Origin of the sequence: Reinekea marinisedimentorum, from assembly GCF_004341165.1 — a bacterium.
GTDB classification, from domain to species: Bacteria; Pseudomonadota; Gammaproteobacteria; order Pseudomonadales; family Natronospirillaceae; genus Reinekea; species Reinekea marinisedimentorum.
In genome coordinates, this window is the sequence record NZ_SLZR01000002.1 from 230,346 (window position 1) to 436,960 (window position 206,615).

The 206,615-nt window shown below is 51.8% G+C and carries 174 protein-coding genes, 2 pseudogenes and 2 riboswitches (1 of these 178 only partly in view); of the genes and pseudogenes, 86 read left to right on the forward strand and 90 right to left on the reverse strand.

The genetic code is table 11. The features are described 5' to 3' along the window. The 5 genes from BCF53_RS03335 to BCF53_RS03355 all read left to right on the forward strand — a co-directional run. Positions 1-610: the 3' portion of a tetratricopeptide repeat protein gene (locus BCF53_RS03335; RefSeq protein ID WP_132699872.1), read on the forward strand. Its footprint begins 656 nt before the window's first position; 610 of the gene's 1,266 nt are visible here — the last part of the coding sequence; its start codon lies off the left edge, out of view; its stop codon occupies positions 608-610. After that, positions 607-1,455 carry a hypothetical protein gene (locus BCF53_RS03340; RefSeq protein ID WP_132699874.1) on the forward strand — a complete coding sequence of 283 codons (849 nt, stop codon included), beginning with the start codon at positions 607-609 and terminating at the stop codon, positions 1,453-1,455. Before BCF53_RS03335 ends, BCF53_RS03340 begins: the two co-directional genes overlap by 4 nt. Continuing rightward, the gene (locus BCF53_RS03345) at positions 1,452-3,233 is read left to right on the forward strand and encodes a GspE/PulE family protein (RefSeq protein WP_132699876.1); all 1,782 of its coding nucleotides are present in this window, start codon (positions 1,452-1,454) and stop codon (positions 3,231-3,233) included. Before BCF53_RS03340 ends, BCF53_RS03345 begins: the two co-directional genes overlap by 4 nt. Beyond that, positions 3,226-4,470: a type II secretion system F family protein gene (locus BCF53_RS03350; protein ID WP_132699878.1), complete on the forward strand. Its 1,245-nt coding sequence runs from the start codon at positions 3,226-3,228 to the stop codon at positions 4,468-4,470. Before BCF53_RS03345 ends, BCF53_RS03350 begins: the two co-directional genes overlap by 8 nt. 67 nt (positions 4,471-4,537) lie before the next feature. Then, positions 4,538-5,509 carry a patatin-like phospholipase family protein gene (locus BCF53_RS03355; RefSeq protein ID WP_132699880.1) on the forward strand — a complete coding sequence of 324 codons (972 nt, stop codon included), beginning with the start codon at positions 4,538-4,540 and terminating at the stop codon, positions 5,507-5,509. Positions 5,510-5,511: 2 nt separating this feature from the next. On the opposite strand, the gene BCF53_RS03360 is transcribed toward BCF53_RS03355, so the two are convergent. Both BCF53_RS03360 and BCF53_RS03365 read right to left on the reverse strand, forming a co-directional pair. Continuing rightward, entirely contained in the window at positions 5,512-6,519 is a 1,008-nt protein-coding gene (locus BCF53_RS03360; RefSeq protein ID WP_132699882.1) for an ABC transporter permease, read from the reverse strand. A gap of 4 nt (positions 6,520-6,523) precedes the next feature. Continuing rightward, on the reverse strand, positions 6,524-7,402 hold the full coding sequence (locus BCF53_RS03365; RefSeq protein WP_132699884.1) for an ABC transporter ATP-binding protein: 879 nt from the start codon (positions 7,400-7,402) through the stop codon (positions 6,524-6,526). A 181-nt stretch (positions 7,403-7,583) separates the two neighbouring features. On the opposite strand from BCF53_RS03365, the gene BCF53_RS03370 reads away from it, so the two are divergent. Together BCF53_RS03370 and BCF53_RS03375 are read left to right on the forward strand one after the other, a co-directional pair. Next, positions 7,584-8,363: a DnaT-like ssDNA-binding domain-containing protein gene (locus BCF53_RS03370; RefSeq protein ID WP_132699886.1), complete on the forward strand. Its 780-nt coding sequence runs from the start codon at positions 7,584-7,586 to the stop codon at positions 8,361-8,363. Next, positions 8,260-9,051, forward strand: coding sequence for a replication protein P (locus BCF53_RS03375; protein ID WP_132699888.1), 792 nt, complete (start codon positions 8,260-8,262; stop codon positions 9,049-9,051). The genes BCF53_RS03370 and BCF53_RS03375 overlap by 104 nt, the downstream gene beginning before the upstream one ends. On the opposite strand, the gene BCF53_RS03380 is transcribed toward BCF53_RS03375, so the two are convergent. Together BCF53_RS03380 and BCF53_RS03385 are read right to left on the reverse strand one after the other, a co-directional pair. Next, on the reverse strand, positions 9,048-10,220 hold the full coding sequence (locus tag BCF53_RS03380) for an SH3 domain-containing protein (protein WP_132699890.1): 1,173 nt from the start codon (positions 10,218-10,220) through the stop codon (positions 9,048-9,050). The two genes, BCF53_RS03375 and BCF53_RS03380, sit on opposite strands and share 4 nt — an antisense overlap. Positions 10,221-10,415: 195 nt before the next feature. Next, positions 10,416-11,663, reverse strand: coding sequence for a malic enzyme-like NAD(P)-binding protein (locus BCF53_RS03385; protein WP_132699892.1), 1,248 nt, complete (start codon positions 11,661-11,663; stop codon positions 10,416-10,418). A gap of 253 nt (positions 11,664-11,916) precedes the next feature. Here BCF53_RS03385 and BCF53_RS03390 point away from each other — a divergent pair, with 253 nt between their 5' ends. Further along, on the forward strand, positions 11,917-13,125 hold the full coding sequence (locus BCF53_RS03390; RefSeq protein ID WP_132699894.1) for a uracil-xanthine permease family protein: 1,209 nt from the start codon (positions 11,917-11,919) through the stop codon (positions 13,123-13,125). A gap of 123 nt (positions 13,126-13,248) precedes the next feature. Here BCF53_RS03390 and rpmE read toward each other — a convergent pair whose 3' ends face one another. Next, complete coding sequence (gene rpmE, locus BCF53_RS03395; RefSeq protein ID WP_132699896.1) at positions 13,249-13,464, reverse strand: 50S ribosomal protein L31; 216 nt, start codon at positions 13,462-13,464, stop codon at positions 13,249-13,251. A gap of 159 nt (positions 13,465-13,623) precedes the next feature. On the opposite strand from rpmE, the gene BCF53_RS03400 reads away from it, so the two are divergent. From BCF53_RS03400 to BCF53_RS03460, 13 genes are all read left to right on the forward strand, one after another. After that, positions 13,624-15,795, forward strand: a complete 2,172-nt coding sequence (locus tag BCF53_RS03400) for a primosomal protein N' (protein ID WP_279389123.1) — start codon at positions 13,624-13,626, stop codon at positions 15,793-15,795. A 271-nt stretch (positions 15,796-16,066) separates the two neighbouring features. Continuing rightward, positions 16,067-17,752: an arginine--tRNA ligase gene (gene argS, locus BCF53_RS03405; RefSeq protein ID WP_132699900.1), complete on the forward strand. Its 1,686-nt coding sequence runs from the start codon at positions 16,067-16,069 to the stop codon at positions 17,750-17,752. Positions 17,753-17,764: 12 nt separating this feature from the next. Continuing rightward, positions 17,765-18,400 (forward strand): SPOR domain-containing protein, encoded by a 636-nt coding sequence (locus BCF53_RS03410; protein ID WP_132699902.1) that lies wholly within the window; start codon positions 17,765-17,767, stop codon positions 18,398-18,400. 138 nt (positions 18,401-18,538) lie between these two features. Beyond that, the gene (hslV, locus tag BCF53_RS03415) at positions 18,539-19,057 is read left to right on the forward strand and encodes an ATP-dependent protease subunit HslV (RefSeq protein ID WP_132699904.1); all 519 of its coding nucleotides are present in this window, start codon (positions 18,539-18,541) and stop codon (positions 19,055-19,057) included. Between the two features lie 29 nt (positions 19,058-19,086). After that, a complete protein-coding gene (gene hslU, locus BCF53_RS03420; RefSeq protein ID WP_341539403.1) occupies positions 19,087-20,421 on the forward strand; it encodes an ATP-dependent protease ATPase subunit HslU in 1,335 nt (444 codons plus the stop codon). A gap of 80 nt (positions 20,422-20,501) precedes the next feature. Then, positions 20,502-21,326, forward strand: a complete 825-nt coding sequence (locus BCF53_RS03425) for a hypothetical protein (protein WP_132699908.1) — start codon at positions 20,502-20,504, stop codon at positions 21,324-21,326. 24 nt (positions 21,327-21,350) lie between these two features. Beyond that, positions 21,351-21,773: a putative toxin-antitoxin system toxin component, PIN family gene (locus tag BCF53_RS03430; RefSeq protein ID WP_132699910.1), complete on the forward strand. Its 423-nt coding sequence runs from the start codon at positions 21,351-21,353 to the stop codon at positions 21,771-21,773. A 1-nt stretch (position 21,774) separates the two neighbouring features. Then, entirely contained in the window at positions 21,775-21,996 is a 222-nt protein-coding gene (locus BCF53_RS03435; protein ID WP_132699912.1) for a toxin-antitoxin system HicB family antitoxin, read from the forward strand. Between the two features lie 128 nt (positions 21,997-22,124). Then, on the forward strand, positions 22,125-22,505 hold the full coding sequence (locus tag BCF53_RS03440) for a gamma-butyrobetaine hydroxylase family protein (RefSeq protein ID WP_132699914.1): 381 nt from the start codon (positions 22,125-22,127) through the stop codon (positions 22,503-22,505). A gap of 24 nt (positions 22,506-22,529) precedes the next feature. Next, positions 22,530-23,993, forward strand: coding sequence for a 4-hydroxy-3-polyprenylbenzoate decarboxylase (gene ubiD / locus BCF53_RS03445; protein ID WP_132699916.1), 1,464 nt, complete (start codon positions 22,530-22,532; stop codon positions 23,991-23,993). A gap of 138 nt (positions 23,994-24,131) precedes the next feature. Then, a complete protein-coding gene (locus BCF53_RS19285; protein WP_207902636.1) occupies positions 24,132-24,506 on the forward strand; it encodes a hypothetical protein in 375 nt (124 codons plus the stop codon). Between the two features lie 98 nt (positions 24,507-24,604). After that, entirely contained in the window at positions 24,605-25,315 is a 711-nt protein-coding gene (locus BCF53_RS03455; RefSeq protein ID WP_165901794.1) for an NAD(P)H-flavin reductase, read from the forward strand. Then, positions 25,312-26,058, forward strand: a complete 747-nt coding sequence (locus tag BCF53_RS03460; protein ID WP_132699920.1) for a TrmB family transcriptional regulator — start codon at positions 25,312-25,314, stop codon at positions 26,056-26,058. Before BCF53_RS03455 ends, BCF53_RS03460 begins: the two co-directional genes overlap by 4 nt. Before the next feature lie 268 nt (positions 26,059-26,326). Here the strand turns inward: BCF53_RS03460 and cdd are convergent, their stop codons facing one another. Continuing rightward, entirely contained in the window at positions 26,327-26,728 is a 402-nt protein-coding gene (gene cdd, locus BCF53_RS03470; RefSeq protein ID WP_132699924.1) for a cytidine deaminase, read from the reverse strand. A gap of 24 nt (positions 26,729-26,752) precedes the next feature. After that, positions 26,753-27,463, reverse strand: a complete 711-nt coding sequence (gene deoD / locus BCF53_RS03475; protein WP_132699926.1) for a purine-nucleoside phosphorylase — start codon at positions 27,461-27,463, stop codon at positions 26,753-26,755. Between the two features lie 258 nt (positions 27,464-27,721). On the opposite strand from deoD, the gene BCF53_RS03480 reads away from it, so the two are divergent. Continuing rightward, positions 27,722-30,574, forward strand: coding sequence for a class I adenylate cyclase (locus BCF53_RS03480; protein WP_132699928.1), 2,853 nt, complete (start codon positions 27,722-27,724; stop codon positions 30,572-30,574). Positions 30,575-30,602: 28 nt separating this feature from the next. On the opposite strand, the gene BCF53_RS03490 is transcribed toward BCF53_RS03480, so the two are convergent. The 8 genes from BCF53_RS03490 to pilG form a co-directional block, all read right to left on the reverse strand. Then, on the reverse strand, positions 30,603-31,082 hold the full coding sequence (locus tag BCF53_RS03490; RefSeq protein ID WP_132699930.1) for a chemotaxis protein CheW: 480 nt from the start codon (positions 31,080-31,082) through the stop codon (positions 30,603-30,605). A gap of 16 nt (positions 31,083-31,098) precedes the next feature. Beyond that, positions 31,099-32,124, reverse strand: coding sequence for a chemotaxis protein CheB (locus BCF53_RS03495; protein WP_132699932.1), 1,026 nt, complete (start codon positions 32,122-32,124; stop codon positions 31,099-31,101). 8 nt (positions 32,125-32,132) lie between these two features. Then, positions 32,133-39,119, reverse strand: coding sequence for an Hpt domain-containing protein (locus BCF53_RS03500; RefSeq protein ID WP_132699934.1), 6,987 nt, complete (start codon positions 39,117-39,119; stop codon positions 32,133-32,135). A 17-nt stretch (positions 39,120-39,136) separates the two neighbouring features. Continuing rightward, complete coding sequence (locus BCF53_RS03505) at positions 39,137-39,985, reverse strand: CheR family methyltransferase (RefSeq protein ID WP_132699936.1); 849 nt, start codon at positions 39,983-39,985, stop codon at positions 39,137-39,139. A 26-nt stretch (positions 39,986-40,011) separates the two neighbouring features. Next, complete coding sequence (locus BCF53_RS03510) at positions 40,012-42,108, reverse strand: methyl-accepting chemotaxis protein (protein ID WP_132699938.1); 2,097 nt, start codon at positions 42,106-42,108, stop codon at positions 40,012-40,014. A gap of 63 nt (positions 42,109-42,171) precedes the next feature. Further along, positions 42,172-42,708 (reverse strand): chemotaxis protein CheW, encoded by a 537-nt coding sequence (locus BCF53_RS03515; RefSeq protein ID WP_132699940.1) that lies wholly within the window; start codon positions 42,706-42,708, stop codon positions 42,172-42,174. A gap of 3 nt (positions 42,709-42,711) precedes the next feature. After that, on the reverse strand, positions 42,712-43,089 hold the full coding sequence (gene pilH, locus BCF53_RS03520) for a twitching motility response regulator PilH (RefSeq protein WP_132699942.1): 378 nt from the start codon (positions 43,087-43,089) through the stop codon (positions 42,712-42,714). A gap of 36 nt (positions 43,090-43,125) precedes the next feature. Continuing rightward, on the reverse strand, positions 43,126-43,506 hold the full coding sequence (pilG, locus tag BCF53_RS03525; protein WP_132699944.1) for a twitching motility response regulator PilG: 381 nt from the start codon (positions 43,504-43,506) through the stop codon (positions 43,126-43,128). Positions 43,507-43,757: 251 nt separating this feature from the next. Between pilG and gshB the strand changes: the two genes are divergently transcribed. The 5 genes from gshB to BCF53_RS03550 are packed head-to-tail and all read left to right on the forward strand — an operon-like array spanning position 43,758 to position 49,902. Next, positions 43,758-44,711, forward strand: a complete 954-nt coding sequence (gshB, locus tag BCF53_RS03530; protein ID WP_132699946.1) for a glutathione synthase — start codon at positions 43,758-43,760, stop codon at positions 44,709-44,711. Next, positions 44,712-45,605, forward strand: a complete 894-nt coding sequence (locus BCF53_RS03535) for an energy transducer TonB (protein ID WP_132699948.1) — start codon at positions 44,712-44,714, stop codon at positions 45,603-45,605. Beyond that, complete coding sequence (gene ruvX, locus BCF53_RS03540) at positions 45,595-46,029, forward strand: Holliday junction resolvase RuvX (protein ID WP_132699950.1); 435 nt, start codon at positions 45,595-45,597, stop codon at positions 46,027-46,029. Before BCF53_RS03535 ends, ruvX begins: the two co-directional genes overlap by 11 nt. Then, a complete protein-coding gene (locus BCF53_RS03545) occupies positions 46,004-47,617 on the forward strand; it encodes a VRR-NUC domain-containing protein (protein WP_132699952.1) in 1,614 nt (537 codons plus the stop codon). Before ruvX ends, BCF53_RS03545 begins: the two co-directional genes overlap by 26 nt. 8 nt (positions 47,618-47,625) lie before the next feature. Next, a complete protein-coding gene (locus tag BCF53_RS03550; protein ID WP_132699954.1) occupies positions 47,626-49,902 on the forward strand; it encodes an ATP-dependent DNA helicase in 2,277 nt (758 codons plus the stop codon). Here the strand turns inward: BCF53_RS03550 and BCF53_RS03555 are convergent, their stop codons facing one another. From BCF53_RS03555 to polA, 5 genes are all read right to left on the reverse strand, one after another. Next, the gene (locus tag BCF53_RS03555; RefSeq protein WP_132699956.1) at positions 49,903-50,457 is read right to left on the reverse strand and encodes a hemerythrin domain-containing protein; all 555 of its coding nucleotides are present in this window, start codon (positions 50,455-50,457) and stop codon (positions 49,903-49,905) included. It lies immediately after the preceding gene. 60 nt (positions 50,458-50,517) lie between these two features. Further along, on the reverse strand, positions 50,518-51,474 hold the full coding sequence (locus BCF53_RS03560) for a sensor domain-containing diguanylate cyclase (protein ID WP_132699958.1): 957 nt from the start codon (positions 51,472-51,474) through the stop codon (positions 50,518-50,520). Between the two features lie 2 nt (positions 51,475-51,476). Beyond that, the gene (locus BCF53_RS03565) at positions 51,477-52,085 is read right to left on the reverse strand and encodes a histidine kinase (protein WP_132699960.1); all 609 of its coding nucleotides are present in this window, start codon (positions 52,083-52,085) and stop codon (positions 51,477-51,479) included. A gap of 9 nt (positions 52,086-52,094) precedes the next feature. After that, entirely contained in the window at positions 52,095-52,466 is a 372-nt protein-coding gene (locus BCF53_RS03570) for a response regulator (protein ID WP_132699962.1), read from the reverse strand. 167 nt (positions 52,467-52,633) lie between these two features. Further along, positions 52,634-55,441, reverse strand: a complete 2,808-nt coding sequence (gene polA / locus BCF53_RS03575) for a DNA polymerase I (protein WP_132699964.1) — start codon at positions 55,439-55,441, stop codon at positions 52,634-52,636. A gap of 195 nt (positions 55,442-55,636) precedes the next feature. Here polA and BCF53_RS03580 point away from each other — a divergent pair, with 195 nt between their 5' ends. The 8 genes from BCF53_RS03580 (at position 55,637) to BCF53_RS03615 (ending at position 66,414) form a co-directional block, all read left to right on the forward strand. Beyond that, positions 55,637-56,557, forward strand: a complete 921-nt coding sequence (locus tag BCF53_RS03580; RefSeq protein WP_132699966.1) for a homoserine kinase — start codon at positions 55,637-55,639, stop codon at positions 56,555-56,557. A 51-nt stretch (positions 56,558-56,608) separates the two neighbouring features. Then, positions 56,609-57,979 carry a nucleotide 5'-monophosphate nucleosidase PpnN gene (ppnN, locus tag BCF53_RS03585; RefSeq protein WP_132699968.1) on the forward strand — a complete coding sequence of 457 codons (1,371 nt, stop codon included), beginning with the start codon at positions 56,609-56,611 and terminating at the stop codon, positions 57,977-57,979. Between the two features lie 66 nt (positions 57,980-58,045). After that, on the forward strand, positions 58,046-59,110 hold the full coding sequence (locus BCF53_RS03590; protein WP_132699970.1) for a DUF3810 family protein: 1,065 nt from the start codon (positions 58,046-58,048) through the stop codon (positions 59,108-59,110). 37 nt (positions 59,111-59,147) lie between these two features. Next, on the forward strand, positions 59,148-61,226 hold the full coding sequence (gene recG, locus BCF53_RS03595; protein ID WP_132699972.1) for an ATP-dependent DNA helicase RecG: 2,079 nt from the start codon (positions 59,148-59,150) through the stop codon (positions 61,224-61,226). Between the two features lie 129 nt (positions 61,227-61,355). Then, the gene (locus BCF53_RS03600) at positions 61,356-62,741 is read left to right on the forward strand and encodes an HDOD domain-containing protein (RefSeq protein ID WP_132699979.1); all 1,386 of its coding nucleotides are present in this window, start codon (positions 61,356-61,358) and stop codon (positions 62,739-62,741) included. 375 nt (positions 62,742-63,116) lie between these two features. Further along, entirely contained in the window at positions 63,117-64,460 is a 1,344-nt protein-coding gene (locus BCF53_RS03605; RefSeq protein ID WP_243645763.1) for a CmpA/NrtA family ABC transporter substrate-binding protein, read from the forward strand. Positions 64,461-64,541: 81 nt separating this feature from the next. Next, complete coding sequence (locus BCF53_RS03610) at positions 64,542-65,528, forward strand: ABC transporter permease (protein WP_132699983.1); 987 nt, start codon at positions 64,542-64,544, stop codon at positions 65,526-65,528. Between the two features lie 43 nt (positions 65,529-65,571). Continuing rightward, on the forward strand, positions 65,572-66,414 hold the full coding sequence (locus tag BCF53_RS03615) for an ABC transporter ATP-binding protein (RefSeq protein ID WP_132699985.1): 843 nt from the start codon (positions 65,572-65,574) through the stop codon (positions 66,412-66,414). Positions 66,415-66,844: 430 nt separating this feature from the next. Here BCF53_RS03615 and BCF53_RS03620 read toward each other — a convergent pair whose 3' ends face one another. The 5 genes from BCF53_RS03620 to grpE form a co-directional block, all read right to left on the reverse strand. After that, on the reverse strand, positions 66,845-67,954 hold the full coding sequence (locus BCF53_RS03620) for a porin family protein (RefSeq protein WP_132699987.1): 1,110 nt from the start codon (positions 67,952-67,954) through the stop codon (positions 66,845-66,847). A 506-nt stretch (positions 67,955-68,460) separates the two neighbouring features. Beyond that, positions 68,461-69,264 carry a 4-hydroxy-tetrahydrodipicolinate reductase gene (gene dapB / locus BCF53_RS03625; RefSeq protein ID WP_132699989.1) on the reverse strand — a complete coding sequence of 268 codons (804 nt, stop codon included), beginning with the start codon at positions 69,262-69,264 and terminating at the stop codon, positions 68,461-68,463. 96 nt (positions 69,265-69,360) lie between these two features. Further along, on the reverse strand, positions 69,361-70,485 hold the full coding sequence (dnaJ, locus tag BCF53_RS03630; RefSeq protein WP_132699991.1) for a molecular chaperone DnaJ: 1,125 nt from the start codon (positions 70,483-70,485) through the stop codon (positions 69,361-69,363). 90 nt (positions 70,486-70,575) lie between these two features. Beyond that, on the reverse strand, positions 70,576-72,495 hold the full coding sequence (dnaK, locus tag BCF53_RS03635; RefSeq protein ID WP_132699993.1) for a molecular chaperone DnaK: 1,920 nt from the start codon (positions 72,493-72,495) through the stop codon (positions 70,576-70,578). A gap of 85 nt (positions 72,496-72,580) precedes the next feature. After that, positions 72,581-73,189 (reverse strand): nucleotide exchange factor GrpE, encoded by a 609-nt coding sequence (grpE, locus tag BCF53_RS03640; RefSeq protein WP_132699995.1) that lies wholly within the window; start codon positions 73,187-73,189, stop codon positions 72,581-72,583. Positions 73,190-73,414: 225 nt separating this feature from the next. Here grpE and recN point away from each other — a divergent pair, with 225 nt between their 5' ends. Continuing rightward, a complete protein-coding gene (gene recN, locus BCF53_RS03645) occupies positions 73,415-75,088 on the forward strand; it encodes a DNA repair protein RecN (protein ID WP_132699997.1) in 1,674 nt (557 codons plus the stop codon). 48 nt (positions 75,089-75,136) lie between these two features. On the opposite strand, the gene fur is transcribed toward recN, so the two are convergent. Further along, positions 75,137-75,550, reverse strand: coding sequence for a ferric iron uptake transcriptional regulator (gene fur / locus BCF53_RS03650; protein ID WP_132699999.1), 414 nt, complete (start codon positions 75,548-75,550; stop codon positions 75,137-75,139). 94 nt (positions 75,551-75,644) lie between these two features. On the opposite strand from fur, the gene BCF53_RS03655 reads away from it, so the two are divergent. Next, a complete protein-coding gene (locus BCF53_RS03655; RefSeq protein WP_165901795.1) occupies positions 75,645-75,944 on the forward strand; it encodes an outer membrane protein assembly factor BamE in 300 nt (99 codons plus the stop codon). Between the two features lie 4 nt (positions 75,945-75,948). Here the strand turns inward: BCF53_RS03655 and BCF53_RS03660 are convergent, their stop codons facing one another. Genes BCF53_RS03660 through BCF53_RS03670 form a run of 3 tightly spaced genes read right to left on the reverse strand, consistent with a single transcriptional unit; the run spans position 75,949 to position 78,055 of the window. Then, positions 75,949-76,233, reverse strand: a complete 285-nt coding sequence (locus tag BCF53_RS03660; protein WP_207902638.1) for an RnfH family protein — start codon at positions 76,231-76,233, stop codon at positions 75,949-75,951. A gap of 8 nt (positions 76,234-76,241) precedes the next feature. Beyond that, positions 76,242-76,685, reverse strand: a complete 444-nt coding sequence (locus BCF53_RS03665; RefSeq protein ID WP_132700005.1) for a type II toxin-antitoxin system RatA family toxin — start codon at positions 76,683-76,685, stop codon at positions 76,242-76,244. Then, positions 76,682-78,055, reverse strand: coding sequence for an SLC5/6 family protein (locus BCF53_RS03670; RefSeq protein ID WP_132700007.1), 1,374 nt, complete (start codon positions 78,053-78,055; stop codon positions 76,682-76,684). The genes BCF53_RS03665 and BCF53_RS03670 overlap by 4 nt, the downstream gene beginning before the upstream one ends. Positions 78,056-78,154: 99 nt before the next feature. Here BCF53_RS03670 and BCF53_RS03675 point away from each other — a divergent pair, with 99 nt between their 5' ends. Next, the gene (locus BCF53_RS03675; protein WP_132700009.1) at positions 78,155-78,844 is read left to right on the forward strand and encodes a hypothetical protein; all 690 of its coding nucleotides are present in this window, start codon (positions 78,155-78,157) and stop codon (positions 78,842-78,844) included. A gap of 9 nt (positions 78,845-78,853) precedes the next feature. Here BCF53_RS03675 and folE read toward each other — a convergent pair whose 3' ends face one another. Next, complete coding sequence (gene folE, locus BCF53_RS03680) at positions 78,854-79,495, reverse strand: GTP cyclohydrolase I FolE (protein ID WP_132700011.1); 642 nt, start codon at positions 79,493-79,495, stop codon at positions 78,854-78,856. A 114-nt stretch (positions 79,496-79,609) separates the two neighbouring features. After that, positions 79,610-79,753, forward strand: a riboswitch (cobalamin riboswitch). 23 nt (positions 79,754-79,776) lie between these two features. Here folE and BCF53_RS03685 point away from each other — a divergent pair. The 6 genes from BCF53_RS03685 (at position 79,777) to BCF53_RS03710 (ending at position 89,528) form a co-directional block, all read left to right on the forward strand. Further along, positions 79,777-80,712: an ABC transporter substrate-binding protein gene (locus BCF53_RS03685; protein ID WP_165901797.1), complete on the forward strand. Its 936-nt coding sequence runs from the start codon at positions 79,777-79,779 to the stop codon at positions 80,710-80,712. 1 nt (position 80,713) lies between these two features. Beyond that, complete coding sequence (locus BCF53_RS03690) at positions 80,714-81,763, forward strand: FecCD family ABC transporter permease (RefSeq protein ID WP_132700015.1); 1,050 nt, start codon at positions 80,714-80,716, stop codon at positions 81,761-81,763. Then, positions 81,760-82,563 (forward strand): ABC transporter ATP-binding protein, encoded by an 804-nt coding sequence (locus BCF53_RS03695; RefSeq protein WP_132700017.1) that lies wholly within the window; start codon positions 81,760-81,762, stop codon positions 82,561-82,563. Before BCF53_RS03690 ends, BCF53_RS03695 begins: the two co-directional genes overlap by 4 nt. A 94-nt stretch (positions 82,564-82,657) precedes the next feature. Then, a complete protein-coding gene (locus BCF53_RS03700) occupies positions 82,658-85,978 on the forward strand; it encodes a response regulator (protein ID WP_132700019.1) in 3,321 nt (1,106 codons plus the stop codon). A gap of 178 nt (positions 85,979-86,156) precedes the next feature. Continuing rightward, the gene (gene mgtE / locus BCF53_RS03705; protein ID WP_132700021.1) at positions 86,157-87,494 is read left to right on the forward strand and encodes a magnesium transporter; all 1,338 of its coding nucleotides are present in this window, start codon (positions 86,157-86,159) and stop codon (positions 87,492-87,494) included. Positions 87,495-87,644: 150 nt separating this feature from the next. Then, positions 87,645-89,528: a putative bifunctional diguanylate cyclase/phosphodiesterase gene (locus BCF53_RS03710; protein ID WP_165901798.1), complete on the forward strand. Its 1,884-nt coding sequence runs from the start codon at positions 87,645-87,647 to the stop codon at positions 89,526-89,528. A 105-nt stretch (positions 89,529-89,633) separates the two neighbouring features. Here BCF53_RS03710 and BCF53_RS03715 read toward each other — a convergent pair whose 3' ends face one another. The 8 genes from BCF53_RS03715 to BCF53_RS03750 form a co-directional block, all read right to left on the reverse strand. After that, on the reverse strand, positions 89,634-90,032 hold the full coding sequence (locus tag BCF53_RS03715) for a hypothetical protein (RefSeq protein ID WP_132700025.1): 399 nt from the start codon (positions 90,030-90,032) through the stop codon (positions 89,634-89,636). 113 nt (positions 90,033-90,145) lie between these two features. Then, the gene (locus tag BCF53_RS03720) at positions 90,146-91,759 is read right to left on the reverse strand and encodes a methyl-accepting chemotaxis protein (protein WP_132700027.1); all 1,614 of its coding nucleotides are present in this window, start codon (positions 91,757-91,759) and stop codon (positions 90,146-90,148) included. A 132-nt stretch (positions 91,760-91,891) separates the two neighbouring features. Beyond that, positions 91,892-92,779, reverse strand: coding sequence for a transglutaminase family protein (locus BCF53_RS03725; RefSeq protein WP_132700029.1), 888 nt, complete (start codon positions 92,777-92,779; stop codon positions 91,892-91,894). Next, positions 92,776-95,367 carry a circularly permuted type 2 ATP-grasp protein gene (locus tag BCF53_RS03730; RefSeq protein WP_132700031.1) on the reverse strand — a complete coding sequence of 864 codons (2,592 nt, stop codon included), beginning with the start codon at positions 95,365-95,367 and terminating at the stop codon, positions 92,776-92,778. Before BCF53_RS03730 ends, BCF53_RS03725 begins: the two co-directional genes overlap by 4 nt. A 26-nt stretch (positions 95,368-95,393) precedes the next feature. Further along, entirely contained in the window at positions 95,394-98,732 is a 3,339-nt protein-coding gene (locus tag BCF53_RS03735; RefSeq protein WP_132700033.1) for a transglutaminase family protein, read from the reverse strand. Then, positions 98,729-99,673, reverse strand: coding sequence for an alpha-E domain-containing protein (locus BCF53_RS03740; protein WP_132700035.1), 945 nt, complete (start codon positions 99,671-99,673; stop codon positions 98,729-98,731). The genes BCF53_RS03735 and BCF53_RS03740 overlap by 4 nt, the downstream gene beginning before the upstream one ends. A 14-nt stretch (positions 99,674-99,687) precedes the next feature. Further along, on the reverse strand, positions 99,688-101,130 hold the full coding sequence (locus BCF53_RS03745) for a circularly permuted type 2 ATP-grasp protein (protein WP_132700037.1): 1,443 nt from the start codon (positions 101,128-101,130) through the stop codon (positions 99,688-99,690). A gap of 204 nt (positions 101,131-101,334) precedes the next feature. Then, positions 101,335-101,670, reverse strand: coding sequence for a hypothetical protein (locus BCF53_RS03750; RefSeq protein ID WP_132700039.1), 336 nt, complete (start codon positions 101,668-101,670; stop codon positions 101,335-101,337). A 75-nt stretch (positions 101,671-101,745) separates the two neighbouring features. Here BCF53_RS03750 and BCF53_RS03755 point away from each other — a divergent pair, with 75 nt between their 5' ends. From BCF53_RS03755 to BCF53_RS19595, 11 genes are all read left to right on the forward strand, one after another. After that, the gene (locus BCF53_RS03755) at positions 101,746-102,249 is read left to right on the forward strand and encodes a SixA phosphatase family protein (RefSeq protein WP_132700041.1); all 504 of its coding nucleotides are present in this window, start codon (positions 101,746-101,748) and stop codon (positions 102,247-102,249) included. A 172-nt stretch (positions 102,250-102,421) separates the two neighbouring features. After that, positions 102,422-103,108: a response regulator transcription factor gene (locus tag BCF53_RS03760; RefSeq protein WP_132700043.1), complete on the forward strand. Its 687-nt coding sequence runs from the start codon at positions 102,422-102,424 to the stop codon at positions 103,106-103,108. Beyond that, positions 103,105-104,505, forward strand: a complete 1,401-nt coding sequence (locus BCF53_RS03765; protein WP_132700045.1) for a sensor histidine kinase — start codon at positions 103,105-103,107, stop codon at positions 104,503-104,505. Before BCF53_RS03760 ends, BCF53_RS03765 begins: the two co-directional genes overlap by 4 nt. A 348-nt stretch (positions 104,506-104,853) precedes the next feature. Beyond that, positions 104,854-108,684 carry a pilus assembly protein gene (locus BCF53_RS03770; protein WP_165901799.1) on the forward strand — a complete coding sequence of 1,277 codons (3,831 nt, stop codon included), beginning with the start codon at positions 104,854-104,856 and terminating at the stop codon, positions 108,682-108,684. A 25-nt stretch (positions 108,685-108,709) separates the two neighbouring features. Continuing rightward, on the forward strand, positions 108,710-109,033 hold the full coding sequence (locus BCF53_RS03775) for a hypothetical protein (RefSeq protein WP_132700049.1): 324 nt from the start codon (positions 108,710-108,712) through the stop codon (positions 109,031-109,033). A 202-nt stretch (positions 109,034-109,235) separates the two neighbouring features. After that, positions 109,236-109,985, forward strand: coding sequence for a C-type lectin-like domain-containing protein (locus BCF53_RS03780; protein ID WP_132700051.1), 750 nt, complete (start codon positions 109,236-109,238; stop codon positions 109,983-109,985). Between the two features lie 116 nt (positions 109,986-110,101). After that, complete coding sequence (locus tag BCF53_RS03785) at positions 110,102-110,647, forward strand: cytochrome b (protein ID WP_165901800.1); 546 nt, start codon at positions 110,102-110,104, stop codon at positions 110,645-110,647. A 59-nt stretch (positions 110,648-110,706) separates the two neighbouring features. Next, a complete protein-coding gene (locus BCF53_RS03790) occupies positions 110,707-111,663 on the forward strand; it encodes a hypothetical protein (protein WP_132700055.1) in 957 nt (318 codons plus the stop codon). Between the two features lie 26 nt (positions 111,664-111,689). Beyond that, positions 111,690-112,361, forward strand: a complete 672-nt coding sequence (locus BCF53_RS03795) for a hypothetical protein (RefSeq protein WP_132700057.1) — start codon at positions 111,690-111,692, stop codon at positions 112,359-112,361. A 100-nt stretch (positions 112,362-112,461) separates the two neighbouring features. Beyond that, on the forward strand, positions 112,462-112,905 hold the full coding sequence (aac(6'), locus tag BCF53_RS03800; RefSeq protein WP_132700059.1) for an aminoglycoside 6'-N-acetyltransferase: 444 nt from the start codon (positions 112,462-112,464) through the stop codon (positions 112,903-112,905). A gap of 136 nt (positions 112,906-113,041) precedes the next feature. Then, positions 113,042-113,188 (forward strand): hypothetical protein, encoded by a 147-nt coding sequence (locus BCF53_RS19595; protein WP_341539404.1) that lies wholly within the window; start codon positions 113,042-113,044, stop codon positions 113,186-113,188. A gap of 73 nt (positions 113,189-113,261) precedes the next feature. Here the strand turns inward: BCF53_RS19595 and BCF53_RS03805 are convergent, their stop codons facing one another. The 3 genes from BCF53_RS03805 to BCF53_RS03815 all read right to left on the reverse strand — a co-directional run bounded on the left by BCF53_RS03805 (position 113,262) and on the right by BCF53_RS03815 (position 116,374). Further along, the gene (locus BCF53_RS03805) at positions 113,262-114,515 is read right to left on the reverse strand and encodes a sensor domain-containing diguanylate cyclase (RefSeq protein WP_207902639.1); all 1,254 of its coding nucleotides are present in this window, start codon (positions 114,513-114,515) and stop codon (positions 113,262-113,264) included. Positions 114,516-114,718: 203 nt separating this feature from the next. Next, positions 114,719-115,027, reverse strand: a complete 309-nt coding sequence (locus BCF53_RS03810; RefSeq protein WP_132700063.1) for an oxidoreductase — start codon at positions 115,025-115,027, stop codon at positions 114,719-114,721. A gap of 12 nt (positions 115,028-115,039) precedes the next feature. After that, on the reverse strand, positions 115,040-116,374 hold the full coding sequence (locus BCF53_RS03815) for an NAD(P)/FAD-dependent oxidoreductase (RefSeq protein ID WP_132700065.1): 1,335 nt from the start codon (positions 116,372-116,374) through the stop codon (positions 115,040-115,042). Between the two features lie 265 nt (positions 116,375-116,639). On the opposite strand from BCF53_RS03815, the gene BCF53_RS03820 reads away from it, so the two are divergent. From BCF53_RS03820 to BCF53_RS03835, 4 genes are read left to right on the forward strand one after another with little or no spacing between them, the layout of a single operon-like run. Continuing rightward, positions 116,640-117,605 (forward strand): CsgG/HfaB family protein, encoded by a 966-nt coding sequence (locus BCF53_RS03820; RefSeq protein ID WP_207902640.1) that lies wholly within the window; start codon positions 116,640-116,642, stop codon positions 117,603-117,605. A gap of 1 nt (position 117,606) precedes the next feature. Next, complete coding sequence (locus tag BCF53_RS03825) at positions 117,607-117,927, forward strand: hypothetical protein (RefSeq protein ID WP_132700067.1); 321 nt, start codon at positions 117,607-117,609, stop codon at positions 117,925-117,927. After that, complete coding sequence (locus BCF53_RS03830; RefSeq protein ID WP_132700069.1) at positions 117,924-118,265, forward strand: DUF4810 domain-containing protein; 342 nt, start codon at positions 117,924-117,926, stop codon at positions 118,263-118,265. The genes BCF53_RS03825 and BCF53_RS03830 overlap by 4 nt, the downstream gene beginning before the upstream one ends. Before the next feature lie 8 nt (positions 118,266-118,273). Further along, entirely contained in the window at positions 118,274-118,927 is a 654-nt protein-coding gene (locus BCF53_RS03835) for a DUF799 domain-containing protein (RefSeq protein WP_132700071.1), read from the forward strand. A 3-nt stretch (positions 118,928-118,930) separates the two neighbouring features. Here the strand turns inward: BCF53_RS03835 and BCF53_RS03840 are convergent, their stop codons facing one another. The 3 genes from BCF53_RS03840 to BCF53_RS03850 all read right to left on the reverse strand — a co-directional run bounded on the left by BCF53_RS03840 (position 118,931) and on the right by BCF53_RS03850 (position 121,043). Further along, the gene (locus BCF53_RS03840) at positions 118,931-119,404 is read right to left on the reverse strand and encodes a methyltransferase family protein (protein ID WP_132700073.1); all 474 of its coding nucleotides are present in this window, start codon (positions 119,402-119,404) and stop codon (positions 118,931-118,933) included. Positions 119,405-119,425: 21 nt separating this feature from the next. After that, positions 119,426-119,974, reverse strand: a complete 549-nt coding sequence (gene yfcE, locus BCF53_RS03845) for a phosphodiesterase (protein ID WP_132700075.1) — start codon at positions 119,972-119,974, stop codon at positions 119,426-119,428. Positions 119,975-120,050: 76 nt separating this feature from the next. Further along, on the reverse strand, positions 120,051-121,043 hold the full coding sequence (locus tag BCF53_RS03850) for a polysaccharide lyase family 7 protein (protein WP_132700077.1): 993 nt from the start codon (positions 121,041-121,043) through the stop codon (positions 120,051-120,053). A 252-nt stretch (positions 121,044-121,295) separates the two neighbouring features. Here BCF53_RS03850 and BCF53_RS03855 point away from each other — a divergent pair, with 252 nt between their 5' ends. The 5 genes from BCF53_RS03855 to tsaA all read left to right on the forward strand — a co-directional run bounded on the left by BCF53_RS03855 (position 121,296) and on the right by tsaA (position 127,653). Continuing rightward, positions 121,296-123,161, forward strand: a complete 1,866-nt coding sequence (locus BCF53_RS03855) for a PhoX family protein (RefSeq protein WP_132700079.1) — start codon at positions 121,296-121,298, stop codon at positions 123,159-123,161. A gap of 319 nt (positions 123,162-123,480) precedes the next feature. Further along, entirely contained in the window at positions 123,481-124,350 is an 870-nt protein-coding gene (locus tag BCF53_RS03860; RefSeq protein WP_132700081.1) for a polysaccharide lyase family 7 protein, read from the forward strand. Positions 124,351-124,855: 505 nt separating this feature from the next. Next, positions 124,856-126,295, forward strand: a complete 1,440-nt coding sequence (locus tag BCF53_RS03865) for a polysaccharide lyase family 7 protein (RefSeq protein ID WP_207902641.1) — start codon at positions 124,856-124,858, stop codon at positions 126,293-126,295. Between the two features lie 134 nt (positions 126,296-126,429). Next, positions 126,430-127,050 carry a YdeI/OmpD-associated family protein gene (locus BCF53_RS03870; protein WP_132700083.1) on the forward strand — a complete coding sequence of 207 codons (621 nt, stop codon included), beginning with the start codon at positions 126,430-126,432 and terminating at the stop codon, positions 127,048-127,050. Positions 127,051-127,176: 126 nt separating this feature from the next. Continuing rightward, positions 127,177-127,653, forward strand: a complete 477-nt coding sequence (tsaA, locus tag BCF53_RS03875) for a tRNA (N6-threonylcarbamoyladenosine(37)-N6)-methyltransferase TrmO (RefSeq protein WP_132700085.1) — start codon at positions 127,177-127,179, stop codon at positions 127,651-127,653. A gap of 92 nt (positions 127,654-127,745) precedes the next feature. Here the strand turns inward: tsaA and BCF53_RS03880 are convergent, their stop codons facing one another. The 4 genes from BCF53_RS03880 to BCF53_RS03895 all read right to left on the reverse strand — a co-directional run bounded on the left by BCF53_RS03880 (position 127,746) and on the right by BCF53_RS03895 (position 135,695). After that, positions 127,746-130,169: a hypothetical protein gene (locus BCF53_RS03880; protein ID WP_132700087.1), complete on the reverse strand. Its 2,424-nt coding sequence runs from the start codon at positions 130,167-130,169 to the stop codon at positions 127,746-127,748. A gap of 149 nt (positions 130,170-130,318) precedes the next feature. Beyond that, the gene (locus BCF53_RS03885; RefSeq protein WP_132700089.1) at positions 130,319-132,256 is read right to left on the reverse strand and encodes a hypothetical protein; all 1,938 of its coding nucleotides are present in this window, start codon (positions 132,254-132,256) and stop codon (positions 130,319-130,321) included. A 53-nt stretch (positions 132,257-132,309) separates the two neighbouring features. Continuing rightward, positions 132,310-134,301 (reverse strand): putative glycoside hydrolase, encoded by a 1,992-nt coding sequence (locus BCF53_RS03890; protein WP_132700091.1) that lies wholly within the window; start codon positions 134,299-134,301, stop codon positions 132,310-132,312. 245 nt (positions 134,302-134,546) lie between these two features. Then, complete coding sequence (locus BCF53_RS03895) at positions 134,547-135,695, reverse strand: benzoate/H(+) symporter BenE family transporter (RefSeq protein ID WP_132700093.1); 1,149 nt, start codon at positions 135,693-135,695, stop codon at positions 134,547-134,549. 107 nt (positions 135,696-135,802) lie between these two features. On the opposite strand from BCF53_RS03895, the gene BCF53_RS03900 reads away from it, so the two are divergent. After that, positions 135,803-136,345 (forward strand): helix-turn-helix domain-containing protein, encoded by a 543-nt coding sequence (locus BCF53_RS03900; protein ID WP_132700095.1) that lies wholly within the window; start codon positions 135,803-135,805, stop codon positions 136,343-136,345. Here the strand turns inward: BCF53_RS03900 and thiH are convergent. The 5 genes from thiH to thiC are packed head-to-tail and all read right to left on the reverse strand — an operon-like array spanning position 136,340 to position 141,740. Then, a complete protein-coding gene (gene thiH, locus BCF53_RS03905; RefSeq protein WP_132700097.1) occupies positions 136,340-137,479 on the reverse strand; it encodes a 2-iminoacetate synthase ThiH in 1,140 nt (379 codons plus the stop codon). The two genes, BCF53_RS03900 and thiH, sit on opposite strands and share 6 nt — an antisense overlap. Then, a complete protein-coding gene (locus BCF53_RS03910) occupies positions 137,476-138,246 on the reverse strand; it encodes a thiazole synthase (RefSeq protein ID WP_207902642.1) in 771 nt (256 codons plus the stop codon). The genes thiH and BCF53_RS03910 overlap by 4 nt, the downstream gene beginning before the upstream one ends. A 2-nt stretch (positions 138,247-138,248) precedes the next feature. Beyond that, positions 138,249-138,449, reverse strand: a complete 201-nt coding sequence (thiS, locus tag BCF53_RS03915) for a sulfur carrier protein ThiS (protein ID WP_132700101.1) — start codon at positions 138,447-138,449, stop codon at positions 138,249-138,251. Then, positions 138,430-139,935, reverse strand: coding sequence for a thiamine phosphate synthase (thiE, locus tag BCF53_RS03920; protein ID WP_132700103.1), 1,506 nt, complete (start codon positions 139,933-139,935; stop codon positions 138,430-138,432). Before thiE ends, thiS begins: the two co-directional genes overlap by 20 nt. Further along, a complete protein-coding gene (gene thiC, locus BCF53_RS03925) occupies positions 139,935-141,740 on the reverse strand; it encodes a phosphomethylpyrimidine synthase ThiC (protein ID WP_132700105.1) in 1,806 nt (601 codons plus the stop codon). The genes thiE and thiC overlap by 1 nt, the downstream gene beginning before the upstream one ends. 67 nt (positions 141,741-141,807) lie before the next feature. Beyond that, a riboswitch (TPP riboswitch) is annotated at positions 141,808-141,928 on the reverse strand. A gap of 154 nt (positions 141,929-142,082) precedes the next feature. On the opposite strand from thiC, the gene BCF53_RS03930 reads away from it, so the two are divergent. From BCF53_RS03930 to BCF53_RS03940, 3 genes are read left to right on the forward strand one after another with little or no spacing between them, the layout of a single operon-like run. Then, complete coding sequence (locus BCF53_RS03930) at positions 142,083-142,403, forward strand: putative signal transducing protein (RefSeq protein WP_132700107.1); 321 nt, start codon at positions 142,083-142,085, stop codon at positions 142,401-142,403. A 48-nt stretch (positions 142,404-142,451) separates the two neighbouring features. Continuing rightward, complete coding sequence (locus BCF53_RS03935; protein ID WP_132700109.1) at positions 142,452-143,201, forward strand: SDR family oxidoreductase; 750 nt, start codon at positions 142,452-142,454, stop codon at positions 143,199-143,201. Between the two features lie 36 nt (positions 143,202-143,237). After that, entirely contained in the window at positions 143,238-143,570 is a 333-nt protein-coding gene (locus BCF53_RS03940; RefSeq protein WP_132700110.1) for a thioredoxin family protein, read from the forward strand. 50 nt (positions 143,571-143,620) lie between these two features. On the opposite strand, the gene BCF53_RS03945 is transcribed toward BCF53_RS03940, so the two are convergent. Further along, positions 143,621-145,501, reverse strand: coding sequence for a methyl-accepting chemotaxis protein (locus tag BCF53_RS03945; protein WP_132700123.1), 1,881 nt, complete (start codon positions 145,499-145,501; stop codon positions 143,621-143,623). 405 nt (positions 145,502-145,906) lie between these two features. Here BCF53_RS03945 and BCF53_RS03950 point away from each other — a divergent pair, with 405 nt between their 5' ends. From BCF53_RS03950 to BCF53_RS03965, 4 genes are all read left to right on the forward strand, one after another. Then, positions 145,907-146,731, forward strand: a complete 825-nt coding sequence (locus BCF53_RS03950; protein WP_132700125.1) for a transporter substrate-binding domain-containing protein — start codon at positions 145,907-145,909, stop codon at positions 146,729-146,731. A 148-nt stretch (positions 146,732-146,879) separates the two neighbouring features. Continuing rightward, positions 146,880-147,545, forward strand: coding sequence for an amino acid ABC transporter permease (locus BCF53_RS03955; protein WP_132700127.1), 666 nt, complete (start codon positions 146,880-146,882; stop codon positions 147,543-147,545). Further along, a complete protein-coding gene (locus BCF53_RS03960; protein WP_132700129.1) occupies positions 147,545-148,198 on the forward strand; it encodes an amino acid ABC transporter permease in 654 nt (217 codons plus the stop codon). The genes BCF53_RS03955 and BCF53_RS03960 overlap by 1 nt, the downstream gene beginning before the upstream one ends. Then, positions 148,195-148,920: an amino acid ABC transporter ATP-binding protein gene (locus BCF53_RS03965; RefSeq protein ID WP_132700131.1), complete on the forward strand. Its 726-nt coding sequence runs from the start codon at positions 148,195-148,197 to the stop codon at positions 148,918-148,920. Before BCF53_RS03960 ends, BCF53_RS03965 begins: the two co-directional genes overlap by 4 nt. A 91-nt stretch (positions 148,921-149,011) precedes the next feature. Here the strand turns inward: BCF53_RS03965 and BCF53_RS03970 are convergent, their stop codons facing one another. After that, a complete protein-coding gene (locus tag BCF53_RS03970; protein ID WP_132700133.1) occupies positions 149,012-150,784 on the reverse strand; it encodes an Lcl C-terminal domain-containing protein in 1,773 nt (590 codons plus the stop codon). Between the two features lie 251 nt (positions 150,785-151,035). Here BCF53_RS03970 and BCF53_RS03975 point away from each other — a divergent pair, with 251 nt between their 5' ends. Next, a complete protein-coding gene (locus BCF53_RS03975) occupies positions 151,036-151,515 on the forward strand; it encodes a MarR family winged helix-turn-helix transcriptional regulator (RefSeq protein ID WP_132700135.1) in 480 nt (159 codons plus the stop codon). Here BCF53_RS03975 and BCF53_RS03980 read toward each other — a convergent pair whose 3' ends face one another. Continuing rightward, positions 151,516-151,896, reverse strand: a complete 381-nt coding sequence (locus BCF53_RS03980; RefSeq protein ID WP_132700137.1) for a DUF2750 domain-containing protein — start codon at positions 151,894-151,896, stop codon at positions 151,516-151,518. Positions 151,897-152,035: 139 nt separating this feature from the next. On the opposite strand from BCF53_RS03980, the gene BCF53_RS03985 reads away from it, so the two are divergent. Then, positions 152,036-153,550, forward strand: a complete 1,515-nt coding sequence (locus BCF53_RS03985; RefSeq protein WP_132700139.1) for a bifunctional GNAT family N-acetyltransferase/carbon-nitrogen hydrolase family protein — start codon at positions 152,036-152,038, stop codon at positions 153,548-153,550. A gap of 26 nt (positions 153,551-153,576) precedes the next feature. Next, the gene (locus BCF53_RS03990) at positions 153,577-154,233 is read left to right on the forward strand and encodes an SDR family NAD(P)-dependent oxidoreductase (protein ID WP_132700141.1); all 657 of its coding nucleotides are present in this window, start codon (positions 153,577-153,579) and stop codon (positions 154,231-154,233) included. 8 nt (positions 154,234-154,241) lie between these two features. Here BCF53_RS03990 and BCF53_RS03995 read toward each other — a convergent pair whose 3' ends face one another. The 4 genes from BCF53_RS03995 to BCF53_RS04010 form a co-directional block, all read right to left on the reverse strand. Then, positions 154,242-155,294, reverse strand: coding sequence for a threonine aldolase family protein (locus BCF53_RS03995; RefSeq protein ID WP_132700143.1), 1,053 nt, complete (start codon positions 155,292-155,294; stop codon positions 154,242-154,244). A 483-nt stretch (positions 155,295-155,777) separates the two neighbouring features. Further along, complete coding sequence (locus BCF53_RS04000) at positions 155,778-157,607, reverse strand: FAD-dependent oxidoreductase (RefSeq protein ID WP_132700145.1); 1,830 nt, start codon at positions 157,605-157,607, stop codon at positions 155,778-155,780. Positions 157,608-157,612: 5 nt separating this feature from the next. Continuing rightward, positions 157,613-157,828, reverse strand: a complete 216-nt coding sequence (locus tag BCF53_RS04005; protein WP_132700147.1) for a 4Fe-4S dicluster domain-containing protein — start codon at positions 157,826-157,828, stop codon at positions 157,613-157,615. A 26-nt stretch (positions 157,829-157,854) separates the two neighbouring features. Further along, complete coding sequence (locus BCF53_RS04010; RefSeq protein ID WP_132700149.1) at positions 157,855-159,228, reverse strand: ferredoxin reductase family protein; 1,374 nt, start codon at positions 159,226-159,228, stop codon at positions 157,855-157,857. Positions 159,229-159,587: 359 nt separating this feature from the next. Here BCF53_RS04010 and BCF53_RS04015 point away from each other — a divergent pair, with 359 nt between their 5' ends. Together BCF53_RS04015 and BCF53_RS04020 are read left to right on the forward strand one after the other, a co-directional pair. Then, positions 159,588-161,396, forward strand: coding sequence for a SulP family inorganic anion transporter (locus BCF53_RS04015; RefSeq protein WP_132700151.1), 1,809 nt, complete (start codon positions 159,588-159,590; stop codon positions 161,394-161,396). 95 nt (positions 161,397-161,491) lie between these two features. After that, positions 161,492-161,875, forward strand: a complete 384-nt coding sequence (locus BCF53_RS04020) for a cupin domain-containing protein (RefSeq protein ID WP_132700153.1) — start codon at positions 161,492-161,494, stop codon at positions 161,873-161,875. A gap of 34 nt (positions 161,876-161,909) precedes the next feature. On the opposite strand, the gene BCF53_RS04025 is transcribed toward BCF53_RS04020, so the two are convergent. Further along, positions 161,910-162,698 (reverse strand): siderophore-interacting protein, encoded by a 789-nt coding sequence (locus BCF53_RS04025; RefSeq protein WP_132700155.1) that lies wholly within the window; start codon positions 162,696-162,698, stop codon positions 161,910-161,912. 355 nt (positions 162,699-163,053) lie between these two features. Between BCF53_RS04025 and BCF53_RS04030 the strand changes: the two genes are divergently transcribed. Next, on the forward strand, positions 163,054-163,950 hold the full coding sequence (locus tag BCF53_RS04030) for a TIGR01777 family oxidoreductase (RefSeq protein WP_132700157.1): 897 nt from the start codon (positions 163,054-163,056) through the stop codon (positions 163,948-163,950). 2 nt (positions 163,951-163,952) lie between these two features. Beyond that, positions 163,953-164,462, forward strand: a complete 510-nt coding sequence (locus BCF53_RS04035) for a lipocalin family protein (RefSeq protein ID WP_132700159.1) — start codon at positions 163,953-163,955, stop codon at positions 164,460-164,462. Between the two features lie 60 nt (positions 164,463-164,522). On the opposite strand, the gene BCF53_RS04040 is transcribed toward BCF53_RS04035, so the two are convergent. Together BCF53_RS04040 and kduD are read right to left on the reverse strand one after the other, a co-directional pair. Then, positions 164,523-165,164 (reverse strand): RpiB/LacA/LacB family sugar-phosphate isomerase, encoded by a 642-nt coding sequence (locus tag BCF53_RS04040; RefSeq protein WP_132700161.1) that lies wholly within the window; start codon positions 165,162-165,164, stop codon positions 164,523-164,525. A gap of 72 nt (positions 165,165-165,236) precedes the next feature. Beyond that, the gene (gene kduD, locus BCF53_RS04045; protein ID WP_132700163.1) at positions 165,237-165,998 is read right to left on the reverse strand and encodes a 2-dehydro-3-deoxy-D-gluconate 5-dehydrogenase KduD; all 762 of its coding nucleotides are present in this window, start codon (positions 165,996-165,998) and stop codon (positions 165,237-165,239) included. Between the two features lie 224 nt (positions 165,999-166,222). Between kduD and kdgR the strand changes: the two genes are divergently transcribed. Further along, positions 166,223-167,014 (forward strand): DNA-binding transcriptional regulator KdgR, encoded by a 792-nt coding sequence (gene kdgR / locus BCF53_RS04050; RefSeq protein ID WP_132700165.1) that lies wholly within the window; start codon positions 166,223-166,225, stop codon positions 167,012-167,014. A gap of 66 nt (positions 167,015-167,080) precedes the next feature. Here kdgR and BCF53_RS04055 read toward each other — a convergent pair whose 3' ends face one another. The 5 genes from BCF53_RS04055 to BCF53_RS04075 all read right to left on the reverse strand — a co-directional run bounded on the left by BCF53_RS04055 (position 167,081) and on the right by BCF53_RS04075 (position 173,214). Continuing rightward, a complete protein-coding gene (locus tag BCF53_RS04055) occupies positions 167,081-167,950 on the reverse strand; it encodes an ABC transporter permease (protein ID WP_132700167.1) in 870 nt (289 codons plus the stop codon). Then, positions 167,947-168,876, reverse strand: coding sequence for an ABC transporter permease (locus BCF53_RS04060; protein ID WP_132700169.1), 930 nt, complete (start codon positions 168,874-168,876; stop codon positions 167,947-167,949). Before BCF53_RS04060 ends, BCF53_RS04055 begins: the two co-directional genes overlap by 4 nt. A gap of 183 nt (positions 168,877-169,059) precedes the next feature. Further along, positions 169,060-170,616 (reverse strand): ABC transporter substrate-binding protein, encoded by a 1,557-nt coding sequence (locus BCF53_RS04065; RefSeq protein ID WP_243645762.1) that lies wholly within the window; start codon positions 170,614-170,616, stop codon positions 169,060-169,062. A 42-nt stretch (positions 170,617-170,658) separates the two neighbouring features. Continuing rightward, positions 170,659-172,536 (reverse strand): ABC transporter ATP-binding protein, encoded by a 1,878-nt coding sequence (locus BCF53_RS04070; RefSeq protein WP_132700171.1) that lies wholly within the window; start codon positions 172,534-172,536, stop codon positions 170,659-170,661. 3 nt (positions 172,537-172,539) lie between these two features. Further along, a complete protein-coding gene (locus BCF53_RS04075) occupies positions 172,540-173,214 on the reverse strand; it encodes a pyroglutamyl-peptidase I (protein WP_165901801.1) in 675 nt (224 codons plus the stop codon). A gap of 152 nt (positions 173,215-173,366) precedes the next feature. On the opposite strand from BCF53_RS04075, the gene BCF53_RS04080 reads away from it, so the two are divergent. Then, complete coding sequence (locus BCF53_RS04080; RefSeq protein WP_132700175.1) at positions 173,367-174,260, forward strand: LysR family transcriptional regulator; 894 nt, start codon at positions 173,367-173,369, stop codon at positions 174,258-174,260. A gap of 109 nt (positions 174,261-174,369) precedes the next feature. Further along, complete coding sequence (locus tag BCF53_RS04085; RefSeq protein ID WP_132700177.1) at positions 174,370-176,022, forward strand: sensor domain-containing diguanylate cyclase; 1,653 nt, start codon at positions 174,370-174,372, stop codon at positions 176,020-176,022. A 6-nt stretch (positions 176,023-176,028) separates the two neighbouring features. Here the strand turns inward: BCF53_RS04085 and BCF53_RS04090 are convergent, their stop codons facing one another. The 8 genes from BCF53_RS04090 to BCF53_RS04125 all read right to left on the reverse strand — a co-directional run bounded on the left by BCF53_RS04090 (position 176,029) and on the right by BCF53_RS04125 (position 186,563). Beyond that, positions 176,029-177,294 carry a sensor histidine kinase gene (locus BCF53_RS04090; RefSeq protein ID WP_132700179.1) on the reverse strand — a complete coding sequence of 422 codons (1,266 nt, stop codon included), beginning with the start codon at positions 177,292-177,294 and terminating at the stop codon, positions 176,029-176,031. Further along, complete coding sequence (locus BCF53_RS04095) at positions 177,291-177,968, reverse strand: response regulator transcription factor (RefSeq protein WP_132700181.1); 678 nt, start codon at positions 177,966-177,968, stop codon at positions 177,291-177,293. The genes BCF53_RS04090 and BCF53_RS04095 overlap by 4 nt, the downstream gene beginning before the upstream one ends. A 91-nt stretch (positions 177,969-178,059) precedes the next feature. Continuing rightward, positions 178,060-181,209, reverse strand: a complete 3,150-nt coding sequence (locus BCF53_RS04100; protein ID WP_132700183.1) for an efflux RND transporter permease subunit — start codon at positions 181,207-181,209, stop codon at positions 178,060-178,062. 4 nt (positions 181,210-181,213) lie between these two features. Further along, complete coding sequence (locus BCF53_RS04105) at positions 181,214-182,458, reverse strand: efflux RND transporter periplasmic adaptor subunit (protein ID WP_132700185.1); 1,245 nt, start codon at positions 182,456-182,458, stop codon at positions 181,214-181,216. A 3-nt stretch (positions 182,459-182,461) separates the two neighbouring features. Beyond that, positions 182,462-183,823 (reverse strand): TolC family protein, encoded by a 1,362-nt coding sequence (locus BCF53_RS04110; protein WP_132700187.1) that lies wholly within the window; start codon positions 183,821-183,823, stop codon positions 182,462-182,464. Positions 183,824-183,893: 70 nt separating this feature from the next. Next, positions 183,894-184,697 carry a type 2 periplasmic-binding domain-containing protein gene (locus tag BCF53_RS04115; RefSeq protein WP_132700189.1) on the reverse strand — a complete coding sequence of 268 codons (804 nt, stop codon included), beginning with the start codon at positions 184,695-184,697 and terminating at the stop codon, positions 183,894-183,896. A 116-nt stretch (positions 184,698-184,813) separates the two neighbouring features. Further along, entirely contained in the window at positions 184,814-185,581 is a 768-nt protein-coding gene (locus BCF53_RS04120) for a hypothetical protein (RefSeq protein ID WP_165901802.1), read from the reverse strand. Positions 185,582-185,678: 97 nt separating this feature from the next. Next, positions 185,679-186,563 carry a LysR family transcriptional regulator gene (locus tag BCF53_RS04125; RefSeq protein ID WP_132700193.1) on the reverse strand — a complete coding sequence of 295 codons (885 nt, stop codon included), beginning with the start codon at positions 186,561-186,563 and terminating at the stop codon, positions 185,679-185,681. Positions 186,564-186,732: 169 nt separating this feature from the next. Here BCF53_RS04125 and BCF53_RS04130 point away from each other — a divergent pair, with 169 nt between their 5' ends. Together BCF53_RS04130 and BCF53_RS04135 are read left to right on the forward strand one after the other, a co-directional pair. Continuing rightward, positions 186,733-187,935 carry an MFS transporter gene (locus tag BCF53_RS04130; protein ID WP_132700195.1) on the forward strand — a complete coding sequence of 401 codons (1,203 nt, stop codon included), beginning with the start codon at positions 186,733-186,735 and terminating at the stop codon, positions 187,933-187,935. 99 nt (positions 187,936-188,034) lie between these two features. After that, positions 188,035-189,042 (forward strand): adenosine deaminase, encoded by a 1,008-nt coding sequence (locus BCF53_RS04135; RefSeq protein WP_132700197.1) that lies wholly within the window; start codon positions 188,035-188,037, stop codon positions 189,040-189,042. 84 nt (positions 189,043-189,126) lie between these two features. Here the strand turns inward: BCF53_RS04135 and BCF53_RS04140 are convergent, their stop codons facing one another. The 4 genes from BCF53_RS04140 to BCF53_RS04155 form a co-directional block, all read right to left on the reverse strand. Beyond that, entirely contained in the window at positions 189,127-190,653 is a 1,527-nt protein-coding gene (locus BCF53_RS04140) for an Lcl C-terminal domain-containing protein (protein WP_207902644.1), read from the reverse strand. A 254-nt stretch (positions 190,654-190,907) separates the two neighbouring features. Continuing rightward, positions 190,908-192,377 carry a hypothetical protein gene (locus BCF53_RS04145; RefSeq protein WP_132700199.1) on the reverse strand — a complete coding sequence of 490 codons (1,470 nt, stop codon included), beginning with the start codon at positions 192,375-192,377 and terminating at the stop codon, positions 190,908-190,910. A 480-nt stretch (positions 192,378-192,857) separates the two neighbouring features. Continuing rightward, positions 192,858-194,069, reverse strand: a complete 1,212-nt coding sequence (locus BCF53_RS04150; protein WP_132700201.1) for a hypothetical protein — start codon at positions 194,067-194,069, stop codon at positions 192,858-192,860. Between the two features lie 19 nt (positions 194,070-194,088). After that, complete coding sequence (locus BCF53_RS04155; protein ID WP_132700203.1) at positions 194,089-195,759, reverse strand: thrombospondin type 3 repeat-containing protein; 1,671 nt, start codon at positions 195,757-195,759, stop codon at positions 194,089-194,091. 667 nt (positions 195,760-196,426) lie between these two features. On the opposite strand from BCF53_RS04155, the gene BCF53_RS04160 reads away from it, so the two are divergent. Further along, complete coding sequence (locus BCF53_RS04160; protein ID WP_132700205.1) at positions 196,427-197,803, forward strand: bifunctional helix-turn-helix transcriptional regulator/alpha/beta hydrolase; 1,377 nt, start codon at positions 196,427-196,429, stop codon at positions 197,801-197,803. Positions 197,804-197,952: 149 nt separating this feature from the next. Here BCF53_RS04160 and BCF53_RS04165 read toward each other — a convergent pair whose 3' ends face one another. The 10 genes and pseudogenes from BCF53_RS04165 to BCF53_RS04210 form a co-directional block, all read right to left on the reverse strand. After that, positions 197,953-198,408 carry a GNAT family N-acetyltransferase gene (locus BCF53_RS04165; RefSeq protein WP_132700207.1) on the reverse strand — a complete coding sequence of 152 codons (456 nt, stop codon included), beginning with the start codon at positions 198,406-198,408 and terminating at the stop codon, positions 197,953-197,955. An 11-nt stretch (positions 198,409-198,419) separates the two neighbouring features. Beyond that, the gene (arsJ, locus tag BCF53_RS04170) at positions 198,420-199,655 is read right to left on the reverse strand and encodes an organoarsenical effux MFS transporter ArsJ (RefSeq protein ID WP_132700209.1); all 1,236 of its coding nucleotides are present in this window, start codon (positions 199,653-199,655) and stop codon (positions 198,420-198,422) included. A gap of 4 nt (positions 199,656-199,659) precedes the next feature. Further along, positions 199,660-200,673 carry an ArsJ-associated glyceraldehyde-3-phosphate dehydrogenase gene (locus BCF53_RS04175; RefSeq protein ID WP_132700211.1) on the reverse strand — a complete coding sequence of 338 codons (1,014 nt, stop codon included), beginning with the start codon at positions 200,671-200,673 and terminating at the stop codon, positions 199,660-199,662. Positions 200,674-200,685: 12 nt separating this feature from the next. After that, positions 200,686-201,189: a phosphatase domain-containing protein gene (locus BCF53_RS04180; RefSeq protein WP_132700213.1), complete on the reverse strand. Its 504-nt coding sequence runs from the start codon at positions 201,187-201,189 to the stop codon at positions 200,686-200,688. A 51-nt stretch (positions 201,190-201,240) separates the two neighbouring features. Further along, positions 201,241-202,008: a metalloregulator ArsR/SmtB family transcription factor gene (locus BCF53_RS19600; protein WP_165901803.1), complete on the reverse strand. Its 768-nt coding sequence runs from the start codon at positions 202,006-202,008 to the stop codon at positions 201,241-201,243. 93 nt (positions 202,009-202,101) lie between these two features. After that, complete coding sequence (locus BCF53_RS04190) at positions 202,102-203,679, reverse strand: glycoside hydrolase family 16 protein (protein WP_132700217.1); 1,578 nt, start codon at positions 203,677-203,679, stop codon at positions 202,102-202,104. Positions 203,680-204,070: 391 nt separating this feature from the next. Beyond that, positions 204,071-204,538, reverse strand: a complete 468-nt coding sequence (locus BCF53_RS04195) for a cupin domain-containing protein (protein ID WP_207902645.1) — start codon at positions 204,536-204,538, stop codon at positions 204,071-204,073. Continuing rightward, the gene (locus BCF53_RS04200) at positions 204,531-205,064 is read right to left on the reverse strand and encodes a P-loop nucleotide/nucleoside kinase family protein (RefSeq protein ID WP_132700219.1); all 534 of its coding nucleotides are present in this window, start codon (positions 205,062-205,064) and stop codon (positions 204,531-204,533) included. The genes BCF53_RS04195 and BCF53_RS04200 overlap by 8 nt, the downstream gene beginning before the upstream one ends. A gap of 299 nt (positions 205,065-205,363) precedes the next feature. Then, positions 205,364-206,161, reverse strand: a complete 798-nt coding sequence (locus BCF53_RS04205) for a PhzF family phenazine biosynthesis protein (RefSeq protein ID WP_132700221.1) — start codon at positions 206,159-206,161, stop codon at positions 205,364-205,366. After that, positions 206,151-206,396 (reverse strand): annotated as a pseudogene (locus tag BCF53_RS04210) (D-2-hydroxyacid dehydrogenase family protein); the annotation flags it as partial. The gene BCF53_RS04205 and the pseudogene BCF53_RS04210, both read right to left, overlap by 11 nt. A gap of 88 nt (positions 206,397-206,484) precedes the next feature. Here BCF53_RS04210 and BCF53_RS19370 point away from each other — a divergent pair. Beyond that, positions 206,485-206,615, forward strand: a pseudogene (locus tag BCF53_RS19370) (IS5/IS1182 family transposase); the annotation flags it as partial.

The window sequence follows — 206,615 nt, forward strand, 5'->3', positions numbered from 1 at the left end:
GCCTGCAGCCAGCATCCAACCGGCCGCAGCGACTCAACAGCCGGTTAGCGCAATTCCGGCCAAGCCAGAGGCCGGCGCAGACCCAGTTAATCCAGAACCGGTCGCCACAGCGCAACCGGCTGAAGACGCTCCAACCTCGGTGATTCAGAAGAGCCAGGCTAAATGGCAGAGCGAGATTCAAAGCCACATTGCCAACGGCAACATGGCTCAGGCCGAGGCGCAGCTGAAGCAATGGATTGGCGCCATTCCGGGGGATCCGACACCGAGAATCTGGCTGGCGCGCATCTATATCAGCAAAGGCCTGCATCAGGCAGCAGAGCCGATGGTCAGTGGGCTCAAAGACAATACGGAGGCCAGTGCCCTGCTGGGCATTATTTACGAAAAAACCAGTCGACCGAAACTGGCGGCCAGCACCTTCGAAAAGCTTTACCGCAGCCAACCGGAAAACAACCGCTGGCTTTTATTCTGGGCCGTGAACTCCGAAAACAGCCGTGAATTGGTAATCGCCAAAACTCTGTACCAGAATTACCTGGAACGTTTTGCTGCAGTAGATGCCGGGTTGGCACAGTTCGCGCAAAGCCGACTGCAGGCACTCGGGGGTGTTAAATGATTTCAGCAGAAGCCTTGTATAAGGTGCTTATTGCACAAACCGAAGACAATTTGGATAAAACCCTGCTGCAGTTTATGTACAACGAATTGCCGAAAGACGCCAGCCTGAATGACTTCCGCGAAGAGCTGGTCGACAGCGGCCTGATGACCTACAGCAGCGTGATGCAGATCTGTTTCAGCCAACTCTTGGTACCGCGCTCTAAGCTGCTGCTCAACCGGCTGGCAGAACACAGAAAGAACAACATCAGTTTTGTACCGCAAACGCACGAACATAAGTTTCAGATCGGTGAAGACGACCAGCTGAGCACCAGCGTGGTATTGGGTGACGGTGAGCTGAACATTAAAATTCCCCGGTCTGACCTGAGCATCCTGCCGTTTATCCATTCGGACGAAAAACAGGCGGTGATGCTGGCCGATGACATGGCAAACCTGAATGAACTGAAGGAATGTGAGCTGATCCTGCTGGAAACCGCCGACTCCTTTCCATCGTCAATCGCCTCCGGCATTTCGCTGTGCTGGCTGTACCTTTCCACCGGCAAATACAAAGAGGTGGAAACCTGGGCCTACCGCCTGCTTGAGCACCATGAAGGCAACGTTATTTGCCTGCGCATGCTGGCCATTGCCGAACAGGCCAGCAACAAGCACCTGATGGCCATGTCCAACTACCAGCATTTGCTGATCAGCAAACACGTCAGCCCGCTGTGGTATTTACTGCTCGGTTACTCGCAGCAGAAAACCGGCTGTAACGCCGAGGCCATAGAAAGCTACCGTACCTTTTTACAGCTTGGTAAGTTTGAAGATTACTATCCGTTCGCCAGGCAACAACTGAAAGAGTTAACCGCATGACAGCACAGACGCCCAACATGGCATCGACCAAAAAGAAAGTCCGGCTAGGTGACCTACTGGTTGAAGCCGGAGCCATCACCGAAGGCCAGCTTCACCTGGCCCTTCAGGAGCAAAAGGTTACCGGCAAAAAGCTGGGCCGTGCACTGGTGGATATGGGTGTTCTGAAAGAGCAGCAGATGCTGCAGACACTGTCTCAACACCTTGATTTTCCGTTTGTGGAATTGCGTCAGTTCCAGCTCAAGAACGAGCTGATGCTACGACTGGATGAATCTCTGGCACGCCGCTTCCGCTGCCTGATCCTCTCTGAACACGAAGGTGGTGTGCTGCTGGCCATGGCCGACCCACTCGACCTGCTGGCGATCGATGAGGTTGAAAAAGCCTTGGCGTGCCCGGTTTCGCCGGCGATTGTGCGCGAAACGGAAATCCTCGCCACTCTCGATGTGGTTTACCGCAACACCAGCGTGATCGAATCGCTCGCCGGCCAGCTCGATGAAGCCCTGTCCGACAGCGATTTTGACCTGGCAAATCTCGATGGCGGTGATGACCTGCAGGATGCGCCGGTGGTTCGCCTGCTGCAATCGGTTCTGGAAGATGCCGTCACCATGAACGCCTCAGATATTCACATCGAGCCGGATGAGGCGGTGTTCCGTATCCGTATGCGTATAGACGGTGTATTGCAGGAGCAGGTCATTAAAGAAAAACGCGTCGCCTCGGCACTGGTGATGCGCCTGAAGATTATGTCGAACCTGGATATTTCTGAGCGCCGGCTGCCACAGGACGGCCGCTTCAACGTGCGCATCAAGAACAAATCGGTCGATATCCGTATTTCCACCATGCCGGTTCAGTTTGGTGAGTCGGTGGTGATGCGTTTGCTTGACCAATCCTCCGGGGTACAGACGCTGCAGCAGCTGGGTATGCCGGAAGAGATCCGCCAGCGCTTTGAGGTCATGATTGGCCGGCCACACGGACTAATCCTGGTGACCGGCCCAACGGGTAGCGGTAAAACCACCACGCTGTACTCGGCCCTGTCTATTCTGAACACACCGAAACGTAAGATTATCACCGCAGAAGACCCGATCGAATACCGCATCAGCCGTATTAATCAGGTGCAGGTGAACCCGAAGATCGACCTCAGCTTTGCCAAGATTCTGCGCAGCGCTTTGCGACAGGACCCGGATATCGTGTTCATCGGCGAGATGCGTGATGAAGAAACGGTCTCCATCGGAGTGCGTGCGGCCATGACCGGTCACCTGGTCATGAGTACGCTGCACACCAACGATGCGGTTTCCAGCGCCATTCGCCTGGCCGATATGGGTGTTGAGCCTTACATGGTCGCTTCGGCACTGCGCGGTATTCTGGCGCAACGGCTGTTGCGTAAAGTCTGCCCGGAATGCCAGCGCCCGCACGAGCCGGATGCCCGCGAAAAGATGTGGCTACAGAACATGGCCGATGGCAGGTTTGTTACCAGTAAGTTCACCAAGGGGGATGGCTGCTACCACTGCAACAACACCGGCTACAAAGGCCGGATTGGTGTTTTCGAATGGCTGGAGCTGGATGAAGAGACCCTTATTCCATTGCGCGATCAGGATCACAACGGCTTCATTGACGCCGCCCGCGCCAAGGAAAACTTCAAAACCATGGAAGAGCTGGCACTGGAATACGCCGAGCAGGGTATTACCGATCTGGAAGAGGTGTTCCGCATCTCCATTGATCTGGATGATTTTGAAGGTGACCGGCCCTATCTTGGTGTAGATAAGCTGGAGCCGGACCATGGCTGAATTCTTCTATCGCGGCAGAAATGAATCCGGCCAGCCGGTTGAGGGCACGCTGCAGGGCAACTCCAAATCCAATGTTATTCAGCAGTTGAAGCGCCAGAACATTGTTGCCACCTTTGTCGATAGCGCCGAAGGTAAGCATAGCCGCGGTTTGAAAACCTCCGGCACCGACATCGATCTCAAAAGTCTGTTTAAGAAGAAAAAGGTCTCTCTGGATGAGCTGATTATGTTCAGCCGCCAGATGTACGCCCTAACCCGAGCCGGCATCCCGTTGATCCGCGCCATTAATGGCTTGGCCGATGCGTCCCGCTCTCCGCTACTGGGTGAGATTCTGCGCGACATCTCCCGCAGCCTGACCCAGGGCACCACGCTATCGAATGCCTTTCGCGTGCATATCGATACCTTTGGTGAGCTGTTTATTGCCATGATCCGCATGGGTGAAACCACCGGCCGCCTCGACTCGGCCTTTGCGCAATTGATTGATCACCTGGAGCTGGAAAAAGACACCCGTAAAAAGATTGTCGCGGCTACCCGCTACCCGATCATCGTTTGCGTATTTATCTTTATTGCCCTGTTTATTATCAACCTGTTCGTTATTCCGCAGTTCTCCAGCCTGTTTTCCAAACTCGGGGCTGACCTGCCGCTGCCCACCATCATTCTGATTGGCACCTCCAACTTCATGCAGAAGTTCTGGCTACCAATTTTAATTGCGGTTGGCATTGCCATCTATGCATTTCTGCGCTGGAAAAAAACACCTGAAGGTCATTTGCAATGGGATCGCTTCATCCTAAAAATCCCCATTCTGGGGGCCGTTTTTGAGCGTGTCGCGCTGGGGCGATTCGCCCGGCCCTTCGCCATGATGCTCGAGGCGGGTATTCCACTGATGCAGGCACTGACCGTAACCTCACGCACGGTTGGTAACGAGCACATCGGCCAGGGTGTGGAAGGCATGATTCACGGCATTGAGCGCGGCGAATCCCTGCTGGCAACCGCATCGGCGAGCGGCATGTTTAACTCGCTGATCCTGCAGATGATCGCGGTGGGTGAAGAATCCGGTAACGTCTCCGGGCTGCTCACCGATATCGCCGACTTTTACGAACAGGAAGTGGAATACGACCTTAAACGCATGGCCGAACTGATCGAGCCGTTCCTGCTCATCTTCATGGGCATCATGGTGCTGATACTGGCACTGGGCGTCTTCCTGCCTATGTGGGAACTGGGCTCCGCCTACACTTCGTAACCCGCCACCACGCTTTTAAAAAAAAACGCCTAAACTTATGGCTAAAGCCTTAAGTTCAGGAGCCTTCATGCCTGCAAAGAACGCTTCCGCCAAAACCGTTTCACTGGTATTGGGCAGCGGTGGTGCGCGCGGTATGGCGCACATCGGTGTCATTCGCTGCTTGGAAGATCAGGGTTATGAAATTACCAACATTGCCGGCGCCAGCATCGGCGCGCTGGTCGGCGGTTTTTATGCCGCCGGGCAATTGGATAAATTTCAAAGCTGGGTATGCGCTCTGGATCGCAGAGACGTGCTCGGTCTGCTCGACCTGAGCTTTACCGGCGGCGGCATATTCAAGGGTGACAAGGTTATGGAAGCCCTGCGGGCGCTGATTAAGGACAGCACCATCGAGCGCCTGCCGATCGATTTCACCGCGGTTGCCGTTGATCTGGATCGCCAGAAGGAGGTTTGGTTCCGCGATGGCAGCCTGTTTGAGGCCATCCGCGGCTCTATTGCCATTCCCACGATCTTCAAGCCGCACCACTACCGCGGCATGCTGTTGGTCGATGGCGGCGTTTTAAACCCGGTGCCGGTTTCAGCCACGATGCAGCACATTACCGATCTAACCGTCGCCGTAAACCTGAACTCGCGGCGCTCACAGTTTGCAGAACCCTTCCGCGCGTCTAAAGCACATGTTTCGCTGAATCAGGCCTCACAGAATTCGGTTCAGCGCGCCATTCGCCGTTTCATAGAGCGCTGGAATAAAGAAGACGAATTTGAGCATACGCCGACCAGCCAGTTCAGTACCCTGGAGTTGTTGAACCGCAGCGTGGAAACCATGCAGAACATCATTGCGCACATGAAGCTTTCGGCTGACCTGCCGGAGGTTGTCATCGAAGTGCCGCACGATTGCGGCGGCCTGTTTGATTATCATCTGGCCGATGAAATTATTGAGCAGGGCTATGCCCTCTGCCTCGAAGCATTAATACGCTATGAGGCCATCGGTAAGGCGGAGCAGCAGACGATATCCTCTGCCGAGGTTGATCTCGACGAAAGCTAGTACTAACGGCCGTCGGCATCCCAGCTGAACGCCAGTGAGCCAATAGCGAGGAACACCGCCCCCATAATCGCCATAATCCACAGGTGGTAGCTGACCGCAGCCAGATCGGCACCGTCGGTCATAATGGCACGCGATGCCTGCACTAGATGCGTCAGCGGTAAAAACTGCGACAACTTGTGCACCACATGCGGCGCACCTTCCAGACTGAACCAGACTTCCGATAAGCCCATCATCGGCCAGGTCGCCATATTCAGCAGGCCACCGGTAAACTCTTCGCTGCGCAGCCTTGAAGCCACCAGCAAGCCGAGGCTGACCAGCGAAAAGGCACCCAGAAAGATGGTCAGCATCAACAGCAGAACACTGCCCAGCATCAGGGTATTGAGCAATAACCGCGCACCGAGGAACAGAATCAGCGCGACCGCCAGCACCATCAGAATACGCGATGACAGCTGCGCGACAATAAATTCAAAAGCCGTCAACGGCGTGGCATTCAGCCGTTTCAGCACGCCATTTTTACGGTAACGCACGATGACATAGCCAACGCCAAACAGCGAACTGAACATGACGTTCATGCCGATGATCCCCGGCAGCACCCAATCGACGTAGCGTATCGCCTTGCCACGCACCAGGTTACGGCTAAAGCCCGGGTCCTGCGCAATCAGCAGGCGCTCGGCAATATAGCCATTACGGCTTTCTTCATTCACCCAGTACTGATAGCGGTCGATATCGATAAGCAGGTCGATCTGATGGCGCTCTATGCGCGCCAGCGCCGGTTCGATCTCATCGTAAGGGATGAACTGAATGTGATTGAGCGACATAAACAGCGGCCGGGAGAGGTAGGCATCCTGCTCGGCCAGCACACCAACCTTAAACATCGGCTGCGACTGAGCAAAGATGTAATAGAAACCCACCAGCAGAATAAAGGGAAAGGCGATATTCCACAGCAGCGTGCTTTTATCGCGGGTGAACTCGCGGTTGCGGGCAGAGAACACAGCTAACATCCGTTTCATTGCATTACCCCCGCAATCCATGACCGGTGAGCTTTAAGAACAGGTCTTCAAGGTTGGCCTGCTTCACCTGCATACCGGTGAGCGGCACCTGCTGCTGCATCAATCTTGAGAGCGAGCTCTCCACCTGTTCACAATAGATTTCAACCTTGTCGCCGTTTTCGGCGTAAGGCTCAGTCAGGTTGCGGCCGTTCAGGTTTTGCTTGGGCAGCTCTATGACCATGCCCTTGAAGTGTTCAGCCAGCAGCACCTCCGGCTTGCCGCGCGCAATGAACTTGCCGGTATCCATGATGGCCACATCGTCACAAAGCATCTGCGCCTCTTCCATATAGTGAGTGGTCAGTACAATGGTTTTGCCACGCTGCTTGATGGCATCTATCAGGTGCCAGAAATTGCGCCGCGCCTGTGGGTCGAGCCCGGTGGTGGGTTCATCCAGAAAGATCAGATCGGGGTCGTTGACCAACGCCAGTGCCAGCAACAAGCGCTGGCGCTGACCGCCGGAAAGCATCCTCACATCTTTACCGAGAATGTCATCCAGATTGCACAGTTCAATGATGTCCTCAATGGACGCCGGAGCCGCATAAAAAGAAGCAAACAGCCGCAGTGTTTCGCCCACACGCAGGTAATCCTGCAGCGAGGTATTCTGAAACTGAATACCAATGCGCTGACGGTTCTTTTTATTGGCCGGCTCACCAAACAGTTTTATTTCACCGCGGCTGGGTTTTACCAGGCCTTCAAGCATTTCAATGGTGGTTGTCTTACCGGCACCGTTAGGCCCGAGCAGACCAAAACAGACACCCTCAGTAACAGAAAAGCTCAGGTCATCCACTGCGGTAAAGCGGCCAAACTGCTTACGAAGGTTGGCAACCTCAATAATTCTCGACATCAAATTCAACCGGATAGGTAGAAGAAAGGCTGCAAGGCTAACCAAGCCTTACAAAACTTGCCAGTGACGATACTCATTTCAGACTATTTTTTAACTGAGATCTAACGCCGTAAAAGCAAATCACTATGGTATTATGATCGGCCGATTTCAAAACAGCACAGGCTCACACCCCTTGGAAAGAATGCTCCAGATATCACCGACCTTAGCGCAAACCATTGGTCTTGAAGAAGCGCTGTTACTGCAACTGCTGCAGGATGCTCAGGCGTTTCAGGGTGGTGACCGGGTTGTTTTCAGTAACGATCAGCGCGAGGCCTTTCTGCCGTTCTGGAGCCTGAAGCAGTTCACTCTGGTGCTGAAGCGGCTCGATTCCTTAGGGCTGGTCAAGGTACGTGGCAATGGCCCGTGGCATATTCAGCTGGAGAGCATCACCGGCTCTGAGCCAGCACCCGAGCACGAGCCTGAACCCGCTGCTGCGCCACAAGCAAAGCCGCAGGCCAAACCTGCGCCGGTTGTCCACCAGCCCGTGCCGGTCTACAACATGAACGAGACTGCACGCATGAACGAAGCGCGGCGCCGGAATCAGTACGAAGACGATCTCTCCTACCTGAAACCGTACGAGCGCAAATCAAACGCCGTGGCAGCGCGCAAGACCAGAATGCACAACGAATGGGAGCCCAGCAGCGACTTCCCGCAGATGATCTCCTTTCACTCAATTCCACTGCAGTTTGCGCTTTCCGAACTGGCGAAATTCCGGCAGTATTACGGCGCTACTGATCGCGCAGAATTCAGCTGGGATGTTAAGTTTCTCAACTGGGTACAGCGCTCCTGGCACGATTCACTGAATACGAAAGGCCGCAATGACCGACAAAAAGCAACAGCTGGTAAGCCTGCAGACCCTGCTCGAGAACAGCGCAACCAAGTCCGGGATGCCCTCCGAAATATCCGCGATACTGACTGGTAAGCGCCCGCCACTTGATCACGACACCAAAGTCCTGATCAATATGATCTTTGCGCGCTTTCACCACATCTATACCCACCGCTTTGAAAGCGCCTACCGCGATGAAACCACACTGAATCAGGCCAAACGCGAATGGGCCATGAGCCTTGCCGACACGCCAGCCGAACTCATTGAATACGCGCTGGAACGCTGCAAAACCGAACACGCCTGGCCACCCACCATTGCTGAATTTATAAAGCTGCTGCAACCCTCGCCGGAATCCATCGGTCTGCCCGCAACCAATGCAGCCTATGTGGAAGCCTGCCGCAATGCCTATCAGGCGACGGGTCGCCAATGGAGTCATTTGTGCGTGAAGATGGCGGCACTGGAAGTCAGCTATTACAGCCTGAAGTCTGAACCGGAAAAGCTCACCCGTCCGTTATTTGAAAAGGCTTACCTGAATCTGGTTAAGCGTATTATCGATGGCGAAACGCTGGAGATAGAACAACCCATCGCCCTGCCGGAGCCGAATGCTTACCTGAGCGATGAACTGATTGCGCAGCTGATTGCGGCCGGCGTTGCGGAAACAAAAGCACCGACACTCGCCTACTACATGGAAAAGCCAAAGCAATCGGATGTGCGTAGCCGTTACCGCGAACGCGCCCAGCAGGAATTAGAACAGCTGGGCATTGAGTTTAATCTGCCTGATTAAGGCGTGACTTCGGCCAGAAAGCGGGCACTGGCAAAACCAATCTGGCCGTCAACCTGAACCTGTATCCAGGAGTCGGCCTCTGTTTCCGGATATGCCCAAACCCTGGCCCCCTCACCAAGCTTGATCAACACCGGCGCATCCACCGAGGCGCTTTCACGCACATTCAGTATCGATGCCGTTACCTCCATCAGCTGGCGCTCACCGCTTGTCGTTATAACTGGCGCCGCGCTTTCACCCAGCGCCGGTTGCGCTATAGAATCGAGCTCCACGATTGGGGTTATCACAATGCCCTCATCTTGCGTTGTCTGGGTGCTGCCAGACTCGGGCGGTTCAGTTGCAGCAGCGTCCGTCAACGGGCTTTCTTCAGCGGTGATTTGCTCAGCGTCACTGGTGACCGGTTCTATCTCGATCACCACAGGCACACCGCTATCGACGTCAACCGGTTCAACGATTGCCGGCCCTGAAAAATCATGCAGCAGCACCGGCACCTTAACCCGGCCAAGCTGCAGCGGCCCAAAAATGAGTGCAATGGCCAGCAGTGCACCAAAGACAGTGCCCAGCGCAAAGCCCAGCAGCAGATGCTGGTAACGGCGCTGACGGCGGGAAACCGGCGGATCAGGCACCATACGCCCCTCTGCAGTACCATGCAGACGCCACTCAATACGATCGAGATAACGCGGCTCGACCGGTAACAGCGGAACCCGGATTTTCCCAGAATCGGCTTCGGTTAATTCCTCAAACACCTGGCCGCCAATTTCGAGCACATCAGCTTCAGCGATATTCAGCACCCGGCCAAGAATGCGCAGCGCCAGCGGAACATGTGCAGGCAGCTGGTGATCGGCCAGCAGCAGTCGCCAGCCGGTTTCAACCAGTAACGGAACCTGATCTTCAGTCAGGCTTTCGGCAACCCACTCTAACGCCTGAACATGCTGCTCAATTGAGGCCTGATCAAAAAAGTGCGAAGCACGGGAGGCAAGGTCACTGTCGGCGGAGGGCAATACCGTCTTGAGCGTTTTTTCTATTTGCAGTTCGCTGGCAGGGTAAACATAGGCCAACCAATGCAATGCCAAATGCACCGCGGCCTGAGTTGCATCAGCTGAGGTTTCCCAAAAAGCCTGACTTTGTTGTTCAACAGGGGAGTCGATCATCGTTATTTTTTGACTCTTCATCTAAAAACCGTCATCGCCACTGCTCGGCCTGCAGCCTGGCAGTTCATTGTTCTGCAGAGAGAACAGCATCATAGTGCAGAATAGATAACCATTGTGAATCAGGCCGTTAGCATATAACAAGCAGCAGAGATGAGCGCCCGAAATGTCGCTTCAGTCGTGTAAAAAAGCCTCCACTTGGGAGGCTTGGTAACCGGATTAAATCTTATAGCATTCCGGTAATGCCACCTTGGCGACACCGGTCTTCACCGCAGCGCGGGCAACAGCGCCACCAACGCGGTTCAGCAGGCGTGGGTCGAGCGGTTTTGGAATGATGTACTCTTTGCCGTATTCAAAGGCATTGCCGCCATAGGCTTCAATAACCTCCGGCAGGATCTCTTCCTTAGCCAAATCCCGAATGGCATAGGCGGCTGCCAGTTTCATTTCTTCGTTGATGGCTGTCGCACGAACATCCAGCGCGCCTCGGAAAATAAACGGGAAGCCCAATACATTATTCACCTGATTCGGATAATCGGAACGGCCGGTGGCCATAATCACGTCATCGCGCGTTGCTGCAGCCAGTTCCGGGCTGATTTCCGGATCCGGGTTGGAGCAGGCGAATACAACAGGCTTATCAGCCATCTTTTTCAGCATTTCCGCTGAAAGCTGGTTCGGCCCGGAAAGCCCGAGGAACGCATCGGCACCCACAATGGCGTCTTCCAGCGTGCGCGCAGTGGTCACATCATTGGCAAACTCGGCTTTGTACTGGTTGACGTTTTCACGGCCATTAAAGATAACCCCGGTGCGGTCGATCATCACCAGGTTCTCTTTCTTCATGCCCGCGGCAATCAACAGGCGGGCGCAAGAGATCGCAGCAGCGCCGGCACCCAGACACACCAGTTTGGCCTCTTCAATCTTTTTACCCTGAATTTCCAGAGCGTTAAGCATACCGGCCACGGTTACAATAGCGGTGCCGTGCTGGTCATCGTGAAAGATTGGAATACTGCATTTTTCAATCAGGCGCTTTTCAATCTCAAAGCACTCCGGTGCCTTGATATCTTCCAGGTTAATGCCACCGAAGGTATCGGCAATTAACTCGACTGTGCGCACAATTTCCTGCACATCCGAAGAGTTCACTTCAATATCGATGGCATCGATATTGGCGAAGCGCTTAAACAACAGCGCCTTGCCTTCCATCACCGGCTTACTGGCCAATGAACCGAGATTACCCAGGCCGAGAATGGCTGACCCGTTAGAGATAACGCCCACCAGGTTGCCTTTAATGGTGTACTTGTATGCATTCTCAGGGTTTTCAGCAATCGCACGTACCGGCTCTGCAACACCCGGGCTGTATGCCAGCGATAAATGACGGGAGGTTTCGGCTGGTGTAGTGAGCTCAACACTAAGCTTGCCCGGCTTAGGTTCAGCATGATACTTCAGTGCATCGATTTTTAGCGTATCAGACATGGCAACTTCCATTTGGTTGGGCGGTAGAAAGCAAAGCATAGCTGGGCGATTGCAACGACTCAACTAAACAGCGCCGTCAATTCAGGTATTTTTGCTACTATTTTTCGAACAGGTGAACACCCGTGCTGCCGATCTTCCATTTGCAATTTGACCATAGCAAAGCAGACCAAATGCACAGGTTTTTCCTTTGTAATCAATATGTTATAGATTAGCGCCCCAAAAGTTTTTCACTCACCTTTTGGGAACCCTAGCCATGAAAAATGCATTACTTGGCGCACAGATGTTGTTTGTCGCCTTTGGCGCGCTGGTACTTGTACCTATTCTTACCGGGCTCGACGCTAACGTCGCGCTGTTTACTGCCGGTCTCGGCACACTGATCTTCCAGGTTATTACCAAGCGCACCGTACCGGTGTTTCTGGCGTCTTCCTTTGCGTTCATTCCGGCCATTATTTATGGCGTGAATCAATGGGGCATCCCTTCAACCATGTGCGGTCTGTTTGCCGCTGGCGTTCTCTACGCACTGCTCAGTGCCCTGGTGGCTATTCGTGGTAACGACATTATTCACCGCTTGCTGCCACCGGTTGTTGTTGGCCCTGTGATTGTTGTCATTGGTCTGGGACTGGCGCCGGTTGCTGTCAATATGGCGCTGGGCAAGACGGGTGACGGTGCCGCTGTTCTGGTGCCGATGAATCAGGCGCTGATGGTTGCCATCCCGGCGCTGATTACGACGATTCTGGTGGCCACCGCTGGTCACGGACTGCTGCGACTGCTGCCTGTAATGGCGGGTCTGGTCGTGGGTTATGTGATTTCTCTGTTCCTGGGCATCGTCGATTTCTCTGGCGTGGCCAATGCGGCCTGGTTCGCCATGCCGAACTTCGTCACCCCGGAGTGGAACTGGGAAGCGGTTCTGTACATCCTGCCAGTCGCGATTGCACCTGCCGTTGAGCACGTTGGCGACATGGTGGCGATCTCCAACACCGCCAACAAAGACTACCTGGAAAAGCCGGGTCTGAAAAAGACACTGCTCGGTGATGGCCTGGCTACTTCTGCTGCGGCACTGCTGGGTGGCCCACCAAACACGACCTACTCTGAAGTGACCGGTGCGGTAGCGCTGACCAAAGCCTTCAACCCGGTGATCATGACCTGGGCCGCGGGCTTCGCGATTCTGCTGTCCTTTATTGGTAAGACCGGTGCGTTGCTGGCGTCCATCCCGGTGCCGGTAATGGGCGGTATCATGACGCTGCTGTTCGGTACCATCTGTACCGTTGGCATTGGCACCATGACCAAAGCCAAGGTCGATCTGACCGACTCGCGCAATATGGTGATTGTTGCCATCACGCTGGTGTTCGGTTTGGGTGGCATGTTCTTGCAGATTGGCACCTTCCAGCTGCAGGGCATTGCTTTGAGTGCACTGGTGGCCATTTTGCTAAATCTGGTATTGCCAAAAACCAAGGCGGTCTGAGGCAAACGCCAGCCTGAGCAGCGGCATTCGAAGCTGCTCAGCCCTCCAGATAAAATCTGCAGGCATAAAAAAACCCGGCATTGCCGGGCTTCTCTCCAAACTCGCTTAGTGCGACTCTTTGAATTACTTCTTAAGAGTACGAGCGCCGAAACGGTTTTTGAACTTATCGATACGGCCGCCCGCATCAACAACTTTCTGCTTACCAGTGTAGAACGGGTGACAAGCAGAACAAACGTCCAGGTGCATAGTGCCAGAACGAGTAGAGCGAGTTTTAACAACGTTGCCGCAAGAACAAGTTGCTACCAGCTCTTCATACTTTGGATGAATTTCAGTTTGCATTGCATTTACCTCAATTTACGCCGCCACCTGATCTTATGCCAGGCACCGCGCTTTGACGGAACATTAACATTGGAGGCACAATAGCTTATCGCCAGCCCCCAAAAAGGGAGCGCAATCATACCAGAGTTACCTCAATTGACAAGCTTAAACCAACAGTCTTTGCATCCGGTAAAAATCGCCGTTCCCGGGCCGTTTCATGAGCCTCTCGTGTACCTTCACCACACCGCTGTAGCACCCGGAATACGCTGTAGAGTGCCACTGGGTAAACGTGAAGTCGTTGGCGTTGTCGTTGATTCAAAAATCAGCACCCGGGAAATTGATACCAGCAAACTCAAGTCGGTGAAAGCAACGCTCGATGAACAGCCCATTCTGCCGGAAAACATTTTGAAACTGGCCGGCTGGATGAGCCGCTATTACCTGCACGAATTCAGCAGCAGCTTTTTACTGGCGCTGCCCAAGCTTCTGCGCGATGGCGAGCCGGCGACACTGGCCGCGGAAAAATGGCTGTCGCTGACCATTGCCGGTGAAGCGCTGGAGCCTGCGCAGCTAAAGCGATCAGAAAAGCAGCAGGCGCTGCTTAGCTTCGTGCAGCAACAGCGGCGCTGCTCGCTGAAAAGCGCTAAAGAGCACGGCCACGATAGCGCGCAGGTGAAGGCGCTGGAAAAAAAGAATTTTATCGAGGTGGAGGCCGTCAGCCTGCATGAGCCGGTCGCCGCCAGCGGCCAGCTGAATGAGCCCTCGCTGCGGCTCAACGATGACCAGCAACACGCGCTGGCACATCTAAACGAGACCGGTTTCCAGGCAACATTGCTGGAAGGCGTCACCGGCAGCGGCAAAACCGAAGTGTACCTTCAAGCCATTGAACGTTGCCTGAAGCAGGGTCGCCGGGCTCTGGTGCTGGTGCCGGAGATTGGCCTGACGCCGCAAACCCTGCGCCGCTTTCAGAACCGCTTTGCCGATGAGGTTATCAGCCTGCACTCCGGGCTTTCTGACAATCAGCGTAAAAACAACTGGCTGAAGGCATCGCTCGGCCAGGCCGCTATCCTGATTGGCACGCGCTCAGCCATACTGACGCCAATCCCAGATCTGGGCCTGATTGTGGTCGATGAAGAGCATGATCAATCTTACAAACAACAGGATACGCTGCGCTATCAGGCCCGTGATATCGCCCTGATGCGAGCTCGTAACGAGGGCATCCCGATCATACTCGGCACCGCCACACCGTCGCTGGAAAGCCTGCACCATGCTCGCAACGGCCATTACAGCTACTTACAGCTGAACCAGCGGGCAGCCGGGCAGAGCCTGCCGCACGTTGAAACGGTAGATATGCGTAAACAGGATCAGCGCCAGGGGCTCTCTGAAAAGATGCTGCTGCGCATAAAAGAGCACCTCGGCGACGGCAATCAGGTGCTGCTGTTCCTCAACCGGCGCGGTTATGCGCCATCGTGGTTCTGTGAAGACTGCGGCTGGATTGCTGATTGCGTTTACTGCGATGCGCACCTGACCCACCACCGTCACAACAATCTGAACATCTGCCATCACTGTGGCTTTCAACAGGCTCCGGTTCGCCAGTGTCCGAACTGCCATTCGCATGAAGTCAGTGCGATGGGCACCGGCACCGAGCGCGCCGAAGAGCTGCTCGCCGAATGCTTTGCGGAGGTTCCGATCATCCGCTTCGACAGCAACATCACCAGCACCCGCAAGAAGTTTGAAGAGCAGCTGAAACAAACCGAAGTGCCGGGTCCAGCCATTATCATCGGCACGCAAATGCTGGCCAAGGGCCATCACTTTGAGCGGGTCACGCTGGTTGGCATTTGGGATATCGACACCGGTTTATTCAGTGCCGACCTGCGCGCCCGCGAGCGCATGGGCCAGTTGCTGACTCAGGTCGCCGGGCGTTCCGGCCGGGGCAGCAAACGCGGCGAGGTGCTGATTCAAACCCACTACCCGGATAACCCGATCTTTGAACCTCTGCTCAAGCACGACTACCGCCAGTTTGCTGTCGAGCTGCTCGAAGAACGCCAGCGCACCGGCCTGCCGCCGTTTGGCTATCTGGCGGTGATCCGTGCCGACAGTCCCTATGCCGAGCGCTGCGAAGCCCGCCTGAAGGAGATGGCGCACTACCTGATTGGCCTGGGTACCGTGCGGGTATTGGGGCCACTGCCGGCGTTGATGTCGCGCAGGGCCGGTAAACACCGCTACATGATCATTGTACAGAGCGATAAGCGCAGCACGCTGCATCAGGCACTGAACCCGCTGCATAAGCACTACCCGCGTGAAGCTCAGCAGGTGAGCTGGCATATTGATATTGATCCGGCGGATCTGGCTTAACATTGCATTCGGAGGCACCCGACTCAGTGGCTGTCTTCGAGATTCACAGGGTGCCGCTTTTTCGCTTCTGGAACGCACAAACAAGGGCAACTGAGGCATGGATGCCGAAGTTGAGCCCCATAGATGGGTTTACAGCGCCCCTTGTTTGTACGTTCCCGAAGCGGAACAGCTTCCTCCTCGGGGTCACACCGGTAGCGAACCAAGCGCAAAACATGGATAATGCGGATCCTTTTCTTATAGCCAAATCCCCCGTTCCGGAGTTTTACGTTTCATGAAACCGCAAATCACCCTATTGCTTGAATCTGCAGCAAATCAATTGAAATCTGAGGGCGTTATTCCTCAGGATCACGCCGTTCGCGTATCAGTTGACAACACCCGGGACAAAGCACACGGCGATCTGGCAACCAATCTGGCAATGACACTGGCCAAGCCCTGCAAAAGTAATCCGCGCGCCATTGCTGAAAAGATTATCGCGGCCATTCCCGATAATCAGCTGATTGAAAAGATCGAAATTGCCGGCCCCGGCTTTATTAACTTTTACCTTTCCGGCGCGTCCAACGCCGAGGTGGTCGCGCAAATTCTTGAAGATGGTGCCCAGTTCGGCTGGAACATCAACGCCGCTGGCAAGAAGGTGCAGGTGGAGTTTGTATCCGCCAACCCAACCGGCCCACTGCACGTGGGTCACGGCCGTAACGCCGCCCTGGGAGATTCCCTGTGCCGCATCATGGAAGCCAACGGCTGGGAACCCACCCGAGAGTTCTACTACAACGACGCCGGTGCCCAGATCGACAACCTGGCGCTGTCTGTGCAATTACGCTGCAAAGGCTTAACGCCGGATGACGAAGGCTGGCCGGAAGATGGCTACCGTGGCGAATACATTATTGATATCGCCAAGGCGTACATGGCCGGCGAAACCGTCCATGCCGACGATAAAGAAGCCACCGGCGCAAAAGATGTGGATAACCTCAACGCCATCCGCGAATTTGCCGTGGCCTACCTGCGCCACGAACAGGATTTAGACCTGAAGGCGTTCGATGTCGATTTCGATATCTACTTCCTGGAAAGCTCGCTGTACAGCGGCGGCCTGGTGGAGCAAACTGTTAAGCAATTAACAGACAATGGCTACACCTACGAAAACGACGGCGCCATGTGGCTGAAGACCACCGAATTCGGTGACGATAAAGACCGCGTCATGCGCAAGAAAGACGGTGGCTATACCTACTTCCTGCCGGATGTCGCCTACCACAAGAATAAGTTTGAGCGTGGCTTCGACCGCGTCATTAACGTTCAGGGTGCCGACCACCACAGCACCGTGACCCGCGTACGCGCCGGCCTGCAGGCACTGAACGAAGGCATCCCGCAGGGCTTCCCGGATTACGCCCTTTACCAGATGATTCTGGTGACCCGCGGCGGTGAAGAAGTGAAGCTTTCGAAGCGTGCCGGCAGTTATTTAACGCTGCGCGACCTGATCGAAGAAGTGGGCCGCGATGCCACCCGCTACTTCCTGATTTCCCGCAGCTGCGGTGCACAGATCACCTTCGATATCGATCTGGCGCGTTCCAAGAGCAATGAAAACCCGGTGTACTACATTCAGTATGCGCACGCCCGAATTCACGGCATGCTCAGCAAGCTGGCCGAAAGTGATCTAACCTTCGACCAGAAGGCCGGCCTGGCTGCTCTGAGTAACCTGGAACTGGACGCCGAGCGTGAGCTGATTACCCAGCTGCGCCGCTTCCCGGATGTGGTCGTTTCTGCTGCCGACTCGCTGGAACCCTCAATGGTCGCCACCTACCTGAAAGATCTGGCCGGCCTGTTCCACAGCTACTACAACAGCAACAAGATGCTGGTTGAAGAAGATGATATCCGCAATGCCCGACTGGCGCTGTCCAAGGCTGTCGCCCAGGTCATTGCCAGCGGCCTGCACCTATTGGGTGTCAGCGCACCGGAATCCATGTAACGGAAGCTCAGTATGGCAAGAGATTTTGCAAACAAGCCGCGCCCGGAGCCTAAACGCAGCCGGGTGCCGCGCTGGGTGTGGGTGTTTACCTTTGTCGTCGCCACCGGTTTTGTGGGCTTTTTGTACTTTTTAAGCCACGTCCCCGAAGAAACCGGCGGTGCCGAAGCGGTGCGTGAACAACTTACCGCGGCGCTGGAAAACACCGAGAAGCCGGCCCCCAAAGCAACCACCGAAACACCCAAGCATGAAACGCTGCAGGATTTAAAAGACAAAGCAGAAACCATGAAGAAGGCGTTTGAGTTCTATGAACTGCTGGAAAACGAAGAAGTCTCTATCGACCTGCCCAGCGATGCCAACCGCGAAGTAACCCCAGGCAGCGCGGCCAGCAGAGAAGCAACGGTAACCGAAGAGCCGACCAGCTGGATTATACAGGTGGCCTCGTTCCGCAGTGTCGCCGATGCCGATCGCGCCCGCGCCGAGCTGATTCTGAACGGCCTGCCCAGCGCTGAGATTCAGTCGGTCGAAGTGGCCGGCAAAGGCACATACCACCGTGTTGTCGTTGGCCCGTTCGAACACCGGCCATCGTTAAACAAGGCGCAGGATATCCTCGCCGACCTAAACTACCAGCCGCTGGTGAAGAAGCTTTAATGAATAAATACGGCCTGCTTCCGGAAAGCGGCAGGCCGTTCAGCTCTCTCGAATAACCGCAATTTTTGTAAACCTGCCTTTAATCCTGCCCAAACATCCCCACATATCTGGCTACACTCACAAACAGGCAAAAATGCTATGACTACTATTGTTGCGGTGCGCCGCAATGACCAGGTTGTTGTTGCCGGCGACGGCCAGGTTTCCCTCGGCAACACTGTTATGAAGGGCAATGCCCGTAAAGTTCGCCGCCTTTATCACAATAAGGTAATTGCAGGTTTCGCAGGCGGCACCGCCGATGCCTTTACCCTATTTGAAAAATTTGAATCTCACCTGCAGCAGCACAGCGGTCATCTGACCCGCGCTGCTGTAGAGCTGGCCAAAGAATGGCGCAGCGACCGCGCTCTGCGACGCTTAGAAGCGATGCTCATCGTCGCCGATGCCGAAGCCTCGCTGATCATCTCCGGTACCGGGGATGTGGTCGAACCCGAGCATGGCGTCATTGCCATCGGTTCCGGCGGAAACTATGCGTTTGCAGCCGCACGCGCGCTGTATGAAAACACCGAACTGGATGCCAAAACCATTGCAGAAAAATCTCTGGCTATGGCTGGCGACATTTGCGTCTTCACCAATCACAACGCCGTGATTGAAGTGCTTTAAGTACGCGCTCACCGAATTTTCAGGAAACCATCATGTCAACAATGACCCCAAGAGAAATTGTTCACGAACTGGATAAGCACATCATCGGCCAGGATGAAGCCAAACGTGCTGTCGCCATTGCGCTGCGTAACCGCTGGCGCCGTATGCAGCTTGATGAACGCATGCGTGAAGAAATCACGCCAAAAAACATTCTGATGATCGGCCCAACCGGTGTCGGTAAAACCGAAATTGCCCGCCGCCTGGCCAAGCTGGCGAATGCGCCCTTTATTAAGGTTGAAGCGACCAAATTCACCGAAGTAGGCTATGTTGGCCGCGATGTTGAATCCATCGTGCGAGACCTCGCCGAAACCGGCATCAAGCTGTTCCGCGAACAGGAAATGAACGCCGTTCGCCCACGCGCGGAAGACGCCGCCGAAGACCGCATTCTGGATATTCTGTTGCCACCGGCACGATCCGGCTCCGGCGAAAACGACACCTCAGACTCGAACTCCAGCACCCGTCAGGTTTTCCGTAAAAAGCTGCGTGAAGGTCAACTGGACGATAAAGAAGTGGAAATTGATGTCTCTGAATCTGCAGCCGGCGTAGAAATTATGGCGCCTCCGGGCATGGAAGAGATGACCAGCCAGCTGCAGAACATGTTCTCTAACCTTGGCAGCGGCAAGACTAAAAAACGCAAAGTCAAAATTAAAGAAGCCCTGAAGCTGCTGACCGATGAAGAAGCCGCACGCATGGTCAACGAAGATGACCTGAAGCAGCGCGCACTGGAAGCGGTTGAACAGAACGGCATTGTCTTTATCGATGAGATCGACAAGATCGCCAAGAACGAAAACCGTGGCGGTGGTGAAGTCAGCCGCGAAGGCGTTCAGCGCGACCTACTGCCACTGATTGAAGGCAGTACCGTCAATACCAAATACGGCATGGTGAAAACCGATCACATCCTGTTTATTGGCAGTGGCGCGTTCCATTTCTCCAAGCCGAGCGATCTGATCCCGGAACTGCAGGGCCGTATGCCTATTCGCGTGAACCTGAACGCACTGACGCCAAACGATTTCAAACGCATTCTGACCGAGCCCAACTACAGTCTGACAGACCAGTACAAGGCACTGATGAAGGCCGAAGAACTGGATGTGGAATTCACGGACGACGCTATTGAAGCCATTGCCTCAACGGCCTTCCAGGTCAACGAGAGCACTGAAAACATTGGCGCCCGACGCCTGCATACCATTCTGGAGCGGTTGTTTGAGGAGATCTCCTTTAACGCCAGCGAACGCAGCGGTGAAAAGCAGGTTATCGATGCCGACTATGTGAATAACTCACTGGGTGAACTGGTTCAGAACGAAGATTTGAGCCGCTTTATTCTTTAAATTGCCTTTTCAAAAAGCCGACAATTGTGTCGGCTTTTTAATTTGATAATAAGCCTCCCCCTTTGCGAACAGGCAGCAATGTGAAAAGGATTCTCACATCTTCAGTTATCTTTCTCTTTAGTATAACTGCTGCAGCTTGTAGCTATTTCAAGCCCGTACCGGAAATTTCACCGGTTGAAGATGAATTCCAGGTTTATTCAGATTCCCGGATTCTCTACAAGCAAGGCATGGAAGAACAGGCAGGGCTTATTGCCTCTGTTATAGATTCATCCATCCAGACAATAGAACAGGTGCATCAGAAGCCGTTCACATCGAAGGTCACTGTTCATATTTGCGACACGCCCAAATGCTTTGCCCGCTACACGAAACTAAACGAACGAATCTCAGCCGCGGTTTATAAAACCGGACTTTTCTTGTCACCACGAGCGTTCGAAAACAATCGTTATGAAATATTCTTAACGCATGAACTCTCCCATCTGCACCTGTTTCAGCAGATCCCGCTTTATAAAACCATTTACATTCCTCAATGGTTTCACGAAGGTTTAGCAGTTTACGCTTCAAACGGAGGTGGTGCCGATTTTGTCAGTGAAGAAAAGGCAATTACATTCTTAGCAGAAGGTAAGCATATTATGCCATTGGAGAAAGCCGGCTTGTTTGGGAAAGGCGGTTTATGGGGAAATCGCTTGCCTACAAATTACCCTACTCTGGAAGATGGCGTTATCCAGCAGCATATGAGCTATCGACAAAGCGCCTTATTCGTTAAGTACTTGAATAAAGATAAAAAAGTACCCGCTTTACTAAGGCTTCTGGAAAACGGCGATTCTTTTAAAGCAAGTTTTGAAAGAGTTTATGGAGTCGATGTTCAGGATGAATGGAATGCATTCACCGGGCAACTTGATAAGTGATATCACATATGCCACCATCTAGTCATGATTAAGGTTGTTATTGATACCAGCGTACTTATTAGTGCACTCATCGGTAAAACAGGACCTGCAAGAGCGGTTCTGCGGGCTTGCCTGACCGGAAAGTACAATCCATTGATGAGTACAGCGCTGTTTTTAGAATATGAAGATGTCAGTCACCGCGAAGACATAAGGGAACTTTGTCCACTGAGTGATGATGAGATCAATCAGTTACTTGCGGCGTTTTATGCCGTTTGTGATTGGGTGCCGATTCATTATTTATGGCGACCAAATTTGAAAGATGAGGGAGATAACTTTTTAATTGAAGCGGCGGTCGCTGGTGGCGCACGCTATATTGTAACGAATAACATAAAAGACCTGATGGGTGCAGAACTAAAATTCAGAGATTTACACATAGTCAAACCCGAACAGATGTTAAGGAGTGATTGAAATGTCTACTCTAACCGTTCGTCTGCCTGACGATAAACACAATCGTTTAAAAGCACTGGCGGCCTATAAGAAAATTAGCCTGAATAAGCTTATTGAAGAAATATCGACTCAGGCTATTGCCGAGTTTGATACGGAAGTTCGCTTTCGGGCAATGGCGGCCACCGGCGATCCTGAAAAAGGATTAGAGCTTTTGGATAAGCTAGATTCTCACTTTAGCAGCTAGTGGCGGATATCCCCCCGGTAAAACCACCCCAATTTACCTTTGCTTGGTGTACTCGCCACTGCCTTATTGTATTGATCACACCGTCAGTAAGACGAATAATGCCAGCCTATTTCATTGGGAGATAAGTGATGGACGCCAAACCCGTCAGCATAGATTTCAACCGCGAAAAGCAAATTCTGACCATCGTCTGGAGCGATGAAAGCACCTTCGAATATTCGTCGGAGTTCCTTCGGGTTTACTCGCCCTCTGCCGAAGTGCGGGGTCACGGCCAGGGCCAGGAAACACTTCAGGTGGGTAAGAAAGACGTCAGCATCAAAGACTTAAAACCCGCCGGCCGCTACGCATTAAAGATTGTTTTTGATGATGGTCACGACAGCGGTATTTACGACTGGAAATACCTGTACCGCATCGGTGAAAAACAAGATTTTTACTGGCAGGACTACCTGCGCCGCCTGGAAGAAGCCGGTGCCAAGCGGGAAGCAACCTTCATCAATATCACTCAGCTTTGAACCGGATAACCAAAAGAAGACGCTATGAAATATAAAGACCTTCGTGATTTTCTGTCTCAGCTTGAACAGGCCGGGGAGCTGATCCGTGTTAAAGATCCCGTTGACCCAAACCTGGAAATGACCGAATTCTGCGATCAGGTATTGCGCAAAAAAGGCCCGGCGGTGCTGTTCGAAAACCCGATTGGTTTTGATATGCCGACGCTGGGTAACCTGTTCGGCACGCCGGAACGGGTCGCCATGGGCATGGGGGCCCAATCCACCGAAGAGCTGCGCGAGATCGGCAAGCTGCTGGCTTACCTGAAAGAGCCGGAACCGCCCAAGGGTGCAAAAGACCTGTGGGAAAAAGCGCCCATCCTGAAGAAAGTGCTGAGCATGGCACCCAAGGTACTGAAGAAGGCACCGGTGCAGGAAAACATCGTTAAAGGGGATGACGTCGACCTGACTCGACTGCCTATCTGGACCTGCTGGGAAGGCGATGCTGCACCACTGGTCACCTGGCCGCTGGTAATTACCCAAGGCCCGAACGGCGGCCGAACCAATTTGGGGATTTACCGGCAGCAGCTGCTCGGCAAGAACAAACTGATTATGCGCTGGCTTTCGCACCGTGGCGGCGCGCTGGATTTCGCCGCCTGGCAAAAGGCACACCCGGGCGAACCCTTCCCGGTTGCCGTCGCGCTAGGGGCCGACCCGGCAACGATTCTCGGTGCGGTTACACCGGTGCCCGACACCCTGTCTGAATACGCCTTTGCCGGCCTGCTGCGCGACAGCCGAACCGAACTGGTGAAGTGCCAAACACATGAGCTGATGGTGCCGGCAAGCGCGGAGATTATTCTGGAAGGCTATCTGTACCCCGGCGAAACCGCGCCGGAAGGCCCCTATGGTGATCACACCGGTTACTACAACGAGGTCGATAGCTTCCCGGTCTTCACCATTGAGTGCATGACCTACCGTAACAACCCTATTTACCACAGCACCTACACCGGCCGGCCACCCGATGAACCGGCCGTTCTGGGTGTTGCGCTGAACGAAGTCTTTGTACCGATCCTGCAGAAGCAGTTCCCGGAGATTGTCGATTTTTACCTGCCGCCGGAGGGCTGTTCCTACCGTATCGCGGTCATCAGCATGAAGAAGCAGTATGCCGGCCACGGCAAGCGTTTAATGCTGGGTACCTGGTCTTACCTGCGCCAGTTTATGTACACCAAGTTCGTGATTGTGGTCGATGATGATGTCGACCCGCGGAACTGGGAAGACGTAATCTGGGCCATTACCACCCGCATGGACCCGGCACGCGATACCACACTGGTCGAAAACACACCGATTGACTACCTCGACTTCGCCAGCCCAATTTCCGGTTTGGGCTCAAAAATGGGCCTGGATGCCACCAACAAATGGCCGGGTGAAACCGAGCGTGAGTGGGGCCGGCCAATTGAACGCAACCAGGCAGCTCATGAGCGAATGAAAGAGCTACTGAGTAAACTGAAGGTTTGAGCCCAGCCGGGCTCCCTTTACACCCCTGTAATTGATTCGTACCACCCTTTTCATAATAAATTAATGCCTACTCTCTGGTATTTCAGATTTGCACGACTATAATTCTGACCACTCGGTCAACTAACAGAATTACTTACTATGCAAACCCTAGAAATATATGGCTACCTCGGATCAATTCTCGTCGCCGTCTCTTTAATGATGTCTAACATTGTCTGGCTGCGATGGATCAACCTGGTCGGCGCGTCAGTGTTTTCCAGCTACGGCATACTGATTGGCGCCTGGCCGGTTGCCATGCTGAATGGCTTTATTGTGCTGATTGATATTTACCACCTGCACTACATTTACTTCCGCGCACCGAAGCTGAAAAAGACGACGCACATGCACGCTTCAGACCCCTATATCGTTGATATTCTCAGTCTGAAATGGCCGGCCCTGAAAAAGATGGCAGGCGATGCCAAGGTTAAAATCACCTTTGAAGGCAGCGAGCCGAAATCTTACGAAGTGATCTCTTAAGGCCGTTCTGCCTCCTACCATCTGCTGATTCGGCTCTTCGCGCGTTATTAATGAGTATAATGTCTATGGACATTTATCATTCGCGCGAGGAACCGGATTTGGCGACCACATCAGCGACAGTACACGATATTCAGCAACTCAGCGGCAACGTTTGGCGCGTTCATCTAAAACCCCTGTCGAAATATCCGTTTAAAGCGGGCCAGTATACGGAGCTGGTTATTGAAGGCTTCAGCTATCTGTACTTCACCATCGCCAGCTCGCCAAAGCAGCCTTGTATTGAATTACACATTCAGGGCGGCTCGGAAACCAGCGATAACCTGATCGCCTACCTGCAAAGAGAAGACACCGTTGAGCTAAACCCGGCATCGGGAAATTGCTCGCTGGATAAACTTGCGGAATCCAACAGCCCACTGCTTTTGATCGCTTCCGGCACCGGCTTTGCGCAAGTGAAGGCCATTGTCGAAGACCTCATTCATCAGCGCTCGAAGCGGCCAACCTACATCTACTGGACCAGCTACAACCTGAGCCACCTTTACATGTTGAAAAAGGCCGAACAATGGGCCGAAGACTTCACCAACATCCATACCACAGCGCTGATTTCGGAACAGAGCCACTGGGACGACAAGCACAAGCTACTGGTGCACGGCATTTTTGCCGACCATGAGGATGACCTCGCTCAATGCCAGGCCGTCACCTGCGGATCGCCGGAAATGGTCTACGCGGTTTACGACATGCTCACCGCAAAAGGCTTTAAGGCCGACCATATGATCAGCGATGTATTCGACTTTGCCCCTCGAGAGAGTAAATGAACACCGCGGAAATACTCAAAACCTTTGGCCTTGAACCGCGCGAAACCCGCATCTACCTGGCGCTGCTGGCCTCCGGCCCTGCATCCATCCGTGATATCGCCGATCGCGCCAGCATCAACCGCGGCACCACCCACGAGCTGCTCAAGCGCATGCAGCAGAAAGGCATTGTCAGCCTGTTCCCCAAAGGCAAACGTCGTCATTTTAGTGCCGAGCCGCCCTCCCGGCTGAAAGAGCTGGCGCTGAAGCATCAGGATCAGGTCACCGAAGCCATGGAGTTGCTTGAAGAAAAGGTGATTCCGCAGCTGGCCCACCTGCAACCGGCCTCCGGCAATGCCGATGTTCACTACTATGAAGATGACGACGGTATTGAGTTGGTATTGAAAGACATTCTTTCCACTGTCAGCGAACAGCAGGAGCGCAGCTATTGCGTCTATTCTGCCAAGGCCATCCGCAAGCACCTGTACCGGCCATTTCCCAACTATACCCGTCAGCGAGTCAAGCTGGGGATTAACGTCAAAGTGATAGCGATAGGCGAAGGCGGTGAAGAAGCCGAGCTCGCTGACCGTAAATGGATTGATGAAGAGTCCAGCGAGAATGCCGGCTCTTACATCGCCATTTACCCACCCAAGGTGGCGCTGATCTCGCTCAGCGAAGGAGATCTGCCCACGGCAGTGGTGATCCAGTCACCCACCATTGCCAAAACCCATCAGGTTATTTTTGATACGCTCTGGAATTCGCTTTAGGGGTGGGATGTGAGGCGTTGGATGTAAGACGTGAGAAGTATCAGCGCTACCTGGCGGAACTTTCTGCGCCGGTGCTGTTAGATGCTAGATGCTGGATGCTGGATGCTGGATGCTGGATGCTGGATGCTGGATGCTGGATGCTGGATGCTGGATGCTGGATGCTGGATGCTGGATGCTGGATGCTGGATGCTGGATGCTGGATGCTGGATGCTAATCAGGTTGCGACAATAAAAAGGCTCTTTCAAATGAAGGAGCCTTTTTATGAGCGTTACTCGGGCATCGCAAAGCCGTCAGGCAAGAGTTCAGCAACCGTCCACTGCTTTTTATCACCACCTTTATTCACTGCGATGACTTTGGCATCCTGCGCTAAAAACTCGCTCATCACCTGCCGGCAAGCGCCACAGGGTGAGAACATCTGATCATGCGGTATGTATAAAACCAGCTCTTTAATATCACCGGGTTTATAACCCTGAGCAACCGCGCTGGAAATGGCATTGCGCTCGGCACAAAGTGTCATACCGAAGCTGGCGTTTTCAACATTACTGCCCGGAATCATCGTGCCGTCTTTCAGCAAAATTGAAGCCCCTACCTGGAAATTGCTGTAAGGCGCATAGGCATTCGCTGCACCCTCTTTTGCAATTGGCAATAACAGGTCAAACGTTTCAGACATAGCGTTACCCTTACTCGGTTGGCATTACAGCTGAGTGGCTGCTTCCAGTGTAATTTCAATCATGTCATTAAAAGTATTCTGACGTTCGTCGGAGCTGGTCGCTTCACCACGCAGAATATGGTCACTCACGGTCAGTACCGTCAGTGCGTTCGCACCGTACTCGGCAGCAACACCGTATAGGCCAGCGGCTTCCATTTCTACTGCCAGAATGCCCATCTTCGCCAGCGTATCGAAAATACCGTCGACCGGGGTATAGAACAGATCAGCAGAGAAGACGTTACCCACTCGTACCGGCAGGTTTGCCGCACGAGCCGCGTTTACGGTTGGCTCCAGCAGGCTGTAGCTTGCGGTGGCAGAGAAATCATAACCGGCCAAGCGCGCACGGTTAACAGCAGAGTCGGTACTTGCACCGGAGGCGATGATCACGTCACGCAGATTGATGTCTTGGTGAATGGCACCACAGGAACCGACGCGGATCAGGTTCTTAACGCCAAACTCAGTAATCAGCTCTTTCGCGTAAATGGAAATAGAAGGGATGCCCATGCCGGACCCCATGACGGAGACTTTTTTACCCTTATATTCACCGGTAAAACCGAACATGTTGCGCACATCGTTCACCTGAACAACGTTGCTTAAAAATGTATCGGCAATGTACTTGGCGCGCAGTGGGTCACCGGGCATTAAAACTGTTTCTGCAAATGCACCCATTTCGGCTTTGATATGTGGAGTTGCCATGCAATTTTCCTTTCTATAAAAACTGACCAATTGAACAATTTCAAGACTATATCGAACTCAACCGCAAATACCAAACGATTCAGTGCTCGATATGACTGCGATGCAGACTATCTTTGAAATGCCCGTTTGTCAGCAGCTTTAACCGACAAATCAAAACAAACCGGCAATCAGTGAATTAACGGCTAAACTTTGAAGTAATTCACACTTTTTACTCAATTCGACAGGCCCCGCCCTTCCCGGTGAAGCCACTAAGCACCTATGACAAACGGTTCCCAAGCACCTGCCCAACAAGGCTTTATTCAAACCGCAGGGCCATCGGCTGCGCACATTCTTCATGCCCGGCAGCGCTTTATGCAGGTGAATGCCGGTCGTATACAGCGTCTGCGCGAGGGTTTACAGCCCAGGCAGCAGCAGTGCTTTGACCTAATTCCGCTGTTGTTCCACCTGAACTATGACGGCCTGCCGGGTTTTTCCGGCAATGAAACCCCTTTTAAGATAGCTAATTACCAGCCAGACGACGCACTCATTAAGCAATTACAGGGCTTAAGCCGGCAAAGAATCCCGACTCAGCACCTGGTTGCCAAAGCGCAGCTTTCAGCGCTGTACCTGATGGGCTCCAGCGGCAGTATCGGGCATTCCACCAGTTCGGATCTGGATATTTGGCTGTGCTACAACAGCGAGCTAAGCAACGTTGCCATTCATGCCCTGGCTGAAAAGGCAGAACGCATTTCCGAATGGGCCGCAGACTTTAACCTGGAAGTTCATTTCTTTTTAATGGATGCGCATAAGTTCATTGGCGATGAACAAACCTCTCTGACCGGAGAGAATTGCGGTACCACACAAAAGGTTCTGCTACTGGATGAGTTCTACCGCACAGCGCAGCTGCTTGCCGGCAATATTCCGGCCTGGTGGCTAATCCCGGCTGCCTGTGAAGAGAAATATACCGAAACCCTAAACGCCTTCTACGATGAGGGCCTGTTGCGCAAGGATGAATGCACCGATTTTGGCGGTATTTCCTCGCTACCCGGCGGCGAGTTTATTGGCGCGGGTATGTGGCAGATCTATAAAGCGATCGACTCGCCGTACAAGTCAGTTTTGAAGCTGATTCTGCTGGAGATTTATGCCCGCGGCTATCCGGAAATAAACAGCCTTGCCCACACCTACAAGAACACCATCTACCGAATGCAGCTGTCACTGGATGATCTTGACCCATACATCATGCTTTACCGGAGAATTGAGGGCTACCTGAAAGAGCGCGGGGAACATGAACGGCTGGAACTGATTCGCCGCTGCTTTTACTACAAGGTCAGCCTGAACCTCTCACGCACACACCGCTCACATAACTGGCGGCGGCAACTGATGGATTATCTGGTCAACGAGTGGGGCTGGGACGGAGCCAAACTCAGGCATCTGGATAACTTCCGCAGCTGGAGCATTGAACAGGTCATTACCGAACGCAAAGGCCTGGTCACCGAATTAACCCGCAGCTATCGCTTCCTGACTGAATTTGCCTCTGAACATGGCAGTGACCACCTGATGAGCCAGCGCGATCTGCTGGTGCTGAGCCGTAAACTGCACACCGCGTTTGACCGCCGCCCCGGAAAAATAGACTTTATCAACATCGGTCTGGATACCGACCTGAGCCATGAAAAGATTCACTTTCAGGAGCGTGAGAGCAAGCAGGAGCCCGGCGTCTTTTTATGGGCCGTTTACAACAAGCCCATTGAAGACCAGCCGGCACCCCTGAAGTACTCCAAAAGCCTGCTGGAAACCATGCTGTGGGCACACCTGAACGGCTTACTCAGCGCGCACCTTCATTTACCGGTCTACCCCTCACAGGAAAAAGTAACTGAGTTTGAGGTGCGCTCAACACTCGCCTCCATCCGCCAATACATTCCTTACCCCCGCCCGGAAATCAGCAGCCAGGCCTACAACCACCCGGCTCAGCTGACGAAGATTGTAATCTTCCTGAATTTAGGCCGAGACCCGTTGCATTACCTATCCACCAAGGGGTTACAGAAGATTTCTGCACGCAGCGACAGCCTCGATTTTAGCGCTCAACGGGAAAACCTGGTCGTCAGCCTGGATATGGTACTGGTGAACAGCTGGGGAGAAACCGTGGTTGAGCGATTCACCGATGAAGATGCACTGCCCAAGGCATTGAAATCGCTGATCAACCGGCTGAAAAAACAGAATGGCCTGAGCAGTCCTGCCGTTGAAACGGTGTGCCACAATCCAACCCGGCCACAAGCTATTGCGGCACGCGTACGGCAGCTGTTCAGCGACGCACTGGAAGCCGTTAACTCACCTCATTCTTCCGAAAATACCCGTTTTGTCTTCAGTGTGCGCGATAAATACCAGGTGTTTCAGTACTTCCGCCGGGTGACGAACTATGTCGCAATTGAAAGCACTGAGGAATTGATACAATTTTTGGGCGCCGAGCAGGAAAGCTACAGCCCGGTGGTGTTCGACCCGCAACACAGCGACGAGAACAAAGCCATCGCTGAGCTGTACCGGCTGCATGAGGCCAACTGCATCAGCCTTTGTATCGAGCACTTAGAGGACGAGTCGGTCATCAATATCATCGATGAGCATGGCTCTCTGGTTCAGTTTAAGCAGCCCCAACAAAGCATGGCGACGGCACTGTCGCCAATCGTACGCTTTTTAAAGGTGACCGAGCACCGGCAGCGAAGCAATACGGAAGCGGAGCATATGCCGGAACGCAGCATTCGCTGTTATCAGGTCAACCGCCACGGCAAACAGGTTAAGCTGGAAAAATTAAAGCTTGGCGGGCTGATCACCGAAGGCCGGTTCATCAGCGTGCAGGTTAATGTCGATATTTCCGAAACGGGAGAGCAGGACTATTACATCGTTTGCAACGAGAAGGAGTTCAATTCAAACCTGTTGGGGCAGGAAATGTTTTCTGCCCTGGCTTCGTATGTTTTGGGCTTGCGCGCATCCGGCACGCGATATCCGATCTACATCACCGAAATCGCCATGACCGAAGCCATCATTGAAAGCCTGCCCTATGGTCACGATCAGACCCGGCATTACATTGATTTAAAACTGAAGATTGAAAAACGGATCAATCATGGATTGACCCTAGATTAGACGAGCGGGATAACGTGGACGTGCGCCGTTACGACAACCGGCTGAGCAGGGATTCCAGGTAGTCCAAATCCGGAATGACAGCCTTACCCAAAGCAGTAATAACCGGCATTTTTTCCGCCTGGCCGGCTACGGCCTGGTTGTCTTCACGGACTTCTGCCTCGGTTAGCCTGACCATTCTGGGAATGCCCTGCACCACGACCGCATAAAACTTATAGCGGCTTTGTGCGCTGACGGTATTGAATACGGCAATACGGGCTGTTTCTGAATCCTGCGCGTGAACCTGACTGTTAGCAATTTCAAAGCTCAGTACCGGCAGCAGCTCGCCACGCCATTCGATAGCCCCAAGCGCCCACGGAGGGCTGTCGTTCATTGACTGCAACTGGCCATAAGGAATCACTTCCGCAAGCACGACGTTAGGCACCAGTAAGCTTTTGTTCTGAACAGGCACCAACAGGCTGGAAACGTTATTGCTTTCCGCCTTGCTGGACAAACGGGTAGGTGTTTTCATTAAATCGATCCTTTTATCAGGTCGCAGCCTGACTTTTATCAGCAAGCCATTCTATTAGTTTTTCTGCTATTTCTGCAGGTGTACCGCGCCAATCTACACTGCCGGTTTCTGCAGCTGAGTCTGGCATTGAGCTTTGTACGCAACTTGCCGCAGACTGTGCCCATACCTCGCCACCATTCTCTTTGACCAGCGCAGCTCCGATAGCACCATCACTGCCCATGCCACTGAAAATAATGGCGTTACAGTGGGCGCCATATTTTTCCGATACGTTTTTCAGTAACTGATCCAGGCTCGGTCCATAAGGGCCGCTCCATTCATTGTTCTGCCAGAGAATGCCGTGATTATCGGTGAAGACAACTTCGTTGGTCACCGGAACAACAAAGACCTTTCCGTTCTCCAGCTGCAGTCCATGATCCGCCATCTTCATATCCAGCGCGGTATGACGGCCAACCGACTGAACCAAAGAATCCAGGCAGCCGGCATCGATATGCTGGGCATACAGAAAAGAAGCCGGAATGTCTCCGGGCAGCAAATCGAGCAGATCTTTCACGGCCTGAGGTCCACCCAGCGAGGCACACAATACCCAGACATGGTTAACGTCGGTTCGCGGAGCCCGCTTTAAGGCGTCTGGCAGCGAGAAGATAGGTTGCTCGGGCTTTTTATCCAGCAGGTCAAGATCCACATCCGGTGCCGATGCGGGCTTACTCACGGTTGGCGCAAGGGCATGCAGCTTTCGATGAATGCGCTTGAGCCAGCGGCTGTAGTTATCGGAATTCTTCGTGGGAATGACAGCATCGCCGAACAGAACCGGCACCTCGACCAGCTCCACCACCTGATTAATAAAATCGGCCCAGCGATCGTCTTCTTCAAGCTCAATGGCCCACAACCGAATGGTTTCGTTTGTGAGCAAATTTGTATCCAAGCGCTCTGGCGAGGTATTTACCGCAACCTCATACCCCGCATCAGCAACAGCTGTCTGCATCTGGTGTCTGACCAACGGGGTTGAAGCAATAATACCCACTCTGTTGAGCTTGCCTTTCATGACAGTCCCTACTGCTCACTCAGCAAACGATCAATCGTTTCCAGCAGCGGGCCTTCCTGGAAGGGCTTACCTATGTATTCGTTGACACCAATAGAGATAGCCCGTTCGCGGTGCTTGCTGCCGGTACGCGAGGTAATCATGATAATCGGCACATGCTTCAGCCGTTCATCGTGACGCACGCGGGAGGCAACCTCAAAGCCATCCATATAAGGCATTTCGATATCCAGCAGAATCAGATCGGGAATTTCTTCGATCATCTGATTGATGGCATCGGCACCATGCTTGGCCAGCATCACATCCATACCATTACGCTCAAGCAAGCGGCTGGTTACCTTACGCACCGTAACCGAATCATCACACACCATAATCTTAGCCGGGCCTTCCTTGCGGCGTTCCTGATCAGGTGCTTCTAACGCAGCCACGGGCTCTGCAAAGTGAGCCAGCACCAGATCAGAACGGATCAGTGCGGACAGATCCAGAATAACCACCACCGAGCCATCACCAAGAATGGTGGCACCGGTGACGCCCGGAACCTTATTGAACTGAGAACCCAGGGTTTTTACCACGATCTCCCTTGAGCCCAGCAGGCGGTCCACGTGCAGCGCCATGGAATGGCGATCGTCACTGCCACGCACCAGAACCAGCGGCACGGAAGTCTCGATCAACGATGTGTTCGGACGGGCCGCGGTATGCAACAGCGAGCCCAGGTATTCCAAACGGTACCTGCCGCCGCCGTATTCAAACATTGGCGCATTCGGCTGGTAGTATTCCTCAAGTTGTTTAGGCGTAACCCGGACAATACCTTCAATCGATGTCAGCGGCAGGGCATAGAGGTCATCCTGCGATTTCACCATCAACGCACGGTTAACCGATACGGTAAACGGCAGGCGAATGGTAAACAGAGTGCCGCGTCCGAATTCAGAATCGATAGAGATAGAACCACCCAGCTGTTTCACTTCTGAGTTCACAACGTCCATACCAACGCCGCGACCGGAAATTTGCGTCACCTTGTCAGAAGTACTGAAGCCCGCCTCAAGAATAAACTGCATGATTTCCTGACTGTTCAGGCTGGCACCTTCCTGCATCAGCCCACGCTCAACAGCCTTGGTTCGAATCGCGTCTTCATCCAGACCCTTACCGTCATCTTCGAGGCGCAACACAATCTCACTGCCCTCACGCGACAGGTTCAGGCGGACAATACCCTTGCCCGGCTTACCATTGCTTTCGCGTACTTCAGGCATCTCGATGCCGTGGTCAACAGCGTTACGCAACAGGTGCTCCAGTGGCGAAATCATACGTTCCAGAACGCTCCGGTCGACTTCACCCTCGGCGTTACCGACCATGAAATCAACCTGCTTACCCAGCTCTCCGGATACCTGCCGCACAATACGGCGTAAACGAGGCAGCAAGCGGTTGAACGGCACCATGCGGGTGCGCATCAGACCTTCCTGCAGCTCGGTATTGATTCGGCTTTGCTGCAGCAGAATGGTCTCTGCATCGCGGGTTTTATCGGTCAGCGTCGACTTAATATCATTAAGGTCGTATGTGGCCTCCATCAAAGATCGGGACAACTGCTGAATTTGCGAGTAGCGGTCCATCTCCAATGGGTCGAAATCTTCGTAGTTGGTTTCTTCAGCACGCTCCTGACGGAAAATAATCTGTGCTTCCGTTTCCATATCCAGTCGGCGTACATGATCCCGCAGACGGTCGATGGTCTGATCCATCTCCGTCAGGGTAAAGGAAAAGTCACTGACTTCCTGCTCCAGACGGGCTCGGGAAATGGAGGTTTCACCCGCCAGGTTCACCAGGCCTTCAAGCAGACTCGCGTTTACCTTAACGGTTTCCTGCGGCAGATTGCGTTTCGCCGTTGCCGGCTTGGCGGAATCCGGTGATGCCACCTTGGCCTTGAACGGTAAAACGTTGGATTCGGGTGCATTTTCCACAACCGTCAGCCCAACGTTCTCAGCAGGCTCAGCGACAACCGGCAGTGTACTTTCTACCGGTGTATTCTCTTCCACCGGTGACTCTGCAGCGACCGCACTGTCTTCTGTACTGTCGTCTTCATCCAGTTCCGGAACCATTTGAATAACGCTGGGACCGAAACCACCGGCATCCGCACCCTGCTGCTGCATCATGTGCTGCAAAGCTTCCACATAGGACACCAGCTGGTCCTGACGGTTAAGCACTTCAGCAAAGAAGGCGTCATCAAGTGGCAGTTTGTCTTGCTGCGCACGGATGATAAAGGTTTCAAAGTCGTGACTCTGGTCACCCAGCTCGAGCAACCGGGCCAGTCGGGAGCCGCCTTTGAGTGTGTGCAGCACGCGCTTCATTTCATCGGCATGCGCTTCGTTATCCGGATTTGAACGCCATTCTTCGATGGCATTTTCGAGCTCATGCAGCAATTCACCGGCTTCATCTATGAAGATTTCCAGAATGTCATAATCAACATCTTCCGCCAGATTGAGCTCTACTGTAGGCGTCAACTGACCCTCTTCCGGCAGATCATCCAAAACGGGGTCTGTTAGCTCAGCCTCGAATTCTGCTTGCGGCTCAGCCGGTTGATCATAGGTGTTTGATTCTACAACGGTGTTTTCCGGCTCCAAGCTTACGCCCTGCTCCGGCATTTCAGGTTGAACAGGCGTTAATACGACCGGCTGTAACGGCGCTCCCGGGTTCTTACGGAACCGGGCGATGGCTTCGACTAAATCCGGAGCCGACATGCAGGTCATACTGGATTCAATGTCACCCACCATGCTTGCCAGGCGGTCGTGACATTGTTGCAACAGACCCAGCAGGCTCTCGGAGTATTGATACTGCCCCTGAGCCAGGCCTTCATAGAGGTATTCAAGCTCATGAGCCAGGTCACCCAGCGGGCTGACTTCAGCCATGCGGGCACCGCCTTTCAGCGTATGCAAATCACGCTGCAGCGATTCAACCTCCAGGGTATTTTGCGGGTCGTAGCTCCACTGCTCCAGCGAGGTCTGAATGCTCTCCAGAATATCGTTGGCTTCCTCCAGGAATATGCCCACCAGATCAGGATCACCATCAACACTGAGTCGCTCAGCCTGCAGGTTTAGTGCTTGCTCATTACCCTGCGGCAGATCAAAAGGCTCGGCCTGAACCAACGCTTCTTCAGGCTGTGCCTGAACCTCGGCATCAGCCACATCCAACACAGGAATGCCTTCCGGCGCCTGCAGTGTTTCAACAAAATCCATCAGAGGAGCAATGACCTCGAACGGAATGGCATACAGCTCGTAGAACTGCTTCAGGCGCTCAGAGAACATAGAATCGGAACGGATAGACTGACCAGCCGCCAGGCGATCCATCATAGAGATCAGCGATTCATGACCATCGTAAGCCAGTGAGAAGAACTTCTCTTCCAGAATATAGGGGTTAGCCTCGGCTGCCGAATACAAAGAGCGCAGTTCATTGCTCAATTGGGACAGCGGCATCAGGTCAACGGATTTTGCCGCTTGCGAGAGAACGTCCAACTCGGTAATCAGGGTTTTGGCAGCGTTGGCAGATTCGCCATGATCACGCCAGTTCTCAAGAATGGACTCTGCGTCCATAACGATATCCATACTCTCAGAAAGGAATATAGACATCAGGCTGGCATCGTCGCCATGAATTTCCGGGCTTTGCATCGAAAGGCCAGACTTGTATTCATTCACCTGAGCAATAAATTCAGCAGCTTCTACTGAGAGATCTTCGACCAGATCTTCGCTGGAATAGCTGTTCACCAGCGAGACCATGCGCTCAAGTAAAACCACAAACTCACTGCTGGCGACCGAACTGCTTTCCTGGATATCTTTCACCAACGTTTCCATTGGCTCGACGACATCGGCAATGGATTCCATAGCAGCCATATGGGCAGAGCCTTTAATGGTGTGCAGTGCACGCTGCAGTGCATCCGGTAACTTGCGGTTTTGCGGGCCATCCTCGATATAGCTTTCAATGTATTCCAGGTGAGAGCCGAGTTCGTTTTTAAAGATCTCGAGCAGACTGAGTTTTGGTTCTTCCTCAACTTCCGAAGCCAGATAGAGTTCATCGTCATCCAGCTCAATCTCTTCCAAGTCAAGGTCTTCAAGCTCGGAGCCATCAAACCCGGAGCTACCCAGTTCTGTGTCATCAAAATCGATGACCGTTTCCCCCGGTTCATCAATTTGCTCAACGTCGGGAACATCAATTTCAACAACCTCTGCAACGGGAACACCGAGGGTTTCAGGCTCCACAGCTTCACCTGCGGGCTCGGCTGACTGCACTTCTGCCGGGGCAACGATTTGTTCTGACTCAGCACCATTATTCTCTGGCCAGACAACCGTCTCACCGCGCGACAGTGCATGGGCAATCTCACTCAGTTGGTCGGCACGGGCAGTATCCGGCTTAACTTTGTCTTCAAAGGCCTTAACCAGGCCAGGCAATTCAACGATCACCTCATCGACAACCCGAATCAAATCCGCTGTGCGCTGAATGCTATTGTCGATTAAGCGGTTAAGCATATTTTCAACCGACCACGCGGTTTCACCAACCACCAACGCGCCAACCATGCGGCCGCTGCCTTTTAGGGTATGGAACGCGCGACGGAATTCAGTCAGTGCTTCGCTGTCGTCCGCGTTATCGCGGTATCTCGGGAAGAATTCGTTGATCGTTTCAAGAACTTCTTCCGCTTCTTCTATAAAGATTTCCAGAATGTCATCGTCAATCAGATCGTCTTCCGGTTCACTCGCAGCTTCAGCAACAGGCTCTTCAACCGCTGGCGCTGTCTGTTCCTGCTCGCTGTCAGCAACTGTATCTGCGCTGCCAGGCGCCAGACCACTTTCCGACTCTGCTGTGAATTCGGCAAACAGGTTCAGGGAATCATCCGGCGTGACTTCTGAATCAAAAGCTGGCTGATCGAATAAATTGTTTTCCTCAAAGCCATCTGCAGTCAGTTCCGCGACCGGTAAATCATCCCAGCCATCGTCAACATCGGTGACATCTGCAACATCACTTTCACTCAGTTCAATAACAGTGTCGAACATACTGTCATCGGAGCTTTCTTCCAGTGCTAAACCTGAATCGCTTAAATCGATAAGCGATTCATCCAGAGCGTTGTCTAATTCCGACTCATCAATGGAATCGAAATCAATGTCCAGATCCAGTGGTTCCGCGACAACCTCATCGTTATCGAACTCGACATCAGTTTCAAACTCAACAGAATCCAGTCCAACCTCTTCAGCTGAGACCAACACGGCCTCAGCCTGGTCAGCGACATCCGGCTCAACAACTGCAGGCTGCTCATCACTCTGCTGCGGTGCTTCCTCGGTTTTTTGCGTCAGGAACACGTTAAGGCCAAGTCGGTTCAGTGACTCTGCTGCACGTTCCAGAATCTCTATATTGGTCTGCGCACCGTCACGACTGATACGTTCCAGATAGTATTCGATACCGACCAGAGAGTCGGCCAAAGAGTCGAGCTCGGACCACTGAGGGCGGTACTTATCGTTAATCAGGGTATTCTGGATATAGCTCTGCGCCGCCGCGATGATCCGGCCGGCGTCGTTCAGCGGCACCATCAGTAACCCGCCACGAATAGCGCCCAGGATGGCTGGCGCTTCTGCCAGTTGGGAGGCATCGAAATGACTGCCGATATACTCAACGACAGACTCTTTTACCTGTTCAATGCCGGTACGGGCTTCGCGGATGACAGCACCGTAGGCGCTGTTGACATCAATGCTGATATCGCTATGTTCCGATTCAAGATCGGCGCCGCTGGCAATGCCGCCAAGCGTGGCTTCGATATACAGCAGTGAACCTGCCATATCCATCAACAGGCCGTCAGGAATTTCGCTGCTCTGCTGAGTTGTTTCAATGAGTTCCAGCTGATCTTTCATGACCCGGCGCGGGTTTTCCAGGCCAACCACCGCCATGGTATCGCTGAGCTGCTGCATAGGCGCAACCAGGCTGCTCAGCTGAATGGAATCGGTCACATTTGTTCTGACCATCAGGTCGAGGGAATCTTTCAGGCGACTCAGCTCTTCCAGCAAAGCGGCAACAACGCTGTTCACCGCTTTGGTGTCAGGCCCCTTCAATCTGGCCTGCTGGTGCTTAATATCCTCTTCCGAAGGCAATGAATCTGCCAACCGATACTGACTGCGAATCTTTTCAATACGATCAATACGGCTGTCTTCGATCTTTGCCAGATAAAACAACAGGTTCTTTAACAGGCTGCTGGACGGGAACTGCCGGGCAGTTTCCAGAGGATCACTCTGCAGCTGACGCAGACTGTAGTCGACATCACGCAGTACCTTGGCGGTTGCCGGTGAACGCTGGATATGGCCAGTTTTGATACCAGCAACGAAGGCATCGACGATCTTCCACAGCGCAGCCATGTTGGTACGCTCAGTCAGGCTACTGACACGGGCGACCGACTTGGTGAGGAACTCCAGGCTGGTGTCCACCTTGTCGTCTTTCAGCCAGCCGAGTAACGCCAACTGGTACATCTGACGCAGCTTTCGAACCAGCTGAACGGTTCCCGAATGATTGATGTTGTCGTAATTAGGCTCACCCACCATGCGCTGAGCAGATGAGAGGTCTGGTGAAAACAGCGCTGTTTCCGAAAGCAGACCGACACCGCGAGCCGCTCGCAAATCATTCAACAGAGGCAGGATAACAATCGGAAGATCCTGCTGACCCTGCTTAAGCTGATCCAAATAATGAGGCAGCTGAATAATGGCCTGCATTAAGATTGCGAGGTTATCGTTATTCGACGGAACCGCACCATCAACCATGGCCTGGTTCAGTAATTCCATCTCTTCAGCAAGCAGTGCGGCTCCGAAAAACTCAACCATCTGGAGCGTACCGAAAACCTGATGAATATATGCCAGGCTAAACTCCAGTCGATTGGTATCATCTGGAGACTCAGCAAAAGCTTCCAAAGCAAATTGAGCCTGCTTAAGAGTTTCTTCTATTTCGCCTTGAACCCACTCAAGTGCCACATAATCTCGGCGCTCAGTCATGCCGATATCCCCGTGTATTATTTTCGTTTGAAATAAGCCAATACGTGTTCACCTGGCACTCTGGTTAATTCGGGATGACTCCAATCAACCATATCGCCCAATCCAAGCACCAGTAATCCACCGGGGGCCAGGCGATCTGCCAATTCTGTAACGATGTCTTTTCTGCGCCATTTCCTGAAGTAGATCAGAACATTCTGGCAATAAATGACATCGAGATTTTTAAGCGGTGAACCCGCCAGCTGCAATAAGTTCAATCGTACAAAGCAGGTTCTGTCTTTCACTGATTGCACGATCTGGTATTTATGGCCCTGCTGTGTGAAATAGCGTCCGGTCAGAGAGCTGTCTATCGACTCCAGTCTGCGAGGGCTGTAACTGCCGGCATTTGCCAGCGACAACGCCTCGCGGCTGATATCGGTACCGGTAACCCCGTAGCGGGTAGCATTTGCCTCCGGAGTACTCGATAGCAATTCCTGAGCAGTAATGCCCAGGCTATAGGCTTCTTCACCTGAAGAGCAGCCCACGCTCCATAAGCTCAATGGCGCGCTGCTCAACTTAAGCCGATTCTGCAAATGGTCTTTAACTAAAGAGAAGGCAACCGGGTCCCGGAAAAATCGTGTTTCCTGAACCGTTAAGCGATCCATGAGCCTGTTCCACTCGATCAGGCCGGTATCGCCATCACAGATGTGGTTGTAGTAAGCCAGATAATCGTCAAAACCCACCTCTCGCATTCGAATGGAAAGGCAGGTTTTTAGAAAACTGCGTCTTTGCTCTGGTAACTGAAGACCTATACGCTCTTCAATAATATCCTGCCAGGTAGCAAAGGCAGCATCGGACAATTCTGGCGCTTGATTAACAGGCAAAGCCATACGCACTGATCCGGTTTGCTGATTCACTAACTGATAGAGGCCGTATCCTCTTGGATATCAACGATCGACAAGGTTTCAATTTCGTCGTCGCTTTCCGGCAGTTTAAAGCCGGCAACTGAAGACTGCAGGTCGTTAGCCAATTGAGCCAAGTTACCAATAGATTTCGCCGTTGCAGTCGTACCCGCAGATGTCTGCGAGGTAATTTCCTGAATAACGTTCATCGTATTGGAAATGTGGCCAGCGGAAGAGGCCTGCTGACGTGCAGCGTTAGAAATGTTCTGAATCAGGTCTGCAAGGTTCTTCGATACCGATTCAATTTCTTCCAGTGCAACACCCGCATCCTGTGCCAGACGGGCACCACGTACCACCTCGGCAACCGTTTGTTCCATCGAGATTACCGCCTCGTTGGTATCGTTCTGAATGGTTTTAACCAGCGCTTCAATCTGCTTGGTTGCCGCCGAGGAACGTTCTGCCAGACGCTGTACTTCGTCCGCTACCACCGCGAAGCCTCGACCGGCGTCACCCGCCATAGATGCCTGAATGGCAGCGTTCAATGCCAGAATGTTGGTCTGGTCAGCAATGTCGTTAATCAGGGATACGATGTCACCAATTTCCTGTGACGATTCACCCAGTCGTTTAATACGCTTCGAGGTTTCCTGAATCTGTTCACGGATGTTGTCCATGCCGTTGATCGTGGCCTGTACCACGTCGGCACCTTTCTTCGCGATCGCAACCGATCGCTCTGCAACCGCGGCTGATTCGGCGGCGTTTGCAGATACCTGGTCAATCGACACAGCCATTTCGTTAACAGCCGCAGATGCACCGGCAATTTCCTGCGCTTGGTGCTCAGATGCTTCAGCAAGATGCATCGCCGTTGCCTGTGTTTCTTGAGCAGCGGAAGATACCTGCACAGCCGTCGTGTTAATGGACGATACCAGTGTTCTCATCTGGTCGATCGCGAAGTTAATCGAGTCGGCAATGGCACCGGTAAAGTCTTCGGTTACTGTTGCCTGAGCAGTGAGGTCACCATCTGCCAGGTCGGCAAGTTCGTCCAGCAGACGCAGAATTGCGTTCTGGTTTTGCTGGTTGGTATCAGAGGTTAACTGCAGGTCTCTTTGTGTTTCACGGTAGGTTAAAACCGCCATCACGATAATCAGGACAATAGCCAGACCAAGGAACATACCCGCCCAGAGAGCACCAAAGCCGCGGCTGTCTGCTGCGGACTGAATGTCATTCGCCAATTTAGAGGATAGATCCAACAGGGTTTGAGAGTCAGAGAAGATAATACCGGCCGCTTCACGTACCTGGAACAGTTCAGGTGAAGTCGACATAATTTGCGTTACCGAGCCGGATACATATTCAAAGATACCGGCGATATTGCCCAGTGCGTCGGCAGCTTCAGCGTTGGTGATTTTATCAACACCGATTGCCGGGTCACCAAAGCGCATACCATCCAGAACTCGCTGGAACAATACAGCGTCACGTTCAAAGGAATCCGCGGCCATTACCGCGCCTTCACCACCAACCAGAACCTTGTTAATCGATCGAACGATACGTTCAGCCAACCAGGACTGACGCTGGGCCAAAGCAACCTGCGTCGGGTCAGAATTGTCGCTCAGCATGATTTCAACAACTTCATCGTATTCAACCTGAAGCTCCGGAATACGCTCAGCCAGCGTTACGGCCGTATTGTGAAGTGCCAGCAATGTTGCACGCGATTCAACAATCAGGTCTGCCGAGTCACTTACGCGAATCCAGACGTTGCCCAGATCGTTAACATTTACGTCCGGCGCATGCGATGTAACAGACGGCATGCCGGTGGTTACATTACCGTTAAGAATATAGTTCCAGCGGATTTCAAACTCAGCACGGGCTCGCTGAAGCAATGAGAATGCCTCTTCTTTACCAGCCGACGCTTCAGATGAGTTCTTTGCGATCTCCTGGGACAATACACGAAGCTCACCAGCATTCACCAGCAATTCAGTATCGTATTTGGATTTATTCTGGTTCAGAACCAACACTGCCACTGCTGCAATCAGCAGCGCTACTACACCACCCAATAGCAAACCAACGCGCCCGCTGGTTCCTAGGTTGGTAAACAGGTTTCCCGTCTTTTGCTTCATTTTCGAACTCCAGTTTGGCCTCTGGCTGCCATCTAAAAAAACTTAATAATGAAAGGGAAATGACTATCCAGCCACATCCTGAAACTTATCATTCTCGGTCAGCATTCCCATATTGAAACGAGACCAGGTAATGCTGTCTTTAACAAAGTGTCCACTGACAAACGGTTTGATGGACTCAGGCATATCAGGCACTTGGTCGCTGTAGCTATCGATTGGAAAGTACTGCATGCCATCCACACCATCGACAACCAATCCGTCAGATTGCTCATCTTTCTCAACAACCAGAATTCGGCGACTACGAATCGGAACACTGGTTTCGTTGGACAGAAAAAGTCCAAGGTCGATCAGGGGGATCAGGCGGCCGCGAATATTCGACACGCCCAGCACCCAAGGTTTAACATTGGGCAAGCGAGTGTAAGCAGGAACCCGCAGGAGTTCCGTGACCTCACTCATAGGTGAGACAAAATGATGGCCTCCTATCCGGAAGCCAATACCGCTCCAGGTTTCAGCAATCTCCTGCTGTTCGGGCAAGCCAACTGCACTGGACCTAACTCTTGAATCCAGTTTTCTTAATAATGAAAGCGGTGTTTGATCAGCCATCTATCAGCCTAATGTTTTTCCGGCCATAACGGCTTCGACAGTTTCAATCAGCTTTGCCTCGGTAACAGGTTTAACAAGGTAACCCGAAGCCCCTTGTCTTCTGCCCCATACGCGGTCAGTTTCCTGATCTTTGGTTGTCACAATAACAACAGGAATATGAGCTGTATCTGCACCCTTCGTTAACTGACGGGTCGCCTGGAATCCATTCAAACCAGGCATCACAATATCCATTAGCACCACATCCGGAAGCTCCTGACGCGCCAAAGCAACACCATCTGCACCGTTATCTGCGGTGAGAACTTCATAGTTGTGCTTTTCTAACATGCCCTGAAAGGCATAGGTTTCGGTAGGGGAGTCATCCACTATCAATACGCGAGGCATAGCTAACCCTTAATTTTCAATCGACTTTTTAAGTTTCTATTTTACGTAATTGCGAATTGCGCCAAGCAATTCTTCTTTGCCAAATGGCTTGGTCAAATACTGGTCACTACCAACAATTCGACCTTTAGCTTTGTCAAATAAACCATCCTTACTGGACAGCATAATGACTGGCGTCTCTTTAAAGGCACTATTATTCTTAATGAGTGCGCATGTCTGATAGCCATCCAAGCGAGGCATCATAATGTCTACAAAGATGATGTCCGGCTTGGAGTCTGCAATCTTCGCCAGTGCATCAAAACCGTCAGTCGCGGTTATCACCTCACAACCCACCTTTTTCAGCAAAGTCTCAGCTGTGCGGCGAATTGTTTTTGAGTCATCAATCACCATGACTTTCAGGTTTTCAAAACTCGTTTCCATAAGTCATCCCATGGGTTAACGCTACTTTTATTTAAATTCGACGAGCTGTAATTAGCTGGTCTGCGGAAAAATGCCATTTTCAGTCTAACATGGTTCCTGATACTTTAAATTAACTATCTTACGCCGAATTCAGACTATTCACTATTATCACAGTTTCTAGCTTATCTCTATAACTGGTTAAAAATAAAGTTATTTTGGCCGATCACAGTTTCATTTAATATGTATCGAAACATTTTTCAGCAGGACCGGCTATGACCATCAAACTCGCCATCGTAATGGACCCAATTGAACAGGTTAATTACAAAAAGGACAGCTCTCTGGCCATGCTTTGGGCAGCTGCCGACCGTGGCTGGGAACTTTACTATCTAACGCTCTCAGATCTGTTCATGGATAACGGAATTGCCAAGGGTTTGGCAACTTCCTTACGCGTTTTTAGAGATCCGTCACACTTTTATGAATTGGGTGACACCGCCGAAACTCCGTTAGCCGAGTTCGATGTCATCCTAATGCGCAAAGACCCTCCGTTTGACAACGAATACATCTATGCCACCTATCTGCTGGAAAATGCAGAAAAGCAAGGCACCCTAGTTGTTAACAAGCCGCAGAGCCTGCGCGACTGCAATGAGAAGGTTTTTGCTACCGAGTTCACAGATTTAACGCCCGAACACCTGATCAGCCGACACAAAGACCTGCTCAAAGCATTTCATCATAAGCATAAAGATGTCATCTTCAAGCCACTCGATGGCATGGGTGGCAGCGCCATCTTCCGCTTAAAGAAAGATGATCCTAACTTCAACGTCATTATTGAAACACTGACTGAACATGGCAACCAGCAGATCATGGCGCAAAAATACCTGCCGGAAATTAAAGACGGCGACAAACGAATCCTTGTGGTTGACGGACAGGTTGTAGACTATTGCCTGGCGCGTCTGCCAGCCAAGGGCGAGACCCGTGGTAATCTGGCAGCGGGCGGCACCGGTCGGCCACAGCCGCTCACTGACTCAGACCGGGCTCTGGCTGAGCAGGTGGCACCCGAGCTGGTAAAGCGCGGCCTGATGTTTGTGGGCCTGGATGTTATCGGCAATTACCTGACTGAGGTGAATGTGACCAGCCCGACCTGTATTCGTGAAATAGACAACGCTTTTAATACCGACATTGCCGGTATGCTTATGTCTGCTATTGAGAAGAAGTTAGAGAACAGCTAAATGATTTCTGCGAAAGAAAAAGTCAGCGCATTCGACCGGCTCAGCTTTACGGTCTTTCTGGCGCTGGCCATACATGCGTTGATTATCTTTGGTATCAATTTCACAGCCGCCAAAAGCGTCAGCAAGAGCCCTACGCTGGATGTGACATTGAGCCTGCATAAAACCGAAGACAACGTGGCCGACGACGACGCCGACTTTTTATCCGACGCCAACCAGCAAGGCAGCGGCACACTGGAAGAAAAGGCTCTGCTTAAGTCGACTGAGCAGGCCGATATTGAAGACAACCAAATCTTCCATACCACGCCCACGGTGCAGCAGATCGCCTTCGCTGAACTGAGTCAGCAAAACGACCGCATTATCAGTACCACATCGAAGGCCGAGCAAAACACGCTGAAGTCGTCCGAAATGAAGGATGATTACGAGCAGCCCGTCCCGACTGAAGATGCTACTCAACTTGAAAACATCACCGATGTCGCCACGCTGAAGGCCATGTTGGATGACAGCCGCCAGTCCTACGCCAAGCGCCCCCGCGTACGCACCTTAACCGCGGTTTCAGCAAAAAAAGCCGTTGATGCGGCCTATATTTTCAACTGGCTGGAAAAAGTGGAGCGTATCGGCAACCAGAACTACCCCGAGTCTGCCCGCCTAAACCGGCTTACCGGCTCAGTGCGCTTAGCGGTAACCATCAGTGCAGATGGCAGCCTGCAATCTGTTGTGGTGAATCAATCGTCCGGCTACCCGGTTTTGGACCAGGCGGCAAAGCGGATTGTTCACCTGTCTGCGCCCTTTGAGCGCCTGTCTCCTGAAATTCTGCAGGGCATGAACTCTCTGGAGATCATCCGTACCTGGAACTTCCGTGTGGATAACCGTTTCGAGGCGCAGAGTGCCGAGTAAAGTTTGGCTGGGGTTTGACTGGGGTGTGTCTTGGATTGGCGTCGCCAGCGGCCAGACCGAAACCTTCACAGCCTCGGAACTAAAGCCCATCCGTGCAAAGAATGGCACGCCCAACTGGGATGAAATGGACGCCCTGGTCAACGAATGGAAACCGGCGGGCTTTATCGTTGGCATTCCATACAACATGGATGGCACGGAGTTCGACCTGACCTTACGGGCCAACAAATTCCGCAAACGGCTTTATGGCCGCTATGGCCTGCCAGCGCATGGCGTCGATGAACGGCTAACCACGCGTGAAGCCTTCCAGCATTTAGGCGCTGCCGGCACGTCACTAAAGAAAGCCAAAAAAGCCAATGTCGACGGCATCGCTGCGCAGATCATTCTGCAGTCCTGGCTGAATGAGCAGAGCAATGGCGCCGGTTGAAATACCCGCTAACTACTACCTGAATTACTTCAATCAAATGATTGACCTTGTTCTGGCACGCTATCAGGACATCCTTCCCCAGCAGGACTTGCACTTCATCAGCCAGTTTAAGGGCTTGAGTGAACCGGCACAGCGCCTGCTGATTCGGTTCTATATTCGCAAAGGCCCGCTGTTTCTCACCGATACCCTCGCTTATAAAGAAGTTCCGGATATCGGCCAGGCCTGCGCAGAATTGTGCTCCAGCGGCCTGAGCGAAGAAAACCCGGAGGTTTACTGTTGGCAGCTGGTAGAGCTGCTACCGGTCGCGGAATCGAGAAGCCTGCTGCGAGCGGATAAGAAAATCCGCAAATCTGAGCTGCTGGATCAAACCTATTTAGATGAAGAAATAAAAAGCTGTACCGACTGGGGAATCAAACGACCAATCATTCAGCCAACCGGGTACGAAACCTACCGCCGCCTGCAACTGCTGTATTTTGGCAACGAGCAGCAAACGCTGACCGAATTTATTCTTGAAGACATTGGGCTGTTCAAATACGAGCCGTACCCGATTGACCGTGACAATCGTCTTTTCAACAAGGCTAAAGAAGTCGAAACCACCCTGCTGATCAACGATCTGGCCATTGAGTTTGCCGAAATGAGCCTGGCTAAAGACTGGCAACAAATTGAGGTGCTTGCTGAGCAGGTTCTGAAAATCCAACCCGGCCGGCTTCTGTTGAATCGCTGGAGTCGTCTGGCCAACAGAATCGCTTACCGGCTGGAGCAGCTGGGCGAGCTGGAACTCGCTTACAGAATATTCAGCACCAACCACCAGCCACCGTCGCGCGAAAGAAGAACCCGAATCCTGTTTAAACAGCAGGCCTACCAGGCCGCAAAAAAGTTGCTGGAAGAGATCCACCAGCAGCCCATTTCTGAAGACGAAACCACCTTTTACCGACGCTTTATCAATAAGGTTCACAAGCCGCTGGGGCTGGCCACCGTCAAGTTTGCAAAACCCCATATCAGCGAGACTCACCTGCAATTGGCCCGCACCGATCAACGCGTCGAGGAACTGGCATGCGATCAGTTCCCCGGGGCGGTATGGCTGGAAAACTCGCTGCCACTGGCAGTCTTTGGCTTGGTGTTCTGGCAGGTGATCTTCGCTGATAAACCCGGTGTGTGGCACCACCCTTTTCAATCCGGCCCGTCCGATCTTTACCGCTCAGAGTTTAGCGAGGCCCGATCCGAAGAGATCGCTTCGTTGTTCAACCGCCAGGCGCAATGGCTGGAGATTATTCAAACTCACTGGGCCGCGAAGCACGGCATCCGCAATGCATTTGTGCACTGGTCGGTACTGACCGCCGACACCATCATCCATTGCTATACTGCGTTTCACCCGGATCAGTGGGCGGAACTGTTCCGCCACCTGCTACTCGATATTCGTAACCACCGCTCCGGCTTCCCTGACCTTTTTCAGAGGCAAGAACAAGGCGGTCGCTTCATTGAGGTAAAGGGGCCAGGTGACAAGCTTCAGGACAATCAGAAACAGTGGCTGGCCGTTTTTGAGCGCATCGGCATTCCTGCAGAGGTTTGCTACATCCAATACCTTTAGAGGCGCGAGTGACTTCCGAAGCTGTAAACAGAAAAACCTACCGCGTCAGTGTTCGGGCACTGGCCGAGTTTAATCAGATACAAGGCAGCCTGATTGCTACTGACCGCCCCGGGCCCAGCGCACTGGAGGGTCAGCAGGTTCACCGCATCACGCAAGTCAGCCGGCAGAAGCACTACCGAGCAGAATTCCCTGTCCGTCTTAACTGGGCCTGCCGCGATTTTGATATACAGCTCAGCGGCAGAATTGATGGCGTGTTTGAAGACGGCATCGAAGAGATAAAATCGACACGCGTTCCGATTGAAGAGCTCTCCGACGAGGCAAAGCAGCTGAACCGGCTGCAGGCGAATCTGTACGCCGCGCTTTATAGTCTGAGCACAGGGCACGCTGACCGTATTTGTTCCCGGCTCAGTTATGTTCACGCCCAAACCTTAAAGGAACAGACGGATGACCAATGGTTGAGTCAGGCCGAAGCTGTAGATTTACTCACCACCTGCTGCGCACACTACGAAGACTGGCTCGATAAATTTCACCGGCATCAGCACAAAAGAGCCGGGCTCCTGAATGCCATGAATTTCCCGTACCCTCAATTGCGTGTAAGCCAGAGGCAAATGGCAGAAAACGTCTACAGGGCCTGCCGGACAAAACGGCATCTGTGCGTGGAAGCCCCCACCGGCACCGGGAAAACCCTGGCTGCATTATTCCCGGCACTGAAGGCGGCAAGCTCGCAACAGGTTCAAAGCATTTATTTTTTAACGATGAAAACGACCGGCCAACAGGCCGCAACCACGGCCCTGGAGAAACTCGACCCCGAAAGAGAACTGACCAGCGTTTCTCTGGGTGCCCGCAAACGACTCTGCCTGAACAGCGAGTCGGTTTGTGATGGCGAATACTGCAATTACGCGAAAGACTATTTTAAAAAACGCCAGGCGCTACGCCACAAACTGTTCAGCCGCAACCATTGGTCTTTCGAACAACTTAAAACACTGGGTACCGATAACGAGGTTTGCCCCTACTACCTCAGTCAGGACTGGGCCATTTGGGCCGACATCGTTATCGGCGACATGAATTACATCTACGACACCACCGCCACCCAGCCTTACCTGCTGAAAGAGATTAACAATCAGGCGATCATTCTGATTGATGAAGGCCATAACCTTATTGACCGTGGTCGAATGATGTTCAGCTGCGAATTTAAGGGCGAAGAGTTGCAGATGCTAATGGCGCGGGTACCGGCGGCCATGAAGAAGCCGTTGCAAAAAATACAGAAGCAGCTGCGCGAATACTGCCTGAATACCACAGTAGAGTTGAGCGATACCGCACCGGATGCGCTGGTCAACGCTCTGCGGAATTTCAATGCCGAGAGTGCCGCACTGCTGCGCGAAAACCCAAGCTACGAGCCAAACCAGCTCTGGCAGGAATTCATCTTTACCAGCGCACGCTTTGTCCGGCTTCATGAGTTGGCCAATAAAGAGGACTTTACCTGGCGCGTTCGCGGCGGCAAGCCGGCAGAAAGAAAGATTGAGCTGCTGTGCCTGAACCCGGCAAAATTACTGAAGCAAAAACACTGCTGCGCCAACAACGTTATTGCCTTCAGCGCCACGTTCACACCCTGGCATTTCAGTAATCAGATGAACGGTCTGCAGGCTGCCGTTACCCAGCAGTTGGCATCGCCATTTAAGCCAGAGCAATTTCGGGTCTTTATCGCCAACGACGTCTCTACCCGCTTTAAAGATAAAACAGCCCTGCCTCAGGCTTTAAATGGAACGCTTAAACGCATCGTCAGCAACAACCGAAACAGCATGGTATTTTTCTCCAGCTACCAGCAACTCAACAGCTGCAGCAGTGAATTACCTGAGAACGAAAAAATAATTATTCAGCAACGCAGCCTGACGACCGAAGAACGGGAAGCACTGATCAACCGATTCCGTACCGAAACGGGATTAACCCTGCTCACGGTTTTGGGTGGCGTCTTTGCCGAGGGAATAGATTTACCGGAAGAACAACTCTCTGAAGTCGTGGTGGTTGGCACCGGCCTGCCGCAACTGAACACAGTGAACAATGAAATAAAACAGCGCTTGTTAAACAGTGGCCTGAATGGCTTTGAGTTTGCGTATCTGTTTCCGGGCTTGCAAAAGGTACTGCAGGCAGCTGGACGCTGCGTAAGAACCGAACAGGACTACGGCAGCATCCTGCTCATTGATGATCGCTTTGAAGATTATTTTCACCGGGGCTGGCTGCCTGAACATTGGCAGGTCAGCATCGGCTCGTTAAAAAACTGGGACTAATTATTCGGCTTCAAAGTCCAGAATTTCTTCACACAAATCTTTGTATGCCTTTCTCGCTGCATCATCGTACGATTCCAGAATCACATCGGCTTCCTGTTCTATATCGGCCCAATCATTTTCATCCAGATACTCTTCTGCCATTGGAAACAGCACAGACTCTTCAGCATCCAGGTGCAGCATTTGCCGCGACAAATAAATATGAGCGGTTTTATACAGGTGTGAAATTGGAACGGCGATATCCAAAGAGACTTGTTCGAAAGCTGTTTTTAATTCCTGGGTTAAACGTTCCAGGTCTTCATGTTCACGCAAGACTGCGCGAATTTGTGCGGAGTGCGGTGGGTGTTTTTCCAACAGACGTTTGAAAACAATATCTTCCACCGGGTGATGCCATCGTTCAGGCACGGTAGAAATATAATCGAGAATATTCATAATTTGCGTGAGGCTGGGCTCAACCTCAGGGTCTTCGTATTCTTTTATTTCAGCACGAAAACAATAGAGAATTTTGGCGATATTTTTATGATCAGAATTTAATTTTTGTAATATGGCGGAACTCATAACCAACCCCACCTAACAACACTGCTTTATCAAAGAGCTTAGTCAGCGTTAACCGAGTGGTCAAGGTGCCAGGCTGGTGCGGTTCCGTCCATTTCGTTTAGATTCGTAAAGGGCTTGGTCGGCCTGTTCAATCCACTGAGCATATTCACTCATCTCGGGCTTCCAGCCTGCCACGCCCAGACTTACCGTGACAAAAACTTCACCATCAGGCAACGGCACTGCAGTCTGTTCAATTTTTTTGCGCAGCCGTTCTGCCAGTTGAAACGAGTTTTGCTGATCGGAGTCGATCAATACCAATGAAAATTCTTCGCCACCGTAACGACCGGAAAAATCTGTCGCGCGCAGATTATCGAGAATGACCTTCGCCACTGCACGAATGACATCGTCGCCCACCTGATGACCATAGGTGTCGTTAATGTTCTTGAAGTGATCAATGTCGAGCATGATCAGACTGTGTTCACGCGGGTTACGCTGCTGACGAAGAAATTCTTTCGCCAGTAAATCTTCCCAGTAGCCACGGTTCAGCATTTGGGTTAAGCCATCGGTGCGGCTCATTAAGGCAAGCTGATCATTCACTTCGCCAAGTTCAATTTTGCTGGTAGCGGTATCTGTAACGTCATAGACAATGATCGCCAGGTTTTCCACATCGCCGGCAGAGTTAGCCACCGGAATAAAGGTTGTATTCTGATACATATAGTCGGTAACACCGGTCACCGGACGGGTATTCTTAAATTTAAAAACGTACGGGCGTTGCTCCCAGGTTGTGAATGCCCGGTTACGCAATTGGGTAACAGTTTCGGCCTTATGCTTAAACCACTGCTCAGAAAGATCATCAAATACATCAAAGATATTTCGACCAAGGGCATCAGCAGAATCAACACCGGAGTTGTTTTCAATAAAACTGTTCCAGGCAGTGATGTTGTATTCCATATCCAACACAACAATACCGATGTCTACAGTCTGAAGAACTTCGACAAGCCAATGAAACTCACTGAATTCGGTGTGAGGTTGGTTCATGCTTACTCCATTAAATAAGAAACTTTATTGCGCAGCACCGGCAGGCTGTCTTCGGTAAACAGCAGCAGTAAATCGCAATTCACCTGGTGACCTTCCAGCTTATACGGAATTTCAATCGTCAGCAGTCGCTGCCAGGTGGTGGTATTTTTCTTTAACAGCTCAGAGATATTGAGATGTTGCCCCAACAGATAGGGCTGCCCCTGAGAGAACCGCACATCGAGCTGTTCAGCCAAACCTTTCAGGCAGGCACCGATAAGAATATTGGAAATATCCATCAGCAGTTCGAGCTCAATCTGTTTGGTAATTTCACCGGTGTAGTGCGTCAGCTCGGCCATATCGGTAAAACTGGCATCGTTAAAAATCAACAGCGCCTCACCGGCAATTTTCGAACCGGTAAAGCCCTGACAAACCGCACTGACGCTCTCGGCATCTTCGATAGAAGAAAGCGCCATACTCAGCTCGGCACGTTCAAGCAGGTTCACCACCGGTATCGGCATAATGACGAATGTATTTAACAACCGGGCAAGCAGGTCGGCCGCACGGCCAACAGCAACATTGCTCAGTTCCTGAAAACAGTCCCGAAGCTCTTCGTCCAGAATTTGGTTACTCAAATGACCACCTTACTCTGAATAGAGACCGAAATCGTTCAACACCGTTAACAAATTCTCGGTATTAAGCGGTTTTTTGACAAAAGCTAATGCACCAAGCTTTTTCACCCGCGCTTCAGCCTCAGGCTGAATGTCTCCGGAGATCACAATGACAACCGCAGGTAAGTCACGCGCCCGAATCGATTCAAGTACGCCGTAGCCATCCATCACCGGCATGGTCAGGTCGAGCAGTACAACCTCACCTTTACCCTGACTGATCAACTCCAGCGCTTCCTGGCCATGAGAGGCCTGAGATATTTCTACATCCCAACCCTTGGGCAGGGCTTTAATCACCTGTTTGCGCGCGAAGCTGGAATCATCCACAACTAGCAGCGGTAAAGACATACAAACTCCAATTGATTATTAAGCTTAAATAAAGACGAACACCGGCACATCCGCAACTCTGTAAAATGACAAGCTAAGCGCGAACGCCCGCCGTTTGCGGCAACACCACAGGCTCTATTTCAGAATATTGACCTTAGCGGTTCAATAATGAACGTTTTCAGGTGCTATCAGTGCGCCTCGTCCCAGGATGCACCTTCGCCAATATCGACCACCAGCGGCACATCCAGATTGGCACAATGCTGCATACGGAAACGAATACCTTCAATCAACTCCTGCTTGTCGTCATCATGTACTTCAAACACCAGCTCATCGTGCACCTGCATGATCATGCGGGCGCGTAAGCCGCTGCCGGCGAGCCAGTTCTGTACATCGACCATAGCCATCTTAATGATGTCGGCTGCAGTCCCCTGCATTGGTGCGTTGATCGCGGTTCGCTCGGCCCCCTTGCGGGCAATCTGGTTAGACGACTGGATGGCCGGCAGGTAGAGGCGACGGCCAAAAATGGTTTCAACGTAGCCGGTTTCGGCCGCCTCGGCACGGGTTTCATCCATATAGCGGCGCACGCCGGGGTAACGCTCGAAGTAAGCATCCACATACTGCTTGGCTTCAGTGCGGCTGATGTTCAACTGCTTCGCCAAACCGAACGCCGACATGCCATAAATCAGGCCAAAGTTGATCGCTTTGGCGGAGCGGCGTTGCTCATCGGTGACAGAGGTCTCATCGACACCCATCACCTCGGCGGCGGTGGCACGGTGAATGTCCTTGCCTTCTTTGAAGGCGGTGATCAGGTTCGCATCCTGTGACAGGTGGGTCATGATGCGCAATTCAATCTGCGAATAGTCGGCCGCAACCACGCTGTAACCTTCCGGTGCAACAAATGCCTTGCGGATTGAGCGGCCCTCTTTGGTGCGGATTGGGATATTCTGCAGGTTTGGATCGTTTGAACTCAAACGCCCGGTCTGTGCGCCGGTCTGGTTGTAGGTGGTGTGCAGGCGCAAATCATTGCTGCCCTCAGCCGGCAGCACCAGGGTTGGCAGCGGGTCGGTGTAAGTACCCACCAACTTGCGCAGGTGCCGCGATTGCAGGATCAGCTGCGGCAGCTCGTGGTCTTTGGCCAGGTCAGTCAGTACTTCCTCATTGGTCGATGGCGCACCGCTGGCGGTTTTGGACAGTACCGGCAGTTCCATTTTAGTGAACAGGATTTCTGCCAGTTGCTTGGGTGAATCGAGGTTAAACTCGATTCCGGCCAGCTCGTGCGCCTGCTGCTCAATGGCGGCCAGCCGAGCTTTAAAATCGCTGCTCAGTGAATGGATGTAGTCGGTATCCAGCACCACACCGTTACCTTCAATGCAGGCTAGCACTCTCGATAACGGCCGCTCAATCTCTTCATAAACCCGCGCCAAACCGCGAATTTCCAGCCCCTGTTGCAGCCAGCCACCTAACCGCAACAGCAGGTCGGCGCGCTCTGCCCACCAGGGGCCTATCGACTCTGCCGTAACCTGCGAGGCCGACAACTGGCGTTTGCCCGCCTTACCGAGGAAGTCATCAACCGTTTTCGGGGACTTTTCCAGGTAGGCGATAAAGAGATTATCCAGCGACAGGTGCGAATAGTGATTGCTCAGCGATTTGTCGCGTTTCAGGGTGCTGTCGTAGACAAAGGCCATCACCTGAACATCGTGTGCCAGGCGGGCAGGCTTCCAACCCAGCGAGCGAAACCAGTGATGATCGGCTTTAATGTCGTAGCCGGTTTTAACAATGGCATGCTGCTGCCACAGCGGAGCCAGCTTTTCGAAAACATCAGTGGCGGCCAGCGCCGGCTGCTCGTTATCCACAAACGGAATGTACCAGGCTTTACCGGCTTTGCAAGCCAGCGCCAGGCCGATCCATTGCGGTGTCATGTAATGGGCCTTCGCCAGCACCGGCACGTATGCCAGCTGCTTGGTCTGGCTGACCAACGTGACAATTTCATCCAGCTCATCCAGGGTTGTTACCAGTTGGTACTCAACCTCGGCAGGCTCAACAAGGACCGGCGCATCCAGTGATGCGGTCACGGCCTTCTTAGCGGCCGGCTTCGCCGCCTTGCCGGGTGCTGACTCTTCTCCGGCCATTTCCCGCAGCCAGGTGCGGAACTGAAATCGCTCAAACAGTTGCTTCAGAGCCGCCTCATCGGCCTCACCCTTCTTTAATTCGGTCAGCTGAACGTCGAGCTCAACATCCAGTTTAATGGTGGCCAACTCATAGCTGAGGTAAGCCATCTCTTTGTGGGTCTCCAGCTTGGCAGCCATGGTTTTGGCCCCACGAAAGGTCAGCGTCGCGACTTCATCCAGTCGGCTGTAGATATCATCAAGCCCCCCCAGCCCCTGAATCAAGGCCAGCGCGGTTTTCTCACCCACGCCCGGCACGCCGGGAATGTTATCGACCTTATCGCCCATCAGCGCCAGGTAGTCGATCATCTTATCCGGCCCGAAGCCGTACTTTTTCTCCACACCGGCAATATCCAACACCTCATTCTTCATGGTGTTGATCAGCGTGACATGCTCGGTCACTAGCTGCGCCATATCTTTATCGCCGGTACTGACAACGCAGGGGATATTCTGCTGGCTGGCCTGTTCCGCCAGTGTACCGATCACATCGTCGGCCTCGACACCGGAAACACACAGCAACGGCAGGCCCATGGCCTCGATGGTCTGATGGATTGGCTCAATCTGCTCGCGCAGTTCTTCCGGCATGGGTGGCCGGTTGGCCTTGTAATCCGGAAACATCTCGTTGCGGAAGGTGGGGCCTTTGGCATCAAACACCACCACGATTTCGCTCTCGGCATAGTCGGTGATCAGTTTACGCAGCATAGAAACCACGCCCTTGATAGCGCCGGTTTGCATACCTTCAGAATTTGCCAGTGGCGGCAGAGCGTGAAACGCCCGGAACAGATAAGAGGAACCGTCAACCAGGACGATTGGAGCAGAAGCATTCGACATCAGATAAGTCTCGAAGATTGTCAGATTTTATTGGCTGGCAGTTTAACATGGCTCGGACAGACGTCCACGGTGCACACCTGCCGACGGCCGGCGCTGACAAACTCAACCGCCACAAAATGCCCAGTTGCGTTGACCGGCGCAGCACTTTCAAATACTGTCCGCTCATTCGAAATTCAATGAACTGCTAGCAATCTGATGTCTGTATATACCGAACTTTCCGGCCCCGAAATCTGCCAACTGCTGACCCGCTACGACCTGGGCGACTACCAGTCCCATCAGGGCATTAAAGCCGGCGTGGAAAACACCAACTATTTTGTCACCACCGACAGCCACCGGCTGGTGCTGACGCTGTTTGAAACCCTGCCGGCAGAGCGCCTGCCGTTTTACCTGCGTCTGTGTGAGCACCTCAACCGGGATGGCTGCGCCGTGCCCAAACCCTTCCGGCAGCAGAGCGGTGAGTTGCTGATGACGGTGAAGGGTAAGCCGGCGGTATTTATTGAGCGCCTGAATGGCGGTCATGTGGATGCCACCGAGCCGTATCTGGCCGAGATAGCTGCCGCCATGGCCAAGGTACATCTGTCTACCCGCCGCTTTGAACTGACGCAAAGCCATTCTCACAACCTCAGCTGGATACAGCAGCAGGCCACAGAGCTGATGAGCAGCCTTGATCCCGGTGAGCAAGCACTTCTTAACCGCTCACTGAAACGGCTGGCCACACTGCCTGCGCTGCCAAGCGGGATCATTCATGCCGATCTGTTCCACGATAATGCCCTGTTTGACGGCCCCCACCTCACCGGCATCATCGACTGGTATTTTGCCGGTCACGACAGCTACGCGCTCGACATCGCCATTGCACTGAACGACTGGTGCCTGAACGGTGACGGGCACTACAACCCAGAAAACGGCAACAGGTTTGTTCAGGCCTATCACTCAGTGCGGCCACTGAGCGATGCAGAACAGCAATCCATTGCGCTATTGCAGGTGCAATCGGCCGTGCGCTTCTGGCTCAGCCGTATTCTGGCACAGCGGCTTCACGGCCAATCCAGCGACAGCATTACGGTAAAAGATCCAAATAAAATGAAACAATTGTTAACACAACTGCTTGAGCGGGTTTAAGATTTAACGATCACGTCACCGAATAACAACCGAACACGGCGAGCCAAACCTATGCAAAGATTCAAGACCATTGATACCTCCATCACCGCACTGGGTAGCCTGGAAGTACTTTCGCAGGTTGAAGTAACGCAGCTGAAAGAAGCCGGAGAAAACGGCCTGTACGAGCTGCTCCGCCGTTGCGTGCTGGCGATTCTGAATACCGGTTCGCACAGCGACAACGCCAAAACCATCCTTGAGGCCTACCCGGACTTCCGTATCGACATTATCCAGCAGGACCGCGGGATTCGCCTGAAGTTGTTCAACGCGCCGGGCGATGCCTTTGTCGACGGCCAGATGATCCGATCCACCCGGGAGATGGTTTTTACCGCGCTGCGCGATATCGTCTATGCCCAGAGTGAAAGCGAAAAGCCGCGCATCGATCTGAACAACGGCCCGGATATTACCGACTATGTGTTCCACTTTCTGCGCAATGCCAAGATGATGTGCCCGGGCGAAGACCCGCGCATTGTCGTCTGCTGGGGTGGTCACTCCATCGGCGAATCGGAATACAAATACACCAAGGATGTCGGCCATGAACTTGGCCTGCGCGGGCTGGATATCTGCACCGGTTGTGGTCCCGGCGCCATGAAGGGCCCGATGAAGGGCGCGACCATTTCGCACGCCAAGCAACGCATTCGCAGCGGCCGCTACATCGGCCTGACCGAGCCGGGCATCATCGCCGCCGAGCCGCCAAACCCAATCGTCAACGAGCTGGCCATATTGCCGGATATCGAAAAACGTCTGGAAGCCTTTGTGCGCCTGGGTCATGGCATTGTTATCTTCCCCGGTGGCGTTGGTACCGCTGAAGAGCTGCTCTATGTACTGGGCATTCTGCTGCACCCGATGAATAAGGACATCCCCTTCCCGCTGGTACTGACCGGCCCGCAAGAATCTGAACCCTATTTCCGGCAGCTGCATGAGTTCATTGCCAAAACACTGGGCTTTGAGGCACAGCAGAAGTACAAAATCATCATCGACGATTCTGAACTGGCAGCCCGTGAATTATCTGAAGGCATGGAGCACGTTAAGGAATACCGCAAGAAGACCAACGATGCCTTTCATTTCAACTGGCAGCTGACCATCGATGAAGACTATCAGCGGCCGTTCCAGCCAACGCACGAAAACATGGCCAAGCTGCGGCTGCACAAAGATGCGCCAGTGCATGAGCTGGCCGCCAATCTGCGGCGCGCATTCAGCGGAATTGTCTCCGGTAATGTGAAGGAAGCCGGTATTTGTGCAATTGAAGAGCACGGCCCCTTTGAAATTCATGGCGATAAAGAAATAATGGACCCGTTCGATGAACTGCTCACGGCATTCGTTCAGCAGCACCGTATGAAGCTTCCGGGCAGCGATTACGAGCCGTGCTATCGGGTCGTTACCTGATCCCGTCATCGAACAGTGCCTGAACTGACGGGCTGACTGCACACGGAGCATAGAGGAATTGAACAGATGCGCTGGCGATTAATACTGATCCTGCTGTTTTCGCTGGCCTCTGCCGTGCTGATTAACTGGCCTGAAAACTGGCAGCCGCTGCTTGATGAATACTACGGCGGATACCTTTACCCCCTGATTCAACGAGGGCTGGCGGCAATACCTGCTCCAGGCAGATTTCCGCTGGTCGATATTCTCTGGCTGGCCATCCCCCTGTTACTGATCGTTCGCCTGCTGTTCATTGCCCGCAAACACGCCATTCTGCGCATTGGACGAATGATTGTTGAATGTGGCCTCTGGGCGTCGGCTGGTTTACTGATGGTCATGCTGCTCTGGGGCGTTAATTACCAAAGACCCACCCTGAAGGAACATCTGCTCAATCAGGGCTTTGCCACAACGTTGGCCGAAGGGCACTGGCAATTCGCCGTGGCACAGACCAATGAGGTTACCGCCCGGTTGGCCGGTGAATACGACCTGTGCTCCACGCAACCGCATGCCATACACCCGGCCCGGCCGGCGGCATTTGCGCATTCGGCCATGGCTCAGGCCAGGCTGACACCTCCGCCGGTCAGCCGCAATGTAAATGCCAGCCGCTGGTCTTATGTTTATCAACGGCTGCGTGTCGCTGGTTTTTACAGCGCGCTGACCGGTGAGCCAACCTACAGCGACCGGATGTATCCCTATGCCATACCTTTTGTGGCACTGCATGAATACGCACACTGGGCCGGCTATGCGCCGGAGTACGATGCCGACATTATTGGCTACTGGTCGGCCTGGCTTTCACCTGACCCGCTCTGGCAGTATTCCGCCTGGCTGATGTGGTGGGCCGATGTTGGCGTTCCGCGCGAACTGGCCGCTCAGCTCGATTCCGAATTCCGCAAAGGCCTGCTCTGCCTGCAGGATTACAACCGCAATCAGCAGCGCTGGGACATCAACAAACTGGCCTGGAAAACCTATGAACAGGGCCTGAAAGCACAGGGGGTCACTCAGGGGCTGGCGGCTTATGGTGAAGGTGAAGCCATCGCACTGACCAGCTATCAGGACTGGCTGTTCAAAGCCCGCAACAGGGCTGCCCACCAATGACGACACCCATTAAACCCCAGCCGCACGGAGTGAATGAATGCCGGCAGTTTCGCTGAAAAGCTCTATTTCCGAACTCAAAGGAGCAGGGCCTAAGTTTGCCGAAAAGTTCAGCGGCATGGGCATCGAAAGCATCGGTGATTTGCTGTTTCACCTGCCTTATAAGTATCAGGACCGAACCCGGATCGCGCCGGTCGGGTCGCTGCGTCTGGGCATGGCAGTGGTTATTGAAGGCGAAATTCGCGGAACGCAGGTGATGTTCGGCAAGCGCCGTTCACTGCTGTGCCGGCTGCAGGATGGCAGCGGTGTGATCAGTATTCGCCTGTTCCATTTTTCCAAGGCACAGCAAGCCAGCCTGAAAGCCGGTCACTTTATTCGCTGCTACGGTGAGGTACGCATGGGGCCAACCGGCCTGGAAATGATTCACCCGGAATACTCAGTGAATACCAGCGGCGCCTTTCCTCCACTGGACCAGCGCCTGACACCGCTGTACCCGACCACCGAGGGCATCAACCAGGCCCGTTTACGCAGCCTGATCGAACAGGCCCTGGCACTGCTCGACCGCCAGGGTGGATTGGCTGAATGGCTGCCTGCCGAGTGGCTGACACCCCTGGCGCTGCCTTCGCTCACCGCCGCCATAAAAACCATTCATCATCCCAGTAACAGTACCGACACCCGGTCACTGCTGGAAGGCACCCATCCGGCGCAGCAACGGCTGGCTCTGGAAGAACTGCTGGCGCACCACCTGAGCATGCAGTATTACCGGCAACAGACGCAGGCCAGTGGCGCACAGCCACTGAAGCCATCGCAGAAGCTCGCGCCCTTGCTGCTGCAACAGCTGCCGTTTCAGCTCACCGGCGCACAACAGCGGGTGATCAAGGAGATCAGCATCGATCTGCAGAAATCGGTCCCGATGTTGCGACTGGTGCAGGGTGATGTCGGCGCCGGCAAGACACTGGTCGCCATGATTGCGGCACTGCAGGCCATTGAAAGCGGTCTGCAGGTCGCGTTAATGGCACCGACGGAACTGCTCGCCGAGCAGCACTTTATCAACATGTCGAACTGGGCAGAGCCGCTGGGGATTGAAGTGGCGCTGCTGGTTGGCAAAACCACCAAGAAGGCTCGCGACCCACTGCTGGATTCGCTGGAAAAAGGCGGCATTCAGTTACTGATTGGCACCCACGCGCTGTTTCAGAATGGTGTGAACTATCACAACCTCGGTTTAGTGATTATCGATGAACAGCACCGCTTTGGTGTACAGCAACGGCTGGCGCTGAAAGAAAAGGCGGTCATCGGCTCTCCGCACCAGCTCACCATGACGGCAACGCCCATTCCGCGAACCCTGGCCATGACCGCCTTTGCTGACCTCGATATATCCATCATCGATGAACTGCCGCCGGGGCGAACACCGGTGGTCACCACCGTGCTCAGCCAGCAGCGAAAGGACGCCGTGTTACGCAGAATCGATGCGGCCTGCGCCGATGGCCGTCAGGTTTACTGGGTTTGCACGTTAATCGAAGAATCGGACGAGCTACAACTGGCGGCGGCGCAATCCAGCGCCGAGGTGCTGGCGGCCTCGCTGCCCAACCGGCGCATTGGCCTGCTGCACGGCAAACTGAAGCCAAAAGAGAAGTCATTGCTGATGGAGGCCTTTAAGCATCATGAACTGGATGTACTGGTTGCCACCACCGTTATTGAAGTCGGTGTCGATGTACCTAATGCCAGTGTTATGATTATCGAGAATCCGGAACGGCTGGGCCTTGCGCAATTGCATCAGCTGCGCGGCCGGGTTGGTCGCGGCACCGCCGAAAGCTTCTGCCTGCTGATGTTTGGCGATGAGCTCTCGGAACAGGGCAAGCAGCGCCTGGAAGTGATGCGCAGCACCAACGATGGCTTTGTCATCGCCGAAGAGGATCTGAAACTGCGCGGTCCGGGCGAAGTGCTGGGCACACGCCAAACCGGCGCCATTGGTTTCAGGGTGGCCGATATGGAACGCGACCAAGCGCTGCTTCCGCTGGTGCCCGAACTGGCCACCAGGCTGCAAAAAGAACTGCCGGGGCATGTTCAACCGGTCATTAACCGCTGGCTGAATAAAGCCGAACGCTATGCTCAGGTATAAGCCTTTTGGGCAGGCGTCACAATCTAACCTAAAGTTAAAACGCTATAGTCAGGAACTTGGCTATACTTTTCGCTATGTATCAAAATAACGATCAAGACCACATTAAATACATTTCAGGAAGCTCATACTGTGTCAAGCCACGCTGAAGCAAACATTCCCACTATCATCCGTCAACACCTGGTGCAGCAAAGCATTCCGCACGCTCTGGGTCCCAACCGGCCTACATTGGAGCGAGCCGAAGTCTGCCTGCTCTCCGATGATCAGGGTATTGTTCAGGTATTTGCAGCCTCCAATTCAATTGTTGATCTGGAAAAGGTGCGAGCCATTAGCCGCCACAGCCTCAACCCAATGCCGAAGAAGGACGTTGATCGCTTAAAAAGCCAGCTCAATATCTCGACCTTTCCGGCCTTTGACGATCTGTTCCCGGCCTTTACCATTATCGACAAAGCGCTCTATGAAGCAGACCGCATCTTTGTATACAGCGGCAATGCAGCACACCTGCTGGCACTGAAATCACCGGCAGACATGAAGCGCAAAGAAGATACCCTCATTGAGCAGGTGGCGACGGTCATCCCAATGGATAATCTGGATTACGAGCTCAGCCTGTTTGACCATGACCGCAACGAAATCAACAGCGCTGTCACCAAGTTCACCGCCCTGAGAATTCGCCAGCGCCTGGAGGAAACCCTCGAAATACCGCCGCTGCCCGATACCGTACAGGCGATCATCCGCTTGCGGGTCGATCCGGACGCCAATATTGAAAAGCTCAGTAACATTGTAGAACGCGACCCGAGCCTTGCTGCTCAGGTTGTCAGCTGGGCCAGCTCCTCCTACTACTCTGCGCCCGGCTCTATCAAGTCGGTGCAGGATGCCATCGTACGCGTGCTGGGGTTCGATCTGGTGATGAACCTGGCATTGGGCTTATCGCTGGGCAAAAGCCTGGAACTGCCGGAACAAAAAGAAAGTGAAGTGCCCTACTGGAATGTAGCGGTCTATGTGGCGGCCACGGTTGGCGCACTAGTCAGTGCAATTCCGCGTGAATTCCGGCCCAGCTTCGGCTTGAGCTATCTGGCCGGTCTGCTGCACAACTTTGGTTATCTCATTCTCGGCCACTCGTTCAAGCCGCACTTTGAGACCACCAATCAGATGATCGATCTCAACCCGCATATAGAGCATCAACATGTTGAAAAACATGTACTGGGCATTACCCGCGACCAGATCGCCTCTAACCTGATGAACAGCTGGAGCCTGCCCAATGAAGTTACGCTCGGCATTCGTTATCAATCCGACCCCAAATACCTGGGAGAAGCCTGTGATCAGGCGCATCTAATCTATCTGGCCATCCATATGCTGGAACGATACGACATGCTGCCTAAATCCAACCAGCGCTTCAACCCGGTGGTACTGGAAAACCTGAACATCAAGATGGAAGATATCGAGCAGGTCATGGAACAGCTAAAGGCGAATCAGCAGGAACTGGATATGATCGCCTCAGCATTAAAAGCCGAAGACTGACCCTAACCGGCGGGTGCAGCAATGCCCCTTCTAAGCAGCGCGCAGCAACCTATTGAGGGGCACTGCGCACTCATGCAGTGCATTTCCCGGGGTTATCCAAACCACCGCCGCAGCCACAAACAGCGCTAAGCTACTGATCAAACGTGATTTTCCTAAATCTGGCACAAGAATCGCTTAAGTTACGCGAGTGCTACGATGATGTAGCGGGATTACCCATTCAAGCTCCGCCACCGGTGTTTGAATTTATAGTTAACAAAGCCAAATTACTGAAATGCAAAGACGCATGCTTCTGTCGGGAAGTATGCGTTTTTTTTTGCCCTGAATACTCAAATGGAGAGTTACATGCGCCTGACGTTTAGTAAGAAAAGTAAAACCATGAACTGCCTGGTCGGTATCGTGCTTGGAGCCTGTGTTTCTGCAGTGGCCAACGCTGAGCTTGGCTGGCCGGAAAAGGAAGAACTTAAATTCGGTTTCATCAAACTGACCGATATGGCACCGTTGGCCGTCGCTTATGAAAAGGGCTTCTTTGAAGATGAAGGCCTGTATGTCACGCTGGAAGCCCAGGCGAACTGGAAGGTACTGCTCGACCGTGTCATTACCGGTGAACTGGATGGAGCGCACATGCTTGCCGGTCAACCCCTGGCAGCAACCATCGGCTACGGCACCGAAGCACACATCATTACGCCCTTCTCCATGGACCTGAACGGCAACGGCATCACAGTTTCCAATGCCGTCTGGGAAGAAATGAAAAAAAATATTCCCTATGAAAACGGCAAGCCGGTGCACCCAGTTAAAGCCGACGCACTGAAACCGGTGGTAGAGTCTTACACCAATGCCGGTAAGCCCTTTAACATGGGCATGGTATTCCCCGTTTCCACCCACAACTATGAGCTGCGCTACTGGCTGGCCGCTGGCGGCATTAACCCGGGCTACTACGCACCTCACAAAGGCGACACCAGCGGCCAGATAGACGCCGATGTTCTGCTGAGTGTAACGCCACCGCCACAGATGCCAGCAACGCTGGAGGCCGGCACCATCTACGGTTACTGCGTTGGTGAACCATGGAACCAACAGGCCGTATTCAAGGGTATTGGCGTACCAGTCATCACCGACTATGAAATCTGGAAAAACAACCCGGAAAAGGTTTTCGGCATCACCAAAGAATTTGCTGAAGAGTATCCAAACACCACTGTTCGTCTGGTGAAAGCGCTGATCCGCGCCGCTGAATGGCTGGACGCTAACGATAATGCCAACCGCCCTGAAGCGGTGAAGATTCTGGCCAAGTCTGACTATGTTGGTGCAGATTACGACGTCATCGCCAACTCGATGACCGGTACGTTTGAATATGAGAAAGGCGATAAGCGAGAGGTTCCCGACTTCAACGTCTTCTTCCGCTACAACGCAACTTACCCCTACTACTCCGATGCAATCTGGTACCTCACTCAAATGCGCCGCTGGGGCCAAATTTCCGAGCCAAAAACGGACGATTGGTATAAAGACGTAGCAGCCAGTGTTTATCGGCCAGACCTATATCGCCTGGCCGCAGAAGCATTGATTGATGAAGGCCTGTTTAGCGCAGACCAGTTCCCTGAATTTGAAACGGAATCTGGCTTTAAACCTGCACAGCAAGGCTTCATTGATAACATTGTTTTCGATGGTGCCAAGCCGAATGAATACCTTGATAAGTTCGCCATTGGTCTGAAAAGCGAAACGCTTTAATTAATCTGAAGTAATGGCGGGGCCTAAAGCCCTGCCCGGTTCTACAAATGCCGATACAGCAACGAAAGGAGGTCTAATGTTATGACCGCTCAATCCAATCAAAACCCTCTGGCTAAGCTCAACATTCGACTGCCGGAATTTAATATTTCTCTGCTCGCTGCCATCGGCCTTCCTGTGCTTGGCATCGCGTTCTTTCTTATGATCTGGAGCGCACTGGCACCGCAGGTCAACACATCGCTTGGCGCATTTCCCGGCCCGGCACAGGTTTGGGAACAGGCTGAAGTCCTCTTTCAGGAACACAATGACGAGCGGGAAAAAGAAGTCGCCTTCTATGAGCGTCAGGAAGAGCGCAATGCCGCCCGCGTTGCCCAGGACCCGACCTATGAACCAAGAATTCGTGCCTACACCGGTAAGCCAACCTTTATCGATCAGATCGGCACCAGCCTGGTCACCGTACTGGTGGGTTTCACACTGGCAAGCCTGGTGGCCATTCCGCTGGGTATTTTTCTGGGCCTCTCTGAGCGACTAAACCAGGCGTTCAACCCGATCATTCAAATTTTTAAACCGGTATCGCCACTCGCCTGGCTGCCACTGGTGACCATGGTCGTCAGTGCGGTGTATGTTTCTGACGATCCGATGTTTGAAAAATCCTTTATCACCTCGGTCATCACCGTGTGCTTGTGCTCGCTGTGGCCAACACTGATCAACACAGCTGTGGGTGTTGCCAACATTGAAAAAGACCTGATGAACGTCAGCCAGGTACTGCGGCTTTCAACCTTCACTCACATTCGCAAAATAGTTATTCCGGCATCCATTCCCATGATGTTCACCGGTCTGCGCTTATCAATCGGCATCGCCTGGATGGTGTTAATCGCCGCCGAGATGCTTGCGCAAAACCCGGGGCTGGGAAAATTCGTCTGGGATGAATTCCAGAACGGCAGCTCAAACTCCTTATCCAGAATCATCGCCGCCGTACTGACCATTGGTTTCGTTGGCTTCTGTCTGGATCGCGCCATGCTGTTCATTCAGCAAAAAGTGAACTGGGATAAAAATACCCAGGTTCGTTAACCACAACGCTAACTTGTTAAAGCAGAATTTTTTGGAGACAGCAATGACCCCATCTCACTTGGAACTGACTGGCGTTGGCATTGAATTCCCAACCCCAAAGGGTGCTTTCCGGGCACTGGAAAACGTCAACCTGAAGATCAATAAAGGCGAGTTCATCTCTCTAATCGGGCACTCCGGTTGTGGTAAATCCACCGTACTGAACATTGTTGCCGGGCTTCATCAGGCCACCGAAGGCGGCGCCCTGCTCGATGGCAAAGAAGTAAATGAACCGGGGCCGGAGCGTGCTGTGGTATTTCAGAACCATAGCCTGCTGCCTTGGCTAACCGCTTATGAAAACGTAGAGCTGGCCGTCAACCAGGTATTCAAAAACAAAATGTCCAAGCAGGAAAAGAAAGACTGGATTGAGCATAACCTGGAGTTGGTGCACATGGGCCATGCCATTCATAAACGCCCGGATGAAATTTCCGGCGGCATGAAACAACGCGTCGGCATTGCCCGTGCATTGTCTATGCAGCCACAGGTTCTGCTTATGGACGAACCGTTCGGCGCACTCGATGCACTCACACGTGCCCACCTGCAGGACTCGCTGATGGAGATTCAGGCGCAACTGGGCAACACTGTAATTATGATTACCCACGATGTTGATGAAGCCGTTTTGCTTTCTGATCGCATTGTAATGATGACCAATGGCCCGGCAGCCACCGTTGGTGAAATTCTGAAAGTTGATCTGGCGCGTCCACGCAATCGCTTAGAGCTGGCCGATGACCCAACCTACAACCATTACCGTTCTGAAGTACTTCGTTTCCTTTATGAGAAACAGAAAAAGGTTGAAAACATTACGCCAAAAACTGCGGCAAAAAAGCCGGAGGCTGAGAAAGTTGCCTGATTTATGGGTTGCAACAGTTTGATTAGACGCTCCTTCGGGGGCGTTTTTTTGGTTAGTTGCTAGTTGCTAGTTGCTAGTTGCTAGTTGCTAGTTGCTAGTTGCTAGTTGCTAGTTGCTAGATGCTAGATGCTAGATGCTAGATGCTAGATGCTAGATGCTAGATGCTAGATGCTAGTGCTTCAGCATTAGGAACTGGGGCTCGATTATCAAGCAGTATCAGGGCTACCTGGCGAGATTTTCTGTGAAGGTGCAGAGGGGTGTTTGAGGCCACAGGCGATTTGCGAAGCAGGAAGTATCGCCTGGTAGCACTTATCTGGGTACGTGAAATAGAAGATGGAAAAACCACAATACAAGCACCTCAGGAAATATTCTTGGGCACAAAAAAGCCAACCCTAAGGTTGGCTTCATTTCTATTCAAGCTATGCTGAAATTAGAAAGAGTAACGACCACCCATTGTCAGAGTAGTAGCATCAGAGCTGGATTCACGCTCGAATTCAGTGTAGTAAGCAACACCGGCTTCTGAAGTGTATACAACGTCAGCAAAGATGTACGCGTGAGTTGTCTCTGCATCGAAGTCTTCCAGACCCGCTTCCAGAGAAGCAGCGATCTGACCTTCAGCGTAAGCTAAAGTACCGTAGAAGTAGTCACCTGCATCTTCAGCAGTTGTGTACTCGTAGCCAACACCAGCAGTGATGGTTTCAGTTACCGCGTAAGCAGCAGTCAATTCCAGGAACTCATCATCTTCAGTTTCTGTGCTGTAGTCAGTCCAACCTGCATACAGAGATGCACCAGCAACATCAGCAGAAATTTCCAAAGCGTATTCAGTGTCCTGACCTGGAGCCGAAGTTACACCGTCATCTTCTAACAGGCCATTATTGTAGAAATGGTTTACAGCAGCTGCTGCTGTGAATGCATCTACAGAATAAGTTACACCGGCACCGAAGAAGTACTCGTCGTCAACACCACTTACATCAGACAGCTGAGCTTCACCTTCAACAACATAGCTCAGTGCATCAGAAGAACCTGTATATTGAGCAGCAACACCGTAGTCCGCGCCATCTTCATCAGTACCCTGAAGCTGAACGTAGAAGCCTTCCATTACCATGTACTTGAAGCCAGCAGCTACATCAGCAACCTGATCTGCGTCTTCATCATCATCCCATGGTTCGTAGTCCAGCATGTCGCCAGCATACTCATCGGTAGACATCAGGCTGCCAACCTGACCAAAAGACAGGTTACCGTCAGTGATGATGATGTCGCCTACAATAATCGCAGCATCATCGTCTTCGCTGTAATACTCAAGACCCAGGCTACCAGAGAACGGGCCATGAACGATGGTTGTTTCCATTGCGATTTCAACGCCTTCGCCGTCGTCATCGTCTTCAGTCAGGCCAACAGTTTTAGCGCCGTCATCCAGCAGATCCACCTGGAAAAAGGCGTCCATAGAGCCCAGGTAAGAAACTTCAGTTTCAGTATCGGCAGCGAACGCCTGAGTAGAAATAGCAGCAGCAAGTGCAGTAACTGCAAAAATAGCTTTCATTAGATTCCCCTATAAATTTTCATAACTGGCTTGGTGACCAGACTACTTAATCAGATTTTCAAGCCAGTAGGCTTTTAAATCCTTGTTATCGTTTTCAACGCATACGTTGATTGGTTTTTTATATGCGCTGGTAAAACGCATTCTGGAAGATTGTAATGAACTTTGATGTCATCATTATGAAACTTAGGCGATTCACATCGGCTGGGTATGGTGACTGTTCTTGTTACTTTTACATCCCAGGGATACACGGTGGTAAGGCGTGTAACCATCGGGCAATATAAAACCAGAGCCGCAAGCCTTGGTCAACCTCTTTTTACGCGGTTTGTAGCGCTATTTAAGGAATTGCCCTACCTTTGTGAGTGACTTTGATGAAAATCAACTTTGTGCACCATTTGCAGTCAATTTCAGGTTCTGAAACACCCGGATGCCGTCCCCGAATGTTACAGAAACCTGAAGATTTCGCGTCAGAAGCCGTCATTCTGCTTCAGCTTGAACCCGCCATAACACTAGAAGCCGAGCACGTCTTCCATGCTGTATAAACCGCAAACGTTTTCATGGTTTAGCCATTTGGCTGCCCGAACAGCACCCCGGGCGAATGTTTGTCTGGAGCTGGCCTTATGCGAGATTTCCACACGCTCCCCTTCACTGGCAAACATAACGGTATGCTCACCAACGATGTCTCCACCCCGAATGGTGGAAAAACCTATGGTGCCGGGTTCACGCGCACCGGTGATTCCTTCACGGGCGAATACGCCACATTCTTTTAAGTCTTTATTTAAAGCACCGGCAACAGCCTCACCCATCATCAGCGCAGTACCGCTTGGCGCATCAACCTTGTGGCGATGGTGAGCTTCTATTACTTCTATATCACTGCTGTCTCCGATTATCTTGGCCGCCATACGCAGCAATTGCAGGGTCAAATTCACACCAACGGAATAGTTACCTGCGAATACCATGGCAACCTTTTCTTTATAGCTGCGTAATTCCTCAAGCTCTTGCTCATTCAGGCCGGTGGTACCAATAACAATCGAGGCACCGGCTTCCGCTACGCACTTCAGGTGGTTTAGCGTTGCCACCGGAACGGTAAAATCAATCACGGTTACATCTGAAGCAAGGCAGGCTGACAGATCGACAGAAACAGAAACACCGAGCTTGCCCCGACCAATCAGTTCACCGGCATCGACACCAATAAAGGGTGAATCGTCTTTAACCGTCGCGCCGACCAATTGTGTTTGTTCCGTGTCTAATATCGCTTCAATCAGTGCCCGGCCCATACGGCCATCTGCACCGGTTACCACCAACTTTTGCATAGCAGGCTCCGTTCAGTTCATTTCTTCAGATAATAAAAAAGGGTGCAGCATTTACTCACCCTTTTCTACAGTTAGTTTAGATTAATTAATACCGAGTCAGCTTTCATTAAAGAAGCGTTTTACGCCTTCAAACCAGCCTTTACTCTTCGGTGAATGCTTCTTGCCGCTCAGGCTTTCCTGTAATTCGTTGAGCAATTCTTTCTGGCGTGCAGTTAGATTCACCGGTGTTTCCACAACCACCCGGCACATCAAATCACCAACCACATGGCCACGAACAGGTTTAACGCCCTTGCCACGCAACCGGAACAGCTTCCCGGTTTGCGTCTCGTGTGGGATCTTCAGCTTCACACGACCTTCCAGCGTAGGCACCTCGAGCTCTCCACCCAAAGCCGCCTCAGTGATACTGATTGGCACTTCGCAATAGAGGTTGGCACCGTCGCGCTCAAAGATATCGTGCTTTCTGACATGCACTTCAACGTACAGATCACCCGCCGGGCCACCATTGCGACCCGCTTCCCCTTCTCCGGAAAGACGAATCCGATCTCCGGTATCAACACCCGGTGGCACCTTAACGTTAAGCGTTTTGGTTTCTTCTTTTACGCCACGGCCATAACAGCTGTCACATGGCTCTTTGATGATTTTGCCAGTACCGGAACAGGTCGGACAGGTTTGCTGCACGGCGAAAAAACCTTGCTGCATACGAACCTGACCAGAGCCACCACAGGTTGTACAGGTCGTTGGTGAGGTACCTTTCTTGGCACCACTGCCATCACAGGTTTCACAGTTGACCAACGTTGGAACCTTGATGGTTTTTTCTACACCGCGAACCGCTTCTTCCAGCGTCAGCTCTAGGTTGTATTTTAAATCCGAACCACGCTGAACTGAAGAGCGCCCGCGACCACCACCGCCGCCACCGAAAATATCGCCGAACACATCTCCAAAGATGTCACTGAAGCTTCCGGCACCGGCGCCATGGCCACCAAAGCCGCCCTGACCATCCACACCGGCATGACCAAACTGGTCATAGGCCTGGCGCTTTTGAGAGTCTGACAGCACTTCGTAGGCTTCGTTAACTTCCTTAAATTTGGTTTCCGCTTCTTTGTCATCCGGGTTTCTGTCCGGATGATATTTCATTGCCATGCGACGATAAGCTTTCTTGATTTCCTTTTCGTCGACACCTTTGGAGAGCCCCAGCGTTTCGTAATAATCGCGTTTTGACATAATGCTATTTGCCTTGCTTAATGCAAAAACGCGGGCACAGGACCCGCGATTAGTGTTCTATTCTTCGCTATTTTCGAAAAACAGGGTCTATTAGTCTTTATCTTTCACTTCTTCGAATTCAGCATCGACTGCATCGTCCGGGCCGGCTGATTCAGCCTGCTCAGCACCCGCTGCCGCTGCGCCTTCCTGCTGGGCTTCTGCGTATAGTTTCTGAGTGAAACCTGCAGCAGCCTGGCTCAAAGCTTCAACAGCCTTATCGATCGCTTCTTTATCTTCGCCCTTCAGTGCGTCTTCAACGGCAACACAGGCTTTTTCAATAGACTCTTTCTCTTCATCCGTTGCTTTGTCTTCATTTTCTTTCAAAGACTTACGCGTGGCATGAACAAGGCCGTCAGCCTGGTTGCGGGCCTGAGCCAGCTCTTCAAACTTGCGGTCTTCCTCAGCATTCGCTTCGGCATCTTTCACCATTTGTTCAATTTCGTCATCCGACAGACCAGAGTTTGCCTTAATAACGATCGACTGTTCTTTACCGGTGCCCTTGTCTTTTGCAGAAACGTTCAGGATGCCGTTTGCGTCAAGGTCAAAGCTAACTTCAATCTGTGGCACACCGCGTGGTGCTGGCGGAATGTCTGCCAGATCGAAACGACCCAGAGACTTATTCTGGCCTGCCATTTTACGCTCACCCTGCAGAACATGAATCGTTACAGCACCCTGATTGTCATCCGCTGTAGAGAACACTTGAGATTTCTTGGTCGGAATCGTTGTGTTCTTGTCGATCAGCGACGTCATGACGCCACCCATGGTTTCAATACCCAGTGTCAGCGGCGTTACGTCAAGCAGCAGTACGTCTTTAACATCACCAGAAAGAACCGCACCCTGAATAGCAGCACCTACCGCTACCGCTTCGTCCGGGTTCACGTCTTTACGAGGCTCTTTACCAAAGAATTCAGCAACCTTGGATTGAACCAGTGGCATACGGGTTTGACCACCCACCAGAATCACTTCGTCAATCTCAGAGATTTCATGGCCGGCATCTTTCAGTGCAATACGCACAGGTTCCAGAGAACGCTCAACCAGATCTTCAACCAGAGATTCCAGCTTGGCACGGGTCACTTTTACGTTTAAGTGCTTAGGACCTGTTGCATCTGCAGTGATGTACGGCAGGTTTACGTCGGTCTGTGCCGCTGAAGACAGCTCAACTTTCGCTTTCTCGCCTGCTTCTTTCAGACGCTGCATTGCCAGCGCATCACCTTTCAGATCGATACCGGATTCTTTCTTAAAGGTTTCGGCCAGGTAGTTAATCATGCGCAGGTCGAAGTCTTCACCACCCAGGAAGGTGTCGCCGTTGGTCGCTAACACTTCAAACTGGTGCTCGCCATCAACTTCTGCAATTTCGATAATAGAGATATCGAACGTACCACCACCTAAGTCGTATACAGCAACAACGCTGTCACCACGTTTTTTATCCATACCATAAGCCAGTGCCGCAGCCGTTGGCTCGTTGATAATACGTTTAACGTCCAAACCTGCGATCTTACCGGCATCTTTGGTCGCCTGACGCTGAGCATCGTTAAAGTAAGCAGGTACCGTAATCACAGCTTCCGTTACCTTCTCACCCAGGTATTCTTCGGCTGTTTTCTTCATCTTCTTCAGAACTTCAGCAGAAACCTGAGGTGGCGCTTTCTTATCGCCTTTTACTTCAACCCATGCATCGCCATTGTCTGCCTTAACAATTTTGTAAGGCACCATGTTTATATCTTTCTGTACAACATCGTCTTCGAAGCGACGGCCGATCAGACGCTTAACAGCGTATAAAGTATTTTCCGGGTTGGTTACTGCCTGACGCTTGGCCGGCTGACCAACAAGAATTTCGTTATCATCGGTGAACGCAACGATGGACGGCGTTGTACGATCGCCTTCGGCATTTTCGATTACCTTTGGTTTGTCACCCTCAAGAACAGCTACACATGAGTTGGTGGTACCAAGGTCAATACCAATAATCTTACCCATCTTATTTACTCCGTAATTAATCCTAACTTCTATGTCCAGCTATATTTGTTCGCCGGATCAAATTTCAAGCCTGTATGAGTTGAAATCAGGCCTGTTCGTCAATTTTGTTTGCGGCCTGGCCGCCTTTACTGACCATCACCATCGCCGGGCGAATTAACCGTCCGTTCAACTGATAGCCTTTCTGCATAACAGCGATCACTGTATTTGGCTCTACGTCCGGATTTTCCACCATCGACATGGCCTGATGCAGCTGCGGATCAAACGGCTCACCAATCGGATCGACGGCGACAATGTTAAACTTGCCGAATACGTCAACCAGCCCCTTAAGTGTTAATTCAACACCCTCACGGATAGCATTGATGTCGGCTGCGTCGGATTCTGTCGACTGCAGCGCCCGCTCCAGGTTATCAGCAATGCCCAGCAGCTCTTTCGACAGCTTTTCCTGGCCGAACTTATGCGCATTTTCCACGTCTTTTTCAACGCGGCGGCGCAGGTTTGCCATTTCGGCTTCTGCACGAATGTACTGATCCTGAGCGGCACTGGCTCGTTCTTCGGCTTCTTGCAGTTGTTTAACCAGATCCGCCTCGGTTGCTACCTCTACAGCAGCTTCGGTTGCTTCATCAACGGCTTCTGCTTCGGTCGCTTCAGGCTGAACCTGTTCGATATCGTCTACTGACTTATCTTCCTGAGTCATGATTTACCTTTCCAACACTCATGTTCGGTTATTTCGGCCTATTTAATGGGGGGTGTAAAAAGTCATTTCAAGTGTAAACAGGGGCAATTCAGATCATTTTTTTAACAATAAATGACCCTCAGCTTATCGAAAGCAGTTTGAAACAAATATTTCATCATTGGCGACTTGCTTAAACACAAAAAAATACTGTACATTCATACAGACCAATAAGTGAGCGGCAGCATCATGCTACAGAATCTGACTATCCGGAACATCGCCATTGCAGACAACATTGAAATTGACTGGCAGACCGGCATGACCTCTATTTCCGGTGAAACCGGTGCCGGTAAATCCATTCTGCTGAACAGTCTGAGCCTTGCACTGGGCGACCGTGCCGACAGCGGCATTGTGCGCCATGGCGAAAAGCGCGCAGAGGTTGTTGCCTCCTTTAACGTTGAGCGCATCCCTGAAGCACAGCAATGGTTGGTGGAGCGTGATCTGGATGAAGGGCACGACTGCATTTTAAGGCGCACGATTTCCGCCGAAGGGCGCTCACGGGGCTACATTAATGGTCAGCCAGTACCGCTGGCTGAGCTTAAAACACTGGGCGAACGGCTGATTGATATCCACAGCCAGCACGCCCACCAGTCGCTGATGCGCAGCAGCACCCACCTGACCTTGCTCGATGATTACGGCCTGCTCAACAGCCAGAAGAGCAAAGCCAAGGATGCCTGGCTAAGCTGGCAGGGCCTGGAGCGCAAATACAGCCAATTGAAAGCCAATGTCGAAGAAAACAGCGCCCACCGCCAACTGTTGCAGTACCAGTGTGAAGAACTCAATGAACTGGATCTGACAGCAAATGAAGTGGAACAGCTGGAGAGCGATTTCCAGCGCATGGAGCAGAGCCACACGCTGCTCGAAGGTGCTTACAGTACGATCAGCCGGATAGATAACGACGCCGATGATGGCATTCTGGCCGCACTGAAGGCCGCCTCCAACGCATTAAACCGGCTACCGGATAATGCCGCACCGCTCAGCAGCGCTAAAGGCCTGCTCGACAGCGCCGTCATTCAGGTGGAAGAATGCCTGCATGACCTCGGCGATTACATCGACAGCTTTGATATCGATGAAGAACAAAAGCACAATCTGGAGAGCCGCCTGGACAGCATCCACACGCTGGCCCGCAAACATCAGGTGCACTCCAATGATCTGTACGCTCACCACCAGCAGCTACTGGCCGAGCTCGATGCGACCAGTGCCAACTCTGATTCGTTGCCGGAGCTGGAGGCTGAGGTTGAAAAGCGTAAACAAACCCTGCTGAAAATTACCGCGCAACTGACGAAACAGCGCAAAAAGGCCGCTAAAGCATTTGAAGCCGAAATCATCGATAAGCTTGCCCAGCTGGCGATGCCCGGCGCCCGTTTTGAGGTCAAATTCAAGGAGCAGGCCGCACTCAGCCATACCGGTGCAGATCAGGTAGAATTCTATATCAGCCTGAACCCAGGCCAACCTTTGCAGCCCCTGGCAAAGGTAGCCTCCGGCGGTGAGCTGTCGCGTGTTTCTCTGGCTGTACAGGTGGTTTGTGCCGAACACTCCACCATTCCGACACTGGTATTTGATGAGGTTGATGTTGGTATCAGCGGTGCCACAGCTGAGATTGTCGGGCACATGCTGCGCAGTGTCGGCAGCCGTGGTCAAGTGATATGCGTAACTCACTTGCCGCAGGTTGCCGCGGTGGGCCATAACCACTGCGTGGTGCAAAAGCTACACGAAAAAGAAAGAACAACGACCGATATTCGTCACCTGAACGACGGGCAACGCGTCGACGAGATCGCACGTATGCTGGGCGGCATCGATATAACGGCACAAACCAGGGCTCACGCTGAAGAAATGCTGGCCAGACAACAAAGGCAGCACTGACAAAAAAACCGGCCTGTGCCGGTTTTCATTTGAAATGAGCGGAATAATTTACTTCCCGCTTTTGGGCTTGGCGTAAATAACCAGACTGTGTTCAATAATTTCCAGGCCGTGTTCTTCCGCTATCTGGTGTTGCCGCTCTTCAATCACCGGATCGACAAATTCAATGACATCCCCGGTTTCGACATTGACCATGTGATCGTGATGATCATCTGAGGCCAGTTCATATATTGCGTGATTACCGTCGAAGTTATGCTTTGAAATGAGTCCGGCCGCCTCAAACTGAGTTAGAACACGATAGACAGTCGCCAGGCCAACGTCTTCCCCGGCTTCCTGCAACGTTCTGTAGATATCCTCAGCACTCAGATGACCGGCTTCATTGGACTCAAACATCTGTAAAATCTTTACCCTAGGTAAAGTTACTTTAAGGCCTGCTTTTTTTAATTCCTGATTCTGTGTAGCCACCTTCTCGTCTCCGAATAACTGTGTACAATGCTCGAACCGAACATACGTGCCAACAATAAGGGTTAATTCATTGCTGTTTAGATTATCAAAATATGTGCTCCTTTGCTCTTTCACATTAGCCTTATCTGCATGTGGGCTGCTAAAACCTTATGAAGCAGAGCTTGGCCAGGGTAATTCTGTTAAGAGCGACCAACTTGAACAAATAGAAATTGGTCTAACAAAGGAACAGGTTGCTTTCATTCTGGGTACACCGATGCTCTCCGGCCTAGACCCTGAACACCGCTGGATATACACCACCTTTTCTGAGGACAACGGCTACGCCAGCCTGGTTATTGAGTTTGCAGACGGCCTGGTCAGCAACATAAACACCAGCGACAACCTTATCGTCGAATAACGGCTTACTTCTTAGCCTTCGCAGCCCTGTTTGCGCGGGCCTTTTTAGGGTCCGCCAGCAGTGGCCGGTAAATTTCTATCCGGTCGCCTTCGCGAACAATTTCTTTTTCCGGCTTAGGCACCTTACGACCAAAGATCCCCATTGGCGATTCCGCAATATTCAGACCTTTGAACTCGTTTTCCAAACCGGAACAGAGGGCCGCATCTCTCATGTTAGTCCCCGGTTCAACTTCCACTTCAACAATCAACTGCTTTTCCGCAGTAGCGTAGGCAACTTCTACTTTTATCATTTTTGTTCCTATATCTTTCCGACGGAATAATCCGCCTGCGCTCGGGCAACAAAAGAGGCGACCATCTGGTCGGCTATTTTTTTAAACATGACGCTAAATGCCATCCCTTTAATGCTTTTTTTGGCGTGAAACCTCAAATCCAGGCTGACCTTACAACCCGCATCACCCAAAGCCTTGATAGACCAGGTACCGTTCAGGTAATCCAGCGGCCCTTCCTCCAGGTTCATCTCAATACTCGAAGGGTGAACCAACTGATTGCGGGTGACCAGAACCTTTTCAACCCCGGCTTTGGCAATCACCAGCTTACCCAGCATGTGCTGCTCACTCTGTTCCAAAACATAAGCCGCCTTCACACCGTCCAAAAACAGCGGGTAAGATTCAATATCGTTAATCAGGTTATAAAGGTGCTCAGCAGGTGCCAGCACCAGTGCATTTCTGTGGATTTCTATCATATTCCGGGCAATACAGCTCTCGATTTAAGCAAACGAAATAATTGGATCAAGACCAATAACACTACAACGCCCAGGGCCACCAGAGGATAGTTCAAAGGAATCAGGCTGGCGGTGGCGCGCGCGAATACTAACCCAAGCACCATCGGCACAACAAACCGCAAAACCACCCGCCAGAGGAAATAACGGAAACCGCCATGCGGATTAATCTGCCGTAAAACCCGGTTGGGCCACACCACCCAGCCAATCCAGATGCAGATACTAGCGGACAGCAATGGTACTAAAATACCCTGTCCTAACTGCTGCACTACGACATACAGCGTCTTGTCATACCAGGTAACCGGCGAGAAGGTATCGTGCGACAGAACCAGCCCGCCGCTGGTAATCACCACCAGAATCACAGTTAGGCCCAGCAACCAGGGGTTGTGCACGACATGAATCTGCTGCGCCACCAGCAGCAGCAATGGCAGGCTGCTGAGGATGCCGATGATCGTCAGGCCTGCCAGCCAACTGGCCATGTCCGTTTGCAACACCGGCAACAATTCCAGGCTGGCCGTTAATGCGCGCAGAACGGTACCGGCCTCGGTTACCTCTACGCCATACGAGCTGATCCAATCCCAGGAGATAGACAACATCGCCACACCCAACAGTACGTCGATCAGTTGCACCAGAATGATCACCCGACCGGTCGGGATCTGATCGGACACCTTGGTGCCCAACACATACCAGATAAACAACCCGGCCATGGATGAGGTGAGTGCATGCTGCATTGCCGCCATCATGTCTTCAAAGGAAATCATCTGCCACGACATGCCCATCAGCATCTCCACCGTGCCCGGCAGGTGCCAGAGAATAAAGCCCAGAACAACCGGCATCATGATCAGGAAGATGGTCGCAATACCGCGCCAGGCGAGGCCGCCGAGAATCATCAGAAAGATCCCCTGCGCCAGTACAAAGCTCATGATGCGCCGGGTATTCTGGCTTTGTTCAAACCAGTAAAGGTTCTGATCCAGCGGGCGCAGCAACAGTAAGTCGCCATTCAAGCCATCGAGACCAAAGATCAGTGCCCACGAGGTGTTAAACAGGTTCATCGACAGGGTCAGAATCAACGCCAGCATGAGGATGCAGAACAAAGCCTGAGCCCAGAAGCGCTTACCGATAACAAAACTGAATTCATAGGGCGTTGTGCGGTACAGGCGTCCGGCCACCAGCTCGGCCTGCAGCACCGGCAGAATAAAGAAAAGTTTGAAAAATGCGTATGCGGCAAGAAACGAGCCCTCACCGTGCTCGACAGCCAGTGTTGGCAGAATCAATACATCTGAAAGGCCGATCTGTGTTCCAATCAGCAATGCAATCAACAGAAAAACGTTCAAACTCACCGCTCACCTTACCGAAAAGGGTGTTCCAGCTTATCAGATCTGCTGGTAAGCTTCGCTGCTATACTGTACCAAAAGCGATCAGCAAGCGGGATTATGGCAGAACAATATTACGACCTGACTTTCAGCGGCGAGCTTCTCGAAGGCCACTTCATCGATTTTGTGAAGGCGGATTTACAGGCAATGTTCAAAGCCAGCAGCGTCTATATTGATGCGCTGTTTTCCGGTCCGGATCAGCCTGTCAAGCTCAAGGTCGATAAGGCCACCGCCATTAAGTACCAAAAGGCGTTCAAACAGGCCGGCGCAAAGCTGACGGTGCGCGTGCACAAGCCGGCAATGGCCACAGCCAAAACCAGGGCCGAATCTGAACCGAACGTAACAGCGTCTGCGCCAGCACAACCCGCTGCTAAGCCTCAGGCTGCCAGCCCAACAAGCGGAATAAGCACAACCCTCAATGCCGTGGCCGGTGAAAATGCCGACGCACTGGTGGAGCACCATCAGCCTGACCTGCAGCAACCCGAAAGTATCCCTCAGTGGGCGGTCGCCGCACCGGGCGAACAGCTCGTTGAAATCACCGAGCTGCCGGTTGCAGAAATAGACACCGGCAACCTGAGTCTGGCCGATACCGGCACAGACCTGCTTGGCAATGAACTGAAGTTTGACGAGCCCGCACCCATCATTAATGTCGATGCGCTGTCACTGGCCCCGGCCGGGGCAGAAATTGAGGTGCTCGATGACAAACCCGCGCCAGTCAGCGTAGATACCAGCCACCTCAAGGTTGAATAGCGGTCGCGTTTAGCGGACAAAATCCCTGCGCAGATCACGGTCGCTCAGAAACTTGCCACCCAGTGAGAGTGTTTCTGTCGACGAGGTGCTGTCCATCACGCCGCGCGCCTTCACGCAATAGTGTGTCGCATTCATCTTCACCGCGACATCATCGGTACCCAGCAGAGTTTGCAGAGCAATCAGCACCTGCTGATTAAGCCGTTCCTGCACCTGCGGGCGCTGAGCAAAAAAGCCGACAATCCGGTTGATTTTAGAAAGGCCGATAATGCGGTCTTTCGGGATGTAGGCGACATCGGCGGTACCATCAATGGTGACAAAATGGTGTTCGCAGGTACTGGTCAGGCAGATATCCTTCACACGGATCATCTCGCGCACGCCCATCTTGTTCTCGATCAGCGTAATCTTGGGGAAGTTTTCATAGTTCAGGCCAGAGAATATCTCGCTGACATACATCTTCGCCATGCGCTCCGGCGTTTCCGCTAGGCTGTCGTCGGATAAATCCAACGCCAGAACCTGCATGACTTCTTTCATTAAAACTTCAATGCGTGATTTCTGCTCAGCTTCGGAAAGGGTTTGCTCAACCATGGGCGTTTCCAGACCAAGCTCAATTAATCGTTTCTGAACAGCGAGTGCTTCCGCCGAGATGGGCATGAATGTAAACCTTTAAATGTCGATATCAGAGGGTGCTTATTTCAAGACGGCGCATCATATCACAGCAACCCGGAATTGGATCATCTTGGTGCAAATTGACGAGGCCCTGAATGCATTGACTTACAGGGCATTTACCTGTCCAATCGCCGCTCGTTCAAACGGAATGCGGTGAAAGCCCGCAGCGGACGCGCCACTGTAATAAGCAAGCCTGTCGGTTTAACGCTTTAAGCCAGGAGACGAGAACGAATTTTATACTGTACGCGACCTACAGGAGACCATCGGTGTCTGACGCTATTAAGCCTTTAATTTCTACTTTCCTCTTTACGGTACTGGCCGTATTCAGCCAGGCGGAAACCCAATACCCGTTAACGGTGACCGATGATCAGGGAAACCGCATCACGCTGACGACCCAACCGGCAAAGATCTCATCCAAAACCCTGTTTACCGATGAGCTGCTGCTGAATCTGGTAGCGCCTGAACAGCTGTCGAGCATTACCCACATTGCCACGGACGAAACCTTCTCCAATATTGCCGATAAGGTGCCTCCTGCGGTTCAACAGCTGGATTTAAACGTAGAAGCCATTCTGGCAAACGCCCCGGATATCCTGTTTGCCGCCAATTGGAGCGAGTCGGATAAAATTCGGCAGCTGCGCGCAGTGGGGGTTCCGGTCTACCTGATCAATACCCCCTTCACGCTGGCCGACATCCAGCAAAAAATCCGCACACTCGGGGAGCTGCTTAACCTAGCCGATGAGGCCGACGCCCTGATCGAGCAGATGAACCTGGAGCTGGCAAGCCTGGCCCCCCTGAAAGAACAGATTCTGCAGCAGGGTTGGGTCGCACTTGATTACAACAGCTGGGGCACGGCCAACGGCAAGAACACCACCTGGCAAGCGGTTCTGGATAACTCGGGCCTGATTAATGGTGCAGCCGGCTTTGAAGCGGGTGCCTTTGGCCAGGTTGCGCTGTCCAAAGAGCTGATTGTGGCGGTCAACCCGGACGTTTTGTTCCTGCCGGGCTGGATCTATGGTGAGCACAACAGTGCGCAAGCCTTCTACGATCAGGTCGTGAACGACCCGGCATTGGCATCGGTCCCGGCGATCAGGCATGGCCGCGTTTACCCGGTGCCGGAAAACCTGCGGGGCACCTACAGTCAGTACCTGGTACAAACCATTCGCTTCGTTACCGAAACGGTTTATCAGGATATAGCCCACTGACATGCTCAACGTCGACCGTCTTCCCCGCAGTATCCGCTTAAGCCTCGGTATTTTTGCGGTACTGCTGCTGTTACTGGCCTACCTGTCGTTCGGCGCTATTCAGCTGCCGGTCGCAGAAATCCTTCAGGTATTGAAGCTGACACTGAGCGGTTCCTTTGAACAGGCGCAACAGGCCTATCCGAAGACTGCAGCCATTCTGGTGCATATCCGTTTGCCCAGAGCCATAGCCGCCATGCTCACCGGTGCCGCTTTAGCATTAGCCGGCGCTTGCATGCAGGGCCTGTTCAGAAACCCACTGGCCAGCCCGGATATACTCGGGGTCAGCGCCGGCTCGAGCCTGGGGGCGGTTATCGCCATCACCACCGGCATGTCATTGATACACCCGCTGATGATCCCCCTGTTCTCGATAACCGGCGCACTGCTTACAGCAGGCCTGGTTTATCTGATCGCCCTGCGCACCGCTTCGCAACGGCAGCTTCTGTTTCTGATTTTGACCGGTCTTGCGCTGTCCAGCCTGCTGAACGGCGCAGTTTCGGCAACGCTGCTGATGGCGCGACAATATGAGATCAGCCAGTTTATTTTCTGGACCATGGGCGGCCTTGAAGGCCGTTTGTGGCCTCATGTGCTGTGGCCGGCGCCCTTTTTACTGGTCATTGGTCTGATCAGCCTGAGGCAGTCAACAGCCCTGAACCTGATCACGCTGGGCGAAGAGAATGCTCACGGGATGGGTCTGAACGTTAAACAGCACCGGCAAAAAACGCTGTTACTCAGTGCCAGCCTGACCGCGCTGGCGATTTCAATCGGTGGCCCGATTGGCTTTATTGGCCTGATGGTGCCTCACCTGGTGCGGCTGATTATCGGCCCGGATCACCGCAAGCTGTTGCCAATCGCCGCCATCACCGGCAGCTGTTTTGTCCTGCTGGCCGATCTGCTCGGTCGCTGCCTGTTGGCGCCGCATGAAATCAAGGTTGGCATCATCACCTCGGTTATCGGCGGCAGTTACTTTATTTATCTGATCGCCCGCATTCAGAAACAGGGGGCGACCCTATGAGCCAGCCATCGCTGCTGCACGTTTCCGGGCTAAGCTACAGGCTGCACAGCCGGCAACTGCTTGATGACATCAACGTTGAGATTCAACCCGGTGAACTGGTGGGTATTATCGGCCCGAACGGTGCTGGCAAGAGTACCCTGCTGAAGTGCCTGATCGACTTCCTGCCTGCCAGCGACGGCCAGATCCGTTACAACGGCAAAGCCCTGCATGAGCTCACACATCAGCAGCGGGCGCTGGAGGTTGCCTACATGGCGCAACACCCGGAAGCCTCATTCCCGTTTTCTGCCGCCGAAGTGATCGCGCTCGGGGCTGAAAACCGGCGGCAAATCACACCACTCAGCCCGCAGCTGCTTAACCAGCAGATCACCGTCATCGCAAGGGAGCTGCAGATAGAGCCGTTACTGCAGCGGAAAATCACCGAGCTTTCTGGCGGGGAGCGCCAGCTGGTGCATTTTGCCCGGGTATTGATGCAGCAAACCCCGCTGCTGCTGCTCGATGAACCTTCATCCAATCTTGATATCGGCCACGAAACCTGGCTGATGCAGCGACTGAAAAGCCACTGTGCTAAGGCAAACTCGGCGCTGATCGCACTGCACAACCTGACCACCGCAGCGACCTTCTGCGAGCGCCTGCTGTTCATTGCCGGCGGCCGGCTGATTGCCAGTGGCAAGCCGGAACAGGTGCTGACCGAGGCTCGCATAGCTGAGCATTACCATCAACAGGTCATTGTTGCGCCACACCCGGTTACCGGCACGCTCACGGTTATGCCGGTACAGAATACAAATGTGCGCTTCAAATAGCGCTTTTTTGCACACTATTCCATAAAATAAGCCGCTAAAGTGCTAAGCTAGCTGTGTTACAGCGATCACACTTATAAGCAGGCTTAAGCTATCCGTGGCTCAACAAAACCGCTATACCCAGTTCATACTCAATAAGACGTTGCCGACCATTCTGTCGATTGCAACGGCAACCCTTATTGTATTGAGCTCCGGCATCTGGTGGATGGTCGACCGGAATATGCAGGACCGGCACCAGGAGCGGGTCGAAGCGGTGATTGAATCCTTTGATGCAGCCGTGAGCATGGAGCTTGAGCACGTACAGGCCATCGCCAATACGCCGCTGATTACTCAGGCCATTGATGACCCTAACGGCCTCTCCCGCTTCTATTTGAATTCTTACCTGGCTTCAGTTGATATCAACCGTTCATTCCAGACGGCCATCAGCGCCTACCATTCTGACGGGCGGCTATTCTCCACCAACCGCACGCTGAACGTTCGCTACTACAACCCGGTCACCGATGAGCCGTGGTTTGTTCAGGTGGTCAGCCACCAGAAGCCGGCGGTATCGGTCTCGGTTGAAGGCATCATCGCCGCAGCGCCGATCATCATCGACGATCAGATGCGCGGAGTGGTCATCTCAGAGTTAAACCATCTGGGCCCCTGGTTCAGCTTCAGCTTTGATGAGGCTGCCGTGCTGATTCTCGATGAGCAGAACAACATTCTTTACAGCTCCAACGAGCAGTGGTTCCCGCCGCTGAATACGCTCAGCAGTGTGCTCAACCCCCGATGGCGCTCGGTAAAGTCAGCCAGCCACGACGGCTTTACTATTCTCAGCCTTGAAGACAGGTCTCTGCTCTCGCGCGAGCTGGGCGAGTTTTACTTCTTTCTGCTGCTGGCAACCGCGGTCATCTTCGTCAGTGGCATCATCTGCGCCAGTGTTGCCGGAAGCATTTCAGAAAGAATCATCGGTGAATTTATTCGCTCCGTAGAGCACCTGGAAAAGCATCAGGAACTGGGGGCTCTGAACCATCAGGTCTTTGGCATCAAAGAGATCCAGCATCTGAGAACCAAATTCCAAAAACTGCTCAATAACCTGGTTGCCAGCAACCTATCGAAGGAGCGGGTTTCGGCCCTGATGAACTCGCTCAATGACCTGTTGGTGGTATTTGATCTGGATGGCAACCCGATACTGAGCAACAAGGCATTTGATGATTTCTTCACCGACAAAGAATTTGTTAACCCCGACATCATGTCCTTTCTGTTTCAGAACGAAGAGGACCCGCTCGACCTGTTAAACATGAATGTGTCGCTAGAGCCTTTTGAGCGCGAATACACCAGTGGCATCTTCGTACAGAAACGCTTCATCGTGAACTGGAAGCGCAACCCGCTGAATGATGAACAGGGGCGAGTCATCGGGGCTATCTTTGTGGGTCAGGATGTCACCGAATCGAGCGAGCTGACCACTGAAAACAAACTGAAAGAAGCGGCGATCGACGGTGCGGATTCCGGTGTCATGATTCTGGAAACAGACATCAATACTGCGCGCATTCGCTATACCAACTCGTCGTTCCATAAGCTTACCGGTATCCGCAAAGAACTGTTGGCGAATAGAGACATCAACCTGTACGACTCCAGGTTGTTTCCTGAAGATTCTCTGGTGCGTATCAAAAAGGCCATTGAACAAAATCAGTCCACGATTGAAATCATCAATATCCGGTTTATCCATGGCATCAATGGCCATATTGAATTCAACTTCAGCCCAATCCCTGTTCACAGCTCTGCCAGAACCCATTTTTACCTGTGCATTCTGAAGGATGTGACTCAGCAGCAGATGACGTCCAAGCTGCTGATTGACGCCAAAAAGCGCGCCGAGGAATCCGCTCAGCTTAAGTCGGCCTTTCTTGCCAGCATGAGCCACGAAATAAGAACGCCGATGAATGGTGTCACCGGCATGCTTGGTATTCTCAGTGATACCCCGCTGACCGCAGAGCAGCTGAACTATGTACGCATTGCGCAGGGCAGTGCTGAATCACTGCTGCATATCATCAACGACATTCTCGACTTCTCCAAGCTGGAAGCCGGCAAGGCGTCGATTGAAAGTGTCGATTTTAACCTCTGCGAAATGCTCGAAAACTTCATCGATTCCATGGCCCACCTTGCGCACAATAAGGGGCTGGAACTGGTGCTCGACATGTCGCAGCTTGAACACTGCATGATCATGGGCGACCCCGGCCGGTTGCGGCAGATACTCACCAACCTGGTTGGCAACGCCATCAAGTTTACCCAGCAGGGCGACATTCTGGTTAAGGCCGAACTGCACAGGAGCACACCGATCACAACCCGGCTGGAAATCACCGTTACCGACAGTGGGCGTGGCATTCCCAAGGAATACCAGCAAACGCTCTTTGAGCCTTTCACCCAGGTTGATTCGAAATCCAATGAGTCAATAAAAGGCACCGGCCTGGGGCTGGCCATCGTCAAGCAGCTGGTTGAGAACATGAAAGGTCATATCAGCCTGCGCAGTGAACCGGGCAAAGGCAGCTCCTTCAACTTCTATGTTCAGGTGAAGCCGAGCAAGCTGGTTGCGCCGCTGATTGAAAGCCACAACCTCCAAAGCAAAAAAGTGCTGTTGGTCGATGATAATACGCTTTCCCGAAACATCATCTGCAAACTGCTAAAGCATTGGGGCATTCAGATTGTCAGTTTTGAAAGCGGCAGCGATGCCCTGAGCTTTATGCAGCAACAGGCAGAGAACGAATTTGACGGCGCCATTATTGATTCCGATATGCCCGGCATGAGTGGTATGGAACTGGGCCGAAAACTGAAAGGTCTCGACAAAACGAACAGCCTGCCGATGCTGCTGATGACCTCCTTCCGGAACCAGCCGGCTTCCAAAGCCATTAAGCGGGCCGGTTTCAGTGGTTACTTCTCCAAACCGGTCAAGGCACACAACCTGGCCGACGCACTGAACCTTCTGTGGAATAAAGAAGAAGCCTCAACCAGGGTCATTACCGATAAACTGATTCATCAGCTTCGTCAGGATTCTGCCTTCAGCAGAAGCTACCGCGTACTGTTGGTTGAAGACAACCTGGTCAACCAGATGATCTCGAAGAAATTTATTGAATCACTGGGGCTCACCACCGTGATAAAAGCCGACGGGCAACAGGCAATCGATGCGTTAAAGAATGACACCGAAACCTTCGATCTGGTGGTCATGGATTGCCAGATGCCGGTTATTGATGGCTTTGAAGCGGCACGCCTGATCCGGCGCGGTGACGCAGGCGATAAGTACAAAGACATCATCATTATCGCGATGACCGCCAATGTCTTGGAAGAAGATAAAGAACGCTGCATACAAGCCGGTATGAGTGACTACCTGCCGAAGCCGCTGCGCCGTGAGCAGCTCGCTAAAACGCTGAAAAATTGGTTGGAGTAATTCAGTACGGTAAGGCCCGCTAAACTTACACAGCTGATACTAATTACTGTTCCCCCGCGCCTATGCTATTAACCCGGCTTCGCTATAATAGCCCGCCGTAAAAACAGCAGTACAACTCTCGTCGCTGCTGCTAACATTTCTATTAAGTCACTTTGCCAGAACCACAGGAGCTTCACGTATGGCCGACGATTTATCCAGCCTGATCAATGAAGTCACTGACGCAACCCTTCCGGATCAGGAAATCCTCATTGGTAAAATGCTGGTGCAGCGTGACTTTGAAGACGTAGCGCTCCTGCTCGAATCCTTGCCGCTGGAACAGCGACTTGAAACCTGGAACAGCATTCCTGTCGACAAACGCATCGATGTTCTGGTGGTTATGCGTCGCGACCCGCGGGAAAGCCTGCTCGAAGAAATGTCGCTGAACGATCTCGATGCACTGTTCGAAAACATCGAGCCGGATGAACTGGTCGAGCTGTCAGAATCCCTGCCTACACGAATCGTTGCCCGCGCACTGCAGGCAATGGATTCCAAACAGCAGAAGTTTTTCGAGGTTACCCAGCAGTATGCCGACGAACATGCCGGCCGCTGGATCAATCAGGGCTTTCTGACGCTGCCACAAAATGCAAAGGTGCGGGATGCCCTGCGCCTGTTACGACGCGATATTGCCAAGTACATCGACGCGGTTTTTCTGGTCGACCGGCTGGGCCACTTCATCGCCGCGGTGCGTGTTTCTGCAGTGATTGGTGCGCCGGATCACGTGCCGCTTTCAGACCTCGATGAGGATGATTTCGCCACCATCACCGCAGAGGATGATGCCTTCGACTCCGCATTGAAAGTACAGAAGAGCGGCTTTTCAGCGCTGCCGGTTATTAACGCCAAAGGTGTACTGATTGGCCGCTTGGATATCGGCACCGCCAGCGAGATTGTCAACGAAGACTATGAACGAAAAATGATGGCCAGCGCCGGTATGGATGAAGACGAAGACTTATTCTCGCCGGTCATCAGCAGTGCAAAAAACCGGGCGGTTTGGCTGGGTATTAATTTATTAACGGCCTTTGCTGCTTCGTGGTTTATTGGCCTGTTTGAAGCGACGCTGCAGCAGGTGGTCACCCTGGCGGTATTAATGCCCATCGTCGCCAGTATGGGTGGCATTGCCGGAAGCCAAACACTCACGCTGGTGATTCGTGGCTTAGCGCTTGGCCAGGTCAGTACTGCCAACCGTAAGGCGCTGCTTTCCAAAGAGGTTCGTGTCGGCGGTTTAAATGGTGTGATCTGGGCGCTGGTAATCGGCATTGTCGTGGCCTTCTGGTTTAGCAGCCCATTGATCGGCCTGGTGATCTCTCTGGCCATTTTAATGAATATTGTCTCGGCTGCCTTTGTTGGCGTGCTGATACCGGTCGCGCTGGATAAACTGAAACTAGACCCGGCGTTATCCGGCTCAGTTATTTTAACAACCGTGACCGACATCGTCGGCTTCGTGGCATTTCTGGGCTTGGGCGCGCTGATTCTTACCTGATCATATAATTGACAACGGCAACTATCTTCCCTAGGTTTAAATGGCGATTCAAAGACTTGAATTATTTTAAATAAGACTAATATGAATGCCATTGCTTTAGCTGTATTTCGCAGTTTACTGCTGCTTGGATTTGTTTTTCCCGCCAAACTGATGGCGCAAGTTAACCCGGTAATGCAGTGGCAGCAGAGCAACGGCTTCAGCAAAATAACGATCATTTTATCTGTTCTTTTATTATCGGCGCTCGCTGCAATTTCTATTGCCTGGCACATGGCACAGCGGCGCACACTCAAAAACTTAACCCGCCAACTTAGCCACGAAACCGAGCTGCGAAAAAAAGCCGAAAGCAGTCAGGCGATGCGCGAAAACCTGCTCGCCGGTGCGGTCTTCGCCTATACCTCCGAAGGCATTGTGATTACCGATGCCAACGCAAACATCATCGACGCCAACACATCGTTCGAGCGGTTAACGGGTTACAGCAAAGAAGAAGCCCTTGGCAGAAACCCGAATTTTTTGCAGTCCGGCCAGCATGATGAATCTTTCTATAAAAAAATGTGGGCGCAGCTGAAAGCTTCCGGCTACTGGCGCGGAGAGATTTGGAACCGTCGAAAAAGCGGAGCGCTCTACCCTGAACTGTTGACCATTAACAGCATCAGGGACGAACACAACCGGGTCACCAACTATATCGCCATCTTTTCAGACATCAGCCAGCTAAAGATGACCGAAAAGCGTCTCGATAAGCTGGCCTATTTCGACCAGGTTACGGATTTACCCAACCGGATTCATCTGACCGACCGCCTGGATCAGGCCATCCTTCACTCACAAATCAATAACCTGCAGCTGGCGATTATATTTCTCGACCTCGACCGTTTTAAAAGCATCAACGAAAGCTTTGGCCACGCCGCCGGTGACGAGCTGCTGCGGCAAATCAGTAAGCGGCTGAAAGCAACCCTGCGCGCTGTCGATACGGTTGCACGCATCAGCAGCGATGAGTTTGTAATGTTGATTCAACACATCAGCAGTCGTGAAGAAGTGCAAACCATCGTCAACAAGCTCATGGCTACTTTTGAGATCCCCTTCAATATCGAAAATCGGCCTTACAACCAGACGGCCAGCATTGGCATCAGCGTTTACCCCGACGACGGCAGCAACACCTCCGAGCTGTTGCGCTCGGCAGACAGCGCCATGTACCTGGCAAAGAATGAAGGCCGAAACACCTTCCGCTTCTTCGACAAGAGTGACATTCGGCTGACCGAAAAACGCATCCGGCTGGAGATTGCACTGCAACGCGCAGCGAAGAAAAACGAATTCAGTCTGGCCTACCAGCCTCAGTACGAGCTCAGCAGCAAACGGATTATCGGTTTGGAAGCACTGATACGCTGGCACAACCCGGCTCTGGGTGATATTCCGCCCTCACAGTTTATTCCGGTGGCTGAACAGAACGGTAAGATCCGCGAGGTCGGTCGCTGGGTGCTGGAAACCGCCTGCCAACAGGGCGCAGACTGGGCACGCAAAGGCATCGATTTTGGGCGCATATCGGTCAATATTTCCGGTATACAACTGCATGAAAATAATTTTGATGAGCTGGTGAAGAAGGTGCTGGTAAAAACCGGCCTGCAACCATCCTGCCTGGAACTGGAGGTGACCGAGTCTGTTGTGATGAACCGCATCGATGCCGGCATTAGCCAACTGAACCGGCTGCGAAAGCTGGGCGTTAAAATTGCTATTGACGATTTCGGTACTGGCTATTCCTCGCTGGAGTACCTGAAGAAGCTGCCGATCGATAAACTCAAGCTTGACCGTTCGTTCGTGAAGGACATACCCGGCGATCAGGACGACCTGGCCATTTCCAGAGCCGTGATCTCGATGGGCAAGGCGCTGGGGCTGGAGGTTGTGGCCGAAGGCATTGAAACCATCGAGCAGAATAGCACGCTGCTGGAATCCGGATGCGCCTTTGGCCAGGGCTACTGGTTCAGCAAACCCCAAAGCGCCGAACAGATATATGAATTCATCCGCAAGGCCAAATCCGCTTCTTAACTACCGGCAGTCGCATAATGACCCTGACGGCACAAAGCAGCAAGTACCGGTAAAGAGATACAAAAAAGGCAGCCTTAGCTGCCATTCATTCTGTACCTAAAAAGCTCAGAGCTTCTTCGGCTTAAAGGTGACGGGAATAATAAACGACATCACAATCAAAACAATCGAGCCAATCAGCTGGGGAATCCAGAACATCGTTGAAGGCCCGATCCAGCGGTTCATGAAAAAGCCGGAGACCACACCCACGACCATAATCGAACGCTTATAAGACAATGGAATTCTGCCCAGCGGATTGCCAGCCAGATCACAGGTGAGCATAAAAGAGGCAAACAAGCCAATGAACAGACCGAACGCCTGCAGAACCAGCGCGGCTTTATTTCCCGCAATCAGGCCAAACTGCTCATAGGCTTCATCATAGATAACGCCGCAGCCAGTCAAAAACAAAATCACGCTGGGGGCAAAGACAATAAGAGAATACAGATATAGCAGCTTTCTACTGAGCATTGTGCGTCCTGATCGGTCTGTTTTATTTTCGGGACGGCTATGATGCCAGATAACGCGCAGGCCTTACAGATGCAAGGCCCGGCAATTAAGCAGATAACACTACGACTGGCCGCTCAATAGACGCTCAGCCGAGAGGCCAGATCACTGAAGGCTTTTGCCTGAGCCGACAGTTCTTTGCTGAACCGGTCAGACTGCTCGGAATTACGCTTAAAGCGCTCGGACAACGATTTAGATTCCGCCACCACGTTAATCACTTCCTGCAGGCTGCCGGCCTGTGACTCGGTCGCCGATTTAATGTTTTGATTCATGCGATCCAGCTCATCAATTGAAGAGAAAATAAGCCGCAGCGATTCACTGGCATCCTGACCGGCCTGGGCATTCTGTGCTGCCTGCTCCTGGTTTCTGCTGATCAGCTGAACGGTTTCGTTCGCCTTGTTCTGTAAATCCTGAATCATCGATTCAATCTGGCTGACAGAATCCTGAGTGCGCGATGCCAGCGTTCTTACCTCATCGGCAACCACGGCGAAGCCCCTGCCCTGCTCACCGGCCCGGGCCGCTTCAATGGCCGCATTCAGCGCCAGCAGGTTGGTTTGCTCGGCAATACTCTGAATCACAGAGATAACATCACTGATTTTGTTACTGCTTTCGGCCAGCTCATTGACGGTGCTCTTGGCGCTGTCCATCCGTTCAGCCAGCTCTTGCGCAGACACTAGCGAGCTTTCCAGAAGCTTGTCACCCTTTTCCGCCTGTACTTTTACTTCGCTGGAAACCTCAGACGCTTGGGTCGTTTCAACCGCAACACTCTGGCCTAAAGCGGTGAGGTGGTCTATTGAGCTGATGACGACATCGGTTCCTTCAGACTGTTTAACCGATTGCTGCTGAACATCGTCCGTCACGTAGGTCAGTGCGTGAGCATAGGCTGAAACCTGCATTCCGGCAGAGGTGATAGCCCTCAGTGACTCGCCCAGTTGATTGACAATATCGGCTGCGGCATGGGATATCTGGCCGAACTCGTCATCATTGCTGGTCTGTACCTTGCGGGAGAAATCGCCCGCTGCGATAGCCTGCAGCTCGACCGACAGGTAACGTGCAGGGGCGACGATTCGGGTTTGCCCCACCACTAGCAGCAGCACCAGCATAATCAGGAAGCATGCCGCAAACAGGTATACCAGCGTATTGCTCAGGGCAATATCGCTGAGCTCATGGTCTATATCCGTCTGAATGCTGCTTTGCAGCGCCTCGAACAAACCTTCCAGCGCGTCGTTGATGACAACAACGCGGGTATCAAAACTCGCCATCATGGTATTACCCTGCGCCGGGCCGCCTTCAATATAGGCATTGGCCATGGTGATGCCTTCCTGGTAATAGGCATCAAATGCAGGCAACAATGCCCGATATGCAGATTGGTTTTCCGGGTTCAGCTGGATTAAGCGATTTATGGTCTGGCGGAAGCCCTCCGCCGACTGCGCAGCTTCATCAAAGCCATCGTCAAGGCCATTCTGGCCGCGGGTCGCGCTGATGTCTGTCAGCCATTGCTGTACCTGCACCGCATGGAAACGGGCATCGTTAACCAGCTGCACGGTTGGAATCAGTATTTCAGAGTTGTACAGCAGATCCTCACGCAGGGTTTTGCCCTGCTTCAGCATGAGTACACTCTGCACTGCGATTAATACCAAAAACAATGCGGCAAAGATTTGCAGCAATTGAGAAATTCGAATCGACTTCATAGATCTATACTCAGTTATTGAATCTGTTTAACTGAGCGTAGATGACAAGCCCCACGAGTTCAAAGCCAGATAGCGCCGGATATTGACCCGGCACCGGCATCGCCGTTTAACGGAAAAGGGGTTTTATTCGGTTTACTGCTCAGACCTGCGCGCTACATCAACGGAGACACTCAGGCTCTGACTGTCTCCGCCATCAAAGATGACCCCCTGCAATGGGGTGATATCGGAATAGTCACGCCCCCAGGCGGTGATGATGTGCTGATCATCGGGCATGCTGTTGTTGGTTGGATCAAAATCAACCCAACCCAGCTCAGGGATAAACAGAGATACCCAGGCGTGAGAGGCATCGGCACCGACCAGGCGCTCCTGACCGGGCGGTGGCAGGGTTTCGATATAGCCGCTGACATAACGCGCCGGGAAGCCCAGTGAACGCAACACGCCCACCTGAAAGTGGGCAAAATCCTGACAGACGCCACGCTTGTTCTCGATCACTTCCGCCAGCGGTGTTGCCACCGTGGTGGAGGTAGGGTCGAAGGTAAACTCGTCAAAGATTTTGGTCGTTAAATCCATCGCTGCACGCAGCAAAGGCTTGTCTGCGGCAAACAGCGGCCAACCGAAATCTGCCAGCTCCTTCGACTTTTTAATCATGGGCGAGCTCAGCTGAAACTCTTTGATTTCGATGTATTCCGGCCGCTCCGAACGCTTCAGCAGGGCAATGGAATCACGGCAGGTTGGGCTGGTATCCAGCGCACCAACCACATTGCTGCGACTGACTTCAATATCGCTGCTGACATCAATCACCAGCTTCTCATGCGGCTCCTGAACGGAAAAATAAAAGCTGGTATTGCCAAAATAATCACGACGACTGCGCTGATACGCCGGCGTTGGAGAAACCGAGATACGGGTCGATTTAATCCGCTGTCGATCGGTATTGCGCGGCAACAGGTGCGCGATGTTGTAGCACAGCGTTACCGGCGCAGCATATTGATATTCGGTTAGGTGGCGAACTCGGTATTTCATGCTTCCAACTCCCAGTTCGGGCTGAAGATCTGATGCGGTTTGGTCATATGATCGAAGTACTTATCACTGATGAAGCCGGTGTATTGTTCGAGCTGATGGATCAGGGTCTGCATCAGTTCATCCAGCTTTTCGCGGCGATTGGTTTTTTCACTCAGGCCGGAAAGCTCGTGCAGGTCGCTCAGCTGCATATCGGCCAGCGACTTCGACAGCACCTTAAGCTCGTGGCTCATAGCCCGGGCAGAGGTCGTGGAGCGTGGCAGCCTCATGGTGTGCTTATTCAGGGCATCAATCTGGTAGAACAGTGAGCGCGGGTTGGTTTCATCGAGCATGAGTAAATCCAGCCCGTAGTAAACATCGTAACGGGTTCGGTAGCGGCGACGGAATGAAATCAGCGCCTCAACACTGAGCAGGACGGATTCCAGCACGCGCTGCATATCGTAGGCGCTTAAGCCTTCGGTCAGTGTTGACTGCAACAGGGTTGCAGTCTGAATCGCCCGCTCAACGCGCCGGCCAATCGCCTGAAAACGCCAGTCGATGCCGCGCATCATGCTTTCGTGGTTCAAGCCGGAGAGCGCCAGCAGTGAGGTGACGATATCGTCCAGCGCTTCCTGCGGTGCGGTTGGCATGCCCTTGGCGAACAGTTTTTCCAGGCGGCCCATATCATCACGAAGATCGTTGACAATCTTACGGGTATCGGCAGAAAGCATCTCCCGCACTTCTTCGCTGCAGTTAAGCATCGAGTTGATGTTGGCCTTGACTGAACCCGGGCGATTGCCATCAATAATCAGTGAGATCAGCTCTGCATCGGCATTTTTGATGGCAGCATTACCCTCTGCGCAAAAGCCCGGTAAGCTGCCGGTCTGCACAGACAGAGCCTTCAACAGTACGTCACGCGAAGCCTCTGGCAACGGGTCGCTGTCCTGAAGCTGATGAAAGACGGTACGCAACAGCCGAATGACGGTCTCCGCACGTTCGGAATATCGCCCCATCCAGAACAGATTTTCGATAACGCGGCTCGGCAGGTTATTCTGCAGGTCGATATCGGTCAGAATATCCTGGTGCTCGTCGATCAGGCTGAAATAGGTTTCAGGCGCATCCGACAGCACCCAAATATCTTTACTCTTTACCTCATGCCGGGTGTCGACGTACTCCTGTGCCGCATGCTGCTTGGTAACACGCGCCAGGCCGCCGGGCATGGCAAAGTATGAATCGAGATTCGAAACCGTGAAGGTACGAATGATGGTTGGGCAGGAAACAATCTTACCCTGCTGCCAGGTAGGGCTGTGTGAGGCCTTCAGATAAGATTGCGCCACATAGAGATGCGGGTTGCGGGCAATGCGCACCAGCAGCTGGGCTTTCTGCTCTTCGGTTAATTCCCGACCATAAATGCTTCGGCTGTTATCGCGCCGTACCGCCGGCTTAATAATCAGGTTACTCAGATTATGGGTGACATAGGCGTAGTCATCGGTATCACCGCACCACCAGGATTCAACCGATTTGACGGCCAGATCGTGGCCCAGGAAGTGCTGAGCAATTTGCGGTAAAAACTTCAGCAGGGCCGGGGTTTCCAGAATGCCGGAGCCCAGCGGATTGGCGACAATGACATTACCCTCACGCACCACTTCCAGCAGGCCTGGTACACCACCGCGACCACCGGAGGACAGCTCCACCTGATCGCAATAAACGTCGTCAACCCGGCGCAGAATTACATCCACCTGCTGCAGGCCACCCAGGGCTTTCAGCCACACCCGGCCATTACGCACGGTCAGGTCGGTGCCCTGAACCAGGCTGTAGCCGAGGTAATTGGACAGGTAAGCCTGTTCAAAGTGACTGCTGCTGTTGGCGCCGGTCGTTAACACCACCACCCGGGGGTTGGGGTTCAAGCGGCGACCCAGCGAGGTCAGCGTTTGCCGTAGGCGATAAAAATAATGCGACAGCCGGTGTACATTGCTGTCGCGGAACATATCCGGTAAAACCCGAGACAATACCCGGCGGTTTTCCAGCGCATAGCCGCTGCCGGTCGGTGCCTGGGTTCGGTCACCAACGACGGTAAATTCGCCATCCAGACCACGCACCATATTCATTGCGTGCATCAGCAGCTGGTTTTCCCCCGGCAACGAAACACCCTGACACTGGCGTAAAAAGCCCGGGTGCCCGTATATGACCTCCGCCGGCACAATGCCGCGCCTGATCAGCTCACGGTCACCGTAAATATCTTTCAGGATCAGATTCATCAGCTGCGAGCGCTCGACCATCGCAGCTTCCAGTCGCGTCCATTCCTCACTGCCTAACAGGTACGGAAACGGGTCCAACGACCAGGTACTGGTTTGCAGCGGATTTTCAGTGCGGTTATAGGTTGCGCCGTCATCCCGGAGTATATCCTGGGCTTTTCGCTGTCGGTCGGCGAACTGGGTTAACCCTGCCCGGTTCATGCTGTCGACAAAATATCGCCAATGCGGTTTTGACTCGCCGGGGTTTAGAAATACCTCATCAAACGCCTGGTCAGGTGTTTGATACCAGGAGGCAATCTCACTGTTGTCAGAAAATAAAGGCTTACCGGATGGTAAGCCTTGCTTTTGATCTTGCATAGAATGTTCACTGCGTCGCGTGATTATCAGAAACTAGTATACTGCTTCCGCAGGTCAAGTGTATGAGGATATTCGCCTGCCGGTTCTTCGACCGGTGGTTTCATGGCAAATGGCTCTCTGTGGTTTGGGAAGAAATCACGCAAGGCATCGAATTCCGGCTTCGGCTCAATCCGACCCTGAGTGTAGCCATGATCCCAGAAACGGGAAATTCGGCGGGCTTCGGCTTCATAAGCGTTCACCGGCGAATTGTCGTAGCTACGGCCACCCGGGTGCGACACATGGTAAGTACAGCCACCAATTGACTTGCCATTCCAGGTATCGATCAGATCGAATACCAGCGGCGTATCAACGCCCAGCATCGGGTGCAGTGCAGACGGCGGTGCCCAGGCACGGAAGCGAACAGCACCCACATACTCACCCTTCACACCGGTCGACTTAATCGGCACGCGACGGCCATTACACGCCAGCACATAGCGGTCGGTCGTCATACCGGTTAACTTCACCTGCATACGCTCAACGGACGAATCCACATAGCGTGAAGTACCGGATTGAGAAACCTCTTCACCCAACACATGCCAGGGCTCAATCGCCCAGCGCAGCTCAAGTTCAATGTCATCCAGCTGCAGGCGGCCGTAATGCGGGAAGCGGAACTCTTCAAACGGCACCAGCCACTCCAGCTTGAACGGGTAGCCATGCTCGTTCAGGTCTTTCACCACCTCTTTGACATCATTCCAGACAAAGTGCGGCAGCATGAACTTATCGTGCAGCGTTGTTCCCCAGCGTACCAATGGCTTTTTATAGGGCTCTTTCCAGAACCGGGCCAGCAGGCAGCGAATCAGCAGCGCCTGCACCAGCGACATATGCGGGTGCGGTGGCATTTCAAAGCCACGGAACTCCAGAATACCCTGACGGCCACTGGCCGTGCCGGCGGCGTAGAGCTTATCGATACAGAACTCGGAACGGTGGGTGTTACCGGTAATATCGATCAGCAGGTTACGCATCAGCCGGTCAGCCACCCAGGGCTGCTCGATGGTGCCTTTGGGCATCTGCTGGAACGCGATTTCCATTTCGTAAAGCATCTCATCGCGGCCTTCATCCGGGCGTGGTGCCTGTGATGTTGGGCCAATAAACATGCCGGAGAACAGGTAAGACAAGCCCGGGTGATGCTGCCAGAAGGTTACGAAACTCTGCAGTATTTCCGGGCGGCGCAGGAACGGGCTGTCTGCCGGCGTGGCGCCACCCAAGGTAATGTGGTTACCACCACCGGTGCCGGTATGACGGCCATCCTGCATGAATTTCTCAGTACCCAGGCGGGACAGATAAGCCTCTTTGTAAAGCACATCGGTGTTACGGACCAGCTCTTTCCAGCTCGCAGACGGGTGAATATTCACCTCAATCACACCCGGATCAGGCGTTACCTGGAAGCCAATCAGACGCGGGTCGCGTGGTGGCTCATAGCCTTCCAGAACCACCGCCAGTTTCAGCTTCTTCGCCACCAGCTCAATTTTTTCCAGCAGCAGAACGTAGTGCTCCAGATGCGTCAGTGGCGGCAGGAACAAATGCAAGCGGCCTTCACGCACTTCCAAGCACAGGCTGGTGCGTATGGTTGGCTTCAGTACCTTCTTCTCACCTGCCGGTTCCGGCTTTTTATCATGGATGAGGATCGATTCAGCGTCGCCGTGCGCAGCCAGATCTTCCAGCGGTTCAAACGGATCGCGCTCAGGCGTGAACTCATGCTCCTGCATCGGTGCCAGCGAGTTCAGCGGCAGGCGGTAACCCATTGAGGAGTCACCCGGAATCAGCGTGATCAGATCACGGCGCAACTTCCAGTAATCGCTTTGCCAGCTTTCCGTTGTGTCATCCCAGGCCAGTGGCAGCACATAACCCGTGGGGCTATTCAAGCCCTTGGTCAGCAGGCGGGCTAAGCGTCGGCGCTCTAAATCATTGGAAAGATCGGCCGAACGCGGGTCCAGCTCTTCCGGCAGGCTCTGCTCCTGCATCAGATAGTAGAGGGTATCTTCATAAGCCGGCCGCAAGCTCTTTTTCGGTACACTCAGCACCTTAGTCAGCAACATGCCAAATGCCTGCGCCTGTTTGGTGGTATAGCCATAGTCTTTATCGGCGCGCGCCAGATAGCGGGTTTCTTTCCACAGCGGTTGCTTATCTTTGCGCCAGTAGCAGCCCAGAGCCCAACGGGGTACTTCCTCGCCCGGGTACCACTTACCCTGGCCGTAATGCACCACGCCCTTAGGAGCGAAGCGCTTTTTAAGCCGGAGCAACAAATCTTTGGCCAGACGCAGCTTATCGGCACCCAGAGCTGCAGTATTCCACTGGTCTGAATCCATATCCGTTGCCGAAACAAAGGTCGGCTCACCGCCCATGGTCAGGCGGATGTCATTGCTCTTAAATTCTTTATCAACGGACTTACCCAGCGCATTGATGTAATCCCACTCACCATCTATGTAAGGCTTAGTAACACGCGGGTCTTCATGAATGCGGTAAACATTGTTGGAGTAGGAAAACTCAACTTCACATTCACCGGTTGCACCGGTAATGGGTGCTGCGGAGGCCGGCTCTGGCGTACAGGCCAGAGGAATGTGACCTTCACCGGCAAACAGGCCTGAGGTCGGGTCTAAGCCAACCCAGCCAGCGCCGGGTAAGTAAACCTCACACCAGGCGTGCAAATCGGTGAAGTCCTCTTCAGGGCCGGAAGGGCCATCAAGTGATTTAACATCTGAAGTCAGCTGCACCAGATAACCGGAAGCGAAGCGAGCCGCCAAACCGAGTTTGCGCAGAATTTGCACCAGCAGCCAGGAGGTATCGCGGCAAGAGCCCTTTTTCAGGGTCAGCGTTTCCTCGGGTGTTTGCACGCCCGGCTCCAAACGAATGCCATAGCCTATTTCACTGGCCAGACGCTGGTTTAATTCAACCAGAAAGTCATTGGTCGTCCTTTCTTTGCGGTCAATCGAATCTACCCATTCATTCAGCAGCGGGCCGTCTTCAGTGACCTTCAGGTAGGAGGTTAACTCACCCGCCAGTTGCTCGTCGTACTCAAACGGAAATTTCTCTGCGTACTCTTCAACAAAAAAGTCGAATGGGTTAATCACCGTCATATCGGCGATCACTTCCACCTCGAACTTCAGTTCCTTAATTTTTTCCGGGAATACCAACCGTGCCTGATAGTTACCGAACGGGTCCTGCTGCCAATTAACAAAGTGCTGCTCCGGGGTTACCTTCAGAGAATAGCTGTGGATATGATTTCTCGAATGCGGTGCAGGACGCAGACGCAGGATATGTGGATATACATTAGTTAAGCGGTCAAATTTGTAGCTTGTTTTATGCTGCAGAGCGACACGAATGGTCATGCGGCGTCTTCCTCTTTGAAGGCAAACCAGTTTTCAACGATAACTTCGTTGAGCTTAATTAAATCTATTTGCAATTCGTTAAGATAAGAGCGGAAGTCATCAGTTAAATCCTGAGAGCTTTCGATCACGTATTTCAGGCTTTTAATATCCTTAAGCACGGTTCGCACGCTTGCGCTTCTTGGCAGATACTTGGCCGCTCGGTCCATTTGCTCGACACAGTAATAGAAGGTTCTCGGAAACTGCTCATCGTTAAGCAGGTAGTTCACAACATTCGATGCGCGAATGGCCCGGCGCACCGTACGACGATAGGTTAAATAGGCGCTTTGTGAGCGCAGAACCTTCGACCAGATCACCTGGGTTAAATTCACATTGGACTCTTCAAACGGTTCCATCGCCAGGAATGTTCCGGCATCCAGCATCCGGGTGGTCATATCGGCGCGCTCAATGTTGCAACCGAGAATCATAAAGTTCCAGCCGGCATCCCGGGCCATGGCACCGACCAATAAACCAGTGATCATCTGGCAAGACTCGATCACATGCGTCAAGAACTCATGACGCTTGGAGCGATTCACACCCTGCGAGATATTCTCGCGTACATAGATGTAAAGCTCGTTAGTGAGCTCCCAGGTCTCTGATGGAATCACATCGCGCGAGGTGCGTACGTTTTCGCGCAGCATGCGAATAGAAGACATCAGTGAGGCATAGTTGTCGTCATCAGCTAACAAAAACTTGACCACGTTGCGCTCACTCTTCACTTTATAGCGCTCATGGAATTGCTCGGTGCCGCTGTTGATAACGATCAGGTTGTACCAGGAAATGCTGTTTCCACGCGGTAAATCATAAAGCAGGTTGTCGTATACACTGACCAGTCGGGCGGTATTTTCAATTCGCTCAAGGTAGCGGGCCAACCAATAAATTCGTTCTGCAACTCTGGATAACATAATCTGACACTCCCTTATTCGACAATCCAGGTATCTTTACTGCCACCGCCCTGCGATGAATTCACCACCAGCGAGCCCTTTTTCAATGCTACACGCGTTAAGCCACCGGTTGTGACATAACTTTCATCGGCCTGCAGAATGAAGGGTCGCAAATCCAGATGCCGGGGTTCAATGGTACCTTTGGCAATCAGCGTGGGCGCTGTTGAAAGCTTCAACGTTGGCTGGGCAATGTAATTCCGTGGGTTGGCTTTGATCAGCTTGGCAAAGGTTGCCTGCTCTTTCTTGGTGGAATGCGGGCCGACCAGCATGCCGTAACCGCCGGATTCATTGGCCGGTTTCACCACCAGCTTATCGAGATTTTCCAGCACGTATTCGCGCTGCTCTTCGTTTTCACACAGGAAGGTTTCAACGTTCGGCAGAATCGGCTCTTCATTCAGGTAATAGCGGATGATCTCTGGCACATAGGCATACACGACCTTATCGTCGGCCACGCCTGCGCCCGGCGCATTCGCCAGCGCTACATTTCCGGCACGCCAGGCGCGCATCAGACCGGGCACGCCCAGCACCGATTCTTTGTTGAATACTTCCGGGTCCATAAACTCATCGTCGATGCGGCGGTAGATAACATCCACCTGCTCGGCCCCATGGATGGTCTTCATGTAGACACAATCATCATCGGCCACAAACAGGTCGCTGCCCTCAACCAGCTCGACACCCATCTGCTGAGCTAAAAAGGCGTGTTCAAAGTAGGCGGAATTAAAGATACCCGGCGTTAAGACCACGATCTCCGGCATTTCCACTTCGCGCGGGGAAAGCGAGGCCAAACGGTCAAACAGTTGTGATGGATAGTCACCCACCGGGCGAATGTTGTCGTTTTCAAACAGCTCCGGGAAAACCCGTTTGGTGATCGCGCGGTTTTCCAGCATATAGGAAACACCGGAAGGCACCCGGAGGTTATCTTCCAGGACATAAAACTGGCCATCGCCTGCGCGCACCAAATCGGTGCCGCATATGTGTGCCCAAACCCCAAACTTAGGCGTCATGCCAACACATTCCGGCCGGAAGTTTTTCGATTCTTTGATGATGTACTCGGGAATAATGCCGTCTTTAAGTACATTCTGATCGTTGTACAGATCGTTAATAAACATATTCAGCGCGGTGAGCCGCTGCTTTAAACCGGCTTCGGCGACTTTCCAGTCTTCTCCACTGATGATGCGCGGCAGAATGTCGAATGGCCAGGCCCGGTCGATATTGCCTTCGTCGGTGTAAACCGTGAAGCTCACCCCCATCTCGGCAATAGTGGCCTCGGCCATCTGTTTACGCTGGTCGAGCTCGTCCTGCTCCAGCCCCGAAAGATAATTGACCAATTGCTCAGCTGCTTTTCTGGGCTTGCGGTCTTCCTGGATCAGCTCGTCATAAAACTGATCCGACTGATACTTATTCCAACTGTTATCCATCTTAAATCTGCCTTGAAAACTTTTTTGTAATTCATCCGGGTAAAGGCGAATGACTGTAATTCTGCGAGTCTCCCCAGTGAAGCCAGCTAGCTCACTAAGTGACGGATACGAATAGAGAATTCTTCGTTAATAGCAAAATCAGCAATTATTAAACCAACTTCATTGCAGATTAGTTTCACCACAAATACAAGGATAAATAGCGATTCAGAATGTCAAGGAACGAAAAAGATAAAAACGAAGCAGGATTATCAGCAAACCCAGCGACAGTACGGCTAAATCCAGCCAATGCAGATAAACCTCCGCCGGCGCCATGAAGTAATCCACCAGTGCGACACCGGCAATAACAACACCACTGAGAATGACGCCAACATTAAACCAGCGGCGACGTTTCCGCCGGATCAGCTCAAGCAGAATAATGCTCAGATAAGCACAGCTGGCCGCCAGGTTAAGCGGCCACAAACCACCACCATTCAGCTCAGTCAGGCTGCCCAGCCAGATAACACCAACAAACACCAGATAGGCTTCATATAACCGGATCACACCACACCCTTTTAAAGCTTCTTTACTGTATGACCGAATTTTTGTACTACAGTTTCAGGAAAAGTACTTGTAACCATGAAAACCCTACACCTGATTCGCCACGCCAAATCCAGCTGGGAGAACCCGCATCTGGGTGATCTTGAAAGGCCATTAAACAGCCGGGGCTTGCGCAGCTGCCCGTTAATGGCACCGCATATACTGGCATCAGGCTGTTCATTAAAGAACGTCTATTCCAGCCCGGCACTGCGTGCCCGCACGACCATTGAGCTGATTGCTCACAACCTGCCGCAACAGAACATCAGCTGGACGCTCTGTGATGCCTTATATTGCTTTCACCATAAAGAGCTTCGCGACTGGTGCCGCAACCTAAGCGATGACATGGACGAGGTTGTTATTATCGGCCACAACCCGGCACTGCTGAACTTCTGCAACAAGCTCACCGGTGCCCACCTGAACAATATTCCAACCTGTGGCTATGTTCAGCTGATTGACCCCGATCTGCAGAACTGGAACGACTTAGCCTGGCACACCTTCAGACTGACCTACTTCTTAAGGCCAAAAGACTTCGCTGAAAAGTGAACAGCGATTTCTTGCAAAGGTCTCGACATTCGCTGCGAACCGCGCCTAGTCAGCTGTTTTTCCTGAAGGCCAGAGATATATCAGAGTTATTAGAGGTGCCTTTAACCCAATCTAAACAACTGGGCGCGCAAAGACGTTAAAATTGGCATCAATTAATCAGAGAACCGATTCTATGAAGCAACGCCTACTGGTGGTTGATGATAACCCCGGAGTCACCACCCTGCTGGCCGATGTGTTTGCCAGCCAGAACTTTGAAGTACAGCAGGCCGAAAACGGTCTGGTCGCATTACGCCTGATGGAAAGCTTTCGCCCCGACATCGTTCTGCTCGACATCATGATGCCGGAAATGGACGGCTTTGAGTTTTTGCAGAAAATCCGCCGAACCTCGGATGTGCCGGTTATCATGATTACCGCCAAACAACATGAGAATGATGCAATTAAAGGCTTCCAGCTCGGCGCCGACGATTACATCGTCAAGCCCTTCCGCATTCGCGAGCTCTCTATGCGCATTCAGGCCATTCTGCGTCGCTCACGCTTTGCCAAGATTGACCGGGAAGAGCTGAACGTGGGTCAGCTGAAGATCAACCGAGCCAACAATGAGGTGCAGTTGGCCGGCAAGAAGATCGATTTAACAACCACCGAGTTTCACCTGCTTGAACTGATGGCAAACCGAGCCGAACATACCGTCAGCAAGGCCGACCTGTGCATGCACCTGATCGACCAAGGTTGCAGTGGTTCCGAATCAACGCTGAAAATTCACATACGCAACCTGCGCAGTAAAATTGAACAACAGGGTAACGACCAGACGCGCATTGAAACGGTCTTTGGCGTTGGCTACCGCATGCGGATTACCGAATGAAAAATTTATCGCTACGCAACAAACTGATGCTTTCTTATTTGCTGATTGCATTCTTCAGCTCATCGCTTATCTACGGCTTGATTCGCTTAGGTGGCGAACAGCGCGTTGCGCAGCTGATTCACGATTCGCACCTGAATGAAATTCACGACGAGGTTCTCAACTGGTATCGCGCTGAACAATCCTGGCAGGGATTTCAGCGCTATTTTTTCTCCTTACACCCACCTAAGGCCAAGCAACTGGCAAGCAGCGAAACCAGCCCGGAAGATCAATCCTCTCAAATACTGAAATCGCATGGCGTAGTCAGCGCAGACAACCGGGTACTGATCCGCTTTCTGGATTTTCGGGAAGACGATATTGTCCCGAATGCCTACCTGACTGACGCCATTCCGGTTCAGCTGGATCACCAGACCGTCGCCTATATTGTGCCCGGAGAAACCGTTGGCATCACGCTCGCTTCTGAAGAGCAGATCTTTCTGCAGCGCACCAATGAGGTTTTGCTTATTGCGATTATTGCCAGCCTGATTCTGGCCACGCTTCTGGCGCTGCTATTCAGCCGGATTATTTCAAAACCGGTACAGGCACTGACCTCGGCCAGCGAAAAGATGGCGCAAGGGCGCTTTAACCAGCAGATTCCCGTGCAGGGCGATGATGAGATCTCCCGGCTGGTAAAAACCTTTAACAAAATGAGTGACGACATCCATTCCCTGATCAGCAAACGCACGCAGTTTACGGCAGACATCAGTCACGACCTCGGCACACCCTTACAGATCATTTCCGGTTACGTTGAAACGGCACTGGATGGCGATATGGAGCTGACCAAAGAGCGACTGCACATCATTGCCAATGAAGCTGAGCGCATGCGCCGGTTGATAAAAGACCTGAGCCTGTTGGCGAGCTCAGATGATGGCAATCTGCCAATGAACCGGCAACCGGTTGACCCGGATGCCATCCTAACCAGCTGCGTTAAATCTTTTACGCAGGCCAGTAAAAAAAAGAAGATCCACATTCATTACAGCAATGAGCTGAATAAGCCAGAAACGTTACAGCTCGACCCCGATAGAATGGAACAGGTAATCGGCAATATACTGAGTAACGCGCTGCGCTTTACACCCGCACACGGCCAGATAGACATCACCCTGTTTAAAAACAAAACCTCGCTCTGCATAACCATTAAAGACAACGGCATCGGTGCTGAACAGTCGGTGCTTGCCAACCTGTTCGACCGCAGCTTTCAGGCAGACTCATCCCGCTCCGCAAAGACAGGTAATAAAGGTCTCGGCTTAGCGATCAGCAAGGCATTGGTTGAAGCACAGGGCGGGCTTATTTCTGCAGCTTCAGAAGGATTGGGAAAGGGACTTACCATTCGTATTTGTTTTCCTGCCGACGCCTCTCATTAGATATTAACCAATTTGATAAGCAGCCCTTCGATTGTGCATTTCCTCATGACTAGCTGAGCAGAAAATAAAATCAAAATAGCATTTATCAAGGTTTTTATCGGAATTGCAGTACAAGCAAAAATAACCTTGTCATAGCCCATGCTAGCATCTTCTGCGAAAGCCAATTACAAAAAAACGCCTGTTCAATGACGAAAATAAGCTGAACTTACGGCGTTTTTTACAGACCCCTTCAGGACGAATCGTTAACCCTACCGTCAGCACGGAACCGCTGAAATGTTATTGGCATTGAATCCCTGCAAGCCATTTTTTGGCCATGGGAAATTCAACAACCTAACTCTCAGAGCCATAATGATGCTGCAAAAAAAGTCACTTATAAACATCCTGATTAAATCCGGGTATCTTTCCGGGGCCGCTCTATTAGGCAGTATGGTTTCGGCAACGACACTGACGATTTCCGACACGCCACTCTTTCTGGAAAGCAGTGTGCAATCGAATATTTATTTTGTTATTGATGACTCCGGTTCGATGACTGCAGAGACGATTTATACCGATGGAGCCGTTGACAACTTTGGTATTAGTGCAACCAGTAAAACCAACAGTATTGGTATGATCGACTTCAGTGATGAACTTACGGTAATGGAAGCCTGCTCGGGTTTTAATTCACTCTATTACGATCCGGATAAAACCTACAGCCCCTGGGTCGGTGAAGACTCATCCGGCAATGACTTTGCCGATCAAAAGATCACTGCCGCGAATAACGCCAACCCATACAACACCAGCAGCACAACAAACCTAACCTCTGAAAGCACCATTACAACCACGACCAACAGCGGATGGGGTAAGGATAAAAACAGCTCGTCAACCTCCACGACGATCGGCTATGGCTACATGCGATTCAACGATCTTGATGGGGACGGTTATCTTGATGAATACACAGACCTTGATGGTGACGACGAACTGGACGTCTTTATAGACCTGAACGGCAATGACACCTTCGATGGTTATGTCAGCGCCGATGCAGACACCCGTTTCGGCAACGGCGGTGTCGAAAGTGAACTGGAATGCCCTAACCTCGACCTGATTGGTGACACAGTGACCGTCGGCAGCGACAGCCTGACAGCAAATGAATTTCTGGCGACCTGGTTCACCTACGCCAACGATATGGATGACGATGAGCAGACCAATTTTGCCAACTGGTATAGCTACTACCGCAAACGAAAATGGGTAGTCAAAGTTGCGCTTTCCGACATCATCACCGATTCCACTCAGCGCATGGGCATTACCACCATCTGGGATAAGTACACCACCGAAATTAAGGATGTCGATGACATTTCCCTGTCCGCCGATGACGACGCAGCGGATAACAAAGACGCCCTGTTGGCAAATATGTTTCAGATTGGCTCCAGCGGTACAACGCCGTTACGAAGCGCGCTGGTCAATGCCGGCAATTACTTTGCCGGAACCTCAGACAGCAGCAGCCCGATACTCTCTGAAGATGAGGGCGGCTCCTGCCAGCAGAACTTCACCATCATGATGACCGATGGTTTCTGGAACGGCAGTGACCCTTCAGTCGGCAACGAAGACAGCAATAACGACTCCGACTGGGACGGCGGCTACTATGCCGACGAATACTCAGGTGTCAGCAATACCCTGGCCGACGTCGCCATGTACTACTACGAGACTGACCTCGACTCCACCCTGGATGATTCAGTCCCTACCAACAGCTACGACGAAAACACCGCACAACACATGGTCACCTACATGGTTGCGTTTGGTGTGTCCGGCTCTTTAAATTATGACGACTGGGAAAGCTATATCGGCCTCACAAACAACGAAGACGTAACCATCGATTCGGTCAACGACTACATAGAGTCTGACTATTTTCCAGGTTGGCCAACCCCCTCATCCAGTTCCGCGACGACCATCGATGATGTCTGGCATGCAGCCTATAATGGCCGGGGATTATTCTTAAACGCACAAGACCCGGATGAACTGATTGAATCTCTCGAAAGTGCGATTGACGATATCGACGGCCGAAACTCAGCGGCCTCTGCGGTGAGTGTGACCACCGGCTCCATCACGTCAACAACGATGCTCTACACTACTTCTTTCAACAGCTCTGACTGGATCGGCCGCATCTATGGCTACGCCATCGACAGCGATGGCTCGCTGGCCGAAGACCCGGTCGTTGCCTCCTATATTCCGGAAGATTATGAGCGCACCATCATCAGCTGGAATACCGAAACGCTTGATGGTGTGCCCTTCGTGTGGGAAGACAGTTCCGGCGACGACGCCATCAGCAGCGATCAGCAAACAGAAATCGGTTCAGAAGACCTGCTGGAATACATACGCGGAGAAGACAGTTTAGAAGGCACCAGTTTCCGCGAGCGAGGCAGCTGGGAAAGTGACGATACCGATAACTATCTGGGAGACATCATCAACTCGGCTCCCGCCTATCTGGCAAACCCGATTTTCCTGTACGACGATGATCTGGAAGATGACGCCTACAGCGACTATCGCACTGACCCCGATGGTGACGACAGCAACGATTTTGAATACGGCGGCATTACCTATTACCGAACGCCAATGCTTTATGTCGGCGCCAACGACGGCATGCTGCACGCCTTTCAGGTAAACCCGGATACCGACGATGCCGACTTTGGTCAGGAACTGTTTGCCTACGTACCTTCCATGCTTTACGACCGCTTTGAATACCTGGCAGACGAAGACACCTACAACCATGCCTACTACGCCGATGGCTCACCTTATATCGGCGATGCTTACTTCGATAATGAATGGCACTCAGTGCTGGTTGCCGGGTTGAACGCTGGCGGTCAAGGCGTCTATGCACTCGATGTTACCGACCCGGACAGTTTCGACGGCACCGAAACGGCCGCTGCCCGCAATGTGCTCTGGGAGTTCAACGACGACAGTAGCAGCATCGATGACGATGGCAATCAGCTCGGCGATGACGACCTGGGTTACACCTTCAGCCGGCCAACCATTGCAAAGTCTTACGATAACGGCAACTGGGTCGCCATTTTCGGTAACGGCTATAACAATAACGAAGAAGACGGTCATCCTGGTACCGGCACCGCCGTACTGTACGTTGTAAATCTGGAAACCGGCGCGCTGATTAAAAAGATTGATACCGGCGTAAACGAACTTGCCACACCCAATGGATTATCCAGCCCCGTCACTCTGGACACCGATGGTGATGCCCAGGCTGATTACGTTTATGCCGGCGACTTCGAAGGCAATCTATGGAAGTTTGATATTTCCTCAGACAACACCGACGACTGGGACGTTGCACTGAAAGACAGTGGTGACAACATGCCATTGTTCACCGCCTGCAATGAAGATGAATGCGATACCACAAACCGACAGTCCATCACCGTTAAACCAATCATTGGCTTTAACTCATCTTCGACCGGCTACCTGCTTTACTTTGGTACCGGCAGTTACTTCCTTGACGATGACAACAGCAACAAGGGCATTCAAACTTTTTACGCCATTTGGGATAAAGACGACGGCACATCCGAAGAGTTTGACCGCACCCATCTGCTTAAGCAGGAAATTGTTGAAGAACTGTCACCGGAAAATGAGGATGACCTCAATAACAACGATGACCTGGTGGACAAACAACGTATTACCACCAATTACAGCATCAGCTGGCATGAAGACAGCGGCGTCCCCAATGACGATGAAGATGGCGACGGCAATTACGACACCCATCTTGGCTGGTATTTAGATCTCTACAACACCGAAGATGGCAACACCGAAGGTGAAGGCGAACGCGTAGTGGCCGATGCACTGTTACGCGACGACAGCGTGATTTTTGTCACCGTCATCCCCAGTGACGACCCCTGCTCTTATGGCGGTAACAGCTGGTATATGGAGCTGATTGCCAGCAGCGGCTCACGTCATTCGACTCCGGTTCTGGATGTTGACGGTGATGGCGATGTTGATGAGGACGATTACATCCTCTCAGATACCTACGGCACTGTGCCCAGCAGTGGCCGCTCTGACGTGGATGATTTCATCATATCGATGCCCGTTTGTGTGTCTTTGGGTGACGGTTCCGAAACCTGCTATTCAAACACATCCGATGCCAGTGTCAGTACCACCTACCGGGATTCTGGCGAGCTTTATGGCCGCTGGGAATGGCGCGAACTGTGATACAGAACTTACTCAGGAACTAACTATGAATATGTTAAAAAAACTCACGCTGGCAGGTGCAGCTGCGCTGCTCACAACACTCGTCTGCGCGGGCGAGACCATTGATCAGTTCACGTCACTGGATACCTCAGAGGGCTACTTCTGGGGTGATGATATGGTCTATTACTACACCAATTTCACCATCATTCAGGATTACGAAAGCGACGAACGGCTCAGCCTGAAATCGCTCAGCCCAGGCGACTGGCTGGTAATTTCTTACCAGAGCGACAACATTGGTCGAATGACGGCAAAACAAATCCTCATTGTGCCTGATGAAGAAACAGCCCGGTCAGTGAAGCGGGCGATGTAATAGCTGGGTCGTTCGAGGTTGCAAACAGGCCAATGTGTTTGCAGCCTTGCACAATCCTTCCTTATTCGTCAGCAAACAGACAAAACATGGGCTTAACGCGCTAAAGTTAGCCTCTCTATACCCTTTCTAAACCTCTTGGTTTTTCGTGAACGTACTATTTGCCACATCCTACTTACGGGCATAACTTCACGGAGAACCAGCTATGAAAAAAACACTTATCACATCTGCAATGGCTATCGCTCTTGCTTCTGTTTCCGGCATTACACTGGCAGCCAGCGACACCCAGGTTATCACCATCAACGATGTTGACTTTACCGTCTCGTCGGCATTCCAGTTCTTTGAATGGTCTAACGCACCGGCAGATTTTGTTTACGAAAAATCAGACGTACTCGAGTTTACCAACGCCGACGGTACGACTCATTTTTACCAGGTTGTTTACGTGGAAAACGGCAACGTTAACTGGTATCAGGCCGCGCACCTGGCTGACGATGCAGGTGGTTACCTCGCATCTATTAACTCAGCCGAAGAGAATGCGTTTATCTTCGAGCAGGTGAACGACATGAAATATTTCTGGCAATTCCCTGCGTACATAGAGGGTGTCAGCAGGACAAACCACTATGAAATTACCATCGGCCCTTTCCTTGGCGGCTATCAGCCCGAGGGTTCAGCAGAACCGGCTGGCGGCTGGACATGGCTGAGCGGCGAAGCAATGACTTATTCCAACTGGGCAGTGAATCTGGACGACGGCATATACGATAAAGACCCTCGGCCGAATGATCAGCCAAACGATTCCGGAGATAGTTCGAACCAGCGCGTCATGGGTTTTGGCGAAATGAACCTGCCGGTACCGACCTGGGGTGACTATATGGATGATGTCGGAACTTACGGTAAAGACCGGCTGCCGGGACGCTCCTACGCCTTCATTATCGAATTTGAATCTGCACCTAATTAACCGCGCAGTCACATTCAATCATTCTGCAGTTCTTTGAGCCTTCGGGCTCATTTTTTGAACATAGTGTTTCCACTGCCCCATATTTCGCGCCCTCATTTATGAAAAAGGAAAATCAAATGGCCAGTTATAAACGGCATTCAATCCCTACCATTATTCTGCACTGGTTAGTCGCACTCGGCATGATCGGCACCGCTACACTCGGCATCCTGGTTACCAGTATGGAACGCGGGCCGGATCAACACACCCTGATGAATATTCATAAGGCACTCGGTGTTCTCACCCTCGCATTCGCTGTGGTTCGGGTTATTTGGCGCACCAGGGAAGGAAAACTGGAATCACTGGGCAATATGCCACGCTGGCAGCAAATTGCCGCCGCCTCAACACACGGTCTGTTGCTGTTCGCAACACTGTTGATCCCCATTTCCGGCCTGATGATTTCAATTGGCCTCGGCTATTCAGTTACTGTATTCGGCCTGCCCTTTATTCCACAAACCGACCTACAGATTGAATGGTTATCGGATTTGGGCTACACCCTCCACGGCGCAGCCAAGTACGTGCTTATTGCGGTAGTCGTTGCGCACGCTATGGCGGCAATCAAACATGAAGTCGTTAACAAAGACGGCACCACGTTACGCATGCTCGGCTTTGGAAATAAGTATTAGATCACCACCACAGGCACCGATGGTAACCTTTCAATCATGTCAACTAACGGGATATTCCCATGAACAAGATACTTATATCTTTTGCACCGTGTTTAGCCCTTGGTTTCGTCTGCGCTGCAGATTCCTTCAACACCAGTGCTTATCAGGGCACCGGCGATGTCACCTTTGGACTAGCAACGACGACAAACACCCGTACCTTTAATTGCGAACAATCCAGTGGCCGAACTGCGGCAATGGGTGAAATTACCGGCGCATCCGGAAGCGTTTGGACGGTACCCGCCAGCAACAATTTTTCAACTGCGCAGCATGCCGCCAACCTGTACGACGAATGCTCAGGCAATACGCCCGACAGCCTGAGTGAGGTCAACCTGAGTAACGTGCCAGTCGTTACCATTGATGACGATGGCGACGAAATTACCGGCTACATTTTTGCCGACAATTACTTTGAGCTTTACATCAACGGTGTACTTGTCGGTGTTGATGCCGTTCCTTTTACACCCTTTAACAGCAGCGTTGTTAAGTTCAAGGTGAGTAAGCCGTATGACATCGCCTTTAAACTGATCGACTGGGAGGAAAACCTCGGCATCGGTTCTGAAGCCGGTCGGGGTTCACGTTACTCACCAGGCGATGGTGGCATCATCGCCAGCTTCAGCGACGGCACCGTCACCGGAGCGGACTGGAAAGCCCAGGCATTCTACACAGCGCCGATATACGATTTATCCTGCCTGAAAGAAACCGGCACAGTCAGGGACTCTTCCGGCTGTTCAACAAAACCTGCCAGCAATGCAAACAGCTACGGCATTCACTGGCCGCAGCCAATGGGCTGGATGAACGAAGGCTTCGATTCATCCGACTGGCCTCAGGCCGTTACCTATACCGAAGCAACCATCGGTGTGAACAATAAAAATGGTTACCTGAACTTTGTGGAAAAATTCACCGGTGCCGGTGCTGAGTTCATCTGGAGCAGCAACCTGATTCTCGATAACCTGGTGTTGGTACACTATCGGGTTGAGTAACGAAAGTACCAGGAGCAGAAACAATTATGGCGCAGCCAAAGCAACATCACATTGCCTTTCTTCATACCGGTCGGGCGCATATAGCGACCTTTCAGACACTCATGGAGGAGCTTGCGCCAGAGCTTAGCGTGCATCACACCGTGAACGAGTCATTGCTATTGCATGCACAGCAATTCGGTGAAGACGAGGCACTCTTCAATAACGTCAAAGATGCGTTACTTGCTGTAACGAACGACGCGGTGCTAACCGTCTGTACCTGCTCTTCTATCGGGTCTGCCGCTGAGCAGGTAGCACACAGCCACGGCCAAAACATCATGCGTATTGACCGGGCCATGGCCGATATCGCCGCCCAGCAACCGAGGATTCTGGTGCTTGCAGCCCTAGAAAGTACTCTGAAACCAACACGCTCGTTACTGGAAACCTCGGCAAAGAACCACGCCTGCTCCCCGGAAATCTGTTACCGAGTGGTTGAAAACGCCTGGCTGTATTTCCTTGCCGGTGATACCGACTGCTACAACAGGCTCATCAGCAAAGCAGTTGATGAGCAATCAGCAGGTTACGACGTTGTGGTGCTGGCACAGGCGTCAATGGCCGGCGCGGAACGCCTGACTACAACTACCACACCAATACACAGCAGCCCCCGCCTGGGCGTGCAGGCGGCCATCAATCTATTTCACAAACTTGGAAAACCTGTGTAAGGTCATACATCCGTCAAAAATAGCGGTTACGGTCGATTATATTGCACCGCCGATGCGCTTTTCTGCTAGGGTGTCCACCCATGCCTGCTAGGATCAACAGATGATTGAATTCTGCTCTACCGAAACTCAGAACGAATGGCTTAAATTACGCAGTGAACTTTGGTCGGATGACACCGAGGAAGATCTGCAGCTGGACATCGACGATATGCTTGCTGAGCCTGATCATTTCGTACAGGCACTTTTCCGGTTAAGCGACGGTGAAGTAGCAGGCTTTGTCGAGGCTTCAGTGCGCTCCGATTACGTAAACGGCACATCGACAACGCCGGTCGTGTTTCTCGAAGGCATCTATGTTATCCCTAAGCATCGTGGCTACGGCATTGCCGCTAAGCTAATACAGTTCATCACCGATTGGGCGATCGAAAACGGCTACTCGGAACTGGCATCGGATGTACTGCTGGAGAATACCGAAAGCCAACAGATGCATGAAGCCCTGGGTTTTGAAGAAACCGAACGCGTGGTGTATTACTGCAAATCGCTGGTGTGATCGTGCAACAAATGCATGAAACTCGCGACTAACACGGTCATATTTTTAGGTTACACTGTTTAGCCACCTGGCACGCGTGATTAAAGATGACCGTTAAACCCAACGACACTCTGCAAATTTTTAAACCTTTTTTAAGCTGAATCTGACATCTTTTGGTGGTCCTGCTGCGCATATTGGCTATTTCCGCAAAGAGTTGATTAAAAAACAGCACTGGCGAAGCGCAATTCGCAGAGCTGTTTTCCCTTTGATCGCGGTTACCAGTTTTACCCTGTTGAATATCTGACGGTGCTCACCTCTTTGGCTCCGACTTTGGTGCACCGTATCCAGTATTCTGCGCTCTTTAGTTAATAACCTGATCAGCTGACAATTCGGTTCCTGCCCTCCTTTTTCGCATGGTACATCAGCTGATCAACTTTTTTAACGATGGCAGCTCTGTCTACATTGGCATCAGAGTACTCCGCCACGCCGGCAGAAATGGTAAATTTGATTTCCTCATCTTCGTACCGGGTCGACAACTGTTCGGAATTCTGCCTGAGTTTTTCGGCCACCTGACAGGCGTGGTCAAGCTCAGCTTCCGGCAGCAGGATAAGAAACTCTTCCCCGCCCCAACGACCAATGGCATCGGTATCTCTAAGCGACGACCTCATTAGCTGTGCAAATGCTTTTATGACCTCATCACCGCAGTCGTGACCATACTGATCATTGATCGCTTTGAAGTAGTCGATGTCGGCCAAAATAAAACTGAATGGCCGACCAAAACGCTTATACCTTTTGATCTCCAGATTGATCAGCTCGGTCAGCTTTCTACGGTTATACAAGCCGGTGAGGAAATCTTCCTGAGAGGCCAGCAGTAACTCTTCCATCAACCGGTTTTTCTCAGAGATATCCCGAATCACAGCCGTCAGTTCGGTTGAATTGTCGATGTTAATTTTCGATATGGTGACTTCAATCGGGAACTCAGAACCATCTTTGCGCAGCCCATGAACGGGCGCACGGGTTTGCATGGATCTGGAATCCACCACCGATTCTTTAAAGCCTTCAACGTAAGCACCATGGTTTTTTCGGTAACGCTGCGGCATCAGCCGGGTTAGCGGCTCGCCCAGCAGTTCATCCTGAGTGAACCCAAAAATCTGCTCCGCAGCCTGATTAAAAAGCTTAATGTTTTGGTTGCCATCAACCGTAATAATACCGTCGTAGGCACTTTGTACGACCGCTTCGAAGCGCTTCATGCTTTTGGTGAGTTTTCGTTCAAGAATTTTCTTTTCTGTTATTTCCACACAGGTTTGAATAATTCTTAACTTCCCCTGATTACTGTCGAGAATAGGGGAGATAATAGAACGCCAGTGCCGCTCCCTGCCCTTGTACTCGATGATCACTTCGCTCTCCAGCGCAACCTGTTTGGCTTTGCACCGATGAAATGTTTCAACCAGCGGCTGAGAAATATAGCGGGGAAATATAGCATGGAGCGACTTGCCAATAGCCGTGTCTTTTTTCTTACCGAGAATGTCTTCATACAAATCATTACAACTGACCAGTTCGAACGAACCGTCTTCAGGCACCAGCTCATAGACGGCAAAACCAGCGCCTATCGCCTCAATGGAGTCAGTCATATCATCATGGTTGCCCTGGAAAAACATCTTAACCTCTGATCCTGATCGTCTCTTAAAGTGTAGTTCAAGTCGCGGTGCACTCCACAGACCGCTCAGGTCAAACTTGAAACACCGGCCAGAAATTCAGGGCAGCGCTCTGGCTTAGCAGCGGTCGGACCAGAACTGCGCCCAAACAGCAACGCGGCCCAGATCCGTTACAGGATCTACTTGCGGGCAATCAGTGCCAGATTAATCCAGCAGAAGATGGCCACCGCAACCATAATTCCGATCAACGCTATCCAGTCTGTCGCCGTTGCCACGTATGTCAGCTTGGAAAGCGTGATGTAAGGTGCTGCCAGGCCGACAAGTACCCCCACGATCAGGCTAATCCCGGCCATCAGGCCACGACTCATGGTAAGGGACGATTTACCGATAAAATAGCTGATGACCAGCACCATCAGAGCTAACACAAACAGCCACCAGTATGGCATCGCACTGTAAAACAACACGGTCAGAATATCTAAAATGCCCATAGTTTTTACTCCTTAAACTCGGCCATCGAGCATGGCGTAGTACGCCGGCTTCAGCATTTTTTCTTTCATCAGCCATACCGCCCAGGATTCTTCTTTCGGGTCGATAAACGGGAACGAAGGCAGGAATTTACCGTCAAAGCCAAACTCTGCCAGCATCGCTTTGCCAATGGCGGTAATCAATGGGCAGGATGTATAGCCATCCCAGGCCGCGGTCAGCTCACGCCCTTCCAGGAATGAAAGAACGTTCTGCTCAACCACCGGCACCTGTTTCTTGACACTGGCTGCGGTTTTTCCGAATGGCACACCGGCGACATCGCCAACGGAGAAGACTTCCGGAAAGCGACCATGCTGCAGCGTAAACTTATCGGCTTCCACCCAATTGCCTGCACTGCTACCGGTCTGCCAGACCAGTTCACTTTGCTTGACTGAATCCGGCGCGCTCATCGGTGGTACTACATGAATAAAATCGAAACTCTGGGTTTCCACACTGCCGTTAGGCAGGGTAAAGCTGGCCTTTTGGGCGGCAGCATCAATGCCGGTGAGAACGCGCTCATCTTTGAAATCCATGCCCTGCTCCTGCCAGCGGTTGAGCACAAACTCATTGTAAAATGGCACCGAGAACACCTTGTTTTTGTACGGCGTATTAAACCGAACATCCATAGAGCTGCGTTTACCGCTGCGCTCAAATCGGTCTAATGAGGTAAAGGCCATTTTCAGTGGCGCACCAGCGCATTTAATGGGTGTGTTAGCAAGGGTAAAGATGGCCTGCCCCTCGCCTTTGGCAATGTACTGCTCAACCATTTGATTGGTTTTTTCTGCATAGTCCGGCCCGGCATAGACACTGCCAATGCCGTTCTTACCGATCAGGTCTTTAGACATTCCTTCGATCTGATCGTAATTGAGCTGGCAACCCGTGGCCACGATAAGCAGATCGTATTCGAGCGTATCACCGCCCTGCAGGCGAACCTTTTTATTGGCTGGGTCAAATGCGTCGGCATCTTTTGCAATCCAGCTGACGTTAGCCGGCAACCAGTCTTTGGTCTGCGTAATCACGTTTTTTGGCGACCACAGGCCGGCGGCAATAAGTGTAAAACCGGGCTGGTAAAGGTGAGGGATACGAGCGCCCACCAAGGTGATTTTCGCGCCTTCGGCCGAGCGGTTCAGCCTGTTGGCCAGTGAAATACCCGCTGCACCGGCGCCTACAATCAGAATGCGGGCATTCGTGGTTATCTTTCGTGCCTGGGCGTACGGCAAAGGCAAGGTGCTGACAGCACCAGCCGCAACCCCTAATTTGAGGAAACTTCTTCTATCAAGCCCTGCTAAAACATTCTTATTATTGTTCTGCATGGAGGCCCCCTTATGTGATTCACAAACACTGAGTGATTGCCTGAGTGCCACCGGAACCTTACAGCCCGCCGCACCCGCAAACATAAGAATAGACTAATTCAGAAAATACTAATATTAAATTAGCCTTATTTACGATTGTTTAAAAAACAAACCAATCAGGTAAATTGTAGACCCTTTTTAGAAAGTGCAAATTTTACGCAGGAGAGAACACCAAAAGCGTAATATACTGCTTCTACCCTAACCGACTATGCAGAAGGTACTGCTTATGAATGCCCGACTTCTGGCAATCGCCCTTCCCGTAACCCTCATGATCGGCTGTGTCAGCGCCCCGGTCACGCTGACTGAAAGCGAGTCGCCATACAGCGAATCACTGCAGCGCGAGGCACAGCAGCAGGCAACCGCCGCACCAGAGCAACTGGCTCTGAAACGAAAGATCGCCGTAGCCCGCCTTTCCAACGAAACCACTTACGGCAAAGGCCTGTTGACTGAAAACTCAGCCGACAGAACGGTGGAAAAGATCAGCGACATGTTCATTCAGGGGTTAAGCAACTCCGGCAACTATTTGATCTTTGAACGACGCGATCTTGAACTGCTGCAGGCAGAATCCGAATTTTCTGGTATCACTCAGGATATTATCGGTGTTGATACCCTGGTCATCGGCTCACTGACCGAATTTGGCCGGGCAACCACCGGTACCTCCGGTTTCTTATCTTCCACCAAGAAGCAGGAAGCAACGGCCACCATCGACCTGCGTCTGGTTGATGTTGCCAGCGGCCAGATCATCCACTCCATCACCGGAACTGGCACATCTTCGACCGAAACCAAAAGCACCATGGGCTTTGGCTCCGTTGCCGCGTACGACGGCTCTATAAACGATCGCGCTATTGGCGCTGCGGTCAATGCCGTCGTTGGCAAGCTGGATGAATTCATGCTGCAGAAGCCCTGGTCGGCAGATGTTCTCGCCATTGAAGATGGCCTGGTATACATCAGCGGCGGTAAATCGCAGGGTGTTCACCAGGGGCTGAAGCTTGGCATCTACACTAAAGGTCAAAAGGTGAAGTCTGAAACCACCGGGGCCGTCATCACCCTGCCCGGTAAAAAAATCGCCACTGTAGAGGTGGTCGCCCTGTTTGGCGATACCGAACTGGAGGAAGGCTCTACGGCACAAATTATCAGCGGTAGTTTAACTGGCCAGAACACGGCCGACCTGCTGGCAAGAGAGGAGAAATAACATGCGTACCCTACTCGCCCTACTCGTATCTTTTTTCATCACCGCTTGCACGGTGAATGGCCCGGTGACCACCCAAAGCACTGTTGATGACCGGCCATCGGTCACCTTCGATGTAGGTGGCTATAACCCGGTTAAAACAGAACTGCTGGTCGATAACTTCAGCTATGGCGCTATTTCAAAATACCTCAGCACCCAATCTGCACTGAAGTTGCTGCCCGGTCATCATCTGATAGAGGTGTATTATCAGGATCGGCTGGTGTATTCGAAAAAGCACTATTTTGCAGAATCAACACTCTCAGTCATAAAGGTCTATGAGCAATGAGAAACACCCTGCTGATTGCAGCCAGCTGCCTGATTATTTCTTCCTGCGCATCGACGCGCCTGTACAACTGGGGCAGCTACGAACAAGACCTGTTCAACTATTATGAACGGCCGGAAACTCAGGAAGTGTTAATCGCAGAGCTGGAAGAAAATCTGCAAAAGCAGGCGCAGCAAGGCAATAAACCGGCACCGGGCTTGTATGCCGAGCTGGCAACACTCTATCTGGAAAAAAACGACACCGGCACTGCGATCAGTTATTACCGTAAGGAATACGATGCCTGGCCAGAAAGCCGGCCACTGATGCAGAAGCTGATTAAAAATCTGGAGGCCGATCAGTGAAGAATTTCATGACATTAATACTCTGCACGATTGCTTTTGCCGGCTGTGCCAACAACAGTGTCAAAGACGACCCTCTCGCCTCATTTCACGCCAGCAAACCGGCTTCCATTCTGGTTTTACCGGTGGTGAATAAATCGGTGGATGTGATGGCTGGCTCTTCAGTGCTGACCACGCTGCCACAACTGCTGGGCGAGCGCGGCTACTATGTGTTCCCGGTGCACACGGTAAAAACCCTGCTGGAAATGGAAGGCCTATACGAAGCGCAGCGGGTTCATGAACAACCGGTAGAGACCCTCGCCAGCCTGTTCGGTGCCGATGCCATTCTCTACGTCACGGTGCACTCGTGGACCTCGAAATACGTACTTATTCAAACCACCACCGAGGTAGACCTGGAATACATCATCACCAACCGTGTTGGGGAACCACTCTACCAGCGCCGGCAAAAGCTGCGCTACACGCCGGATTCCGGTCAGAGCAACAGCCTGCTGGATCAGCTGATCGTTTCGGCCATTTCCGCTGCGGTGGAGCGGGCAGACCCGCAATACATTCCGCTGACGCGAGAGGCAAATGCACGCGCCTTCATCACCACCAGCAACCCGCTGCCGCCGGGGCCTTACAGCTTAAGCTACGAAAAATACTACGCGACACCCAAGGCTGATTAAGCCTTACAGCCAGCGCCGAACCTTTGCTTTGTATTCCAGGTAAGGCGCGCCTAACTCTATTTCCATCTTTTCTTCCTCGTAGGGAAGAAACATCTGATTTATAACCGCGAAGTAAAATACGGCTGAACCAAAGGCCAGCACATTGCCCAGAATCACCGAAAGCCCTAATAAGAAGATCAGCTTCCCCAGATAGATCGGGTTTCTGGAAAACCGGTAGTGGCCACTGCTGACAACACTACTGGAGCGATCAAAATGGAAGGTCGTTTTTTCCCTGTACAAATGCAGTACGGAAAACAACATTAAATAACAGCCAACAGCCAATGCCGCGATGCCAACGACATCCGACGTGGTACCGGTTAACAGATTCAACTGCGGCAGCTGCCAATAACAGCCAAAAGCAAACCCAATAGCGATAACAAAATAGACCGGCGGAATCAGAAACACCTTTCGCTTATAACGCTGCACATTCAGACTCATGTTAGCCCCTCAAGCCTGCGATTAAGTTAGAGCACACTCTTTTAGTACATCGTGATTGTTTAAATCCAATACCGTTAAACGGTCTTGCTCCAGCAAGCCATAACTGGCCGCCCACCCCTGCCGCGGAATAGAAACGGACCCCGGATTAAACAAAAACAGTTCACCCTGCTGCTCAGCCACCGGCACATGCGTGTGCCCACTCACAAAAATACTGCCGGCAGGCAACACAGGTGGGGTTTCTACAGTATAGGTATGGCCATGACACAAAAATACCCGACGGCGACCGATGAACAGTTGGTTATGCTCACCAAGCACCGGAAAGCTAATCAACGCCTGATCAACCTCACTGTCGCAGTTACCCCGCACGGAAATGATCTTTTCCGCGTAGCGGTTTAACAGCTCTGCAACCGCCATCGGGTTATAGGCTTCGGGCAAGGCATTGCGCGGGCCGTGGTTGAGCAGATCACCCAGCAACAATATTTGACTGGCACCGGAACGTTCAAAGGCAGCAAGCGCCAGTTGCAGTGCATTGAGATCGCCGTGAATATCCGAACAGACAAAAAATTTCATGGGCCGCTCCCTTGGGTAACAATAAAAAAGCCGACTGTAAGCCGGCTTCTTCAGGTTTGCAATTCACAGCAGGGTATCAGTCATCGTAGCCGATGTGGCTGTTTTCCAGTGCGTAGAAGGTTGCCTGCACATAGTCGGTGTCATCGCCTGATTTATTCTGGTTGTAAACGCCGGCTTTGAAGTACATGTACTGATCCGGGTCGTCGTAACCACTGTTGCTCATATCCACAATCTGCTCAACGTATTCCTTGCCATCGCGCATAATGACCACGCGCAGCTGGTCGCCATTGACCATAATCTCGTAGCTGAACACCTCGTCCAGCGCGATACCGTCACTCGGGTTGCTGGCCGAATCACTGCGCGAGCCAATCAGCTCAAACCATTTGTCGTTGCCGTCCAGCACTTCATGCGCAATATAGATTGAACCCTTGGCATTACCCGGCAGCTTGCGGTAATACAGGCGAACCGGTTCGTCATCGTTGGCGTGGATCTGGCCAATAATCACCCGGCCTTTCTGATAAGACTCACCGGTTGTGGTCACGTGGTTCACTGCCAGCGTTGCGCGCAGAATACCGTTCACACCACCGGCACTGGCCTGCGATGAGGAATTGCCAAATACCCAGTTATTCTTACCGACGCCCTTGGTGCTGTAACTGGTATTGCCGCGGCGCAGCATTTCGCGCAGCTCAGAGCGGGCATAGCTGCTGCCAGAGGTAGTTACGCTGGAAATGGGGGAAACAAACACCATGCCGCCATCGGTTCCGGTGTAAAAATACTCGCTGTGCTCATAGCCACTCGCCAGCTCTGATTCTTTAACGGTATCTACTTTACCGTCGCCATCTTCATCAACCGGTAAGGTAATGTACCAGTCAATCAGCTCAAAATTGCTGCCCGGGGCCGCGCCGGCATCGAGATTGCCAACCTCCAGTGCCACTGGCTCGCAGTAGTTGCTGCTGCTTTTATCAAAGCTGCAACCGTAAGTCGTAACCTCGTACACCCTATCGGCTGACGTTGCCAGGCAACTGCTCAAAACAGCAAACAGCACGACAGAAAAAGGAAAACGGCCCATTTAAACCTCTCTTGTTGTTGGTTGTGGAAGGAATGCATAGCCTGAGGATTCTATATTTGTCATACAAATAACAGAAGCATTAATGATCATTAACATGAACTAAGTTTAAAATTTGCGACAAATCCTTGGATAGCAGCCAATCCTACGACTAATGGACCAAGCCAGCATTCACTGAAGTGTCATTTTTTCAGATCAGTATCCGTGGCCGATTAATTAAAAGTTGTTGCAAGCAACATTACACGGGAGAGAGACATGGAAAACGACGCTCACAAGTCCGTCGCGTTTGACGAACTGATCAACAAAACTATTTCACGCCGCAACATTCTGAAATCTGGCGGTGCTATTGGCGCCACCGGCTTCCTGGGCGGGGTTTCCCCCCTGGTCGGCGCGGTTACTCAGGCCACCAGCCTGATGAGCTTTAAGCAGGTTGCCGCCAACGCTATGGACACCATTACCCTGCCGGAGGGTTATACCCACGACGTTCTGGTTGCCTGGGGCGACCCGATTGTTAAGGGCGGTGCCAAGTTCTCCACCACCAACACAGCCGCTGAACAGGTTACCCAGTATGGTGACAACACCGACGGCATGAGCCTGTTCCACCTGACGGACGCCAACGGTTCGCTGGATGAAAGCCGTGGCGTTATCGCTGCCAACAGCGAGTACATCAACAAGAAGTTCATGCACACCCACAAGGGTGAAGCGATGACCGCAGACGATGTTAAGAAAGAAATTGCCGCTCACGGTGTTAACGTTTTTGAAGTTGAACGCAACAAAAAAAATGAATGGAAAGTCGTTCAGAACGGCAAACTCAACCGTCGCCTGCACGGCGATGCTAATGACTTTGTCATGACCGGTCCGGCAACCGGCCATAACCTGCTGAAAACAGCCGCCGACCCAAGCGGCCAGATGATTCGTGGCACCTTCAACAACTGCGGCAACGGCCAAACCCCCTGGGGCACTTACTTAACCTGTGAAGAAAACTTCAACGGTTACTTTGGTGCACCGGAAGGCACGCAAATGACCGCCGAGCAGAAAGCCTACGGCCTTTCAGAAACCGGTTTTGACTACAACTGGTGGCAGGAAGAAGAGCGCTTCAACCTGGCGAAAAACCCGAACGAAGCCAACCGCTTTGGCTGGATTGTAGAAATTGACCCATTCGATCCAAGCTCTAAGGCACTGAAACGCTCTGCAATGGGCCGCTTCAAACATGAAAACGCAGCCCTGGCGCTGGCAGCAGATGGCCGCGCCGTGGTGTACATGGGCGACGACGAACGCGGCGAGTTCATCTACAAGTTTGTATCGCATAAAAAATACGTTGAAGGCGACCGCGCGCACAACATGACGCTGCTGGAAGACGGCACACTCTACGCCGCAAAATTCAACGAAGATGGTTCCGGTAAGTGGCTTGAACTGACCTACGGCCAGAACGGCTTAACCAAGGCGAACGGCTTTGAGGATCAGGCCTACATTATGGTGTATGCACGCATTGCCGCCCGCTTTGTGGGTGCCACCACCATGGATCGCCCGGAATGGGTTGCCTGCCACCCATCCTCACCGATGGTGTTCTGCACACTGACCAACAACAAATACCGTGGCGAGAAAGACGATCAGCCAATCGACGCTGCCAACCCGCGCGCACAGAATCCGTTCGGCCACATCATTCGCTGGGTACCGGAAAACCGTAACCACACATCCAGCAAATTTGGTTGGGATATCTACGCGATGGCAGGTAACCCGAACACCCAAACCGGTGCCATGGCCGGCAGCGCAAACGTCAATGCCGACAACATGTTCAACTCTCCGGACGGCCTGGCATTTGATATGGATGGTCGCCTGTGGATTCAAACCGATGGCAACTATTCCAACGAAGGCATCTTCGCTGGCCAGGGCAACAACCAGATGCTGTGCGCCGACCCTGTAACCGGTCACATACGCCGTTTCATGGTAGGTCCGAAGAGTTGCGAAGTCACCGGCATTACCTTCTCGAACGATCAGCGCACTCTGTTTGTTGGTATTCAGCACCCGGGCGAAGCCTGGCCAAATGCAGAAAAAGACGGTGTGCCCCGCTCAGCCATTATCGCGATCCGTAAAGAAGACGGCGGTATTATTGGCAGCTAATAAGACGCTTTAAAGGAATAAAAAAAAGCAGGGATGCAAGGCCACTTATTCAAAAGTAAGCGGCCTTTTTTATGCATTAAAACTCAAAAAAAAAATCAGCGATAACCCGGCAGCTGCACAAAAACTGCAAACTCTCCAGAATGAATAGCCTGTTTATTTTAGTTGAGCCTTGGGTCCAGTTTTAATAGCATGCTCTGCAGATTGAATGCAGAGACGCTTAACTATTAAAAACCAAGCAGCAGCGAGAACTCCGACAACAGTCTCTGAAGATGTCGTTCAATTGAGTATCAAAATCACTTAAACACAAGGTCTGTACTTAATGAAATTTAATCAACTTAATATTGTTGCCTCTGCGACTGTCGTTGCCGTTTCGCTGCTTAGCGCATGCAGTACACTGGCAACGGCCACTCCCGGTGAAAAAATGACGCCGGTTTTGTACCCTCAGTTTCAGGATATTCTGAGCCAGTCTAAACTTCAGGTTTCTGATCCGGCCGGCAAGAGCGGAAACAAATCTGAGTTCGGTCAGGAAGGTGACTTCACTGGCGTTGTCAGCGATTACTTCTATGTTGACAGCAACTCCGAAGCTCTGGTGTTCGGCATGACCGGTTACAAAAACCGCAGTGAAGTGCGCGTACTGGATAACTTCAAAACCGACTCTGCAGATACCTTCTATCACCTGAGCGCCAACCTGCTGCCGATCAACCCGAGAGAAGCCGTCATGAACAGCGATGAGAGCAACGATTCCATGACTTTCCTGCAGGTTCACAACGCAGGTTCCGAGCCAAGCACTCGCGGTTCAACCGGTGGTGGCTACATCCCTCACCCACTGCTGCGTGTTGTGTATGAAGCAGAGCGTGATGGTTTAACGGATCACTACTGGGCAGTCATTAAGAACAACGCGATGGACTGTGGTTCTAAAAGTGGCAACAAAGACAAGCAGGAATGTAAAGACGCTTATGTCAAATTCGATTTAGGTGCGGTTGATATGAAAAAACCGACGGATTTCGACATCATCGTTGGTAACTCTCACCTGGTGATTAACGTTAACGGCGAAACCAAAGTAGACCACGACATCAGCTACTGGGCTCACCTGAACAGCTACTTCAAAGCGGGTGTTTACAACCAGTTTAAAGAAGGCACAAGCGAAGCGCACTTCTACAGCCTTGAATACAAGATTGAAGAAAAATAATTCTTAGCCTTCTTGTTGGGGAAGCTCAGCTTCCCCACCTTCAAATGATCTATTCCTTCCCTAAAGAACAGCTACCCTCCCGTTTTAATAAACAACGATTCAGTCAGGCCAGTTCTGGCACTATTTGAGAACTCGGTTCAAAAAATTACATGAACTGACACACATTATTGCAACTCGGCGATTAAAATTTTCAACAGTCTGAAATAGTTCACATAATAAACAGCCACCCAACTGTTAAATGACCAATGTTCAGAATCAATAATCTGAATAACAGACAGCCCGCACCCTGCGACCTTTTGAACCCGACAACAATAAAAACAGGTTCAATGCTTTACGCTGGGAAAGCAACGGCTGCTAAAAATGTCAGCCTGATTACTCCATACAGTGAATAATTTTTACTGCGTTAATTCAGCCTTAAAACTGAACTTAACGTTGCAATGCTCCCCCGGCTAGTCACTGGAGCCGACGCTGACACCATAATAAAATTAATAGTTGGAGCAATAAAATGCGCTTTAAAAAAATCACCGCCCTATCGGTATTGGCCGTTTCAATAGCTACTGCACAGGCCGCCACCTTCGTTATGGAAAAGAACGGAACTGGTTATTCAATTGACGGTAACTGGTATTCAAAACAGGAAGGTCAACAGGTGTATCTTTGGTCGACCGACAGTGAATACGACAATGTCAATCAACACTGGGTTCAGTTAAACCGGGGGGATGGCTACTACTCCTACAAGAAGTACAACACCACGCTGTGCCTGGATGGCGGAGACGGCGGTTCTAATTATCAGGCAATCACACTTGAGCAGTGCGATGAAGATAACTACGACCAGCACTGGGAAAAATCTAAGGTCTATTCCGGCACCGAAATTTATCAGTTCATTAAACGCAACAACACCAGCTACGCCATTGATGGCTCCGGCAGCCCGTCTAACGGCAAAGGCATTTACCTCTATAAAACGAACAGCGCTAATGCTAACCAACAGTGGGATTTAACCAACATTGATGATCTTTCATCCGGCTCAACCACAACGACTGGCGACTACGATTTAGACGCCAGCGCAGCGCCAAGCGAAAACTTTGATCTAACCGACTGGTACTTGAGCGTACCGACCGATACCGATGACAATGGCTATGCTGATTCAGTCAAAGAAGATGAACTGAACGACAGCTATGAAAGCGACTATTTCTACACCGATGACGATACCGGCGCTATGGTATTTGAATGCACTGTCGGCGGTTATAAAACATCATCAGGTACGGACTACACTCGTGTAGAGTTGCGCGAAATGTTGCGTCGTGGCGATACCTCTATTGACACCGAAGACAAAGAAAACAACTGGGCGTTTTCTTCTATCAGCTCCAGCGATCAGGATGACTTCGGCGGCATCAACGGCATTATGAACGCCACCCTGGCCGTTAATAAGGTCACCACAACCTCTTCTACCGACTACCAGGTGGGCCGCATTATCGTTGGTCAAATCCATGCCGAAGATAACGAACCTATCCGCCTGTACTATCACAAACAGCCAAACAGCGAGCGCGGTGCCGTTTACTTTGCCCACGAACCAGCTGACGGCTATGGCGAAGAACAGTGGTACAACCTGCTCGGCAACTTCATTGATGAAGACAACAATGAATACTACGACGACCTGTCTGATTTAGACCCATCTGACGGTATTGAGCTGGATGAAGTGTTCTCGTACAGCATTGAAGTCGACGGCGACATGCTGATGGTCACCATCAGTCAGGATGGCGAACAGCTGGCGTACCGCGAAGTGGATATGGCAGACAGCGGCTACGATAATTCGGATGACTTCATGTACTTCAAGGCCGGTATTTATCTGAACGATAAAACCAGTGATGAAGACGACACCGCGAAAGCCAGCTTCTACGTACTGGAAAACGATCATGAAAATTACGACGATGACTCTGATCTGATGTAATTACTAATTTCTAAACTTTCAAGCCCGCTTTTGCGGGCTTTTTTTGCTGCGGACTCTGCGAGCCCCATCGAATTCATGGCAAACGGACTAAAATGGGCCAAACTGAGTTGCACAGACTCAACAGAACTCACGCGATGATCACCGATATCCAGGACTACTTTACAAAAGGCTGCGGCCGATGCGATCGCTTTAACACAGATGACTGCTCTACCCGCCAATGGTTACCCGGCCTAAGACAACTGCGTGCCCTATGCATAAAGGCAGGGCTCACCGAAACCTTAAAGTGGGCTCACCCATGCTATATGCATGCCGGGCGCAACATCGTCATTATCGGCGCGTTTCGCAGCGACTTCCGCCTGAGCTTTTTTAATGCCGCCCTGATGAAAGACCCTGAAAACATGCTGCAGAAAAAAGGCCCAAATACTCAACACGCCGACATGATCCGCTTTACTGAAAATACTCAGGTTGAACAGATGCACGGCATCCTTGTTGAATACCTGAAAGAGGCCATGCGTTATGCAGAAGCGGGTTTAAAGCCTGAAAAAACCATCGGCAGCATTGAACTGCCCGAAGAGTTAACAGACGCATTGGATGCAGACCCTGAACTTGCTGAAGCCTTTCACAGGCTCACCCCTGGCCGGCAGAAAAGCTACGCCATCAATTTAAACGCCGCCAAAAAACCAGAAACCCGAATCGCACGGATCGAAAAGTTCCGCCCGAAAATACGGGCGGGCAAGGGCGCGCTGGAGCGCTGATAGCCACATCTGTTATATGCGTTGTGCATGAGTGCTTAAGCTCAAACGTTTACCAAATTCCGTCAGCCGAATAATAGGCATTCCTGATACACTTTTTAGTCCACGACACAGGAAGGAAGCCAGCCCATGCAGGCCATAGAACCGATTGGTATTATTGAAACGCCCTTTCAGTCTATTGAAGACATGCCCATTCAGCCCAAAGGCGCAGCGCAGGTCACCGGCTGCATCGTCGTCCACCCGCAATACGCCACCGGCCTGAAAGACCTGGAAGGCTTCAGCCACCTGTATCTTATCTATCGCTTTCATGCGGCCAAACGCACCGAACTGGAAGTCGTCCCCTTTATGGATACCCAAACGCGCGGCGTATTTGCCACCCGCTCACCCGCCCGGCCCAACCACATTGGCTTATCGGTCGTCGAGCTTGCCAGGGTAGAGGGCAACCGCGTTTACCTGAACGGCATCGACGTACTCAATGGCACACCGGTATTGGATATTAAACCCTATATTGAAAAGTTTGATCGCGTTGAACAGGCCCGCTCCGGCTGGATGACCGGCAGCAGTGAGGATGTGGCGAACAGACGCTCGGATGCACGGTTTGGGTAGCATCCGGGCGTGGTTTGAATGTCGTAGGCTGTTTAGCCATGCGCAGCTACACAAACGCTGCGTAAGGCTTATAGCCTGTTTAAGTTCAAATATTACTGAGAGTATATTCTCACCAGCATCAACTCATCAAAAGCCATGTTCGCCGGGCGTATAATATTAAACACATAATCCATTGTGCCGTCGGCATTAAAGTAGCCCTGATAGTAAGCGTGGCTTTCAAACACGTCATCGTTTTCGACTGCGCTAATCCATTCACCATCATTATAAATCTGTGCATACAGCGCCTGGCCTGCAGTCGCACTGCTCAAAACAATTGGAATATGGCCAATACCTTTGCTGGCCGGAATCGTTAATTGCACATCAACAGGTTCGGTAAGTGGCTCAACAATAATCGGGTAGGAATTTTCAACGGTGGCGTTTGTCGCGGTTACCGTCATATCGTTATAGGCATATTCATCATGAACGGCATTCCACGGTGTTGTGTAAGTTGCCAGGCGTTCGCTAAACGCTGTATCTGAACCCCAGTATTCTGAGGCCGACTGAGCAGGCATGACGTATTCAATTACACCGCTGATTTCGGTGCCTGCCGTCAGGGTTGGCGTTGTCGAGTCACTGCCAAAGCCAAACAGAATGGTGTCTGAACCCCAGGTACGACCATAGTTATGCATGTAGAGCTCAGCGTCTTCACCATTAACCTGAGAATTGCGCCAAATTAACCCACGGTAGGATCTTGCTGTATCACTTGTGCCGCTTAAGTCTGCAATAGCCAGCCAGCTGTCATTAAATGCGTAGGAAGCAAGATACTCATTGCCACCCTGCTCTTCGCCAATATGCGATTCCATCACACCATTGGCATCGCCACGGTAATAGTCATCGAACACAGCAGACATGTAGTAATCTGCCGCCATTTGATAGTACACAAACCGTGTCGGCTCAATATTCTCTAACACTTCGTAGTTGTATTGCTGGAAGCGGCGATGGTAATCATTTGAACGCACTAAATGAGAGCCATAGGTAAAGCGAATGGCGTCATCATCGCTATAGCCGCTGTAATAGATTTGCGTCATGTTCGGGCCAATCCACTGATAGGCCGTTTTTAGCTTTTTCGGCCAGCGGAAATCCCCGTTTTCATCGAAATACACCATGTACTCGCCACCACCAACATTCTCTGTCCAACCATGGTCAGTCGAGGTTCCGTTTTTAGGCGTGGTAAAGCTTGGGCGAATATCATCCATAAAGGCGGAGCCTATGCAGCTCACTGGCGAAAAGGTCATCGATTCACCCCAGGAGCCTATCGCGGATTCGTCCCATTGCCAGGCTTTATCGGAGTAACCAATCAGTGACAGATGTGAATGAGAGGCGGTGCCAACGCTATCCCAATAACCATAGATAACCCGCAACTTAAGCGTACGCGAACTGTTCGCCTCAACTGGGATCATTGCCGAACCGGTATGCCAGGAACCAACATGATTACGCGTTCCTGAAGTGCCGTGCCAATTTTTAGAAACCTGCACGGCGTAGCCACTTGGGCGGCCATCTTCTTCGACCAACGTCATCACTGTACCGGTAATGTTCGAAAATTTATTCAGGTTGAAAACCACCGGAATATTCATTTCTTCGTCGGTCGGATTGGTCAGCTCAAACTGCAATTCTTTGTAGGTATTATCGACGCCACTGCCGTACGAAACAGTCCATGCAGGTAAGTCAAAGAAGAACGCATGCTGATCGGCATCGAAGCTAACATCGTCGAAGTCACTGTCGTCACTGACGTTATAGGCTTCAGTGACATACAGCTCCGGGTCGAGTTCTGGCAATGTTTCATCGCTGGCTGGCGCAATCGCCAGGTTAACTTTGTTAGTGTCCGCTTCAGCCTCATGAATAACGCCGTCGGGCGAAGTAATCGTAATTTGGCTGCGGCTAACGTCTTCGAAATTTGTCAAATCCAGAGTAAAAACAACTTGGTCAGGCCAGGCAGTAATTTCAAAGTAATGGTCGTCTGCGCTTAAATCGAGTTCGTTGCCATCGGCATCTTCAAAGACTAAGCCGGTATGGTCGAATCGCTGCACGTATTGGCCCTGCTCAATCAGGCCCATTTGAAAATCACCGGAATCACTGTCTTCAACCTCTGCATACTGAGCGGTGTAGGTCACGCCATTGGCGTCGATCTCGATGTGCAGATCTGCGGCCGTAAATTCGCTAACGTCTTCATGTAGTGCAGATAGGTAATCACTGCCTTCGGAGGCGTCAAACCCTGTCAGCGCCAGTTCGTCAGCGGCAAAGCGAAGGTTGTAATAACCCGTCTGAATAATGAGGTCTGGGTTATCGACCATTTCATCGGTGATCCAACTATCCGGCCGGCGTCCGCCATCACTTATTGGCAAGCCATACTCCCAATAAAGGTAGCCATAAAGGCGGCTATAGCTGGTTCGCTCATCACTAGTGCCGTCCGAATCTTCATTGCTGCTTAATGCCGATGAATTGCATCCGGTAAGGAATAAGCTTGTGGCCAGTAGCATGACCAGCCCATTTTTTATGCTCGGTAAAAACATTTGAATAGAGCCCTTTGTCTGTTGTCTCTAACTTGCCTGTTTATCACAGGCTAAGATTTTCATACTTTTTATGATTTTGGCGACACAGCTTTGCACCGCCCTGGTCAGTAAATTAGTTATTCACAATCGTCTTCGCCGATTAAGCACGCACCCTCTGGTCGCTCATAAGCTTCGTAACTTTCCATCGGCTCTTGCGCCATGCGGTCGTTGATTTCCTGCATGATGAGCATTTCATCATCGCTCATATAACCGTTTAGATTCGTGTTCGACCAGGTCATGGCAGCACCAGCATCGGTGATGGTGCGGGTAAAACGATAGGCCTGTTCGGTTTCGAAAACTAAGTCACTGTTCTCTCCATGCCAGGTTGTACGAATCGGAAACCAGCCGTGTTTGAGCGCGTATTTTCTACCATCGTAAGTGGCCGTTGGTTCTTCGACCATCGCCGGGATGGTGAACTCCTCATAGGCAAATGAATTTGGCGGTGCGCCTTGGCCCAGTGGAGTGATATGGCCGCAGTTATAGTCGTCGTATTCGTTTGTTGGTACATACTTGATGATCTTGTAGTCGCTATCGTCATCGTCATCGATGCCATCGGAGCCGACGTAAATATAATCGCCGTTTTCGTCGGTATGGTATTGCTTGTTCGTGTTCAGGCACAGACGCAGATCCGGATCGATATCACGAAATACCTGGATAAAAGCTTCATGACCGCCAGGGGTTTCGGCGGCGTTATCAAACCAATAACCATCGACTAAACCATCGAACCGTTCGGCATACCCTCTCACCAACTCACGCCAGGCCGCGCCTTCATCGCCATCCCATTCGTCGGTGTAGTAAGTCACCCAGGCGTCGCCAATTTCTTCCAGCGTTTCATTATATAAATTGCTATTTGGCCCGGCAGCATTGAGGTACAGGATGACTTTTTTGTCGGCTTCTCGGAATACATCGATGACATCGAGAATGATTTGTTCATTCTCTAAAGTCGGCACCATGTTCTCATGAATATCATTTGCCACGTCGATGTATGGATGCTCACGCAACGTAAAGAGATGCGGATGCGCTGGATGCGTGAAGAAGGTAATGACATGCCCTACTTCAGGCAGGTTATCAACAATCTGCTGAGCACCGGCAACGTAATCTGATGTATCGGCTTCCGCATCGAGTTTGTAACCACCGTCAACGATGTGGGCAACACCCCAGGAGCCAGCTAGCCAATCCGGTTCAACCTCCAGTTCAGGATTTGAGATCGAGAAAGAAAACTCGATGTCGAAAATACTCCAGATTTGCCAGTCGTAGTAGTCGCCCGCACTGGTCACCACCAGCTCTTCCATGGCATCAAATTCGTATTCACCCGGTGTAGTACTGAAGCTATTAGAATCTAAACCGGTGCCAAAACCGATGATGTTTAGGTGCTCTTTCCCCGCTAAGGTTTCCAAAACAGAGATGGCGCTAAAGCCATCAAAATCTGCACTGTAGCCTGTCGCCGAAACGGCCATGTTCTCAATGCTGAAGCGCAGGCTCTGACCTATATCAATACCATCATTGTCATTGGCACCTTCGATATCCCAGTAACCAACATCATCGGAATCGTCATCACTGGTGCCGTAATCGTCAACGATGTAGTAAAGGTTTGCAGCTGTACCAAGTTCAGTGACCGAAGATTCGCCTTCGGTTTCGCTGTAACTATAGGTAGTGCCATCGAAGGCTTCGACCTTTAGATCAAAACTTAAAGTATCGTCGGCACCATCTTTATCGAAGTCATCGCCAGTCCATTCAAAGCTGTAAACAATCTCGGTACCGTAGTTATATTGCGTACAGCTGAATTCGCTGGAAGACAAATCAGCTTCGCTGTCGAGGGTATCGATAACAACGGCGTCATCGCGGTCGGTGCAGGCATCGGCGCTTAGGTTAAACCAGGCGGTGCTCTCGTAACCATATTCAGTGCTGCGACTATCGCTACTTGAATCTATCGTTGTTAATGAGTTGGAATCGCAGCCAGAGATTGCCAGAGCACTACACAGCAGCGCCACAAATGTCAGACGGTTGATGTTCATTTAGCTAGGTTCCTGCAGTGGATAAACAGTTTTAATTCAGTTCTGTTGGTGTATTAGTTCGCGCTTTGTGGCTCGTCGTACCAGGTCAGTTCTGCTTCGAACGTTTCCAAATCGACCCAGACGTCCACATATTCAAATGAGCGGGTGTAGATGTAGCCGTCTCGTACCGGTGCACCTAAAGGTTCGCCAAGTGAGCGGTTGAATACATCCATATAACTGGTGTCCCAGACGCTGTCTTCGTCGGCAGCGTTCACACCATCTTGATAGCTAAAGAACACACCTTCTTCGGCGGCAATCAGGTAAACGGCGAGCGGAAAGTCGACATGCTCTTCCATAAAGGCAGCCCGGTCTTCATAACTGTCCGGCATTTCATCGTCGGTGAAGTTCTCTGGACTGGTTTGGAAGTTGATAAACTTGCCCTGTGCAGCAGCTTCACGCATCAGCGTGATTGAAACCGCAATGGCATCGGCAGTATTTTGTGACGGTGTATCAAAACTAGTGTTAGGCATATGCCAGCGTTCCAGATAGGAACCGTCGAGAATTTCCATCATAGCGCGGCTAGCGTTATTGCGTTCGTTACGCAAATCATTGCCCATCAACATTTTGTCGTCTGGAATGCCTTCCCAAAGCATGTTGATCATGTTGACGTAGTCGGTTGCCGGTTCGCCATCGATAAAAATCTCATCGAGAGCAGCATCCGGCATTTTGTCAATAAAGACACCGTCGATATTGTCATCGTTGGCCATTTCGATCGGCAGCTCTATCCACCAATCGCGCAGCGCTTCAATGCTGGCGTTATAGGTATAGTAAAGGTCCTTGAACATATAGATGCTGCCATCGTCGTTCAGTACGCTCCAATCATTGGCGTTGGCTTCGTATTCAGCATCATTGCTGTAACCGGTGTAATGAATCACCGTGTTCCAATAGAAAATAGTTTTAATATCCGGGTTTTCAGCCTTTAGCCGTGCCGCAGTATCTTTGATACCTTCGTCGACGGTGTCGAAACCAGCCTTATTCGCCTTCTCCAACATCACTAGCTGGTAGTGACCGGCGATGGTATCTATTTGCTCATCGGTATAGGCACCTGCGTTACGCACTGCTAACCAGCGGGGCACGGTATCCCAGGAAAATTCCGGGAACATTGCCTGGCGATCACTCTCTTCTTCCGGGTAGACGTCTGTCATATCCGGGCCGGTCTTATGAATCGAGTAGTCATAGTCATCGTAGGCAGACGTTAAATTAGGGTTTGAGATCGAGAAAGAAAACTGAATGTCAGTGATACTCCAAACGCGGCTTTCGTAGTAGTCACCAGCACCGGTAATGATAAATTCATCGGTGGCATCAAAGCTGTAGCTGTTTGTGGCTGTACTGAACGAACCGGAATTCAGCCCAGTGCCGAAACCACGGATATGGGTGTGTGTGTTGCCGCCATTCGTCTCCATGACATTGATAAAGTCGAATCCATTAAACTCTGCGCTGTAATCGCTGGCAGATACGACAATGTTTTCAACAGTAAAACGAAGGCTCTGACCCTCAGCAATGCCATCGATACCGTCATCTGCGATATCCCAATAGCCACTGACATCTGAATCGTCATCGCTGGTGCCGTTGTCGTAGACCGTATAATCAAGGGCAGCTTCATTGCCCAATGCGTCAACCGAAGACTCGCCCGCCGTCTCACTGTAGCTAAAGCTAGAGCCATCAAAAGCTTCGACTTTAATGTCAAAGCTCAGTGTGTCATTTTCACCGTCGCGATCAAAGTCGTCACCGCCCCACTCAAAGCTATAAATATATTCAGTGCCATAGTTATACAGCGTGCAACTGAAATACTCCGAGCTTAGCGTGCTGACTTCTTCGCCATTATTGATATAGGCCGCTTGATCGCGACTGTCACAGGCATCGGCGCTGAATACCAACCAGGCTTCACTCTGGTAACCCTTTGATTCATTAGACGTTGTTTTGTAGTTTGTATCACTAAAATTTGAACCACTACAGCCTGCAAGTATGAACGCAGCAAGGGCCGCACAACATTTACCTTTGTTCATTATTCTTCCTGTCAAAATGGAGCGTTTACTTTTTTGACCGAATCTTGCTGAGGCAACCAGCGCAGTTGACAGGCCACACACATCAGATGCTGTTTAGTAAATTAATTCAAAAAATCCATGCGCCCTACGATAATGACTTAACGGAAAGAATGTTGCTGACTGGTTGTCAATTTTTGGCTTTAGTCACCTTGATGTGCCTGACAAAGCATACTGCCAGGCCCAATACACGGCTAAACAGCCTCATCTCACTTCCTCAGCCTTAACAACACCAAACCCGCCAGCAGCCCCCACACGGTTGAACTAATCCCCAAGACAGAAACGCCGGAAAGCGTAATCAAAAAAGTAAACAGGGCGGGCTCGCGCGAGCGCGCTTCGGAAAAGGCGTTCTGCAGGCACATCAGCAGCGTGCCGAGCAGTGCAAAGCCTGCCAGCATTTGGCTGATGCTTTGCGGCAGCGATAAAAACAGCGCCACCACCGAGGTGGCAAACACGCCGGCCACCAGATAAAAAACGCCGCCCCAAACCGCAGCCCGGTAACGTTGGTTTTTATCCGGGTCGACCGATTCATTCAAACAAATGGCGGCAGATATAGCAGCCAGGTTGGCACTGAAGCCACCAAAGGGGGCAAGCAGGGCATTACCCAACCCGGTACCCACCAACACAGATTTCACCGGCACCTTGTAACCGTGCGTGCTGATCATGGTAATGCCCGGCAGGTTCTGCGAGAGCATGGTAATAAGGTAAAGCGGCAGTGTGATGTTGATGATCGAGCTGATGCTCAGCTGTGGCGTCACCCACTGCGGCGTGGCAATCGCAAAGGTAAAAGACTCGGCGGTAAAGCTACCACTGAACAACGCACACGCCACGGCGATGAGCAGCAGCGCCAGCATGGCATAGCGCGGCAAAATCTGTTTTACCAGTAAAAAACCGATGAGCATGGGCAGGAAGAACTGCGGCACACTGGTCACCGGCTGAAACGCCTTCACACAGAAGGGCAGCAAAATAGCGCCAAGCATGGCCGTGCCCAGTTGCGGTGGTATTCGCTCCAGAGCCTTGGTCAGCGGCTTCACCAGCCCGGTAATCACAATAAACAGGCCGCAGGCGATGAAGCTGCCGGTGAGCACCGGTAGTGGGTAATTGCCAGCGGCAGCAATGAGCATGGCTGCGCCCGGTGTCGACCAGGCGGTAAAGATGGGCCGCCGGTAAAACCAGCTGAAGCCAATCGAGGTGACGCCCATCAGCAGCCCCAGCGTCAACAACCAGCTTTCCAGTATTTCAGGGCTGGCACCGGCCGCTGTTGCCGCCTGAATAACGATGACCACCGAGGCGGTGTAACCCACCAGTACGGCAGAAAAGCCAGCGGCAATGTGGCTGGGCTGAAATAAGGCTCTCATGGATTAAACTCCGGTTGGCTGATGCGGGCAAAACTCTGTACGCTATAACGCACAATCGCAGATTAGCACTGTGCGCTATAGCGCACAACCATAAAACGGAACAAACCATGAGCGAACCAGACTTTAAGGCGCAAACGGCGAACCACCTGAAAGCCATACGCAAACAAAAGGGCCTGAGCCTGAGTGCAGCCGCCGAACTGACCGGCGTCTCCAAGGCCATGCTCGGCCAGATAGAGCGGCAGGAATCGAGCCCGACCATTGCCACGCTGTGGAAGATTGCCAGCGGCCTGGAAACCTCATTCTCGGCCTTTTTTGCGGATGAGCCCGCCTTGCGGAACAGCGCACGCGCCTTCCCGGCCGATGAGCAGATGAAGGTGACCACTCTGTTTCCGTTTCAGGCCGATACCGGCATAGAAATGTTTGAGATCACCCTCACCGGCCATCACCGGCAGCTTTCGTCGGCCCACAGCCCGGGCGTTGTGGAAATGATTCATGTGCTCCACGGTGAACTGCAGGTACGGTTTGATGATCAGTGGCAGCCGCTAACGGCCGGCGAAAGCGTACGCTTTTTTGCCGACCAGCCACACGGCTATGAAGCGGTCAGTGAGACCTGCGTGTTTCAGGATATTGTTTGCTACCCCAAATTATGATTTGCGCTCAGGCTCTGCAAAGTGATGGGTATCGGTCGCAATCAGCATCAGTCCCTGCTGCGCCAGTGCCGATTTAATTTCATCCAGCTTGCGCTCGTCACTGATTTCAAATTGCTCTAACTGCTCGGCAACGCCTTCGGCATAACCGCCCGGCTGGGTGATGGATTCTGCACTCATACTGGTGATGCCCAGATGGCTGATGCCATTGCGGAACTCCGGTGATTCACGCGTGCTCAGGCTTAAATCGAGCTCGGCATCGAACAGCCGCCAGGCGAGAATCAGCTGCAGAAACTCACGGTCGTTAATGTGCAGCGGGTTTGCAAGCTCACCGGCACAGGGGCGCAGCCGCGGAAAGCTCATACCAAAGCGCGCCTTCCAGTATTTTTTCTGCAGGTGCCGCAGGTGCAGGGCACAGGCCAGGCTATCCTGCCGCCAGTCGCTCAGGCCAATTAAAATACCCAGATTAATTTTCAGAAAATCGGCATCACCGGCGCGCTCCTGCGCATTCAGCCGATAGTTCATATCCTGCTTTTTGCCTTTGCGGTGGTGTTCTGCATAGCTGTGCGGGTTGTAGGTTTCCTGATACAGGCTGAGCCCTTCCACGCCGGCATTGCGCAAGCGCCGGTACTCATCGGTTTCCAGTGGTTGAACCTCAACAGAAATCTGGCTGAACAGCGGCTTCAATATTTTTACGGCCTGCTCGATGTAATCGATACCGACCGTCTTTTCCGCCTCGCCAGTGACCAGCAAAACATGATCAAACCCGCGCTGTTTTAACGCCTTCGCCTCGGCCATAATTTCGTCGCGGCTGAGTGTTTTACGCCGCAGCTTATTGTGAATACTGAAGCCGCAATAGCTGCACCAGTTGGAGCAGACGTTACTCAAATAGAGCGGTGCATAACTTTGAATTACGTGGCCAAAACGCTGGCGTGTCATCTGTTGCGCTCTGGCCGCCATCGGTTCCAGATAATGACGGGCATGGGGTGAAATCAGCGCGGCAAAATCGTCAATGCTTAACCGGCTTTTATGCAGTGTCTGTTCCACCGCAACCGGCGTGGCCTGGTCAATCCGTTGCCCGAGGCTATCCCAGCGTTGTTGCGACCAGTCGTGGCTGAACGATGGTTGTTGAATCATGCGCTGGCACCCAAAAAACTGGTGAGCGGGCTGGAGGCCACCGCCGCACCGAAACTCTGCACACCCAGGCCAGCCTCGAATGCCCGCCGGCCGGTAACCACCGCCTCTTGAAAACAGGCCGCCATTTGCACCGGGTTGTGTGCGCTGGCAATGGCGGTATTGACCAGTACAAAATCGACGCCCATTTCCATCGCCTGCATGGCATCGGAAGGCTTACCGATGCCGGCATCGACCACCACCGGTACGTTGGCCTGCTCGATAATCATTTCAATAAAATCGCGGGTGCGTAAGCCGTTATTGCTGCCAATGGGCGCGGCCAGTGGCATCACCACGGCGCTGCCGGCCTCTTCCAGACGCTTGGCCAAAACCGGATCGGCATGCATGTAGGGCATCACCACAAAACCCAGTTTTACCAGTGCTTCGGTGGCCTTCAGGGTTTCTATCGGGTCGGGCATCAGGTAGCGCGGGTCGGGGTGGATTTCCAATTTTATCCAGTTTGTTCCCGTGGCGGCACGCGCCAGTTTGGCGGCAAAGATGGCGTCTTCAGCATCCCGTGCACCGCTGGTATTGGGCAGCAGTTGCACACCGGCCTGCTGCAATGGTGTGAGCACCGGGTCGGTTTTTTCATTGGGATTAATGCGGCGCATGGCGAGTGTCACCAGTTCGGTGCCACTGGCTTTTACCGATGCCACCATCAGTTCTCCGGAGGCAAACTTACCGGTTCCCAACAGCAAGCGGGAATGAAATTCGCGGTCAGCAATCTTCACCGTTAACCTCCTGCAACCAATTTGAACACAACCAGTTCATCGTTTTCATTTAAGATAAATTCAGCCCAACCCTGCGGGTGAATAATTTCACGGTTTACCGCCACAGCCGCACCTTCGGTTTGCAGAGCGAGCAAGGCCATGGCCTGCTGCAAGCTGGCGTTTTCCGGCAGCTCTTTACTGACATCATTGACTAAAATGTTCATTCACCACTCCGTTAAATTGCTGCAATGCCTCGCCCGGTTTGCTGGCTTTAGTCAGTGCCGTGACCACAGCAATACTGCTGACGCCCTGCGCTAAAACCGGTTTCGCCCGCTGTAATGAAATACCGCCGATGGCGACCGTTGGAAAACGATCAGCCAGCCATTGCTGATAAAAGCCCAGCTTGGTTAAACCCTGCGGCTGGCTGGGCATATCCTTGGTTTGGGTCGGGAAGATGTGCCCCAGCGCGATGTAGCTCGGCTGCACCCGACAGGCGCGTTCAATTTCAACAATGCTGTGCGTAGAAAGGCCCAGCCGCAAGCCGGCAGCCGCTATGGCGTTCAGGTCTGCACTGGCCAGATCTTCCTGACCCAGATGCACGCCGTAGGCGCCCTCTTCAATCGCCAGTGCCCAGTAATCGTTAATAAACACCTGAGCGTCATACCGCCTGCCCAGTTTTACGGCGGTTCGAATGTGCTGGCGCAACTGCTGTTCATCGCTGGCATCTTTCAGCCGCAGCTGTACCGTTTTTACGCCCTGCCCTAACGCCCAGCGGACCCAGTCGATGGAATCCAGTACCGGATAAAACCTGAACTTTTCCCGGTCTATCGACGGAAACGGCGCAGCAAGTTCAGCCGGCAAACCCGCCTGTTCAGAAAAAGCAAAGTCCAGCTGACGGTGCTTCGGCCAACCGGGTAAGCCAAGCGTATGCCAGGGCCCGTTGCCAGCGCTGCGCACGTTATTTTCAGCCTGCTGCAGCGCCTCAAAGACATAGCACTTGGCCAAATAGAGGGCATCTTCCAGTTCAAAATTCTGCGCAACAAAAACACTCAGCGCAGCGGCGAAGGTGCAGCCGGTGCCGTGCGTTTTACTCACCGCCAGGCGGCTGGCCTTCACACTGAAGGTTCCGGCCCTGTTGTGTTGCCAAAGCAAATCTTCCACCGCTTCGCAGCCACTGTGGCCACCCTTGAGCACAACCGCGCGCGCATCCAGCTTCTGATTCAATTCATGAATCAGCTCAACACCGCCCTTCTGGCTTTCTGTCAAAGCTTGTGCTTCGTGGTAGTTAGGGCACAGTAAATCGCAGTTAGCACATAACGCCGCAATCGCATCCCCGCTAAGTGTACTCAACTGACCACCGGCACTCGCACTGAGCACCGGGTCGTAAACGACAAACAGCTGCGGGTTTTGCTGACGAAGTTTTTCCAGCCAGTGCGCAATCACCGTTGCCTGAGCGTCGTCTGCGATCATCGAAATCTTGATCACCGACGGGCTGCTCAATTCCAAAAGCGCCTGAAACTGCTGGTTTAAAACATCCGCCTTAACCGGCTGTACGCAGCTCACACCCATATGATTTTGGGCGGTCACGGCTGTACACAGGCTGTAACCACGTTGCTGCAGGTTTTGAAACACTGCCAGATCCCGGCTGATGCCCGCACCGTTGCTCGGGTCAAGCCCGCCGATTGTCCAGATCACCGTTTCGTTGTTCATCAGGCTTCGCTGAACTCAGGCTTGTACAGCTCGGAGCCCTCCTGTTTAAAACGCTGCGATTGCTCCGCCATGCCTTTGTTGATTTGCTCCGGGTGTAAATCGCGCACTTCCTGAGAGATTTTCATCGAGCAGAACTTAGGCCCGCACATCGAGCAGAAGTGGGCGTTCTTGTGCGCCGCCTTGGGCAGGGTTTCATCGTGCATGCTGCGCGCGGTGTTTGGGTCCAGCGCCAGGTTGAACTGATCCTCCCAACGGAATTCAAAGCGCGCCTTACTCATGGCATCGTCTCGCAGGTGCGCGCTGGGGTGTTGCTTGGCAAGGTCAGCGGCGTGAGCAGCAATCTTGTAGGTGATCAACCCCTGCTTCACGTCTTCCTTGTTGGGCAGCCCCAGGTGCTCCTTTGGCGTGACATAGCAGAGCATGGCAGTGCCGTACCAGGCGATCTGCGCCGCACCTATGCCGGAGGTGAAGTGGTCGAACCCGGGAGCAATGTCGGTGGTCAGCGGGCCAAGCGTATAGAACGGCGCTTCGTGGCACAGCTCCAGTTGCAGGTCCATGTTTTCTTTGATCTTGTGCATCGGCACATGGCCGGGGCCTTCGATGATGGTTTGCACATCATGCTGCCAGGCTATTTTGGTAAGCTCGCCCAGTGTTTTTAGCTCGGCCAGTTGCGCTTCGTCGTTGGCATCGGCAATCGAGCCGGGGCGCAGACCATCACCCAACGAGAAGGCGACATCGTACTGCTTCATAATTTCGCAGATGTCTTCAAAGTGGGTATAAAGAAAATTTTCCTGATGATGCGCCAGGCACCACTTGGCCATAATGGAGCCCCCGCGCGAAACAATGCCGGTGAGGCGCTGGGCAGTGAGTGGAACATAGCGCAGCAGAACGCCGGCGTGAATGGTGAAGTAATCCACACCCTGCTCGGCCTGTTCAATCAGGGTATCGCGAAAAACTTCCCAGGTGAGGTTTTCGGCAATGCCATCGACTTTTTCCAGCGCCTGATAGATGGGCACCGTACCGATCGGCACCGGCGAATTGCGAATGACCCATTCGCGGGTTTCATGAATGTGCTTACCGGTGGATAAATCCATCACCGTATCGGCACCCCACTTAGTGGCCCAAACGAGTTTTTCGACTTCTTTTTCGATGGAAGATTCCAGCGCCGAGTTGCCGATGTTGGCATTCACCTTCACCAGAAAGTTACGGCCAATGATCATCGGCTCCGTTTCCGGGTGATTAATATTACAAGGCAACACAGCACGGCCGGCAGCGATTTCATCGCGTACGAATTCCGGGGTAATTTGTGCAAGCTTAGAGGTTAAGCTGCGCACCAGATTTTCACGCCGGGCGACGTAATCCATTTCGGGAGTGACGATGCCGTTACGCGCGTAATGCAGCTGGGTCACATTAGCACCGGGCTTGGCTTTGCGGAACGACCCCTTCACCTGAAAGCGCTGAATTTCAGAACTGATGGCGTTGTTGATCTGGCTGCGGTAAACCGATTCGCTCTGGGTGAGTTCCACGGTATCGCCACGCCGTTCAATCCATGCCTTGCGCAGCTCGGCAAGGCCTTTGGTTAAATCGACCTGAGCCTCCGGGTCACCAAACGGGCCTGCGGTATCGTAAACCAGCACCGGTTCATTCGGCGTACGCTCGGGGTTTTCCGGGTTACCGGAAAGCGTATCGTCGAGTGTAATTTCGCGCATGGCAACCGGAATATTCAGTTGCTGGCTGGGTAAGTAAACACGCTTCGAGTTTGGAAAAGCGTCGTGTTTGTAAAGCGATGAAATATCTTGAGACATGAGAAGCTCCAATAAAAATTACAAACACGGAGCCTCACAATGTGAGTTGAGTGGATACAAAAATGCTTTAGATGCGTTTCTTGTTTCCTTCGCAGGTTCTAGCCTGATCAGGTTCCACGGATCCCGCTGTGTTCACAAAAAGGTGAACGGTGCGATCTCAGCTCTTACGAGCACTCCGACAAGTCTTTTTTTAAATTAATGGAAGGCTATTTTTTATGCAACCGTTTTTTTCAGGCGCTATGATGACAAGCCAAAGGTAAAGACTGCGCCAAAAAACGCCGCTAACGGAACCGCAACGGGCTTAATGCGGTCATAGCTATTGGTCTGAATATTGGAAAACATATGAAACTAATTTACGAAGCCGCCAACTCCATTGAGGCTCATTTAATTCTAAACCTGCTGGAACAATCACACCTAAGCGCCAGAATTGATGGCGAATATCTGCAGGGTGGCGTCGGTGATTTACAGGCCATTGGCATTGTGCGAGTGATGGTCGATGAAGCTGATTATGATGCCGCCAAAGAAATTGTCGATCATTGGGATGCCAGCCAGCCTGAACCGGACGCAACCAACCAAATCAGCGCGCCCGGCTACCCACTACTTTTACCCGGTGTTATCGGTTTTGTACTGGGTGTTATCGTTACGCTGCTACTGATTGCTTAACCGTAAAGCAACTAAGCTGCCACCCACTTTTTCAGAGTTGAAAACACAATGCCTGCAAACACAGAACACCAAAAAGTAACGCTCATTACCGGCGCCAGTCGCGGCATCGGAGCCGCCTGCGCGAAGCTATTTGCTGAAAACGACTATGCCGTTTGCCTCAATTATTTAAGCAACACTGCAGCGGCTGAACGGGTACAGGCTGAAATTACAGATGCCGGAGGCCTGTGTGTACTCATGCAGGCAGATGTTTCCATCGCCGCAGAAGTTCAGGCCATGTTTGCAAGCATCGATGCTCAGTTCGGCCGGTTGGATGTACTAGTTAACAATGCCGGCATTCTGGAAACCCAATGCCGCTTTAGTGAAATTACCGAATCACGCTTCAGGCGCATCTTCGAAACCAATGTTATCAGCTGCTTTCTGTGTTGCCAGCAGGCTGTACAGCGCATGAGCTCTGGCGGCTGCATCGTTAACGTGTCATCCATGGCGTCGAAAACCGGCTCACCAAACGAATACATCGACTATGCTACCTCTAAAGGCGCAATGGATTCGCTGACCATCGGCCTTGCAAAAGAAGTCGCCGCTGAAGGCATCCGCGTGAACGGTGTTCGCCCAGGCTTAATCTATACCGACATGCATGCATCCGGTGGAGAGCCGGGCCGGGTAGACCGGCTGAAAGAGCGAATCCCGCTACAACGGGGCGGGCAACCTTCAGAGATTGCCGAAGCCATATACTGGCTGGCCAGTGAAAATTCCTCATTTGTTACAGGAACCTTCATAGACACCAGCGGTGGCTTATAATTAAATAATGCTAATAAAGACAAACCGGATAAAACAATGACCAACTTCAAAACAGATTACCTTAAAGAAGAACCACTGTTGGGCGATGTGCGCGAGTCAAAAGGGTTAACGGTTATTGAATTCGGCGCACCCTGGTGCCCTATTTGTCAAAAGGCTCAGCCGGCCATTGAAGAAGTACTCAATAAGCAAGCAGGCTTAACCCACCTGAAGGTATTTGACGGTGAAGGCAAGCCGCTGGGGCGTGCGTTTAAGATCAAACTCTGGCCAACCCTGGTTTTACTGAAAGACGGCGAAGAAATAGCCCGTGAGGTTCGGCCGATGAATGCCGATGCGGTAAGTAAGGTATTTTCGTCGCTGGCGGTGCATTAAACACCAACAAACAAGAAGGAAGCGACAGCTTCCTTCTATTACGCAATAACCTAAACCCGAAAGTACTCCAGCTCTGACTTTTGCGTTTCTGCCAGTTGAGACAGCTCATTGGCGGCTTGCATGGTCTGGTTGGCGGCGGCGACATTTTGCTGCACCAGATCATAAGCATGCGTGGTATTTTTGGATACATCTTCAATCACGCTGTGTTGCTCTTGCGCTGCAGTGGCCACCATCGAATTCAGCTCTGAAATAGATTCTACAGCAGCGGAGATATCCTCAAATGAGGCATCAACGCTATCAGCCAGTTTCACTGACTCCTGAATCAACTCTACATTACGCAGCATATTCTGGTTAGCCTTAGTCGATTGAGACTGAAGCTTTTCAATATTCTCCTGAATACTAATAGTCGATGCTTGCGTTTTAGACGCCAGGCTACGGACTTCATCAGCAACCACCGCAAAACCGCGGCCATGTTCACCAGCCCGTGCAGCTTCAATCGCCGCATTCAGCGCCAACAGATTGGTCTGCTCAGAAATATTATTAATCACCTCTGTCACCGAGCCGATTTCAACGGAATATTGCTGCAGCTGCTCTACTATTTTGGCACTGTCCGCGATGGAGCTGTCAATTTCTGCGGTCAGTTGACGATTCTGATCAAGTGTTTTTTTACCGTTGGCAACGTTTTCCTGTGCTCGCTTGGTTTCAGTTTCAGCCATTGATGCTTTGTCACTGACTTCCATTGAGGTGCTGGCAAGCTCATTCAATGCAGTAGAGATCAATTCCACCTGTTCCAGCTCATCCTGCGCATTCCTCAGGGTTTCACCCATAACGGTACTTAACTCCAACGAGGCGGCACTAACGCTTTCCGATATTCCTAATGAGCCTTTAATAAGTTTGGAGAGCTGTTCAGACAAGTTAATAAGTGAGGCGTAAATACCGGTTTCTTTGCCGGTTTTGGTAAGGTTTTGGGCCAGGTCACCCTGAGCCATTTTTTCCATCGGGCTGGCGATTTCCGCAGGTGCGCCCCCCACCGGGGTTAAAATCAGACGCTGAATAACCAGCCAAAGAATACCAGTAACAATCAGTAGGCTGATCCCGGCAATGAGTATTGATGAAATCAATTGAGCATTGGCATTTTGATTAATACTTTTATTACGGAAAAAGGTCACAAACTGCCAGTTATTTGCGTCTATATTGCTCCAGAATGCGGTAAAAGCAACAGCCTGGCCATCGACATCGGCCTGATAACTAATGTGGGGTTTGGCCAGACTGAAATTCTTATAGTGGGGCCTGAGTTGAAAGATATTTTTATCCAAAAGCTCCGGGTATGGCGAAAACAAAATGGTGCCATCGGAAGTAAAAAAGAACATATCGTCACGGTGATAAATTGAGCCCAACAATGCATCAAGATTAATAGTTGCCAGAACCGCCAAGTCATTATTCAGGCGGTAAGCCATACCCACCACCTTCTTACCCGAGGTACTGGAAACATAAGGCGCGGACATGTAGAAAGACTGATTCTGCTGAAAAACACCCTGATAATAATCACGGCTGGCTGCCTTTACATTAATATCCAGGGGATCTCCATTGCGACCCCATATATCTCCATCCTTGCTGAACAGGAAGGTTCCATTGGCAACCTTACCAAACTGATTAAACAGCAACTCTAGCTGGCTGTAGGCCTGGGCCGCCAGTTTGCCGTTTTGAAGATCAGCACGAGTGACATTTAATCCCGCAAGCATGCCATGGTATACGTCAATCTGCCTGTTAATTTCATTCTTAACTGTGTCGTTTTTGGCCTGCAGTATCTCAGTATTCAGAGTGATACTTTCCTGACGGAAGGCGCTATAACTAAGGCCTATCAACAAAAATACCGTCAAGGCTATCAACAAGCTCAACGTGCCTAGTATTTGCGTTCTGAATTTGTTCATTTTTACTCCGTACCGACTGGTATCTCAATTCTCTGTCATACTGTGAACTCAGCAGCACATAGCTGCTGGGCAATACAGATAAATTATCGGCCGATATGGCTTATTAATTAGGCTAAATTCAGTGCGATTGATTAGGATCAAGATCGTAGACCCACGTGCCGCATGAAAGGCAGGTAAACATCAGAAAATTGACAGGGGGCACTCCATTAAAGGAGCCTATATTCTGGAAAATTGACGCAAAGCGGCTCATCTTCCATGAAATTAACCGTGTTTTTTCCCGCCAGCACTGGAAATGTAGCGCCCAACGTATTTCAATAACTGGCTCAAATACAAGTTTTTAAAAAATCGAACACAGCTCAAACGCAGTCTAACTATCAAAAAAGAAACCACACAGAGCGTCAAAATATGAAACTACTACGAAATTTAGCCATTGCGGCGGCAACAGTAACAGCACTCTCCTCTTCGTTGGTTCAGGCAGACCAGCTGGATACCGTCATTAAGCGCGGCACCCTGAATTGCGGGGTTGTTTTGGATTTCCCGCCAATGGGGTACTTCGATTCAAACAACCAGCCAGCCGGTTTCGACGTTGACTACTGTAACGATCTGGCCGAAGTGATGGGTGTGAAATCCAACGTGATCAACCTGACCTGGGGCGACCGTATTCCTTCACTGATCTCCGGTAAAACCGATGTCGTGGTTGGCTCCACCTCCGATACCCTGGAGCGCGCTAAATCTGTCGGCTTCACCTATCCGTACTTCGTATTCAAATTCCAGGTATTCACCAAGCCCGGCGTAGCGGTCAGCACATTCGATGATCTGAAAAACGTTAAGGTCGGCGCGGCATTGGGCACCACCTACGAAACCGAATACCTGGCCTACGCCGAGAAAATGGGCTGGGGTAAGAGCAACTACACCTCGTTCAAATCTGAAAACGACGCCTACCTGGGCCTCTATCAGGGCAAGGTAGACGCCATCATCTCTACCAACACCAACATTGCCACCAAGCTGCAAACCAACGAGTTCAAAGGCTATGTGGCCGGCCCTTACGTACCTAACTACGATGACGTTGTGGGCTTAATTGCCAAGCGTGACGAAGTGGCGTGGATCAACTACCTGAACCTGTTCCTGGTTCACCAGATCCGCGATGGTAAAATGAACGATCATTACAACAAGCACTTCGGTTCTGACGTACCGGCTGATTTGATCCAGTCTCTGCGCGACAATAAATAATTCCCGAAGCAGCCGAGCCACTGTTAATCAGTGGCTCTTTTCATTTGCTCGGTGTGTTAAGGCTAATGCCATTGTCTTACGTCTCACGTTTTACGTCTCACGTCTTACGTCTCACCGCTAAATGAACCGCTTTCAAACAAGGTTTGCTATGAATTACGAATTTCACTGGAACACGGTGTTTCAACACATGCCCGAAATGCTCATGGGCGCGTTTGTTACCCTGCATGTTTCTGTACTCTCCATGCTTATTGGCATTGTTCTCGCGGTGCTTCTGGCCATCGTGAAGATGAACAACATTAAGCCCTTTTCTTATCTGGCCACCACCTGGGTGGAAATTGCCCGCAACACGCCGGCGCTGTTCCAGATATATATGGCCTACTTTGGCCTGGGTGCTCTGGGCATCCATTTAAGCCCCTATATTGCCGTGCTTTCTGCTCTGGTATTTGTCAATACCGGCTACCTGGTGGAAACCTTCCGTGGCGGCTTCCAATCGATACCGGCCACGCAATACCATGCCTCCAAATCACTCGGCATGAACAGCTTTCAGGTATACCGCTATGTAATTCTGCCGCAGATGTTCCGGCGTATTTATCACCCGATGACCAACCAATTTGTCTGGTCGATTCTAATGAGTTCACTCGGTATTCTGGTGGGCATGAACGAGCTTTCCGGTGAAACCCAGCGCCTGCAGTCGCTTTCATTCCGCACGCTGGAATACTTTATCGTGGCCGCCTGTTTGTACTACCTCATTACCAAGCTGGTGCTGTTCAGCGCCGGCCTGGCCTCGAAAAAACTGTTTAAAGGAGAGATCTGATGGGTTCATTTTTTACACCACTCTCCTGGAACGATTCCGGTTTTATTCTGACCGGCGTGATGAACACCATCACCATTTCTCTGGTGGCGATTATTGCCGGTACCCTGCTGGGTTTAGTCGTTGGCTTTATCCGCTCTGAAGCAAACAAGGCAGCAAACACCGCATTGGGTGCGGTACTCGATATTCTGCGCAGTGTACCGCTGATTATTCAGCTGATTCTGTTCACCACTTACATTGGTGCGATGGGCCATCCGCTCGACCCATTCGTAGCCGGCTCTATCGTGCTGTCGTTGTACACGATGGCCTTTATGGCCGAGGTATTCCGTGGCGGTTTCGACAGCGTTCACGGCTCGATGATTACCGCTGCCCGCTCGCTGGGTATGACCTACTGGCAGGCGGTACGCTATGTGCAGTTCCCAATCAGCCTACGGGCAATCTTTCCTTCCTGGCTGGGTGTGGCGCTGAGTGTAATTAAAGATTCTGCGCTGGTTTCGGTGATCGGCTATATGGAATTGCTGCGCACCTCCGAACAACTGATTTCACGCACACAACAGCCGCTGGAAATTCTCATCGGCGTCGGCGTATTTTATTTCATAATTTCTTACCCACTGTCTTTGTATGGTAAGTATGTAGAGAGGAAGATGGCGGTATGATCAGCATTCAAAACGTACGCAAATCGTTCGGCGATTTAGAGGTGTTAAAGGGCATCAGCCTGGATGTCAACAAGGGCGAAGTTCTGAGCATTATTGGTGGCTCCGGCAGTGGCAAATCGACCCTGCTGTATTGCATCAATGCCATTGAAACGATTCAGAGCGGTAAGATTATTGTTGATGATATCGATGTGCATAACCCGAGCACCAATCAGGATAAACTGCGCCAAAAGCTGGGCATGGTATTCCAGCAGTGGAACTCATTTCCGCACCTGACTGTGCTGGAAAACGCCGCACTGGCACCGCGCATTGTGAAGGGACTGAGCAAAGATGAAGCGCTCAGCATTGCAGAGAAAGAGCTGATTCATGTAGGGCTGGGTGATAAGTTCGATATGTACCCAACCAAGATGTCTGGCGGTCAGCAGCAACGCCTGGCCATTGCCCGTGCACTGGCCATGAAGCCCGACTACATGCTGTTCGATGAAATCACATCCGCACTCGATCCGGAACTGGTGGGCGAAGTGCTCGATACCCTGCGCATGCTGCGCGAAGATGGCATGACCATGATTTGTGTCACCCATGAAATCGCCTTTGCGCGAGACGTGTCTGATAACGTCGCCTTCTTTAACCAGGGTGTTATTGAAGAGATGGGCACGCCGGATCAGGTAATCAACAACCCGCAGAAAGAAACCACACGTAAGTTTTTGAGTAAGGTTTTATCGTAAATAACGAAGTGAACCGCTTTGAAATTGGGTCACTGGAATAACCCCCGAATAAAGGGCCGTTCGGCCCTTTCAAGTACATGCTCTTGCGAGATTAATCGGCATCCCGCACCAGGCGGACAAAGTTAAAAATCCGCTCGGCATCTTCGCCGACAGCGCCGCTGTCTTCATCTTTAACGTCGTACCGAATTGCACCAGCACCGTGATAATCTTCGCCATTGTCATTCACTGCACTGCCCACCGCTGCGTACCATGCAAAGGCATAGTCGGTATCGCGATAGCCATCGTTATCTTCAGTGTTATCGTTCAGATCGGCATCGTTAGTGCCATAGCGGGTGCTGGTACTGGACCAGTAATAACCGTAGTCACTCAGCCCTTGCTGCACAGTGACAATGTTATAAAGACTGTAAAGCTCACCGTCTGCCGACATAACCTCAGCAGCCAAACCAGCCGCAAGCACATCGTTTATGCTGGTTGCAATAAAGTAGTCGGTATCAATGGCCGGACCACGAGCAGCGCACTCTGCTTCACTTGCAGCAACGTGTCCTTCTGCTAGCTCATCGGCGCAGCCATCATACCATGTCAGAGCATCACCACTTTCTGACGGAGAGCCATCTGTCGATTCCGTTGAAGAGGTATCGGCATCTTCGCTGTAAAAGCCAGCAGTGGGTGCGTGCTCGTAATCGAAGATGGTCTGCAGTTCTTTAATGTTTGGCAGACGCCAGTCATCGTAGCCTCCAAAGTCGGCATTTTCAGCAAAGGCCAGCGCGTCCTGCCAATTCAGCAGACCAATAACGCCAACGTCGCCTTCAGTTGTATCCTCACCGTCTGTAATGACAACCACGCCTTCTGTAATCAGACGGTTAAGCTCGGCCAGCAAGTCAGTGGCAGCTGAATCATCCTGAGTCCACATCAACCCGGTAGCGCTGTCGGTTACTGTATTGCCATAGTCAGATTCATTCAGGGTAAAGCTGTTTACACCATAAGAGTCTTCAGTACCCCGCACTGCGCGAACCGCTTTTGCCATCGTTCCCGATATTGCCGCTGGATAAACCTTGATATGGCCAGTGCCATGATTCAAACCAAATGCACCGTCAGAACCAGCTTCGTAGGTGTTTCCTACATAGAACTGAGACCAGTACTGCTCATCTTTGGCATCGAAATCGATAATATCGGCTACGCAGTCATGACTAAAGCAACTGCTTTCTGCATAGGTTGGAAGAACAAAATAGTCCATATCCAGATAAGGCCAACCAACAGAGAAATCTGCAATGGAATAGAGTTCTTTCATGGTGGGCATACGCCAATCACTGTACCCCTGATAGGTTTCATCGTTCAGGCCATCAATATAATCCTGAGCTTCTTCGTAGCTATAGCGACCGTTGTCCGGCACTGCCTGCCACATTAGACCGGTGTTGTTATCCACAACCACCGCACCCCAGGTAAACTCTTCCGTTGTCACCGTGGTATCGGAGAACATAATGGAAACCTCATAGGAAGAGGTAATCGTTTTAATTTCGCCGCCATCATCCGTTTCAAATTCAAAATTGAAGGCGACACCACTGCCACCCAGTTCAGCGTCTTCGCCATATTGAGCATCCTGCCCAAAGAATGCCTCCCCGACTGCCGGGCAAGTGATATAGGCGACGCCGGTGGTGTCATCAACCTGGCCATCCCCGTCATAACACTGGTCTAAGCCCGTATCGACAACGGTAAAGGTAGATGCCTCTGCTGTGACCACAGAGGCCGCTTCAGTTACGCTATCAATGCCCTCTGTACTGTCATCTTCATCACTGCCACAGCCCGAAACGGCCAAAAAACCCAACATAACAATGCTGGCACTGGTTACACTTTTATTCCTGAACATGTGAGTTACCTGTTTTGTTTAGTACTGCAAATTATTGATATTCTTGGGTGAGCACTACCAGGCAGTCTTTTTATTACCCGGCTCATTTTGTACGATACCGGACAATCTACGAATCTGAGTGCAGTAGCGGTGCACAAACGCAGGAAAAACAATGAGCACCTCTAAAAGATTTCAGATATGAGATACTGATACAAATTAAAGGGCTGCAGGCTGCGGCAACTGAGCAAACCTGAAAGGTGGAAGATCCAACCGTGAAACTACTGGAAACTGAATTTAAACTTTCTCTTTATTGTGTAAACGTACTTTCTGAAGCCATCGACAGCAAAGTTAAGCAGGCACTGAAGGACATCAACCACGACAACATTAGCCCGAGGGATTTGGGCATTCTGATAAAACTTGCTCGCTCCGAAAATGGCAAGATGGATTTGCTGGACGCCTACAGGCGGGAAATGAGAGCCCGATCGACCGTGTCAGATACGGCCAAACGCCTGGAAAAACACGGCTACCTGTGCAAAGAGTCGGCATCGGGCAACGCAAAGAACATCGTGTTGTCGGCAAAGCCAAAAGCGCTGGAGCTGCACAACGCAGTCACACCTGAAATCACTCAAATTGTCGATCAGCTATTTACCGGCTTTACCGAGGAAGAAAAAATACAGTTTATGAGGCTTACCGGCAGGGCTTACGAAAACCTCACCGGCAGAAAGATTAAAGGCAAGAGCAGGCAGGACTAACTACTCTTCTACACGAATCTCATCATCAAACTCCGCCGGCGTTACCACCACGCACTCCTGCTCGGAATCCGGAAACACCGCCACCAAATACCCATCTTCAGTGAGGCCCGGTGTCCAACGCTCTTGCCAGCGATGTTTATCGATCGCCACGGCTTTACAGTCGGCCCAGTCGCCATTCAGATTTTCTTCAGCGCATTCCTTATGAGGCCAAACAGGCACACAACCGGAGCCGTCTTCTTCAAGTAAAACGCTGCCATCGTTATCGGTCAGAATCCAAAGCTGTTCACTGGCAATCACCTGTTCTACCAGGTAACTGTAACGCTGTTCAGATGTACGGGCTTCCAGCTCGGCAAGGGTGAAGGGGTCTAGTGGTGTTGTCATATAAGGTGGCTCTGGCTTGATTTGCGGGCAGTATACCCGCTTATCGCCTGAACACTGAATAAAGCAGGTAAGTTATTGTTATTTAAGCGCCACTGTTGCGCTATTCTGTTGCCATTAACATCGAAACAGGAATGCCTGTATGGCTATCGAAGCTGCACGTATTGAAATCTGTAACCTCACTCTCGACCAGTACAGCGAAATAAAAGCACTGATGGATGACGCCTACCCCGATTTAGGCGGTGCCTGGCCCAAGCACACCATTGAACAGCTGATTGAAGACTTCCCTGAAGGTCAACTGGGCATTCTGGATGGCGGCAAGCTGGTTGGCCTGGCGCTGAGCGTGCAGGTGGCTTATGGCCGTTTTTCCAACCCCCATACCTATGAAGATGTGGTTGGCACCAACAACAAGATTAAGAGCGATAAAGACGGTGATGCCATGTACGGCCTGGATGTGGTCATCAGCAAAAGTCACCGCGGCCTGCGCCTGGGCCGGCGGCTGTATGATGCACGCAAGGAGCTGTGCCGGCAGTACAACTTCCGCGCCATTCTGGCCGGCGGTCGTATTCCGTTGTATAAGAATTTCAAAGATGAGATGACGCCGATGGAATACATCGATAAGGTCGCACGGCGTGATGTTTATGACCCCATTCTGAGCTTTCAGCTGTCCAATGACTTTCAGGTGAAGCGCCTGCTGAAAAAATACCTGCCGGAAGATCAGGGCAGCTCCGGCTACGCCACCCTGCTGGAGTGGAACAACATTCTGTTTGAGCCAAAAGATACCGTTTTAGAAGCACGCAAAAGCACGGTGCGGGTGGGCTCGGTGCAATGGCAGATGCGTACTGTCGAGAGTGTTGATGAACTGCTGGCGCAGGTCGAATACTTCGTCGATACCGTTTCCGATTACCAGAGCGACTTCATCGTCTTCCCGGAATTTTTCAACGCGCCCTTGATGGGTCTGGAAGATCACGCCAACCAGACGGAAGCCATTCGCGCCCTTTCTGAATACACGCCGCTGTTCCGCGATCGCATGTCGCAGATGGCCATCGAGTACAACGCCAACATCATTACCGGCTCGATGCCGCTGGCCGAGGATGGCCACATCTTTAACGTCTCTTATCTGTGTCACCGCAGTGGCAAGATCGACGAGCAGAAAAAGATTCACATTACCCCGCATGAAAAAAACGATTGGGTCATACAGGGCGGCGATAAAATTTCGGTGTTTGAAACGGACGCCGGCAAGGTGGGTATTCTCATCTGCTACGATGTGGAATTCCCCGAGCTGGGCCGTCTAATGGCCAAACAGGGCTTGGAGATTCTCTTTGTGCCGTTCTGGACCGACACCAAGAACAGCTACCTGCGCGTTCGTCATTGCGCACAGGCGCGGGCCATTGAAAACGAGTGCTATGTGGTGCTGGCCGGCAGCGTGGGCAACCTGCCTCAGGTAGAAAGCCTGGATGTGCAGTACGGTCAGTCGGCCATGCTGTCGCCTTCCGATTTTGCCTTCCCACACGATGCCATTCTTTCTGAGGCGACCCCCAACACCGAGATGCTGCTGTTCTCGGATATGGATCTCGACAAACTGCGCCTGCTGCATACCGAAGGCACCGTGCGCAACCTGAAAGACCGTCGTGAGGATGTGTACCGCAGAAGTTAACAGAACAGAAAAAGGAGAGAACTGAAATGAAAAAGGCACTGGTGACCGGCGGCAATCGCGGTATTGGTTTCGCGATTACTCAGGGGTTAATGGCTGAAGGTTTTGAGGTTTATCTTGGCGCGCGCGACTGGCAATTGGGCGAGCAAGCCGCCATTGAGGCCGGTGCGCAGTTTGTTCAACTGGATGTATCCAACCCCGAGAGCATCCGCGCAGCCGTGAATGAGATTCAGGCTGTCGATGTGCTGGTGAACAACGCCGGCGTACTCGGCAGCGGTGGCGTACTTGATAGCGAGCAGGAGTTTGCAATCTCGATGGCGACCATGGTTCACGGCCCCTTTCTGCTCATGCACCTGCTGGCACCGGCGATGATTGAAAACAACTATGGTCGCATTGTGAACATCTCGTCCGATTGGGGTTTGTTTTCAGAAGGTATGAAAGGCCCGGGCGGTTACGGCGTAGCCAAGGCCGCGTTGAACGCGCTGACCTTTTCAGCGGCAAGCAGCCTGCCGAACAACGTCAAGGTGAATGCGATGTGCCCGGGCTGGGTAAATACCCGCATGGGCGGTTTCGGCTCTGAGCGGCCACCGGAAAAGGGCGCGGAAACAGCCATCTGGCTGGCAACGCTTCCAGAGACCGGCCCAACAGGGAAGTTCTTCCGCGATAAAAATGAAATGGCCTGGTAACAGAGTTGCTAAAGAGCGGCGGCGGCTTCCCGAACATCAACCATCAGCGCTTCGATATCTTCCGGCTGCGTTGCCCAGTTACACATGAAGCGCGCATGGCCGGAGCCGATAAAGGTGTAAAAATGCCAGCCGCGCTGCTTGATGGCGTCAATCAGTGCCTCCGGCATTTGCACAAACACAGCGTTGGCCTGCACTGGGTGAACCAGCGTAATACCGGTAACCGTGCGCAGCTCCTGCGCCAGTCGTGCTGCACATTTATTGGCGTGCGCCGCCCGGTTGCGGAAGGCATCGGTTTCCAGAATGCCGATCCACGGGGCCGATAAAAACCGCATCTTGGAAGCCAGCTGACCAGCCTGTTTGCAGCGATAGCCAAAATCTTCAGCCAGTTCTTTATTGAAAAACACCACCGCTTCACCCACCGGCAACCCCGCCTTGGTGCCACCAAGGGTGAGCACATCGACACCCGCCTGCCAGGTGATTTCCTTGGCGGAACAGTTCAGCGAGGCCAACGCATTACCGAACCGGGCACCGTCCATATGAACGCGCAGGCCGTATTGATTGGCCACTGCTTTCAGCGCGGCAAGCTCATCTTTGGAGTAAACGGTGCCAACCTCTGTCGATTGCGTCAGCGACAGTACCCTTGGCTTGGGGTAGTGAATATCGGTTCGCTTCAGCACAATCTGCTCAACCGCCTCCGGGCTGACTTTGCCGTTGGCGCCGGGTGCCAGCAGCAGCTTGGTGCCGTTACTGAAAAATTCTACGGCACCACACTCGTCGGTTTCGATGTGCGCCAGCTCATGGCTGATAATGCTGTGGTAACTCTGGCACAGCGAAGCCAGCGCCAGACTGTTGGCCGCCGTGCCGTTAAAGGCGAAGAACACCTCGCAATCGGTTTCAAAAAAATCGCGGATCAGGTTGCAGGCTTTGGCCGTGTAATCGTCTTCACCATAGGCATTGGCAAAACCGGCACTGGCCATGGCCAGAGCTTCCATCGCCTCCGGGCAGATACCGGAATAGTTATCGCTGGCAAACTGGTTTTTAGACACTGGGCTGGAACGCATGCTCGGGTACTCCTGATCGGTGAATCGGGAAGTGTAGTGAATAGCGCTGGCGAACGACAAGGGTAAGGCGGGGAAATGCAGAGAATTTCGGTTTCTTATACGTAGAGGAGGACGCGTGAATCTGTAGGTCGGGCTTCAGCCCGACAAGACGCCAAGGAACGTCAGCAATCCCTGTTGGCCTAAAGGCCAACCTACAAGGAGTCTGAACCTGTAGGTCGGGCTTCAGCCCGACAAGGTGCGGAGGAAAGTCAGCAATCCCCGTTGGCCTAAAGGCCAACCTACAAGGAGTCTGAACCTGTAGGTCGGGCTTTAGCCCGACAAGGTGCGGAGGAAAGTCAGCATCCCTGTTGGCCTAAAGGCCAACCTACAAAGACTCTAAATCTGTAGGTCGGACTTCAGCCCGACAAGGTGCGGAGGAACATCAGCAATCCCCGTTGGCCTAAAGGCCAACCTACAGCAAGGGTTTCTGCAATTAAACGAAAATTAAGCCTGAGCAAATTCAGGTGGCCAAACACTCCAATCCTGCTTCGAAAACTTCATTTCTCCGTCATCACCTTTTTCAATGTTGATCCAACAGTTCCAGTTTTCGTAATCGATCTCCGGATAATCCAGACGATAATGGCTGCACCGACTCTCGGTACGCATGATCGATGCTTTCATTTTCATTTCAGCAGTGATGATCATGTTCATGGTTTCGTGCGCCAGACGCAGATGGTGACGGTCGGAAGCCATCATCATTGGGCCGTGATGCTCTTTCAACTCTTCAACATAAGCCAGTGCCGCATTCATCATGCGCTCTTTCTTAATATAGAGCACAAAGTTCGGAATCATCACGCTCTGCAGAACCTGCGTTACCCAGGAAGGTTTATAACCGGTTTCGCGTTTTAGCGGCGCCAGAATTTCCTCTCGGGTTTCACTCAGCTTCTGCGCTGGAATGGCGATTTTATCCACCTGCTTACTCGCTTCAGCGGCCGCCACACCGGCCAGCGCACCCTGAATAGCAGAGCCGGCCATAGAACCACCAATCTGGGTATAGATGCCACCGGCCATGTAGGAGCCCAAGGCATCACCGGATGCCCACAGCCCCGGAATGGTGGTTAAACCGTTTTCATCAATCGGGACCAGACCTTCGGATTTGTGAATCGCCATGCCGGCCGTCGAGCCGCCTACAGACTCCCCACCCATGCCCGGAGGCCCATTTGGGGCACTTGCTTTGCCGGTCAACTTGCTAAAGATGGCACTGAACGTAGATTGGTCACTACCACCTGGTGGAGGCCCCATCATCTGATTGTCGCCGTCGCCACCACCTGGCGGGCCGGATCGCTGAAACTCTTCAGGAACCCAAGGGCCACCCTTCACATCTTCAGCGCCAGGCCCCATAGATACCGGACCACCCTTCACATAAGCCGTGTAGTTCGTGCCAACGCCTAGGTCGTGATGAATTTCCGGGCCAGTTGTGCCCGGCTTTTCTTCGATCTGACCGTGCCAGTTATCGTAGCAGGACGCTGAATTTTCAGCGGTGCCCGGGTGGCCGTCATTCCACTCCTTACCGGTTACTTTTGCGCCGATGTTATAGGCCATAATGGTGCCATCGTGCGTTAAATCACACATCGGGAAGCCGTTGGGTTTAAAGCCACCCGAGCCGGTACACAGAATGACGGTTTTCGCTGAGAAGTTCAGAATCTCATTGCGATCCATACTAAAACCAGAGGCACCCACAACACGGCCCTGCTCTTTGTGCAGGTGTGTCATCATAATGCGCTCCATGACCGGAATTTTACGTTCTTTAATGGGCACCGAGAAACTTTCATTACAGAGCGGTGAATCAAAGAAACCCCATTCACGCAGTTCAGCAACACGATCGGCAGAATGATCCAGCAGCTGCTGACCAAAAACCGGGTTATTGGTGCCAATGGCCGAGGTCGACAATTTCGATATAAAGTCTTCTTCGCTCATGGTTGGGTTATTCTTGTCGTAAACAAAAATCCCCTTACCAAAAGGCGTTAAACCGGAAGACCCCAAACGGCCTTTAGAAACCATCACTACCTTGGCTCCGGCATCGTGCGCTTTAACCGCTGCAAACAAGCCCGCAATACCGGAACCAATGACCAGTACATCGGCTTCAAAGCTATTCGATTCAAAGCTTTCAGGGTCGACAACGGGCTCGTTTTTCGCCATCGGTGGCGGGCCCATACCTGGACCGCCTTGTCCACCCGGAGGCGGCCCCATGTTGGCAGCGATCGCAGTTGCACCCACCGCAGCGGCACCTACGCCAATAAAGGTACGACGAGATACATTTAATTTATCGGCCATGCTCGTTACCTCCAGGAAACTATGACAGGAATGGATTTTTCCGGCGTAATGCTAATGGCATCAACCGGGCAGTACAGACGGCACAGGTGACAGATCTGGCAGTCTTCCGGGTAAGCGATATAAGCCCGCTTTTTCTCATAGTCCATCTGAATCACATCCGTCGGGCAGGATTTCACACAGGTTTCGCAGCCTATGCAGCCTGCAATTTCATTAATTGCCATTTTCTATAGTCCTCTTAAACCTGTTATCAGAATGACAGTTGTTCAAAGTGAACATTGCGGCGCGGCACTTTCAGTGCTTTCAGGCTCTTATTCACGGCGGCGATCATCGGCTTCGGTCCGCAGAGATACACTGTCCAGTCTTTAAGATTTTCATCGCTCATCACTTCTTTGATGATGGCCTGATCAATAACACCGGTGTAGGCACCTTCACAGCCTTCCATACAAACAAGCTGTTGTTTGAAGTTCGCCATGCTGCTTTCAAGCGCTTTCATTTCATCCTGCAGCACCATCTGGTCGGCACGGTTGTTACCGTAGATCAAACGAACGGGGCGCTGTTCGTTGCTATCTGCCAGGCCGCGAAGCAGAGAAAGCATCGGGCCAATGCCTGCACCACCGGCAATTAACACAACGCCTTTAGACTTTTTGGTATCGCTTAAATTGATAGAACCGTACGGGCCATCAACGAAGACATCCTGCCCCACTTTCAGCTCACCCAGCTTGCTGGTGTAGTCACCCAGGTTACGAATCAGGAAGGAAACGTTCGGCAGAGAAGAACGGCTGGAAGCAATGGAGAACGGGTGCTCTTTTACGCCACCGCTGGTCGCGGTGTTGAACCAGACAAACTGCCCCGGTTCAAAATCGAAATCGGAACCTGCACCGGCATCCATCGTGACTTCCCAGTCGCTGCTGCTCACCTGCTGAACGCTTGTGAGTTTGAACGGATTGCTCTTCATGATTTGTGGCTTCACAAAGTAGTTAAACAGCACCATCAACACAGAGAACGAACACAGACCCCACCAGATTTCGTTATACCAGCCACCGAACTGACCATGCTGGCCAACCGTAGTGACGTGCAGCGTTGCTAAAATGGCAATCGCAACAAAGCCAAGCATGTGCGTAAAACGCCAGGTTTCGTATTTCATGGGCAGGCGGTCTTTAAAGATGGACATCAGAATCCAAACGATCATACCGACCCAGGCGATAATGCCGGTGAGCATTTGCGGCGCTCGGATAACCTCCATAATGGCACGCATGCCATCGGTCTGAGACATCGCGAACTTCGGCATCAAAATAAGCAGCGGGTGCAGCAGAAAAATAACGCCCAGCCACTGACCTACCTTTTTGTGGTGCGACATGTTCCAGTCGATATTGGCAAACAGTGGGATACTTTTCAGGCGGCTGCCCAATGGGAACTGAATAAAAAACATCATCATCGCCAGCGTGTTAAACAGGCTGACAAAGGCTGCATAGGTGTTTTTTTCCTGCATGTCCAAGGCATAGGTTGCCAAAAACGGAAGAACCATCAGGCATACATACCCTAAAAAGAGCTTTGCCTTGCGTCCAAAATGCAGCGTATATTTTTTCGTCGGCGCAGAGTTAGCCGGTACTTGTGCTGTCATATTCTGTAGTCCAATAAAATGGTTTGTTTCTCAATGCCAGCCTGAAAAACGCTGGGCATTGCCCCCCAAATACAAGGGCCAGCATATCTTTCAAAATTGAGGGAAATATGGAGGAAAGTGGGATTAAAATCCTTTAAAGGCAGCATGCGGTAAGGCTTGTAGCGGTTTTGTCGGTTCTTTGTCTGCGCTCAGTTTTAATGAGAATCAATCACTGTGCTTTACAGATAAATAAAACCACCCTTTGCAGGAATCCGCCCTAAAATGAACAAGGCATTTGACAGAAAGACTGCTCACATCATATATTAGAAATTACTAATTTAATCAGTCTGGTAACTAACCTGAGAGCGGGCGGCAACAAGATGAAAAGCGCAGACAATCGATCAACCGGCGAAAGCCCGAGTAGTCAGCAGCCAGCGGATAAACCCAAAGCACTGGAACAGATACAGGGCAACGATCTGGCCGGCGGTGTTCTGGCATTAATCCGCAAGGGCTTGTATGGCCGCACCCTGGCCTTGCGCGATACCAGCGCCGCCATCATTGTGACGCTGATGCTGATTCCACAAAGCCTCGCCTACGCACTGGTTGCCGGTCTGCCGGCCGAGGCCGGCTTATACGCCTCCATTCTGCCGCTTATTGCCTATGCCCTGTTCGGGACCAGTGCCGCACTGGCGGTGGGCCCGGTGGCCATTATCAGCTTGCTGACCGCCAACGCGCTGGTACCACTGGCCGAAGTCAGCAGCGCCTATTACGCACAGCTGGCACTGTTACTGGCCGCGCTTTCCGGTGTGTTTTATGTGTTGCTGGGCGTGTTCCGGCTGGGCTTTCTGACGCAGCTGCTCAGCTATCCGGTTATGAAAGGCTTTATTACCTCATCCTCGCTGCTGATTGTCATCGGTCAGATCAAACCCCTAACCGGCATCTTCATGGAGCGCGGCAACCTGATTGAACGGCTGCACACCCTGGATATCAGCACCCTGCATGCTCCTTCCGCCGTGATGGGTGTACTGGCTATGGTGATCCTGTTCTGGGTACGCTCGAAGGGCGGCGTGGCCTTTACCGGAAAGCTGTTCGGTAATTTTGCGTCCACATTCCGCCGGCTGATGCCCATGCTGCTCATCGTTCTGGCGGCGGTGCTCACCGGCCTCTTCCAGCTGCAGGAAACCGGCCTGGAAACGGTGGGTACACTGCCCAAAGGCCTGCCCGTATTGCAGATGCCGCCATTGGATTTTGGGCTGATCCAAACCCTCGCACTGCCGGCGTTCATCATTACGCTGATCGGCATGACCGAATCCATCGCCGTGGGGCAAACACTGGGTACCGCCAAGCGCCAGCGTATTAATGCCAACCGTGAGCTGCTGGGTCTGGGCGCAGCCAATATCGCGGCTGGCTTCAGTGGCGGCTTTCCGGTTACCGGTGGCATGTCGCGTTCTGTGGTGAATGCCGATGCCGGAGCCGAAACGCCGATCGCCGGTGCCCTCACGGCACTGTTCCTGAGCCTGAGTATTTTATTTCTGACGCCCTGGCTGGCTTATATTCCCACACCGGTGCTGGCCGGCTCGATCATCGTGGCGGTATACCAGCTGCTGGAATTCCCATCGATGATGAAGCTGCTGAAAACCAACCGCATCGACGGCATCATCACCTGGGTCACTGCGATTCTGGTGCTGGTCTGGGAGGTCGAGGCCGGCTTACTGGTGGGTGTGGCGCTGTCGCTGGTTACTCTGCTGGCCAGCCACCGCAAGCCCTACATGGCGGTATTGGGGCGCATTCCCGGTACCGAGCGCTTTAAAAACATTAACCACGCAGAAACCGAAACACTGCCCAATACCCTGTTTGTGCGCATAGACGAAAGCCTGACCTTCATGAACGCCGGCGTGGTAGAGCAAGCACTGCTGGAGTTTGTCGCCGGCCGGCAGGATTTAACCAAGCTGGTGCTGGTGGCCTCCGGTATACACACCATCGATGCCACCGGCGCCAACATGCTGAAGCGCTTCCGCCAGGAAGTAGATGGTGCCGGCATCACCTTTTACATGACCGATATTAAGGTGCCGCTGGCACGCAAACTGGAATCCTTTGGCTTGTTTGATGAAGCGGCACACTGCTCGCGGCTTTCCACCATTGAGGTGTTTCAGAAACTAGCGCTGAAGCCGTCTGAAAAATTATGCTGATCCACGGGCGCAACCCATGTTTTCTTTGCGGCTATGGCAAGTGACTGGCATTTTGAGTAGATTAATTACGCCAAAACTGATTTTGAGGAAGCAAGATGATTTACAACAGCAACATCGAAACTGAAACTCTGGAAAACACCAATTACCGCAAGGTGCTGTATACCGGCACTAACATGCAGCTGGTGGTTATGTGTCTGCAACCGGGCGATGACATTCCGGCCGAGGTTCACGACGACATCGAACAATTCTTCCGGGTTGAAGAAGGTACGGCGAAGGTGATTATTGATGACGAAACCTTTGAAGTTTCCGACGATGAAGTCTTCATTGTTCCACCGGGTGCAAAGCATCAGGTTATCAATGCCGGTGATAGCGAGCTGAAGCTGTACACCATTTACACGCCGCCAGAGCACCCTGCAGGCACGGTTCATAAAGATCAGGCTGAAGCAGATGCCTATGAGCAGGCGCATCACCACCACTAAGCCAGTGGCGCTTAACCTTATGCCCGCTGCGCAGTTATAGCGATTGCGCAGCATCCTTTTCGGCTTCGGCCTTCTTGATCACCTTATGGCGGTCTTCACTGACGCCACGCTTCCAGTAACTGCTGATGTAGCTGTGATCTCTCGCCACCTGCTTCTGCACACGGAAGTACTTGCGCAGTTGACGCATATCTTCAAATTCACAGGCACTCCAGGTGCTGACGTTCCCTTCCAGCCAGGGCAGGTTTTTGACCGTTTCGACCAGCGATTGTTGCGGTGGCAACCAGATCACCTCTATTCCTTCCGGCACGTTCAACGCCTGCTTATCAGCCTCACTCATCAGGCTGACCACCATATAGCCTTTGGCGTCTGAAGGCAGCTGACTGGCTTTTACTGAGCAGGCCGGTAAGGCGGTCATATCGGCCACCATCAGATACCAATCGGCATCGGTGTACATGGCCTGCATTTTACCGGGGCCTCCAATGCTGATGGTATCGCCCACTTTCGCCTGCATCGCCCAGCTGGCGGCGACACCCGGCTCGTGATCAGGCGATAGATGCGCCACAAAATCGACCTCAATCGCGGTATTTTCAGTATCAACCGAACGAATGGTGTAGGTGCGCAGAACCGGGCGTTCGCCTTCTGCCAGCTGTTTAAGATCGGTACCGCCCTGGGGGTTGAACATTAATTTGATGTAATTGCCGGCATCGTCTGCGGTGATATGGCCAATCTCTTCACCCTGCAGAGTGATGCGCTGCATATTCGCGGTCACCCGTTCGGTGGCCGTAACGGTAACTCTGTGACTCTTTGGTATCGGTTTTGCCATTTGCTGTTTACTCGCGGCTATTCTGTTTATTAGTGTCATTTTCACACAATGGCGTAAAAAGCCTGAAAGCTCAATCGTAAATGAGAATGACTATCATGATTGACAATAGCTTTTCTTTTCGGTTCTTCAAAGATGGGAACCGAAGCCGTTTTTACAAGTCTTAGTTCGGCAACCGGATTAATGCAACAGTCGGTTGCTCGTAGTAATCCTACCAAGAAAGCGTTTGCTCCTTATTCTGCTCCGGAATAAGGAGTCTTTTTCTCTGAAGCCAGACATCCGTGCTGTGCAAAATGAACCCTGCACCGGCGGCTATCGTATAAACTGTCTGTATCAATCAACAATACAGGCCTGACCCATGAAAATTCTCATCACAGGTGCGACCGGGCTGATTGGCCGAAACTTCATCAGACGTTTTCATCAGTATCACTACGTTGCCCTCAGCCGCCGGCCAGAGGCCGCCCGCAAGCTTCTGGGTAGCAGCGTTGAGCTGATTCAAAGCCTTGATGAACTTACTAATCTCGACGGTTTCGATGCGGTCATCAACCTGGCCGGCGAGCCAATTGTTGGCAAACGCTGGAGCCGCAGCCAAAAGCGGTTAATTGCCGACAGTCGCTTCACCACAACCCTCAAGCTGGTGCAGTTGTTCGAGCAAAGCAGTCAGCCTCCGGCGACCTTTATCAGCGGTTCGGCGATCGGCATTTATGGCATCAACGCCGCCGGATTGCATGAAACCAGCCCGGTCACTGCCGATGACTTTGCAGCAAACCTATGCAAGGAGTGGGAACAGATCGCCCAGCAGGCCGCTGAACTGACCCGGGTGGTCGCCTTACGCACTGGCATAGTGTTGAGCACTCAGGGCGGCGCACTGCAAAAAATGCTGCCGGCCTTCCGCCTTGGCGCGGGCGGAAAACTGGGCAGTGGCGAGCAGATGATGTCGTGGATTCACATTGAAGATATGTGTGCCGCCATTAACTTTCTGCTGCACAACGAAACCATCACCGGCGCGGTAAATATGGTGGCGCCGAACAGCGTTACCAACGCCCAGTTCACCGAATTGCTGGCCAAGGAATTACACCGACTGGCCATCATCCCGGCTCCCGCCTTCGCACTCAAACTTGCACTTGGGGAAGCCGCTTCGCTACTGCTGGGCAGCCAGAAGATTGAACCGCGTGTGCTGGAGAGCGCCGGATTTGAATACCGCTACGCCACCCTCAGCAGCGCTTTGGAAAACCTGATATCTGAAAAGGAATAACGATGAAAAACCTGTTAACTATTCTGCTGACCGCAACGCTGTTCAGTTGCGTCAGCGTTCCGGAAAACGTCGAACCGGTCAGCGATTTTAACACCCAACAGTACATGGGCACCTGGTACGAAATAGCCCGTCTGGATCACTGGTTTGAGCGCGACCTGAATCAGATTACCGCAACCTATGAGCTGCAGGAAAATGGCACCGTGAAGGTACTTAACCGGGGCTTTAATACAGAAAAAGACAAGTGGTCTGAAGCCAACGGCAAGGCTAAATTTGTTGGCGAGAGCAGTACCGGTCATTTAAAGGTGAGCTTCTTCGGGCCATTTTATGGCTCTTACGTGGTGTTTGAACTGGGTGACGATTACGACTACGCCTTTATAACCGGCAACGATACCGACTACCTGTGGTTTTTATCACGCACGCCCACGGTCAGCGACGAAATGAAAGCATATTTTATCAACCGGGTTACGGAACTGGGCTTCCCTGCAGATGAGTTAATTTTTGTCGAGCACTAATTGAAAAAAGGGCCGCATTGTCCGTCCAACCAATGCGGCCATGGTAAAGCGAATAGTCTGTTAGCCGAGCAGTGACTTCACATAATCGGCAATCTCTGCGTTTTGGCAGTTCTCAAAGAAGCAGGCCTGAAAACGCTCACCGCTGACAGCGGTTTTGACCAGTTCCTGATCGATCGACTTCAAGGTATCTAGATAGTTTTCTTTCACTACTGCCGCCTTAACATCATTCAGAATGGCCGCGTTCTTCTGCTGCGGTTCGGCACGCTCCAGCGGGTAACCTAAACCACGCTCACCGCTGTTGAAGGCCTTTTCAAAGATGTTGCGCACGTTCAGCTCCGCACCCCAACCAAAGCCTTTGGCAAAGGCCAGCGCCAGTGCGTTACCGTTGTTGATCTGGTTAAACAGGAAGGCATCGGAAGGTTCCAGGCAGTAACCGCACACCACGCCCGGATGAATGTTCAGCGACATCATCGCACCCTGACCGGTTCCGCAACCGGCCACGACAAAATCGACGGCTTTGCTGTTCAGCAGAATGCTGGCCTGAATACCTAAATGAATGTAGGTCAGTTGATGATCATCGGCATCGCACATACCCACGTTGAATACTTCATCGCCGGTTGTTTGCGCAACGCTGTTTAATTCGTTAAGGATAATGGCGTTCTTTGCCGCCTGGCTGTTTTCCATCGTTAATGCAATTTTCATAATCTCTCCTGTCGAGCTATGACTTGGATTGGGTGTACCGATCCTGTTCTTGTTTTAAAGCATTTAAAGCTGTCAGCGTGCCAGCCAGCCGCCATCGACCGCCAGCGTATAACCGTTGATGTAAGCGGCCGCATCGGAGGCCAGGAACACACACGGACCGGCAACATCTTCCGGTTTACCCCAGCGCCCGGCCGGGATGCGCGCCAGAATTTCGGTATTGCGGGTTTCATCATTCTGCAGCGCTTCCGTGTTGTTGGTGGCCATGTAACCCGGCGCAATGGCGTTGACGTTAATGTTGTGCTTTGCCCACTCGTTAGCCATCAGCTTGGTCAGGCCGGCCAGACCGCTCTTCGAAGCTGTGTACGAAGGCACACGAATACCGCCCTGGAATGAAAGCATGGACGCTATGTTGATGATCTTTCCGCCCTTACCCTGCGCGATGAACTGTTTGGCGACCGCCTGAGAGAGAAAGAATGCGCTCTTCAGGTTCACATCCATCACGTCGTCCCAGTCTTTCTCGGTGAAATCAACCGCATCATTGCGGCGGATAATGCCAGCGTTGTTGACCAGAATATCGATGTGTTTAACGCTCTCCAGGGCTTGCGCCATCACCGTATCAACGGTCTCAACACTGCCCAGCTCGGCGCGGATATCCACAAAGGTACGCCCCATTTCGCGGATAACCCTGGCCGCCTCGGCCGGCTCCGAACGGTTGACGCCAATCACATCGCAGCCGGCTTCAGCCAAGCCAATCGCCATGGCCTGCCCCAGCCCGGTATTGCAACCCGTCACCATGGCGACTTTTCCGGAAAGATCGAATGTTTGCAGAATCATGGGCAGCTCCTGAATGGCGTTAGTATAGGTTGGAATGAAGCTAACCATAGCACAACTGAAACAATGGGCAATTAAAAATGAAATGGCGTTTCATTTATTTACAATACTATCATCTTGTATTCAGGATTCGTTTTCACAATTTATGAAATGGCATTTCGAAAAAAATGAATAGCCACGGTCAATGGGGTATAGTCGCGCAGCAATAAATCAAAAAGGTTTTAACCGTGAGCAAAAACTCTCAGCCGGAATCGGTGTCATCGGTTCTGAAGGTATTCAGCATTCTTCAAACCATGGGCGAACAGGGCAAAGTTGGGGTATCGGAGCTTTCACAAAAGCTGATGATGTCGAAGGCCACCACCTACCGCTTTCTGCAGACCATGAAAACCCTTGGTTATGTGCAGCAGGAAGCCGAAGCGGATAAGTACTCACTCACCATGAAGCTCTTTAAGCTTGGTGCGCTGTCACTCGATGAAGTCGACTTGATTGAGTTGGCCGATCAGCAAATGCGGGTTATTTCCGGCGAAACCAACGAAGCGCTGCATTTGGGTGCCTTCGATGAAGACGCCATCATCTACATCCACAAGATCGACTCCAACTACAACCTGCGCATGCAATCGCGCATTGGCCGCCGCAACCCGCTGTACAGCACCGCCATTGGCAAGGTACTGATGGCCGATAAAAGCGACGATGAGGTTCGGGCGATTCTGGCCGGTGTTGAATTTGTTAAGCACACCGAAAAAACCCACGCCAATGCCGAGGCGCTGATCAGTGAACTGGCCCAGGTTCGACGCCAGCATTTCGCCGAAGATAACGAAGAACAGGAGCCGGGCCTGTATTGTATTGCCGCGCCGGTTTACGACCGTTTCGACCGCGTCATTGCCGGGGTGTCGATCTCCTTCCCGACCATTCGTTTCGATACCGAGCGCAAAGCCCATTATGTGACGCTGCTGCACAATGCCGGGCGTAATATTTCTGAACAACTGGGCTGTGAGCACTACCCGGTGGCGGCGGAATAGCGCTGACGGCAGGCAAAAAAAAGCCCGCATCCGCGGGCAAGTGTGGACTCAAAACTTTAGGTCTAACTACTGAACACTCTTACCGAGCTGATCACGCAGCCAGTCGCCCAGCAAATTCAAGCCAAGCACGGTGAGCATAATGGCCAGGCCGGGGAACAGGGTAATCCACCAGGCGGTTTGCACATAGTTGCGGCCTTCGGCGAGCATGCCGCCCCAGCTTGGGGTTTGCGGGTCAACACCCAGGCCCAGGAAGGTCAGGCTGCTTTCCAGCAGAATATTGTTGGCAATGTTCAGCGTCAGCAGAATAATTAGCGGCCCCATGGCGTTCGGCAGAATGTGGCTGAAGATGATTTTTGCAGACGACTGGCCATAACTTTTTGCCGCCAGAATAAAGGTGCGCTCGCGCAGTGCCAGCACCGAGCCGCGCACAATACGCGCGTACTGCACCCATTGGGTGACGATCATCACGATGATGATGCGCTCCAGGCTTGGGCCATAAATGGCAATCACGGTCATGGCAAACAGAATGAACGGGAAGGCCAGCTGAATATCGGCAAAGCGCATGACGATGGTATCCAGCACGCCGCGATAGTAACCGGCGTACAGGCCGAGGATGGTTCCCAGTACCACCGCTCCAAGCGAAGAATACACTCCAACCACAAAAGAAACCTTACCGCCGGTTGCGATGCGCGCAAGGATGTCGCGGCCCAGAGCATCGGTACCGAGCGGATGGCCGGGTTCTGCAAAGGGTGCGGCCAGGCGCGCCATCAGGTTGATCGACTCGCCACCATCCGGGAAAAACACCGGCGCCAGCAGCACCAGGCCGACCAGCAACAGTGTCAGCGTGATGCCGACGACAAATTCCAGATTCCGGCAGCGGGCCATCGCGTTGGAAAACCACGCCGGGGTTGTGCGAATTTCAGTTTGCGCTGTCATGACTTCACCCTTATGCGTGGATCAATTAATGAATACGCCATATCGGTCACCAGGTTCACGATGACAATGAGCATGGCCAGAATACACACCGAGGCCTGCAGCAGCGGGTAATCACGCTGGGCGATGGCATCGAGTGCCAGCGAGCCCATGCCCGGCCAGTTGAAAACACGCTCAACCACGACAATGCCGCCAATCAGGTTGCCGAACTGCAAACCGAAGAAGGTAATCAGGGCAATGGCGCTGTTACGCAGGGCATGTTTATAGATCACCCAAAATTCTTTTACACCCTTGGCGCGGGCGACCATGATGTATTGCTCGGAAAGCACATCGAGCATGGCGGTACGCACCAGCCGGACATTCACCGCCGTCAGTACAATCGCCACGGTTGCCGAAGGCAGTACCAGCGAGGCAACGCCGCTAAAGCCACTCACCGGCAGCACATTAAAGGTAATAGAGAAAATCAGTACCAGCATCATCGCCAGCCAGAAGTTCGGAAAAGAAAGACCGGTCAGCGATAAAATACGAATCAGCTGGTCGACCCACTTGCCCTGCTTTACTGCCGCAACGATACCGAGCGGAATAGAAATTAAAATCGACAGCACCATAGAGGTTGCCGCCAACAAGAGCGTGGAAGGCAGCGCAGAACCGATCAGTTCTTTGATCGGGCCGCGGAAAAAGCTGTTACCCAATTCACCGGTAAGCAGCTGCCCCATAAACTGTAAATACTGCACATGGAAGGGTGCATTCAAACCGAGTGATTCACGAATCATCGCGAGATCGGCTTCGGTTACGTTGCTGGACTCTTGCGTCATCATCACCGCCGGGTCGCCGGTAAAGCGAATGGCAAAGGCAACGAATAGCGTTACCGCCAGTGTGACGAAAACAGCCTGCAATAACCGTTGAGATAAAAAAGTTAACTGTTGCATGGCATCACCAGAAATTAGATTAACGAATCAATAAACTCAGGCACGCGGATAAGCAGTGAGCGGCGTGGTTGTTTTTTTAGGCATCGGTACACAGGATGTGTACCGCTGAGTGACACAGGGATGTGCTCGAACGACCTGAAAAAACAACCACGCCGGTTACTGCGACGAACCGGCGAATGGGTTTTACTCAGCCACCACCACATTCATATAACGAACGCGGTCATCCGGTGCCGGTACAAAACCGGAAACCTTTTTCGACACACCATACATGGTGGCCAGGTTAAACAGTGGCAATTCCAGAGATTGCTCGCGGATGTAACCGGCCACCTGTTGCAGCGCCTGTTCACGCACATCACGGTCGTAAGTGGCGCGCTGCTGCTCGAGCAGTTCATCCAGTTTGGCATCGTTGATGTACGGGTTAAAACGTTCGCCGCTGTGGTACAGCAGGTAAGCTGTGTTATCGAAATCAAACGTCCAGCCACCCCAGCCGAACTGGAACAGTTCACCGGTTTTACCGTTCGGGATCAGATCGGACGCCATAATGTTGGTTTCATTCGCGCGGATTTTCAGATTCAGACCCACCATGCCCAGGTAAGAGCTGACCACCTGAGAAATTTCACGGAAGGTCTCATCGCTGTTGTAGATATCCAGCGTAATATCGGTACCCGGTGCAACTCCCGCTTCTTTCAACAGAGCCTTGGCACGCGCAGGATCGTACGGGTACTTCTTAATGCTGGCATCGTTACCGAACGAAAGCTCGCCCTGAGCCGTGGCAATGGATTCACCCAGGCCACCGAGCAGTGCATTCAAAATCGCATCACGGTCGATGGCAATGTTCATTGCCTCGCGCACGCGCGCATCCGCAGTAATGCCACTGTTGGCTTTAAAACGCATCATGTTCACCGTTGGGCCACCGACGGTCACCAGGTCAACCGATTTATTCTTTTTCAGGGTTTCAACTGAGGTGTTCGGTACGTTCAGAGAAATATCAACACCACCGGACATCAGCTCCGCCATGCGGGTGGCTGGCTCAGAGATAAAGCGAATGTTCACCAGTTCTGTTTTTGCTGTGCCGTTCCAGTAGCCTTCGAAACGCGCAAGCTTCAACTCCACTGACGGTTCATAGCTTACAACCTGATAAGGGCCGGTACCGACAGGCTTACGGTCGAACGCTTCTTCGCCGACTTCTTCAATATACTTAGGCGGTACAATCATGGCGCCGTAACCCGCCAGCTTGGTAATCAGTACCGGGTCAACCTGGTTCATGTGGAACTCAACCGTGTAGTCATCGATCACTTCAACAGAGCCGATTGAGGTGTAGTTGGAACGCTGTGGGCCTTTTTGCCCCTGCTCGCCCAACAGACGATCGAAGGTATATTTTACGGCCGCTGCGTTGAACGGCTCGCCATTGTGAAAGCTGACGCCTTCGCGCAGGGTAAAACGGATGCGGCTGTTATCATCAAGAAATTCCCAGGCAGTCGCCAAGCCCGGCACCAGCTGTAAATCTTCACCACGCTGAATCAGGCCTTCAAAAATATTGCTGCCGATAGAACCCCAGGAAAGGCGGAACGTATCAATCGGGTCCAGGTTTTGCGGGTCGGAGCCCTGTGCAACATTCAGTTCACTCAGGGCATACGCCTGCACACCGGAAAACGCCAGTACGGTGGCCAGCAGGCCGGTTTTAACAGTTTTAACGAAGCCCTGTCGCGAGCATGACAGAGTTGATGTTATTAATTTCACAATGAGATCCCTCCATTAGAGTTTGCGATTCTGTGAAGTGTTTTAGTTTGTCAACGCGGGGCTGTGATTTGCGACCAGATGGCCTTTTGTCACCTCAACGTATTCGTGTACGTCGGGCTCATCACCTATTTTTCGAATGACGCTCGGAATTTCGGCGCTCATTTCTGGTGATTTATTTTGTTTTCGGTTACGAATAGTCGGCACCGAAGCAATGAGTTTTTGCGTATAGGGGTGTTGCGGGTTTTCAAAAATCTGCTGACGTGAACCGATCTCAACAATCTGGCCCAGATACATCACCGCAACGCGGTGGCTGATGCGTTCCACAATGGCCATATCGTGCGAGATAAACAGATAGGCAATGCCTTGTGTTTCCTGCAGGTGCATAAACAAATTGACCACCTGCGCCTGAACGGAAACGTCTAACGCAGAAACCGCTTCATCGGCAATGATCAGCTTTGGCTCGCAGGCCAGTGCGCGGGCAATGCAGATACGCTGGCGCTGACCGCCGGAAAATTCTTTCGGGTAACGACGGGCATGTTCGGCTTTCAGGCCGACCATTTCCAGCAGCTCGGCAACGCGTTCATCCGCCTGCTTTTTACTGCGCACCAGGCCGTGTACCCAGGCCGGTTCAATGATGGAAGCGCCAATCGTTTTACGCGGGTTCAGTGCACCGTACGGGTCCTGAAATACATATTGGATTTCACGACTGAACAGTTTTTTGCGGTTCGACGGCAGCTCAAACAGGTTCTCGCCATCCAGACGGACTTCACCGGAATGGGGTTCCGCCAGTTGCTGAATGGTGCGGCCAACGGTGGATTTACCACTGCCGGATTCACCCACAATAGACAGTGTTTCACCGGGGTAGATCGCAAACGAAACCTGCTCCGCAGCATGAACATAGTGAGAAATTTTGCCCATAAAGCCATCGTGCACACTGTAGCGCACGCTCAGTTTATCGACCTCCAGCAGCGGCTCGGCATACTTCACCTGCTTATCTAAATCGCGCTCGGGCAGGGTTTCCTGCTCTTCACTGTATTGCGCAAAATAACGTGGCTTTTCCAGCCCCTGCATGCTGCCCAGCTCAGGGACGGCACTGAGCAGGTTGCGGGTGTAGCTGGCTTTTGGTTCGGCCAGCAGACCTTCCATACTGTTACGTTCAACTTCTTTGCTGTTGCGCATGACCAGAATATCGTCAGCAACCTCAGACACCACCGCCATGTTGTGGCTGATGAAAATAATGCCGCTGTTCAGTTCATTCTGCAGGTCTGAAATCAGGCCCAGAATCTGCGCCTGAATGGTGACATCCAGTGCCGTAGTCGGTTCGTCGGCAATCAGAATTTTGGGCTTACAGGAGATGGCCATGGCGATCATGACTCGCTGCAGCTGACCGCCGGAAAGCTGATGCGGGTAGTAACCTAAGATGCGTTTGGATTGCGGAATACGTACCAGATCGAGCAGCTGACAGGCTTCAGCCTGCGCCTGCTTTTTGGAAATGCCGCGGTGAATCATCAGCGTTTCACACAGCTGATCGCCAATGGTAAACACCGGGTTGAGCGACGCCATCGGCTCCTGAAAGATCATGGAGATTTCCCGACCGCGGATAATCCGGTGCTTTTCTTCCGGCAGTTGCGCCAGATCGACCGAGCCCAGCAAATCACTTTCAAACTGCATACTGCCGTGGCTGACTTTCGCACCCAGGTGCTTCACCAGGCCCATAATCGCCAGCGACGAAATCGACTTACCCGAGCCGGATTCACCGACAATCGCCAGCGTTCGGCTGCGGTAAAGATCAAACGAAACCTTATCGACCACCGGGGTGCTGCCAAACTGCACCTGCAGATCATTTACCGACAGTATGGGCTTGGGCTGAAACGTTTCTCCCCGGCATTTTTGCTCCGGGCTGCTGGCTTGCTGAGTCATTGTTTAATTCGTCCTATTCTCATGAATATGCTGAGTAAGCTCACTTATGGCCAATGCAATGGCATCGGTCAGTGGCTTCTCGGCCATGGTTTTCGGCGTATCGATGTATTGTCCAGCTTCACCCTGTGGCGCTGTTATAAAAGGAATATGTATAAAGCCACAGAGCGTTTTTTTAGAATAATTGGAGTCCTGACTGTTTTTTTCGGCCAGGTAATTACTGGTGTAGAGCATCTGATTGCACAGGTGAGTACCGGCAAAAAAGGACAACTTGGCGTTGACTCCGGATTCATTGAGCGCATCAACCAGTCGTTCATTGGGGAAGTCGGCCTGAATAGCCAGCGGGCCATCATTGATGACCGGCAACTGGTTCGCCAGCATGCCGTTGATATCCGGGATTTTGGTGAAGTGGCGCCAGTTAATCGCCATCTGCTCCAAGGCGATGCCATCGTAATGACCGGAGACACCAATCCCTACCCAGGCATCAGGCTGAAACTCGGCCATCAGTTGTTCAATGGTTTGGTACAGCGGCTCAGAGGCAACCGGCATGTGCACAAAGCGAATATCAGTGTCACCCCAGTTGTGCAGCTTCAGGTTTTCGACCACAACCGACGATGGGTTTTCAGGCGCTCTCGCCCAACTGCTGTAACCCGCTACTAAGATCTTTGTCGGCTGTGTCATGCAAGTAACCTGATACGTGAATTGATCAGCTTTCATACTGGCAAAGGCCTTCAATCACATCAAATCATTAGTCATCATGACTCTATAACCTAATATGATACCCTTATGGAAAACATCTGCTTCCCCACCACCGACATACAGGATGACGCACCATGATCCGATACCGCCAAATAGAAGCCTTCCGCTATGTTATGGTCACCGGCACCATGACCGGCGCAGCCGATTCCATGGCCATCAGCCAGCCAGCGGTCAGCCGTCTGATCAGCGATCTGGAATACCACTTGAAGTTTAAGCTGTTCGATCGGGTGAAGGGTCGGCTGGTACCGACGCAAGACGCCATGCGCTTTTACCAGGGTGTCGATCAGTTTTATATCGGCTTTGAACAGCTGGAAGAGGTGGCGCAGAAGATCCGCACCCAGAAGCCCTCGGATTTGAAAATCTGTGCCACGCCGGCGCTCTCCACCTATGTATTTCCTACGGTGGTTGAGGCCTTCCAACAGACGCACCCAAACGTCAACCTGCTCATAGAAAGTCTGTCCTCCGTTGATATTGTACAGCGGCTGAAAACCCACATGGCGCACATTGGCATTACCACCGCGTTCCCTGAAGTACCGGGCGTTGAGCAAATTCCCTGGCGCACTACGGCGCACGTTTGTGCGGTGCATAAAAGCCACCGGCTGGCGGAAAAAGACATCATCACCGCCGAGGATTTAACGCATGAGGAAATCCTGAAGATTCTGCCGGCCGGCTTCGTAAACTGGCAACCGGTCACCAAAACACTGAAGCAGGCCGGCATTGAGTACAGCGACCGTATCGGCATTCAGAGCTCGCATACCGGCTACAGTATGGTGGCGCAAAACCTGGCGGTTGCCATTATTGAACCCTTTGCCGCGCCCGCCTGGCTGACCAATGGTGTCGTGGTTAAGCCGTTCACGCCGGCAATTGAGTTTGATTACGTTATTGTGCGTGCGGCGAACGTACCCGGCAGTGAAGCTGAGAACGAATTTATCCGCCAGGTGCAGAATATTTCGCTGCCGGCGTGGTAGTACGCCGTTAGAACGATGGCGTTATGCAAACTTGCAGCTAAGCTGACAATAACTGCAGTCAGAAGCCTGAAGGCCCTGCGACCTCTAGCCCATCACGCCAGCGAATATAATGACGACAGATACCCGGCCAACGGAAAACCTACCCGCTGATTTTTCGAATATTATTTCTGATCATTCATTGGAAGCGATCTTTATATTCGATAGCAATCTGCAGTGCCTGGATGCCAACGAGGCGGCAGCCAAGCTGTTCCAGTATCGCGCCGAAGATTTTATCGGCACTGACAGCTCCTTTCTGATTGCACCGGAGCACCGGCACATCGCCACCGAGAATGCCAGAAGCAAAACCACCGCACCCTATATTCTGGAACTGATAAAGAATGACGGCACCCACTTTCAAGGGCTGATACAAGGCACCAATGTCAGCATTCCCGGTCAGGAGCTGCGCGTTACCACCGTGCGAGACTTAACCGGCCTGAATGAACTGGAAAGACAACGTCAGAATTCATCGGACAAGCTGGCCTCAATTTATGCTAACCAGCTTGCCGGTATCGTGGTCATCGATGGCAGCAGAACGATCAAACAGGCGAACGATAAATCAGCACACATACTTGGCTTTGACAGGGCCGAAGAAATCATCGGTATTCCGTTAACGACAATTCATGTTTCTAAAGAGAAGCAGGAAAAATTTGACCAGCTCTATACGCATGGAAAGGTTCCAGCGACCGGCTTAACAGAAGAGTTTTCCTTTTACAAAAAGGATGGCAGCAAAGCCTGGCTTAAGGTATCCGGCAGCCCGATCAGCAAGGCAAACCCGCCCGACCTGAGCAAGGGTATTGTCTGGATTATTCACGACATCAGCGATCTGAAGGCGACAGAAGTCAAACTGGAGCAGGCGTTTCGTGAGCTGGAGGTGATATTCAACTACGCCAACGTTGCCATTGTGTTCACCATTGGTGACCGCATCATTAAAAAAACCAACCAAACCTTTGTCGATATGTTCGGCGGTGAATCACCGGAAGACTGGGTCGGCCGCTCCGCCAAAGACTTTCATACAGACGATGAATCGTTTTATAAATTCGGCGCTCAATACCATGCCATACTGACCAGCAACGATGTGCGCGAAGTGGACTATCAGTTTAAATCGCGCAACGGAAAAATACTGTGGGCCACAATTTCCGGCCGGGCATTAGATACCACCCAGCCTGCCGACCTGACCAAGGGTGTCATTTGGGTGCTCAAAGACATCACCCAACGCAAAGCCATGGAGCAGGAGCTGATACGGCTGAGCCGTGAAGACGCACTCACCGGTGCCTCCAACCGCCGCCACTTTTTTGAGCAGGCAAACCGTGAAATCAACATCATGCGCCGCTACGGTAAAACGCTGTCGCTGCTGATGCTGGATATCGATTTCTTCAAGAAGATTAACGACCAGTATGGCCACAGTGTCGGCGATCAGGCATTAATCTGCTTTGCCAAGCTGTGCAAAAAATCTGTTCGTGAAGAAGACCTGGTGGGCCGTTTGGGTGGTGAAGAGTTTGCCATTCTACTGCTCGATACCAGCCTCAACCGGGCCGAGGAAGTGGCCAGGCGAATACTGGAAGACCTCAGCAAACAAACCTGCGATTTACCGATTAAATCGATGACCGCCAGTATTGGCGCGGTGGAAGTTAGCCACAGCGAAACGCTGGAACAAGCGCTGGCCCGTGCCGACCAGCTGCTCTACAAAGCCAAACACAATGGCAAAAACCGGGTTGAGACCTAGCCGCGTCTAAAACTCGATGCAGGCCTCGTAGCGCTTGCTCTCGACCCTGTCACTGTACTTCCAGCCATAGCGCTCGGCCAGCTCACGGGTTAAACGCAGCCCCAGACCAAAACCTAAATCACCGGAATCGATGACATCTTCCTCGCTGGTATTGACGATGGTAATTTTCCCGGCCGTCTGCAGCACCTCAACCTGACCACTGACAGTATGCTGATAGGCATTACGAATCAGATTACCCACCACAATCTGGCACGGTACAAACGCCAGATTGATGGTGAAGGGTTCCGTTTTCACCACCAGCTCAACCGGTTTTTTATCGAGCAGATAATTTAAATCGGCAACCAAGCCGGTCACCACCTGATCGAGTTCAATGGTTTCACTGGCGGGCAGGTTATCGTTGTCGCGGCTTAACCAGAGCAGTGTTTCGGTCAGGTTGGTCATGGTTTTACCGGCACGATCAATTCGGCTTAACACCTCAACCTGTTTTTCATCAGCAACGCCTTTTTGCTGCAGTTTTTTCAGCAAATCGGTATTGGCACGAATCACAGAGATGGGCGTACGCAGCTCATGGCTGGCGTGCGCTAAAAACTTTTGCTCGCGGCTTAAGGCATCGTGTGCCGAGTTCAAACTGGCGTTCACTAACTCGGCCAGTGTGTTCAGTTCGCTGTAGTGAAAATCGGGTGTCGGTTGTTTTACACTGTTTTCATCCAACGCCTTAGCCCAGTTTTTCAATGATTCTACCGGCCGGGCAATATTACGTATCACAACCAGCAGGCCACCAATAAACAGCAATAATGAACCGGCGGCGAGCAATATAACCCAGGCCACGGGTGTTGCGCGCACTGACTCATTTCTCATCTCTTCCGGTAAATAATGCAGGCCACCGACAAAACGCTCTTCACCGCTTTCGGTGAGAACACGGAAATAGACACCAACACCATCCGGATGCGACAGCAAGTCACCGCCAATGATCTTCTTTTGCAGCTGCCGGAAATGCTGCGTAGGCTCATTGTTGAACAGCTCCCGCAGGTCGGCCGGTAAATCCTGCCAGCGGCTTGCCACCACGTGATCAAAAACTTCGACCGGATGGCCATCACTGACACCTTCAACCATGGCCAGACGACCCATAATTGGTGCCGAGCCCACGTTAATGCCGCGATGCAGGTTCTCGATAGAGAGAACGGAAAAGGCAAGCGTAATAATGGTCACCAGAAAGATGGTGGCAACAATAAAATAGAGCCGCAAACTGGGCCGGATATGGGTCGGTTTCATAAAGAGATTGGCTCACCGATGGCGAAGCCGACATTCGGTACGGTTCGCAGAATATTTTTGTCGCCGGCTTTAGCCAGCTGTTTGCGCAGGTTAAAGATATGCACCTTCAGGCTGTTACTTTCCGGCTGATCATCGCCCCACACTTCCTGAAAAATACGCTCGCGTGAAACCGGGTTTGGGCTGTTCCGCAGCAGTACTTCCAGAATTTTAAATTCGGTCGGTGAAATTTTCAGTGCCGTACCATGATGGAAGGCCTGCGCACCGGCCAGATCCAGCTCAATGCCTGCGACCTGCAGTTTTGTTACCTGGCCGCTCTTTCTTTTGGACAGAGCCAGCACCCGCGCCACCAGCTCTTCAACGGCAAAGGGCTTCACCAGGTAGTCATCTGCGCCGTGATCAAACCCAGTCAACTTATCGTTCAGAGTATCCATGGCCGTAAGCATCAATACCGGCGTATCAATACCCTGCTCACGCATTTTTTTACACACATTCAAACCGTTCATTAACGGCAAATTAAGATCGAGAACAATGACCTGATACCGGTTTTTCTCAATCAGATTCAGCCCAATCACACCATTCACAGCGTGATCGCAGCTGATATCTTCCATCTCAAAATAGTCGATCACCGCCGTCGCAAGATCGACATCGTCTTCAACCAGTAGAGCGTTTAGCAATTTTGTTTTCCTTTTTAGATACGAGATACGAGATACGAGATACGAGATAGCACCTAGCATCTAGCATCTAGCATCTAGAACACCTGCAACCTCAGGACGTCGCCAACTTCCGCCCAGTCAGCCTCGCCACAAGCGAGCGTAACAGGGTCTGCACCTCATAATTAATCAACAGCAGTGCCGGTATCAGCACCAGTGTGATAATTGTAGCGAACAGAATGCCATAACCTAAAGACGCCGCAGCCGGAATAATAAACTGCGCCTGGGTTGAGGTTTCCTGCAATAGCGGTGCAAGGCCGGCGAAGGTCGTCACCGAGGTGAGCAGTACGGCCCGCAAGCGACCGGTACAAGCCATGACAATGGCATCTCTCACCTGAGTGCTTTTATCTTTCATGATCTCGTTAAAGGTGGAAACCAGCAGCAGGCTGTCGTTCACCACCACGCCAGACAGCGCGAGAATACCAAACAGCGAAAGAATGCTAATCGTCAGACCATTGAAATAGTGGCCCAGAATTGCACCAACCACACCAAACGGAATGGCCATCATGATCAGCAGCGGCTGAATATAGGAGCGCAACGGCACAGCGAGCAGTGCATAGATGGCAATCAGCGCCAGCACAAACAGCGTACTCATAGAACTTGCAGTCTCAGCCTGTTGCTCGGCTTCACCGGCAAAGTCGATCACCAGGTTGGTGTACTGGTTTTGCATTTCCGGGACCAGCGTGTTCTGGAACAAGGCTACCAGTTCGTTGGACGCAATGATGTCTTTATCAACATCAGCGGTGATGTAAATAGCCCGCATGGCGTCGATACGGGTAATGTCCGATTGCTGATAGTCGGTATACACCGTGGCAATGCTGCTCAACGGAACGGCCACACTACTGTCGGTGCGGATCATGGCGTTCATCACATCCGCCAGCGTTTGCCGCTGATCTTCCGGATAGCCCACCTGTACCTCTACTTCATCGCTGTCGCGCTGAAAACTTTGCACCGTAGAGCCACCAAAATTAAGCAGCAGCTGTGAGGCCAGGTCGGCGGTTTCAATGCCCAAGGCACGACCCTGCTCATTCAGTTCAAACCGGTACTGCGGCACACCCGGGCTCATGTTGTCATCAATACCACTGACCCCTTCGGTGTTTTCCAGCATCTCTTTAAAGGCTTCGGCCACGGCAAAGACGGTTTCATCGTCAAAGGCTTTAATTTCCACCTTAAAGGCATCAACCATACGGCGACGGGCCGCAATAGAGACCTTCTTCACACCTTCGGGATTACCGGCCAGTGCGGTCCATTCTTTCGCTAACTCGTTGGAGCCATAAGCCGCATTGGCGCTCATCTCTACAGCCAGCTCACCGCTGCTGTCGCTTTCGGCCAGTACCTGAATACTGGCAATGCCACTTTCACTGCCGCCGTATTTCTCGGTCAGTATTTTGTCGGCCTGCATGGCCGCGTTTTCCAGTTGCAACAAGGCTGACTCTGTCTGACCAAAGCTGGCATCGGCGTACATCGAAACCTCGCCACTGATGGTATCGCCTTCCACATCCGGGAAGAACGAGATGCGCACCTTGCCGGTTAACGGCATGCCAATCACCAGCACAAACAGAGCACCGAACAGAATCACCACCGCATAACGGTTCGCCAGCGCAAGCTTGATCACCTTACGGTAGATTTTATCGCTGAACCATTGCAGGCCTGAATCGCAGCCGTGTTGAATTTTATTCCACAGGCCTCTATTGCTATCGCGATGGGTATTCACGTGCGCCAGGTGAGAAGGCAAAATCAGTTTCGATTCCACCATAGAAAGCAACAAACAGATGGTCACGATGGTGCCGAACTGAGCGTAAATCTGCCCGAGCGGCCCTTCTACGTTAGACAGCGAAACAAAGGCCGCCACCGTGGTAAAGACACCAAACAGCGTCGGAACCGCGACTCGCAGGGTGCCGCGAATGGTGCTCTGAATGGTATCGCCTTCGCTGCGCCGGGTGCTGTAAATACTTTCACCCACAACCACGGCATCGTCGACGACAATCCCCAGCGCCATAATGAAGCCAAAGGTGGTCATCTCGTTAATGGTCAGCCCCATAAACGAATCGGTCATGAAGTACAGCGCTCCGAAAAACACGAACGGCAAACCGGCCGCCACCCAAATAGCAACACGCAGATTCAGGAACAACGCCAGCACGATAAACACCAGTGCAATACCCGACAGCGCATTCTTCACCAGCAGCGACAGGCGTTCCAAAATCAACGTACTGGAGTCATACCAGGTCACCAGTTCCACGTTTTCCGGCAGCGCGTTGCCGGCGTTCCATTGCGCCACCACGGCATTGGCCTGATCGACAATATTGGTCACATCACCAAATTCATCCATGACGATTTCAATTGCCATGCCGGACTGACCGTTATAGCGCGATAGGGTATAGCTGTCGTCATCAAAGGTTTCGCGGACGTTGGCGACATCACCGAGATAGATTTGTGTACCATCGTCGAGCGTCAGCAATGGAATTTTCACAAAATCCTGCTGGTTATAAGCCTGTTCGGAAACCGTCAGCTGCACTACCTTATCGTTGTTACGCAGGCTGGTAGAGCTGGAAGAGCTCGATTCGGCATTAATGGCATCGGAAACATCCGAAAAGCTCAGGCCATAGGCCTGTAGTTTCGCTTCGTCCAGTTCAACAGCGATCACCGGGTCGGCGGTGGCTTTAATGTCTAAATCCCGAATGGCCGATTGCGACAGCAAATCGGATTTAATGCGTTCGGCTAAATCCTGAAAGGTTTCACGATCGGCATCACCATACAGCTGTACCCAGATGGCATGTTCTTCACGCGTAGCCTTAGAAATAATTGGGTTATCGGCATCGCTGGGAAAGTCATTGATGGCATCGACTTGGGTTTTAATGTCATCGTACAAATCATCGAGTGGGTAATCACTTTCCTTTTCCACCATGACGCTGGCACCGCTAGAATTCGATGTTGTGGTAATGCGATCAATACCGGCGACACTTTCCAGCGCTTCTTCAATCTTCAGCGCGATGCCTTCTTCTGCCTGCTGCGGGTCACCACTGTCGTAGCTGACTGAGATAGTGACTCGGTCCGGATCTAAACTCGGGAACGATTCTTTGCGCAATTCGTTGAGCGACAATACGCCCATAATAATGGTGGAAATCAGCAGCAGGTTGGCGGCAACCGAGTTGCGCGCAAACCAGCCGATAATGCCTTCGCCAGGCAGGTGTTGATTCTCGCTCATGCTGTTAGCCCTCTACCTTGGCGGAAACCTGCATACCCACCACATAGTTGGTCAGCGGTCGTTTCACAACCTGGGCACTGCTCAGGCCTTCGATCGGCGCAACATAGACGGTACCGGCTTTTTCAAACAACTTGTTGGCGGCGACTTTTTTCAGCTGGTTGTGATCATCGACATACCAGATATCACCGGACTGAGAAATAGCGGATGCCGGCAATGCCCAGGTATCGTTCAAAGTGCGGCCGCTGATCGCTGCCTGCACAAAGGTGCCGGGGAACAGCCCCACTTCCTGATCGAACGGGTTCTCAACGGCCACCACAATAGAACGCTGACGCGAGGTGGTATCCACATGCTGCTCTACCCGAATGACATAACCTTGCCAGCTGTTCTTACCTTCGGTATCGGTCAGTGTGACCGGCCATTGGTTTTTCTGCTGCGCAAGGTCTGCGTTACTTAACTTCGGCAGGTTCTGCCACTGACTGACCGAAAGCGGAATTTCAATTTCTACACGATCGGTACTGTACAGTTCAGCAACGTTGGTACCGGATTGCACATAGCTGCCCGGTTGCACGTTGCGCTCAACAATCAGTGCATCAAAGGGTGCGGTAATCACGGTTTTGGCTAAATCCTGTTCAGCCTTTTCCAGGCTGTAGCGGGCGTTTTCCACCACCGCTTCAGCAGCGGCCAGTTGTGGTTCGCGCAGTACCAGCGATGAATTCGGCTCGCCTTCCAGGCCAGAGCGCTGCCATTCCAGTCGCGCCTGCTCACCGGTGCGCTGCTCTTCCAGTAAATCCAGTTCGGCCTGGGCCAAATTGGATTCCGCTTCCGCAACGGCCTGACGGTAAGCGGTGTTTTCCAGCGTGATCAGCACATCACCCTGGTTCACCCGCTGACCCACTTCAAAGTTATCAGCCAGGCTGGCAACACGGCCACTCACTTCGGCGGTATAGCTGATGGCATAATGCGCCACCGCCTCGCCATAGCCCTTTACCTCGGCCTGATAATTTTCAGCCGAAACAGCCACAACAGAAACATTCATTGCCGAAGCCGCTGTCTGCTGTTGGGGTGCGCCGGGGCCAGCCTGCGTAGCGGCACCCGCCGCGGGCTGTGCGGTTTCGGTTTGTTCCAGCGGTGGGGCACCGGGTTTGTCGCCCGGGCCAGAAGTCGGGTTCCCAAAGGTAATCGCTATAGCTCCGGCTAAGCAGGTAATGGATATCAAAACGATGAGGTTTGGCATAACTTTCAATTTCATTTCTTAAACTCCTAATCCGAGAGCCAGCCCCAAGCTGATTCGATTGTAGAGGCGATTAAATTTGGCTTGTGCAAGCTGTGCCTGCGCGTCGAATAAACTGGTTTGCGAAGAGATCAGGTCGGAAATATCCACCAACCCTTCACGGTAATTTTCCTGATAGTGCTGGAAACTGCTTTGTGCATTTTTCAGCGCGTCTTCCAGGTGTTGCTGCTGCAGCGCCAGCGAGTTTTCCTGACCTAAGGCTTCCTCAACTTCATACACCGCGGTGAGCAGCGTTTCCTGATAGGCCCAGTAGGCATTTTCCGCGGTCAGCTCGGCAATTTCGGCACTGGCTTTTAAACTGCCGGCGTTAAACACCGGGGCAGAGAGTGAGCCGAGCAGGCTCCACACCGGGTCGGTAAACAGCGACTCCACCAGCGAGGTGTTGGAATCCGTCACCGATGCCGACAGGCTTAAACTGGGCAGCATGTCTTTGTAGGCGGCTTTGGCGCGGTAGTCTTCGGCTTCAATATCGAGATAGGCGCTTTGCAAATCCGGCCGGCGGGCAAGATCTTGCTCGGGCAACGAAGCCAATGGTGTCATCACTTCCGGGAACTCGGAACCGATATTCAGGTTCAGGTCTTGTCCAAGCAGGCCCACCAGCAGAGTCAGGTCGCGCTTGCTGGATGCCAGCTCTTCTGAATAAGAAGCGAGGCTCGAGCGGGCTGTGGCGCTGCTGGTGCGGGCGGTATCGAGATCGTCTAAATCACCCAGGCCAGCACGGTACTGCTCCAGAATAATGCTTTCGTTGGCATCCAGAACCTTCAGCCGTGCACTCTGAATTTCAACCACCTGCTGCTGATAAGCGATCTGCAGCCAGGCTCTCATGATGTCGGCCGCCAGTGTATCTCTGGCCGATTGCAGGCTTGCCGCAGAGCTGGCGATATCCTTGGCAGCGGCACTGCTGTTGTCGGCCAGGCGCTTCCAGATATCCATTTCCCAACTGACGGTGACATCCGGTGAAAAGGTGGTGTCCGAACCGTCTTCTTTGTAGGCATCAAAACCGGCCGTGACACTCGGCTTGCTGTCACTGGTGGTTGACGTACGCTGGGCATAGGCCATTTTCAGGGCCAGCAGGGTTTGCTGCACACCGGGGTTTGAATCGAGCGCCTGCACGATCAAATCATTCAGTTCAGGAATGTTCATTAGGTCGGTCAGTTGCATCGCTTCAACAGCGTTGTTCTGCGCGCCCTGCCAACTGAAGGTTTGTTCCAGCGATTGATCCGCCAGCTCAGAATAGGTTTGCTGGGGTGTGGTGGCGCACCCGGCCAGAGCAAGCAATGCAATGCCCGCGAGTGCAAAGTTCCCCCGGTAAAGAGACGTCATGTGTTACCTCCGCTAGTTTATGGCGGCAGATTACTCACATATCGGTTAAGGAAGGGTTAAGGGTTACCGGTCAATCCTGTCCATGTGGCTGAGCCAGCTCACATATAGGTTGCGACCCCTCGCCAAAGGCCTGCAGGCAATACTCCCGCAGCAGGCCTTCCTGCTTTATTTGCACAATAACATCTTGCAGTTGCGGAGCCAGCCAACTGTGTCTGCGATGCACATAGGGGTACAGGTTGACCGTTTCCAGCACACCAGCAAAAGCGATGTGGTCCCGGAAGGCATCCTGCTGCAGGTAGTAGTACATATCAATCATGTCGTGCACAAAGACATCGCTGTTCCTGAATTTCAGATTAATCAGACCATCGCGGCTGTAAGACACACTGGAAAGGTTCTCTGGTGCGATTAAATTGCTCAGCCTGCGTTGGTTCAATTCAATACCCCGGACATACTCAACAACCAAATCGCCACCGGCCAGGCTGCTCCAGTCGCCAAAATAGCTGTAGCTTTCATCTTTGCGAACGAAGGCTGCAGTTGGAATACTGATCACCGGCTCGTCTACCCGAAGCTGATTGTGAAACTGATGCCCGTATTCATAAACCCGATACATCTGGCCATCGATTAAGCCGGACTCGGCCATGAAAGAACTGCGCAGCGTTGGTAAGTAGTATATTTGCAGCGGAATATTGAGGCGGCGGAAAGCCTCACCGTAAACCAGCGCCATCCAGCGCGCGAGAGGTGTTCCCTTTGCTGGGCCACACTGCATAACAAAGGGTTGGGATTTGAACGCAGGCTCGGCCAGTACCAGGCTGTATACAAGCGAAAGCCCCATCAAAGCAAACAGTGTTTTGTTAAGCCGACCCAACAGCGCCATATTGACCACTTAATCATTGCAACCTGATCATTATAGTCACCCGCGGAAAAGGTGAAGAAAAAACACAGGCGCGCCAAGCACCACACTGTTTTTATGCGCTTAATTCAGCGCTGCGGCTACTGCGGAACCACGCCCCGGCACAGCTGTTCAGAACCCGGCCCGTATGCTTCCATGCAATATTGCATAGGCAAGCCTTCCGCTTTTACTTGCGTCAGGGTTGATGCAATAGAGGGCGCCAGTGCGCTGTGCTTGCGATGCACAAAGGGGTAGAGATTTATTCGTTCAATTGTACCGGCCAATTGCAGGTGATCTTTAAACTCGCCGGAATCCAGATAGGGTTTCATGGCAGTGTAGCCGTGAATGAAAACATCGCTGTGCTGGTATTTCAGGTTAACCAATCCATCATGAATGTACGAAACGGAAGCCAGCAAATTTGCATCCACATGCTGTTTCAGGCTCTTTTCAACGGCTTCGATGCCGCGCACATAATTGATTTTCAGACCGGTGTCGCTGAAGCTTTGCCAGCTGTTATCAAACTGAAGGTCACTGCCCGCGGGCACCACAGCGGTGAGCACGACGCTGTATATGGGTTCATCCACCCGGATCTGATTCGGGTATTTATCACTGTAATCATGGAAGCGATTGAACTGGCCATCCACCTCGCCAACCTCTGTCATGACGGCACCGCGAACATGCGGCAAATAGAGAACCCGCAGGGGAATATTCAGCCTGCGGAACACCTCTTCGTAGGTACGAGATATCCAAATAGCGGTGGGTGAGCCTTCAACCTGCGGTGCGTGAAGCACAAACTCTTTTGGCTGAGCCAGCCCCTGCGTAGCGGTACTGAGCGCAAACAGCAGAGTCAGCAGGTTTTTGGCGGTCACCGAGACTTTCCTGAATGAAATCAAAACAACTCCGGAACCGTTCTTTAACAGGCAAAATTATAGCATCAGTTTCGCTTAAAATAGCTTCGACAAAAGGCTACTCCAGATCATCTTTGACCTGATCCAGAAGAAAATCCCGAAACACCTGATTCGCCCGTGAAAGGTAGCTGTCTTTGCGCCAGGCCAAACTCAGGTCAACATAGGTGGGCTCTTCAAATGGCCGCGTCACAATCTGATCGTCATCCTGAATCGCCACCTTCCACATGGTGGAAATAGCATAGCCGCGGCGGATCAACTGCTTCATCATCGGCAACAGGTTGGTGCGGTACCCCACGTTCGGCTGCATGGCTTCGCGCGCGGTAATGGAGTCAAGAAAACGCTGATAGAAGTAACTTTTATTGGGCAGTACCAGCTCATAGGAAAGGAAATCTTTGTAGTAGATGATCTCTTTTTCGACCAGCGGGTGATCTTCAGCCATGCACACCACCATCTCTTCCCGCGCCAGCTGGCCGCTGTCGAGTTCCGGGCTGACGGCCGAGTTCACAATAACGCCCAGTTCCATTTCACCATCGATCAGTGCCTGACGAATAGTGCCGGTACCGGCATCGATAATATTCAGCGAGATATCCGGATACTGATGCTTAAAGGCCATCAGCAAAGGCGGCAGAAAATAAGAGCCCAGCATGTTAGGCACACCAATAATGGCCTCGCCCTTGACCAGCCCTTCCAGTTCTTCCATCGCGTGCTTGGCATCCACGGTTTGCTGCAGAATCTGCCGGGCATGCAGCAAAAACTGCTGGCCGGCTTCGGTCAGGGCAACGCCGCGTTCACGCCGGTGCAGCAGCATCACGTTCAGTTCGCTTTCCAGTTTTTTGATGCTGGCGCTGACCGCCGGTTGCGCCAAATGCAGCTGCCGGGCGGCCGCTGAAATGGTGCCGGTTTCGGCAACGGCGACAAAATGCTGTAGCTGACGAATTTCCATATTTCTGTCCTTACACAATACCTACATAAAAACGGCAATTTTGATAACAATCAGTGCAACATAAATATTATCTATAGGTTAGATAAAAACAAAATATTTTTTTTATTACGCTGAAAGCCTTAGTCTACCTGCATTCCAGCCATGACCCGCAACCAAAAGCACCCAATAAGTGAAAAAACTACACCATTGCCAGCGTCTTACTCTTTCTGTTTGTCTATGTTCAGTCGTTACATTTTTTAATATCTACTGGCTACAACCCCTGTTACCGCTGCTGCAACAGCATTTCGCTGTCAGCTCGCTGGGCGCTAACTTATCCATGTCGGCTTCGATGCTTGGCATGGGCTTGGGTTTACTGGTGTTCGCAACCTGGTCGGATGCGATTGGCCGCAACAAAATTCTGATCGGCGGCACAGCAAGCGGCATGTTGATTACGCTGCTGTTGCCCTTCATTGAAAACTACACACTGTTTATCGCCTTACGCTTTGTTCAGGGTGCCTTGCTTTCAGCCTGCCCGGCCGTTGCGGTGCCGCTGCTGGGAGATGAACTGCGCAAAAGCTGGTTGGCCGGAGCCGTTGGTTTTTATGTTGCTTCTAACTCAATCGGTGGTGTTTCCAGCCGCCTAATTGGTGGCCTGTGTGCAACACTGGGCAACAGCTGGCAAGCAGCTGGCATCGTTATCGGCGTGATCAGCCTGATTATGTTTGCCGTTGTTTATAAAATTCTGCCGGCACAGCGCCGCTTCACCCCGGTGCCTTTCAGTTTAAAAGTCAGCCTGAAATCTTACGCGCGCCATCTGCGCCGCCCGCGCCTGGTGCTGATGTACGTCATCATCGGCCTGGTATTCGGCTGCTTTGTTAACCAGTTCAGCTACCTGATGATGGTGCTGGGCGATGCGCCTTATTCACTGCCGAGCGGTGTGCGCGCACTGATGTTCATTACCTTCTTCGGTGGCACCATCAGCGCTTCCATGGCCGGCAAGTTTGCTAAAAAGCATGGTCAGCTGGCCGGTGTGGCGATGGGCGTCTCCATTATGCTGGCCGCTAACCTGTTCCTGTGGGAAGGTCATCTTTCAATGATGGTCATCGGTATGATCGCCACAGCGGTTGGCTTCTTCTTTACCCATGCTCAGGCCTCCACGCTGGTTGGCCGCAGCTGCAAGAAACACAAAGGCAGCGCGCAGGCACTGTACAGCCTGTTCTACTACACCGGTGCCAGCGTTGGCGCTTTTTTCCTGGAGCCGTTCTACCAAAGCTGGGGCTGGGCAGGCGTGGTGACCGGCACCAGCATTGCCATGACCACCTGCCTGCTGCTGGTGGCCATTGAGTACTACTACATTACTGATGCCCGCGATTCCCGTGCCCAGGCCGCTTAAGTGCAGTTAATCCACCTGTTTAATAGTTGAAGCAAGCACGGCATTTCGCCGTGTTTGTGGCTTATACTCTCACCCATAACCGCTAATAACGGAGCTATCGTGAGCGTACTCGAGCTAATTCAAAAACTACCTAAAACCGAACTACACCTGCACATAGAGGGCAGCCTGGAACCTGAGCTGATGATGCAGCTTGCCCAAAAACACGGCGTCGCCCTGCCCTACAACTCGGTAGAAGAGGTGGCCGCCGCCTATAACTTCGATAACCTGCAAAGCTTTTTAGACCTGTACTATTTAGGTGCTTCGGTGCTGCGTGATGAAGATGATTTCTACCAGTTGATGTGGCGTTACCTGCTCAGGTGTAAGGCAGACAATGTGGTGCACACTGAAATCATGTTCGACCCGCAAACCCACACCGAGCGCGGCATCGGTTTTGATGTATTCATGGCCGGTTTTCAGCGCGCCATTGACGATGCCAAAGCCCAGTGGGGGCAATCGGTGCTGCTGATTATGTCTTACCTGCGTCACCTTTCTGAAGAAAGCGCGCTGGAAACCCTGCAACAGGCCCAGCCTTACCTGCACCAAATTGCCGCGGTTGGCCTCGACAGCTCAGAAATGGGCAACCCGCCGGAAAAGTTTATTCATGTGTTTGCCGCCTCTAAAGCGATGCGTTTACAGCGTGTTGCCCATGCCGGTGAAGAAGGCCCGGCCGATTACATTTGGGGCGCCATAAAACACTTAGACGTGGCGCGGATTGATCACGGCGTTCGCTGTGTGGAAGACGAAGGCCTGGTGCGCTACCTGACCGACCGGCAAATACCTCTGACGGTTTGCCCGCTTTCCAATATTAAACTCTGTGTTTTTGATGAGATGTCACAGCACAACATCCTGCAATTGCTCGAAAAGGGCTTACGCGTCACCGTCAATGCCGACGACCCGAGCTACTTCGGCGGTTATCTGAATGATAACTATCGCGCCCTGCATGAGCACCTGGGGATGAATGAACAGCAGCTGGTGGCGCTGGTGAAGAACAGCTTTCTGGGCAGTTTTTTACCGGAAGAAGAAATTCAACGCTGGGTCGATAAGGTTGACCAGATAGCCGGTGCGTAACACGCCTGTCTGCAACGGCACCAGAACCAGGCAAATAAAAAGGCACGTCACTTGAAGTGCCTTTGACGCCTGCTAGCAGGAAAATTAATTAATCGTTCTTACCGCCCGCACCATATTGTAGGTACGAATTTCATCACCCTGAGGGCCGCGATGAATCGGGTAATCGGCCCGATCACCATCGCGCATATCAGCCCGCTGGCAACCCGCGCCATGAACATCCATGGTGTCGCCACCCATTGCGCCCATGCAACGGCCAAATGAAACGTAGATGGTCTGAGTGTCATCAAACGGGGTGTTAGTCCAGTAGTAACCCCAATCTTTCATGCCGGCGGCATTAATGATCGGCCGACTTTCAAAGATGGGGTCAATGGCCGCTGAATCGGTTGTATCCGGGCTGCGGCTGTAATCCACAATACTCTGCAGTTCTTTGGCATTTGGCAAACGCCAATCGCTGTGGCCTGCGGCATCCAGGCCTTCACTCCAGGCGAGAGCCTGCTCCCAGTTCATTGTTCCGTTACCCGCATCACCGGCATTCAGCACACCGCTGTCGGCTTTCATCCACATCAGGCCCGTGGCCAAATCTGAAACGGTACCGTCGCCGTTATCCACAAACAGGTTCTGTCCGTAATGGGTATTGCCACGCACGTGATAAAGGGTGAAGGTTTTGCTGGAAGGGTAACCCTTGGTGAAGCCATCGCGGAAGTTATAGCCAAACATGGTGGTGGTGTTACCCAGCGTTTTGCTGTCGTAAATGGTACTGGTGATGGTCTGCACGTCGATGTCTCTGTCGCCCGGATTAATCAGATCCATGGTCACAAAATAATTGTCATCGAAGTACGGCTGAACAATCTGGCCGAATTTGAACTCACCTGAAAACAGCACCAGCGAGTAGAGCTCTTTCAGCGTGGGGATGCGCCAGTCGTTATAGCCACCCAGCTTTTCGTTGTTGAATGCATCCAGGCCCGTCATGGCCTGTTCCCAGGTGAGTTTTTTACCGCCACTGGGTGCTTGCTCCCACATCAGCCCGGTTACGTTATCGGTAATGGTGCCGTCGCCGTTATCGGTATAGCTGGGCGGTGTCAGCTGATACTGCGCATCCTGGCCATAGAATGGCTGGCCGGGTTTGGGCGCTTCAATAAGCCCGTCGGCATCATAAAACTTAGAGACATTGGTCGAAACAACCGGGTAGCCGCCTTCTGCCGCTATATAGCCTACCGAGGCAAGCAAGGCATCTTCCAAATCGTTTGCATCCGCCAGTGACAGCTGAGGTTTGTCATTGAACATAAACAGCACAACCTCGGCCTGCTTGTCGGTAATGATGCCTTCTTTTAATGCCTGTTCTACCGCCGCTTCCCGGTCGCCCAACTGCTCGATGTATTCACCAATCTTCAAGTGCTGCTCAAAATCGATACCGTGCTGCGTGCACGCTTGCGCTACATCCGCGTACATCCAGCCTAATGTTCCGGTATAGAGCCTTACATCCAACTCTGGCATGGGTGGTGGTAAGCCCTCAGCACCCGGCCCGGGTAGCATAGCTGCGGGGCCTTCACTGAAGGCTAAGGCACTGATAGACAGCGTCGAGAGTAATAAGGCGAGTTTTTGCCTGTTCATGCGTTGGTCATCCTTTTGTTTTTGTTTTTAGAAGTATCAAAAGCGACCCATAAAAAGCTCAGTCCTTATTATGCGGCTGAGGTTATGCGTCCTGCATTTGTAGTAGGTTAAATATCCGTTAAAACACAGGGCGAAACATGATCAGCGATGAGAACCGGCTTTGCGCAGATGCTATCGCAGTTTCACAGGCCGCGTGTTAGCCCGCGTTGTTAGCAAACGATGAAAGAATTAACCACAGGGATGGTGGGCGGTGTTTAGGCCCGAATACTGGCGACCAGCCGTGTTAACACCGTTGCAATAAGCCGCACAAAAGAGGCCAGCAGCATCACAATTTGCAGCAGTGCCGGTACGAACGGCAACAACAAAAACAACAGTCCCGCCAGCACGATCATTTGCCCCCAGTTACCGAGCCCCAGCGTTGGAATAAAGGTATCGAACAGGCCGGAAAGGGCCCGGTCGATCAGAGAGTTGTTACGCTCGTACAGTGCTTTTTCTTCAACCGCGCCCCACTCGGATGCCAGCGGGGTATATTTGGTTTTCCAGTCGCCATACACAAACATATGCAGCGCAAAAATAAACCGATAGGCTTCCGACGCCTTTTGACTGCCGATAAAAATATTGCCTTCGCTGACGGTGCCAATATTGGCGATGCGCAAGATGCTGTACTTCTTTTTGCCAAACAGTTCATTGTTGAGAATCTGAGTTTTCTCTACGCCCTGAAGGTTGATGTAATCATCCAACAACTGGTGCGACTGCGCTTGGTACAGCGCCTTATCGCGCTGCTCGTAGTTAATCGGCAGCTGGCTGAATTCGCTGTACAGCGGCAGGGTTTTGCCAACGATCAGATCGGAATCGGCCCCCATGCTGTGTTCAGATTCTTTCACTGCGGAATAACTCTTTATGCCAATTAGCTCCACCGCTGCCACGGCAAAAGCCGGTGCGTTAAGGTTGCTGCCGTTTACATAGGCCGGCGATTTCGGCACAAACGAAAGCGCGATGTTCACCGGCGGGTAGCGTTTGTTCTGCCACTCCCAGTCGTTATCCAGCTTGCGGCCAAAGACATTGGTTTTTTCGTTAACCGGCAGCCCGGCATCATCGTACTTGCCGTTGTATTGGGTATTTACATCCACCGCAAACTGCAGTGCGTGCTGTTCTACCAGAATGGAATCGCCATTCACGTTCCAGTAGAAGGAATCGACCTTGCTGGATTTCGCCAGGGTTTGCTCAAGGAAATCCGGACCGGAATAATCGCTATCGAACAAGCGCTCAAAGAAACTGCGGTGTGAAAACGGCTGTGGCTGTAACACCTGCACTCTTAAATTGGGGTAACCGCGGTTGGGCTTATCGGGGTCGAGAATAAAATTATCGGTATCGTGAAACAGCTCGCCACCGTAACGACTTTGAATATCGTAATCGCTGTTCAGGTTGAAGAACTTATCGAGAATATTCAGGCCTTCTATTTGAACCTGTATACCCTGAAACAAATTTGCATCACCAAAACCGCGCGCATGCACCGCCTCTTCTGCCGCTTTGTTCTGCTCAAATTTCTGCTGCGCCTGCTTTAATTTTTCTAATTGGTTCTTGTTGGCCTGCGCAATTTCTGCGTTTTTCGCGCTCAGGTTAGAGTCGTAACAGGCATCAAAATAGGCGATGGCAAAAATAAGCAGCAAGGCAGCGCACAGCGATCCGGCCAGCCATGCCTTATGCAGCAGGAGGTTTTTCATTTAGTACTCGCTTGATCCTTCAGGTGAACTACTAAAATACTACATTCAAGTAAATGGAATACATATATTGAGTGGCATTCAGGAACGAGTCAAACAGGCAGGTCATTTTCTTTGAAGATTCTTACCGTTCTACGGATCCCTGGAACTTTCAAGCTGCGGTTGAACGTGACTCATGCACAGAGCAGTGACAAATTCGTAGAAGCTATAAACTGAGGCCGCCCAAATTGGTCATGGCGTCTGCTGGGTGGAAGATGATGGGCTAGTTTGCTAACCAATTGACCGAAACATTCTATTAACGACCCACCCTCCTTTAAACATTAAACGGTGTGTATTTATGATATGTAGCAGCAGTGGAATGGAAGTTCAGAATGAAAAGCGACGTCATCTACAGTGATCGCTCAAGATTAAAGTGGCTCTCGACTAAATGTAAAAAGCCCTTCATAAGAAGGGCGATACACTGTTAGCTCATTAGCAGAATACCTACTGCAATGCTAACGACCCAGTATTAAAACTACCATTGCTCAAAGTTGAATTATCGATGTTCCCGTTACAGTCGTATGATTCCAGTGAATAGGAGCTATCCCCTTCGTTGGCATAGCCAGTCAGTGTTAAATCCCCAATTGCCAAAGTACCGACCCAGCAGCTAATGCCTACACCCTCCAGAGTTTCATAAGCATACAAGACTGAACCTGTTGAAACCCGAAGATCACCAGTCGTCATATAGTCAGTCGTTAGAACAGAGTTAGTCTTCACTTCAACATTACCGGTGGTGTCTATATCGGTGGAACTCAATACACTGCCGCGTTCTAATTCCATTGAACCAACATCCAGATCCTCCGTATGAACAGTCGCATTATCGGCAAGATAAAATTCACCTGTCGTACTTATAGCATCTGTCTCAATCAAGGCATTTTTTTCGACATACGCCTCCGCAGAAGACAGGCTTTCAGCCTGCAATACGGAACCGGAAAACACGCCAGCGGTGCCCAGAATTGACAAGTCTATTGATGAGTCGAGTGCCGATCCCGATTCCAGCCAGATTTGATAGGCATTATCCAACACCACATCGTCATTGATATAAACAAAGGATGCGCCCATTGCTTTCAGAGAAAGATTACTGATGGTCCCTGAGCCGATCCGTAAAGTAGAGCTGCGAACTTCCAGGCTTGGCTCATATATACCATCTGAGTCAGCGGATAAAGCAGGAAGTTCAAAACCCATACCCGAATCAACGCCTTCAAACCGAACATAGGATTCACGGCGAATAGCAACCGTACCAGATGAAATAACGGTGTCATAAAATCGAATATTTGTTTTTCCTGCGACACTCACGGCAGCTCCGTCGGCATCGGCCTGAATAACGGCATCGAATATATACACATCGTCTTTATTGAAATAAATTTCTCCGGTGCATGTGCCTTCTACATAAATATTCAATCGTCCGGCCCAACGGGCTTCGTCCAAATAGTCTTTAAGTGCATATTCATCGGCACCACAGTCGATCGTTAGAGTTGAGTAACCCGTTACGACATCATCGATCTTATCTTCCAGGTACTCAAAATTTTCATTCACTTCCGAAGCCAGTGCGGCTTCGCCAGCGCTAAACGAGTGCAGTTCATCAATAGCAATAACGTTAGAGGCCAAACCCACACCAGTCAGTATTGCTAAAAAGTTGGTAGTTAATTTGTTCATCGTACTTCCTTAAGTTTAGTTATTGCCAAGTGTTGCTGTTCCAGCTACCTGTGTCCCAGATAAGGCCATCGGAGCTTGAATCGTCGGTTGAATCACAGAGATCACCGATGCCATCGTTATCGGTATCCGTTTGAGAGGAATTAGCATGGTTTGGACAGTTATCGGCGTTATCGCCCACACCATCGCCATCGCTGTCTTCGCTTTCACTGGCATCATCCGGGAAGTCATCGGTGTTATCGCCCACACCATCGCCATCGCTGTCTTCGCTTTCACTGGCATCATCCGGGAAGTCATCGGTGTTATCGCCCACACCGTCGCCATCGCTGTCTTCGGTTTCAGTGGCATCGTTCGGGAAGTCATCGGTGTTATCGCCCACACCGTCGCCATCGCTGTCTTCGGTTTCAGTGGCATCGTTCGGGAAGTCATCGGCGTTATCGCCCACACCGTCGCCATCGCTGTCTTCGGTTTCAGTGGCATCGTTCGGGAAGTCATCGGCGTTATCGCCCACACCGTCGCCATCGCTGTCTTCGCTTTCACTGGCATCGTTCGGGAAGGCATCGGTGTTATCGCCCACACCATCGCCATCGCTGTCTTCGCTTTCACTGGCATCGTTCGGGAAGTCATCGGTGTTATCGCCCACACCATCGCCATCGCTGTCTTCGCTTTCACTGGCATCATCCGGGAAGTCATCGGCGTTATCGCCCACACCGTCGCCATCGCTGTCTTCGCTTTCAGTGGCATCATCCGGGAACAGATCGGTGTTATCGCCTACACCGTCGCCATCGCTGTCTTCGGTTTCAGTGGCATCATCCGGGAAGTCATCGGCGTTATCGCCTACGCCGTCATCATCGCTATCGAGCCATTCATCCGCATCATATGGGAACGCATCAATGACATCGCTATAGCCATCAGTATCGGTATCGGTATCAAGCGCTAAATCTAAGTCGTCATAACCCGTTGTTTCATCACTCTCGACCGTTTCAATCGCCTCCTGAATTTCAGCGGCAACATCAGTAAACTGATCTGAAATATTAGAATTATCCGGGTCTTCTTCTGTCGCGTCGGAAAGTTCAGTAGCGTTATCCGGAATCAAACCCGACTCAACAATATTAGTAGCTGCGAAAGCGGCATCTTCTGAACCGCTGCCGATATAGTCGCCAAGCATGTCCGCTTCAGATATACCCAGTGCATCAGAGATCTCGGAAACAGCATCCTGGATTGCATCGGCAACTTCCTCAGCTGTCGATGTACTGGTGAGGTGTTGTTCAGAGTGAATATGAACAAGCGTGGTAAGTGGCGTAACATTCTCAACACCTGCGGGAGCGGAGAGTAAATAGGCCGACTCGACGGTGTCTCCGGAAGGGTTATCTTCGGTTATGGTATCTTCGTCAATCGTGACACCTGAAATCGCCTGGACGACCAATGGATAACTGTCATAATTGGCTATTCCGGTAACATCCAGATCATAAGAGCCACCTTCTCCGGTGGTTCCACTGGGTTCATCGGCATCCTGCTCGAAATCACCATCCAGATCCAGCCAGATAGTCGCGTTTCTTAAATAGCCGTCTATCGCTTTAACACTATATGTTGTAGGGGTTTCACTTCCACTACCTGAAGAACCTCCACTACAGCTGGAAAGTATGGCAGTGGTAACCAAACTTAATGCAACAGCAAGCTTTTTTCTTTGCATCTGTCCCTACCTCTTATTTCTTAAAACCGGATAGATATGAGGAATAAATAAAGTCCTGATAACTCAGGAAAAACTGAATTATTTTCCGCTCAACTTGCCCTTTCGGGGAACAAGGTCAGCTTAAAAGTTTGATGAGTCAGTGAGCCATACCTTACATGGGGGGTTTTCGACGGTAGGTTATAGTACTTTAGTACAGCTTTACTCTGTGATTCAGTCAGTCAATATAGGGTCAACGATTTGTTAACCTCCATGTTGTCATGAGTATGGTGGACATATGACAGGGACTGTTGAAGGTAAGCTCGCCAGCCTGATTGGTTTAATCTATGAATCAACAAATGCGCCAGAGCGGTGGCCCGAATTATTCAATGAACTTGATGCATACCTTGCTGCAAACCAGTCGCTTTCGCTGGTAAACGGTAAGTACGTTGTTGTTGAAAGCCTGGAGCAAAACCTGCTGTACCCGCACCTGAAGCAAGCTTTATCCCTTAATCAAGAAATACATTTCGCTCAGCAAAAACTGAACAACGCACTGGCCATTCTTAACAACTTACCACTCGGCATTATTCTGGTTGATTACCAACTCAATATTTTATCCACCAATGCGCATTCACAGGACTTTCTCGCGGCAGAATACGGTCTTGAAAAATCCAAAGGCAGGCTGCAGGCTGTGAACCCGGAAAGTCAGATCAGAATTGAACAAGCCATTAAAAGATTAAGCAAAGCAGAAGCTGCAAATAAACAATTAAATGAATGCTTCACAATTTGCGGAAGTGAAGAAAACAATGGTTTCTATACTCTGCACTTTTCCCGTAACACCACCACGGCAACCACAGGCGCAAATGGTGTATACACATTATATATTTCACACTCAAACAGTCTGTCCAGTGTCAATGTCGATAAAGTATCCAGCGTTTATGGGCTTACTGGCGCCGAGACCCGTTTGGTTAAGCAGCTCTTAAACGGCAGCAACTCACTTACCGAAGCGGCCGAAAAGCTTTGTATTAGCAAACATACAGCTCGCTCTCACTTTAAGAACGTGTTGACCAAAACCAACACTCATAGCCAATCGGAGCTGCTGAAGCAGATTTATGCAACCCCGGCTTTATGGTTAAGCCCGGTTGAAACGGAAGAGGTCAACAGACTGCAGCAACAAGTAGTTGCTTACTGCGAAAACACAAAAACTGTGCGTTCAAAAAACGGCCTTGACCTCTCATTCTCGGATTATGGACGAATAGGCGGGAAACCCATCCTGTTTTTGCATGGCTACTTCCATTCACAAAAATTCTGGCAGCAAAAGCATGAAGAGCTCAAAAAATTAGGCATTCGGGTCATCGTTCCAAACCGATGGGACTTTCAGAAGCAGACCAACCTGGCTGGCCTGTCACTGAACGACGAATTTGAAAACGCCATTCAATTGTCACTGGCATCACTGCAAATTAAAAACCCGCTTTGTGTTGCCGAAAGCACAGGCGCTACCATTGCGCTGGCCCATGCCTGCAGCCATCGACCCGTTTCGACAAAGCTTATTCTTATCAACCCCTATCCGGATAAAAACCACTATCTGGAAGTCCCCCTGATGGCTGCACAGAGTATGTTGCTAAAGGCCTACCAAAAACTCCCTGCATTCTCCCAAAAACACATCTCCAGACTCATCTTTTCGCAACTGCACGCCTCCCCTGGCAACTACTTTGAACGTGTTTACACCAAACTATCAAAAGCTGACAAAACGATCATTAACAGCGAACTATTTTTAAGTATCGTTCAGGAGTCTTTTGAATGGGCGTTTCACAGCGAGACCAGCACCTATTTGGATGACTTTATTCAGGTGCATAAGCCGTGGCCCTTTGACCTGCGTAAATGCAACGCCAGCACTACAATTCTCCATGGCGCTGACAATCCCATTTTCATCCCGGCTATTTCTGAGAAGATGGCGGCAAAAATGCCCTCGGCAAGCTATATAAAAGCTAAAGGCGCGGGTCAATATATGCTCTACAGCCACTGGCATTTGGTACTGAAAACCATGTTAGAGCAGCTGCAGAATTGATAAGCTTTTAAGCGCAAACAGGGCGTGCCTGAGACTCATTGCATAACATCTAAAGGTACTTACAGAAAAACGGACAGTACGATTGACTGCGATAGTCTGCAACTGACCTGCAAACTTAAAAATCAAACGACTTATAAAGCCAACTCGATTTAAAGCCTCTTAACAAAGAATAAACTGTACGGATCATCCGAATAATCTGCGAACGGCGCGCAAGGTTCAAAACCAAACTGCTGATACAACGCAACCGCGGGTACAAACGCCTCGTGACTGCCGGTTTCCAGCTTAACCGTTTGGTAACCCCGTTCTTTGGCTTCCGCAAACACCTGATGCAACAAGTTTTTAGCCACGCCTTTGCGTAAGTGCACGGGGCTGGTTTTCATCGATTTTAATTCGGCCAGTTCCGCCGAGTGTTCTTTTAGTGCAGCACAACCGGCGAGTTCACCGTTCATGCGTGCTGCCCAAAAGGTAACCGCCGGGTCGCGCAGTTTTTCCGGGGTAATGGCATGAATGCTTTCGGGTGGCGAGTATTTGTGCATTTCCTGCAGGTGCCTGTTAAGCAGATCGGCAATAGCGCCGTCGGTCAGGTCGTCTTTGGCAATTTGCATTGGTCATTCCTTTAAGCGCTGGCTTGCGATGCCGGTTTCGGGTGTTTGGGTAAGCCCAGTGAAATCACCGCGGTAATGGCAATAAACAACGCGGATACCCACAAGCAGCTTACCAAACCGAATGCCTGAAATAACCAGCCCGAAAGTACAGTGCCAATTAAACGCCCCATGGCATTGGCCATATAATAAAAGCCAACATCGAGAGAGACGCCATCGTCACCGGCATAGCTAACAATTAAATAGCTGTGCAGCGAGGAATTCACCGCGAACAAGGCGCCAAAAATCATCAGGCCAATAATCAATACCGGTGCGACATAAAAGCCCGCCGATATCGCCACCGCCATCAGCAAAGTCACCAGGCCGAGTGCGCTTGCCCAGGCTAAGGCATGGCGGCCGTCCGGCACCTTGCCGCTCTTTTTACCCGTTAGGTTGGGGGCAAAGCCCTGCACAAAACCATAGGCTATGACCCACAACGCCAGAAAGCCACCGACATACCAGTGATCCCAATTAAAGGCACTGGCCAAATACACCGGCAGAGCCACCACAAACCAGACATCACGCGAGCCAAACAGAAACATCCGCGCCGCCGATAAAATATTAATCGCCCGGCTTTTAGAAAAAATTTCAGTAAACTTGGGTTTGTTTTTTGCCTTGCCTAAATCCTGCTTCAGGTTAAGCACACTGCCCAACCAAACCAGCGCCAGCGCAACCGCCATAACGATAACTGCACCGGCAAACCCGAGCAGGGTTAACAGCGCACCACCCAAAAAGAACCCGGCACCCTTCAAGGCATTTTTAGAGCCGGTGAGAATCGCCACCCACTTATACAGCTGGCCTTCGGCCTCTTTCGGCACCAGTAATTTAATGGAGCTTTTAGCGCTCATTTTGTTTAAATCTTTGGCGATGCCGGAAAGCGCCTGCGCCGCCATCACCCACGGCACGGTGAGCATTGCCGCCGGCACCAGCAACATGCTGAGCGCAATAATCTGCATAAACAAACCGATGTTCATGGTTTTGTTTAAGCCCAGGTGCGCGCCCAGCCAGCCGCCGATTAAGTTAGTGATCACGCCAAAAATTTCATAAAAAATAAACAGCATGGCGATTTCCAGCGGGCTGTAACCCAGGCCGTGAAAATGCAGCACCACCAGCATACGCAAGGCACCATCCGTTAAGGTGAATGCCCAGTAGTTACCGGTAATTAAAATGTACTGCCGAATTTCCGGAGAAAGACGCGCCAGTGCCTGCATGGTGTTATTCCTTATCGCTCAAGCCAACTTTTTTCGTCAGTTCGGCTACGCGGTTGGAGTAGCCCCACTCATTATCGTACCAGGCGTAAATTTTTACCTGAGTTTCATTGATCACCATGGTGGAAAGCGCATCAATAATGCTGGAGCGCGGATCGGTCTTGTAATCGATAGACACCAGCGGGCGCTCTTCATAGCCCAGAATATCTTTCAGGTAGGTTTCGCTGGCCTCTTTCAGCAGAGCGTTCACTTCTTCTGCTGTGGTTGGTTTTTCCACCTCAAACACACAGTCGGTCAGCGAGGCATTGGTCAGTGGCACACGCACCGCATGGCCATTCAGCTTGCCTTTCAGCTCAGGGAAGATGTGAGTAATAGCCGTTGCCGAACCGGTTGTGGTCGGAATCAAACTGGTGCCACAGGAGCGCGCACGGCGTAAATCGGCATGGGGTGAATCAATAATGGTTTGGGTGTTGGTGATGTCGTGAATGGTGGTCATCGAGCCGTGCTTAATGCCCAGCTTTTCATGAATGACCTTCACTACCGGCGCTAAACAGTTGGTGGTGCACGATGCTGCGGTAACGATTGGGTGCAGCGCTTTGTTGTACAGCTCGTCGTTTACGCCAACCACAACATTCAGCACGCCCTCTTCTTTCACCGGCGCAGTGACGACAACGCGTTTCACGCCCTGATCCAGATACGCCTGCAGCAAGGCTTTGGTTTTCATTTTACCGCTGGCTTCAATGACCACATCGCAGCCGCTCCAGTCTGTCTCGCCAATGCTTTTGTTATGCGAGCACACCAGCTGCGATGAACCGATCACAATGCTGTCGCTGCCCTGCGCAACCGCTTCGTGGTTCCAGCGGCCGTGAATGGAATCGAAGTTCAGCAGGTGCGCCAGTGCCACGGCATCGCCCGCCGGGTCATTAATTTGTACAAATTCCAAATCTTCCGATTCAAAACCGGCGCGCAGCGCCAAACGGCCCATGCGGCCAAAACCGTTAATGCCTACTTTAATGGTCATGTTGTTTTCCTGTTATTCGCTGATCGAGTACTGTTTTTTCAGGTAGTTAAGGTGCGGAGCCAACGTTAATGCACGGGGCCGAATGCTCTGAATTTGCTGCTTGGCCTCGGCCCAGCTATAGCCCGATTCCAGCATCATAATGGCCGACATCAAACCGGTGCGGCCAGTGCCGCCACGGCAGTGCACCGCTATAACATTGCCGCCGTTGAACAGTGCCAGCAGCGCGTCTTTGTGCTCAAGCCAGGCGGCTTCAAAGTCGGCTTCCGGCTCTTCATCATCGGCCACCGGAAACTGAAACCAGCGCATGCCTTTATCGGCCACTTCATCACCGAGCGAGGCAACCCCAAGGCTGCTCAGTTCGCTGTCGGCATTCATGGTGACAACGGTGGTCACACCGGCTTGCTGCAAGGTGGCTAACGCTTCGCTGATGGTGGTTTCTTTGGTGCCCGGGCACGGCGTCATCACCAGCGTGGTGCCGTTGCTTAACGGCAGAGAATCGTATGGATGTACGTTCATTAGAGGTCTCGTTTACTAGAAAGGTCGTTAAATTTAATTCTGTCGGCTGCGTTAACAGGCGGCACACAGCGCTTTGCGTTCCGGCCGGCTGGCCATAGCATTCAGCCGAGCATTCAGCGGTTCAATATCAGTCGCCATTTGCTGCTGGGTGTTTTTCACCATCACCGAAACCCAATCCGGCAGGGCCGGGTTAATCTGGTAATACACCCACTGGCCCTCGCGGCGTGAAGCCAACAGGCCACAGTCACGCATCTGCGCCAGGTGACGGGAAATTTTAGGCTGGGAAAGCTCCAGCGCCGCCGTCAGTTCGCAGACGCACAACTCAATTTCAGCCGAAATGAGCGCCGCCATAAGCAAGCGGGTTTCATCCGCCAGGCATTTGAACAGACTCAGCGGCGAAATACTCAGCGCCGAAGGCTGCTTCTCTTTCACCAGCTTGAACATGATAAAGCGCTCATTGAGCTCTTTGAGCGTGGTTTCAAAGGGGAGTTTCACAGCGCGGGTTTTTGGGTCTTCAAAGTGCCAGGCCATGCGCTCACCGCCAAAATCGTACAGCAGGCATTCCTGCTGGGCTTTATCGCACAGCGTAACGGTGTAATCGAACTGCCGGCCGATAAAGGTATCGACCGATTTAGACACCAGGTTATCGGTTGGCAGGCCGAACTTTTCCAGTGCCTCTATGGCACGCGGGTCTACCGAACCGGGGTTTGTTCCGGCTGAAAAAGCCTGATATTTGTCACCAAAAAGACCATTCACCACGGCCTCGGCTATTTGCGAGCGGGCGGAGTTTTCGGTGCATAGAAATAGAATGGTTTTCATAAGCCAACACATATGGAAAAACAGATATTCGGAATTTCATATATATTGGCCGTTATGTCAACCTATGGTGTGTTAATTTTTTGTGACGCTCGGCTACTGCTCTTCTAACCTGATGTTATCTAACTGAATACTCATTGCATCGGTTGGCTCAAACACCAGTAGGTTCACAATTGAGGAAATGTCGGCATAGTTACCCGCTGAATAGCGGTTATCACTTGCCAAAATATCACTGATCATAATGGTGGTTTCCACCCAATCGGTGCCCGTTGGCAAGTCCACACTGTAATCGCTCACGTAAGGCCAGCCACTATCCAGCTTAATTAAGAATTCCGCATCATCAGCGCTGCTCAATACACGCATATCGAAAACGACAGCGCCATCTTCTTTCCAGTCACTAAAATCGGCTTCTGTGCCTGTCGCCAGGTACACATTCCCCGTTGTGCCGGTTTTATCGATCTGCAATACGGTACCGCGGTCATCAACCGCTACTTCGCTGTAACTGATGGTGCCATCTGGGTTATAGCTTTGGAAATACAGGTTATCATCCAGTGAGTCTTCATAAATCATCGTCAGCGGCGGGCTTAAAAAATCGTCATCCACAGTGATGATTTCCGGCGCTTCATAACCACTGACAAGCTCTGCATCAGCGCTTTCAGTTGCGCAGCCAGTACCAGAGGTTGCATCAATGCTGCATTCATACACCCGAACATAATCAACGGCCATTTGTGCAGGGAAAGCACTGGAATCTATGCCGGTATCGTTCACATTAGCCGCCCAATCACCGCCCACGGCTAAATTCATAATAATGTGGAAATACTCATCAAAGGGGGCGGCACCCGTGCCGTTTACAGTATCGCCATTTTCATCCTCATATTGCGTATACCAACCGTCTGACGTTTGAGTGGCGTAGTGAACGTCATCGACATACCAGCGAATTTCACCTTCTTCCCATTCAATCGCGTATTCGTGAAAGTCATCTGCCGGGCTAGAGCCATCTGCTAGTTCATAGTTAGTGCCCGAGTAAACGTTATCGGGCCAGGTTTCGCCATAGTGAAGCGTGCCATAGACGCGGCGTTCCGTTTCACCACTCTGTGCGTCGCTGGCGTCTGAATCGGTACCTAAGTTAACGGCTTCCATGATGTCGATTTCACCAGAGGCCGCCCATGTACCGTAAACGTAATCGGTTGGCAGCATCCAAATGGCAGGCCATGTGCCCTGACCAGAAGGTAACTTGGCGCTGATTTCAAAGCGTCCATATTTAAAGTCTGCCAGATTCTTAGTGCGCAGCCGCGCAGAGGTGTATGGCAGCGTGGTGGTGTTGGATGAGTCGTAACTGGCATCATCTTCATTCGCCGATGCGCCGGTATAGCTCTCGTTTATGGCGGTAATGTAGAGCACACCGTCTTCAATGTAAGCATTGCTTTCCTGATCGGTATAACACTGTTGCTCGTTGTTACCCCCGCCCCAGCAGTTTTCTTCCAGATCCCACTTGCTAAGATCAATCTCTGCCGTATTGAATTCATCCTGCCAGATTAACTGCCATTCAGTGGTTCCGGTTGTGGCATCTTCGGCTGCGGCATCTTCAGTTGCAGCCTCTTTTTCGACGGAATCCTCTAATTGGCAGCCAATCAATAGGGCTGTACTAAAGGTTAATGCACCAATGCGAAACATTTTCCTTTTGCTATTTATTAAATTCATGCAGGGTCCTTGTGAATTAAACATAAAGTCAGCTATCGGGTGGATCAGGCCCATTTATACCTAATGCCTGCGGCGGTTGACTCTGACCGAGTCTTCAAAAAAAGGCGCTCTCGAAAATACTTATCATTATTGGGTGATGGTTCAGACAAAAAATGCCAACTCTGCCTATAACATTTATTGGCCAGGCATTGGTCGTACGAGCGTTGCCAGCAACTGGTAGATACAGGTACACAGAGTAGAAAGTAGAAAGAATTAGGCAGATCAAATTGAGAAAGATAACTGGTCGGCGATCTATTTTATTGCGACCTGGAGGTTATAAGTGGATGCGCAGCCCGGAACCAGTACGCCCGTGTTAAACGTGGCGTCACAATGGCTCAGACTTGTTTTCAGTTCCTTCACCGGGCGTGATAAACAGCAGTTTACTTTTGGTATTCGTGGCGGCTGTATGCCAAACGCCCTTTGGTACAATAAGGTAGGAGCCACTGCGGTTTAAAGTGAACGATTCAAGCCCTTGGGGCAGCTTCAATATCAGGGTTATGCAGCCCGATAACAGCAAGACCACTTCATCTCCATGCGGGTGCATTTCCCATGTATTCCAGTCTTTTTCAAACTCATAGGCAGCAATAAGCTCGTGACCGGAAAAATTACCGTATTCTTTGCTAAGCCGCTGATACAGCAGAGCATCAGAAACCTGAACGGATGCCTGTTTTTCAGGGCTTAGAACAACAAACTCTTCCTCAATGTTACGCACGATTGCTTTCATCGCTTTCTGCCCTTCCATTATATTGTTAGCCAAACTCACACAATTCAGACCTACAAAACCTTTAGCCACTTGTTGTGATGGGTGTTTGAATAACACGGATGATGTTTAATAACTCCTGACTGGACGCCTCTATCGACTTGTGTGCGGTATCTATAGCTATATCAACAGCTTGCCAAGGGTGATATTCACGAGCCTCTACGCTTTCCCAGTCTGGATGAGCCAGGCCGGGCACCTCAGCCAGACGGGATTCAACCCGCCTTCTATGCTCGGCTTTATCTGAACATGACACTTCAATATTAATAAGGTTAGCCTGGTTATGAATGGCCACTTCATTCCACTCTATTCGTGTGAGCGCTATGGGGTTGCAGGAATCGGCAATTACATTCAGCCCAAGTTTTAGATTGTCTGCTGCAACACGATACGAAAGCCGATAACCTTCACCTTCAACTTCTTGATGGCACAAATCTCGTAAAGCCTGCTCTACGGTATCAATTCTTATGTATACCGCCCCCGTTTCTATGGCAAGGCGTTTGGCAAGTGTAGATTTCCCAGTTCCGGGTAGGCCGGAAAAGACAAAGAGCGTTGGCTTTTTCATATCTTGTTTCCAGGCGCTACACGTTCAATATTGGAATGAGGTGTTCGGAACACCAGAAAATGCGAATTTTCTTCGATGACATCGTAACCCAAAGATCGATACATGTTTAACGCACGTTCGTTACTTTTAAATCTGGTCAGGGTAACGTAACGATTTTCTACTGCGTCGATTCGATGTAACTCCACCATCACTCTCTTACCTAAACTGCGCTCCAAAAAGCGTTTCCTTAATACGATGAGGTGTAACTATGCTGTTCATAATTTCTCATAAAGCTTACGAATTGCTTAAAAACTCCAGTTCTAAACGATAATACTGCCTTTCAAATACAGCACTGCATCACCTGATACTAAAACTCTGTCACCACAGACTACGCAATGGAGCACGCCACCTCGTTTAGAGGCTTGGTAGGCCACCAATTCCGTTTTATCCAAACGTTCAGCCCATAATGGTGCTAGGCCAGTGTGAATTGAGCCCGTTACCGGATCTTCATCACCACCATTTGCTGGCCAGAAATACCTGGAGATAAAATCAAAACCCTCTCGCTCTGATTGGCAAGTAACCACAACATCCAACGGATTGAGCTGCTTGAGTATTTCATTATCACGCGCCACAGAAAGCACCTCTTCCTCTGACCGAAAAATCACAAAATAGGCCTGGGAATTACGGTAAACCTCTGACGGTTCGATGGACAACCCAGATATTAAACCTTGAGGAACACTCTCTATCTTTTCAGGCTTGGTATTCGGGAAATCCATTTGGATCTTACCGGCATCATTTTTTATGACCGACAATTCACCAACGGCTTTGGCAAAAAAGGTTATCGTCTTTAAGTCAGAAAATTTCTCAAACAATAAAAAAGCCGAAGCCAATGTTGCATGGCCACAAAATGCAATTTCTGAGAGTGGTGAGAACCAGCGTATTTGATATTTACCTATTTCAGACTCAACTAAAAAAGCAGTCTCCGATAGGTTATTTTCTGACGCAATCGATTGCATAAGATCATCTGAAAGCCAAGTATCGGTAACTATTACTGCGGCAGGGTTTCCGCCGAACACCGAGTCTGTGAATGCGTCAATTACATTAATTTCAAGTTCCATCGTGTGGCAATCCCCCCTCTAAAACCTTAACCCTATACTTTTCACACAAGTGAACATCAATATGGTTACTAACTTTCCCTGTTTGACTGATTACTTTAAGGTTGGGTAGTTGTGACAGAAGAGACTCTGTAATGATTGTGCGCTCCCGGATTAAAACAAGAGCATTTGTTTTTTGTAGCTTAACGACCAACTCCGGTTCTGGCAGTGTGTCTTTCAGAATAGTCACATCAAATTGTGATAATAGATTGAAACAATCTAAGGCACCTCTGAAAAATACAACAAATTAAGCGATAATAGCCAAAATCAAACTAACGGACTCAATCATGTCTCAGCTCAGTTTTTCAGACGCCGAAGGTCAGGCGAAAAAACGTAAGCAAACACGACGCGAAAAATTCTTATCGCAGATGGATGATTTGTTACCCTGGCGAGAGCTGGAACGCCCCATTGCCCGTTA

What these genes read in the sequence shown, in the direction of transcription:
- BCF53_RS03340 (WP_132699874.1), top strand. Translation starts at nt 607, where the DNA reads ATGATTTCAGCAGAAGCCTTGTATAAGGTGCTTATTGCACAAACCGAA.
- BCF53_RS03345 (WP_132699876.1), top strand. Translation starts at nt 1,452, where the DNA reads ATGACAGCACAGACGCCCAACATGGCATCGACCAAAAAGAAAGTCCGG.
- BCF53_RS03350 (WP_132699878.1), top strand. Translation starts at nt 3,226, where the DNA reads ATGGCTGAATTCTTCTATCGCGGCAGAAATGAATCCGGCCAGCCGGTT.
- BCF53_RS03355 (WP_132699880.1), top strand. Translation starts at nt 4,538, where the DNA reads ATGCCTGCAAAGAACGCTTCCGCCAAAACCGTTTCACTGGTATTGGGC.
- BCF53_RS03360 (WP_132699882.1), bottom strand. Translation starts at nt 6,519, where the DNA reads ATGAAACGGATGTTAGCTGTGTTCTCTGCCCGCAACCGCGAGTTCACC.
- BCF53_RS03365 (WP_132699884.1), bottom strand. Translation starts at nt 7,402, where the DNA reads ATGTCGAGAATTATTGAGGTTGCCAACCTTCGTAAGCAGTTTGGCCGC.
- BCF53_RS03370 (WP_132699886.1), top strand. Translation starts at nt 7,584, where the DNA reads ATGCTCCAGATATCACCGACCTTAGCGCAAACCATTGGTCTTGAAGAA.
- BCF53_RS03375 (WP_132699888.1), top strand. Translation starts at nt 8,260, where the DNA reads ATGACCGACAAAAAGCAACAGCTGGTAAGCCTGCAGACCCTGCTCGAG.
- BCF53_RS03380 (WP_132699890.1), bottom strand. Translation starts at nt 10,220, where the DNA reads ATGAAGAGTCAAAAAATAACGATGATCGACTCCCCTGTTGAACAACAA.
- BCF53_RS03385 (WP_132699892.1), bottom strand. Translation starts at nt 11,663, where the DNA reads ATGTCTGATACGCTAAAAATCGATGCACTGAAGTATCATGCTGAACCT.
- BCF53_RS03390 (WP_132699894.1), top strand. Translation starts at nt 11,917, where the DNA reads ATGAAAAATGCATTACTTGGCGCACAGATGTTGTTTGTCGCCTTTGGC.
- rpmE (WP_132699896.1), bottom strand. Translation starts at nt 13,464, where the DNA reads ATGCAAACTGAAATTCATCCAAAGTATGAAGAGCTGGTAGCAACTTGT.
- argS (WP_132699900.1), top strand. Translation starts at nt 16,067, where the DNA reads ATGAAACCGCAAATCACCCTATTGCTTGAATCTGCAGCAAATCAATTG.
- BCF53_RS03410 (WP_132699902.1), top strand. Translation starts at nt 17,765, where the DNA reads ATGGCAAGAGATTTTGCAAACAAGCCGCGCCCGGAGCCTAAACGCAGC.
- hslV (WP_132699904.1), top strand. Translation starts at nt 18,539, where the DNA reads ATGACTACTATTGTTGCGGTGCGCCGCAATGACCAGGTTGTTGTTGCC.
- BCF53_RS03430 (WP_132699910.1), top strand. Translation starts at nt 21,351, where the DNA reads ATGATTAAGGTTGTTATTGATACCAGCGTACTTATTAGTGCACTCATC.
- BCF53_RS03435 (WP_132699912.1), top strand. Translation starts at nt 21,775, where the DNA reads ATGTCTACTCTAACCGTTCGTCTGCCTGACGATAAACACAATCGTTTA.
- BCF53_RS03440 (WP_132699914.1), top strand. Translation starts at nt 22,125, where the DNA reads ATGGACGCCAAACCCGTCAGCATAGATTTCAACCGCGAAAAGCAAATT.
- ubiD (WP_132699916.1), top strand. Translation starts at nt 22,530, where the DNA reads ATGAAATATAAAGACCTTCGTGATTTTCTGTCTCAGCTTGAACAGGCC.
- BCF53_RS19285 (WP_207902636.1), top strand. Translation starts at nt 24,132, where the DNA reads ATGCAAACCCTAGAAATATATGGCTACCTCGGATCAATTCTCGTCGCC.
- BCF53_RS03460 (WP_132699920.1), top strand. Translation starts at nt 25,312, where the DNA reads ATGAACACCGCGGAAATACTCAAAACCTTTGGCCTTGAACCGCGCGAA.
- cdd (WP_132699924.1), bottom strand. Translation starts at nt 26,728, where the DNA reads ATGTCTGAAACGTTTGACCTGTTATTGCCAATTGCAAAAGAGGGTGCA.
- deoD (WP_132699926.1), bottom strand. Translation starts at nt 27,463, where the DNA reads ATGGCAACTCCACATATCAAAGCCGAAATGGGTGCATTTGCAGAAACA.
- BCF53_RS03480 (WP_132699928.1), top strand. Translation starts at nt 27,722, where the DNA reads ATGACAAACGGTTCCCAAGCACCTGCCCAACAAGGCTTTATTCAAACC.
- BCF53_RS03490 (WP_132699930.1), bottom strand. Translation starts at nt 31,082, where the DNA reads ATGAAAACACCTACCCGTTTGTCCAGCAAGGCGGAAAGCAATAACGTT.
- BCF53_RS03495 (WP_132699932.1), bottom strand. Translation starts at nt 32,124, where the DNA reads ATGAAAGGCAAGCTCAACAGAGTGGGTATTATTGCTTCAACCCCGTTG.
- BCF53_RS03500 (WP_132699934.1), bottom strand. Translation starts at nt 39,119, where the DNA reads ATGACTGAGCGCCGAGATTATGTGGCACTTGAGTGGGTTCAAGGCGAA.
- BCF53_RS03505 (WP_132699936.1), bottom strand. Translation starts at nt 39,985, where the DNA reads ATGGCTTTGCCTGTTAATCAAGCGCCAGAATTGTCCGATGCTGCCTTT.
- BCF53_RS03510 (WP_132699938.1), bottom strand. Translation starts at nt 42,108, where the DNA reads ATGAAGCAAAAGACGGGAAACCTGTTTACCAACCTAGGAACCAGCGGG.
- BCF53_RS03515 (WP_132699940.1), bottom strand. Translation starts at nt 42,708, where the DNA reads ATGGCTGATCAAACACCGCTTTCATTATTAAGAAAACTGGATTCAAGA.
- pilH (WP_132699942.1), bottom strand. Translation starts at nt 43,089, where the DNA reads ATGCCTCGCGTATTGATAGTGGATGACTCCCCTACCGAAACCTATGCC.
- pilG (WP_132699944.1), bottom strand. Translation starts at nt 43,506, where the DNA reads ATGGAAACGAGTTTTGAAAACCTGAAAGTCATGGTGATTGATGACTCA.
- gshB (WP_132699946.1), top strand. Translation starts at nt 43,758, where the DNA reads ATGACCATCAAACTCGCCATCGTAATGGACCCAATTGAACAGGTTAAT.
- BCF53_RS03535 (WP_132699948.1), top strand. Translation starts at nt 44,712, where the DNA reads ATGATTTCTGCGAAAGAAAAAGTCAGCGCATTCGACCGGCTCAGCTTT.
- BCF53_RS03545 (WP_132699952.1), top strand. Translation starts at nt 46,004, where the DNA reads ATGAGCAGAGCAATGGCGCCGGTTGAAATACCCGCTAACTACTACCTG.
- BCF53_RS03555 (WP_132699956.1), bottom strand. Translation starts at nt 50,457, where the DNA reads ATGAGTTCCGCCATATTACAAAAATTAAATTCTGATCATAAAAATATC.
- BCF53_RS03560 (WP_132699958.1), bottom strand. Translation starts at nt 51,474, where the DNA reads ATGAACCAACCTCACACCGAATTCAGTGAGTTTCATTGGCTTGTCGAA.
- BCF53_RS03570 (WP_132699962.1), bottom strand. Translation starts at nt 52,466, where the DNA reads ATGTCTTTACCGCTGCTAGTTGTGGATGATTCCAGCTTCGCGCGCAAA.
- polA (WP_132699964.1), bottom strand. Translation starts at nt 55,441, where the DNA reads ATGTCGAATGCTTCTGCTCCAATCGTCCTGGTTGACGGTTCCTCTTAT.
- BCF53_RS03580 (WP_132699966.1), top strand. Translation starts at nt 55,637, where the DNA reads ATGTCTGTATATACCGAACTTTCCGGCCCCGAAATCTGCCAACTGCTG.
- ppnN (WP_132699968.1), top strand. Translation starts at nt 56,609, where the DNA reads ATGCAAAGATTCAAGACCATTGATACCTCCATCACCGCACTGGGTAGC.
- BCF53_RS03590 (WP_132699970.1), top strand. Translation starts at nt 58,046, where the DNA reads ATGCGCTGGCGATTAATACTGATCCTGCTGTTTTCGCTGGCCTCTGCC.
- recG (WP_132699972.1), top strand. Translation starts at nt 59,148, where the DNA reads ATGCCGGCAGTTTCGCTGAAAAGCTCTATTTCCGAACTCAAAGGAGCA.
- BCF53_RS03605 (WP_243645763.1), top strand. Translation starts at nt 63,117, where the DNA reads ATGAACTGCCTGGTCGGTATCGTGCTTGGAGCCTGTGTTTCTGCAGTG.
- BCF53_RS03610 (WP_132699983.1), top strand. Translation starts at nt 64,542, where the DNA reads ATGACCGCTCAATCCAATCAAAACCCTCTGGCTAAGCTCAACATTCGA.
- BCF53_RS03615 (WP_132699985.1), top strand. Translation starts at nt 65,572, where the DNA reads ATGACCCCATCTCACTTGGAACTGACTGGCGTTGGCATTGAATTCCCA.
- BCF53_RS03620 (WP_132699987.1), bottom strand. Translation starts at nt 67,954, where the DNA reads ATGAAAGCTATTTTTGCAGTTACTGCACTTGCTGCTGCTATTTCTACT.
- dapB (WP_132699989.1), bottom strand. Translation starts at nt 69,264, where the DNA reads ATGCAAAAGTTGGTGGTAACCGGTGCAGATGGCCGTATGGGCCGGGCA.
- dnaJ (WP_132699991.1), bottom strand. Translation starts at nt 70,485, where the DNA reads ATGTCAAAACGCGATTATTACGAAACGCTGGGGCTCTCCAAAGGTGTC.
- dnaK (WP_132699993.1), bottom strand. Translation starts at nt 72,495, where the DNA reads ATGGGTAAGATTATTGGTATTGACCTTGGTACCACCAACTCATGTGTA.
- grpE (WP_132699995.1), bottom strand. Translation starts at nt 73,189, where the DNA reads ATGACTCAGGAAGATAAGTCAGTAGACGATATCGAACAGGTTCAGCCT.
- recN (WP_132699997.1), top strand. Translation starts at nt 73,415, where the DNA reads ATGCTACAGAATCTGACTATCCGGAACATCGCCATTGCAGACAACATT.
- BCF53_RS03660 (WP_207902638.1), bottom strand. Translation starts at nt 76,233, where the DNA reads ATGATAAAAGTAGAAGTTGCCTACGCTACTGCGGAAAAGCAGTTGATT.
- BCF53_RS03665 (WP_132700005.1), bottom strand. Translation starts at nt 76,685, where the DNA reads ATGATAGAAATCCACAGAAATGCACTGGTGCTGGCACCTGCTGAGCAC.
- BCF53_RS03675 (WP_132700009.1), top strand. Translation starts at nt 78,155, where the DNA reads ATGGCAGAACAATATTACGACCTGACTTTCAGCGGCGAGCTTCTCGAA.
- folE (WP_132700011.1), bottom strand. Translation starts at nt 79,495, where the DNA reads ATGCCCATCTCGGCGGAAGCACTCGCTGTTCAGAAACGATTAATTGAG.
- BCF53_RS03690 (WP_132700015.1), top strand. Translation starts at nt 80,714, where the DNA reads ATGCTCAACGTCGACCGTCTTCCCCGCAGTATCCGCTTAAGCCTCGGT.
- BCF53_RS03695 (WP_132700017.1), top strand. Translation starts at nt 81,760, where the DNA reads ATGAGCCAGCCATCGCTGCTGCACGTTTCCGGGCTAAGCTACAGGCTG.
- mgtE (WP_132700021.1), top strand. Translation starts at nt 86,157, where the DNA reads ATGGCCGACGATTTATCCAGCCTGATCAATGAAGTCACTGACGCAACC.
- BCF53_RS03710 (WP_165901798.1), top strand. Translation starts at nt 87,645, where the DNA reads ATGGCGCAAGTTAACCCGGTAATGCAGTGGCAGCAGAGCAACGGCTTC.
- BCF53_RS03715 (WP_132700025.1), bottom strand. Translation starts at nt 90,032, where the DNA reads ATGCTCAGTAGAAAGCTGCTATATCTGTATTCTCTTATTGTCTTTGCC.
- BCF53_RS03720 (WP_132700027.1), bottom strand. Translation starts at nt 91,759, where the DNA reads ATGAAGTCGATTCGAATTTCTCAATTGCTGCAAATCTTTGCCGCATTG.
- BCF53_RS03725 (WP_132700029.1), bottom strand. Translation starts at nt 92,779, where the DNA reads ATGAAATACCGAGTTCGCCACCTAACCGAATATCAATATGCTGCGCCG.
- BCF53_RS03730 (WP_132700031.1), bottom strand. Translation starts at nt 95,367, where the DNA reads ATGCAAGATCAAAAGCAAGGCTTACCATCCGGTAAGCCTTTATTTTCT.
- BCF53_RS03735 (WP_132700033.1), bottom strand. Translation starts at nt 98,732, where the DNA reads ATGACCATTCGTGTCGCTCTGCAGCATAAAACAAGCTACAAATTTGAC.
- BCF53_RS03740 (WP_132700035.1), bottom strand. Translation starts at nt 99,673, where the DNA reads ATGTTATCCAGAGTTGCAGAACGAATTTATTGGTTGGCCCGCTACCTT.
- BCF53_RS03745 (WP_132700037.1), bottom strand. Translation starts at nt 101,130, where the DNA reads ATGGATAACAGTTGGAATAAGTATCAGTCGGATCAGTTTTATGACGAG.
- BCF53_RS03755 (WP_132700041.1), top strand. Translation starts at nt 101,746, where the DNA reads ATGAAAACCCTACACCTGATTCGCCACGCCAAATCCAGCTGGGAGAAC.
- BCF53_RS03760 (WP_132700043.1), top strand. Translation starts at nt 102,422, where the DNA reads ATGAAGCAACGCCTACTGGTGGTTGATGATAACCCCGGAGTCACCACC.
- BCF53_RS03765 (WP_132700045.1), top strand. Translation starts at nt 103,105, where the DNA reads ATGAAAAATTTATCGCTACGCAACAAACTGATGCTTTCTTATTTGCTG.
- BCF53_RS03770 (WP_165901799.1), top strand. Translation starts at nt 104,854, where the DNA reads ATGATGCTGCAAAAAAAGTCACTTATAAACATCCTGATTAAATCCGGG.
- BCF53_RS03775 (WP_132700049.1), top strand. Translation starts at nt 108,710, where the DNA reads ATGAATATGTTAAAAAAACTCACGCTGGCAGGTGCAGCTGCGCTGCTC.
- BCF53_RS03780 (WP_132700051.1), top strand. Translation starts at nt 109,236, where the DNA reads ATGAAAAAAACACTTATCACATCTGCAATGGCTATCGCTCTTGCTTCT.
- BCF53_RS03785 (WP_165901800.1), top strand. Translation starts at nt 110,102, where the DNA reads ATGGCCAGTTATAAACGGCATTCAATCCCTACCATTATTCTGCACTGG.
- BCF53_RS03790 (WP_132700055.1), top strand. Translation starts at nt 110,707, where the DNA reads ATGAACAAGATACTTATATCTTTTGCACCGTGTTTAGCCCTTGGTTTC.
- BCF53_RS03795 (WP_132700057.1), top strand. Translation starts at nt 111,690, where the DNA reads ATGGCGCAGCCAAAGCAACATCACATTGCCTTTCTTCATACCGGTCGG.
- BCF53_RS03805 (WP_207902639.1), bottom strand. Translation starts at nt 114,515, where the DNA reads ATGACTGACTCCATTGAGGCGATAGGCGCTGGTTTTGCCGTCTATGAG.
- BCF53_RS03810 (WP_132700063.1), bottom strand. Translation starts at nt 115,027, where the DNA reads ATGGGCATTTTAGATATTCTGACCGTGTTGTTTTACAGTGCGATGCCA.
- BCF53_RS03815 (WP_132700065.1), bottom strand. Translation starts at nt 116,374, where the DNA reads ATGCAGAACAATAATAAGAATGTTTTAGCAGGGCTTGATAGAAGAAGT.
- BCF53_RS03820 (WP_207902640.1), top strand. Translation starts at nt 116,640, where the DNA reads ATGAATGCCCGACTTCTGGCAATCGCCCTTCCCGTAACCCTCATGATC.
- BCF53_RS03825 (WP_132700067.1), top strand. Translation starts at nt 117,607, where the DNA reads ATGCGTACCCTACTCGCCCTACTCGTATCTTTTTTCATCACCGCTTGC.
- BCF53_RS03830 (WP_132700069.1), top strand. Translation starts at nt 117,924, where the DNA reads ATGAGAAACACCCTGCTGATTGCAGCCAGCTGCCTGATTATTTCTTCC.
- BCF53_RS03835 (WP_132700071.1), top strand. Translation starts at nt 118,274, where the DNA reads ATGACATTAATACTCTGCACGATTGCTTTTGCCGGCTGTGCCAACAAC.
- BCF53_RS03840 (WP_132700073.1), bottom strand. Translation starts at nt 119,404, where the DNA reads ATGAGTCTGAATGTGCAGCGTTATAAGCGAAAGGTGTTTCTGATTCCG.
- yfcE (WP_132700075.1), bottom strand. Translation starts at nt 119,974, where the DNA reads ATGAAATTTTTTGTCTGTTCGGATATTCACGGCGATCTCAATGCACTG.
- BCF53_RS03850 (WP_132700077.1), bottom strand. Translation starts at nt 121,043, where the DNA reads ATGGGCCGTTTTCCTTTTTCTGTCGTGCTGTTTGCTGTTTTGAGCAGT.
- BCF53_RS03855 (WP_132700079.1), top strand. Translation starts at nt 121,296, where the DNA reads ATGGAAAACGACGCTCACAAGTCCGTCGCGTTTGACGAACTGATCAAC.
- BCF53_RS03860 (WP_132700081.1), top strand. Translation starts at nt 123,481, where the DNA reads ATGAAATTTAATCAACTTAATATTGTTGCCTCTGCGACTGTCGTTGCC.
- BCF53_RS03865 (WP_207902641.1), top strand. Translation starts at nt 124,856, where the DNA reads ATGCGCTTTAAAAAAATCACCGCCCTATCGGTATTGGCCGTTTCAATA.
- BCF53_RS03870 (WP_132700083.1), top strand. Translation starts at nt 126,430, where the DNA reads ATGATCACCGATATCCAGGACTACTTTACAAAAGGCTGCGGCCGATGC.
- tsaA (WP_132700085.1), top strand. Translation starts at nt 127,177, where the DNA reads ATGCAGGCCATAGAACCGATTGGTATTATTGAAACGCCCTTTCAGTCT.
- BCF53_RS03880 (WP_132700087.1), bottom strand. Translation starts at nt 130,169, where the DNA reads ATGCTACTGGCCACAAGCTTATTCCTTACCGGATGCAATTCATCGGCA.
- BCF53_RS03885 (WP_132700089.1), bottom strand. Translation starts at nt 132,256, where the DNA reads ATGAACATCAACCGTCTGACATTTGTGGCGCTGCTGTGTAGTGCTCTG.
- BCF53_RS03890 (WP_132700091.1), bottom strand. Translation starts at nt 134,301, where the DNA reads ATGAACAAAGGTAAATGTTGTGCGGCCCTTGCTGCGTTCATACTTGCA.
- BCF53_RS03895 (WP_132700093.1), bottom strand. Translation starts at nt 135,695, where the DNA reads ATGAGAGCCTTATTTCAGCCCAGCCACATTGCCGCTGGCTTTTCTGCC.
- BCF53_RS03900 (WP_132700095.1), top strand. Translation starts at nt 135,803, where the DNA reads ATGAGCGAACCAGACTTTAAGGCGCAAACGGCGAACCACCTGAAAGCC.
- thiH (WP_132700097.1), bottom strand. Translation starts at nt 137,479, where the DNA reads ATGATTCAACAACCATCGTTCAGCCACGACTGGTCGCAACAACGCTGG.
- thiS (WP_132700101.1), bottom strand. Translation starts at nt 138,449, where the DNA reads ATGAACATTTTAGTCAATGATGTCAGTAAAGAGCTGCCGGAAAACGCC.
- thiE (WP_132700103.1), bottom strand. Translation starts at nt 139,935, where the DNA reads ATGAACAACGAAACGGTGATCTGGACAATCGGCGGGCTTGACCCGAGC.
- thiC (WP_132700105.1), bottom strand. Translation starts at nt 141,740, where the DNA reads ATGTCTCAAGATATTTCATCGCTTTACAAACACGACGCTTTTCCAAAC.
- BCF53_RS03930 (WP_132700107.1), top strand. Translation starts at nt 142,083, where the DNA reads ATGAAACTAATTTACGAAGCCGCCAACTCCATTGAGGCTCATTTAATT.
- BCF53_RS03935 (WP_132700109.1), top strand. Translation starts at nt 142,452, where the DNA reads ATGCCTGCAAACACAGAACACCAAAAAGTAACGCTCATTACCGGCGCC.
- BCF53_RS03940 (WP_132700110.1), top strand. Translation starts at nt 143,238, where the DNA reads ATGACCAACTTCAAAACAGATTACCTTAAAGAAGAACCACTGTTGGGC.
- BCF53_RS03945 (WP_132700123.1), bottom strand. Translation starts at nt 145,501, where the DNA reads ATGAACAAATTCAGAACGCAAATACTAGGCACGTTGAGCTTGTTGATA.
- BCF53_RS03950 (WP_132700125.1), top strand. Translation starts at nt 145,907, where the DNA reads ATGAAACTACTACGAAATTTAGCCATTGCGGCGGCAACAGTAACAGCA.
- BCF53_RS03955 (WP_132700127.1), top strand. Translation starts at nt 146,880, where the DNA reads ATGAATTACGAATTTCACTGGAACACGGTGTTTCAACACATGCCCGAA.
- BCF53_RS03960 (WP_132700129.1), top strand. Translation starts at nt 147,545, where the DNA reads ATGGGTTCATTTTTTACACCACTCTCCTGGAACGATTCCGGTTTTATT.
- BCF53_RS03965 (WP_132700131.1), top strand. Translation starts at nt 148,195, where the DNA reads ATGATCAGCATTCAAAACGTACGCAAATCGTTCGGCGATTTAGAGGTG.
- BCF53_RS03970 (WP_132700133.1), bottom strand. Translation starts at nt 150,784, where the DNA reads ATGTTCAGGAATAAAAGTGTAACCAGTGCCAGCATTGTTATGTTGGGT.
- BCF53_RS03980 (WP_132700137.1), bottom strand. Translation starts at nt 151,896, where the DNA reads ATGACAACACCACTAGACCCCTTCACCCTTGCCGAGCTGGAAGCCCGT.
- BCF53_RS03985 (WP_132700139.1), top strand. Translation starts at nt 152,036, where the DNA reads ATGGCTATCGAAGCTGCACGTATTGAAATCTGTAACCTCACTCTCGAC.
- BCF53_RS03990 (WP_132700141.1), top strand. Translation starts at nt 153,577, where the DNA reads ATGAAAAAGGCACTGGTGACCGGCGGCAATCGCGGTATTGGTTTCGCG.
- BCF53_RS03995 (WP_132700143.1), bottom strand. Translation starts at nt 155,294, where the DNA reads ATGCGTTCCAGCCCAGTGTCTAAAAACCAGTTTGCCAGCGATAACTAT.
- BCF53_RS04000 (WP_132700145.1), bottom strand. Translation starts at nt 157,607, where the DNA reads ATGGCCGATAAATTAAATGTATCTCGTCGTACCTTTATTGGCGTAGGT.
- BCF53_RS04005 (WP_132700147.1), bottom strand. Translation starts at nt 157,828, where the DNA reads ATGGCAATTAATGAAATTGCAGGCTGCATAGGCTGCGAAACCTGTGTG.
- BCF53_RS04010 (WP_132700149.1), bottom strand. Translation starts at nt 159,228, where the DNA reads ATGACAGCACAAGTACCGGCTAACTCTGCGCCGACGAAAAAATATACG.
- BCF53_RS04015 (WP_132700151.1), top strand. Translation starts at nt 159,588, where the DNA reads ATGAAAAGCGCAGACAATCGATCAACCGGCGAAAGCCCGAGTAGTCAG.
- BCF53_RS04020 (WP_132700153.1), top strand. Translation starts at nt 161,492, where the DNA reads ATGATTTACAACAGCAACATCGAAACTGAAACTCTGGAAAACACCAAT.
- BCF53_RS04025 (WP_132700155.1), bottom strand. Translation starts at nt 162,698, where the DNA reads ATGGCAAAACCGATACCAAAGAGTCACAGAGTTACCGTTACGGCCACC.
- BCF53_RS04030 (WP_132700157.1), top strand. Translation starts at nt 163,054, where the DNA reads ATGAAAATTCTCATCACAGGTGCGACCGGGCTGATTGGCCGAAACTTC.
- BCF53_RS04035 (WP_132700159.1), top strand. Translation starts at nt 163,953, where the DNA reads ATGAAAAACCTGTTAACTATTCTGCTGACCGCAACGCTGTTCAGTTGC.
- BCF53_RS04040 (WP_132700161.1), bottom strand. Translation starts at nt 165,164, where the DNA reads ATGAAAATTGCATTAACGATGGAAAACAGCCAGGCGGCAAAGAACGCC.
- kduD (WP_132700163.1), bottom strand. Translation starts at nt 165,998, where the DNA reads ATGATTCTGCAAACATTCGATCTTTCCGGAAAAGTCGCCATGGTGACG.
- BCF53_RS04055 (WP_132700167.1), bottom strand. Translation starts at nt 167,950, where the DNA reads ATGACAGCGCAAACTGAAATTCGCACAACCCCGGCGTGGTTTTCCAAC.
- BCF53_RS04060 (WP_132700169.1), bottom strand. Translation starts at nt 168,876, where the DNA reads ATGCAACAGTTAACTTTTTTATCTCAACGGTTATTGCAGGCTGTTTTC.
- BCF53_RS04070 (WP_132700171.1), bottom strand. Translation starts at nt 172,536, where the DNA reads ATGACTCAGCAAGCCAGCAGCCCGGAGCAAAAATGCCGGGGAGAAACG.
- BCF53_RS04075 (WP_165901801.1), bottom strand. Translation starts at nt 173,214, where the DNA reads ATGACACAGCCGACAAAGATCTTAGTAGCGGGTTACAGCAGTTGGGCG.
- BCF53_RS04080 (WP_132700175.1), top strand. Translation starts at nt 173,367, where the DNA reads ATGATCCGATACCGCCAAATAGAAGCCTTCCGCTATGTTATGGTCACC.
- BCF53_RS04085 (WP_132700177.1), top strand. Translation starts at nt 174,370, where the DNA reads ATGACGACAGATACCCGGCCAACGGAAAACCTACCCGCTGATTTTTCG.
- BCF53_RS04090 (WP_132700179.1), bottom strand. Translation starts at nt 177,294, where the DNA reads ATGAAACCGACCCATATCCGGCCCAGTTTGCGGCTCTATTTTATTGTT.
- BCF53_RS04100 (WP_132700183.1), bottom strand. Translation starts at nt 181,209, where the DNA reads ATGAGCGAGAATCAACACCTGCCTGGCGAAGGCATTATCGGCTGGTTT.
- BCF53_RS04105 (WP_132700185.1), bottom strand. Translation starts at nt 182,458, where the DNA reads ATGAAATTGAAAGTTATGCCAAACCTCATCGTTTTGATATCCATTACC.
- BCF53_RS04110 (WP_132700187.1), bottom strand. Translation starts at nt 183,823, where the DNA reads ATGACGTCTCTTTACCGGGGGAACTTTGCACTCGCGGGCATTGCATTG.
- BCF53_RS04115 (WP_132700189.1), bottom strand. Translation starts at nt 184,697, where the DNA reads ATGGCGCTGTTGGGTCGGCTTAACAAAACACTGTTTGCTTTGATGGGG.
- BCF53_RS04125 (WP_132700193.1), bottom strand. Translation starts at nt 186,563, where the DNA reads ATGGAAATTCGTCAGCTACAGCATTTTGTCGCCGTTGCCGAAACCGGC.
- BCF53_RS04140 (WP_207902644.1), bottom strand. Translation starts at nt 190,653, where the DNA reads ATGAACAGGCAAAAACTCGCCTTATTACTCTCGACGCTGTCTATCAGT.
- BCF53_RS04145 (WP_132700199.1), bottom strand. Translation starts at nt 192,377, where the DNA reads ATGAAAAACCTCCTGCTGCATAAGGCATGGCTGGCCGGATCGCTGTGC.
- BCF53_RS04150 (WP_132700201.1), bottom strand. Translation starts at nt 194,069, where the DNA reads ATGAACAAATTAACTACCAACTTTTTAGCAATACTGACTGGTGTGGGT.
- BCF53_RS04155 (WP_132700203.1), bottom strand. Translation starts at nt 195,759, where the DNA reads ATGCAAAGAAAAAAGCTTGCTGTTGCATTAAGTTTGGTTACCACTGCC.
- BCF53_RS04165 (WP_132700207.1), bottom strand. Translation starts at nt 198,408, where the DNA reads ATGCAAATTGCCAAAGACGACCTGACCGACGGCGCTATTGCCGATCTG.
- arsJ (WP_132700209.1), bottom strand. Translation starts at nt 199,655, where the DNA reads ATGCAGGCACTGGCGCGTCTTTCTCCGGAAATTCGGCAGTACATTTTA.
- BCF53_RS04175 (WP_132700211.1), bottom strand. Translation starts at nt 200,673, where the DNA reads ATGACCATTAAAGTAGGCATTAACGGTTTTGGCCGCATGGGCCGTTTG.
- BCF53_RS04180 (WP_132700213.1), bottom strand. Translation starts at nt 201,189, where the DNA reads ATGAACGTACATCCATACGATTCTCTGCCGTTAAGCAACGGCACCACG.
- BCF53_RS19600 (WP_165901803.1), bottom strand. Translation starts at nt 202,008, where the DNA reads ATGAAAACCATTCTATTTCTATGCACCGAAAACTCCGCCCGCTCGCAA.
- BCF53_RS04190 (WP_132700217.1), bottom strand. Translation starts at nt 203,679, where the DNA reads ATGTTTCGCATTGGTGCATTAACCTTTAGTACAGCCCTATTGATTGGC.
- BCF53_RS04200 (WP_132700219.1), bottom strand. Translation starts at nt 205,064, where the DNA reads ATGAAAAAGCCAACGCTCTTTGTCTTTTCCGGCCTACCCGGAACTGGG.
- BCF53_RS04205 (WP_132700221.1), bottom strand. Translation starts at nt 206,161, where the DNA reads ATGGAACTTGAAATTAATGTAATTGACGCATTCACAGACTCGGTGTTC.